The sequence below is a fragment of the Frigoribacterium sp. Leaf263 genome, from assembly GCF_001422285.1.
Taxonomy (GTDB): Bacteria; Actinomycetota; Actinomycetes; order Actinomycetales; family Microbacteriaceae; genus Frigoribacterium.
Genome location: NZ_LMMO01000003.1, coordinates 456,850 through 687,535 on the forward strand (window position 1 = coordinate 456,850; position 230,686 = coordinate 687,535).

General features: G+C 71.4%; 208 protein-coding genes, 4 tRNA genes and 1 other RNA gene (2 of these 213 running past the window's edge). 145 read left to right on the forward strand and 68 right to left on the reverse strand.

The window, feature by feature from the left end; translation table 11 throughout:
* The 5 genes in view from ASF17_RS06145 to ASF17_RS06165 are tightly spaced (at most 26 nt apart) and all read right to left on the reverse strand, a layout consistent with a single transcriptional unit that may run on beyond the window.
* Positions 1-539 carry the 5' portion of an ABC transporter ATP-binding protein gene (locus tag ASF17_RS06145; RefSeq protein ID WP_055796629.1) on the reverse strand. Its footprint begins 274 nt before the window's first position, so 539 of the gene's 813 nt are visible here — the first part of the coding sequence; its start codon is at positions 537-539; its stop codon lies off the left edge, out of view.
* Entirely contained in the window at positions 536-1,315 is a 780-nt protein-coding gene (locus ASF17_RS06150) for an ABC transporter ATP-binding protein (protein ID WP_055796632.1), read from the reverse strand. The genes ASF17_RS06145 and ASF17_RS06150 overlap by 4 nt, the downstream gene beginning before the upstream one ends.
* A complete protein-coding gene (locus ASF17_RS06155; RefSeq protein WP_442855736.1) occupies positions 1,312-2,169 on the reverse strand; it encodes an ABC transporter permease in 858 nt (285 codons plus the stop codon). The genes ASF17_RS06150 and ASF17_RS06155 overlap by 4 nt, the downstream gene beginning before the upstream one ends.
* Positions 2,170-2,195: 26 nt before the next feature.
* Complete coding sequence (locus ASF17_RS06160) at positions 2,196-3,149, reverse strand: ABC transporter permease (protein WP_055796636.1); 954 nt, start codon at positions 3,147-3,149, stop codon at positions 2,196-2,198.
* Positions 3,146-4,654: an ABC transporter substrate-binding protein gene (locus ASF17_RS06165; RefSeq protein ID WP_055796640.1), complete on the reverse strand. Its 1,509-nt coding sequence runs from the start codon at positions 4,652-4,654 to the stop codon at positions 3,146-3,148. The genes ASF17_RS06160 and ASF17_RS06165 overlap by 4 nt, the downstream gene beginning before the upstream one ends.
* 258 nt (positions 4,655-4,912) lie before the next feature.
* Between ASF17_RS06165 and ASF17_RS06170 the strand changes: the two genes are divergently transcribed.
* Positions 4,913-5,344, forward strand: coding sequence for an SIP domain-containing protein (locus ASF17_RS06170; protein ID WP_055796644.1), 432 nt, complete (start codon positions 4,913-4,915; stop codon positions 5,342-5,344).
* A 106-nt stretch (positions 5,345-5,450) separates the two neighbouring features.
* The gene (locus tag ASF17_RS06175; RefSeq protein ID WP_200913442.1) at positions 5,451-6,392 is read left to right on the forward strand and encodes a siderophore-interacting protein; all 942 of its coding nucleotides are present in this window, start codon (positions 5,451-5,453) and stop codon (positions 6,390-6,392) included.
* A 4-nt stretch (positions 6,393-6,396) separates the two neighbouring features.
* On the opposite strand, the gene ASF17_RS06180 is transcribed toward ASF17_RS06175, so the two are convergent.
* The 3 genes from ASF17_RS06180 to ASF17_RS06190 are packed head-to-tail and all read right to left on the reverse strand — an operon-like array spanning position 6,397 to position 8,968.
* Positions 6,397-7,218 (reverse strand): SDR family NAD(P)-dependent oxidoreductase, encoded by an 822-nt coding sequence (locus ASF17_RS06180; protein WP_055796650.1) that lies wholly within the window; start codon positions 7,216-7,218, stop codon positions 6,397-6,399.
* Positions 7,215-7,571, reverse strand: coding sequence for a Fe-S oxidoreductase (locus ASF17_RS06185; protein WP_235476409.1), 357 nt, complete (start codon positions 7,569-7,571; stop codon positions 7,215-7,217). The genes ASF17_RS06180 and ASF17_RS06185 overlap by 4 nt, the downstream gene beginning before the upstream one ends.
* Positions 7,568-8,968, reverse strand: coding sequence for a dihydrolipoyl dehydrogenase family protein (locus ASF17_RS06190; protein WP_055796653.1), 1,401 nt, complete (start codon positions 8,966-8,968; stop codon positions 7,568-7,570). The genes ASF17_RS06185 and ASF17_RS06190 overlap by 4 nt, the downstream gene beginning before the upstream one ends.
* Before the next feature lie 158 nt (positions 8,969-9,126).
* On the opposite strand from ASF17_RS06190, the gene ASF17_RS06195 reads away from it, so the two are divergent.
* Complete coding sequence (locus tag ASF17_RS06195) at positions 9,127-9,297, forward strand: CsbD family protein (RefSeq protein ID WP_055796655.1); 171 nt, start codon at positions 9,127-9,129, stop codon at positions 9,295-9,297.
* 144 nt (positions 9,298-9,441) lie between these two features.
* Here the strand turns inward: ASF17_RS06195 and ASF17_RS06200 are convergent, their stop codons facing one another.
* From ASF17_RS06200 to ASF17_RS06225, 6 genes are all read right to left on the reverse strand, one after another.
* Complete coding sequence (locus ASF17_RS06200; protein ID WP_055796658.1) at positions 9,442-10,245, reverse strand: crotonase/enoyl-CoA hydratase family protein; 804 nt, start codon at positions 10,243-10,245, stop codon at positions 9,442-9,444.
* A complete protein-coding gene (locus ASF17_RS06205) occupies positions 10,242-11,072 on the reverse strand; it encodes an arginase family protein (RefSeq protein ID WP_235476482.1) in 831 nt (276 codons plus the stop codon). Before ASF17_RS06205 ends, ASF17_RS06200 begins: the two co-directional genes overlap by 4 nt.
* Before the next feature lie 63 nt (positions 11,073-11,135).
* Complete coding sequence (locus ASF17_RS06210; protein ID WP_055796664.1) at positions 11,136-12,251, reverse strand: DUF418 domain-containing protein; 1,116 nt, start codon at positions 12,249-12,251, stop codon at positions 11,136-11,138.
* Positions 12,248-12,961 carry a PspA/IM30 family protein gene (locus ASF17_RS06215; RefSeq protein WP_055796667.1) on the reverse strand — a complete coding sequence of 238 codons (714 nt, stop codon included), beginning with the start codon at positions 12,959-12,961 and terminating at the stop codon, positions 12,248-12,250. Before ASF17_RS06215 ends, ASF17_RS06210 begins: the two co-directional genes overlap by 4 nt.
* Before the next feature lie 58 nt (positions 12,962-13,019).
* Positions 13,020-15,056 carry a TPM domain-containing protein gene (locus ASF17_RS06220; RefSeq protein WP_055796672.1) on the reverse strand — a complete coding sequence of 679 codons (2,037 nt, stop codon included), beginning with the start codon at positions 15,054-15,056 and terminating at the stop codon, positions 13,020-13,022.
* Positions 15,057-15,149: 93 nt separating this feature from the next.
* Positions 15,150-15,557 carry a hypothetical protein gene (locus ASF17_RS06225; RefSeq protein ID WP_156357322.1) on the reverse strand — a complete coding sequence of 136 codons (408 nt, stop codon included), beginning with the start codon at positions 15,555-15,557 and terminating at the stop codon, positions 15,150-15,152.
* A gap of 70 nt (positions 15,558-15,627) precedes the next feature.
* On the opposite strand from ASF17_RS06225, the gene ASF17_RS06230 reads away from it, so the two are divergent.
* The 3 genes from ASF17_RS06230 (at position 15,628) to ASF17_RS06240 (ending at position 17,478) form a co-directional block, all read left to right on the forward strand.
* Positions 15,628-16,512: an EamA family transporter gene (locus ASF17_RS06230; protein WP_055796678.1), complete on the forward strand. Its 885-nt coding sequence runs from the start codon at positions 15,628-15,630 to the stop codon at positions 16,510-16,512.
* 96 nt (positions 16,513-16,608) lie between these two features.
* Positions 16,609-16,824 (forward strand): hypothetical protein, encoded by a 216-nt coding sequence (locus tag ASF17_RS06235; protein WP_055796681.1) that lies wholly within the window; start codon positions 16,609-16,611, stop codon positions 16,822-16,824.
* 90 nt (positions 16,825-16,914) lie between these two features.
* Positions 16,915-17,478 (forward strand): recombinase family protein, encoded by a 564-nt coding sequence (locus ASF17_RS06240; RefSeq protein ID WP_055796686.1) that lies wholly within the window; start codon positions 16,915-16,917, stop codon positions 17,476-17,478.
* Positions 17,479-17,502: 24 nt separating this feature from the next.
* On the opposite strand, the gene ASF17_RS06245 is transcribed toward ASF17_RS06240, so the two are convergent.
* Positions 17,503-17,574, reverse strand: a tRNA-Arg gene (locus tag ASF17_RS06245).
* A gap of 103 nt (positions 17,575-17,677) precedes the next feature.
* Between ASF17_RS06245 and ASF17_RS06250 the strand changes: the two genes are divergently transcribed.
* Positions 17,678-18,346, forward strand: a complete 669-nt coding sequence (locus ASF17_RS06250; RefSeq protein ID WP_082475112.1) for a pyridoxine/pyridoxamine 5'-phosphate oxidase — start codon at positions 17,678-17,680, stop codon at positions 18,344-18,346.
* A gap of 74 nt (positions 18,347-18,420) precedes the next feature.
* Positions 18,421-19,179, forward strand: coding sequence for a gamma-glutamyl-gamma-aminobutyrate hydrolase family protein (locus ASF17_RS06255; RefSeq protein WP_055796689.1), 759 nt, complete (start codon positions 18,421-18,423; stop codon positions 19,177-19,179).
* Between the two features lie 25 nt (positions 19,180-19,204).
* Here the strand turns inward: ASF17_RS06255 and ASF17_RS06260 are convergent, their stop codons facing one another.
* Positions 19,205-19,846, reverse strand: coding sequence for a hypothetical protein (locus tag ASF17_RS06260; protein WP_156357323.1), 642 nt, complete (start codon positions 19,844-19,846; stop codon positions 19,205-19,207).
* Between the two features lie 103 nt (positions 19,847-19,949).
* On the opposite strand from ASF17_RS06260, the gene argS reads away from it, so the two are divergent.
* The 21 genes from argS (at position 19,950) to ASF17_RS06365 (ending at position 42,103) form a co-directional block, all read left to right on the forward strand.
* Positions 19,950-21,614, forward strand: a complete 1,665-nt coding sequence (gene argS / locus ASF17_RS06265) for an arginine--tRNA ligase (protein ID WP_055796696.1) — start codon at positions 19,950-19,952, stop codon at positions 21,612-21,614.
* The gene (locus tag ASF17_RS06270) at positions 21,611-22,378 is read left to right on the forward strand and encodes an LmeA family phospholipid-binding protein (RefSeq protein WP_055796699.1); all 768 of its coding nucleotides are present in this window, start codon (positions 21,611-21,613) and stop codon (positions 22,376-22,378) included. The genes argS and ASF17_RS06270 overlap by 4 nt, the downstream gene beginning before the upstream one ends.
* A gap of 85 nt (positions 22,379-22,463) precedes the next feature.
* A complete protein-coding gene (gene lysA, locus ASF17_RS06275; protein WP_055796702.1) occupies positions 22,464-23,864 on the forward strand; it encodes a diaminopimelate decarboxylase in 1,401 nt (466 codons plus the stop codon).
* Positions 23,865-23,943: 79 nt separating this feature from the next.
* A complete protein-coding gene (locus ASF17_RS06280; RefSeq protein WP_055796705.1) occupies positions 23,944-25,278 on the forward strand; it encodes a homoserine dehydrogenase in 1,335 nt (444 codons plus the stop codon).
* Positions 25,278-26,360 carry a threonine synthase gene (gene thrC, locus ASF17_RS06285; protein WP_055796708.1) on the forward strand — a complete coding sequence of 361 codons (1,083 nt, stop codon included), beginning with the start codon at positions 25,278-25,280 and terminating at the stop codon, positions 26,358-26,360. Before ASF17_RS06280 ends, thrC begins: the two co-directional genes overlap by 1 nt.
* Positions 26,357-27,310 carry a homoserine kinase gene (thrB, locus tag ASF17_RS06290; RefSeq protein ID WP_055796712.1) on the forward strand — a complete coding sequence of 318 codons (954 nt, stop codon included), beginning with the start codon at positions 26,357-26,359 and terminating at the stop codon, positions 27,308-27,310. Before thrC ends, thrB begins: the two co-directional genes overlap by 4 nt.
* Before the next feature lie 256 nt (positions 27,311-27,566).
* Positions 27,567-29,849: a transcription termination factor Rho gene (gene rho, locus ASF17_RS06295; RefSeq protein ID WP_055796716.1), complete on the forward strand. Its 2,283-nt coding sequence runs from the start codon at positions 27,567-27,569 to the stop codon at positions 29,847-29,849.
* A 2-nt stretch (positions 29,850-29,851) separates the two neighbouring features.
* Complete coding sequence (prfA, locus tag ASF17_RS06300) at positions 29,852-30,934, forward strand: peptide chain release factor 1 (RefSeq protein ID WP_055796719.1); 1,083 nt, start codon at positions 29,852-29,854, stop codon at positions 30,932-30,934.
* A complete protein-coding gene (prmC, locus tag ASF17_RS06305) occupies positions 30,931-31,818 on the forward strand; it encodes a peptide chain release factor N(5)-glutamine methyltransferase (RefSeq protein WP_055796721.1) in 888 nt (295 codons plus the stop codon). The genes prfA and prmC overlap by 4 nt, the downstream gene beginning before the upstream one ends.
* 38 nt (positions 31,819-31,856) lie before the next feature.
* Positions 31,857-32,534, forward strand: a complete 678-nt coding sequence (locus tag ASF17_RS06310; protein WP_055796725.1) for an L-threonylcarbamoyladenylate synthase — start codon at positions 31,857-31,859, stop codon at positions 32,532-32,534.
* Positions 32,531-33,811, forward strand: a complete 1,281-nt coding sequence (locus ASF17_RS06315) for an MraY family glycosyltransferase (RefSeq protein WP_235476411.1) — start codon at positions 32,531-32,533, stop codon at positions 33,809-33,811. Before ASF17_RS06310 ends, ASF17_RS06315 begins: the two co-directional genes overlap by 4 nt.
* Positions 33,808-34,236 carry a hypothetical protein gene (locus tag ASF17_RS06320; protein ID WP_055796728.1) on the forward strand — a complete coding sequence of 143 codons (429 nt, stop codon included), beginning with the start codon at positions 33,808-33,810 and terminating at the stop codon, positions 34,234-34,236. The genes ASF17_RS06315 and ASF17_RS06320 overlap by 4 nt, the downstream gene beginning before the upstream one ends.
* A 206-nt stretch (positions 34,237-34,442) precedes the next feature.
* A complete protein-coding gene (atpB, locus tag ASF17_RS06325) occupies positions 34,443-35,249 on the forward strand; it encodes a F0F1 ATP synthase subunit A (RefSeq protein ID WP_055796730.1) in 807 nt (268 codons plus the stop codon).
* 53 nt (positions 35,250-35,302) lie between these two features.
* Positions 35,303-35,536: an ATP synthase F0 subunit C gene (atpE, locus tag ASF17_RS06330; protein WP_043594505.1), complete on the forward strand. Its 234-nt coding sequence runs from the start codon at positions 35,303-35,305 to the stop codon at positions 35,534-35,536.
* A 20-nt stretch (positions 35,537-35,556) separates the two neighbouring features.
* Positions 35,557-36,117 carry a F0F1 ATP synthase subunit B gene (locus tag ASF17_RS06335; RefSeq protein ID WP_055796735.1) on the forward strand — a complete coding sequence of 187 codons (561 nt, stop codon included), beginning with the start codon at positions 35,557-35,559 and terminating at the stop codon, positions 36,115-36,117.
* Positions 36,118-36,119: 2 nt separating this feature from the next.
* Positions 36,120-36,914 (forward strand): F0F1 ATP synthase subunit delta, encoded by a 795-nt coding sequence (locus tag ASF17_RS06340; protein ID WP_055796738.1) that lies wholly within the window; start codon positions 36,120-36,122, stop codon positions 36,912-36,914.
* 61 nt (positions 36,915-36,975) lie between these two features.
* On the forward strand, positions 36,976-38,613 hold the full coding sequence (atpA, locus tag ASF17_RS06345; RefSeq protein WP_055796741.1) for a F0F1 ATP synthase subunit alpha: 1,638 nt from the start codon (positions 36,976-36,978) through the stop codon (positions 38,611-38,613).
* Between the two features lie 43 nt (positions 38,614-38,656).
* The gene (locus ASF17_RS06350; RefSeq protein WP_055796744.1) at positions 38,657-39,556 is read left to right on the forward strand and encodes a F0F1 ATP synthase subunit gamma; all 900 of its coding nucleotides are present in this window, start codon (positions 38,657-38,659) and stop codon (positions 39,554-39,556) included.
* A 39-nt stretch (positions 39,557-39,595) separates the two neighbouring features.
* Complete coding sequence (atpD, locus tag ASF17_RS06355) at positions 39,596-41,056, forward strand: F0F1 ATP synthase subunit beta (RefSeq protein WP_055796747.1); 1,461 nt, start codon at positions 39,596-39,598, stop codon at positions 41,054-41,056.
* 2 nt (positions 41,057-41,058) lie between these two features.
* A complete protein-coding gene (locus tag ASF17_RS06360; protein ID WP_055796750.1) occupies positions 41,059-41,319 on the forward strand; it encodes a F0F1 ATP synthase subunit epsilon in 261 nt (86 codons plus the stop codon).
* 22 nt (positions 41,320-41,341) lie between these two features.
* Entirely contained in the window at positions 41,342-42,103 is a 762-nt protein-coding gene (locus ASF17_RS06365) for a YaaA family protein (protein ID WP_055796753.1), read from the forward strand.
* Here ASF17_RS06365 and ASF17_RS06370 read toward each other — a convergent pair.
* Positions 42,096-42,656: a methylated-DNA--[protein]-cysteine S-methyltransferase gene (locus ASF17_RS06370; RefSeq protein ID WP_200913443.1), complete on the reverse strand. Its 561-nt coding sequence runs from the start codon at positions 42,654-42,656 to the stop codon at positions 42,096-42,098. The two genes, ASF17_RS06365 and ASF17_RS06370, sit on opposite strands and share 8 nt — an antisense overlap.
* 169 nt (positions 42,657-42,825) lie before the next feature.
* Between ASF17_RS06370 and ASF17_RS06375 the strand changes: the two genes are divergently transcribed.
* From ASF17_RS06375 to ASF17_RS06415, 9 genes are all read left to right on the forward strand, one after another.
* Positions 42,826-43,350 (forward strand): FHA domain-containing protein, encoded by a 525-nt coding sequence (locus ASF17_RS06375; protein ID WP_055796755.1) that lies wholly within the window; start codon positions 42,826-42,828, stop codon positions 43,348-43,350.
* On the forward strand, positions 43,347-44,147 hold the full coding sequence (locus ASF17_RS06380; protein WP_055796757.1) for a PP2C family protein-serine/threonine phosphatase: 801 nt from the start codon (positions 43,347-43,349) through the stop codon (positions 44,145-44,147). The genes ASF17_RS06375 and ASF17_RS06380 overlap by 4 nt, the downstream gene beginning before the upstream one ends.
* A gap of 166 nt (positions 44,148-44,313) precedes the next feature.
* Positions 44,314-45,759, forward strand: a complete 1,446-nt coding sequence (locus ASF17_RS06385; protein ID WP_082475114.1) for a serine/threonine-protein kinase — start codon at positions 44,314-44,316, stop codon at positions 45,757-45,759.
* Entirely contained in the window at positions 45,756-51,608 is a 5,853-nt protein-coding gene (locus tag ASF17_RS06390; protein WP_156357324.1) for an Ig-like domain-containing protein, read from the forward strand. Before ASF17_RS06385 ends, ASF17_RS06390 begins: the two co-directional genes overlap by 4 nt.
* Before the next feature lie 19 nt (positions 51,609-51,627).
* Positions 51,628-52,599: an AAA family ATPase gene (locus ASF17_RS06395; protein WP_055796765.1), complete on the forward strand. Its 972-nt coding sequence runs from the start codon at positions 51,628-51,630 to the stop codon at positions 52,597-52,599.
* Positions 52,596-53,990, forward strand: coding sequence for a DUF58 domain-containing protein (locus ASF17_RS06400; RefSeq protein ID WP_082475115.1), 1,395 nt, complete (start codon positions 52,596-52,598; stop codon positions 53,988-53,990). Before ASF17_RS06395 ends, ASF17_RS06400 begins: the two co-directional genes overlap by 4 nt.
* Before the next feature lie 77 nt (positions 53,991-54,067).
* On the forward strand, positions 54,068-56,341 hold the full coding sequence (locus tag ASF17_RS06405; protein WP_055796768.1) for a transglutaminase-like domain-containing protein: 2,274 nt from the start codon (positions 54,068-54,070) through the stop codon (positions 56,339-56,341).
* Positions 56,342-56,720: 379 nt separating this feature from the next.
* Positions 56,721-58,058 (forward strand): FHA domain-containing protein, encoded by a 1,338-nt coding sequence (locus tag ASF17_RS06410; protein ID WP_156357325.1) that lies wholly within the window; start codon positions 56,721-56,723, stop codon positions 58,056-58,058.
* Between the two features lie 141 nt (positions 58,059-58,199).
* Positions 58,200-59,072 (forward strand): hypothetical protein, encoded by an 873-nt coding sequence (locus ASF17_RS06415; protein WP_055796776.1) that lies wholly within the window; start codon positions 58,200-58,202, stop codon positions 59,070-59,072.
* A gap of 21 nt (positions 59,073-59,093) precedes the next feature.
* Here ASF17_RS06415 and ASF17_RS06420 read toward each other — a convergent pair whose 3' ends face one another.
* Positions 59,094-60,146, reverse strand: coding sequence for an asparaginase (locus tag ASF17_RS06420; protein WP_055796778.1), 1,053 nt, complete (start codon positions 60,144-60,146; stop codon positions 59,094-59,096).
* A gap of 45 nt (positions 60,147-60,191) precedes the next feature.
* Here ASF17_RS06420 and ASF17_RS06425 point away from each other — a divergent pair, with 45 nt between their 5' ends.
* From ASF17_RS06425 to rbfA, 20 genes are all read left to right on the forward strand, one after another.
* Positions 60,192-60,680 carry an OsmC family protein gene (locus tag ASF17_RS06425; protein WP_055798358.1) on the forward strand — a complete coding sequence of 163 codons (489 nt, stop codon included), beginning with the start codon at positions 60,192-60,194 and terminating at the stop codon, positions 60,678-60,680.
* Positions 60,681-60,778: 98 nt separating this feature from the next.
* Positions 60,779-61,345, forward strand: a complete 567-nt coding sequence (locus ASF17_RS06430) for an FKBP-type peptidyl-prolyl cis-trans isomerase (RefSeq protein WP_055796781.1) — start codon at positions 60,779-60,781, stop codon at positions 61,343-61,345.
* Between the two features lie 79 nt (positions 61,346-61,424).
* Positions 61,425-62,447, forward strand: a complete 1,023-nt coding sequence (locus tag ASF17_RS06435) for an FKBP-type peptidyl-prolyl cis-trans isomerase (RefSeq protein WP_055796784.1) — start codon at positions 61,425-61,427, stop codon at positions 62,445-62,447.
* A gap of 50 nt (positions 62,448-62,497) precedes the next feature.
* On the forward strand, positions 62,498-63,574 hold the full coding sequence (dxr, locus tag ASF17_RS06440; RefSeq protein ID WP_055796787.1) for a 1-deoxy-D-xylulose-5-phosphate reductoisomerase: 1,077 nt from the start codon (positions 62,498-62,500) through the stop codon (positions 63,572-63,574).
* Positions 63,575-63,675: 101 nt separating this feature from the next.
* Positions 63,676-65,010 carry a M50 family metallopeptidase gene (locus tag ASF17_RS06445; RefSeq protein ID WP_235476417.1) on the forward strand — a complete coding sequence of 445 codons (1,335 nt, stop codon included), beginning with the start codon at positions 63,676-63,678 and terminating at the stop codon, positions 65,008-65,010.
* A gap of 40 nt (positions 65,011-65,050) precedes the next feature.
* On the forward strand, positions 65,051-66,199 hold the full coding sequence (gene ispG, locus ASF17_RS06450; protein WP_200913444.1) for a flavodoxin-dependent (E)-4-hydroxy-3-methylbut-2-enyl-diphosphate synthase: 1,149 nt from the start codon (positions 65,051-65,053) through the stop codon (positions 66,197-66,199).
* A gap of 213 nt (positions 66,200-66,412) precedes the next feature.
* Complete coding sequence (locus ASF17_RS06455; RefSeq protein ID WP_055796794.1) at positions 66,413-67,336, forward strand: MetQ/NlpA family ABC transporter substrate-binding protein; 924 nt, start codon at positions 66,413-66,415, stop codon at positions 67,334-67,336.
* An 82-nt stretch (positions 67,337-67,418) separates the two neighbouring features.
* Positions 67,419-68,462, forward strand: coding sequence for a methionine ABC transporter ATP-binding protein (locus ASF17_RS06460; protein WP_055796796.1), 1,044 nt, complete (start codon positions 67,419-67,421; stop codon positions 68,460-68,462).
* 1 nt (position 68,463) lies between these two features.
* A complete protein-coding gene (locus ASF17_RS06465) occupies positions 68,464-69,123 on the forward strand; it encodes a methionine ABC transporter permease (protein WP_055796800.1) in 660 nt (219 codons plus the stop codon).
* Between the two features lie 68 nt (positions 69,124-69,191).
* Positions 69,192-70,223, forward strand: coding sequence for an AAA family ATPase (locus ASF17_RS06470; RefSeq protein ID WP_055796804.1), 1,032 nt, complete (start codon positions 69,192-69,194; stop codon positions 70,221-70,223).
* A 38-nt stretch (positions 70,224-70,261) separates the two neighbouring features.
* The gene (locus ASF17_RS06475) at positions 70,262-71,116 is read left to right on the forward strand and encodes a DUF58 domain-containing protein (protein WP_055796808.1); all 855 of its coding nucleotides are present in this window, start codon (positions 70,262-70,264) and stop codon (positions 71,114-71,116) included.
* The gene (locus tag ASF17_RS06480; protein ID WP_055796811.1) at positions 71,103-71,585 is read left to right on the forward strand and encodes a hypothetical protein; all 483 of its coding nucleotides are present in this window, start codon (positions 71,103-71,105) and stop codon (positions 71,583-71,585) included. The genes ASF17_RS06475 and ASF17_RS06480 overlap by 14 nt, the downstream gene beginning before the upstream one ends.
* Complete coding sequence (locus tag ASF17_RS06485) at positions 71,576-72,595, forward strand: vWA domain-containing protein (RefSeq protein WP_055796814.1); 1,020 nt, start codon at positions 71,576-71,578, stop codon at positions 72,593-72,595. Before ASF17_RS06480 ends, ASF17_RS06485 begins: the two co-directional genes overlap by 10 nt.
* The gene (locus tag ASF17_RS06490) at positions 72,592-73,656 is read left to right on the forward strand and encodes a vWA domain-containing protein (protein ID WP_055796817.1); all 1,065 of its coding nucleotides are present in this window, start codon (positions 72,592-72,594) and stop codon (positions 73,654-73,656) included. Before ASF17_RS06485 ends, ASF17_RS06490 begins: the two co-directional genes overlap by 4 nt.
* 5 nt (positions 73,657-73,661) lie before the next feature.
* A complete protein-coding gene (locus tag ASF17_RS06495) occupies positions 73,662-74,477 on the forward strand; it encodes a hypothetical protein (protein ID WP_156357327.1) in 816 nt (271 codons plus the stop codon).
* A gap of 65 nt (positions 74,478-74,542) precedes the next feature.
* The gene (locus ASF17_RS06500) at positions 74,543-76,306 is read left to right on the forward strand and encodes a proline--tRNA ligase (protein WP_200913445.1); all 1,764 of its coding nucleotides are present in this window, start codon (positions 74,543-74,545) and stop codon (positions 76,304-76,306) included.
* A gap of 155 nt (positions 76,307-76,461) precedes the next feature.
* Complete coding sequence (nusA, locus tag ASF17_RS06505; RefSeq protein WP_055796824.1) at positions 76,462-77,451, forward strand: transcription termination factor NusA; 990 nt, start codon at positions 76,462-76,464, stop codon at positions 77,449-77,451.
* Between the two features lie 93 nt (positions 77,452-77,544).
* Entirely contained in the window at positions 77,545-77,847 is a 303-nt protein-coding gene (locus ASF17_RS06510; RefSeq protein WP_082475116.1) for a YlxR family protein, read from the forward strand.
* A gap of 75 nt (positions 77,848-77,922) precedes the next feature.
* Entirely contained in the window at positions 77,923-80,706 is a 2,784-nt protein-coding gene (infB, locus tag ASF17_RS06515) for a translation initiation factor IF-2 (protein WP_055796828.1), read from the forward strand.
* Between the two features lie 99 nt (positions 80,707-80,805).
* A complete protein-coding gene (rbfA, locus tag ASF17_RS06520; protein ID WP_055796831.1) occupies positions 80,806-81,348 on the forward strand; it encodes a 30S ribosome-binding factor RbfA in 543 nt (180 codons plus the stop codon).
* On the opposite strand, the gene ASF17_RS06525 is transcribed toward rbfA, so the two are convergent.
* Complete coding sequence (locus ASF17_RS06525; protein WP_055796835.1) at positions 81,345-82,214, reverse strand: A/G-specific adenine glycosylase; 870 nt, start codon at positions 82,212-82,214, stop codon at positions 81,345-81,347. The genes rbfA and ASF17_RS06525 overlap by 4 nt on opposite strands.
* 85 nt (positions 82,215-82,299) lie before the next feature.
* On the opposite strand from ASF17_RS06525, the gene ASF17_RS06530 reads away from it, so the two are divergent.
* The 9 genes from ASF17_RS06530 (at position 82,300) to ASF17_RS06570 (ending at position 90,098) form a co-directional block, all read left to right on the forward strand.
* Complete coding sequence (locus ASF17_RS06530) at positions 82,300-82,860, forward strand: hypothetical protein (protein ID WP_055796838.1); 561 nt, start codon at positions 82,300-82,302, stop codon at positions 82,858-82,860.
* A gap of 43 nt (positions 82,861-82,903) precedes the next feature.
* Positions 82,904-83,806, forward strand: coding sequence for a tRNA pseudouridine(55) synthase TruB (gene truB, locus ASF17_RS06535; RefSeq protein ID WP_055796841.1), 903 nt, complete (start codon positions 82,904-82,906; stop codon positions 83,804-83,806).
* Positions 83,803-84,171 carry a hypothetical protein gene (locus ASF17_RS06540; protein WP_055796845.1) on the forward strand — a complete coding sequence of 123 codons (369 nt, stop codon included), beginning with the start codon at positions 83,803-83,805 and terminating at the stop codon, positions 84,169-84,171. The genes truB and ASF17_RS06540 overlap by 4 nt, the downstream gene beginning before the upstream one ends.
* Positions 84,172-84,229: 58 nt before the next feature.
* Entirely contained in the window at positions 84,230-84,649 is a 420-nt protein-coding gene (locus tag ASF17_RS06545; protein ID WP_055796848.1) for a hypothetical protein, read from the forward strand.
* On the forward strand, positions 84,649-85,593 hold the full coding sequence (locus ASF17_RS06550; protein ID WP_055796851.1) for a bifunctional riboflavin kinase/FAD synthetase: 945 nt from the start codon (positions 84,649-84,651) through the stop codon (positions 85,591-85,593). The genes ASF17_RS06545 and ASF17_RS06550 overlap by 1 nt, the downstream gene beginning before the upstream one ends.
* A 141-nt stretch (positions 85,594-85,734) precedes the next feature.
* Complete coding sequence (locus ASF17_RS06555; RefSeq protein WP_055798367.1) at positions 85,735-87,255, forward strand: SDR family oxidoreductase; 1,521 nt, start codon at positions 85,735-85,737, stop codon at positions 87,253-87,255.
* 78 nt (positions 87,256-87,333) lie between these two features.
* Positions 87,334-87,918 (forward strand): GDSL-type esterase/lipase family protein, encoded by a 585-nt coding sequence (locus tag ASF17_RS06560; protein ID WP_055796854.1) that lies wholly within the window; start codon positions 87,334-87,336, stop codon positions 87,916-87,918.
* A 69-nt stretch (positions 87,919-87,987) separates the two neighbouring features.
* A complete protein-coding gene (locus tag ASF17_RS06565; protein ID WP_055796856.1) occupies positions 87,988-88,353 on the forward strand; it encodes a DUF6804 family protein in 366 nt (121 codons plus the stop codon).
* 113 nt (positions 88,354-88,466) lie between these two features.
* A complete protein-coding gene (locus ASF17_RS06570) occupies positions 88,467-90,098 on the forward strand; it encodes a stealth conserved region 3 domain-containing protein (RefSeq protein ID WP_082475117.1) in 1,632 nt (543 codons plus the stop codon).
* A 44-nt stretch (positions 90,099-90,142) separates the two neighbouring features.
* On the opposite strand, the gene ASF17_RS06575 is transcribed toward ASF17_RS06570, so the two are convergent.
* The gene (locus ASF17_RS06575) at positions 90,143-90,619 is read right to left on the reverse strand and encodes an NUDIX hydrolase (protein ID WP_055796859.1); all 477 of its coding nucleotides are present in this window, start codon (positions 90,617-90,619) and stop codon (positions 90,143-90,145) included.
* A gap of 38 nt (positions 90,620-90,657) precedes the next feature.
* Between ASF17_RS06575 and ASF17_RS06580 the strand changes: the two genes are divergently transcribed.
* On the forward strand, positions 90,658-91,485 hold the full coding sequence (locus tag ASF17_RS06580; protein ID WP_055796862.1) for an oxygenase MpaB family protein: 828 nt from the start codon (positions 90,658-90,660) through the stop codon (positions 91,483-91,485).
* Positions 91,486-92,511: 1,026 nt separating this feature from the next.
* On the opposite strand, the gene ASF17_RS06585 is transcribed toward ASF17_RS06580, so the two are convergent.
* The 4 genes from ASF17_RS06585 to rplU form a co-directional block, all read right to left on the reverse strand.
* Positions 92,512-93,483 carry a phosphodiesterase gene (locus ASF17_RS06585; RefSeq protein ID WP_082475118.1) on the reverse strand — a complete coding sequence of 324 codons (972 nt, stop codon included), beginning with the start codon at positions 93,481-93,483 and terminating at the stop codon, positions 92,512-92,514.
* A gap of 219 nt (positions 93,484-93,702) precedes the next feature.
* The gene (locus ASF17_RS06590; protein ID WP_055796865.1) at positions 93,703-94,878 is read right to left on the reverse strand and encodes an alcohol dehydrogenase catalytic domain-containing protein; all 1,176 of its coding nucleotides are present in this window, start codon (positions 94,876-94,878) and stop codon (positions 93,703-93,705) included.
* A gap of 129 nt (positions 94,879-95,007) precedes the next feature.
* Entirely contained in the window at positions 95,008-95,367 is a 360-nt protein-coding gene (gene rpmA, locus ASF17_RS06595; RefSeq protein ID WP_082475119.1) for a 50S ribosomal protein L27, read from the reverse strand.
* A 28-nt stretch (positions 95,368-95,395) separates the two neighbouring features.
* Complete coding sequence (gene rplU, locus ASF17_RS06600) at positions 95,396-95,800, reverse strand: 50S ribosomal protein L21 (RefSeq protein WP_082475120.1); 405 nt, start codon at positions 95,798-95,800, stop codon at positions 95,396-95,398.
* 86 nt (positions 95,801-95,886) lie between these two features.
* On the opposite strand from rplU, the gene ASF17_RS06605 reads away from it, so the two are divergent.
* Positions 95,887-96,630: a hypothetical protein gene (locus ASF17_RS06605; RefSeq protein WP_055796871.1), complete on the forward strand. Its 744-nt coding sequence runs from the start codon at positions 95,887-95,889 to the stop codon at positions 96,628-96,630.
* A gap of 65 nt (positions 96,631-96,695) precedes the next feature.
* Positions 96,696-97,406: an SGNH/GDSL hydrolase family protein gene (locus ASF17_RS06610; RefSeq protein WP_055796874.1), complete on the forward strand. Its 711-nt coding sequence runs from the start codon at positions 96,696-96,698 to the stop codon at positions 97,404-97,406.
* On the opposite strand, the gene ASF17_RS06615 is transcribed toward ASF17_RS06610, so the two are convergent.
* From ASF17_RS06615 to ASF17_RS06645, 7 genes are all read right to left on the reverse strand, one after another.
* Positions 97,379-97,810, reverse strand: a complete 432-nt coding sequence (locus tag ASF17_RS06615; RefSeq protein WP_055796878.1) for a DUF779 domain-containing protein — start codon at positions 97,808-97,810, stop codon at positions 97,379-97,381. The two genes, ASF17_RS06610 and ASF17_RS06615, sit on opposite strands and share 28 nt — an antisense overlap.
* Positions 97,810-99,351 carry an acetaldehyde dehydrogenase ExaC gene (exaC, locus tag ASF17_RS06620; protein ID WP_055796881.1) on the reverse strand — a complete coding sequence of 514 codons (1,542 nt, stop codon included), beginning with the start codon at positions 99,349-99,351 and terminating at the stop codon, positions 97,810-97,812. Before exaC ends, ASF17_RS06615 begins: the two co-directional genes overlap by 1 nt.
* 101 nt (positions 99,352-99,452) lie before the next feature.
* Positions 99,453-100,736: a GAF domain-containing protein gene (locus tag ASF17_RS06625; RefSeq protein WP_055796884.1), complete on the reverse strand. Its 1,284-nt coding sequence runs from the start codon at positions 100,734-100,736 to the stop codon at positions 99,453-99,455.
* A gap of 147 nt (positions 100,737-100,883) precedes the next feature.
* A complete protein-coding gene (gene manD, locus ASF17_RS06630) occupies positions 100,884-102,122 on the reverse strand; it encodes a D-mannonate dehydratase ManD (protein WP_055796887.1) in 1,239 nt (412 codons plus the stop codon).
* A 185-nt stretch (positions 102,123-102,307) separates the two neighbouring features.
* Positions 102,308-102,643, reverse strand: a complete 336-nt coding sequence (locus tag ASF17_RS06635; protein WP_055796890.1) for a TraR/DksA family transcriptional regulator — start codon at positions 102,641-102,643, stop codon at positions 102,308-102,310.
* A complete protein-coding gene (locus ASF17_RS06640) occupies positions 102,640-103,662 on the reverse strand; it encodes a glutathione S-transferase family protein (RefSeq protein ID WP_055796893.1) in 1,023 nt (340 codons plus the stop codon). Before ASF17_RS06640 ends, ASF17_RS06635 begins: the two co-directional genes overlap by 4 nt.
* Before the next feature lie 124 nt (positions 103,663-103,786).
* The gene (locus ASF17_RS06645) at positions 103,787-107,236 is read right to left on the reverse strand and encodes a DNA polymerase III subunit alpha (protein ID WP_055796897.1); all 3,450 of its coding nucleotides are present in this window, start codon (positions 107,234-107,236) and stop codon (positions 103,787-103,789) included.
* A gap of 113 nt (positions 107,237-107,349) precedes the next feature.
* On the opposite strand from ASF17_RS06645, the gene ASF17_RS06650 reads away from it, so the two are divergent.
* A complete protein-coding gene (locus tag ASF17_RS06650; protein ID WP_055796901.1) occupies positions 107,350-108,720 on the forward strand; it encodes an FUSC family protein in 1,371 nt (456 codons plus the stop codon).
* A gap of 204 nt (positions 108,721-108,924) precedes the next feature.
* Positions 108,925-110,289 (forward strand): glucose-6-phosphate dehydrogenase, encoded by a 1,365-nt coding sequence (locus ASF17_RS06655; RefSeq protein WP_055796904.1) that lies wholly within the window; start codon positions 108,925-108,927, stop codon positions 110,287-110,289.
* 73 nt (positions 110,290-110,362) lie between these two features.
* Here ASF17_RS06655 and ASF17_RS06660 read toward each other — a convergent pair whose 3' ends face one another.
* The 7 genes from ASF17_RS06660 to ASF17_RS06690 all read right to left on the reverse strand — a co-directional run bounded on the left by ASF17_RS06660 (position 110,363) and on the right by ASF17_RS06690 (position 116,932).
* The gene (locus tag ASF17_RS06660; protein ID WP_055796907.1) at positions 110,363-112,150 is read right to left on the reverse strand and encodes a glycoside hydrolase family 15 protein; all 1,788 of its coding nucleotides are present in this window, start codon (positions 112,148-112,150) and stop codon (positions 110,363-110,365) included.
* Between the two features lie 21 nt (positions 112,151-112,171).
* On the reverse strand, positions 112,172-112,861 hold the full coding sequence (gene pnuC / locus ASF17_RS06665) for a nicotinamide riboside transporter PnuC (protein ID WP_055798370.1): 690 nt from the start codon (positions 112,859-112,861) through the stop codon (positions 112,172-112,174).
* Positions 112,862-112,982: 121 nt separating this feature from the next.
* The gene (locus tag ASF17_RS06670) at positions 112,983-113,309 is read right to left on the reverse strand and encodes a DUF6504 family protein (protein WP_055796910.1); all 327 of its coding nucleotides are present in this window, start codon (positions 113,307-113,309) and stop codon (positions 112,983-112,985) included.
* A gap of 69 nt (positions 113,310-113,378) precedes the next feature.
* Positions 113,379-114,662 (reverse strand): type II toxin-antitoxin system HipA family toxin, encoded by a 1,284-nt coding sequence (locus ASF17_RS06675; RefSeq protein WP_055796913.1) that lies wholly within the window; start codon positions 114,660-114,662, stop codon positions 113,379-113,381.
* The gene (locus ASF17_RS06680) at positions 114,659-115,027 is read right to left on the reverse strand and encodes a helix-turn-helix transcriptional regulator (protein ID WP_156357328.1); all 369 of its coding nucleotides are present in this window, start codon (positions 115,025-115,027) and stop codon (positions 114,659-114,661) included. Before ASF17_RS06680 ends, ASF17_RS06675 begins: the two co-directional genes overlap by 4 nt.
* 85 nt (positions 115,028-115,112) lie before the next feature.
* A complete protein-coding gene (locus ASF17_RS06685; protein WP_055796920.1) occupies positions 115,113-116,153 on the reverse strand; it encodes an App1 family protein in 1,041 nt (346 codons plus the stop codon).
* A gap of 17 nt (positions 116,154-116,170) precedes the next feature.
* The gene (locus tag ASF17_RS06690) at positions 116,171-116,932 is read right to left on the reverse strand and encodes an SOS response-associated peptidase (protein WP_326934173.1); all 762 of its coding nucleotides are present in this window, start codon (positions 116,930-116,932) and stop codon (positions 116,171-116,173) included.
* Between the two features lie 101 nt (positions 116,933-117,033).
* Between ASF17_RS06690 and ASF17_RS06695 the strand changes: the two genes are divergently transcribed.
* Entirely contained in the window at positions 117,034-117,681 is a 648-nt protein-coding gene (locus ASF17_RS06695; RefSeq protein ID WP_055796927.1) for a TetR/AcrR family transcriptional regulator, read from the forward strand.
* Positions 117,682-117,747: 66 nt separating this feature from the next.
* Here the strand turns inward: ASF17_RS06695 and ASF17_RS06700 are convergent, their stop codons facing one another.
* The gene (locus ASF17_RS06700) at positions 117,748-118,410 is read right to left on the reverse strand and encodes a DedA family protein (protein ID WP_055796930.1); all 663 of its coding nucleotides are present in this window, start codon (positions 118,408-118,410) and stop codon (positions 117,748-117,750) included.
* A gap of 87 nt (positions 118,411-118,497) precedes the next feature.
* Between ASF17_RS06700 and ASF17_RS06705 the strand changes: the two genes are divergently transcribed.
* The 4 genes from ASF17_RS06705 to cydC are packed head-to-tail and all read left to right on the forward strand — an operon-like array spanning position 118,498 to position 124,397.
* Positions 118,498-119,910 (forward strand): cytochrome ubiquinol oxidase subunit I, encoded by a 1,413-nt coding sequence (locus ASF17_RS06705; RefSeq protein ID WP_055796932.1) that lies wholly within the window; start codon positions 118,498-118,500, stop codon positions 119,908-119,910.
* Positions 119,910-120,911 (forward strand): cytochrome d ubiquinol oxidase subunit II, encoded by a 1,002-nt coding sequence (cydB, locus tag ASF17_RS06710; protein WP_055796934.1) that lies wholly within the window; start codon positions 119,910-119,912, stop codon positions 120,909-120,911. The genes ASF17_RS06705 and cydB overlap by 1 nt, the downstream gene beginning before the upstream one ends.
* Before the next feature lie 10 nt (positions 120,912-120,921).
* Positions 120,922-122,628, forward strand: a complete 1,707-nt coding sequence (cydD, locus tag ASF17_RS06715; protein WP_082475121.1) for a thiol reductant ABC exporter subunit CydD — start codon at positions 120,922-120,924, stop codon at positions 122,626-122,628.
* Positions 122,625-124,397, forward strand: coding sequence for a thiol reductant ABC exporter subunit CydC (gene cydC, locus ASF17_RS06720; RefSeq protein ID WP_055796936.1), 1,773 nt, complete (start codon positions 122,625-122,627; stop codon positions 124,395-124,397). Before cydD ends, cydC begins: the two co-directional genes overlap by 4 nt.
* Positions 124,398-124,481: 84 nt before the next feature.
* On the opposite strand, the gene ASF17_RS06725 is transcribed toward cydC, so the two are convergent.
* Complete coding sequence (locus tag ASF17_RS06725) at positions 124,482-125,333, reverse strand: aminotransferase class IV (protein ID WP_082475122.1); 852 nt, start codon at positions 125,331-125,333, stop codon at positions 124,482-124,484.
* A gap of 12 nt (positions 125,334-125,345) precedes the next feature.
* On the opposite strand from ASF17_RS06725, the gene ASF17_RS06730 reads away from it, so the two are divergent.
* From ASF17_RS06730 to holA, 5 genes are all read left to right on the forward strand, one after another.
* Entirely contained in the window at positions 125,346-126,752 is a 1,407-nt protein-coding gene (locus ASF17_RS06730) for an anthranilate synthase component I family protein (protein ID WP_055796940.1), read from the forward strand.
* A 136-nt stretch (positions 126,753-126,888) separates the two neighbouring features.
* Complete coding sequence (gene leuS, locus ASF17_RS06735) at positions 126,889-129,495, forward strand: leucine--tRNA ligase (RefSeq protein ID WP_055796943.1); 2,607 nt, start codon at positions 126,889-126,891, stop codon at positions 129,493-129,495.
* Positions 129,496-129,602: 107 nt separating this feature from the next.
* A complete protein-coding gene (locus ASF17_RS06740; protein WP_055796948.1) occupies positions 129,603-130,298 on the forward strand; it encodes a ComEA family DNA-binding protein in 696 nt (231 codons plus the stop codon).
* Between the two features lie 14 nt (positions 130,299-130,312).
* Positions 130,313-132,814: a ComEC/Rec2 family competence protein gene (locus ASF17_RS06745; RefSeq protein ID WP_156357329.1), complete on the forward strand. Its 2,502-nt coding sequence runs from the start codon at positions 130,313-130,315 to the stop codon at positions 132,812-132,814.
* Positions 132,724-133,758 carry a DNA polymerase III subunit delta gene (gene holA, locus ASF17_RS06750; RefSeq protein ID WP_055796954.1) on the forward strand — a complete coding sequence of 345 codons (1,035 nt, stop codon included), beginning with the start codon at positions 132,724-132,726 and terminating at the stop codon, positions 133,756-133,758. The genes ASF17_RS06745 and holA overlap by 91 nt, the downstream gene beginning before the upstream one ends.
* Before the next feature lie 138 nt (positions 133,759-133,896).
* On the opposite strand, the gene rpsT is transcribed toward holA, so the two are convergent.
* The gene (gene rpsT, locus ASF17_RS06755) at positions 133,897-134,157 is read right to left on the reverse strand and encodes a 30S ribosomal protein S20 (protein ID WP_055796955.1); all 261 of its coding nucleotides are present in this window, start codon (positions 134,155-134,157) and stop codon (positions 133,897-133,899) included.
* 244 nt (positions 134,158-134,401) lie between these two features.
* Between rpsT and ASF17_RS06760 the strand changes: the two genes are divergently transcribed.
* From ASF17_RS06760 to hemW, 4 genes are all read left to right on the forward strand, one after another.
* The gene (locus ASF17_RS06760; RefSeq protein ID WP_055796958.1) at positions 134,402-135,547 is read left to right on the forward strand and encodes a pyridoxal phosphate-dependent aminotransferase; all 1,146 of its coding nucleotides are present in this window, start codon (positions 134,402-134,404) and stop codon (positions 135,545-135,547) included.
* 66 nt (positions 135,548-135,613) lie between these two features.
* On the forward strand, positions 135,614-137,464 hold the full coding sequence (gene lepA / locus ASF17_RS06765; RefSeq protein ID WP_055796961.1) for a translation elongation factor 4: 1,851 nt from the start codon (positions 135,614-135,616) through the stop codon (positions 137,462-137,464).
* A gap of 4 nt (positions 137,465-137,468) precedes the next feature.
* On the forward strand, positions 137,469-138,224 hold the full coding sequence (locus ASF17_RS06770) for a DUF1990 family protein (protein WP_082475124.1): 756 nt from the start codon (positions 137,469-137,471) through the stop codon (positions 138,222-138,224).
* A gap of 2 nt (positions 138,225-138,226) precedes the next feature.
* Complete coding sequence (gene hemW / locus ASF17_RS06775; RefSeq protein WP_055796965.1) at positions 138,227-139,453, forward strand: radical SAM family heme chaperone HemW; 1,227 nt, start codon at positions 138,227-138,229, stop codon at positions 139,451-139,453.
* Between the two features lie 88 nt (positions 139,454-139,541).
* On the opposite strand, the gene ASF17_RS06780 is transcribed toward hemW, so the two are convergent.
* Complete coding sequence (locus ASF17_RS06780) at positions 139,542-140,018, reverse strand: DUF4870 domain-containing protein (protein ID WP_326934174.1); 477 nt, start codon at positions 140,016-140,018, stop codon at positions 139,542-139,544.
* A 145-nt stretch (positions 140,019-140,163) separates the two neighbouring features.
* On the opposite strand from ASF17_RS06780, the gene hrcA reads away from it, so the two are divergent.
* The 11 genes from hrcA (at position 140,164) to leuA (ending at position 151,368) form a co-directional block, all read left to right on the forward strand.
* Positions 140,164-141,186 carry a heat-inducible transcriptional repressor HrcA gene (gene hrcA / locus ASF17_RS06785; protein WP_055796972.1) on the forward strand — a complete coding sequence of 341 codons (1,023 nt, stop codon included), beginning with the start codon at positions 140,164-140,166 and terminating at the stop codon, positions 141,184-141,186.
* Positions 141,187-141,259: 73 nt separating this feature from the next.
* Entirely contained in the window at positions 141,260-142,366 is a 1,107-nt protein-coding gene (dnaJ, locus tag ASF17_RS06790) for a molecular chaperone DnaJ (RefSeq protein WP_055796975.1), read from the forward strand.
* A 2-nt stretch (positions 142,367-142,368) separates the two neighbouring features.
* Positions 142,369-143,100, forward strand: a complete 732-nt coding sequence (locus ASF17_RS06795) for a 16S rRNA (uracil(1498)-N(3))-methyltransferase (RefSeq protein WP_055796978.1) — start codon at positions 142,369-142,371, stop codon at positions 143,098-143,100.
* A 62-nt stretch (positions 143,101-143,162) separates the two neighbouring features.
* Positions 143,163-143,561, forward strand: coding sequence for a histidine triad nucleotide-binding protein (locus tag ASF17_RS06800; protein ID WP_055798374.1), 399 nt, complete (start codon positions 143,163-143,165; stop codon positions 143,559-143,561).
* Positions 143,551-144,627: a PhoH family protein gene (locus ASF17_RS06805; protein WP_055796981.1), complete on the forward strand. Its 1,077-nt coding sequence runs from the start codon at positions 143,551-143,553 to the stop codon at positions 144,625-144,627. Before ASF17_RS06800 ends, ASF17_RS06805 begins: the two co-directional genes overlap by 11 nt.
* Positions 144,624-145,085 (forward strand): rRNA maturation RNase YbeY, encoded by a 462-nt coding sequence (gene ybeY, locus ASF17_RS06810; RefSeq protein WP_055796984.1) that lies wholly within the window; start codon positions 144,624-144,626, stop codon positions 145,083-145,085. Before ASF17_RS06805 ends, ybeY begins: the two co-directional genes overlap by 4 nt.
* Before the next feature lie 7 nt (positions 145,086-145,092).
* On the forward strand, positions 145,093-146,436 hold the full coding sequence (locus ASF17_RS06815; protein WP_055796988.1) for a hemolysin family protein: 1,344 nt from the start codon (positions 145,093-145,095) through the stop codon (positions 146,434-146,436).
* Positions 146,433-147,374, forward strand: a complete 942-nt coding sequence (gene era / locus ASF17_RS06820) for a GTPase Era (protein ID WP_055796992.1) — start codon at positions 146,433-146,435, stop codon at positions 147,372-147,374. Before ASF17_RS06815 ends, era begins: the two co-directional genes overlap by 4 nt.
* Before the next feature lie 96 nt (positions 147,375-147,470).
* The gene (locus tag ASF17_RS06825) at positions 147,471-148,739 is read left to right on the forward strand and encodes a sensor histidine kinase (RefSeq protein ID WP_055796995.1); all 1,269 of its coding nucleotides are present in this window, start codon (positions 147,471-147,473) and stop codon (positions 148,737-148,739) included.
* Positions 148,736-149,404 carry a response regulator gene (locus tag ASF17_RS06830; RefSeq protein ID WP_055796998.1) on the forward strand — a complete coding sequence of 223 codons (669 nt, stop codon included), beginning with the start codon at positions 148,736-148,738 and terminating at the stop codon, positions 149,402-149,404. The genes ASF17_RS06825 and ASF17_RS06830 overlap by 4 nt, the downstream gene beginning before the upstream one ends.
* Before the next feature lie 206 nt (positions 149,405-149,610).
* Positions 149,611-151,368 (forward strand): 2-isopropylmalate synthase, encoded by a 1,758-nt coding sequence (gene leuA / locus ASF17_RS06835; RefSeq protein ID WP_055796999.1) that lies wholly within the window; start codon positions 149,611-149,613, stop codon positions 151,366-151,368.
* Between the two features lie 880 nt (positions 151,369-152,248).
* On the opposite strand, the gene ASF17_RS06840 is transcribed toward leuA, so the two are convergent.
* Positions 152,249-152,911, reverse strand: coding sequence for a trimeric intracellular cation channel family protein (locus ASF17_RS06840; RefSeq protein WP_055797002.1), 663 nt, complete (start codon positions 152,909-152,911; stop codon positions 152,249-152,251).
* Between the two features lie 34 nt (positions 152,912-152,945).
* On the opposite strand from ASF17_RS06840, the gene recO reads away from it, so the two are divergent.
* On the forward strand, positions 152,946-153,737 hold the full coding sequence (gene recO, locus ASF17_RS06845) for a DNA repair protein RecO (protein WP_055797004.1): 792 nt from the start codon (positions 152,946-152,948) through the stop codon (positions 153,735-153,737).
* Positions 153,734-154,528: an isoprenyl transferase gene (locus ASF17_RS06850; RefSeq protein WP_055797005.1), complete on the forward strand. Its 795-nt coding sequence runs from the start codon at positions 153,734-153,736 to the stop codon at positions 154,526-154,528. The genes recO and ASF17_RS06850 overlap by 4 nt, the downstream gene beginning before the upstream one ends.
* Before the next feature lies 1 nt (position 154,529).
* Here ASF17_RS06850 and ASF17_RS06855 read toward each other — a convergent pair whose 3' ends face one another.
* Both ASF17_RS06855 and ASF17_RS06860 read right to left on the reverse strand, forming a co-directional pair.
* The gene (locus tag ASF17_RS06855) at positions 154,530-155,180 is read right to left on the reverse strand and encodes a hypothetical protein (RefSeq protein ID WP_156357330.1); all 651 of its coding nucleotides are present in this window, start codon (positions 155,178-155,180) and stop codon (positions 154,530-154,532) included.
* Positions 155,181-155,214: 34 nt separating this feature from the next.
* Positions 155,215-156,165, reverse strand: a complete 951-nt coding sequence (locus ASF17_RS06860; RefSeq protein ID WP_082475126.1) for a LysR family transcriptional regulator — start codon at positions 156,163-156,165, stop codon at positions 155,215-155,217.
* A gap of 81 nt (positions 156,166-156,246) precedes the next feature.
* Between ASF17_RS06860 and ASF17_RS06865 the strand changes: the two genes are divergently transcribed.
* From ASF17_RS06865 to ASF17_RS16090, 5 genes are all read left to right on the forward strand, one after another.
* Entirely contained in the window at positions 156,247-157,317 is a 1,071-nt protein-coding gene (locus ASF17_RS06865) for an aminotransferase class V-fold PLP-dependent enzyme (protein WP_055797009.1), read from the forward strand.
* A gap of 79 nt (positions 157,318-157,396) precedes the next feature.
* Positions 157,397-158,782 (forward strand): glycine--tRNA ligase, encoded by a 1,386-nt coding sequence (locus tag ASF17_RS06870; protein WP_055797012.1) that lies wholly within the window; start codon positions 157,397-157,399, stop codon positions 158,780-158,782.
* Positions 158,783-159,718: 936 nt separating this feature from the next.
* On the forward strand, positions 159,719-160,609 hold the full coding sequence (locus ASF17_RS06875; RefSeq protein ID WP_156357331.1) for a hypothetical protein: 891 nt from the start codon (positions 159,719-159,721) through the stop codon (positions 160,607-160,609).
* Between the two features lie 67 nt (positions 160,610-160,676).
* The gene (locus ASF17_RS06880; RefSeq protein ID WP_200913446.1) at positions 160,677-161,336 is read left to right on the forward strand and encodes a DsbA family oxidoreductase; all 660 of its coding nucleotides are present in this window, start codon (positions 160,677-160,679) and stop codon (positions 161,334-161,336) included.
* Positions 161,333-161,458, forward strand: coding sequence for a hypothetical protein (locus ASF17_RS16090; protein WP_268761062.1), 126 nt, complete (start codon positions 161,333-161,335; stop codon positions 161,456-161,458). The genes ASF17_RS06880 and ASF17_RS16090 overlap by 4 nt, the downstream gene beginning before the upstream one ends.
* Before the next feature lie 29 nt (positions 161,459-161,487).
* Here the strand turns inward: ASF17_RS16090 and ASF17_RS06885 are convergent, their stop codons facing one another.
* Positions 161,488-161,964 carry an aminoacyl-tRNA deacylase gene (locus tag ASF17_RS06885; protein ID WP_055797021.1) on the reverse strand — a complete coding sequence of 159 codons (477 nt, stop codon included), beginning with the start codon at positions 161,962-161,964 and terminating at the stop codon, positions 161,488-161,490.
* Between the two features lie 15 nt (positions 161,965-161,979).
* Between ASF17_RS06885 and dusB the strand changes: the two genes are divergently transcribed.
* The 10 genes from dusB to ASF17_RS06935 all read left to right on the forward strand — a co-directional run bounded on the left by dusB (position 161,980) and on the right by ASF17_RS06935 (position 174,402).
* On the forward strand, positions 161,980-163,137 hold the full coding sequence (gene dusB, locus ASF17_RS06890; protein ID WP_055797027.1) for a tRNA dihydrouridine synthase DusB: 1,158 nt from the start codon (positions 161,980-161,982) through the stop codon (positions 163,135-163,137).
* Between the two features lie 62 nt (positions 163,138-163,199).
* The gene (locus ASF17_RS06895) at positions 163,200-164,486 is read left to right on the forward strand and encodes a deoxyguanosinetriphosphate triphosphohydrolase (RefSeq protein ID WP_055797030.1); all 1,287 of its coding nucleotides are present in this window, start codon (positions 163,200-163,202) and stop codon (positions 164,484-164,486) included.
* Between the two features lie 76 nt (positions 164,487-164,562).
* Positions 164,563-166,470 (forward strand): DNA primase, encoded by a 1,908-nt coding sequence (gene dnaG, locus ASF17_RS06900; RefSeq protein ID WP_055797033.1) that lies wholly within the window; start codon positions 164,563-164,565, stop codon positions 166,468-166,470.
* 264 nt (positions 166,471-166,734) lie between these two features.
* Positions 166,735-168,357, forward strand: coding sequence for an ABC transporter substrate-binding protein (locus ASF17_RS06905; protein ID WP_055797036.1), 1,623 nt, complete (start codon positions 166,735-166,737; stop codon positions 168,355-168,357).
* A gap of 129 nt (positions 168,358-168,486) precedes the next feature.
* On the forward strand, positions 168,487-169,584 hold the full coding sequence (locus ASF17_RS06910; RefSeq protein ID WP_055797041.1) for an ABC transporter permease: 1,098 nt from the start codon (positions 168,487-168,489) through the stop codon (positions 169,582-169,584).
* Between the two features lie 2 nt (positions 169,585-169,586).
* Positions 169,587-170,600, forward strand: coding sequence for an ABC transporter permease (locus ASF17_RS06915; protein WP_055797044.1), 1,014 nt, complete (start codon positions 169,587-169,589; stop codon positions 170,598-170,600).
* Positions 170,601-170,698: 98 nt separating this feature from the next.
* Positions 170,699-172,369, forward strand: a complete 1,671-nt coding sequence (locus ASF17_RS06920; protein WP_055798379.1) for a dipeptide ABC transporter ATP-binding protein — start codon at positions 170,699-170,701, stop codon at positions 172,367-172,369.
* 17 nt (positions 172,370-172,386) lie between these two features.
* Entirely contained in the window at positions 172,387-173,244 is an 858-nt protein-coding gene (locus tag ASF17_RS06925; RefSeq protein ID WP_055798382.1) for an ATP-binding cassette domain-containing protein, read from the forward strand.
* Positions 173,241-174,239, forward strand: coding sequence for an NAD(P)-dependent oxidoreductase (locus ASF17_RS06930; RefSeq protein ID WP_082475127.1), 999 nt, complete (start codon positions 173,241-173,243; stop codon positions 174,237-174,239). Before ASF17_RS06925 ends, ASF17_RS06930 begins: the two co-directional genes overlap by 4 nt.
* Before the next feature lie 90 nt (positions 174,240-174,329).
* A tRNA-Asn gene (locus ASF17_RS06935) sits at positions 174,330-174,402 on the forward strand.
* A 151-nt stretch (positions 174,403-174,553) separates the two neighbouring features.
* Here ASF17_RS06935 and def read toward each other — a convergent pair.
* Positions 174,554-175,120: a peptide deformylase gene (def, locus tag ASF17_RS06940; protein WP_055797047.1), complete on the reverse strand. Its 567-nt coding sequence runs from the start codon at positions 175,118-175,120 to the stop codon at positions 174,554-174,556.
* A 41-nt stretch (positions 175,121-175,161) separates the two neighbouring features.
* Here def and ASF17_RS06945 point away from each other — a divergent pair, with 41 nt between their 5' ends.
* From ASF17_RS06945 to ASF17_RS06985, 9 genes are all read left to right on the forward strand, one after another.
* Complete coding sequence (locus ASF17_RS06945) at positions 175,162-176,076, forward strand: DMT family transporter (protein ID WP_055798388.1); 915 nt, start codon at positions 175,162-175,164, stop codon at positions 176,074-176,076.
* A 74-nt stretch (positions 176,077-176,150) separates the two neighbouring features.
* On the forward strand, positions 176,151-177,413 hold the full coding sequence (locus ASF17_RS06950) for a glycosyltransferase (RefSeq protein WP_235476420.1): 1,263 nt from the start codon (positions 176,151-176,153) through the stop codon (positions 177,411-177,413).
* Positions 177,414-177,428: 15 nt separating this feature from the next.
* Positions 177,429-177,502, forward strand: a tRNA-Ile gene (locus ASF17_RS06955).
* 56 nt (positions 177,503-177,558) lie between these two features.
* The gene (locus ASF17_RS06960; RefSeq protein ID WP_055797051.1) at positions 177,559-177,900 is read left to right on the forward strand and encodes a hypothetical protein; all 342 of its coding nucleotides are present in this window, start codon (positions 177,559-177,561) and stop codon (positions 177,898-177,900) included.
* A gap of 907 nt (positions 177,901-178,807) precedes the next feature.
* On the forward strand, positions 178,808-179,920 hold the full coding sequence (locus ASF17_RS06965; RefSeq protein ID WP_055798393.1) for an LLM class flavin-dependent oxidoreductase: 1,113 nt from the start codon (positions 178,808-178,810) through the stop codon (positions 179,918-179,920).
* Positions 179,921-179,936: 16 nt separating this feature from the next.
* Positions 179,937-180,569, forward strand: coding sequence for an FMN reductase (locus tag ASF17_RS06970; protein ID WP_055797054.1), 633 nt, complete (start codon positions 179,937-179,939; stop codon positions 180,567-180,569).
* Positions 180,570-180,623: 54 nt separating this feature from the next.
* Complete coding sequence (locus ASF17_RS06975; RefSeq protein ID WP_055797057.1) at positions 180,624-181,475, forward strand: DUF1684 domain-containing protein; 852 nt, start codon at positions 180,624-180,626, stop codon at positions 181,473-181,475.
* A 64-nt stretch (positions 181,476-181,539) separates the two neighbouring features.
* A complete protein-coding gene (locus ASF17_RS06980; RefSeq protein WP_156357332.1) occupies positions 181,540-183,201 on the forward strand; it encodes a bifunctional 3'-5' exonuclease/DNA polymerase in 1,662 nt (553 codons plus the stop codon).
* Between the two features lie 184 nt (positions 183,202-183,385).
* Positions 183,386-183,877, forward strand: a complete 492-nt coding sequence (locus ASF17_RS06985) for a DUF3145 domain-containing protein (RefSeq protein WP_082475128.1) — start codon at positions 183,386-183,388, stop codon at positions 183,875-183,877.
* Between the two features lie 83 nt (positions 183,878-183,960).
* Here ASF17_RS06985 and ASF17_RS06990 read toward each other — a convergent pair whose 3' ends face one another.
* The 6 genes from ASF17_RS06990 to aceE form a co-directional block, all read right to left on the reverse strand.
* A complete protein-coding gene (locus ASF17_RS06990; protein WP_055797064.1) occupies positions 183,961-185,199 on the reverse strand; it encodes a beta-ketoacyl-[acyl-carrier-protein] synthase family protein in 1,239 nt (412 codons plus the stop codon).
* 112 nt (positions 185,200-185,311) lie between these two features.
* Positions 185,312-185,560, reverse strand: a complete 249-nt coding sequence (locus ASF17_RS06995; protein ID WP_055797067.1) for an acyl carrier protein — start codon at positions 185,558-185,560, stop codon at positions 185,312-185,314.
* Between the two features lie 78 nt (positions 185,561-185,638).
* Positions 185,639-186,649, reverse strand: a complete 1,011-nt coding sequence (locus ASF17_RS07000) for a beta-ketoacyl-ACP synthase III (protein ID WP_055797071.1) — start codon at positions 186,647-186,649, stop codon at positions 185,639-185,641.
* Positions 186,646-187,566, reverse strand: coding sequence for an ACP S-malonyltransferase (locus ASF17_RS07005; protein ID WP_055797074.1), 921 nt, complete (start codon positions 187,564-187,566; stop codon positions 186,646-186,648). Before ASF17_RS07005 ends, ASF17_RS07000 begins: the two co-directional genes overlap by 4 nt.
* A gap of 111 nt (positions 187,567-187,677) precedes the next feature.
* Positions 187,678-188,883 carry a PucR family transcriptional regulator gene (locus tag ASF17_RS07010; protein ID WP_055797077.1) on the reverse strand — a complete coding sequence of 402 codons (1,206 nt, stop codon included), beginning with the start codon at positions 188,881-188,883 and terminating at the stop codon, positions 187,678-187,680.
* A gap of 37 nt (positions 188,884-188,920) precedes the next feature.
* Complete coding sequence (aceE, locus tag ASF17_RS07015; protein ID WP_055797080.1) at positions 188,921-191,665, reverse strand: pyruvate dehydrogenase (acetyl-transferring), homodimeric type; 2,745 nt, start codon at positions 191,663-191,665, stop codon at positions 188,921-188,923.
* Between the two features lie 271 nt (positions 191,666-191,936).
* Here aceE and ASF17_RS07020 point away from each other — a divergent pair, with 271 nt between their 5' ends.
* A complete protein-coding gene (locus ASF17_RS07020) occupies positions 191,937-192,410 on the forward strand; it encodes a peroxiredoxin (protein ID WP_055797083.1) in 474 nt (157 codons plus the stop codon).
* Positions 192,411-192,489: 79 nt separating this feature from the next.
* Positions 192,490-192,565 (forward strand) — tRNA-Val (locus ASF17_RS07025).
* Between the two features lie 86 nt (positions 192,566-192,651).
* Here ASF17_RS07025 and chrA read toward each other — a convergent pair.
* Together chrA and ASF17_RS07035 are read right to left on the reverse strand one after the other, a co-directional pair.
* On the reverse strand, positions 192,652-193,875 hold the full coding sequence (gene chrA, locus ASF17_RS07030) for a chromate efflux transporter (protein WP_055797086.1): 1,224 nt from the start codon (positions 193,873-193,875) through the stop codon (positions 192,652-192,654).
* 139 nt (positions 193,876-194,014) lie between these two features.
* Complete coding sequence (locus tag ASF17_RS07035; protein ID WP_055797089.1) at positions 194,015-195,160, reverse strand: glycerol dehydrogenase; 1,146 nt, start codon at positions 195,158-195,160, stop codon at positions 194,015-194,017.
* Positions 195,161-195,254: 94 nt separating this feature from the next.
* On the opposite strand from ASF17_RS07035, the gene ASF17_RS07040 reads away from it, so the two are divergent.
* Positions 195,255-196,211: an alpha/beta hydrolase fold domain-containing protein gene (locus tag ASF17_RS07040; RefSeq protein WP_082475129.1), complete on the forward strand. Its 957-nt coding sequence runs from the start codon at positions 195,255-195,257 to the stop codon at positions 196,209-196,211.
* 8 nt (positions 196,212-196,219) lie between these two features.
* Here ASF17_RS07040 and cls read toward each other — a convergent pair whose 3' ends face one another.
* Positions 196,220-197,701: a cardiolipin synthase gene (gene cls, locus ASF17_RS07045; protein ID WP_055797092.1), complete on the reverse strand. Its 1,482-nt coding sequence runs from the start codon at positions 197,699-197,701 to the stop codon at positions 196,220-196,222.
* A gap of 104 nt (positions 197,702-197,805) precedes the next feature.
* On the opposite strand from cls, the gene ASF17_RS07050 reads away from it, so the two are divergent.
* Entirely contained in the window at positions 197,806-198,549 is a 744-nt protein-coding gene (locus ASF17_RS07050; protein WP_055797095.1) for a TetR/AcrR family transcriptional regulator, read from the forward strand.
* Between the two features lie 7 nt (positions 198,550-198,556).
* Entirely contained in the window at positions 198,557-200,305 is a 1,749-nt protein-coding gene (locus ASF17_RS07055) for an MDR family MFS transporter (protein WP_055797098.1), read from the forward strand.
* A gap of 19 nt (positions 200,306-200,324) precedes the next feature.
* Here ASF17_RS07055 and ASF17_RS07060 read toward each other — a convergent pair whose 3' ends face one another.
* The gene (locus ASF17_RS07060; RefSeq protein ID WP_055797101.1) at positions 200,325-201,233 is read right to left on the reverse strand and encodes a LysR family transcriptional regulator ArgP; all 909 of its coding nucleotides are present in this window, start codon (positions 201,231-201,233) and stop codon (positions 200,325-200,327) included.
* 69 nt (positions 201,234-201,302) lie between these two features.
* On the opposite strand from ASF17_RS07060, the gene ASF17_RS07065 reads away from it, so the two are divergent.
* Positions 201,303-201,956, forward strand: a complete 654-nt coding sequence (locus ASF17_RS07065) for a LysE/ArgO family amino acid transporter (protein WP_235476421.1) — start codon at positions 201,303-201,305, stop codon at positions 201,954-201,956.
* A 58-nt stretch (positions 201,957-202,014) separates the two neighbouring features.
* On the opposite strand, the gene ASF17_RS07070 is transcribed toward ASF17_RS07065, so the two are convergent.
* The 3 genes from ASF17_RS07070 to ASF17_RS07080 form a co-directional block, all read right to left on the reverse strand.
* Positions 202,015-202,647: a Pr6Pr family membrane protein gene (locus ASF17_RS07070; RefSeq protein ID WP_055797107.1), complete on the reverse strand. Its 633-nt coding sequence runs from the start codon at positions 202,645-202,647 to the stop codon at positions 202,015-202,017.
* A gap of 9 nt (positions 202,648-202,656) precedes the next feature.
* Positions 202,657-203,703, reverse strand: a complete 1,047-nt coding sequence (locus ASF17_RS07075) for a Gfo/Idh/MocA family protein (RefSeq protein ID WP_055797110.1) — start codon at positions 203,701-203,703, stop codon at positions 202,657-202,659.
* A gap of 65 nt (positions 203,704-203,768) precedes the next feature.
* Positions 203,769-204,608 carry a helix-turn-helix transcriptional regulator gene (locus tag ASF17_RS07080; protein ID WP_055797113.1) on the reverse strand — a complete coding sequence of 280 codons (840 nt, stop codon included), beginning with the start codon at positions 204,606-204,608 and terminating at the stop codon, positions 203,769-203,771.
* Between the two features lie 126 nt (positions 204,609-204,734).
* Here ASF17_RS07080 and ASF17_RS07085 point away from each other — a divergent pair, with 126 nt between their 5' ends.
* From ASF17_RS07085 to ASF17_RS07095, 3 genes are all read left to right on the forward strand, one after another.
* Entirely contained in the window at positions 204,735-205,481 is a 747-nt protein-coding gene (locus ASF17_RS07085) for an SDR family oxidoreductase (RefSeq protein WP_055797116.1), read from the forward strand.
* 112 nt (positions 205,482-205,593) lie between these two features.
* A complete protein-coding gene (locus tag ASF17_RS07090; RefSeq protein WP_055797119.1) occupies positions 205,594-205,827 on the forward strand; it encodes a PLDc N-terminal domain-containing protein in 234 nt (77 codons plus the stop codon).
* A 46-nt stretch (positions 205,828-205,873) separates the two neighbouring features.
* On the forward strand, positions 205,874-206,476 hold the full coding sequence (locus tag ASF17_RS07095; RefSeq protein WP_156357333.1) for a GIY-YIG nuclease family protein: 603 nt from the start codon (positions 205,874-205,876) through the stop codon (positions 206,474-206,476).
* 24 nt (positions 206,477-206,500) lie between these two features.
* Here the strand turns inward: ASF17_RS07095 and ASF17_RS07100 are convergent, their stop codons facing one another.
* On the reverse strand, positions 206,501-207,463 hold the full coding sequence (locus ASF17_RS07100) for a hypothetical protein (protein ID WP_055798405.1): 963 nt from the start codon (positions 207,461-207,463) through the stop codon (positions 206,501-206,503).
* A gap of 108 nt (positions 207,464-207,571) precedes the next feature.
* Here ASF17_RS07100 and ASF17_RS07105 point away from each other — a divergent pair, with 108 nt between their 5' ends.
* From ASF17_RS07105 to rnpB, 5 genes are all read left to right on the forward strand, one after another.
* Positions 207,572-210,013, forward strand: coding sequence for an excinuclease ABC subunit UvrA (locus tag ASF17_RS07105; protein ID WP_082475131.1), 2,442 nt, complete (start codon positions 207,572-207,574; stop codon positions 210,011-210,013).
* A gap of 121 nt (positions 210,014-210,134) precedes the next feature.
* Positions 210,135-211,622: a hypothetical protein gene (locus ASF17_RS07110; RefSeq protein WP_055797121.1), complete on the forward strand. Its 1,488-nt coding sequence runs from the start codon at positions 210,135-210,137 to the stop codon at positions 211,620-211,622.
* Positions 211,623-211,631: 9 nt separating this feature from the next.
* A complete protein-coding gene (locus ASF17_RS07115; RefSeq protein ID WP_055797126.1) occupies positions 211,632-212,447 on the forward strand; it encodes a Nif3-like dinuclear metal center hexameric protein in 816 nt (271 codons plus the stop codon).
* 79 nt (positions 212,448-212,526) lie between these two features.
* A complete protein-coding gene (locus ASF17_RS07120) occupies positions 212,527-213,267 on the forward strand; it encodes a zinc ribbon domain-containing protein (RefSeq protein WP_235476422.1) in 741 nt (246 codons plus the stop codon).
* Between the two features lie 58 nt (positions 213,268-213,325).
* An RNA gene (gene rnpB, locus ASF17_RS09180) (RNase P RNA component class A) lies at positions 213,326-213,707 on the forward strand.
* A gap of 81 nt (positions 213,708-213,788) precedes the next feature.
* Here the strand turns inward: rnpB and ppgK are convergent.
* Positions 213,789-214,550, reverse strand: coding sequence for a polyphosphate--glucose phosphotransferase (gene ppgK / locus ASF17_RS07125; RefSeq protein WP_055797129.1), 762 nt, complete (start codon positions 214,548-214,550; stop codon positions 213,789-213,791).
* Positions 214,551-214,584: 34 nt separating this feature from the next.
* Positions 214,585-215,448, reverse strand: coding sequence for a type I methionyl aminopeptidase (gene map, locus ASF17_RS07130; RefSeq protein ID WP_055797132.1), 864 nt, complete (start codon positions 215,446-215,448; stop codon positions 214,585-214,587).
* 79 nt (positions 215,449-215,527) lie between these two features.
* Here map and ASF17_RS15510 point away from each other — a divergent pair, with 79 nt between their 5' ends.
* The 4 genes from ASF17_RS15510 to ASF17_RS07140 all read left to right on the forward strand — a co-directional run bounded on the left by ASF17_RS15510 (position 215,528) and on the right by ASF17_RS07140 (position 220,266).
* On the forward strand, positions 215,528-215,680 hold the full coding sequence (locus ASF17_RS15510) for a hypothetical protein (protein WP_156357334.1): 153 nt from the start codon (positions 215,528-215,530) through the stop codon (positions 215,678-215,680).
* 45 nt (positions 215,681-215,725) lie between these two features.
* Positions 215,726-215,896: an SPOR domain-containing protein gene (locus tag ASF17_RS15515; protein WP_156357335.1), complete on the forward strand. Its 171-nt coding sequence runs from the start codon at positions 215,726-215,728 to the stop codon at positions 215,894-215,896.
* Positions 215,897-215,969: 73 nt separating this feature from the next.
* Positions 215,970-217,307 carry a glutamine synthetase family protein gene (locus ASF17_RS07135; protein WP_055797135.1) on the forward strand — a complete coding sequence of 446 codons (1,338 nt, stop codon included), beginning with the start codon at positions 215,970-215,972 and terminating at the stop codon, positions 217,305-217,307.
* Positions 217,308-217,317: 10 nt separating this feature from the next.
* On the forward strand, positions 217,318-220,266 hold the full coding sequence (locus ASF17_RS07140; RefSeq protein ID WP_055797138.1) for a bifunctional [glutamine synthetase] adenylyltransferase/[glutamine synthetase]-adenylyl-L-tyrosine phosphorylase: 2,949 nt from the start codon (positions 217,318-217,320) through the stop codon (positions 220,264-220,266).
* Between the two features lie 147 nt (positions 220,267-220,413).
* Here ASF17_RS07140 and glnA read toward each other — a convergent pair whose 3' ends face one another.
* Positions 220,414-221,838: a type I glutamate--ammonia ligase gene (glnA, locus tag ASF17_RS07145; protein ID WP_055797142.1), complete on the reverse strand. Its 1,425-nt coding sequence runs from the start codon at positions 221,836-221,838 to the stop codon at positions 220,414-220,416.
* Between the two features lie 142 nt (positions 221,839-221,980).
* Here glnA and ASF17_RS07150 point away from each other — a divergent pair, with 142 nt between their 5' ends.
* Complete coding sequence (locus ASF17_RS07150) at positions 221,981-222,427, forward strand: RDD family protein (protein ID WP_055797148.1); 447 nt, start codon at positions 221,981-221,983, stop codon at positions 222,425-222,427.
* Positions 222,428-222,493: 66 nt separating this feature from the next.
* Here ASF17_RS07150 and ASF17_RS07155 read toward each other — a convergent pair whose 3' ends face one another.
* A complete protein-coding gene (locus tag ASF17_RS07155; RefSeq protein WP_055798414.1) occupies positions 222,494-223,216 on the reverse strand; it encodes a DUF4191 domain-containing protein in 723 nt (240 codons plus the stop codon).
* A 122-nt stretch (positions 223,217-223,338) separates the two neighbouring features.
* Between ASF17_RS07155 and ASF17_RS07160 the strand changes: the two genes are divergently transcribed.
* Positions 223,339-224,643: a hypothetical protein gene (locus ASF17_RS07160; protein WP_055797151.1), complete on the forward strand. Its 1,305-nt coding sequence runs from the start codon at positions 223,339-223,341 to the stop codon at positions 224,641-224,643.
* Positions 224,644-224,653: 10 nt separating this feature from the next.
* On the opposite strand, the gene sucB is transcribed toward ASF17_RS07160, so the two are convergent.
* From sucB to ASF17_RS07175, 3 genes are all read right to left on the reverse strand, one after another.
* Complete coding sequence (gene sucB / locus ASF17_RS07165) at positions 224,654-226,147, reverse strand: 2-oxoglutarate dehydrogenase, E2 component, dihydrolipoamide succinyltransferase (RefSeq protein WP_055797154.1); 1,494 nt, start codon at positions 226,145-226,147, stop codon at positions 224,654-224,656.
* Positions 226,148-226,203: 56 nt separating this feature from the next.
* On the reverse strand, positions 226,204-227,577 hold the full coding sequence (gene lpdA / locus ASF17_RS07170; RefSeq protein ID WP_055797157.1) for a dihydrolipoyl dehydrogenase: 1,374 nt from the start codon (positions 227,575-227,577) through the stop codon (positions 226,204-226,206).
* A gap of 159 nt (positions 227,578-227,736) precedes the next feature.
* Complete coding sequence (locus tag ASF17_RS07175; protein ID WP_055797160.1) at positions 227,737-229,215, reverse strand: leucyl aminopeptidase; 1,479 nt, start codon at positions 229,213-229,215, stop codon at positions 227,737-227,739.
* 85 nt (positions 229,216-229,300) lie between these two features.
* On the opposite strand from ASF17_RS07175, the gene ASF17_RS07180 reads away from it, so the two are divergent.
* Together ASF17_RS07180 and ASF17_RS07185 are read left to right on the forward strand one after the other, a co-directional pair.
* Positions 229,301-230,218 (forward strand): proteasome assembly chaperone family protein, encoded by a 918-nt coding sequence (locus ASF17_RS07180; RefSeq protein WP_055797163.1) that lies wholly within the window; start codon positions 229,301-229,303, stop codon positions 230,216-230,218.
* A gap of 67 nt (positions 230,219-230,285) precedes the next feature.
* Positions 230,286-230,686, forward strand: partial view of an MFS transporter gene (locus ASF17_RS07185; protein ID WP_055797167.1) — the 5' end (the start) only. 940 nt of this gene lie beyond the right edge of the window; 401 of the gene's 1,341 nt are visible here — the first part of the coding sequence; the start codon lies at positions 230,286-230,288; its stop codon lies off the right edge, out of view.

Sequence of the window (230,686 nt, forward strand, 5' to 3'; positions counted from 1 at the left end):
CGGTGGACGATCGCGCGGGCGATGGCCACGCGCTGGCGCTGCCCGCCGCTGAGCTCGTGCGGGTAGCCGTCGGCGTGGTGCCGGGTCAGACCCACCCGGTCGAGCACCTCGTCGACCCGGGCCCGCCGGTCGCCCGCGATCGAGAGGGCCCGCAGCGGCTCGGCGACGGTGTCGCGCACGCGCATCCGCGGATCGAGCGAGCTGTAGGGGTCCTGCAGCACGACGCCGGTGTCGCGGCGGAACCAGCGCAGCGCCGACGCCCGGCCGGGTCGCACCGGGCGTCCGTCGAAGCGGACCGTGCCCTCCGTCGGCGTGTCGAGGGCGAGCAGGGTCTTGACCAGGGTGCTCTTCCCGCTGCCCGACTCGCCGATCAGGGCGACGCTCTCGCCGTGGCCGACGTCGAGGTCGGCGCCGACCAGCGCGTGCCTGACCGGGCCCGGCTGGAACGGCGACGACCGGGGCAGGCGATACGTCCGGCTGAGGCCGCGTCCGCTCAGCAGGGGGGCCGAGGAGGCGCGGGTCGGTTCGTCGTCGCTCATCGCGCCCTCCAGGTGGTCGCCCTCGTCGCCTCGACCAGCCCCCGGGTGACGGCGTGGCGCGGGCGGTGCACGAGGTCGTCGACGGACGCCTCCTCGACGACGCGGCCGTCGGCGAGCACCGCGGCCCGGTCGACGGCTCGACGCAGGACGGCGAGGTCGTGGGTGACGAACAGCAGCGACGCGCCGCGCTCGTCGACGAGACGGGCGAAGAGGTCGAGCACCTCGGCCTGGGTCGAGACGTCGAGGGCCGTGGTGGGCTCGTCGGCGAGCAGGAGGCGCGGGCGGGCGATGAGGGCCGTCGCGATGACCACGCGCTGACGTTGCCCCCCCGACAGCTGGTGCGGGTAGCGGTCGACGATGCGCTCGGGGTCGGGCAGACCGACCTCGGCGGCCGCGTCGACGGCACGGCGACGGGCCTCGCGACGTCCGACCCCCTCATGCAGTCGAAGGGGTTCGGCGATCTGACGGCCGATGGTGCGGACGGGGTCGAGCGACGTCGTCGGGTCCTGGAACACGACGCCGATCCCGGCTCCTCGGAGGGGGGCGTGGTCGCGGTCGGGCAGCCCGACGAGCTCGCGGCCGTCGAACGAGATGCCGCCTCGGACGACGGCGTCGTCGGGCAGCAGCCCCAGCACGGCGAGCAGCGTCAGCGACTTGCCCGATCCGGACTCCCCGATGAGCCCCACGCGCTCCTGCGGTCCCACCGAGAGGGAGACGCCGTCGACGACGGTCCGTCCGGCGAGCTCGATGCTGAGATCACTGATCTCGAGGCTCACGAGACCACCCCCGGCGCATCGGCGGGGTCCGGGGCGGCGGAGGGTGCGCGCCGGCGCAGGCGCGGGTCCCCGGCGTCGCGGACGGCGTCGCCGAGCAGGTTGAGCGCCAGCACGGTGAGCGTGATGGCGGCGCCGGGCCACACGATCGTCCCGGGGTGGACGCCGATGAACTTCTGCAGGTCGCTGAGCAGTCGGCCCCACGAGGCGGTCTCGGCGGACGCCCCGTACCCGAGGAACGACAGTCCGGCCTCGGCGAGGATCGACGTCGCCATCGCGAGCGAGACCTGGACGGCGAAGAGGGGCGCCACGTTCGGCAGCACGTGCCGCGCCACCACGCCGAGCGGCCCCACGCCGGCCGCGCGGGCGGCGAGCACGTAGTCCTCCCGGCCGACCCGGCGGATCTCGGCCCGGGACACCCGGGCGATGTTGACCCCGTAGCCGGTGCCGGCGGCGACGACGACCACGGCCAGCGACCCGCCGAAGGCGGCGGCCAGGGCCATGGCGATCAGGATCGTCGGGAACGCGACGAGGACGTCGATGAGCACCGACACGGAGTCCCGAACCCAACGCGCGGTCAGCGATCCGAGCGCTGCGAGGGCGACGCCGACCACGAGGGCGACGGCGCCCGAGGCGACCGCCACCACGGCGGTCGTGGTGGCCCCTCGGGCCACGTAGCTGAAGATGTCGCGACCCACGGAGTCGGTCCCGAGGAGGTGCATGGTCGACGGCGGAGCCCAGGCTCCGTAGGGGTCGGTGGCGAAGGGATCGAACGGCGTCCAGAACGGGGCGACGACGGCGGCCGCCGCGACGAGCACGAGCCACCCCGCGCCGAAGGCGCCGGCCGGCCCGGACACCAGGGCCCGGATCCACGACCCGCGCCTCATTCGCCCCGCTCCCGTGCTCTCGGGTCGACGGCGCGGTGCACGACGTCCACCACGAAGCCGACGGCGAGGACGATCGCGGTCAGGGTCATGAGCTCTCCCTGCACCTTCGTCAGGTCTCGGCGACCGACGTCGGCGACGAGCATGCGACCGACGCCGGGCAGGCTGAAGAGCTGCTCCACGAGCACCGCGCCGACGACGAGACCGGCGGCCTGGATTCCGAGCACGCTCACGACGCTCAGCATGACGTTCGGCAGGCCGTGGCGCACGAGGGCCCGGTCGCGCGTCATGCCCTTGGCGGCGGCGGCCCGGACGTAGTCCGCGTCGAGCGCTCCGAGCGCGGCGGATCGGGTGAAGCGGAGCAGCACGGCGCCCTCGACGAGACCGATGGTCACCGCGGGCAGGACGAGCGCCCTCAGGGCGGCCGCCGGATCGGACCACCCGTCGAGGGGGAAGCCCTGCGTCGGCAGCCAGTCCAGGGTGACGGCGAACAGGGCGATCAGCAGCATGCCCGCCCAGACGGCCGGCACGGCGGCGAGGATCTGACCGCCGATCGATGCCGCCGTGCCGAGCGGGCGCCGTCGGCGGAGCGCCGCGAGCACGCCGAGAGGGACGCCCACGACGAGGCCGACGGCGAGCGAGAGCCCGGCGAGCGGCAGCGTGACGGCCAGCTTGTCGGCGATCTCGTCCGCGACCGGGGTCCCGGTCACGAGCGACCGGCCGAGGTCGAGCCTCAGCAGCCCTCCCACCCAGTCGAGGTACTGCGCGAGGAACGGCCGGTCGAGTCCGAGCTCGGCCCGGAGTGCGGCGACCTGGGCGGGCGAGCCCGTCGTGCCGGCGATCACCTGGGCGACGTCGCCGGGCAGGAGGCGCAGCGTCGCGAAGATCAGAGCGCTGGCGACGAGCAGACCGACGGCGAAGAGGACCAGACGCCCGGCCGTGAACCTGATCACTCGGTGGCGGCCAGCGACGAGAGATCGAGCCGTGTCGTCGTCGACGAGGTCGGGAACCCGGTGATGCCGTCTCGGATGGCCGTGAGCGTCGTCGTGGTGTACAGCCACTCGGCCGGCGCGTCGTCGGCGACGATCGCCGCGGCCTCGGCGAGGGCCTCGTCGGCGTCGGCAGGGTCCGTGGCGGCGAGGGACTCGGCGTAGAGGCCCTGCACCGCGGGGGAGTCGTAGCCGAAGTAGTAGTCCGGATCGGCCCAGTTGCCGAAGTCGTGGGTCTCGGCGTGGTTGACCATGCTCAGCTGGAAGTCGCGCGGCGAGCCGTCGGACGGGGCGACGAAGACGTCGCTCAGCCAGGTCGAGAAGTCGACCTGCTCGACGGTGAGGGTGATGCCGACGGCCTTGAGCTGCGTCGTCAGCACATCGCCGATGGCGGCCGGGTAGACGTTCGCGTACTCGAGGGTGAGGTCGAGATCGCCCTGACCGGACTCCTCGAGGAGCGCGCGGGCGGCGTCGGGGTCGTACGCGTCGACGTCGGTCAGATCGCGGTAGCCCGGGTCGAGCTCGGGGATCGGCCCGCCCTGGTCGACCGCGGAGCCGCCGGTGGCGGCGATCAGCGCGTCGTTGTCGACGGCGAGGCGGATCGCCTTGCGCACGCGGGGATCGGTGAAGGGCTCGACCGCGTTGTTGAAGGCGAGGGTGTACTTGTCGGTGGTGCGGCCCTCGCTGACGGTCAGCCCGTCGACGCCGTCGAGCTGACTGCGGAGCGTCGCGTCGACCGCGGTCTGCACGTCGATGTCGCCCGACAGCGAGGCGTTGATGCGGGCGGACGGGTCGGGGATGTACCGGAAGACGACCCCGCCGACGGCCGCGGGCGTGCCCCAGTAGTCGTCGTTGCGGCTCAGCCGCAGGTTGTCGCCCTGGGTCCACCCCGCGAGGGTGAAGGGCCCTGTGCCGTTCGCCGTGGTCGAGAGGTCGTTGTCGGCCTGCTGCTCGAGCACGAGGCCGGCTCGCCCCGTCAGCGAGAACAGCAGCGCCGAGTCCGGTCGGGACAGCGTGATCACCACGGTCGACTCGTCGGGCGCGGTGACGGCGTCCACCGCCGCGAGATCGCCGTGGTTGGCCAGGCTCTCGTCGTCGGCGACCTGCTGCAGCGACCAGACGACGTCCTCCGCGGTCAGCGCGGCCCCGTCGTGGAAGGTCACGCCCTCGGCGAGGGTGAAGGTGTAGGTCAGGCCGTCGTCGCTGACCTCGTGGCTGGACGCCAGGACGTCGACGATCTCGTTGTCCTGGGTGCGCCCGACGAGGCCCTGGTAGACGTTGTCGATCAGCACCTGATCGAGCGCGATGCCGGCCGTCCGGCGGATGTCGAGGTCGGTGGGCTCGAGGACGAGGCCGACGGTGACGGTGGCGTCGTCGTCGGGGGCGCCCGTCGGGTCGGGCGACGACGTGCAGCCGGCCGTGACGAGGACGAGAGCGGTGACGGCGGCGAGGAGGGGCAGGGTGCGCACGCGGAGGGGCCTTCCGGGGTGGGCCGGGGCGTCGGCGCCTCGGCGAAGGATGCCGAGGTGGTCTCGGCTCTGCTGCGGGGGATCTCCGGTCGCTGTCGGTCCGGTCGTCACGATCCGCCACCGTGGTGCTGTCGGACACGGCGCGGCCCCTCGCCACGGGTCGCTGCCGGATCCGTGGACGGTCAGAACCTACCACCCGGCTGCGAATCGGGCGGACGTGTGTCGGGATAGGTGAGGCTTACCTATACTGACCAGGACATGTTCCTCGAATACCGCGACCCGCCCCTCCAGCACGACGCCACCCGCGTGCTGTTCGCCGGCGACGCCTCCTCCCTCGACCAGCTGCGCGGCATGCTGGCCGCCCTGCCCCTCTGCGCGCGCGGGCAGGTCTTCGTCGAGGTCGACGACAGCAGCCAGATCGTGCCTCTCGCCGCACCGGGCCGGGTGGCCGTCGCCTGGCTGGCGCGCGATCGCCGATCCGGTGCACCCGGGTCGGGGCGCTCCTGCGAGCCCGGCGACGCGCTCGAGCGGGCCGTCCGCGCGTGGCTCGCCGAGATGTACGTCGACACCGACTCGCTGGTCGCCGGCGAGCACGTCATCTGGATCGCCGGGCCGCCGTCGTTCGCCTACGACCTCCGGCACGATCTGCACCGCGTCTTCCAGACGGTCGACGGGGCCGCGGCGCTCTGATCCGCCGTCGGCCGGCGGGGACGCTGGTCTCCGACCGTCCGAGCAGCTGTCTCGACGTCCAGGCACCTCTTCTTGACCGTCAGGTTAGGACTGCCATACTTAGGGTGTGCTTACTTCCGTAGCCGAGGCCTCGCCCGGGTCCGTCGTGAAACCCGCCCACCGCCCGTACCGGGCCAGGGTCGAGAGGGTCCAGCGTCTCTCGCCGTCGTTCACCCGCGTGACGTTCGGCGGTCCCGAACTCGGCGACTTCGGGGCCGACGGGCTCGACCAGCGCATCAAGGTGGTCCTCCCGCTCGAGTCCACGGGCTTCGACACGTTCCCGTCCGGAGACTGGTGGGGCGAGTGGCGCGCCCTGCCCGACCACGCCCGCAACCCCTTCCGCACGTACACCGCACGAGCCGTCCGACCGGAGCTCCGCGAGGTCGACGTCGACTTCGTCGTGCACGCCGACGGCGGGCCCGCCGCCGCCTGGCTCGCGGCCGTCCGCGTCGGCGACGACGCCATGCTCGTGGGCCCCGACGCCACCAGCGGCGTGACCGGCAGCGGCGTCGAATGGAACCCGCGGGGCGCCTCCTCGGTGCTCATCGCCGGCGACGAGACCGCCGTGCCCGCCGTGTCCTCCATCGTCGAGAGCCTGCCCGCCGACGCCCGGGGCTGCGTGTTCCTCGAGGTGCCGACGTCGGCGGACGTGCTCGAGCTCACCGCGCCTCCCGGGGTCTCCGTCCACTGGCTCGCACGAGACGGGTCCGACGAAGGGCACGGCGCGCGACTCGTCGAGGCCGTCCGCGGCTGGACGGCCCGGTACGTCACCGCGTGGCACCGCGGCGTCGAGGTCTCCGAGGTGGACGTCGACCACGACATCCTCTGGGACGTCCCCCAAGGAGAGGCCCGCCACGGCGAGGCCCTCGACGGCGAGCTGTACGCGTGGCTCGCCGGCGAGGCCGCCGCCATCAAGACCCTGCGCCGGTTCCTCGTCGCCGAGGTCGGCGTCGACCGCCGCCACGTCGCCTTCATGGGCTACTGGCGGCTCGGCCGCGCCGAGATGTAGCGGCTCAGACCTCCGAGGGCAGCCCGACGAGCTCGGAGCTGCGCTCCCAGAGGGCGGCGGCCAGGGAGGCGTCCTTGGCCTGGGGCAGCACGAGGCCGTCCGGTTTCAGCTGGTCGAAGTAGGTGCCGCTCGGCACGCCGATCGTGCTCGGCCCCGCCAGCTGGATGAGCGGCAGCGCCCCGGCGGCGGCCGAGATGCCGTAGTGCCCGTTCGTCAGCACGTTGGCCATGCGCCACATGGACGAGTCGGCGCCGAAGTTCGTCTTGACGATCCCGGGGTGGAACGAGAAGGCCTCGAGCCCCGTGCGCTTCGCCAGCTCGCGGATGAACAGGATCGTCTCGATCTTGCTCGTGCCGTACTGGCGCCAGCCGCCGAGCCACGGCCGCTTCGCCCAGTCGAGGTCGTCGAGACGCACGCGGCCGAACAGGTTGGCGACGCTCGCGGTCGACACGACGCGCGCCTCGCTCTCGATCAGTCGCGGCAGCAGCAGTCGGGTCAGGAGGAACGGCGCGAGGTGGTTCGACTGGAGGATGCGCTCGTGGCCGTCGGCGGTGACGCCGCGCGGATTGACGAGCCCGCCGGCGTTGTTGGCGAGGACGTCGATCCGGGGATAGCGGTCGAGGAGGCGCTCCGCGAGTCCGCGGACGTCGTCCAGCCGGTCGAAGTCCGCGATGAAGGCGCTCCCGCCGACCTCGTCCGCGACGGCGCGGGTGCGCTCGGGGTTGCGACCGACGATCGCGAGCTCGGCGCCCCCCTTCGACAGCGCCTTCGCGGCCTCGCGGCCGATGCCGCTGCTCGCTCCGGTGATGATCACGGTGCGGGTCATCGGTAACCGCCTTCCTCGAGGCCGGCCTCGATCTCGAACCTGTTCGTCAGCGGGTCGCTGCCGGCCAGGAAGTACATCAGGGGCATCAGCATGCCGTATCGCCGCCACTGCGTGACGTGGACGGCCTCGTGTCGCAGCACCCGGGGGCCGTCGTTGTACCGGGTCAGGTAGACCCGGCCCACGCAGGTGCCGCCGCGGCGGAACGCCCACCGGGGGAGACCCCGGCAGACGATGAGGTCGCCGACCACCCGGATCCGCCCCGTGCTGAGCGGGACGCCGACGGCGAGGCCGACGAGGGTGGCGACGGCGCAGCCGAGGCGCGAGACGGGGGAGTCGAGCAGCAGGCCCGTCACGGGCGCCCGTAGCCGTCCAGCAGGCGCAGCCAGACCTCGCTGACCGTCGGGTACGACGGCACGGCGTGCCACAGCCGATCGATCGGGACCTCGCCGACGACGGCGATCGTGGCGGCGTGCAGGAGGTCGCTGACCTCCGGTCCGACGAAGGTGGCGCCGACGACGACCTTCCGACCCTCGTCGACGACGAGTCGCGCGTGGCCCTTGTACGAGTCAGAGTGCAGCGCGGAGCCGGCGACCGACGCGAGGTCGTAGTCGACGACGCGCACGTCGATGCCGCGCTGCGTGGCGGCCTCGGCCGTGAGACCCACGCTCGCCACCTCGGGGTCGGTGAAGGTGACCTGCGGCACGGCGGCGTCGTCCGCCGTGGCGACGTGGGTTCCCCAGGGGGCGGTCGAGAGCTCGGTCCCCTGGGCCCGCGCCGCGATGACCTCGCCGGCGGCTCGGGCCTGGTACTTGCCCTGATGGGTGAGCAGGGCCCGGTGGTTGACGTCGCCCACGCCGTACAGCCAGTCGGTGCCGTGCACGAGCAGGGTGTCGTCGACCTGCAGCCAGTCGCCGGGCTCGATGCCGATGCTCTCGAGTCCGAGGTCCGAGGTGCGGGGCACCCGGCCGGTGGCCACGAGCACCTCGTCGGCGATCACGGTGCTCCCGTCGTCGAGGGTCACCTCGACGGTGTCGTGCTCGGTGCGGAGGACGGAGACGGGGGAGACCCCCACGCGGACGTCCACACCGAGCTCGCGGAGTCCGTCCCCGACGAGCTCCCCGGCGAAGGGCTCCTGACCGCCGAGCAGACCGCTCCGCGCGACGAGCGTCACGACGGAGCCCAGACCCTGGTAGGCGGTCGCCATCTCGGTGGCGACGACGCCGCCGCCGATGACCACGAGGCTCTGCGGGACGCTCTGAGCGCTCGTCGCCTCCCGGCTCGTCCAGGGGCGAGCCTCGGCCAGACCCGGGATGTCGGGCAGCAGGGCCGACGATCCGGTCGCGGCGACCACGGCGTGGTTCGCGGTGTGCACGACGCCGTCGACGGTGACCTCCCGCACTCCCGTGATGGTGGCGTGTCCGCGGATGAGGTCGATGCCCGCGCCGGCGACCCAGTCGGCCTGGCCGGAGTCGTCCCATCCGCTCGTGAAGGAGTCCCGGCGGCGCAGCACGGCCGCGACGTCCACAGCGCCGGTGACCGCTTGGGCGGCCCCGTCGACCGCGCGCGCCGCCCGCACGACCGCGGTGGAGCGCAGCAGCGCCTTCGAGGGCATGCACGCCCAGTACGAGCATTCGCCGCCGACGAGCTCGGCCTCGACGAGGGCCACCGAGAGGCCCTTGCGCTTGGCGTAGTCGGCCACGTTCTCGCCGACCGCGCCGGCGCCGATCACGATCAGATCATAAGCAGTCATGCGACGACCGTAGTCCTCGCTCCCGGGCGTTCGTCCGGATGCTCGCTGGCCGTTCCGCGCACGCATCCTGGGCGCGGGATGTGCGTGCGGTCGGCACCGGGGTCGCCTCGATAGCGTTCGGGCATCATGCGCTGACGCGCCAAGCACAGGAGGTCTTCATGGGACTCGACGACAAGATCAAGAACGCCGCTCAGGACATCGCGGGCAAGGCCAAGGAGGCCATCGGCGACCGCAAGGGCGACGAGGACCTCAAGGCCGAAGGTCGCAAGGACCAGACCGCCGCGAGTGCCAAGAAGACCGGCGAAGACGTGAAAGACGTCTTCAAGTAAGACGCGTCATCACGCCCGGAGCCCGCTCCCCTTCGTGGGGGCGGGCTTCGTCGTGTCAGGGCCGGTCAGCCGGGTCGGACAGCGCTGCCGGTCGGTCGTGCCCGTCGGTGGTGCCGATCGGCGGTGCCGCTCGGGCCCGGACGATCACGACCCCGAGAATCGTGGGTCGCGCCGCTCCGTGAACGCCGCGACACCCTCTCGGGCGTCGTCCGTGCCGAGCAGGCGCACCAGCTCGGGCTGCAGCGAGGCCTCGGCCGCCGCGTCGCCCTCGCGCACGGCCAGACGCGCGTTGGCGAGGGTGGCCTGCACGGCGAGTGGGGCCTGGGCGGCGATCCGCTCGGCGAGTCGCAGAGCCCGATCGAAGGCGGCCCCTTCGGGGACGACCTCCTGCACGACCCCGATGCGCCGCGCCTCCTCGGCTCCGAAGAGGTCGCCGGTGAGCAGATAGCGCATCGCGTCGCCCCAGCCCGCGCGTCGGGGCAGCCTCGTCGTCGCGCCGCCGAACGGGAGGATCGCCCGGCTCACCTCGATCTGACCGAAACGGGCCGTCTCGTCGGCGATCACGATGTCGCTGGCGAGCGCGAGCTCGACCCCGAGCGTCAGGCACGTGCCCTGCACGGCGAGCACGACCGGCTTGGTCAGCGATCGTCCGTCGACCTGCCAGGGGTGCACGCCGCCCTCGGGGACGATGTCGAGACCGGTGTCGGTCACGGCCGGGAGGACGTCGGTCAGATCGAGCCCCGCCGTGAAGTGGTCGCCGTGCGCGAAGACGAGTCCGACGTGCAGTCCGGGGTCGTCGTCGAGTCGGCCGTAGGCGAGAGCGAGTTCGCGAAGCATGCGGAGGTCGGCGGCGTTCCGCTTCTCGGGACGGTCGAGTCCGATCAGGAGGACGCCCCCGCGGCGCTCGACCGTGACGCGGGGGCGGTCGCCGGCGTCGGGTCCGCTCATCGCGACAGGGCCCCGACGATGCGGAGGATGGTGCCCATGTCGTCCGAGGCGCTCGTCGCGTCGACGGGGGCGAACGAGCAGAGCCCGGCCCCCACCAGGGTGAAGCGGGTCTTGAGGGCGGTGATGGTCGCGATGAGCGTCGCGAGATCGACGCCGAACGGCTGGGGCGCCAGCAGACCGTCGATGATGCCGGGGTCGAGCACGTCGAGATCGACGTGCAGGTAGACCTCGGTCGCCCCCGTCGCGGCCACCGCGGCCACGACGTCGTCGGGCGTGAGATCGAGCGACGAGACCGTCGAGACGCGGCGACTGTCGACGTACCGGTCTTCGGCCTCGTCGAAGCTGCGCGCGCCGGCGAGCACGATGCGGCCCGGGTCGAGCGGCGTCTCGGCCGGATCGAGCGTCGGGAGGTCGTCGTCGACGTCGCCGACCAGAGCCCGGAGCACCATCCCGCTGAAGGCGCCGCTCTCGCTGCTGCGCGGCGCGTGCAGGTCGGGATGGGCGTCGAACCACACGACGGCCGTCGACGGGGTGAGCGCGTGGCGGACGGCGCCGAGCTCGACCCCGCAGTCGCCGCCCACGACGAGCGCGGGTCCGGTGCCGGTCGCGAGCTCCTGCTGCAGGGCGTCGGCGACGGTGAGCACGGACGACAGCCGGTGCACCCGGGTGCCCAGCGAGTCGCCGGCCCCGACGGGGACCTCGACGACGGTGGTCGCCGACGCGGGCAGATCGCCCAGTATCGCGTACGCGCCCTCGGCGAGCCGCATGGCCCTCGACGACGGAGAACCCTGCCACTGCGGAACCACGACGAACCTCACGCGCGTCAGTCTGGCACAGCGCGGGGCGGTCGTGGCAGGGACCCTCGACGGGCGATGACGAGGAGGCCCGGGTCAGCGGGAGACGGCGTCGTCGCGCCCGGCCCCGGGCCGGCTGGCGGCCGCCACCAGGCGCTCGAGCGGACCGCGCCCGACGAACCGTCGCCAGACGACGGCGTAGACGAGCGTGCCGACGACGGAGGCCACGAGCCAGCCGAGGGGGAGTCCGTACGAGCCGCCGGCGGACCGGTAGGCCGTGAAGAGGGGCGCCGTGAGCAGCAGATGCAGCGTGTAGACGGTCAGGGGCTGGGCGCCGACCGCCGCGAGCGGCGAGAGGACGGCCCGGACGACCCGGGTCACCCGGCCCGCGACACGACCGGTGCCGGTGGCGAGCAGCAGGAGGCCGATCACGGCCAGTGCGACGCCGCCCGAGCCGACGATCTCGGCGGGCATGCCCTCGTGGTCGGCGGGGTCCAGGGCGGCGACGTCGGAGGCGCCCGGCAGGAACCGCGCGCCGTAGCCGATCACCGCGGCGACGGTTCCGACGACCACCAGGAGGGCGGCCGTCGCCGGGCGGGCGAGATCGCTGCGGGCGGCTGCGAGGCCGGCCAGGAGGAAGGGCAGCCAGACGAGTGCCGGGTAGGCGCCCACGAGCAGGGCGTCGGCCGCGAGACCGGCGAGGCCCGGAGCCGCGGCGTCGCCGACCGCGTCGAGGGGCACGAGGGAGGCGGCGAATGGGGCCGCGAGGGTGACGACGACGGCCAGCGGAACGAGGAGGCGCCGAGGCAGCCAGAGGACGGCCAGCAGCAGCAGGAACATCACCCCGTAATACGGCAGGATCACCAGGACGTAGGGGTTCCAGGCCTGCAGCAGCAGCCCGAGCACGATCAGCAGCACCGCGCGGATCGCGATGGACAGAGCCCGGCGGCCTCGATCGTCCGGGCGCGTCGGATCGGCGCCGCCGGTCATGAGCCCGAGCGAGACGCCGGCGAGGGTGGCGAACAGGATGGCCGAGCGTCCGTCGAAGAGGCGCTCGTCGAGCAGATCGCGCGGCCAGAGGTGCGCCGCGAACATGCCGAGGACGGCGAGGCCGCGGGCCACGTCGACGCCGACGAGCCGTGACGCACCCGGGCGCGTGACCCGGACCCGACCGGTCGTCGGCGTCGACGGGCCCGCGGCGCCGACGGTCACGCTCCGAGCTTCAGCGCGGCCAGGCGCGCCTCGATCTCGGTCTGCTCGTCGAGGTCCTCGAGACCCTCGAACTGCGCGTCGAGGCTCGAGGCCGCGAGGTCCTGCTGCCCGAGCACCCTGGCCTCCTCGCGGCGGACCTTGTCCTCGAAGCGGCTGAGCTCGCTGGTGGGGTCCATCAGGTCGATGCTCTTCACCGCGTCGGCGACCCGCGACTGGGCCTCGGCCGACTTGGCCCGGGCGTTCAGCTCGTCGCGCTTGCTGCTCAACTGGTCGAGCTTCTCGCGCATCTGCGTCAGACCCGTCTTCAACCGGTCGACCACCTGGGTCTGCGCGGCGATGGTCGGCTCGGCGTCCTTGGCCTCCTTCTCAGCCGACAGCTGACGACCGAGGGCGACCTTGGCGAGCGCGTCGAACTTGTCCGCGTCGACCGTGTTGCCGGCGGCCCGCAGCTCGTCGGCCTTTCCGCTGGCGGCCCGGGCCTTGCGCTCCCAGTCGGCGGCCGCGGCGACGTCCTCGGCGTGGTCCTGCTCGATGAGGCGCAGGTTGCCGATCGTCTGAGCGACGGCGCTCTCGGCCTCGGCGATGCTGTTGGTGAAGTCGCGGACGAGCTGGTCGAGCATGAGGCTCGGGTCCTCGGCCTGATCGAGCAGGTTGTTAATGTTCGCCCTCGTCAGCTGGGCGATTCGTCCGAAGATGGACTGCTTCGACATGGTGGTCCTTTCGTCTGGTGGTCGTTGCCGTGGTCTGTGTCGGAAGGGCCGCTGCGGTTCAGAAGCGTCCGCCGCCGGATCGGCGTCCGCCGCCGCCGAAGCCGCCGCCGCCTCCGCCGAAGCCGCCGCTGCGGCCCCCGAAGCCGCCGCCTCCGCCGAAGCCGCCACCGCCCCCGCCGCCGTTCATGAGCCCGCCGATGATGAGGCCGGTGACGATGCCGCCGAGATCCGCGCCTCCTCGGCCGCCGCCGCCCGAGCCGCCGAACGGCGAGGCCTGCTGATACGTCGAGACGTCCGCGGCCGCTTCGCTCGACGCCGCCTGAGCGGCCAGGTTCGCCTGATGCGCTTCGCCGAGCGCGGCGTCGCGATCGACGGTGGCGAGCGAGACGGCCTCGGCCAGGTGCCGCTCGGCCTCCGAGAGACGAGTGCGGGCACCGGGCCCGACCGCGCCTCGCCGGGTCTCGATGAAGTCGCGTGCGGCGCTGATCCGGCTCCGAGCCGACAGGAGCGCCTGGTCCAGGGCCGCCTGGGCCTTCCGGCGCACGGTCTCGGCGTCGCGGACGGCGGCGAGGGCGGCGTCGACCCGGTCGTCGGCGTCATCCAGACGGGCGAGCACGGCGAGGGGGTCGGCGCGGTTCTCGTCGGCGAAGCGCAGCGCCTCGTCGACCGCCGCCACCGTCGCGGCGAGGTCGACGCCCCGGGGGGCAGCCGACGGCTCGAGTGATCGGGCCGCGTCGAGATCGGTGCGCAGCTCGATCGTCAGTTCGCGGATCCGGCTCTGCGCCGTGGCCAGCGACTCGCCCGAGCGCACGACCGAGTCGGCCAGCTGATCGACCTGGCCGAGGGCCTGGCGCGCGGAGCGGATGCGGGCGACCGCCTGACCGGTCTCGCCCGCGGCGAGATGCTCTCGGGCCGCTGTCGCGCTCTCGTCGACGAACTCGAGCAGCCGGTCCGCCTGGTCGACGTCGTCGACGATCGAGGCCACCGCCGGAGGGGAGTAGGTGCGGGACAGCGCCTCCAGGGTGCTCCGCGTCTCGGCGAGGCGGGCCCGACGGACTGCGACGTCGGCGGGCAGCGCCTCGGCATCGGCGGGGGCGGAGTCCTCGGCCCGCCGCATCTCGTCGAACGCGTCGGACTGGGCGTCGAGGGTCGTCCCCGCCGTCTCGCACAGCTCGATGATCCGTGTCGTCCACTCGCGTCGCTCCCCGGCGCCGTCGGGCACGTGATCGTCGAGTCTCTGACGCAGGGCGAAGGCCTCGCGCGCGCTCGACCGGGCGGACTCCAACGCCTCGACGAAGGGCCGGGCGACCTGCTCGCCGAACTGGGCCTCGGCGAAGCCGACCTCCTGCGAGCCGGCGGTGATCTCGTCGTCCAGGGCGACGAGCAGACCGGCGGCACGACGCTCCAGCTCATCCTGCTCGGCCCGAGCGGCGGCGAGGGCGCGGCCTCTCCGGCGGCGTCGGAGGACCGTGACGGCGACGACCGCGGCCAGCACCACGAGCGCGAGCACGCCGAGGGTCCAGAGCAGCCAGGTCCCGCCGGAGGACGATCCGTCGTCGTCAGCTCCGGCGGCCCCGGGCGCCAGGGCGTCGGCGAGCGAGGTCGCGGCGCCGGCCCAGTCGCCGTCGCGGAGCTCCGGCACGAGCACGTCCGTCTCGAGCGCCGACTGGTCGGCGGCCGCGATGGACGACGACTCGGCGACCGAGAGGTCGTACAGGCGATCGTCGACGGCGACCGACAGCAGCACGTCGTTGACGCCCAGCTGATTCCGCTCCGCCGTAGCGCGACCCCACTCGGTGCGGTCCGAGGGGGAGGTGAAGGAGTCGACGTAGACGACGAAGAGATTGGTGCCGTTCTCGGCGGCGAGGGTGTCGAGCGACTGCTCGACCCTCTGCTCGTCGGCGTCCGACAGCACGTCGGCCTGGTCGACGACGTAGGCGCCGGCCAGATCGACGGGCCCGGCCGCTGCGGCGCTCGTCACGCCGAGCAGCGAGCCGCCCACGATCGATGCCGCCAGCACCGTCCCGCCGAGCGCCAGAGCACCGATCATCTCGGCACCCGACGCGATCCGTCCCTCTCGTGCGACGACGCCCACGACTCTCCCCTCGACGATGGGGCCGAGTCTAGTGAGGGCCTCCGACGGTCCGCCCGAGCATCCGCCGTGAGCGGACCGGGCCGCGAGGCGGCGTCACCCGACGAACAGCAGGGCGATCGACGCCACCGCGCAGACCGCGCCCACGGCCACGAGCACGATGCCGACGAGACGCAGGGCCCGGCCGTCGTCGTGCGGGGTGTCGACGCGCACCGAGGAGGGGCGGCGAGGGTCGTAGTGGACCGTCAGCTCGGTCTCGACGGGCGTCTCGATCGCGTACTCAGCGAACTGGGTCTCGTGCAGGTCGCCCCACGAGTCCATCCACCGGGCCGTCGCAACCCGCGCGTACTCCGGTGCCGGGATGACCACGGCGACCGTCTCCTCGTACCGACGGGCCCGTCGCCCGACGGCGGCGGCGGCGATGAGGAAGGGGGTGCCGGCGATGAACCCGAGCCAGCCGAAGAGCTCGATCACCGGCGAGATGACGGAGAGAGCGTCGGACATGCCACGATCGTAGTGCCGCACCGCGGCGACGGCCGTCCCGGCCTCCGTCCGTCCGTGAGGAACCCCCGTCGTGAGCCGACCCCCGCTCGACGCCGTCCCGGCCCCCGTGCTCGCGGTCGCCGCGATCGTCTCCGTGCAGTTCGGCGCGGCCCTCGCCCGCACGCACTTCGACGCCGTCGGCCCCCTCGGCGCCGCGTCCCTCCGGCTCGCTCTCGGCGCCCTCATCCTGCTCGTCGTCTTCCGGCCGCGGGTCCGCGGCTGGGATGCTCGCACCTGGCTCGGGGTCGTCGTCCTCGGTCTCGCGCTGGCCGGGATGAACTCCCTCATCTACCTCGCCATCGACGTCGTCCCCCTCGGCGTCGCGGTCACCCTCGAGTTCCTCGGCCCGCTCGTCGTCGCGCTGGCCCAGACCCGCCGCTGGCTCGACGCCGGCTGGGCCGTGCTCGCGCTCGCCGGCGTCGTCGTGCTCGGCTCCGACTCGAGCGGGTCGATCCCGGTCGTCGGGGTCGTGCTCGCCCTCGGCGCCGGAGCCTTCTGGGCCTGCTACATCGTCGCCAACGCGAACCTCGGTCGACGTGCGGACTCCCTGTCGGGGCTCGCGGTCTCGATGCTCGTCGCCGCCGTCGTGGTCGTGCCGTTCGGCGCTGCCGACGCGAGCGCCGCCGTGGTCGCCGACCCGCGCCTCCTCGGCGTCTTCCTGATCGTCGCCGTCGCGACCTCGGCGGTCCCCTACGCGCTCGAGATGGTGGCCCTCCGCCGCCTGCCGACGCGGGTGTTCGGGGTCCTGTCGAGCCTCGGGCCGGCGCTGGCCGCGTTCGCCGGGCTCGTCGTGCTCGGACAGGCGCTCGGTGCCCGCGAGCTCGTCGCCCTCGCGCTCGTGACGGCCGCCAGCATCGGGGTGACCGTCACGGCGCGCCGGCGGGTGGCGACAGCGTCGGAGCCACCGCCCGCCTAGCCGATCCTGGACGATCTGTACCCCGATCGCGGGGTGGCGGGCGTAGTCTGCGGTCAGCGGGCCAGAGTCGGTCCGCCGCAAGCAAGGAGGAACACCATGGGAGCTGTTCTCGAGAAGACGTCCCGCGCCGAGGTCATCGACCTGGGCGACGGTTATCACCGCATCTCGACGCCGACGGCCGGCGTGATCGGATTCGTCCACGAGTCCGACGGCCGCTACGAGGTCCTCCGCGGGCGGGTCCGATCGGCCACGAGGGCCGAGGGCGTCTACCGCAGCCTCGACGTCGCGGTCATCGCCCTCACCTACTCCTGAGTCCCCGACCGGCGGAGTCACCCGACGTCCGACATCCTCGACGGCCCCGCTTCGGCGGGGCCTTTCGTCTCAGAGAGAGCAGGACCGGTCATGGCGGTGATCGGCTACGCCCGCATCTCGGACGACGACGCATCGCCCGACCGGCAGCAGTCCGTGCTCGAGGCCGCGGCCTGCGAGCGGATCTACATCGATCGGGCGACGGGTCGCCGCACCCGTCAGCCGTTCCTCGTGGACGCGCTCGCCTCGCTCCGCGAGGGGGACGTCTTCGTCGTGACGCGGCTCGATCGCCTGGGCGGGTCGGTGGCCTCCCTGCTGGACCTCGTGTCGGGTCTCGACGAGCGCGGCGTCGCCTTCCGATCGCTCGACGAGGGGATCGACGAGATCGGACCCTGGGGTCGCTACTTCTTCCGCACGGCCGCCGCGCTCGCCGGCCACGAGCGGACGGTCGACGCCGAGACCGGTCTCGCGGCCGCCCGTCGACGACGCGACGCCCGGTCGAGCAGACCGCAGGGTCTCGGGTCCCGCCGGCTGCGGATCGCGCGGGTGCTGCTCGCCGACGAGCTGCCGATGCGAGACGTCGCCCGGCATCTGGGAGTCTCGGAGCGCGTGCTGCGGCGTGAGCTCGAGAACGACGAGCCGGGCGGCGCACGGTAGGGCGACGATCCGGTCGGATGACGGTGCCCCCAGAAGGATTCGAACCTTCGCCCCTGCCTCCGGAGGGCAGTGCTCTATCCCCTGAGCTATGGGGGCCCAGGAACGTCGTCCAGGTTAGCAGCGATTCCGGCCGCCTCCCGACGCGGTCCGGCCCGGCCGCTCACGGTCGCCCTCCACCTGGGCGGAGCACTGTGGTGCGATGAGCACCGACGAGTCCGCCCCGACCCTCCGCGACCGCCTCCGCGAGGCGAAGGCGCCCCACCCCGACGTCCCCGCCCTCGACCCCGACGTCGCGCCCGCCGATCCGCGGGAGCTCGTGAGGGAGTGGCTGATCGAGGCCGTCGAGGCCGGCGTCCCGCAGCCCCAGGCGATGACCCTGGCGACCGTCGATGCGTCGGGTGCGCCCGCCTCGCGCGTCGTCCTGCTGAAGGACGTCGATGACGACTTCTGGTTCGCCTCGTCGTCGCTGAGCCCGAAGGGTCGGCAGATCGAGGTCGAGCCCCGCGTCGCCCTGTCGTTCTTCTGGTCCGAGCGCGGGCGGCAGATCCGCGTGACGGGCCGCGCGGTCCCCGGGTCGCGGGAGGCGAGCCGGGCGGACTTCACGTCGCGGCACCCGCAGTCGCGGGCCGTCGCCGTCGCCCTGCCGCAGAGCAGCGTGATCGCCGACCCCGAGGAGGCGCGGCGCGCCCTCGACGACGCCCGCTCGCGCATCGACGCCGACCAGGACTCCGCCCCCGACGACTGGACGGCGTACCGGGTCGAGCCCGCCTCGATCGAGTTCTGGCAGGCCACGAGCGGCCGCGATCAGGTGCGCCTGCGGTACGACCGCGAGGGCGATTCGTGGACCCGCGCCTCCCTGTGGCCCTGAGCATCACGTCGATCGCTCCGTAACGCGGAGACACGGAGCTGGCGTCGCCGCCCGGGCGTGACGACGATGGGGTCATGCCCTCCGAGACCCTCCACCTCGCCGTCGTCGAGGTGACCCGTCACCGCCCGCACGCCCCGCGCTACGACGCGTACGTGCAGACGATGGTGGCCCGGGTGCTCGGCGATGCGGCGCGGGGCGGGTGGACGACCGATCGCGTCGCGGCCGGCGAGCTGGGCGTCGACGCCCTGCTGGCCTCGACGGCGCGGGCCGACGCCGTGGTCGTCCTCGGCGGCGAGGACGTCTCGCCCCGCTTCTACGGCGCGTCGGGCGGCTACCCGTCGGAGGGTCCGCACCACGCCGTGGCCGACGAGGCGCAGATCGCTCTCGTGCGACGCTCCCTCGAGACCCGCACGCCCCTCCTCGGCGTCTGCCGGGGCCACCAGATCGTGTCGGTCGCCCTCGGGGGGACGCTCGAGCAGCATCTCGACGACGAGGCGGGTCTGCACCGCACCTCGGGCGTCCCGGCCGACCTGTCGATGGCCGACCACCTCGTCGCGATCGACCCCGCGAGTCGACTGGCCGGGGTGCTCGGCACCCGCGTCGTCGTCCGGAGCTCGCATCACCAGGCCATCGGACGTCCCGGTGCGGGGCTGAGGGTCGTCGCCCGGGCAGCCGACGGCGCCATCGAGGCCGTCGAGCACGTCGAGGCGCCCATCACGGGCGTGCAGTGGCACCCGGAGGATCCGGGCGCCGACCGCGCGCAGCTGCCGGCGCTTCTGGCGCGGCTGCGCCTCGAGGCCCTGTCCGCCGGTCGGGCGTCGCGCGCCGCCTGACTCCAGAGGTCGCCGGAGGCGCGGGTCAGCCGGTCGCGCCGCCCGCTTCGAGCGCCGCCACCACCTGCGACGCCACGGGCTCGGCCGATCCCGGCTCGACGAACGCGGTGGACTCGAGCACGACGTCGTAGGGGAGGGGGAGGAACTCCGCCCGGCCGACGCCCTGCGTCACGTCGAAGTAGCCCTCGACTCCGTACGTCGGCACCCAGTTGCTCGTCGCGACGAGCTCGTTCGCGAGGGTCGTCAGTCCGGCGTCGTCGTACTGCGCGACTCCGAGGGTGATGGTGTCCCCGGCCGTGTCGGTCCAGGCGCACAGGGTGCCGTCGGCCGCGGCGACCCGCTCGAGCGGCGTGGTCACCCCGTCGTCGTCGGCGCCCTCGGGCACGGGAGCGGGCGACAGGCCGGGGTGGGCCGCAGCGACCGTCGCCGGATCGACCAGGGCCGAGCAGTCGAGATCCACCGGCGTGCTGACCAGGGCCGGGGTCGTCGGGGTCGGGGTCGGCGTCGCGTCGCCGGGGGCGCCGGCGGTCGCGTCCTGTGACGCCGCGGCGCTCGACTCCGGTGCCGGCGCGTCGCCCGAGGTGCACGCGGCGAGCGGCAGAGCCGCGAGTCCGACGATCGCGGCCAGGGTGAGACCTCGCAGAGGAGGGCGGGTGATCGGCGTCATGCCGACCATCTTCACCGATGGCGCCCGGGGGTCGTCTCCGTCGGGGCTGCGCCGACCCGGTCGCCCGCTGATCCGCCGCCGTCAGACGGTAAGATGAACCCTCGTGACTCCCGCCGAACTCTCCTCCTCCCTCCTCGCCGTCGTCTCGGGCGTCCTCGAGCGCCGCGGCGTCGCCGGCGAGGTCTCGGTGACCCCCGCCGACGTCGTCCTCGAGCGTCCCCGCAACCTCGATCACGGCGACTGGACGACGAACGTGGCCATGAAGTTCGCCAAGCGGGTCGGGTCGAACCCCCGCGAGCTCGCGACCGAGATCGCCGGCGATCTCGCCGAGGTCGACGGGGTGGCCCTCGTCGACGTCGCCGGGCCGGGCTTCGTCAACATCCGCCTCGACGCCGCCGCCGCGGGCGTCCTCGCCAAGACGATCGTCGAGCAGGGCGAGGCCTTCGGGCGCGGCGACTACTACGAGGGCGTCACCATCGACCTCGAGTTCGTGTCGGCCAACCCGACCGGCCCGATCCACCTCGGCGGGGTGCGCTGGGCCGCGGTCGGCGACAGCCTGGCCCGCGTGTTCCAGGCGCAGGGCGCCCTCGTCACCCGCGAGTACTACTTCAACGACCACGGCGGCCAGATCGACCGCTTCGCCCGCAGCCTCCTCGCCAGCGCGCTCGGCGAGCCCACCCCCGACGACGGCTACGGCGGGTCGTACATCGGCGACATCGCCGAGCGCGTCATGGCGACCGTCGACGCCGACGTGCGCGACCTCCCGCGCGACGAGGCCCAGGAGCTCTTCCGCTCGGTGGGCGTCGACTTCATGTTCGGCGACATCAAGACGTCGCTCCACGACTTCGGCGTCGACTTCGACGTCTTCTTCCACGAGAACTCGCTGCACGAGTCGCGGGCCGTCGAACGCGCCGTGGCGCGCCTCCGCGAGCTCGGCCACGTCTACGAGGCCGACGGGGCCACCTGGCTCAAGACGAGCGACTTCGGCGACGACCGCGACCGGGTGGTCATCAAGACCGACGGCGAGGCCGCGTACATCGCCGGCGATCTCGCCTACTACCTCGACAAGCGCGAGCGCGGGTTCGAGCGCAACCTCATCATGCTCGGCGCCGACCACCACGGCTACGTCGGCCGCATGATGGCCATGTGCGCGGCCTTCGGCGACGAGCCGGGCGTCAACCTCGAGATCCTCATCGGTCAGATGGTCAACCTGCTGCGCGACGGCGAGCCGCTCCGCATGTCCAAGCGCAACGGCACCGTCGTGACGATGGAGGACCTCGTCGACGCGGTCGGGGTCGACGCCGGGCGCTACTCGCTCGTCCGCAGCCCGGTCAACAGCTCGATCGACATCGATCTCGACCTGCTGACCCGCCGCAGCAACGACAACCCGGTCTTCTACGTCCAGTACGCGCACGCCCGCACACGCGCCGTGGCCCGGAACGCGGAGGCCGCCGGCGTCACGCGAGACGCCTTCGACGCCTCGCTGCTCTCGCACCCGACCGAGGCGGCCCTGCTCGGCGCGCTCGCCGAGCTGCCTCGCGTCGTGCGTCAGGCGGCGGAGCTGCGCGAGCCCCACCGCGTGGCCCGGTACGTCGAAGAGCTGGCGGGCACCTACCACCGGTGGTACGACTCGTGTCGGGTCACCCCTCTCGGCGACGAGGCCATCACCGATCTGCACCGCACGCGGCTCTGGCTGAACGAGGCCGCGGGCCAGGTCATCCGCAACGGGCTCGGTCTGCTCGGCGTCTCGGCCCCGGACCGCATGTGAGCGCGCTCGACGAGACCTTCGCCGAGCAGCCGGTCCGACCGCGCAAGAGACGTCGTCGCGGCGTCGCGCTCGTCGCCGTGCTGGCTTTCGTGGTCATGCTGGTCATCATCGCGGTGGTGGCGGACGTCGTGACGCGGGCCGTCATCGAGGACCGCGCGTCGGTCCAGGTCGAAGAGACCTCGGGGGTCGACGACGTCGCGGTCGACATCCACGGCCTGTCGGTCCTGTGGCAGCTCTCCCGGGGGACCCTCGACTCGGTGACGCTTGCGTCCGGGTCGGCGAGCGACCCGGTGAGCTTCCGGGTCGACGTCGCCGATGTGCCGACCGACCTGGCGGGCCCGACGGGGGCCGTCGTGGGCACGGTCTCCGTCGACGCCGCCACGGTCAACCGCCTCGAGGGCATCGAGGACTCCGGAGGCACGGTGTCCTTCGACGACGGCCAGGTCACCTACCAGAAGACCTTCACGATCCCGATCGTCGGCGACGTGCCGGTCGACGTCTCCGCGTCGCCGACCGTGGCCGACGCCGGCCGGGCGATCTCCTTCTCTCCGACGGCGGCGTCGTTGCCCGACACGTCGATCCGGCTCGATCTGACGCGGTTCCTCGGCGACTTCGCCACCACCGTCTGCGTCGCCGAGTACCTGCCGGCCGACTCCGCCATCACCGGGGTCGACGTCACGACCGACCGCGCTTCGATCGACCTCTCGTCGCCCGGCCTCGACCTGTCGGAGCCGCTCCTCGACGACGAGGCCTCCTGCTCGTGACGGCGGAGGGCCCGGTGGCATGACGCCGGCGTCGCCGTCGCTAGGCTCAGAACAGTCCCCGTCGTCCCCCCGAACCGAGGTGCCCGTGTCGTCGAACCCCCTCGCCCCCGCCTGGCTGCGGGTGCCGGTCGAGCCGAACGCCCTCGACGCCTCGGTCTGGTCACGGACGGCGGGCCGAGACGACTCGGGGGAGATCGTCATCGGCGGCGTGTCCGCCCGCGATCTGGCATCCCGCCACGGCACTCCGCTCTACGTCGTCGACGAGGCCGACGCGCGGGGGCGGGCCGCCGAGGCCGTCGAGTCGTTCCGCCGCGAGTTCGGCCGCATCGGCACGACCGTGTCGGTCTACTACGCAGCCAAGGCGTTCCTCTCCGTCGAGGTGGCCCGATGGGTGTCCGCTGCCGGCATGCGCATCGACATCTGCACGGGCGGTGAGTTCGCGGTCGCCCGCGCGGCCGGCGTCGAGGCCGCCCGGATGGGCTTCCACGGCAACAACAAGTCGCTCGGCGAGATCGACCGGACCGTGGGCGAGGGCATCGGCGTCATCGTCCTCGACAACGCCGACGAGGTCGCCCGCGTCGCGGACGCCGCCGACCGGCACGGCGTGGTCCAGGCCGTCCGGCTGCGCGTCAACTCGGGCGTGCACGCGTCGACGCACGAGTACCTCGCCACGGCCCGCGAAGACCAGAAGTTCGGCGTGCCCCTCGCCGACGCCGCGGGGGTCGTCGCCGCCGTACGCGACCGCTCATCGCTCCGATTCCTCGGTCTCCACTCGCACATCGGCTCGCAGATCTTCGGCAGCGACGGCTTCGCCGAGGCGGCGTCGCGACTGCTGGCGGTGCACGCCGACCTCCTGCGCGACGGGGACGTGCCCGAGCTCAACCTCGGGGGCGGCTTCGGCATCGCGTACACGAGCGCCGACGACTCCCGGCCGATCGCCGAGCTCGCGGCCGCGCTGGCCGACATCGTCGACGAGGAGTGCCGTCGTCTCGGCATCCCCGTCCCCGTCATGGCCGTCGAACCGGGTCGCTCGATCATCGGGCCGTCGGGCACGACGCTCTACGAGGTCGGCACCATCAAAGACGTGCTCGTCACCTCCGACGACGGCGCGAGTCAGGCCGTCCGTCGCTACGTGAGCGTCGACGGCGGCATGAGCGACAACGCGCGCACGGCCCTCTACGGAGCCGACTACTCCGTCTCGATCGCGAACCGCGCCTCCTCGGCCGACCCGGTGCTCGTGCGCGTCGCGGGCAAGCACTGCGAGAGCGGCGACCTCGTCGTCCTGGCCGACTACCTGCCCGGCGACGTGGCCCCGGGCGACCTCGTCGGCGTCCCCGCCACGGGCGCCTACTGCTGGAGTCTCGCGAGCAACTACAACCACGTCGGACGACCGCCGGTGGTGGCCGTCGTCGACGGGCAGTCACGGGTCATCGTCCGGGGCGAGACCGAGGCCGACCTGCTCGCCCGTGACGCCGGTCTCTCCTGACCTCGTCGACCCCTCCGCCCCGCCCTTCCTCCCCGACCAGGGTCCGCCGACGCGGACCAGCCCATGAGAACGGAAAGCCATGATCGAATACCGCAACGTGAGGGTCGCTCTGCTGGGCGCCGGATCGGTGGGGTCCCAGGTGGCCCGGTTGCTCCTCGAGCAGGCCGACGACCTCGCGGGCCGTGCCGGCGCGGGACTCGAGCTCGTCGGCATCGGCGTCCGCGACGTCGACGCGCGTCGCGACGTCGACCTCCCGCGCGAGCTCCTGACCACCGACATCGAGTCGCTCATCCTCGGAGCCGACATCGTCGTCGAGCTCATGGGCGGCATCGAACCGGCGCGCAGCTACGTCCTGAAGGCCCTCGGGTCGGGGGCCGACGTCGTCACGGGCAACAAGGCGCTCCTCGCCAGTCACGGGCCCGAGCTCTTCGAGGCGGCCGAGCAGGTCGGGGCCCAGCTGTACTACGAGGCGGCGGTGGCCGGCGCGATCCCGATCATCCGCCCGCTGCGCGACAGCCTGGCCGGCGATCGGATCGTCCGCATCATGGGCATCGTCAACGGCACCACGAACTTCATCCTCGACCGCATGGACACCGACGGCGACACGCTCGAGGCGGCGCTGGCGACCGCGACCGAGCTGGGGTACGCCGAGGCGGACCCGACGGCCGACATCGAGGGGTACGACGCGGCCCAGAAGGCCGCCATCCTCGCGAGCCTCGCCTTCCACACCACGGTCCCGCTCTCGGCGGTCCATCGCGAGGGGATCACCCGCGTCACCCACGAGCAGGTCGTCGCCGCCCGCAAGGCCGGCTACGTCGTGAAGATCCTCGCCATCTGCGAGCGGCTCGTCGACTCCGAGGGCGTCGAGGGCGTCAGCGCGCGCGTCTACCCCGCGCTCGTGCCCCTCGGTCATCCGCTGGCCGCCGTGCACGGGGCCAAGAACGCCGTCTTCGTCGAGGCGGAGGCAGCGGGCGACCTGATGTTCTACGGCGCCGGCGCCGGCGGGATCGAGACGGCGTCCGCCGTGCTCGGCGACCTCGTCTCCGCGGCCAGGAGGCACGTCATCGGCGGCCCGGGCGTCGCGGAGTCCACGCACGCCAACCTCCCGGTGCTGCCCATCGGCCAGGTCACCACGCGTTACCAGATCACGCTCGACGTTGCCGACCAGCCCGGCGTGCTGGCCGAGGTCGCCGGCGTCCTCAGCCACCACGGAGTGAGCGTCCACAGCGTCGAGCAGACCGGGGGAGTCCGGCCGGACGCGGAGCGCGGCGACGACGCGACCCCGGCCACCGCTACTCTGATCATCGGCACGCACCGTGCGCTGGAGTCCTCACTCGCGGCGACGGTCGAGGCCTTGGAGGAATCACCGGTCGTGAACACCGTCACGAGCGTCCTGAGAGTCGAAGGAGCCTGATGGCCCACCAGTGGCAGGGTGTCCTGCGCGAATACGCCGACCGTCTCGACATCAGCGAGGCCACGCCGATCGTCACCCTCGGCGAGGGCGGAACGCCTCTCATCCCGGCACCGGCCCTCTCGAACCGGACGGGAGCGAAGGTCTTCGTCAAGTACGAGGGCATGAACCCGACGGGTTCGTTCAAGGACCGCGGCATGACGATGGCCATCTCGAAGGCCGTCGAGCACGGTGCGAAGGCCGTCATCTGCGCCTCGACGGGCAACACGTCCGCCTCGGCCGCCGCCTACGCGGCCCACGCCGGCATCACGGCCGCGGTGCTCGTGCCCGAGGGCAAGATCGCGATGGGCAAGCTGAGCCAGGCCGTCGCCCACGACGGTCAGCTGCTGCAGATCCAGGGCAACTTCGACGACTGCCTCGACATCGCTCGCGACCTCGCCGAGAACTACCCCGTCCACCTGGTCAACTCAGTGAACAACGACCGCATCGAGGGCCAGAAGACCGCGGCCTTCGAGGTCGTGGACGTCCTGGGCGACGCCCCGGACTTCCACTTCATCCCCGTCGGCAACGCCGGCAACTACACCGCCTACACGAGGGGCTACCGCGAGGACGTCGAGGCCGGTCGGTCGACGCGACTGCCGCGCATGTTCGGGTTCCAGGCCGCCGGGTCCGCCCCGATCGTCGCAGGCGAGGTCGTCAGGTCCCCCGAGACGATCGCCAGCGCCATCCGCATCGGCAACCCGGCGTCCTGGCAGCTCGCGCTCGAGGCCCGAGACCTGACGGACGGCTGGTTCGGCGCCATCACCGACGAGGCCATCCTCGCCGCTCAGAAGATCCTCAGCGCCGAGGTCGGCGTGTTCGTCGAGCCGGCGTCGGCGATCAGCGTGGCCGGTCTCCTCGAGCGCGCCGACGCCGGCGTCGTGCCCGCGGGATCGACCGTCGTGCTGACGGTCACCGGTCACGGCCTCAAGGACCCGCAGTGGGCCCTCCGCCGGGCGGACGGCTCGACGGTCGAGCCGACGGTCGTCGCGAGCGACACGGCTCGCGTGGCCGAGGTGCTCGGGCTCGTCCCGGCATCTGCATGACCTCCGCTCCGACCGAGAGGTCGGTTCTCGTCAGGGTCCCCGCGACATCGGCCAACCTCGGCCCGGGCTTCGACACGCTCGGTCTGGCACTGTCGCTCTACGACGAGCTGGTGGTGACGGCGACGTCCGGCAGCGGCGTCGAGGTGCACGTGTCCGGTGTCGGCGCCGGCGAGGTGCCGACGGACGAGTCGCACCTCGTGGTCCGTTCGATCGCGGCCGCGTACGCCTCGGTGGGTCGCGACCTGCCGGGGCTCCGGCTCTCCGCTCGGAACGTCATCCCCCACGGCCGCGGACTCGGCTCGTCCGCGGCGGCCATCGTGGCCGGTGTCATGGCCGCCAAGGGTCTGCTCGAGGGAGAGGTCGAGTTCTCGTCGTCCGACCTGCTCGCTCTCGCCGCCGAGCTCGAGGGGCATCCGGACAACGTCGCGCCCGCGCTCTTCGGCGGGCTCACGATCGCCTGGACGACGTCCACGGGTCCCGCCCATAAGCGGCTGCTGGTGCACCGGGGGGTCTCGCCCGTGGTGTTCGTCCCCGAGACGACCCTCTCGACCAAGCTCGCCCGGAGCCTCCAGCCCGCGTCGGTGCCGCATGAGGACGCGACGTTCAACGTGTCCCGCTCGGCCCTGCTCGTCGCGGCGCTCGTGCAGAGCCCCGAGCTGCTCCACGCCGCGACCGAGGATCGGCTCCACCAGAGCTATCGGGCGAGCGCGATGCCCGAGACCGACGCCCTCATCCGACTCCTCCGCGACGCGGGTCTGGCCGCCGTCGTCTCGGGGGCCGGGCCGTCGCTCCTGGTGCTCGGCAGCGACCCCGCGCAACGCCTGTTCGCCGCCGATCTGGTGGCCGAGCACGGCGTCTCGGAGTGGCGTGCGTTGATGCTGGCCGTCGATCTCAAAGGTGCTACAGTCGTAGCGCACCCGGTAGAAAACTCAGATTTCCTGGGCATCTAGCACCGCTCGACCAGCTCTCCGACGACCTCAGGTCGACGCAGTCCGACTCGGGCCCGCATGGGGTTCCACGTCGTCGAGTCCCCGGGTCGCAACCATCCCGTAGTGCACATCTAGCAGTGCCCGTCTGCCGATCCGGCAGCCGTGCACCGCACCTCCGAGATCCTCTCCTGCAGCACAGTCCTGCAGGCGAGAGGCAGCGGGGTGTGAGCAGCTCTGCCCCGCCGTTCCGTGCGGGGGAGCGAAAGGAACCCATCCAGTGACCGACGTCAGCAACTCCGCGTCCACCGACCGCACCACCGAGCTCGGCGCCATGCGCCTGCCCCAGCTGCAGGCCCTCGCCTCGTCGCTCGGCATCAGCGGTCTCTCCAAGCTCCGCAAGGGCGACCTCGTCGCCGCCATCGCCGCGACCGAGGCCGCCGCGATGACCGGCACCGTCGAGGCGCCAGCCGTCGTCGACGCGACTCCGGCCGAGACGGCGGAGTCGGTCGACGCCGCTCAGCCGACCCTCGACGTCGAGACGACCGACGCCGTGGCCGCCCAGGCGCCTGCAGTCGAGGCGCCCGCCGCCGAGGCCCCGGTCGTCGAGGCCCCTGTCTCCGAGGCTCCGGCCACCAAGCGCCGCGGCTCGCGTCGGGCGTCCTCCGCCGCGGGCGCTCCCGCCCAGCGGGGCGCGACCGACCACCTCAACGCCGGTCAGACCGGCACGGCTCCTCTCGTGGCCGAGGCCGCGCCCGAGGTCTCCGCCCCGGTCGAGTCGGCACCGGAGGTCGCGACGACGACCGTTCCGACCGGATCCGAGTCCTCGTCGTCCGTCGAGACCGAGGCGCCCGTCGCCGCCGAGACGCCGGCCGAGCGCCCGACGCGCAGTCGTCGCGGGTCTCGTCGAGCCACAGACGCCAGCGTCGCCGCGGCCCAGGCGCCCGCAGCGTCGACGGACGCCGCTCCGGCGCCGACGAGCGCCCCCGAGGCGGGCACCGACGCCCGTACCGAGGGCGAGGGCGGCGAGCAGAACGGCTCCGACGATCAGAACGATCAGAACGGTCAGCAGGGCGGCGGTCGTCGCAGCCGCAACCGCAACCGCGGCGACCGGAAGAACGGCCAGAACGCCCAGAACGCCCAGAACGGCCAGACCGCCCAGACCGACGGCGCCCGCTCCGACGAGCAGTCGAAGCAGCAGAGCACGGGCGACAGGAACGACGGCGCCCGGGGCGACCAGCAGCCCGCCGGCGCGCAGGGCTCCGGTCAGCAGAACGGTCAGCAGAACGGCCAGCAGAACGACGAGGGCGGCCGTCAGGGTCGCGGGCGTCAGCGTGATCGGAAGCGCGGTCGCGGCGCGACGCAGAACGACGAGTTCGAGCCGGAGATCACCGAGGACGACGTCCTCATCCCCGTCGCGGGCATCCTCGACGTCCTCGAGAACTACGCGTTCGTCCGCACCACCGGCTACCTGCCCGGAGCCAGCGACGTCTACGTGTCGCTCGGTCAGGTCAAGAAGTACTTCCTGCGCAAGGGCGACGCGGTCGTCGGCGCGATCCGTCAGCCGCGCGAGGGCGAGCAGGGCCAGGGGCGTCAGAAGTACAACGCCATCGTCCGCATCGACTCGATCAACGGCCAGCCGGTCGACGAGGCGGCCAAGCGCGTCGAGTTCAACAAGCTGACCCCGCTCTACCCGCAGGAGCGCCTGCGTCTCGAGACGGAGCCGCAGAAGCTGTCGACCCGCATCATCGACCTCGTGGCGCCGATCGGCAAGGGGCAGCGCGGGCTGATCGTCTCGCCGCCGAAGGCGGGCAAGACGCTCGTGCTGCAGGCCATCGCGAACTCGATCGCCAAGAACAACCCCGAGGTCCACCTCATGGTCGTCCTCGTCGACGAGCGACCCGAAGAGGTCACCGACATGCAGCGCACCGTCAAGGGCGAGGTCATCGCCTCGACCTTCGATCGTCCCGCCGAAGACCACACCACGGTCGCCGAGCTGGCCATCGAGCGCGCCAAGCGTCTCGTCGAGCTCGGTCACGACGTCGTCGTGCTCCTCGACTCGATCACGCGCCTCGGTCGCGCCTACAACCTCTCGGCTCCGGCCTCGGGCCGCGTGCTCTCGGGCGGCGTCGACTCGTCGGCGCTCTACCCGCCCAAGCGCTTCTTCGGCGCGGCGCGCAACATCGAGAACGGCGGCTCGCTGACGATCCTCGCCACGGCGCTCGTCGAGACGGGTTCGAAGATGGACGAGGTGATCTTCGAGGAGTTCAAGGGCACCGGCAACATGGAGCTGCGTCTGTCGCGTCACCTGGCCGACAAGCGCATCTTCCCGGCGGTCGACGTCAACGCGTCGGGCACCCGCCGCGAGGAGATGCTCCTCAGCCCCGACGAGGTCAAGATCACCTGGCGCCTGCGTCGGGCCCTCGCGGGTCTCGACCAGCAGAAGGCGCTCGAGATCGTCCTCGGCAACCTGCGCGAGACGCAGAGCAACGTCGAGTTCCTCGTCCAGGTGCAGAAGTCGGTGCCGGCGAACGGCCACGACAACGGCCACAAGGAGCACTAACAGTGTTCGAGTCGGTGGCGGTGCTGCTGGCCGAGCACGACGCTCTCCAGACCCAGCTCAGTGATCCCGCGGTGCACGCCGATGCGGCGCGCGCCAAGAGGATCAATCGGCGCTACGCCGAGCTCAGCCGGATCGTGGCGGCGCACTCGGCCTGGCAGCAGGCGGGCGACGACCTCGAGGCGGCCCGCGAGCTCGCCAAGGAGGACGAGGCGTTCGCCGACGAGGTGCCCGCTCTCGAGCAGGGTCTCGAGGAGTCCCAGGAGCGCCTCCGGCGACTGCTGATCCCTCGCGACCCCGACGACGGTCGCGACGTCATCATGGAGATCAAGGGAGGCGAAGGAGGCGCGGAGAGCGCCCTCTTCGCCGCCGACCTCCTGCGCATGTACCTCCACTTCGCCGAGTCGCGCGGCTGGAAGACCGAGATGATCCAGAGCGACGACTCCGATCTGGGCGGCTACAAGAACGTCCAGGTCGCGATCAAGTCGAATGCCAGCGACCCGTCGCAGGGCGTCTGGGCGCACCTCAAGTACGAGGGCGGCGTGCACCGCGTCCAGCGGGTGCCGGCCACCGAGTCGCAGGGGCGCATCCACACCTCGACGACGGGCGTCCTCGTCTTCCCCGAGGTCGACGCGCCCGAAGAGGTCGAGATCAACCAGAACGACCTCAAGATCGACGTCTACCGCTCGAGCGGCCCCGGGGGCCAGTCGGTCAACACGACCGACTCCGCCGTCCGCATCACGCACCTCCCCACCGGGATCGTCGTCGCGATGCAGAACGAGAAGAGCCAGCTGCAGAACCGCGAGGCCGGCATGCGGGTCCTGCGGGCCCGCATCCTGGCCCGTCAGCAGGAGGAGCAGGCGGCGATCGCCTCCGACGCCCGCAAGAGCCAGATCCGGGGGATGGACCGCTCCGAGCGGATCCGCACGTACAACTTCCCCGAGAACCGGATCGCCGACCACCGCACGGGCTACAAGGCCTACAACCTGGATGCCGTGATGGACGGCGCGCTCGGCGCGGTCATCGACTCGTGCATCCAGGCCGACGAGGAGGCTCGCCTGGCCGAGATCGGCGACACCGCGTCGTGACCGGCCCGGCCCTCGCGGCGTTCGCCTCGGTCAGCACCGTCGACTCCGCTCTTCAGGCGGCAGAGGCGGTGCTGGCCGGTGCGGGGGTGCCCAGCCCCCGGGTCGACGCCGAGCTCCTCGTCTCGCACGTCACGGGTCTCGGCCGCGGGGTGGTCCGGGCCAGGGCGGTCACCCGGGCACCGCTTCCGGACGACGCCGTCGCCGCGCTGTCCGAGGTCGTCTCGCGCCGCGCCTCCCGGGAGCCCTTGCAGCACATCACGGGGACGGCGGCCTTCCGGTCGCTCACGCTCCAGGTGGGCCCCGGGGTCTTCGTGCCCCGTCCCGAGACCGAGGGCGTGGCGCAGATCGCGATCGACGCACTGCGCGCCGTCGCGGCCGAGCACCCCCTTGCCGTCGATCTCGGCACCGGCAGCGGAGCCCTCGCGCTCGCCCTCGCGACCGAGGTCCCGCACGCCGTCGTGACCGCGGTCGAGCTGTCGCCCGAGGCGGCCGTCTGGACCCGGCGCAACATCGCCTCGGTCGGCGCCGAGGTCCGGCTCGTCGAGGGCGATCTCGCGGATGCTCTGCCCGAGCTCGACGGCACCGTCTCCGTCGTGGTGTCGAACCCGCCGTACGTGCCGCTCGGAATGGTGCCGCGCGACCCCGAGGTGCGTCTGCACGATCCGTCCCTCGCGCTCTACGGCGGTGAGGACGGCCTCGACGTCGTCCGCGCCCTCTCGCTCACGGCGAAGCGTCTCCTGCACACCGGGGGAGTGCTCGTCATCGAGCACGGCGAGCTCCAAGGAGGCGCGATCCGGGAGATCCTGCAGGCCGACGGCTGGCGACGGCCCGAGACCACGACCGACCTCACCGGGCGCGACCGGGCGACGACGGCGGTGCGCTGAGCGGGCGTTGCGGTCCGTCGCACTACTATCGACAGGTCATGGCCTCTCTCTACGACTGCTCCGTCGACTCCGAGCTGCTCGCCGGCATGCGTCTCGCGCGCACGGCCGTGGGCCGCGGTGAGCTCGTCGTCCTGCCCACCGACACCGTGTACGGGGTCGGCGCCGACGCGTTCGACGCGTCCGCCGTCCAGCGTCTTCTCGACGCCAAGGGGCGGGGGCGTCAGTCGCCGCCGCCCGTGCTCATCAAGGGTCTCGACACGCTCGCCGCACTCACGGCGTCGGTCCCCGACGTGGTCCGCCCCCTGCTCGACGAGTTCTGGCCGGGGCCGCTGACCGTCATCTTCCGCGCCCAGCCGTCGCTCACCTGGGATCTCGGCGAGACTCGCGGCACGGTCGCGTTGCGCATGCCGAGCCACCCGCTGGCCCTCGAGCTCCTCGAGGAGACGGGACCGCTCGCGGTCTCGAGCGCCAACCTCACCGGTCGTCCGGCGGCGACGACCGCCGACGAGGCCCGGGCCATGCTGGGCGACTCCGTCTCGGTGTACCTGGAGGCCGGCGTGGTCGGTTCCGACTACGAGCGTCGGCCGGGGGCCAACACCGGCTCGACCATCGTCGATGCGACCGCGGCCGACGACGGCGTCCTCCGCATCGTCCGGCACGGCGTGCTCGCCGACACCGAGATCACGCGCGTCGTCGGGGTCGACGCGATCGCGTGAGGTACTACCTGCTCGCGATGGCCATCGCGGCAGCGGTCAGCTTCGTCATGTCGGTCGCGGCGTGGCGGCTCGGACTCAAGTACAAGATCTACCCGACGATCCGCGAGCGGGACGTCCACAAGACCCCGACGCCGAGACTGGGCGGAGTCGCGATGTGGACGGGCGTCGTCGTGGCCCTGCTCTCCGCCTGGTTCCTGTTCCCGCTCATCTCCGACGTCGACTACTTCCGACTCGTCTTCGCCGACGCTGGGCCTCCGCTCGCGATCATCGCGGCCGCGACGATCATCGTGGTCATCGGCGTCGTCGACGATCTCTACGACCTCGACTGGATGACGAAGCTGGCCGGCCAGATCATCGCCGCCGGGGTGCTGGCCTGGCAGGGGGTCCAGCTGGTCTCCCTGCCGCTCGGCGGCAGTCTCGCCATCGGCTCGCCCTACATGTCGCTGATCCTGACCATCCTCGCGGTCGTGCTCGTCATGAACGCGGTCAACTTCATCGACGGTCTCGACGGCCTCGTCGCGGGCGTGGCGATCGTCGCGAACGGCGTGTTCTTCGTCTACAGCTTCGTCATCTCCATCACCATCGGCCAGACCGAGTACTTCAACCTCGCGGCTCTCATCTCCGCCGTGCTGATCGGAGCCTGCCTCGGATTCCTGCCCTTGAACTGGCATCCCGCGCGGCTGTTCATGGGCGACGCCGGGGCGCTGCTGACCGGTCTGCTCATGGCCACGAGCGCGATCTCCGTGACCGGCCAGATCGACCCGGCCCAGATCTCGCGGACGGCGCTGCTGCCGGCGTTCATCCCGATCCTCCTGCCCTTCGCCATCCTCATCGTGCCGTTGCTCGACTTCGGCCTCGCCGTGCTCCGCCGGGTGAGCGCCGGCAAGTCGCCGTTCACGGCCGATCGCAAGCACCTGCATCATCGACTCCTCGACATGGGCCACTCCCACTTCCAGGCCGTCCTGATCTTCTACGCCTGGACGGTCGTCGTCGCGGTGGGCTGCCTGATGTTCCTCTTCGTCAAGCCGACCTACTTCGTCGTGATCTTCCTGGGGGTCGGTCTCGTCTCCTGCACCGCCGTGACCCTGGCGCCGCTCAGCAGGCGCAAGCGCGTCGAGATGGCGGTGCAGGCCACGAGCAGCGACGAGCTCCAGGTGACGGAGTCCGACCGCTTCGACCCGCTCGACGAGGCCGCATCCGCCCTCGACCCCGCCGATACCGACACGGCCGCCCAGGCCGCGGTCCCCGAACTCTCACCACCGAAGGAACACCCATGAAAGACGCCCGATCGATCTTCGTCCAGGTGCTGCGCTACACGGCGATCCTGGCCCTCGTCATCGCCGTCGTCGGAGGAGGCGCGGGGTACCTCGCCGCCGGAGCCGACGGTCTCTGGAGCGCTCTCCTGGGGACGGGGCTCGCCGTGCTGTTCGCGGGCATCACGGCGGCGAGCATGCTCGTCGCTATCCGCTTCGAGCTCGCGGCGTTCTTCGGCATCGTCATGGGCGCCTGGCTGCTCAAGCTCGTGATCTTCATCGCGTTGCTCGTCCTGGTGCGCGATCAGCCCTTCGTCGACGACGTCGTCCTCTTCCTCTCGCTCGTGGTCTCGATCGTGGGCACGCTGGCGATCGACGCCCTGGTGGTCGTCAGGGGTCGCCTGTCGCACGTCAGCGACGCGACGCTGCCCCCCGCTCCGCGGGACTGACAGCCCACCCATCGGATGGTGCCAGCGAACACTGCAGCTGGTGAAATAAGCTCCGCCGATTCGTGTCCGTGAGCTTTCACTTGGTAGAGTATTGACCGTTCCCCGGCCGCGATTCTCTGCGGGTCATCGGATGACAACCCCACTCATCGTCGCGACACTTCAGGGTGCTCGCCCCGACACAGGAGATAGCGCTGATAGCGAACGCTGTGAACCTGCTCTCCGCCGCCGACGCCGGCCACGGAGACGGGGGATTCCACGCCCCGACTCTTGACGAGTTCTTCCCTCCCGCCATCTTCTTCGAAGGCACCCCCTTCGAGCTGAACCGCATCATGCTGGTCCGCCTCTTCGCGATCGCCATCATGCTGCTGCTGTTCTGGCTGGCTCTCCGCAAGGGTCGGCTGATCCCGACCCGTGGTCAGAGCATCGCAGAGCTGGGCCTCGACTTCGTCCGCGTCCAGATCGTCGAGGAGATCCTCGGCGAACGACTCGGCCGGAAATACCTCCCGATCCTCGCGGCCATGTTCTTCGGCATCTTCGCCATGAACATCACCGGGATCATCCCCGGCCTGAACATCGCCGGCACCTCGGTCGTGGCCATGCCCCTGCTGCTGGCCGTCGTCGCGTACGTCATGTTCATCTACGCGGGCATCCGCGAGGCCGGCACGGGCACGTTCTTCCGCAACGCGCTCTTCCCGCCCGGGGTCCCGTGGCCGATGTACATCCTGCTGACGCCGATCGAGTTCATCAACATCTTCATCGTGCGACCGATCTCGCTCGCCCTCCGACTCCTGCTGAACATGATGGTGGGGCACCTCCTGCTGGTGCTCTGCTTCGCGGCGACGCACTTCTTCTTCTTCAGCATGAGCGGCGGGTTCATGGCCTTCGGCGCCCTGACGCTCATCGGCGGATTCGTCATGACCATCGTCGAGATGGCCGTCGCGATCCTCCAGGCCTACGTCTTCACACTCCTCGCCTCGGTCTACATCCAACAGGCCGCGGCGAAAGAACACTAAGAACGACGGCGTCCGTCGACCGACGGACTCCGCCCAACCGGAAGGAAACACAAGTGGACACCACCACGATCCTCGCTGAGATCAACGGCAACATCGCGACCGTGGGCTACGGCCTCGCAGCGATCGGCCCCGGCATCGGTATCGGCATCGTCGCGGGCAAGACCGTCGAGGCCATGGCTCGCCAGCCCGAGCTCGCCGGTCGACTCCAGGTCACCATGTTCCTGGGTATCGCATTCACCGAGCTGCTGGGCTTCATCGGCCTCGCCGCCGGCTTCATCTTCTCCTGATTAGTTAGGACGACACACCGATGATCGAGAAGATCCTCGCGGCCGAAGGCGGTGCTCCCGAAGGGGCCGCCATCTTCTTCCCCGCTGACTACGACATCCTCTGGTCACTCGTCGTCTTCGTGGTCATCGCTGCGTTCTTCGGGATCTTCGCGATCCCGAGGTTCCGCAAGATCCTCGACGAGCGTGCCGAGAAGATCGAGGGCGGCATCAAGCACGCCGAGGCCGCTCAGGCCGAGGCCGCCGTGGCCCTCGACGAGTACAAGAAGCAGCTCGCCGACGCACGTGCCGAGGCGGCGCGCATCCGTGAGGCTGCGCGAGCCGAGGGCAACGAGATCCTCGCCGAGCTCAAGCAGCAGGCTCAGGCGGACGCCGACCGCATCACCGCATCGGCGCACGCTCAGATCGAGGCCGAGCGCCAGGCCGCCGTCGCGTCCCTCCGCGCCGAGGTCGGATCGCTCGCGATCGACCTCGCGTCGGGTGTCATCGGCGAGTCGTTGAACGACGACGCCAAGGCGTCGGCGGTCGTCGACCGTTTCCTGGCCGACCTCGAGGCCGACCAGAACGCTAAGGCGGGCAGCTGACGATGGGTTCCATGTCCCGAGAGGCCCTCGGGTCGGCGCGGTCCGTCCTCGCCGACCTGGGTGGCTCCGCCGACCTGACCACCGGCGAGCAGCTGCTCGACGCTGGTCGGGTCATCGGCGGCTCCGTCCAGCTGCAGGCGTACTTCTCCGACCCGTCGACCGACGTGGCCGTCAAGAAGCAGCTCGTCGACCGGCTCTTCGGGTCGTTCTCCGAGGCCGCACGGGCGCTGCTCGTCTCGGTCGTCGGCAGCCGCTGGTCGTCATCGCGCGACCTGCTCGCCGGCATCGAAGAGCTCGGGTTCCGGGTGATCGCCTTCAGTGCTCCGCAAGACAGCAGCATCGAGAACGAGCTCTTCGGCTTCGACGCCGTGGTCCGATCCGACGCCCGCCTCGAGCTGGCGATCGGGACGAAGCTGAGCGACGCATCGGCCAAGGCCGGTCTCGTCCAGCGTCTCCTCGGCGACAAGGCGAGCCCGCAGACGCTGGCCATCGTGTCGCACCTGGTGCGTCAGCCGCGTGGCCGACGGATCGGCGAACTGCTACGCACGGCCGCCGAGATCGTGGCGGACCAGTCCGACCAGCTCGTCGCCACCGTGACCAGCGCCACGCGACTGGACACCGCTCACCTCGGACGCCTCGAGGCGGGCCTGGCCCGTCAGTTCGGGCGTAACCTCCGCATCAACCAGGTCATCGACCCGACGATCATCGGCGGTCTGCGCGTGCAGATCGGTGACGAGGTCATCGACGGGACCGTCGCGACGAAGCTCAGTCTCCTGCGACTTCAGCTCGCCGGTTAGACGCGACCTCCCCCACACAGACTCGAGGCCCCCTGAAGCCTCGCTACGAATAGGAATCACAATGGCAGACATCAAGATCAGCCCCGATGAGATTCGCGATGCTCTCAAGGACTTCGTCTCGTCGTACGAGCCGTCGAAGGCCTCGACCACCGAGGTCGGTCACGTCACGGACGCCGCCGACGGCATCGCGCACGTCGAGGGTCTCCCGGGCGTCATGGCCAACGAGCTCATCCGCTTCGCCGACGGGACGCAGGGCCTCGCCCAGAACCTCGACGAGGACGAGATCGGCGCGATCGTGCTGGGTGAGTTCTCCGGCATCGAAGAGGGCATGGAGGTCACCCGCACGGGTGAGGTCCTGTCCGTCCCCGTCGGCGACGGCTACCTCGGTCGCGTCGTCGACCCGTTGGGCGCCCCCATCGACGGTCTCGGCGAGATCGCGACCGAGGGTCGTCGTGCCCTCGAGCTCCAGGCTCCGGGCGTCATGCAGCGCAAGTCGGTGCACGAGCCCATGCAGACCGGCATCAAGGCCATCGACGCCATGATCCCCGTCGGTCGTGGACAGCGTCAGCTGATCATCGGCGACCGCCAGACCGGTAAGACGGCCATCGCGATCGACACGATCATCAACCAGAAGGCCAACTGGGAGTCCGGCGACGAGAACAAGCAGGTCCGCTGCATCTACGTCGCGATCGGCCAGAAGGGCTCCACGATCGCCTCGGTCAAGGGCGCTCTCGAGGACGCCGGAGCCATGGAGTACACGACGATCGTCGCCGCTCCCGCCTCGGACCCCGCCGGCTTCAAGTACCTGGCCCCGTACACCGGTTCCGCCATCGGTCAGCACTGGATGTACAGCGGCAAGCACGTCCTCATCATCTTCGACGACCTGTCGAAGCAGGCCGAGGCCTACCGCGCCGTGTCGCTCCTCCTGCGTCGCCCGCCGGGCCGCGAGGCCTACCCCGGCGACGTGTTCTACCTGCACTCGCGTCTGCTCGAGCGTTGCGCGAAGCTGTCCGACGAGCTGGGCGCCGGTTCGATGACGGGTCTCCCGATCATCGAGACGAAGGCGAACGACGTCTCGGCGTACATCCCCACGAACGTCATCTCGATCACCGACGGCCAGATCTTCCTGCAGTCCGACCTGTTCAACGCGAACCAGCGTCCCGCGGTCGACGTCGGCATCTCGGTCTCGCGCGTCGGTGGCGACGCGCAGGTGAAGTCGATCAAGAAGGTGTCGGGAACCCTCAAGCTCGAGCTCGCTCAGTACCGTTCGCTCGAGGCCTTCGCGATGTTCGCATCCGACCTCGATGCGGCCAGCCGTCGTCAGCTCGCCCGTGGTGCCCGTCTGACCGAGCTGCTCAAGCAGCCTCAGTACTCGCCGTACCCCGTCGAAGAGCAGGTCGTCTCGATCTGGGCCGGAACGAACGGCAAGCTCGACGAGGTCCCCGTGCCCGACATCCTGCGCTTCGAGCGCGAGCTGCTCGACTACATGGGCCGCAACACCGAGGTCCTCACCAAGCTGCGTGAGACCAACGTGCTGAGCGACGACATCGTCTCCGCTCTCGACTCGGGCATCGACTCCTTTAAGCAGGAGTTCCAGACGGGCGAGGGCAAGCCCCTGGCGTCCGTCGGGCGCGAGGAGTTCACGGCGACCGACGCCGACGACGTCAACCAGGAGAAGATCGTCAAGACCAAGCGCTGACGCGCTGTCCGACGATCACGACTGACGAGACAACAGGAGAACAATGGGAGCCCAACTCAGGGTCTACCGACAGAGGATCCGCTCCGCGCAGACGACCAAGAAGGTCACCCGCGCGATGGAGCTCATCTCTGCCTCGCGCATCCAGAAGGCGCAGGCTCGGATGAAGTCCTCGGGTCCGTACTCGCGGGCCATCACCCGCGCGGTGTCGGCCGTGGCGACGTTCTCGGACGTCGATCACATCCTCACCACCGAGCCCGACACCATCGAGCGGGCCGCGATCGTGATCTTCACGTCCGATCGCGGCCTCAACGGCGCCTTCAGCTCGAATGCGCTGAAAGAGAGCGAGCAGCTCGCCGAGCTGCTCCGCAGCCAGGGCAAGGACGTCGTCTTCTACATCGTCGGCCGGAAGGCGCAGAACTACTTCGCCTTCCGCAAGCGCGACGCCGAGAAGATCTGGACGGGCAACACCGATCAGCCCGAGTTCGCCACGGCGAAGGAGATCGGCGACTCCGTCGTCGAGAAGTTCCTCACCGATGCGGCCGAGGGTGGCGTGGATGAGATCCACATCGTCTACAACCGCTTCGTCAACATGGTGAGTCAGGTTCCCGAGGTCGTCCGTCTCCTGCCGCTCGAGGTCGTCGAGGGCATCGAGGAGCCGGCCGACGACGAGGTCCTCCCGCTGTACGACTTCGAACCGGATCCGACCGAGGTGCTCGACGCACTCCTGCCGGTGTACATCGAGAGCCGCATCTTCAACGCCATGCTCCAGTCGGCGGCGTCGGAGCATGCAGCGCGTCAGAAGGCCATGAAGGCGGCCAGCGACAACGCCGACACCCTGATCCGCGACTTCACCCGTCTGGCGAACAACGCGCGTCAGGCCGAGATCACGCAGCAGATCTCCGAGATCGTGGGCGGCGCCGACGCCCTCAGCTCGTCCAAGTAGATCTGCACACCAGTTTCATCATCCGAAGAGAGAGAAGCCATGACTGACACCGCAACCGCGCCGGTCGCGACCGAGTCGGCTCCCGGCGTCGGGCGAATCGCCCGGGTCACGGGCCCCGTCGTCGACATCGAGTTCCCGCACGACGCCATCCCGGGCGTCTACAACGCGCTCAAGACCACCATCACGATCGGTGAGACGACCAGCGAGCTCACGCTCGAGGTCGCCCAGCACCTCGGCGACGACCTGGTCCGAGCGATCGCTCTGAAGCCCACCGATGGTCTCGTCCGTGGCCAGGAGGTCACCGACACGGGCGGCCCCATCTCCGTGCCCGTCGGCGACGTCACCAAGGGCAAGGTCTTCAGCGTCACGGGCGACATCCTGAACCTCGAGGGTGACGAGCAGATCGAGATCACGGAGCGCTGGCCCATCCACCGCAAGCCCCCGGCCTTCGACCAGCTCGAGTCGAAGACGCAGCTCTTCGAGACCGGCATCAAGTCGATCGACCTGCTCACGCCGTACGTGCAGGGCGGCAAGATCGGTCTGTTCGGTGGCGCCGGTGTCGGCAAGACCGTCCTCATCCAGGAGATGATCCAGCGCGTCGCGCAGGATCACGGTGGAGTCTCCGTGTTCGCCGGAGTCGGAGAGCGGACCCGCGAGGGCAACGACCTCATCGCCGAGATGGACGAGGCGGGTGTCTTCGACAAGACCGCCCTCGTCTTCGGCCAGATGGACGAGCCGCCGGGAACGCGCCTCCGCGTGGCCCTGTCGGCGCTGACGATGGCGGAGTACTTCCGCGACGTGCAGAAGCAGGACGTCCTGCTCTTCATCGACAACATCTTCCGCTTCACGCAGGCCGGTTCCGAGGTGTCGACCCTCCTCGGTCGCATGCCGTCCGCCGTGGGGTACCAGCCGAACCTGGCCGACGAGATGGGTATCCTCCAGGAGCGCATCACGTCGACCCGCGGTCACTCGATCACGTCCCTGCAGGCCATCTACGTGCCTGCCGACGACTACACCGACCCCGCGCCGGCCACGACGTTCGCGCACCTCGACGCCACGACCGAGCTGTCGCGTGAGATCGCGTCGCAGGGTCTGTACCCGGCCATCGACCCGCTGACCTCGACGAGCCGCATCCTCGACCCCCGCTACCTGGGCGACGCGCACTACAACACGGCCATCCGCGTCAAGGCGATCCTTCAGAAGAACAAGGAGCTCCAGGAGATCATCGCGATCCTCGGTGTCGACGAGCTCTCCGAAGAAGACAAGATCACCGTCTCGCGCGCTCGTCGCATCCAGCAGTTCCTCTCGCAGAACACGTACATGGCGAAGAAGTTCACCGGTGTCGAGGGCTCGACGGTCCCCTTGAAGGAGACCATCGAGTCGTTCACGGCCATCGCAGACGGCGAGTTCGACCACGTCGCGACGCAGGCCTTCTTCAACGTCGGATCCATCTCCGACGTCGAAGAGAAGTGGGCTCAGATCCAGAAGGAGAACGGCTGATCGTGGCTGCTCTCTCAGTGAGCGTCGTCTCGGCCGACCACGAGGTGTGGTCGGGCGAGGCGTCGTCGATCGTCGCTCGCACCGCCGAGGGTGAGATCGGGATCCTCCCGGGTCACGAGCCTCTCCTCGCGATCCTGGCCACCGGTCAGGTCCGGGTCAGGCTGTCGGACGGCACCACCGTCGAGGCGACCGCGGATGACGGCTTCCTGTCCGTCGAGAACGACACGGTCACCGTGGTGGCGCGCAACGCGCAGCTCGTCTGACCCGTCGTCCACCTGCTCCACCATGTTGTTCCTGCTGCCCCCGTCCGAGACCAAACTCGACGGGGGCAGCAGTGGTTCCCGGCTCGACTTCGCCGGGCTGGCGTTCCCCGGGCTCGAACCGATCCGTCGTGACGTCGTCGGGCGCCTCACGCGCCTTGCCGTCGACGAGTCCGCGGCCCTCGCGGCCTTGAAGCTCAGCCCGCGTCAGCACGACGAGGTCGTTCGCGATCGACGGCTGCTCGACTCGCCGACCATGCCGGCCTTGAGCCGTTACACGGGCGTTCTCTTCGATCCGATCGGCGCTGAGGGGCTCTCCGAGGCCTCGTGGGCCTGGGCCGAGCGGCACATCGTGATCCACTCGGCGTTGTTCGGTCCTGTGCGTGCACACGACCTCATCCCCGCCTATCGCCTCTCGCACGACTCGCGGCTGCCCGGGCCGTCCCTCAGAGCGACGTGGCGCGCCGCCGTGTCATCGGCGCTGGCGGAGACGGGTGAGTTCATCGTCGACCTCCGGTCGGAGGGCTACGTCGGCCTCGGACCCGCGAGGGAGCGGTCAACGTACGTCCGGGTGGTCGCCGATGTCGGCGGTCGGCGCAGGGCCCTGAACCACTTCAACAAGAAGTCCAAGGGACTGCTCGTGGCCGCACTCCTCGACGAGCGTCCCGTCCTCCACGACCGGGGCGACCTGTTCGCCTGGTGCGCCTCCCGAGGCATCGTGGTCGAGGGCGGTGCCGAGACCGTGCTGGTGTCCGACTCGCTTCTCGACGGGGCGCCCGTCACGTGACCGGCACCGGGCCCTCGCGATAGACGATGCCCTCGTGCCGGAGGAGCCACTGCTTCGTCTCCACGCCCCGACCGACGGTGTATCCCGTCACTCCACCTGTTCGTCCCAGGACGCGGTGACACGGCACGAGCAGGGGGAGCGGGTTCGCAGCGACGGCCCCGCCTACCGCACGACCGGCCTGGGGGCTGCCGATGGCCCCGCCGAGTCTGCCGTAGGTCGTCGTCTCGCCCCAGCCGACCTCGGACAGGGCCGACCAGACGGAGCGCTGGAAGATCGTTCCCGTCATGCGCAGGGGGAGGTCGAAGCGACGTCGGTGACCGCTGAAGTAGTCGGTGAGCTGCCGACGGGCGGCGTGCAGCAGAGGGTCCGGACGCTCGTCTTGGTCGTCGTGCGGCAGCAGGTCTCGCTCGGCGACGACGACGCGCTCGACGGCGAAGTGCCGGGTGATGATCTCGATCCGCCCGATGGGGCTGTCGAGTCGGACGAAGCCGAGGTCGTCGACGTCGGACTCGTCCTCCGGCGGGAGCGGAGGCACGAGGACGAGGTCAGGCATGGCGACACGGTACGAGGCGGATCCGGTGCGGGGGCGGGGGCCGTCGGGGGGTGTGGACGGTGCGGCGCAGGGGACATCGGTGGAGGAGACGACGCGAGGCGTGGACGACGCTAGCGTTGCGGACGGGGCGCCCCGCGCCTCCTCGGCCACTCGACGGAAGGATGGACGCGTGGGTCACGATGACGTGGGGGACGAGGACGACCGGCATCACGTCGATGACGTCGATGCGACCGTGGCCGGTCGACCGGAGGACACGGTGCTGCGCGCCGAGGCGGCGGCGACCGGACGGACGACGGCCGGTCGGCATCAGCAGGTGCCGCCACGCCGGTGGTCCCGGGTCCGGGTGGGGGCCGACGTGCATCGCCTCGACCGTCCGGTGGTCGTCGGGCGACGCCCCACGGCGCCGCGGGTCGTGCTCGGCGTGCCGCCGTCGCTCGTCGCCGTCCCGTCGCCGACCCAGGAGGTCTCGAGCAGCCACGTCGAGCTGCGGCAGGACGGCGACGTGGTCGTCGTCACCGACCTGCGCTCGACCAACGGGACGATCGTGAGGTCTCCGGGCCGCGTTCCCGTGAAACTGCGGCAAGGCGAGTCGACCGTGGCCCTCGCAGGCACGATAGTTGACCTAGGCGACGGCAACATGCTCGAGATCCTCGCCCCCACCCGTTCGACCGTTCAGGAAGAAAACCACACGTGACAGAGCTCGGCCGTTCGACGACCGCCCACACCGTGACCCTCGGCGACGACTCGATCGTCCTCGACTGGGCCGGTGTCACCGACGTGGGCCGCAGGCGCGCTCACAACGAGGACAGCTTCCTCGCCGAGTCCCCGTTCTTCGTCGTGGCCGACGGCATGGGCGGCCACAGCGCAGGCGACGTGGCCAGCGACGCCGTCGTCCGGCGGATGCGCGAGGGGGCGACGGAGACGACGGTGACGACCGAGGGCCTCGAGGAGGCACTCCGCCGCGCGACCGCCGACATCGCCGTCGCCGCCGAGGGGACCGAGTCGGGCGTCGGGACGACCGCAACGGGCGCCGTCCTGTCCCACGGGGACGAGGGCTTCGAGTTCACGGTCTTCAACGTGGGCGACTCCCGCGTGTACCTCGTGCACGAGGGCGTGCTGCACCAGGTCACCATCGACCACTCCGTCGTCCAGGAGATGGTGGACGCCGGTCTGCTCCGCGCGGAGGACGCCGAAGGGCACCCCGACAGCAACGTCATCACCCGCGCCGTCGGGTTCGACACCGAGCAGAGCCCCGACTACTGGCGGGTCCCCGCTCTGACGGGACTGCGCCTCCTGGCCTGCTCCGACGGTCTCACGAAGGAGCTCTCGACGGCTCGCATCGAGGAGATCCTCGCGCAGACGGACGTTTCGCTGCGAGCGGCCACCGCGCTCGTCGACGCCGCGGTGGAGGCCGGCGGCCGCGACAACGTCACGGCCGTCGTGGTCGACGTCCGATCCGCGACGGGCCCGCACGTCACCTCGGAGGACTGACAGCAGGACGGCGTCCTCCCTCCCCTTAAATGGGGGAGCCGGCTCTGTCCCCCGGACGCGTCGACCGGGGCACAACGCCCGACCGGTCCACTTACAATCGATCGCGCCGACATGACGTCGGACCGACCCGACGAGTGACATCCGGCTGACCTTCCAGGAGGGCGACGTGGCACGACGACTGCCGTCCCAGCCTCCTGTGCTGCCCGGTTTCAGCCCCGTCCGCGTGCTCGGGTCCGGCGGTTTCGCCGACGTGTTCCTCTACGAGCAGAACATGCCCCGGCGCCAGGTGGCGGTGAAGGTGATGCTGAGCGAGGTCGTCGACGATCAGGTCCGGCACATGTTCCAGGCCGAGGCGAATCTCATGGCCCAGTTGAGCTCGCATCCCTCCATCCTCACCGTCTACCAGGCGAGCGTCTCCGCCGACGGCAGACCGTATCTCGTCATGGAGCTCTGCTCGTCGTCGCTCAGCGAGCGGTACCGGCACGACCGCATCCCCGTCGCCGACGTCCTCCGCATCGGCGTCAAGATCGGCAGCGCCGTCGAGACGGCTCACCGTCAGGGTGTCCTGCATCGTGACATCAAGCCCTCGAACATCCTCATGACCGCCTACGGCCATCCCGTCCTGTCCGACTTCGGCATCGCCGCCTCGCTCGGCGAGAGCCAGCCGAACGACGTGGTGGGGATGTCGATCCCCTGGTCGGCGCCCGAGGTGCTCCTGGACGAGACGGGCGGCACGATCGAGTCCGAGGTCTGGTCCCTCGGCGCCACGGTCTACTCGCTTCTGGCCGGCCGCAGCCCCTTCGAGATCCTCGGCAGCGAGAAGAACACCGCGTCGGACCTCATCGGCCGCATCGACAAGGCCCGCCTGGCGCCCACGGGGCGGACGGACGTCCCCCCGAGCCTCGAACGCGTCCTCGCGAGGGCGATGTCACGGCGTGCCGAGCACCGTCCCTCGAGCGTCCTCGAGCTCATCCGCGAACTGCAGCAGGTCGAGAACGAGCTCGGCGTCTCGCCGACGCCGATCGAGGTCGCCGTGGACGACTGGGCGCTGGCGACGGTGGCCGATCTCGAGGACCGGACGCGCCTGCGGGGGGCTGCTCCCGCCGGTTCGGCGAGTCGACGTCGTCGTCGTCGTCGGGTGACCGCGGCTCAGGCCGAGGCCGTCCACGGGACGGGGACCATCGGCGGCCGAGCCCTGCCTCGCGGCACCGGCTCGTCCCGACGTCGACCGCTTCGCAGTGGCGCCGGCCTGGCCGCCGTGTGGCTGCTCGTGGCGGCGGCGGTGGTCGTCATCGGCCTCGGAGCAGCGGGGACCCTGGTGCTCGTCCGTTCCGATCCCGACGAGATCCCGCGGGTCACCGACGTCGTGGCGACACGTGACGACGGCTCCGTCCTCTTCGAATGGGACGACCCGGGCCTGCTGGCCGGTGACACCTACGTCATCGTCACCGACACGGCGGCGGGCGGCGACACGAGCCAGCAGACCGCGTCGCGCTTCGTCGTCGGCGACGCCGACGGCCGTGCTCAGGTCTGCGTCACGGTCAGCGTCAATCGGGACGGGCGGACGGGCCCGCCGAGCGCCGAGGCGTGCGCGTCCGGGGTCGGCGGATGAGCCGCATCGTCGACTGGGTCCGGGTCAACCGGTCGAAGACGGCGACGGCGTTGAGCAGCGTCCTCATCGTGGGTCTGGTCGCAGGGGTCTCCGTGGTCAGCGGGGGCTACGAGCAGCGGCGTGTCGATCTCGACGACGGCACCGTCTGGGTGGCCAACGGCTCGCGCTCCGCCATCGGTCGCGCCAATCCGGATGTCGGCGAGCTGAACACCGCGGTGCGGAGCCAGGGGTCCGACATCGCGGTCGAGCAGAACGGCGACGCCGTCGTGCTCGTCGATCGGACGACCGCGACGGTGGGTGTGGTCGACCCCGCCACCGCGACGGCCGACGTCAGCACGCCGCTGCCGCCTGAGCGGCCCGAGGTGCTCCTCGCCCCCGGCCGGGCCGTCGTCGTGTCGGGCGGCACGGGGGACCTGTGGTCGACGCCGTCATCCGAGCTCGCCTCGTTCTCCACGGACGCGCCGGCGGAGCTGAGCCTCGGCCGCGACGTCGTCGTCGACTCGACGCCGGCGGGAGTGGTCGTGGCGTTCTCGGCGGCGAACCGGACGCTGTCGACCATCGACGGCACCGGGGGCTTGGACGTCGTCTCGTCCGAGCCCGTGGCGACGACGGGGGAGGGGCCGTACCAGGTGGCGTCCGTCGGCCCCCATCGGGTCCTCCTCGACACGCTGACGGGCGAATTGTTCGTCGACGGTCGGGTCGTCGACCTGCCCACCACACCGGACGGCGGTCTCGCGCTGCAGCGGAGCAGCGCCGGCGGCGACTCGGTCATGGTGGGCACCTCCGCCGGTCTGCTCTCGGTGGCGTTCGCCGGAGGCCGGGTCTCCGAGCCCGTCGCTGACCGGTCCGGGGTGCCTGCGCGCCCGGTCGTCGTCGACGGCTGCGCCCGGGCGGCCTGGTCGGACGGGGGCGAGTGGAGCTCCTGCTCGTCGGCGCGAGGAGGTCTCAGCGAGCTCGAGGGCATGCCCCGCGATGCCGAGCCGACCTATCAGCTCAACGGTCGTCGGGCGGTGCTGAACGATCCGGTCAGCGGACGCAGCTGGGCCGTCCAGTCGGACGGCCGCCTCATCGACAACTGGGACGATCTGCTCGAGAAGGACGACCGGCCCCAGGACGATGAGGACGACGTCGGAGACGACACCCTCGAGCTCGACCCCGATCAGAAGGCCCCGGTCGCCGTCGACGACGCTCTGGGGGCACGCCCCGGCCGGGCGACGACCCTGGCCGTCCTCCTGAACGACTCCGACCCGAACGGGGATCCGTTGATCATCGACGAGGTCTCGGGCTTCGACCGGTCGATCGGTCGACTGGACGTCGTCGGCGATCGACAGCGGCTCCTCCTGACCCTGAGCCGCGAAGCGACCGGGCCGGTCACGTTCGACTACACGATCTCCGACGGCCGCGGCGGACAGGACACCGCGACCGTGACCATCGACGTGGCGACCGCCGACGACAACCGAGCGCCGGTGCAGGTCCGGCAGTCCACCGTCGAGGTGGCGTCCGCAGGGCGCGTCACGACGCCGGTCCTGGGCGACTGGGTGGATCCGGACGGCGACGCCTTCTACCTGACCTCCGCCTCGGCCGCCGACCGGGTGTCGTTCACCCCCGACGGCGACGTGGTCTATCAGGACGCCGGTGAGGGGCCGGCGACGATCGAGGTGGCACTGACGGTCTCCGACGGGCGCTCCGAGTCGAACGGCCTCCTGCGGATCACGGTCTCGCCCCCGGGCGACACTCCGTTGACGGCGGACTCGTTCGCCGTCCAGGCCTACGCGGGTCAGCAGACGACCGTGCGACCCCTGGTGTACGCGCACGGGGGCACGGGGCCGGTGACGCTCAACAGCGTGCCGCAGCAGGACGGCACCGACATCGCGGCGAGCTACGACGCGGGGACCTTCCTCTTCAGCAGCGACGAGGTCCGGACTCACAACCTGGAGTACACGGTCACCGACGGCGATCAGACGGCCACCGGCACGATCCGGGTCGAGGTGCAGACGCCGCCCGACGTGAACAGCCCCCCGGTGACGACTCCCAAGACGGTGTTCGTCGAGACCCTGAGCAGCCAGACCGTCGACATCGCGGCGACCGACCGCGACCCGGCCGGGAACGTCCTGCTGGTGACCGCCACCTCCGGCGTGCAGCCGTCGAGCGGACTGCGAGTCGAGACCCTCGACCAGCGGTTCGTCCGCGTGACCCTCACCGGCCCCCTCGACGACGGACCGGTCGATTTCTCCTACACGGTCACGAACGGCCTGGCGTCGGCCGTCGGGAGCGTCACGGTCGTGGAGATCCCGCGCCGCCAGCAGACGCAGCCGCCGGTCGCGACGGACGACCAGGCGACGGTGAGGGTCGGTGACGTCGTCGACATCGACGTCCTGGCCAACGACGAGCAGCCCGATGGCGACGACGTCTCGCTCGCGCACGACCTGCGGAGGGACGTCCCGGCAGGAGGGGGATTGCTCTTCGCCTCCGGAGATCGACTCCGGTACCTCGCCCCGACGACCCCCGGGATCGTGACGGCCGTCTACACCGCCGTCGGCGAGGACGGTCAGACCGCGGATGCCCAGATCACGATCACGGTGCGCGAGATCGACGCCGCGACGAACGCCTCCCCGGTTCCCGAGACGGTGACGGCGCGGGTGGTGACCGGCGAGACCGTCCGGCTCGCCGTCCCGCTCGACGGCATCGACCCGGACGGCGACAGCGTGCAGCTCGTCGGCGTGGGCAGCAACCCGGAGAAGGGAGCGGTCACGATGTCGGGCGCTGATCGCCTCGACTACGAGGCGGGGCCCTACTCGGCCGGAACGGACTCGTTCGAGTACTCCGTCGTCGACGCCCTCGGCGCGAGGGCCACCGGGACGGTGCGCATCGGCATCTCGGCTCCAGCCGAGGGATCGCGCTCTCCGGTGGCGATCGAGGACGACGTCAGCATGCGCCCCGGTGGATCGATCGCCGTGCGGGTGCTCGACAACGACTCGGATCCTGATGGGGGCGACCTGTCGGTGACGGGCGTGGAGACCGCAGGCGAGGAGGTGAGCGCCGAGATCGTCGACGGTGAGCTGGTGTCCGTCACGCCGCCGACGACACCGGGGCGCTACGGGGTGGTCTACACGGTCGAGAACGCCCGAGGCGGCACCAGCTCGAGCTTCGTGACCGTCACGGTCGATCCCGACGCCGCGCTGACGCCTCCGCTGGTGGACGACACGGTGCTCGATCTCCGTGACATCCGGGGGCGGTCGACGGTCGACGTCGACGTGCTGGCGAACGTCTTCTCCGCCGACGGTCCCGTGTCCCGTTCGGGACTCGGGCTCGAGCCCGGCTACGGCGACACGGCGACCGTGACCGACCAGCGGCGCATCCGGGTCACCGTGACCGACGCCGCTCAGATCATCCCGTTCTGGGTCGCCCATCCGGACGATCCCACGGTCAGGGCCCTCGCCTTCATCCGCGTGCCCGGCTTCGATGACGCGCTGCCGCAACTCGATCGATCCGCGCCCTCCATCACGGTCGTCAGCGAGACCCCCGTCGACATCGACCTCGACGACTACGTCATAGCCGCGGGCGACCGCGGTGTGCGCTTGACCGACTCCGGCTCCGTACGGGCCACCCACGCGAACGGCGACGACCTCGTGGTCGACGACACCACTCTGCGGTTCACCTCGGCGGATCTCTTCTTCGGAGTGGCCTCCCTCTCGTTCGAGGTCACGGACGGACGCTCCGCGGACGACCCGGACGGCCGGACCTCCACGCTCGTCCTGCCCATCACGGTGACGCCTCGCGAGAACCAGCCTCCCGTCTTCACCGGGACCTCTCTCGACCTCGAGCCCGGGCAGTCGCGCACCATCGACCTCGCGAGGCTCACCACCTACCCCTATCCCGACGACCTCGACGAACTCCGCTTCGCCCTGGGGCGGCCGTCGGGCCAGGGATTCTCCTTCGACCTCTCGGGTCGGGAGCTGACGGTGACGGCGGGCGCGTCGACGTCGAAGGGCACCACGCGCACGCTGCCCGTCACGGTGGCGGACGCGGCAGCGACGGGCCGAGGAGGCGCGGTGCGGCTGGCCGTCGTCGGTTCGACTCGACCCCTCGTGGCTCCGGCGCCGGACTCGGTCGTGGTCGCCAGGGGGCGGAGCGCCTCCCTCGACGTGCTGGCCAACGACCAGGCCCGGAACCCGTTCCCCGGCCAGAGGCTGCGGGTGTCGGGCATCCGCGGTCTGAGCGGCTCGGCCCTCCCGGCAGGCGTCTCGGTCACACCGAGCGCCGACGGCGGCACCCTGTCCGTGTCCGTGAGCGACTCGGCGGCGCCCGTCGACGCGAACGTCCAGTACCAGGTCGTGGATGCCACCGGCGATCCGTCGAGAGCCGTCTGGGGCAACGTGACGATCTCCGTCCAGGACGTCCCCGGCACTCCCGTCGCGCCGGTCCGCATCGGGGGCTTCACGGGAGGGCAGCTGACCCTCTCGTACGCCGCCCCCGTCGCGAACAACTCGCCGTTGCGCGGCTTCCGGATCGACGGCGTGGGCTCGGCCGGCACGACCTATTCACGGGATTGCGGCCTGTCGACGGTGTGCACGCTCACCGATCTCGATCCCGAGCAGACGTTCCGCTTCTCGGTCGTGGCCGCCAACGCCGTCGGAACGAGCGAGCCCAGCGCGGCGAGCGAGCCCTACCGTGCGGACTTCGTCCCGGCGGCGCCCGCGAACGTGCAGGTGCTCCCCTCCGCGACGACGCCGGGCGCTCTCGACGTCAGTTGGTCCGCCGTCCCGCGCCCCGCCGGGGGGACGGCCGTGACGGGGTACTCGGTGGAGATCGCCGGCAGCGGCGCGCCCGGCGTCCAGTCCACCCCCTCGACGTCGACGACCGTCGCCGGGCTCGTGCCCGGCGGTCGCTACGACGTCCGGGTCTTCGCCTCGAACCGTGCGCAGGTGACGAGCTCGACCGACTGGTCCCGCAGCAGCGCCGTGCGCGCCACGGCCGTCGGCGTCCCCGGTGCCTTCTCCGTCCGGGCGGGGGCGACGCGCAACCAGATCTCGATCTCGTGGACGGCACCGGCCACGGCCGGGGGATCGGCGCCCCGCTACGACGTCTACCGATCGCCGACGGGGTCGACCGTCACCGGCTGCGCGGCGACGGGCACCCGGGTGGCATCCGGACTCTCGTCGACGACGTACAGCGAGACGCCCGAGCGCGATGCCGGTTACACCTACACCGTGGTGGCGTCGAACGGCGTCTTCTGCTCGAGCGCAGGAGCCGCAGCCGAGTCCGTCACTCCTCCGGGTCGCGCCGGCGGCACCTGGGGCGTGGAGTACCGCGGCCCGGACGGGCAGTTCAAGGCCCGCGTCCAGGGGCTCGCCGCCACGGGTGCGGTCGACTTCTACCAGTACCGCGTGGGCGACGGGGCCTGGCGGACCGTGACGGAGGGTGGATTCGTCGACGACGACAACGGCTTCGGGGTCCCGATCACGCTCACGCTCCAGGCCTGTCGGGCGGGTCAGACGAGGAACGAGTGCGGTCCGGTCTCGAGCCCGGCGACCGTCGTCCCCGTCGACACGCGGGCGGTCGTCGCGTCGTGCACGGTCGGAGCCCGCCTCGGTGCGTCGGCTCCGCGCAACGCCGGTTCGCCCGTAACGTCCGTGGAGGTGACCTACTTCGGTCCGGCATCCGCCGACGGAGCAGCCGGGGCGCCCGTCGGCAGGTCGACGGAGCTGACGGGGATCGTCCCCGCCGGCGCCGCGTCGGTGTCGGTCAAGGCCACGGTCGCGGGGGTGCACACCGATCCCGGCGGCGCGACCGGGGTCTGCGACCCCGCACCCGACCCGGAACCGGACTCGACCGGCCCCACCCCCTGACCAGAGAGCGATCGATCGAATGAGCATGACCCCCGAGCAGGCCTCCTGGTTCTCCGATGTGTTCGGGCGCCTGGTCGCCGGTGTCGATCAGGTGCTGCTCGGGAAGTCCTTCGTGGTGCGGCTCTCGTTCACGGCGATGCTCAGCGAAGGCCATCTCCTCCTCGAGGACTTCCCCGGCACGGGCAAGACGTCCCTCGCCCGGGCCATCGCGCAGACCGTCCAGGGCACCAGCAGCCGGATCCAGTTCACCCCCGACCTGCTGCCCGGCGACATCACCGGCGTCAGCGTCTACGACCAGAGGCGAGGCGAGTTCGAGTTCCACCGCGGTCCGATCTTCGCCCATGTCGTGCTGGCCGACGAGATCAACCGAGCGAGCCCGAAGACGCAGTCGGCCCTCCTCGAGGTCATGGAGGAGGGGCGGGTCACCGTCGACGGCGTGAGTCACGACGTCGGTCGTCCCTTCATGGTCATCGCGACGCAGAACCCCGTCGAGCAGGCCGGCACCTACCGGCTCCCCGAGGCGCAGCTCGATCGCTTCATCATGAAGACCTCCATCGGCTACCCGGACCACGCCGCGATGGTGCGCATCCTCGCGGGTGCGGCGACCCGGGTGCACGACGGGACGATCCCCGCCGTCGTCCGAGCCGACGTCGTGACCGAGATGGCGGTCCTGGCGCGGACGGTGCACGTCGAACCGAGCATCAACGACTACGTGGCGCGACTGGTCGAGGCCACGCGCACGGCCGACGAGGTGCGCCTCGGCGTCAGCGTCCGGGGCGCCCTGGCCCTGGTCCGCTGCGCGAAGACCTACGCGGCCTCGCTGGGGCGGCACTACGTCGTCCCCGACGACGTCAAGGCGCTCGCCGGACCGGTCCTCGCGCACCGCATCGTGCTCGACCCCGAAGCCGAGTTCGACGGGGTGACCCCGGCGAGCGTCGTCGCGCAGCTCCTGCTCGAGACGCCGCCGCCGGCCGAACGGTCCGCCGTGTGAGCGCGCCCCTCTCAGCCGACGACCGTCACAGGCGTGCCGACACGAAGACCGACGCCCGGTTCCCGACCGGGACGGCGGGTCCGACCAATGTCCGCGCGCGCCTCGTCGGCGACCGCACCGGGCCGCTGGCCGATCTGCTCGTCGTCCTGGTGAAGACGCTGGCCGCCGTCCGTCGCGGACTCGCCACCGCACGCCGGTCCGCCTCGGCGATCGTGACCCCGCTCGGCTGGACGGTCCTGCTCGTCGTGCCCGTCGGCCTCGTCGGAGGGTACGTGCTCGGGTGGGTCGAGCTGCTCGCGATCGCCGTCGCGGCTCTCGCGATGATGCTGTTCGCCGCCGTCTTCCTGGTCGGCCGTTCCGCCGCCGAGATCACGGTCGACCTCCCGCACGACCGCGTGGCCGTGGGGCAGTCGGCGACGGGGGAGGTGCGGGTCGCGAATCCGACCCGGCGTCGCCTCCTCGGCGTGAGGGTCGAGCTCCCCGTCGCGGAGGGGCTCCTGGAGGTCCAGCTGCCGGGGATCCGGCCGGGTGACACCGTCACCGAGTCCTTTCCGGTCCCGACGGATCGGCGGGGCGTGATGCGGATCGGTCCGGCCCGGACGGTCAGGGGCGACGCCGTCGGGCTCGTCCGCCGAGTGGTCGAGTGGACGACGCCTCGCGAGGTCGTCGTGCATCCCGCGACGATCGGGATCCCGAGCACCAGCACGGGCTTCGTCCGCGATCTCGAGGGCAGCCCGACTCGGGACCTCGCCCCCGACGACCTCTCGTTCCATGCGATCCGCGACTACGTTCCCGGAGACGAGCGGCGCCACATCCACTGGCGGTCCACCGCCAAGACGGGCGCCTACATGGTCCGCCAGTTCGAGCAGAGCCGTCGGTCGCACCTGGTCGTCGCCTTGAGCCTGGCGCGGGCGGACTTCGCCGCCGACGACGAGTTCGAGCTCGCCGTGAGCGTGGTCGGCTCCCTCGGCGGGCGGGCGATCGGCGACGGCCGCGATCTCACGGTGGTGGTGGGCGAACGCACCCCCGACTTCGCGAGACGCAAGACGCTGGCCGTGCTGACGTTGGACACCGTGACCCGGACGCGCCTGCTCGACGGCCTCGCCGTGGTCGAGCGGGCCGACTCGGCGCTGACCATCGCCGACGTGGCACGGGTGACCGGCGGTCAGGTGACCGGCGTCTCCGTGGCGTTCCTCGTCGTGGGGTCGACCACGACCCTGTCGGCGCTGCGCTCCGCCGCCCTGCACCTGCCGCTCGGGGTCGAGGTCGTCGCGATCGTCTGCGACCCCGACGGCGCGCCCGGGGTCCGCCGACTCGCCGATCTGACGGTTCTGACCATCGGCTACCTCGACGATCTCCGCCAGTCCCTGGCGCGGGCGGCGGCGTCGTGAGTCAGGGCGAGAACCCCGTCCGGCAGGCCGGGCGACGGACGCCGGAGCGTCCGGGGACACGACCGCGCGCCTCCTTCGTGGCGTCCGTCACCTCGTCGTACGCCGTGATGACCCTGGTCGCCGCCTCCACGCTGTGGCCCGTCTATCGGAGCCGGGAGTTCGTCCTGCTCGTCGTCGTCACCGTGGCCGTCGGGACGGTGATCGCCATCGCCGGCGCCGTCCTCCGATCGTCGAGCTTCGCGGTCCTCGTCGCGACGATCGCCGTCTTCCTCCTGCTCGGCGTCCCGCTGGCGGTCCCGAGCGAGGCCGCTTCCGGGGTGCTCCCGACCGCGACGGGTCTGGCGGAGCTGGTGGCGGCGACCGCCCTCGGCTGGAAGCGCCTCGTCACGATCACGCTGCCCGTCGGCAGCTACGAGGCGCTGCTGGTCCCGGCGTTCGTCCTCCTCCTGCTCGCGACGGTCGTCGGTCTCAGCGTGGCACTCCGATCCCGTCGAGGGGAGGTCGCCGTCGTCGCCCCCGTCGTGGTCTTCCTGGCCGGCATCGTGCTCGGGCCCGAGGACGCCTGGGTGCCGACCCTCACGGGCGTCGCTCTCGTCGTCGCCGCCGTGGTCTGGTCCCTCGGGTGGCGTCTGCACCGCCGACGTCAGGCCGTCCTCTCTCTCGAAGGAGGCGCGCGATCCGTCCGGACGTCGGGTCACCGGGCCGTCGCCGTGCGCGCCGTCGCCGGCACGATCGTCACGCTCCTGGTCGCCGGCGCGGCGGCCGCCGCGGTCGTCGAGGCGGCTCCGCCGTCGTCGCCGCGGACGGTCGCCCGCTCGATCGTCGAGGCCCCCTTCGACCCGCGGCGTCTCGTCAGTCCGCTGACCCGACTCCGGGTCTACGAGCAGGAGCCCGCCGTGGACGAGACGCTCTTCTCCGTCAGCGGACTGGAGGAGGGTGCTCTCCTCCGCCTCGCGACCCTCGACACGTACGACGGCGTCGCGTACACCGTCGGGAGCGCCGAGGTCTCGAGCGAATCCGGCACCTTCGACCGCGTCCCCGCGAGTGTCGACCAGAGCGCGTCGCCGGGTACGGCGACCACCCTGTCGGTCGAGGTCGGATCGTACGAGGGAGTCTGGCTGCCGACCGTCGGCAGGCTCCGATCGATCGCCTTCGACGGGTCGGACGCCTCGACCCTCCGCTCCGGCTTCGTCTACAACGACGTCAGCGGCACCGCGGCGGTCGACGGGGGCCTCGATGCCGGCGACTCGTACCGCATCGACGCCGTGCTGGCGCCGCAGCCCACGGCCGAGGCCCTCGAGACGGTGACGCCCGGTGCTGCGACCGTCCCGGCGGCCCAGGCGGTGCCCACCGAGCTGATCGACTCGCTCGCAGGCGACGTCCGCGGAGTGGAGGGCCCGGGGGCTCGTCTCCAGGCGGCTCTCGGGGCGATCCGCGAAGACGGCTACATCAGTCACGGCGTCTCCTCCGACGAGCCGGCCAGCCGGTCGGGACACGGGGCCGACCGGCTGGCGGAGCTCTTCACGGATCCGGTGATGATCGGCGACGCGGAGCAGTACGCGGCCGCGGCCGCGTTGATGGCCGGCGAGCTCGGTTTCCCCGCGCGCGTGGTCATGGGCTTCGTCCCGGAGGCCGCCTCCGCGGGGACGGAGGCGGTCGCCGTCCGGGGCGGCGACGTCACGGCGTGGATCGAGGTGGACACGGCCGAGTACGGCTGGGTCGCGATCGATCCCGTCCCCGACGAGCGCCCCATCCCCGATGATCGACTCCTCGACCCGAACCGCCTCCAGAGGCCGGAGTCGGTCGTGCAGCCCCCGCCGGACGAACCCCAGCTGAGAGACGAGCAGACGCCTCCGCAGGCCGACCAGGAGTCCCCGGAGGCCCCCGCGGCGTGGCTGGCCGTGGCTCGGCTCGTGCTCCGCGCGGTCGGGGTCGGCGCCGTCGTGCTGGCCCTGGTGGCATCGCCGTTCCTGGCGATCGTCGCCGCGAAGGCCCGGCGTCGGCGGAGGAGGATGCGGCACCCCGATCCGACGTCCCGCATCGTCGGCGGCTGGCAGGAGTTCCGAGATGCCGCGGTGGATCACGGCGTCGAGACGCCCGCCGCCGCCACGCGCGGCGAGTTCGCGGCGATCGTCGGGGGCTCCCGGCCGGCCGTGCTCGCGCGGGTCGCCGATCGGGCGACCTTCGCCCCGGGCGGACCGGCGTCGGACGACGCCGATCGCGTCTGGAGCGCCGTCTCCGACATGCGGAGGGCGCTCGGGTCCGGGAAGACGAGATGGCAGCGTGCGAGGGCGGCGGTCTCGTTGCGTTCACTCCGCCGTTACCATGGCGGGACACGTCCCGAACGCTAGAGGTCCCTTCCGCATGCAGTGCCCCACCTGTGCCAGTCCGTTGCCCGTCGGTGCGATGATCTGCGGCGAGTGCGGTCGGACACTCTCCGGGGTCGACACCTCGGCACCCGAGGCCTCCCGCTCCGCGGAGCCGAGGGAACCCGCGGCGCCCGCCTGGCCTCCGCGTCGCGATGCGCGGTCCTCCTCGGAGCGGCCGTGGTGGGTCCGAGAGCCGTCCGCCGGGCCCTCGACGGACGACCCGGATCCGGTGCCGCGACTCGATGCGCCCCCGGCCTGGGCGGGGGACTCGCACGATGGCGCGTCGGAGGCATCACCCCCGAGTGCCGAGTCCGCGTCACGGCTCGGGCGCACGCCCGAGGCATCGGTCGGCGTCGGCGACGTGGAGCTCGCTCCCGTCGTCGAGTCGGCTCCGGCGGTGCCCGAGGTGCCGCGACCGTCTCCGGCGCCGCTCCGCGAACCGACCACGACGAGAGAGGACGGTCGGCGACCCTCCTCGGCTCCGCTCTGGACGGCCTCGCTGACGCCGATCACATCGGCCGGCCCGGTCGGGGGCGATTCCTCCTCGGGCGAACTGCCCGTCGTCGTTGAGCATCCTGGCGCCGAGCCCGAGCCCGAGCCCGAGCCCGAGCCCGAGCCCGAGCCCGTGGTCGAGCCGACCGGGCAGGGCACCGCGGGGATGCGACCCGACGACGACTCGGACGGAGCCGCCGACGGTCATCCCGCGACCGGCGGCAGTGCCGCCGACGACCGGGCGGACGGCGCGAGCCGTTCCGATGTCGGGGAGGAAGCCGGACCGGCTCGCGACCGGTCCCGTGCCGTCGTCCCCGCGCCGGGTCCCGGGGACACCGTCCGTGTCGAGCCGATCAGGGATTCGACCGAACCGCGAGACGACTCCGAGGACGCTCCCGTCCCGCTCGTCGAGCCCGGTACGGCCGGTCAGGCCGAGCGCTGCACCCAGTGCGGTGCCGAGGTCCACGAGGACGACATCTTCTGCGGTGTCTGCGGAGCGGTCGTCCAGTCCGTCGCCCTCTCGTTCACGGGGCCCATCGTCCCCTTCCTCCGGCAGCAGGCGGCGGAACACGGCGACCGGGCGGAGGGCGACGTCAGCGCGGCGGACGTCATGCCGAACGCCGACCACGGAGGCCCCCTGAGGCGCCACGAGTCGTCGCCGGGCGTCGTGTCGCCAGAGGACGCGCCCGACGACGTGCCTCCCGACGACGCGCCCGACGACGCGACGTCCTCCGAGCCTGCACCCCAGGTGGAGGCTCGGGAGCTGCCCGACCTGCCGCCTCTTCCCGAGCCGGCGTGGCCGTCCCGGGCGCAGACGGCGGCGGCGGCGACCGACGAGGACGACGTCGATGAGACGCGGATCGTGCGACGCGGCCCCGTCGGCGCTCCCTTCGTGCTCCAGTTCAGCACCGGTGAGAGCTTCACCGTCGACGGGACCGGGCTCGTCGGCCGGGCGCCGACCCCGCAGCCCGGTGAGCGCTTCGATCAGCTGATCCGCATCGTCGATCCGGGGCGCTCGGTCTCGAAGACCCATCTCGAGTTCGGTCAGGACGACGGGCACCTCTGGCTCAGCGATCGGTGGTCGGGAAACGGCACGATCGTGCGGCCCCGCGATCAGCGCGCACGGCGTCTCGAGCCCGGCACACGGGTGAGGGTCGCTCGGGGGAGTCGAGTGGACATCGGCGAGCAGTACTTCGTCGTGGGCTGAGGCCTCCGTCGCCGGCGGTCCGTCGTCGCGGACGGGTCGTCCGGCTCCCATCCCTCCTCCCCGATCGCGAGCGGCCGGGGATCATCCCCACGAAGCCGCCGACGACGTCCGCTCGACGACCGACCCTGATGTCCTGGGGTCATGTCGTCCGCCGAACCCCCGCCCCGTCTCACGATCCAGCTCCCGGTCGTCCCGCGTGCGCCGGCGACCCGGTCGCCCCCGGTGGCCAGCGCCGCTGCCGCCGCCCTCGCCTCGGTCGTGGGCACCGCGCTCTGGTCGGGCTCGGCCGCCCAGGCCATGACGGCGGCGCTCGGCGTCGTCTGCGCGATCCTCGCCCTCTGGGGCATCGACGGCCTGGTCGGCTCGCCGTCACGGGCCCGTCGTGAGCGGCGTCGGTTCGACGACGACATGCGGGCGACCGCGACGACTCTGCACGACCTCCACCGACGAGAACGGGCGGAGCTGCGCAGCCGGTTCCCCGGCAGCGCGGCGGTGGCCAGGGCCGCTCGGGCGCGTACCGACGCGACGTCCGGTGCGCTGACGACCCGCGCCTCCTCGGCCGGCCCCCAGCTCGTGCTCGGCCGGGGCGAGGTCGCGAGTGCGGTCGTGCCGCTGCCGATCCGGGCGCCCGAGGCGAGCGAGGGTCGTGACGGGCGAGGTGGCGTCGACGTCGAGGCCGAGGCGGCCCGCGCTCGACTCTCCGCCGCGGCGTCGGTCCTCGACGACGCGCCGCTCTGCGTCGAGGCGCGCGGTCTCGTCGGCGTCGTCGGGCCCGTCCCGCTCGCCCGTGCAGCCGCCTCGGGGTACCTGCTGCAGGCGCGGCGCTCGCGGGCCGACCGGCTGGAGGTGATGTACGCGGCGGACCTCGACGCCGTGAGCGGCGCCGACGTGATCATCGAGATCGCCCTCGACGCCTCGGCCGAGGTGACGCGACGAGCCGGGCGACCGTGTCGCGTGCCCGTCGACCTCGACTACGTGTCCGTGCTCGACGTCGTCGACCGACGACCCGCGTGATGCCCGGGCGCGGCCTGAGCGTCAGCCCCGCCGGCCCACCAGCTCGTCGGAGAGCCGGATGCGTCCCACGTCGCGTCCCGCACCCAGCACGCGCTCGCGGGTCGCCTCGACGACGGCCTCCGCCGCGTCCGCGTCGACCGCGCCCTGACCGACGAGGAGATGCAGCGCCACCATCGTCGCGGCCCGGAGGTTCCCGTCGAGCATCTTGACGGCCGTCCCGATGCCGTCCACCGTGCCCATGACAAGCACGCCCTCGGCACCGAGCTTGGCGAACACGCCCAGCTCGTCGATCGCGACCGTGTTCGCCCGCCCCGGGCCGTCGATGGCCCACGCGTCCGCCAGCACCGCCTCGACGAGGGCGCGAGCGTCCGGGTCCACGGCGGTCGGGGCGCCGGAAGTCGCTCCGAGCGCGCCGGCCGCACCCGCGACGGTCGCCACCGCTCGCGCGAGCCCGGTGATGGTCGTGTCGAACACCGGTGCGCCGCATCCGTCGACCCCCGCGTGATCGATCCGCTCGCCGGTGAACTCGGCGACGGTCTCGCGCGCCGCCCGCTGCAGCGGGTGGTCGAGATCGGTGTAGTTCGTCGGGTCCCAGCCGTTCTCGGCGCACGCGAGGAGGAACGCCGCGTGCTTCCCGGAGCAGTTCATGGCCATGCGCCGCGCTCCCTCGGCACGACGGGCGCTCGCGCGGTCGCCGGGCCAGTCGGGCGGGCAGAGCAGGTCCTCCTCGCCGCTGCCCGACCGCTCGAGCAGGGCCGAGACGACCTGCAGATGCTCGGCGGTGCCGGCGTGGCTCGCGGTGGCCAGAACGGCCTGCGGCCCGCTCAGGGCGACGCCCGAGCGCATGACCGTGAGGGCCTGCAGGGGCTTGAGGCACGACCGCGGGTAGATGGACGCGCCCACGTCGCCGACCTCGCGGAGGACCGAGCCGGCGGCGTCGACGACCACGCCGGCTCCGAGATGACGGCTCTCGTCGAGACCCGATCGCGTCAGCACGGCCAGCTCGACGCTCCCGTCGACCGTCAGCGGGCGGCGGGCGGCGGACGATGGCTCGAGGAGGCGCGGGTCGGTCATGATGGGGAGTGTACCGAGACCGTCGGCACCGACCGAGGAGGACCCATGCTCGACCACGACTACGCCGTCGACCTGCGCTGGACGGGCGCCCGCGACGTCGGCACCGTCTCGTACCGGTCGTACGGGCGGGACAACACGCTGAGCGCCGCCGACAAGCGGCACGACATCGAGGCATCCGCCGACCGCACCTTCCACGGCGATGCGGATCGCTGGAACCCCGAGGAGCTGCTCCTGGGGGCTCTGGCCCAGTGCCACCTCCTCAGCTACCTCCACGTCGCCGCGACCGCCGGGGTCGTCGTCGTCGCCTACGAGGACGCCGCCGTCGGACGCATGACGCAGACCGCCGACGGCGGCGGGCGGTTCACCTCCGTCACGTTGCGCCCCGTGGTCACCGTGGCCGCCGCCGAGATGGTCGACCGCGCGCTCGAGCTGCACGCCGAGGCGGCCCGGAAGTGCTTCATCGCCTCGTCGGTGGCGTTCCCCGTGGGGCACGAGCCCCGCATCGCGGTCGCCGACTCCGCGCAGACCGACTGAGCACTCAGCCGGCCGACCGATCGGTGCGGCAGACTGATCAGGCTCGCGGCGCGCCACCGGCCGCGGCAGTTTCCGCCCCCACCTACCGGAAGATCCCCATGCGCCGTCCCCTCGCCCTGCTCGCCGTCCCCGTCCTCGTCCTCGCGCTCGCCGCGTGCGGCGGCACCGACGCCGGTGAGGAGTCCACCGCCGGTGGAGCTCCCGCCCCGAGCGCCACCGCGACGTCCGAGGCGCCTCTGCGCGCCACCGGCGAGCCGCAGGACCCGACCCCCGGGTTCCCGACGGTCGAGCTCGCCGACGACGGAGCCCCCACGGTGACCGTGCCCGAGACCGACCCGCCGGCCGACCTGCAGGTCGAGGTCCTCAAGAAGGGCGACGGCGCCGTCGTCCAGGACGGCGACACCGTCACGGTGCAGTACGAGGGCGTCGTCTGGCAGACCGGCGAGACGTTCGACTCGAGCTGGCAGCGCGGCGAGCCCGCGACCTTCGGCACCGGCCAGGTCATCACGGGCTTCGCCGAGGGCATGGTCGGTCAGACCGTCGGCTCGCAGACCATCGTGTCGATCCCGCCGGCGGACGGCTACGGCGACAACGTGCCGCAGGGTGCGGCGTTCACGGCGACCGACACGCTCGTCTTCGTCATCGACATCCTCGCGGTCGGCTGACGGGACCGCGACGGGGCGGTGATGCGTCCCGTCGGCCCGTTCCGCCCGACCCGACCCGAACAGTGAGTCCGAGACCGACGTGACCGACACGACCGAGACGACCCGCGCCTCCTCGACCCGCGCCTCCCGGCTCCGACGGGGTCGTGTCCCGGCGCTCGTGTGCGTGCCCATCGCCGCGCTGCTGCTGGCGGGCTGCACGACCGACGCCGACCCGGCGCCGACCGATGCCCCCTCCGTCTCGGCGACTCCGACGACGTGTCTCGAACCGGGTGCCGAGTCCGACTCCGTCCGGGTCTCGGGCGGCTTCGGCGAGAAGCCCTCCATCGAGCTCGCCGCGCCGCTGGCCGCCGAGACGAGTCAGCAGACGGTGGTCGTCGCGGGAAAGGGCCCGTCGACCGAGGTCGGCGACGTCGTCCGCGTGGCGATCACCGTCTTCGACGCGGAGTCCGGTGCGGAGCTCAGCACCGCCGGGTACACGGGCGACTCGGGTGAGCAGCTGACCATCAGCGGGCAGTTCTACGTCCCGGGGATCGAAGGCGCGCTCTCGTGCGCCCGGGCCGGTTCGCGCACCGTGACGGTCGCGTCCGCCGCGGACATGCAGCCGGCCACCCCGGGGACGGCTGCGCCCAACCCGGCGGCCGTCATCGTCGTCGACACCTTCTCCCTCGTGCCGACGAGCGCCACGGGCGAGCCCCAGGCCGCCGTCGAGGGCTTCCCCGAGGTGACGCTCGCCGACGACGGCCGACCCACCGTGACCATCCCCGACGCCGACCCGCCGACCGACCTCCGGATCGAGGTGCTGAAGAAGGGCGACGGCGAGGTCGTGCCCGATCCGGCGAACGTCACCGTGCAGTACCAGGGGGTCACCTGGCGGACGGGCGAGGTCTTCGACGAGAGCTGGGGACGCGGCAGCGTCGCCTCGTTCTCGACCGACCAGGTCGTGTCGGGGTTCGCCGAGGCGATGATCGGGCAGACGGTCGGCTCGCAGGTCGTCGTGATCGTGCCCCCGGCCGACGGGTACGGCGACGCGGGGGAGCCGGGCGCCGAGATCGAGCCCACCGACACCCTGGTGTTCGTGATCGACATCCTCGCCGTCGCCTAGGCCGCCGAGACGGCTCCCGGCCCGTCGGCGGCGGGGCCTAGGGTGGCCTCATGCGACGCATCACCATCCTCGGGTCCACCGGTTCGATCGGCGTCCAGGCGCTCGACGTCATCCAGAGGAACCCGCACCTGTTCGATGTCGTCGGACTCTCGGCCGGCACCAATCGCGAGCTGGTCGGCGAGCAGGCGGCCCGCTTCGGGGTCGAGCACGTGGCGCTCGGCACCGACGAGTCGGTGGCGCTCGTCCGGGACGTCGAGGCCGACGTCGTCCTGAACGGCATCACCGGGTCCGTCGGGCTCGCCCCGACCCTGGCGGCGCTCGACTCGGGGGCGACGCTCGCGCTCGCCAACAAAGAGAGCCTCATCGTCGGGGGCGACCTCGTCCGCCAGCGGGCGCGGCCCGGCCAGATCGTGCCGGTCGACTCCGAGCACTCGGCCATCGCGCAGGCGCTCCGATCCGGCTCCGCGTCCGAGGTCCGGCGACTCGTGCTGACGGCCTCGGGCGGGCCGTTCCGAGGGCGCTCGCGGTCATCGCTCGAGAACGTGACGCCGGCCGAGGCGCTGGCGCACCCGACCTGGGACATGGGTCTCGTCGTGACGACCAACTCGTCGACGATGGTCAACAAGGGGCTCGAGGTCATCGAGGCGCACCTCCTGTTCGACGTGCCCTACGACGACATCGAGGTGACGGTCCACCCCCAGTCGATCGTCCATTCGATGGTCGAGTTCGTCGACGGCTCGACGATCGCGCAGGCCTCGCCGCCCGACATGCGCCTGCCGATCTCGCTCGGTCTCGCCTGGCCCGACCGCGTGGCAGGAGTCGGGCGTCCGCTCGACTGGACGACCGCCTCCTCCTGGACCTTCGAGCCCCTCGACGTCGAGGCGTTCCCCGCCGTCGATCTCGCGAAGCAGGTCGGGCGGGCGGGCGCGACGTTCCCGGCCGTGTTCAACGCCGCGAACGAGCAGGCCGTGCTCGCCTTCCACGCCGGCCGGGTGGGTTATCTGGGCATCCTCGACACGGTCCGCGAGGTCGTCGACCGGCACGAGGCCGGCCCGTCGAGCCTCGAGGGGGTCCTCGAGGCCGAGCGCTGGGCCCGGGCCGAGGCCGACGCCCTGCTCGCCCGCTGACGCGCCGACCATCCGTCGGCCGAGGAGGCGCGCTCGGGTTCACAGCGTCGCCTGGGTGATCCCGTGGCGGCTTCCCGGCGCGGCACGGCTACCCTTGCCCGGTGCTCACCGTTCTGCTCTTCATCGTCGGCGTCCTGATCATGGTCGTCGGCCTCGCCGTGTCGATCGCCCTGCACGAGGTGGGGCACCTCGTCCCGGCGAAGCGGTTCGGCGTCAAGGTCGGCCAGTACATGATCGGCTTCGGGCCGACGATCTTCTCGCGGATGCGGGGTGAGACGCAGTACGGCGTGAAGGCGCTGCCCCTCGGCGGCTACATCTCGATGTCGGGCATGTTCCCGCCGGCGAAGGACGGCGTCGCCGGACGCGCCTCGAGCACGGGGTTCTTCCAGACCCTCGTGCAGGACGCCCGGACGGCCAGCGCCGAGACGATCGACGAGGGCGCCGAGGAGCGCACGTTCTACCGTCTGCCCGTCTACAAGCGGATCGTCATCATGCTCGGCGGCCCGGTGATGAACCTGCTCATCGCCGTCGTCCTGTTCGCCGTCGTGCTCTGCGGCTTCGGCGTCGCGCGGGAGAGCACCACGGTCGGCCTGGTCAACGAGTGCGTGCTGCCCGCCGGGTCGACGGCGACGTCGTGCCCGACGGACGCGACCCCGGCCCCGGCCTTCGCCGCGGGACTGCGCAACGGCGACCGCATCGTGTCGATCGACGGCCGGGCGATGACCGACGGCGACCAGGTCGCGTCGGTCCTCCGGGCCTCCGCCGACACCACGCTCGACGTCGTCGTCGACCGCGACGGGTCGGAGCGGACGCTGCAGGTGACCCCCACGCTCTCCGAGCGCTACGTCGTCGACGAGAGCACCGGCCAGTACGAGGAGGAGGCGGACGGCACCCCGGTGACCCGAGAGGTCGGCTTCGTCGGCATCGGCTTCGCCACCGAGACGGCCCGTCAGCCCGTCACGGCCGTCCTGCCGGCCGTGTGGGACAACGTCACCCACGTCGTCGACCTGATCATCCACCTGCCCCAGCGTCTCGTGGGGGTCGCGGAGGCCGCCTTCGGCGGCGGGGAGCGCGACGCGAACGGCCCCGTCAGCGTCGTCGGGGTCGGACGCATGGCGGGCGAGATCGTGAGCCTCGACTCCGTCCCGATCGTCGACCGCGCCGCCTACGTCGTCAACCTCCTCGCGAGTCTCAACGTGGCGCTCTTCGTCTTCAACCTCATCCCGCTGATGCCGCTCGACGGCGGCCACATCGCCGGTGCGCTCGTCGAGGCCGTGCGTCGGGGCTTCGCGAAGCTCCTGCGTCGCCCCGACCCGGGGCCCGTCGACACCGCGAAGGTCATCCCGCTGACGTTCGCCGTCGTCATCCTGCTCGGCGGCATGAGCGTGCTGCTCGTGTACGCCGACATCGTGAACCCGATCTCGCTGTTCGGCTGACGGTCACTCGGCGCTCAGCGCCGAGGATTACGATGTGGACGTGCCAGCAGTCAATCTCGGAATGCCTAAGGTCCCCGAAGTCCTCGCCCCGCGCCGCAAGACGCGGCAGATCAAGGTCGGGAAGGTCCTCGTCGGCGGTGATGCACCCGTCAGCGTGCAGTCCATGACGACGACGCCGACCCCCAACATCAACGCGACCCTGCAGCAGATCGCCGAGCTCACGGCCAGCGGCTGCGACATCGTGCGCGTGGCCGTGCCCAGCCGCGACGACGCCGAGGCCCTTCCGATCATCGCGAAGAAGAGCCAGATCCCGGTCATCGCCGACATCCACTTCCAGCCCAACTACGTGTTCCAGGCGATCGACGCCGGCTGCGCCGCCGTCCGGGTCAACCCCGGCAACATCCGCAAGTTCGACGACCAGGTCGGCAAGATCGCGGCCGCGGCCAAGGCGGCGGGCGTCTCGATCCGCATCGGCGTCAACGCCGGATCCCTCGAGCCGAGCATCCTGCAGAAGTACGGCAAGGCGACGCCCGAGGCGCTCGTCGAGTCCGCCGTCTGGGAGGCCTCCCTCTTCGAGGAGCACGACTTCCACGACTTCAAGATCTCGGTGAAGCACAACGATCCGATCGTCATGGTCAAGGCGTACCGTCAGCTCGCCGAGCGGGGCGACTGGCCTCTGCACCTCGGCGTGACCGAGGCGGGTCCCGAGTTCCAGGGCACGATCAAGTCCGCCACCGCCTTCGGCATCCTGCTGGGCGAGGGCATCGGCGACACCATCCGCGTCAGCCTCAGCGCTCCGCCCGCGCAGGAGGTCAAGGTGGGTCTGCAGATCCTCCAGTCGCTGAACCTCCGTGAGCGCAAGCTCGAGATCGTCAGCTGCCCGAGCTGCGGGCGTGCCCAGGTCGACGTCTACAAGCTGGCCAACGACGTGACCGACGGCCTCGAGGGCATGACCGTGCCCCTCCGCGTCGCCGTCATGGGCTGCGTCGTCAACGGACCGGGCGAGGCGCGCGAGGCCGACCTCGGCGTCGCCTCGGGCAACGGCAAGGGCCAGATCTTCGTCAAGGGCGAGGTCATCAAGACGGTCCCCGAGTCCGAGATCGTCCAGACGCTGATCGACGAGGCCAACCGCCTCGCAGCCGAGATGCCCCCGGGCGAGACCGGTTCGCCTCAGGTCCTGACGGTCTGACGACACGGTTCCCCCGAGGAGGCGCGGCGCGGCGAGAGCCGCACCGCGCCTCCTCGTCGTGGTGCCCTCCCCGAGACGGACGAGGCGCACGTGTGTGTCGTCGTGTGACTCCCCGGTGAGCGCGGAGCGGCGGGGTGCGTCATCATGGAAGCGCCTCGATGGTCCGCACAGCAGCCGGCCTCGGGGCTTCCCTGTGCCATCGAGAGGACACCCATGACCGACGCCACCCCCCTGATCGACGCCCCGAAGAAGGGCCCCGGCCGACTGATCGCGATCATCGTCGTCGTCGTGCTCGTGCTGGCCGCCGTCGGGATCGGCTTCGCCGTGTCGCGCGGGGGCTCGTCCGACGAGACCGTCCGCATCGGCGTCGTCGGCAAGAGCGACCCCTACTGGGCGACGTTCGTCGACGCGGCCGCCGACGAGGGCATCGACGTCGAACTCGTCGACTTCGGCACCTACGAGCAGCCGAACCCGGCGCTCACGGAGGGCGAGGTCGACCTCAACCAGTTCCAGCACATCGTGTACCTCGCGCAGTACGACGTCGCCGCCGACGCCGACCTCGTGCCGATCGGCTCGACCGCCATCTACCCGCTGCCGCTGTACTCCGAGCGGTACACCGACGTGAGCGACTTCGAGAAGGGCGACACCATCGCCGTCCCGGACGACGCCAGCAACCTCGCTCGCTCGCTGCTCGTGCTGCAGTCCAACGGCCTCATCGAGCTGAAGGACGGCGGCAGCATCTTCTCGGGTGTGAACGACATCGACACGGACGCCTCGACGGTCGAGGTCACCCCGGTGGCCGCCGATCTCGCCGCGACGTCGCTGCCCGACTTCGACGGGTCGATCATCACGAACGACTACGCGACGAAGGCCGGCCTCTCGCCCGACGACATCATCGCGCAGGACGACCCCAACGACCCGAAGGCGCTGCCCTACGTGAACGTGTTCGCGGCGCGCGAGGCAGACAAGGACGACGAGACGTACGCGAAGCTCGTCGAGATCTACCAGGACACCCAGGCGGTCACCGACGGCGTCGTCGAGAACTCGGGCGGCACCGCGGTCACCGTCAAGGTCCCCGTCGCCGACCTCGAGTCGTCGCTCTCCGAGACCGAGGAGCTCGTCGAGCAGAACGGCTGACGCCGAGCACGACCCCACGACACGACCCGCGCGCCACGCCGGCGCGCGGGTCGTGTCCGCCCCGCCCCCGACGAGGAGAACCATGCCCGCGATCACCCTGACCGACGTCGTCAAGACGTACCCGCCTCGCGAGAAGGGCGCGGCGCCGCTGACGGCCGTCGACGGCGTCAGCCTCGAGATCGCGGACGGCGAGATCTTCGGCATCATCGGCTACTCCGGTGCGGGCAAGAGCACGCTCGTCAGGCTCATCAACGCCCTCGAGCCGACGACGAGCGGTCGGATCGAGATCGACGGGTCGCCGATCACCGGTCTGTCGGAGCGGCAGCTGCGCGTCAAGCGCGCCGGCATCGGCATGATCTTCCAGCAGTTCAACCTCTTCTCGTCCAAGACGGTCTGGGGCAACGTGGAGTTCCCGCTGAAGGCCGCCGGCGTCCCCAGATCGGAGCACCAGCGCCGCATCAGCGATCTGCTGCACTTCGTCGGGCTGGCGGACAAGGCGCACGCCCGCCCCGATCAGCTCTCGGGCGGACAGAAGCAGAGGGTCGGCATCGCTCGCGCCCTGGCGACCTCGCCGGGGATCCTGCTCGCCGACGAGGCGACCAGCGCGCTGGATCCCGAGACCACGCAGGAGGTCCTGGCCCTGCTTCGCCGGGTCAACGCCGAGCTCGGCATCACGATCGTCGTCATCACCCACGAGATGGACGTCATCAAGTCCATCGCCGACCGGGTGGCCGTCATGGACAAGGGGCGCGTCGTCGAGATCGGCGAGACCTTCGACGTCTTCTCCGCACCCCGCGAGACCTCGACCCGGCGGTTCGTGTCGACGGTCGTCGCGGGTTCACCCGACGGCGACGAGCTCACGGCGCTCCGAGGTCGGCACGCCGGCAGGCTCGTCACGGTCCGGGTCTCCGAGGGCGGCGTCGACCAGGGGCACGTCTTCGGTGCGCTCGCCCGTCATGCCGTGGGCTTCGAGATCGTGTACGGAGGCATCGACGAGATCGCGGGGCGGACGTTCGGCACCCTGACCCTCGCCCTGTCGGGGAGGCCCACCGACATCGACGCCGCCCTGGCGGACCTGGGCGCCGCCGCGACCGAGCTCCCCTCATCCGCTTCGGAAGGACGCTGACATGGACTCCCTCATCGAACTGCAGCCTCTGCTCTGGCAGGCCGCCTACGAGACCGTCTACATCGTCGCGCTGACCCTGTTCTTCGGCGGCATCGGCGGGCTGCTGATCGGTCTGGCCCTCTACCTCACCCGCGGGGGAGCGCTCTTCGCGAACCGCGCCGTCTTCAGCGTGCTCAACGTGGTCGTGAACGTGTTCCGTCCCATCCCGTTCATCATCTTCCTCGCCGCGGCTCAGCCGCTGGCCCGGGTCGCCGTGGGCAGCGGCGTCGGCAACTCGGCCATCATCTTCACCCTGTCGCTGGCGGCGTCGTTCGCCATCTCGCGGATCGTCGAGCAGAACCTCCTGACGGTGCAGCCGGGAGTCGTCGAGGCGGCCCGTGCGGCGGGAGCCGGTCCGTTCCGCATCATCCGGAGCATCATCCTGCCCGAGGCCCTCGGGCCGCTCATCCTCGGCTACACCTTCATCTTCGTCGCGCTGGTCGACATGTCGGCCGTCGCGGGGTACGTCGGCGGCGGCGGTCTCGGCGCCTTCGCCCTGCTGTACGGATACCGCCAGTTCGACCCGGTCGTCACGTGGGCCGCCGTCCTGCTCATCATCGTGCTGGTGCAGCTGGTCCAGTACGTCGGCAACACGCTGGCCCGCAAGGCGCTCCGGAGGTAGCTCCGCCGGCATCCGCGCTCGTCATCCCGCTCAGGGGCGATGGCGGCCGCCTGGTTTACAGTGGGCGCGTGACGGACACGACGACGCCCCCGCCTGCTGCTCCCGCCCGCGGCCCGATCACCCCGGGCGAGCTCGACCGGGCGCGCGAGGTCGTCATCGCCGTGTCGCAGGCGTTCTCGCGCAAGGTCGTCGGGCAGACCTCGCTCCGGGACACCCTGCTCATCGCTCTGGTCACCGGGGGCCACGTGCTGCTCGAGAGCGTCCCGGGTCTCGCCAAGACGACGGCCGCCCAGACCCTCGCCCAGTCCGTCGAGGCGTCGTTCACGCGCATCCAGTGCACCCCCGACCTGCTGCCGAGCGACATCACCGGCACGCAGATCTACGACGCCCGGCAGTCGACCTTCGTCACGCGTCTCGGGCCGGTCCACTCGAACTTCGTCCTGCTCGACGAGATCAACAGATCGAGCGCCAAGACCCAGAGCGCCATGCTGGAGGCGATGCAGGAACGTCAGACGAGCATCGGCGGCGTCGTGCACCGGTTGCCGCACCCGTTCCTGGTCCTCGCGACGCAGAACCCCATCGAGCAGGAGGGCACGTACCAGCTTCCCGAGGCGCAGCTCGACCGGTTCCTGCTGAAAGAGGTCCTCGACTACCCGTCACCCGCCGACGAGGCCGAGATCATCCGACGCATCGAGTCCGGCGTCTACGACGACGGGGCGCCGGAGCCCCGCACAGGGGTCTCGCTCGACGACGTCCTGTTCCTCCAGGGTCTCGCGAAGCGCGTCTACGTCGATCCGTCGATCGTCAACTACATCGTCCAGCTGGTCTACGTGACCCGCCACCCGCAGCAGTACCTGCCCGGTTCCCTGGCCGACTACGTCCGGTTCGGCGCCAGCCCGCGAGGCAGCATCGCCTTCACGCAGGCGGCCAGGGCGCTCGCTCTTCTGCACGGGCGCGACTACGTCATCCCGGAGGACGTCAAGCACCTGCGTCACGGCGTGCTCCGGCACCGCATCATCCTCGGCTACGAGGCCACGGCCGACGAGGTAGCCCCCGAGACCATCATCGACGCCGTCTTCGGCGCCGTGCAGACGCCCTGACCACCGTGCCCGGCCTGCTCCTCCGTGTTCGGACCACGATGTCGTTGCTCGCTCATCGGCGCACCCTCGATCTGCTCGAGGGCGGATACGCGTCGGTGCACCACGGTCGCAGCCACGACTTCGACGATCTGCGGGCGTACGTGGCGGGCGACGACGTCAAGGACATCGACTGGAAGGCGACGGCGCGGCACGGGGAGCCTCTGGTCAAGCGCTACATCGCGAGCCGGCGCCAGCATCTCGTCCTCGTCGTCGACACGGGTCGCAACATGGCGGCGACCGCGGCCGGGGGCGAGACGAAGAAGGACATCGCGGTGATGGCTGCCGGGGCGCTCGGATACATCGCGGCCACGCACGGCGACACGGTCTCGCTCGTCATGGGCGACGAATCCGGGGCCGTCGCACTCCCGTCCGGCGGCACGGAGGCGCATCTCGAGATGCTCCTGAGGCGGATCGACGCCCGGGTCTCGCTCGATTCGGCGCGCAGCGACCTCGTGGGCCTGCTCGACTGGGTCGCTCGCGGGGTGCGGCGTCGCTCCCTGCTGCTGGTCGTCACCGACGACGTCGCTCTCGACGACCGCCTCACCCGGCTGCTCCGTCGGCTGCGGGCCCAGCACGAGATCGTCTGGCTGACCGTCGGCGACGCGGATCTCATGACCCGCGGGAGCCGGGCGACCGACGTGTACGACGTCCATGAGATGGCGGGGCTGCCCGCGTATCTGCGCGAGAACCGCGAGCTCCGGCGCGAGTTCGATCGCGCGGACGAGTCGCTGCACGACCGGACGGTGCGCGGGTTGCGGTCGCTGGGCATCAGCAGCGAACGCGTGGGCAGTCGTGCCGCCGTCGTGCCGGCGCTGTTCGCCCTGATCGAGAAGCACCGCCGTGCTCGCCGATAACGGGTTCTTCGGCCCCTATCAGTACCCGGGCTGGGTGCTGTGGACGGCGCTCGGTCTCGTCCTCCTGCTCCTCGTGGCGGGCTGGTTCGTCTTCGTGGCGCGATTCACCGCGCGTCGGCTGCCTCCGGAGGCGCGGCTCGCCCTCCGTCGGGAGCCACCGGCCGATCTCGCCTCGCTCCGCAGCCGCTACCTCGCTCTCATCGACGAGATCGCGTCGGCGTCCGAGGAGGGGGTCCTCGACGACCGTGCGGTCCATTCACGGCTCAGTCTGCTGCTGCGGTTCTTCGTGCACGAGACCGACGGGGTCGACACGCACGTCATGACCCTCGCCGATCTCCGCGAGGCGGACCTGCCGCGACTCACGGGGGCGGTCGCGCAGTTCTACCCGCCGGCGTTCGAACGGCTGCGGCCGGGCGAGCCCGCGCAGGCTCTCGAGACCGCTCGGGAGGTCGTGCGCTCATGGGCCTGATCTTCTGGTGGATGCCGCTCCTGCTGGCGCTCGTCTGTCTCGGGGTGACCCTGTTCGAGGTCCGCCGTCGGCGCCGTGACCGCGATCGACGGCGGCGTCTCGGCACACCCGTGGCGCACGGTGAACGTCTCACGCGCCTCCCCGTCTACCGACGCCTGGTCTCCCGTTACCGTCTCGTGCTCGTCGCGGCCCTCGTCGGCCTGATCGGGCTCGGGGGAGTCGCGGGCCTGCTGGCCTCGCGGGTGTCGAGCGTCGATGTGGTCGAGCCGCCGTCGTTCAAGCGCGACATCATGCTCTGCCTCGACGTCTCGGGGTCGATGACCGAGGTCGACTCGCAGATCGTCGAGACGTTCGGTCGACTCGCGGAGGGTCTCGACGGAGAGCGGATCGGTCTGTCGCTCTTCGACAGCTCGACGGTGACGGCGTTCCCGCTGACCGACGACTACGACTTCGTCCGCACCCAGCTCGAGCTCTACCGGCAGTCGTTCGACAGCGCCGGCGACGAAGGCACGCGGTACTGGTCGGGAACCGACCTCGGCAGCGGGGCGAGCCTGATCGGCGACGGCCTCGCCTCCTGCCTGCTCGGCTTCGACGGCGACGGCGACGGCGACGGCGACGGCGAGAGCACGAGACCGCGCTCGATCGTGCTGGCCACCGACAACTACGTCAACGGCGAGGCGCTGGTCACGCTGCCCGAGGCCGGCGAGCTCGCGACCGAGCGCGGCGTCCGCGTCTACGCGGTCAACCCGGCCGACTACTCGACCGACGCCGTCGCCGACGAGGTCGCCGCGGAGCTCCGGACGACCGTCGAGTCGACGGGTGGGGCCTACTACGCGCTCGACGACGCGACGAGCGTGGCCGGGATCATCGAGCGGATCGACGCGAGAGAGGCGGGCCTGTTCACCGGGGCCCGCCGGCTCGTGGTGACCGATGACCCGAGGGGTCTCGCGATCGCCGGGCTGCTCGCCGCCGCCGCCGCGCTCGTGCTCCTCTGGCGGGTGCGACTGTGACCCCGGTCGTGTTCGATCCCGTGCTGCCCGTCGGCGTGCTGATCGTCGCCGCGGCCGTGCTCGGCGGTTTCGCGGTCTGGCGGCTCGTGGCCGAGCGCCGGAGTCCCCGCCTCAGGGCGGCGTGGGCGCGGCGGACGGCCGTGGTCGTGCTGCTGCTCGTCATCGCCGCACGCCCCGGGGTGCCCGGCGGCTCGTCGCCCGCGTCGGCGGCGGATCTCAACGTCTTCTTCGTCGTCGACACGACCTCGAGCATCGCGGCGGAGGACTGGGGGGACGGCGCCCCTCGTCTGGACGGCGTGCGTGCCGACGTGGCCTCCGTGACGGAGCAGCTGGCGGGCGCCCGCTTCTCGCTCATCTCCTTCGACAGCTCGGCCGTGCTGCGGACGCCGCTGACGGACGACGCGTCGGCGCTCCTCACCGCCGCCCGGGTGATGAACCGCGAGATCACCTACTACTCGTCGGGCAGCTCCATCAGCGAGGCGAACGACCTCCTCGCCGAGCGGTTGTCCGAAGCGCGCGAGACCGACCCCGGACGGGCGAACGTCGTCTACTACCTGGGCGACGGCGAGCAGACGGCCGACGAGGACCCCGGGTCCTTCGCCGCCGCGGCGGATGACGTCGACGGGGGAGCGGTGCTGGGCTACGGCACCGCCGAGGGCGGCCGCATGAAGGTCTTCGACGGCTACGGCGACGACTACTCGACCGACGAGTACATCGTCGACCGCACCCGGGCCGGTTCGCCCGAGGCGGTGTCCCGCATCGACGAGGAGGCGCTCCGGACGATCGCGGACCAGCTCGGCGTTCCCTACGTACACCGCGAGGCCGACACCCCGGTCGACGCCGCGGTGGCCGATGCTCGCGACGGCCGCGTGGTCTCGACCGACGCGCGCGCGGAGAGCGTCACCGAGCTCTACTGGCTCGCCGCGGTGCCCCTCGTCGTCCTGGTGCTCCTCGACGTCCTGCTCGTGCTGCGGGCGCTCGGGGAGATCCGGCCGGCCCGGGGCGACGGATCGTCCCGCGCCTCCTCGGCTCCGCGCTCGGCGGATCGGGCACGGTCGTGACGGCCGTGACCGGCCCCCCGCCCGTCGACCGGTGGGGCGGCACCTCGCCTGTGGACGAGACGGCGGTCGACGCGTACCGTCGTCGCCTCCGACGACGCCTCGTGCTGTGGTCGCTGCCGGTCGTCGTCGTGGCGCTGCTCGTGGCGGTCAAGCTGCTGAGCCTGCCCGTCCTGGCGGGTCTCACCCGATGGGCCTACGACGAGGGGGCCTACGAGCGGAGCACCTCGTTCAGTGAGCCGCTCGGGCTGGCCAACGTCGTCGAACCCTGGGTGCATCACTTCGATCGCGGGGCGGGCTACGCCCGGATCGGGGTCCTCGACGTGGCCCGGCAGGAGTTCGGCACGGCCCTGCGTCTGGCCCCCGACGACCCGACCATCTCGTGCGTCATCCGCACGAACCTCGTGCTGACGATCGAGGCGCAGGGTGACGCCGCCCTTCTCGAGCAGCGCTTCGACGACGCCGAGGAACTCTTCGGCGAGGGGCGGGAGGCCATCGCGGAGGCGCCCGAGGGATGCTTCCTGCCGCCGGAGGACGCGGCGGCGCCCGACACGTCCGAACCCCTCGAGGAGGCCGACGGTCGTCTCGGCGACAAGGAGGAGGAGGCGCAGCGCGAGCAGGAGGGCGGCGATCAGCAGCCCGGCGACGAGGGCGAGCCCGGCGCCGGTGGCGACGACCAGGGCGAGGGCGGCGGCGGGTCGGGCGACCCGCTCGACCGGCTGCGCGACCAGGGCGAGCAGAGCCGGCGCGAGCAGCAGCAGGACGCCGACCGCGAGCGCTACTACGACGAGAATCCGCAGGAGTACGACGGCCGTCCCTGGTGAGGTCGGGTGGCGCCCGGCTGCTCCGTGCCACGGGAGCGAACGGGCGTCGGCCCTAAGCTAGGGCCGTGTCCACACGTCTGTCCCAGCTCTTCGTCCGAACCCTCCGTGAAGATCCCTCCGATGCGGAGGTGACCAGCCATCGGCTCCTCGTCCGCGCGGGGTACATCCGTCGCCAGGCGCCGGGAGTATTCGCCTGGCTGCCTCTCGGCCTCCGGGTCAAGGCGAAGATCGAGGCCGTCATCCGCGACGAGATGCAGGCGGCGGGGGCCCAGGAGGTCCACTTCCCCGCTCTGCTGCCCCGGGAGCCCTACGAGGTCACGGGTCGCTGGGTCGAGTACGGCGACGCTCTCTTCCGTCTGAAGGACCGCAAGGGCGGCGACTACCTGCTCGCGCCCACCCACGAAGAGGCCTTCACGCTGCTCGTGAAGGACCTCTACTCGTCGTACAAGGACCTCCCCCTGACGCTCTTCCAGATCCAGGACAAATACCGCGACGAGGCGCGTCCGCGTGCCGGACTCCTGCGCGGCCGCGAGTTCACCATGAAGGACGCCTACTCGTTCGACGTGTCCGACGCCGGTCTCGACGCCAGCTATCAGGCGCAGCGCGACGCCTACGAGCGCATCTTCACGCGTCTCGGCCTCGAGTACGTGATCGTCAAGGCCGACGCCGGCGCGATGGGCGGCTCCCGCAGCGAGGAGTTCCTGCACCCGACGGCCGTCGGCGAGGACACCTTCGTCCGCTCCGCCGGCGGGTACGCCGCCAACGTCGAGGCGTTCACGACCGTCGTGCCGGGCGCCGTGCCCCTCGACGGTCTCCCGGAGGCGCTCGAGCTCGAGCCCGCCGACACCCCCACGATCGACACGCTGGTCGCGCAGCTCAACGCGCACAACGCACGCCCCGACGGCCGCGAGTGGACGGCGGCCGACACCCTGAAGAACGTCGTCGTCGCTCTCAGCCACCTCGACGGCTCTCGCGAGCTGGTCGTGGTCGGTCTGCCCGGCGACCGCGACGTCGACATGAAGCGCCTCGAGGTCGCCTTCGCCCCCGCCGAGGTCGAGGCGGCCGGCGAGGCCGACTTCGCCAAGCACCCCGTGCTCGTCAAGGGCTACCTCGGTCCGCAGGTCCTCGGGCTCGAGTCCGACTCCGGCATCCGCTACGTCGTCGACCCCCGTGTCGTCGACGGGTCGGCCTGGGTCACGGGCGCGAACCGACAAAGAGTGCACGTCGCGGGTCTCGTCGCCGGCCGCGACTTCGTCCCCGACGCCGTCATCGAGGCCGCTCAGGTCCGCGAGGGCGACCCCGCGCCCGACGGCTCGGGGCCGATCGAGACGGCCCGGGGCATGGAGATCGGCCACGTCTTCCAGCTCGGTCGGAAGTACGCCGAGGCGCTCGGCCTCAAGGTGCTCGACGAGAACGGCAAGCAGGCCACGGTCACCATGGGCTCGTACGGCATCGGCGTGACGCGCATCCTCGCGGTCATCGCCGAGTCGAACAACGACGAGAAGGGCCTCGTCTGGCCCGCGAACGTCGCCCCCTTCGACGTGCACGTCGTCGCCACCGGCAAGGACCCCGTCGTCTTCGAGGTCGCGGAGCGGCTGACCGCCGAGCTCGAGGCGAACCGTCTCGACGTCCTCTACGACGACCGGCCCAAGGTCTCGCCCGGGGTCAAGTTCGGTGACGCGGAGCTCCTCGGGGTGCCGCAGATCGTCGTCGTCGGCCGGTCGGCCGGCGAGGGCGTCGTCGAGCTCTGGGACCGCCGGACGGGCGAGCGGACCCCCGTGCCCGTGGCCGAGGCCGTGGCGACCCTCTCGGCTCCCCGCACCGTCTGATCGACCGACGACCCGCGCCTCCTCGGTCCCGGCCCAGGAGGCGCGGGTCGTCGGACGTCCCGGTGTCGCGGCGGTCCGCCACTCGGGTACCGTAGGGGGATGCTGTGCGCGCCACCGCGCGTGCAGCCTGCAGATCTGAATAGTGGAGGCCCTCAGTGGACATCGACCTGAGTGTGCTGCGCCTCATGGAGCGCGAGCGTGAAATTCCCTTCGACGAACTCGTCGGCATCATCGAGCAGGCCATCCTCACGGCTTACCTCAAGCACACGAACCAGCCGGAGAGCCGTGTGCCGGCCGCCCGCGTCGAGCTGGACCGCAAGACCGGTCACGTGTCGGTCTTCGCCATCGAGCGCGACGAGGAGGGCGAGGTCGTCGGCGAGTCCGTCGACAGCCCCAGCGACTTCGGTCGCATCGCCGCCTTCGCCGCGAAGCAGGTGATCAACCAGCGTCTGCGCGACATCGGCGACGACAAGGTCCTCGGGCAGTTCAAGGGGCGCGAGGGCGACATCGTCGCCGGCGTCATCCAGCAGGGTCCGAACCCCCGCATGGTCCATGTCGACCTCGGGACGGTCGAGGCGATCCTCCCCCCGGAGGAGCAGGTGCCCGGCGAGAAGTACGTGCACGGTTCGCGCATCCGCGTGTACGTGACCGGCGTCAGCAAGGGGACGAAGGGGCCGCAGATCACGGTCTCGCGCACGCACCCGTCGCTCGTCCGCAAGCTGTTCTCCCTCGAGGTGCCCGAGATCGCCAGCGGCGTCGTCGAGATCGTCTCCCTGGCCCGCGAGGCGGGGCACCGCACCAAGATCGCCGTCCGCGCCACCGAGGCCGGCGTCAACGCCAAGGGCGCCTGCATCGGCGAGATGGGCGCGAGGGTCCGCGCCGTGCAGACCGAGCTGAACGACGAGAAGATCGACATCGTCGACTACTCGAGCGATCTGCCCGTCTTCGTCGCGAGCGCGCTGTCGCCCGCCAAGGTGTCGTCCGCCTTCGTCATCGACAAGGCGACCAAGGCCGTCCGCGCCCTCGTGCCCGATTACCAGCTGTCGCTCGCCATCGGCAAGGAGGGCCAGAACGCCCGCCTCGCCGCCAAGCTGACGGGCGCGCGCATCGACATCCAGCCCGACTCGATCCTCGAGGACGACTGAGCCGGCCTCTCCGAACCCGAGTCGCCCGGGGTCGATCGGCGCACCACGCCGTTCGCCCCGAGCGTCTCCCGTCCGACGACCCGAGGGGGTAAGGTGGAACCCGTCAGAACGTGCATCGGTACTCGAGCGCGCGCTCCGCGATCCTCACTCGTGAGGGTCGTCGCCCGAAACGGACATCTCGTGGTCGACCAGACCGCGACGCTTCCCGGGCGGGGTGCGTGGTTGACGCCGTCGATCGACGCGTTCGAGTCGGCAGCGAAGCGCAGGGCCTTCCGCCGTGCGCTCCGCCTCGACTCAGAACCCGACGTCGACGAGCTCCGCGCCTATTTCATGCGGATCACCCCTGCACGACCAGTAGCCACGACAGAACAGGCTGAACGGCACATGGACAACTAATGAGCGGCTCGAAATGAGACCCGTCCAGAACTGAAGGCCCCTCCCGTCTCGGGAAGGGCCCGAGACAGGAGAACTGTGGCTAAACCACGCGTACACGAGATCGCCAGCGAGCTGGGGATCGACAGCAAGACCGCACTCGAGAAATTGAAGGAGATGGGCGAGTTCGTCAAGGGACCGTCCTCCAGCGTCGAGCCCCCTGTGGCTCGCAAGCTGCGCCAGGCCTTCGCCGGCGCCGCGAAGCCCGCGGCCGCTCCGGCCGCTCCGGCCGCCGCCCCCAAGACGCCGGCCTCATCGGCGCCCAAGCCCGGCGGACCCCGCCCGGCCGCGCCCAAGCCCCCCGTCGCCGAGCCGGAGTCCGCGCCCGTCGTGGCGAGCGAGCCCGACGCCGAGGCCGCTCCCGCCCCCGTGGCGCCCCTGACGGTCGCCGAGCGTCAGGCCCAGGCCGAGGCGCAGCGCGCCGCCGCCGCTGCGGCGAAGGACGACACCACTGCTCCGGCCGCCGACGCCGCCACCCCCGGTGCCGCGGGTCCGAAGCCCGGCGGCCCGCGCCCCGGTGCTCCCCGCCCCGGCAACAACCCCTTCGCCAGCAACCAGGGCATGGGGCGACCCAGTGCTCCGCGTCCCGGCGGATCCGGTGCGGCCAGCAGCATGCCGCGTCCCGGTGGAGCAGCGGGCCCCCGCCCCATGGCTCCCCGTCCCGGCGCACCCCGCCCCGGCGCCCCGCGCCCCGGTGTCGGCGCCAGCCCCCGTCCCAACGGCTTCGGCCAGCGTCCCGCCGGCGCGGGTGCCCGTCCCGGCGGCGCCGGCGGCGGGTTCCAGCGTCCCGGCGGCGGCGCCCCCGGTGCTGCCGGCGGATTCCGCCCCGGCTTCGGCCCGCCCCGTCCCGCCGGTGGCGGTGGCGGTCGCGGTCGTGGCCCCGGCGGCGGCACGGCCGGTGCCTTCGGTCGCGGTGGCGGCAAGAGCAAGGCCCGCAAGTCGAAGCGGACGAAGAGGGCCGAGTTCGAGATGCGGTCGGCTCCGTCGCTGGGTGGCGTCAGCGTCCCCCGCGGCGACGGCAGCACGATCGTCCGTCTCCGCCGCGGTGCCTCGATCAGCGACTTCGCCGACAAGATCGACGCCAGCCCCGGCAACCTGGTGACCGTCCTCTTCCACCTCGGTGAGATGGCGACGGCGACCGAGTCGCTCGACGAGGCGACCTTCCAGGTCCTCGGCGAGGAGCTGGGCTACAACATCCAGGTCGTCTCCCCGGAGGACGAAGACAAGGAGCTCCTCGAGGGCTTCGACATCGACCTCGAGCAGGAGCTCGAGGACGAGGACGAGTCCGTCCTGCAGATCCGTCCCCCGGTCGTCACGGTCATGGGACACGTCGATCACGGTAAGACGCGACTCCTCGACGCGATCCGCAACGCCAACGTCGTCGCCGGCGAGGCGGGCGGGATCACGCAGCACATCGGTGCGTACCAGGTATGGGCGCCGCACGAGGGCGTCGAGCGCGCCATCACCTTCATCGACACACCCGGTCACGAGGCGTTCACCGCCATGCGTGCCCGTGGTGCGCAGGTGACCGACATCGCGATCCTCGTCGTCGCGGCCGACGACGGCATCATGCCGCAGACGGTCGAGGCGCTGAACCACGCCCAGGCGGCCGGCGTGCCGATCGTGGTCGCGGTCAACAAGATCGACAAAGAGGGTGCGAACCCGGCGAAGGTGCGCCAGCAGCTCACCGAATACGGCCTCGTCGCCGAGGAGTACGGCGGAGACGTCATGTTCGTCGACGTGTCGGCGCGCGACAACAAGAACATCGACGCGCTGCTCGAGGCGGTCCTCCTCACGGCGGACGCCGGTCTCGACCTGCGGGCGAACCCCGACAAGGACGCCCGAGGCGTCGCGATCGAGGCTCGTCTCGACAAGGGACGCGGTGCCGTCGCGACGGTGCTCATCCAGTCGGGAACCCTCCGCGTCGGAGACGCCATCGTCGCCGGGACGGCCTACGGCCGCGTCCGAGCGATGATGGACGAGAACGGCGAGGCCGTGCTCGAGGCCTACCCCAGCCGCCCCGTGCTGGTCCAGGGTCTGTCGAGCGTCCCGCGAGCCGGCGACACCTTCCTCGTCACCGAGGAGGACCGCACGGCCCGCCAGATCGCCGAGAAGCGCGAGGCCGTCGAGCGCAATGCGTCGCTGGCCAAGGCCCGCAAGCGCATCTCGCTCGAGGACTTCACCCGTGCACTCGAAGAGGGCAAGGTCGAAGCGCTCAACATCATCATCAAGGGTGACGTGTCGGGTGCCGTCGAGGCGCTCGAGGAGTCGCTGCTGAAGATCGAGGTGGACGACAGCGTGCAGCTGCGCATCATCCACCGCGGTGTGGGTGCGGTGACCGAGAGCGACGTGAACCTGGCGACGGTGGACAACGCCGTCATCATCGGGTTCAACGTCCGTCCTGACACGAAGGCCCGTGAGCGCGCCGCTCGCGAAGGCGTCGACGTCCGCTTCTACTCGGTCATCTACGCGGCTCTCGAGGACATCGAGAACTCGCTGAAGGGCATGCTCAAGCCTGAGTTCGAAGAGAAGCAGTCCGGTGTCGCCGAGATCCGCGAGATCTTCCGCTCGTCGAAGGTCGGCAACATCGCCGGTGTCATCGTCCGCTCCGGAACGATCACGAGGAACGCCCGGGCCCGGGTCATCCGCGAGGGCGTCGTCGTCGGCGACAACCTGGCGATCGACTCGCTCCGCCGCTTCAAGGACGACGTCACCGAGGTGCGGACGGACTTCGAGGCCGGTATCGGTCTCGGAAAGTTCAACGACATCCAGATCGGCGACGAGATCGAGACCATCGAGATGGTCGAGAAGCCGCGGGTCTGATCCCGCGTCGTCGCAGTACACGAGGCCCCGCTCCGACTACGGTCGGGGCGGGGCCTCACCCCTCTCGCCACCCCGGCGAACAGCACGAAGGAGCGAACAATGGTTGACGCGCAACGCGCCCGCAAGATGGCGGACCGCATCCAGGAGATCGTCGCCCGGCGTCTCGAACGCGGCATCAGAGACCCCCGTCTCGGATTCGTCACGATCACCGACGTCAAGGTGACCGGTGACCTCCAGCACGCCTCGATCTTCTACACGGTCTACGGCACGGACGAGGAGCGCCGCGACACCGGCGCGGCCCTCAAGTCCGCGACCGGCATGCTCCGCAGCGAGGTCGGCAAGAACATCACCGCCCGGCTGACCCCGAGTCTCGAGTTCATCCTCGACGCCCTGCCCGAGAACGCCGCCTCGATCGACCGACTCCTGCAGGAGGCGCGACAGCGCGATCACGAGAGCCAGACGATGGCCTCGTCCGCCGAGTTCGCCGGCGAGGCGGACCCGTACGTCAAGCCCCGTGATCTCGACGCCGACGATCTGGACGATGACGATCTGGACGGGGACGACCCCCGCGACGAGCACCCTGCGGTCGACGCGGCGAGTTCGGGCGACGACCTCGCGGAGCCGGACGGCTCGACCCGCTAGTCGGGAAGGCGGTAGCCCTCGTCGGGCGAACCCGCGGCGAGACCGTCGCGGAGGAGCCCGGCGAGGGCTCTGTCGCGCTGGAGCGGCTCCGGCCAGACGGCGTCGATCTCCTTCTTCGTCACGGGTACGTCGCTCGCGCGCAGCTCGGCCATGATGAGCCCCCTGACCTGCCGATCGGATCCGGCGAAGCGCGCCTGACCAGGGAGGCGCGGGCCGACATGGGCCGGACGGCCCGCTGCCACCCAGGCGCACTGTGCGAGCAGAGGGCACGCGTCGCACGAGGGGGAGCGGGCGGTGCAGACGAGTGCCCCGAGCTCCATGACTCCTGCGCTGGCGACCCGCGCCTCCTCGGCGTCGTCGGGAAGCTGGCTCTCCATCAGCGGCAGGTCCCGGGAGGCCTTGGGCGCCCAGGGTTCGGCGAGTCCCTCGACCGCTCGGGCGAGGACTCGTCGGACGTTCGTATCGACGACGGGGTGCCGGTGGCCGTACGCGAACACGGCGACCGCCCGCGCCGTGTAGTCGCCGACGCCCGGCAGGGCGAGCAGCGACGGGACGTCCTCGGGGACGACGCCGCCGTGGCGCTCGGTGATCGCCACGGCCGCCGCGTGAAGCGCCAGCGCCCGACGGGGGTAGCCGAGGCGATCCCAGGCCCGCACCGCCTCCGACGCGGGGGAGGCCGCGAGGTCCGCCGGCCGGGGCCAGCGGTCGAGCCATCGTTCGAGACGCGGGACCACGCGCACCACGGGCGTCTGCTGCAGCATGACCTCGCTGACCAGCGTGCCCCAGGCCGGGAACCCCGGCCGGCGCCACGGCAGATCGCGCCTGTTGACGGTGAACCAGTCGCTGACGGCGGGGGAGATGCTCACCCGCCGAGCCTAGGGGCCTCGGGGCTGCCGCAGCCTGCGCGCCGCCGCCGGGAGCGCTGTCGGGGGTGCGGCGTAGCGTGGGGGCATGACGACGAGATGGGCTCCGGCCAAGAGGGACACGCTCCGCGAACTGGCGAACGAGATCGGGCACAACTACGGCCGCGGCCGCGTCATCATCGCGGTCGACGGTCCTCCCAGCGGCTCCGTGGTGACCGCCGGCCTGGCGGACGACCTGGCGGACGCCCTGCGCGAGTCCGGCCTGACCGCGTTCCGCGCGTCGGTGTCGGCGTTCTCCCGCCGCCCGGAGGGTGCGGGGCGCGACGCCGCGCCCGAGCTGGACGAGAGCGTGTTCCGCCGAGTCCTCATCGAGCCCTTCCGCCTCGGGGGCAGCACGGGATGGGTCGAGGCGGCCTACGACGCCGAGGCCGACCGCCCCGTCGAGTCGAGCTGGGTGACGGGTCCGGCCGACGCCGTCCTCCTCGTCGACGGGTCGGATCTGAGCCGTGACGGGCTCGCGGGCATCTGGCATTACCGCGTGTGGGTGTCGGCCGACGACGACCGCCCCGCCGCCCGGGCGACGGCGTCGGCCGTCATCGACGGCTCGGACCCCGAGCACCCGCGCCGGCGATTCGACGACGCGTGCTGAGGGCCGCGCGGCTCCCGGGCCCGCTCACCTGCGATAACGTCGTCTGGTGAACAGCGGCATCCTCCTCGTCGATAAGCCGCAGGGCATCACCAGCCACGATGCGGTCGCCCGGGTCCGCCGTGCGGCGGGGACGCGCAAGGTCGGCCACGCCGGCACCCTCGACCCCCTGGCCACCGGTCTCCTCGTGCTCGGTCTGAACTCGTCCACGCGCCTCCTGACCTTCCTCGTGGGGCTCGACAAGGGCTACGACGCGACGATCCGGCTCGGGGTCTCGACCACGTCCGACGACAGCGACGGCGACGTCATAGAGCGGGTGTCGGCGGCGGACGTCGACGACGCCGCAGTCGATGCGGGCGTCGCCGCGCTCACCGGTCCGATCAGCCAGGTGCCGACCACCGTCAGCGCCATCAAGGTGGGCGGACGACGGGCCTACGATCTCGCCCGTGAGGGCGTCGAGGTCGAACTGACGGCCCGCGACGTCACGATCACGGAGTTCGCCGTGCTCGACCGCCGCGAGAGCGTCGTCGACGGGCTCCTCGTCCGCGACCTCGACGTGCGCGTCTCGTGCACCTCGGGGACGTACGTCAGAGCCCTGGCTCGCGACCTCGGCGCGGCGTTGGGGGTCGGCGGGCACCTGACGGCCCTCCGGCGCACCCGGGTCGGGCCGTTCGACGTGAGGAGCGCCTCCGTCCTCGAGGGCATCGACGTCGCCCCGGCGCTCATCCCCCCGGCCGCCGTGGCCGAGACGCTGTTCCCGGTCTGGCGGATGACGGCGGGCGAGACCGTCGACCTCGGACACGGCAAGCGCGTCGCGGTGGAGCGCGCCGACACCGAGGGTCCCCTCGCGGCGCTCACTCCCGCCGGCGCTCTCGCCGGGCTGGTGTCGGTCCGCGGCGGTCGGGCCAAGCCCATCGTGAACTTCCCGACCGACGAGGTCGTCTCGTGATCGAGTGGTTCACCTGGCTGCAGGTCGTCGTCGCCTGCCTCGCCGGCATCGTGTGCCTCGTGGCGGGGCTGGCCGGCAGGCTGCCCAACGACGTCACCGTCGGGGCCGCCGCCGTCGTGCTGGTCCTGCTCCTCGTGCAGCTCGTCGTGGCGATCGTCGCGCCCTTCGCGGGCAACGATCCGACCGGCAACGTCGTCGAGTTCTACATCTACCTGATCTCCGCCATCCTGCTGCCGCCGCTCGCGGTCGTCTGGGCGCTGGTCGACAGGTCCCGCTGGAGCAACGTGGTGCTCTCGGCCGCGGTCTTCGCCGTCGCGGTCATGGTCTACCGGATGCTGCAGATCTGGACGGTGCAGACCGCATGACCCACCGCCTCCCCGCACGGTCGTCGACCGGCGCCCCCGCGTCATATCCTTGGTCGTGATGGACACTCAGAAGTCAACGCGTGCGGTCGGGGTCGGTCGCGTCCTCATCGCCGTCTACGCCGTGCTCGCTCTCGCCGCCACCGGTCGATCGGTCTTCCAGATCCTCGAGCAGTTCACCGAGGCTCCGCTGGCTTACACGCTGAGCGCCCTCGCGGCCGTGGTCTACATCGTCGCCACGGTCTCGCTCATCAAGCGGGGTCAGGCCTCGTACGCGGTCGCCTGGGCCACGATCTCGTTCGAGCTGGCCGGTGTGCTGATCGTCGGCCTGCTCACGACCCTCGACCCCCAGCTGTTCCCCGACGACACCGTGTGGTCGTTCTTCGGCCGGGGCTACGGCTTCATCCCGCTCATCCTGCCCGTGCTCGGGATGGTGTGGCTGGCACGGACGCGTCCGCGTTCCGACGACATCGCGCGCTGATGGAGTTCTACGAATCGGTGGCGGACGTCCCGGCCGGGTTCGGCCCCAGCGCGGTCACGATCGGCAAGTTCGACGGCGTCCACGTGGGCCATCGCGCCGTGATCGACCTGCTGGAGGAGGTCGCCGCCGCCGAGGGGCTGACGGCCACGGTCGTCACCTTCGACCGGCACCCCCTCGCCGTGCTGCGACCCGACCGGGTTCCGACGGCCCTGGTGAGCAACCGGCAGAAGCGCGAGCTGCTGGAGGCCGCGGGGGTCGCCGCGACGTTGATGCTGCCCTTCGACGAAGAACTGCGCGCGCTCACCCCCGAGCAGTTCGTCGACCGCATCCTGGCAGGCGCGTTGCATGCCCGGGTGGTCTTCGTCGGGGATGACTTCCGGTTCGGCGTCCGGGGGAGCGGGTCGGTGGCGACTCTCCGCGACCTGGGCGCCTCGCGCGGATTCCGAGTGGTGTCCATCGACGACGTCCGTCCCGCCGGCGGGCGCCGCGCCTCCTCGACCTGGATCCGCGAGCTGCTCGACTCGGGCCGCGTGGGCGAGGCCGCGGACCTCCTCGGGCGGGAACCCACGGTGAGGGGGATCGTGGTGAAGGGCGAGCAGCGCGGGCGCGAGCTGGGGTTCCCCACGGCGAATCTCGCGCCCTTCAGCGAGGGCTTCGTGCCCGCCGACGGCGTCTACGCCGCCCGTGTCCTCGTCGACGGCGTCAGCTACCCCGCAGCCGTGTCGGTCGGGAACAACCCGACGTTCGAGGGGGTCCCGGCGAAGCAGGTCGAGGCGCACCTGCTCGACGTGACCATGGACCTCTACGGCCGCGAGGTCACGGTGCAGTTCATCGACTGGGTTCGGGGCAACGTGCGCTTCGACGGGCTCGAGGCGCTCATCGAGCACATCGCGGCCGACGTCCGTCGGACGCGGCAGATCCTCGGCGTGCCCGCGCCCGCCTGACGTTCGGCCAGGCGCGGCCCGGGCGGGTCCCGACGAGACCGGCTGGGTGTCGGGGGTCCGGCGTACGGTGGGCGCGTGCCCCCCGAGAATTCGAACCCCCAGAATCCGCTCGACAGCGACGCGACCCCGATCGAGGGGGGCGTGTCCGGCAGGCGGGTGCTCGTGACGGGCGCAACCGGCTACATCGGGGGTCGTCTCGCCCCCCGACTGGTCGAGGCGGGGGCCGACGTCCGGGTCCTCGTGCGCTCGCCCGAGAAGCTGGTCGACGTCCCCTGGGCGCAGAACGTCGAGGTGCTCCCCGGCGATCTGACCGATCCCGAGACCGTCGGGCCCGCGATGGCGGGTGTCGACGTCGTCTACTACCTGGCGCACGCGATGGGCGGCAAGGGCGACTTCGGCGATGCCGAGGCCCGAGCGGCCCACACGGTCGCCGACGCGGCGTCGGCCGCCGGTGTCCGGCGCATCGTCTACCTGGGGGGTCTGCATCCGGACGGCGAGCTGTCGAAGCACCTGCAGTCCCGCAAGGACGTCGGTGACATCCTCCTCGCCAGCGGGGTCCCCACCGTGGCGCTGCAGGCCGGGGTGGTCATCGGCTCGGGGTCCGCGTCGTTCGAGATGATCCGTCACCTGACCGACGTCCTGCCCTACATGCCGGCCCCGAAGTGGGTGCGCAACCGGATCCAGCCGATCGCGGTGCGCGACGTGCTGCACTACCTGCTCGGGGCGGCGGACGTGCCCGCCGACGTCAATCGGACCTTCGACATCGGGGGACCGGATGTCCTGCGGTACGGGCAGATGATGAACGGCTACGCGCTCGAGGCGGGGCTGAAGCAGCGGCCGATCGCGTCGCTCCCCGTGTTCACGCCCTGGCTCGCCTCGCAGTGGGTCAATCTCGTGACGCCCGTGCCGCGGGCGCTCGCCGTGCCGATCATCGCGTCGCTGCAGTACGACTGCGTGGTGCACGAGCACGACATCGATCAGCACATCGCTCCACCGGCGAGCGGCCTGCTCCGCTACCGGACAGCCGTCCGGCTGGCCCTCCAGAAGGAGAAGGACGGCGACGTCGAGACGAGCTGGCAGGACAGCAGCGTCTCCGGTGCCCCGAGCGACCTGCTGCCGAGCGATCCCGACTGGTCGGGTCACACCGTCTACACCGACGATCGCGAGACCGAGACGAGCGCCCCGCCGGCGGAGCTCTGGCGTGTCGTCGAGAGCATCGGCGGCGAGAACGGCTGGTACTCGTTCCCTCTGGCCTGGGCGGCCCGGGGATGGATGGACCGCCTCGTCGGCGGGGTCGGTCTGCGTCGTGGGCGGCGCAGCCAGACGACGCTCCGCGTCGGCGACGCCCTCGACTGGTGGCGCGTCGAGAGGATCGAGCACGGCACCCTCCTGCGTCTCCGAGCGGAGATGAAGGTCCCGGGAGGCGCGTGGCTCGACATGACCGTCACACCCGTCGAGGGCGGCGGCTCGCATTATCGACAGCGCGCGGTGTTCTTCCCGCAGGGGCTCGGGGGCCGTCTCTACTGGTTCGCCATCCTCCCGTTCCACGGGGTGATCTTCTCCGGCATGCTCAAACGCATCACCGCGACGGCCGAGCGGGACGCGGCGCACCGGGTCGTCGCACCATCGGGAGCACCGGCCGACGCCACGGACGCGGCATGACCCTGACGCGCCTCCTTGTCGGTTCCCAGCGCGTGCTGACAGCATGGTGCGACAACGCTGTGAAGAAGGAGGTCGACCATGTCGAAGAATGAGACCGTGGTGTTCGTCGGCGACGACGTGACCCGTGCCGGGGACTGGGCCGCCTGGTTCCCCGAAGACGACGTCGTCAACCTGGGCGTCGACGGCGACACGACGGCCACGCTGGCCGAACGCGTGGACGCCGTGGTGGCGGCTCGTGCCGATTCGGTCGTGCTGCTCATCGGGACGAACGACTTCACGGGCCGTCGGTCGGTCGAGCAGGTCGTGCGCGGGGTCGAGAGCCTCCTCGTGACCATGCGCCGCGAGCTGCCGGGGACCCGTCTGCTGCTGCAGTCCATCCTGCCCCGGGGTGCGGAGCTCGCTCCGCGCATCCGCGATGCGAACCGCCACCTGCGCCAGTTCTCGTCGACCGTCCGCGCGCAGTACCTCGACCTCTGGCCGGCCCTGGCCGACGAGTCGGGCGATGCCATCCGACCCGAGTTCGTCGACGAGCAGGGTCGCCTCAGTGCCGAGGGATACGAGGCCTGGCTGACCGAACTGCGTCCGGGCCTCGAGCGCCTCCGGGACGAGCCGCCCATGAGCCGTCCCCTCAGCGTGCTCAACGTCCCCTACGACATCGACTGAGGCCGGCGCCGGCGGGCCGATAAACTCGGGCGGTACCGCCGTCGGCGGTCGATCGAGAGGTTCCCAGACGTGCCAACGCCCACCGCCCCCGCCTACACCCGTCCCGCTCTGGCCCCCGGTCTCCTCGGGGCCGTGGCTCTCATCGTCGGTGTCGTGCTCATCGACTCGGGGCTGTTCATCGGGTTCCGGTACGTCGTGTCGATCCTGGCGCTCATCATGCTCGTGTTCGCCGTCCGCGGCCGGGCATGGTGGGCGACCCCGCTGCTCGCCGCCGTCGCCGTCATCTGGAACCCCGTCGTGGTCATCCCCATCGAGGGGCAGCCCTGGGCGGCACTCCAGTTCGTGGCCGCTGCCGTCTTCATCGCCGTGGGGATCCTCGTCAAGGTGCCCACGGACGAGGCCTCCGTGCCGTCCTCGCGGGCCGGTCGACGCTGAGACCTCCCCGCTTCGGTGGCGGCGATCAGCGCAGAGACGCCACTACCGCTAAAATCAAATGTTCCCCAGTGTGAAGCGGCCTACCCGAGGCCCGCACGGAAGGTTGAGTCTGAATGGTCACCGAGATCACCGGTACGACGGAGAGCCCTCTGCTGACCCCTCGTACCCGATCCGGTGGTCTCGATCGCGATGACGTCGTGCTCCGCAAGGGGCAGTTCACCCTGCTGAACGGGCATCTGACGCCCCAGCAGTCCATGATCGAGGACCTGCTCTACCTGCGCCGCGTCCTCGACGAGTCGGACATCCCGTACCTCCTCGTCCGAGGGAACGACATCCGTCCGGTGATCGCCGTCGACATCGTCCACCGCGAGGCCTTCGTGGCCGCCATGGTCGCCGCCTCGGCGACGGAGCCGTTCTACGCGAAAGCAGGCAAAGGACGCGCGGTCCTCGTGGTCGAGGGCGGCCTGGATGCCGAGAACGAGCGCATCTTCAAGATCTACCGGCCCCGGGTCGAGCCCATCGGGCGACTCCGGTACGGCGCCGGCACGGCCGTGCAGGTCGAGTTCTGGATCGTCACGGACGACGAGATCCTGGCTCCGACCGAGAACGCGCTCATGCGCACGGCGCTGCCCCGGGTCGAGGCCGTCGAGGACACCGTCGAGCGCTTCGGTCTCGAGTGGCCCACCCTCGCGCACATGTTCGACGATCACGCGACCGACATCACGTTCGACATCGACCTCATCTTCTCGTGGGTCGACGGCAACTCGGTCGAGTACCAGCGTGCTCGGGCGGCACAGGCCAAGCGCCACGTCGTCGGCGAGGGCGACGACGCCGCCGCCAGGTTCCGTCAGATCGACGAGCTGAAGTACGCGCTCCGATCGGTCTACATGTTCGCGCCGTGGGTGCGGAACATCTACATCGCCACCGACTCGCCGGTGCCCGAGTGGCTCGGCGACCACCCCCGCGTCCGCGTGGTGCGCAGCGAGGAGTTCTTCTCCGACCTCTCGTACCTGCCGACCCACAACTCGCAGGCCGTCGAATCCCAGCTGCACCACATCGAGGGGCTGAGCGAGCACTTCCTGTACTCGAACGACGACATGTTCTTCGGCCGACCCGTCGCACCGTCGATGTTCTTCTCACCGGGTTCCGTCACGAAGTTCATCGAGGCGGACACCCGCATCGGTCTCGGTCTGAACAACCCGGAGCGCAGCGGCTTCGAGAACGCCGCCCGGGTCAACCGGCGCCTGCTCCAGCAGCGCTTCGGACGCGTGACGACGCGGCACCTCGAGCACACGGCGGCTCCGCTCCGGCGCAGCGTCATGTACGAGCTCGAGCACGAGTTCGCCGACGAGTTCTCGGCCACGGCCGCCAGCCCGTTCCGGGCGAAGGAGAACATCTCGGTCACGAACTCGCTGTACCACTACTACTCGCTCATGACCGGTCGTGCGATCGTGCAGGAGAACGCGCGGGTCAGCTACGTCGACACCACGATGGTGTCGGGGCTCGCCTCGCTCTCCGAGCTGTTGAAGAAGCGCTCCTACGACTTCTTCTGCCTCAACGACGGCAGCTTCCCCGAGGTCAGCGACGACGAGCGCACGGCCACGGTGACCGACTTCCTCGAGCGCTACTACCCGTTCCCGGCACCCTGGGAGCAGGCCGAGATGGACCGGGTCGCCCGCGAGAGCGCGGAGCAGGACCGCCGGGCGCTCCGGGCCGGCGGGCCCCAGGGCAGCATCGAGGGCTAGACGGCGGCGGGTCGGCGGACCCTCGCGCGCCTCCTCGGCTCCGGTCAGTCGGCGGCGGTCCCGAAGCGGGCGGCCGACTCGTCGGACAGAGCCGCGTCGATCCGCCGCCGCATCTCGTCGCCCAGCGGCGGCAGCGAGTCCTGGGCGAACCAGCGCGCCTCGGTGTTCTCGCCATCGGCCGGGTGCGGGTCGCCCGCGCGGTAGCTCATGACGAACGTGTGATCGATGTACTGGGCACGATCGCCGTTGCCGTACACGATCTCGTCGGTCACACCCACAGCGGCGAGTCGGGAGGCGACGGCGACGACCCCGGCCTCCTCGAGGGTCTCGCGGGCAGCGGCATCAGCGGGGTGCTCGCCGGGGTCGATGATGCCGGTGACCGGGGTCCAGGCGCCCGTGTCCGCTCGTCGCACCAGGAGGAGATCGTCGCCCCGCACGACGACGGCGGTGACGCCGCTCAACCAGAGGCGCTCGGTGCCGATCTTCTCGCGGAGGGACAGGACGAATTCGGGCGTCGACATGGAGGAACCCTACCGAGGCCGGGCCGTAGGCTGACCGGATGAGGCTTCCGTGGACACTGCGCGGTTCCGACGTGCGGGGCATCTCCGACATGGCGGGGGAGTCGGTGCTCCTCGCCGGAGGCGGCCGGGCGATCCTGCTGCAGCTGGCCCACCCCGCCGTGGGGCACGGCGTCGCGGACCACAGCGACTTCGCCGACCGACCGCTCTCGAGATTGCACGGCACGATGACGTATCTCTACGCGATCGTCTTCGGGACGCCCGCCGAGCGTGCGCACGTCCGGCGCGAGGTCGGGCGCGCGCATCGGCCGGTGCGATCCGGGCCCGACGCCGACATCGTCTACGACGCCTTCGACCCCGAGCTGCAGCTCTGGGTCGCAGCCACGTTGTACGACTCGGCGATGACCGTGTTCGAACGCGTCCACGGCCCGCTTCCCGGCCCCGTCGCCGACGCCCTCTATCAGGAGTACGCCGTGGTCGGAACGGCCCTGCAGATGCCCCGCGAGCTGTGGCCCGCCGACCGGGCGGCCTTCGGGCGCTACTGGGACCATTCGCTCGCCACCCTCGTCGTCGACGATGCGACGCGCTCGGTCGCGCAGCGGCTGCTGCACCCGGCAGCGGCACCGTGGTGGCTGCGCGCCGTCATGCCCGTCGCCCGCCTGGTCACCGCGGGGTCCCTCCCGCCGGAGGTGCGTCGGCAGTTCGAGTTGCCGTGGGACGCCCGGGCGGCCCGGCGCTACGACCTGGTCATGGCCATCGCTGCGGCCGTCGTGCCGCATCTGCCGGCTCGGCTGCGTCATGTGCTGCGCGACGGGTACCTGCGGCGGATGCGCGTCTCCATGGCCTCGGATCCGGCGCGCGCCGCCTGACCACCAGCCGGCCGTGCGCAAGAGGCCCATGGGCTCTCGCCGGCCGCCGCGGGCTGGCTGCCTCGCGCCGGCCGCTTCGGGCCGGCCGGCTCCAGCCCGACGGTCCTGAGCCGGCCCAGGGCCGGCCCGACCCGCGCCGCGCCGCGCCGGCAACCTCGTGCCGACCCGGAGAGGCAGCCGCCGACGCCTCAGGCTCGACTCGACCGCGGGTCCGCCCCGTCCCGCGGCGCGGTTTCGCCTCGTCTTCGAGTGTCGCTAACTCCTGCCGCCTGCGCTCGTGAGGCCGGAAAGGCGGACCGACGACTCCCGCGTCGTACCGGAATCAGGACTTGCCGACGCGATGGCCGAGGTTGCGTCGAGGCTGGTCGTCCCCTGACTCTGTGCCACGCCGTCGGCAACTCCGGCTCTGTGCGCGCGCGGGGCGACGGCAGCCGGTACGGCGGCGTCGGGGGTGCAGTGGGCAGGAGTTGCCGTCCGGGCGGGACGGCGGGCGCCCGGCTGGTTCGGGGTGCCGTCGCTGTCGGCAACTCCGGTGCTGTGCGTGCGAGGTGTGTCGGCAGCCGGTGCGGCGGCGTCGGGGGTGCAGTGGGCAGGAGTTGCCGTCAGGGCGGGACGGCGGGCGCCCGGCTGGTTCGGGGTGCCGTCGCCGTCGGCAACTCCGGCTCTGTGCGCGCGCGGGGCGTCAGCAGCCTTTACGGCGGAGTCGGGGTGCAGGGAGCAGGAGTTGCCCACCACCGGGCGGGACCGCGGGTGCCCGGCTGGTTCGGGAGTGCCGTCGCCGTCGCCGTCGGCAACTCCGGCTCTGTGCGCGCGCGGGGCGTCAGCAGCCGGTCCGGCGGCGCGGAGGACGCAGGGGGCAGGAGTTGCCGACGGGGATGGGTCGGGAGCGACGAGGACGGGTCGGGCACGCTGACGGGTGCGGCAAGACGTCCGGGGCGTCCGAGCCGCGCGGAGGCGAGCCCGTCCGAGCCGCGCGGAGGCGAGCCCGTCCGAGCCGCACGGAGGAGAGCCCCGCGCGGCGACGGCTCAGAGGGTGTCGATCGGCCCGGTCAGCGCGAAGTCCTGCTGCACGGGAAGGGGCACCGGAGCGGTGTCCGTCGCGCGGTGTCGCGGCGCAGCCGGGGCGATCCGCACGCCGGCCAGGGCGAGGCGTTCGGCGACCACGTCGGCCGGGACCCGCTCGCCCACCGTCTCGTAGGTGCCGATCGGCACGACCGAGTGCACGACCGCGCCGTCGTAGACGTGCACGAGGTTGAACGACTGCGCTCCGTCGCGCCCCCGGGTGCCTCCGCCTGCGGCGTTGAGGTCCTGCGTGTAGCAGGTGGCCGAGGCCACGGAGACGGGGATGCCGGCGAAGACGGTGTTCGTCGAGTAGTGGAGGTGCCCCGCGATGATCGAGCGCACGTCGCTGCCCTCGACGACCTCGGCCAAGGCGGCCTGGTCGCGCAGCTCGACGAGGGCGGTGAGGTCCTGCACGCTCGGAACAGGCGGGTGGTGCATGGCGATGATGGTGCCGTCGGGCGCATCGGTGCTGAGCTCCTCGGCCAGCCAGTCGAGCTGTTCGCCCGTGAGCTCGCCGTGGTGATGCCCGGGGACGGTCGTGTCGAGGGTGATGATCCGCAGACCGTTGACGTCGTAGACGAGGTCGACCGGCCGCTGCGACGGGAGCTGCCCGAAGAGCTGCTCCCGGAACGCACCGCGCTCGTCGTGGTTTCCCATGGCCCAGATCACCTGGGCTCCGAGTCGCTCGGCCATGGGCTCGACCAGGGCGCGGAGCTTGCGGTAGGCGTCCGGTTCGCCCTTGTCGGCGAGGTCGCCGGTGAAGACGATGGCCTCCGGGTGGTTCCCCGACGCCTCGATCTCGGTGACGATCTGCCGCAGTCGGGCTGCGCTGTCGACCGCTCCGTAGAGGGCGCCGTCACCTCCGACGAGGTGCGTGTCGCTGAGGTGCAGGATGAAGTGGTTCGGCCTGGGGTGTTCGGCCGTCCGGAGATCCATGGTTCTCTCTTCGATGTCGCCGACGCGGGACCGGGAGGAGACCCGCGTTGTTGATTCGATGCCTAGTCCATCATCGGATTGCTCCGGATGTCATGAACGACGGTACGCGTTTCGGTTAACGGTCTGCGAACTCGACGGATTCCCGGGCGTGCCGGACGTGGCCGCCCCCTCGACCCGAGGAGGCGCGGGTCGAGGGGGCGGCCGGAGGGCCGATCGGGATCAGGGCTTCAGGACGACCTTGATGCAGCCGTCGTCCTTGTTCTTGAAGACGTCGTACATGGCGGCGGCCTCGGAGAGCGGCACGGGGTGGGTCACGAGGTCCATGGTGCCGAGGGGGTCGGACGGGTCCTCGACGAGCGGCATCAGCGTGTCGATCCAGTGCTGGACGTTGCACTGGCCCATCTTGATGGTGATCTGCTTGTCGAAGAGCGTCAGGAACGGCGTCGGGTCGGCGGTCCCGCCGTAGACGCCGCTGAGCGAGACGGTGCCTCCTCGACGGACGATCTCGAACGCGAGGTGCATGGCGCCGAGGCTGTCGATGCCCGCCTTCTGCATGACGGCCTGTCCGATGGGGGAGGGCAGTGCGGCGGCGAACTTCTGGACGAGGCCGATGCCGGCGTGCTCGTGGGCCTCCATGCCCACGGCGTCCACGACGGAGTCGGGTCCGCGGTCGTCGGTCATGCCCTTGACGACGTCGGCGACGTCCTTCGTCAGGTCGAGGACCTCGACGCCGTGCCGGGCCGCCATGTCGCGACGCTCGGCGACGGGGTCGATCCCGATGACGCGGTATCCCTTGTGGACGCCGATGCGGGCCGCGAACTGCCCGACCGGACCGAGCCCCAGGACGACGAGCGTGCCGCCGTCGGGCACCTGCGCGTACTCGACGCCCTGCCAGGCCGTCGGCAGGATGTCGCTGAGGAAGAGATAGCGCTCGTCGGGGAGCTCGTCACCGACGCGGATGAGGTTCGCGTCGGCGCGGGCGATGCGCAGCTGCTCGGCCTGTCCGCCGGGGACCTGACCGTAGAGCTTGCTGAACCCGTAGAGGGTCGCGCCGGAGTCGAACTCGGTGACCTGGGTGGTCTCGCACTGGGAGAACAGACCGCGGTCGCACATGAAGCAGTGACCGCAGGCGATGACGAAGGGGACGACGACGCGGTCGCCGACCTTGATGCGGCTGACGTCGGAGCCGACGTGGGTGACGACGCCCATCGTCTCGTGGCCGAGCACGTCGCCCTTGTCGAGGAACGCGCCGAGTGCGTCGTACAGGTGGAGGTCGCTGCCGCAGATGGCGGCCGAGGTGACGCGGATGACGGCGTCGGTGGGTTCGATGATCGAGGGGTCGGGCACGTCTTCGACGGAGACGTTCGTGACGGACTGGAAAGTGAGTGCCTTCATCCGTCCCGTCTACGCGGTCCGGCACCGCGCCTCCTGAGCGAGGGGTACAGGCGGTCGGCTGCGGCACAGGAACGCCTCAGGGCGACCGGACCGTGGTCCGATCGCCCCGAGGCGCGTGCTGGTGCCGACCTACGCGGTGGCGCCGGCGACGATGTTGACGACCTTGCGGCCGCCCTTGGTGCCGAACTCGACCGAGCCGGGGGCGAGGGCGAACAGGGTGTCGTCGCCGCCGCGGCCGACGTTGGCGCCGGGGTGGAAGTGGGTGCCGCGCTGGCGGACGATGATCTCGCCGGCGAGGACGACCTGGCCGCCGAAGCGCTTCACGCCGAGGCGCTGGGCGTTGGAGTCGCGGCCGTTACGGGTGGACGATGCGCCCTTTATGATCTCGCCGGCGAGGACGACCTGGCCGCCGAAGCGCTTCACGCCGAGGCGCTGGGCGTTGGAGTCGCGGCCGTTACGGGTGGACGATGCGCCCTTTTTGTGTGCCATGTGTTCTCAGCTCCTGGTGGTCGCGGTGCTACTTGGTCGTGATTGAGGTGATCTTGACGCGGGTGAGGTCGGCACGGAAGCCCATGCGGCGCTTGTACCCGGTCTTGTTCTTGTAGTTCTGGATGACGATCTTCGGGCCGCGGATCTTGACGCGGGTGAGGTCGGCACGGAAGCCCATGCGGCGCTTGTACCCGGTCTTGTTCTTGTAGTTCTGGATGACGATCTTCGGGCCGCGGAGGTCGTTCAGGACCTCGCCCTCGACCGTGACCTTGGCCAGGTCGTCGCCGGAGAGGATCGTGTCGCCGTCGACGTGCAGGACGGGGACGAACGAGACGGTGTCGGCGGTCGCGGCCTTGAGGCGATCGACGGTCAGAATCGTTCCGACCTCGACCTTCTCCTGACGGCCACCGGCGCGCACGATTGCGAAAGCCATGGGAACTCCAAAGTGTGGGGGTGTGACGCCCGGACTGCCGGGCGACGTCGTGGTGCCGTGATGGCAACTTCGATAGTCTTTCACAAATGTCACGATCGATCAAACTTCGCCGGCCCCCGCAGTTCACCGCCGAGATCGTCGACGACGCCCGGGAGCGGCTCCTCGATCTGCTCGACGACCTCAAGCGGCTCACCTCGGAGCACGCCGACGACATCGAGGTCTGGGGATCGGCGGTGACGGCCGCCGGGTGGGAGATCGCGAGCCTCGGCCAGTGGCTGGGGCTCGAGGGCGAGGCGGTGCTGCTGCTGGGGGGCGCCTCCTACCCCGAGATCGCGGAGCACCAGGGAACGAGCGCGTCGGCCGTCTACGCACGGGTCGGTCGCTCGTTGACCCTCGCCCCGTACGCGCAGGCGTCGGGTGCCGACGGGGCGATCACCCGCGTCGCGGCCGAGGGCCTCGACCACGCGAGGGCGGAGTACCTGCAGGAGGCGCGAGTCGACGAGGAGGGCCCGTCGGGTGATGCAGGCGCTGACGTCGGCGACTCCCTCGCCGACCGGATCCCGGAGATCCTGCGGGGCGGCGAGCTGCGCACCGCGGCCATCGTCGAGGCGCTGCCGGACTACCGGCGCAGCAGCGTGCTGTCGACGCTGAGCGTCCTCGCCCGCCAGGGGCGGGTCGCTCGGGTGGGCCACGGCGTGTACGCCCTCCCGCAGCGCAGGGCAACGCCCGAGCACGAGCTCCAGTCCGAACCCGAACCCGAACCCGAACCCGCGCACGCGCACGCGCACGCGCCCGCACCCGAGCCCGACCGGGCGGGCCCGGTCGACTGAGGCGGCGTCCGGCCCGCACGTCGGGCGGGGCGATGCGCAGGTCGAAGATGACCTAGGCTCGACGAATGGCCTCAGGACACCGCCCGCGACCGAAGCGATCACGACGGGGCGGCCCGCTCCCGTACATCGGGCTCGCGGTCCTCGCCGTCGCGGCCGTGGCCTTGACCGGTCTCGCCCTCACCGCCACGCGTCCCTCCGACGCCGGCGGCTCTCCCTACGCCTCGGCGTCGTCGACGCCGCCGGCGGTCACCGTGTCGATCCTCGGCGACTCGCATGCGCTCGCCGCCGGCAGCTGGTGGCGTCAGACGGTCGAGGCCGGGGCTGTCGACGGCGCGAGTCAGGGCGCGTTCGAGGCGTACGAGGGGGCCACGGCCGCCGACCTCGTCGAGCACCTCGACGCGGCGACGGCCGACGGCGGCCTCGTCGTCGTGCAGGCCGGCACGTTCGATCTCGCGGCCGGGCGCACGGCCGGCGAGACGGCCACCGACGTCGCCGCCCTCTGGCAGGGCGTGCTCGATCGGGGCGCGACGCCGGTCGCCGCCCTGCTGCCGCCCTCGGGAGACCGGGGCACGGACACCGTCGACGTCAACACGCGGCTCAGCGAGGGGGCGGCGGACCGGGGGATCGACGTGCTCGACCTGACGACCCCGGTGGAGGGCGGCGAGGGCGACTGGAAGTCCGGGCTGACCGATGACGGCATCCTGGCGAACCCGACCGCCGCCGCCCGCATGGCGCAGGCGGCGGACGATCAGCTCAGCGCGCTCGTCGAGGGCTGACCTCGCTCCTCCGGTGCTCCGGCCAGGTCGAAGGCCGTCAGCTCGGCGTCGTCGAGCAGGCGCGACCTGATCAGGAAGCGCCGTCCGTCCGGGGACTCGATCGAGAAGCCGGCGCCGCGACCCGGCACCACGTCGATGGTCAGGTGCGTGTACTTCCAGTACTCGAACTGGCTGCGCGACATGTGCACCTCGATCGGATCGAGACCCGCGATGCGGAGATCGCCGAGGTGGACGTCGACGGTGCCGAGGCGGAAGAACCCGACGGGGTAGCACATCGGCGAGGAGCCGTCGCAGCACCCGCCCGACTGATGGAACATCAGCGGACCGTGCCGGGCCGTGAGATCCACCAGGAACGCGGCGGCCTCGGCGGTGACGTCGACCCGGGACGGGCTGGCGGTCGGCATCAGAAGAACCCCATCGGGCCGTCCGCGTAGCTGACCAGCAGGTTCTTCGTCTGCTGGTAGTGATCGAGCATCATCTTGTGGTTCTCGCGCCCGATGCCCGACTGCTTGTACCCGCCGAACGCCGCTCCGGCCGGGTACTGGTGGTACGTGTTCGACCACACGCGACCGGCCTGGATGTCGCGCCCGGCGCGGTAGAGCTGGGCGCCGTTGCGGCTCCACACCCCGGCACCGAGGCCGTAGAGGGTGTCGTTGGCGATCTTGATGGCGTCGTCGTAGTCGCTGAAGCTCGTCAGCGACAGGACGGGCCCGAAGATCTCCTCCTGGAAGATGCGCATCGAGTTGCGGCCCTCGAAGACGGTGGGGTTCACGTAGTAGCCGTCGGTGAGGTCGCCGCCCAGATCGGCCCGGTCTCCGCCGATGAGCAGCTTCGCGCCCTCCTGCCGGCCGATGTCCATGTAGCTGAGGATCTTCTCGAGCTGGTCGTTCGAGGCCTGGGCCCCGATCATCGTGTCGATCGACAGGGGGTTCCCCTGCTTCACCTTCCTGACCCGGTCGAGGCCGTCGGCCGTGAACTGGTCGTAGATCGACTTCTGCACCAGCGCCCGTGAGGGGCAGGTGCAGACCTCTCCCGAGTTCAGGTTGAAGAACGAGAAGCCCTCGAGGGCCTTGTCGTAGAAGTCGTCGCGTTCGTCGGCGACGTCCGCGAAGAAGACGTTCGGGCTCTTGCCGCCGAGCTCGAGGGTGACGGGGATGAGGTTCTCGCTCGCCATCTGCATGATGAGCCGCCCCGTCGTCGTCTCGCCGGTGAACGCGATCTTGCGGATGTTCGGGTGACTGGCCAGCGGGGCGCCGGCCTCGACGCCGAACCCGTTGACGATGTTGAGGACGCCCGCCGGGAGGAGGTCCTTGACGAGGTCCATGAACACGTGGATGGAGGCCGGGGTCTGCTCGGCGGGCTTCAGCACGACGCAGTTGCCGGCGGCGAGGGCGGGGGCCAGCTTCCACACCGCCATGAGCAGCGGGAAGTTCCAGGGGATGATCTGCCCGACCACGCCGAGCGGTTCGTGGAAGTGATACGCCACGGTGTCGCCGTCGATCTCGCCGGTCGAGCCCTCCTGGGCGCGGATGGCGCCCGCGAAGTAGCGGAAGTGGTCGATCGCGAGCGGGACGTCGGCGGCGAGGGACTCGCGGATGGGCTTGCCGTTGTCCCACGTCTCGGCGACGGCGAGCATCTCGAGGTTGGCCTCCATGACGTCGGCGATCCGGTTGAGGATGATCGACCGTTCGGCGATCGTGGTCCTCCGCCAGGTGTCGAAGGCCCGCCACGCGGCCTCGACGGCCTTGTCGATGTCGGCGGCGTCGCCCCGGGCGACCTCGGTGAAGACCTTGCCGTTCACCGGGCTCGGGTTCTCGAAGTACCGTCCGCTCGCCGGTGCGACGTACTCGCCGCCGATGAAGTGGTCGTAGCGCGCCCGGAACCGGACCTTCGCGTCGGGCGTGCCCGGCGCCGCGTAGGTGGTGGGAGGGGTGGTGACGGTCATGGCTGTCCCTTTCGACGTCGTCGTCGGACCGGTCGCGATGCGACCGGGGGCGGCGGGGTCCGCCCACCGCTCGGCGGCAGACTATGCGGGGCGGGGTTGCATCAGGTTGCGATCGCGTCGCGGCGGCCGGAGAGCGCCTCGAGGCGCGCGACGACCCCGGCGCGGCGGGGCGAGTGCGGGGCCAGCCGCCGCAGCAGCTCGAGCAGCACGGTCTCGTCGTCATGACCGGTGGGGGCCTCGGCGAAGGCGGTGAGCGCGTCGGTCGAGCCCGCCGCCAGCACGGCGTCGCGGAGCCCGGCCCGCGCCTCCGCCCGGAGCTCGACGACTCCCGGCGCGGTCGACGACGGCAGCACCGGTCCCCGGTCGGCCCGCACGGCCGCGCGATGCGAACCCCGGCCCAGGAGCGCGGCGAGGTCGTGGAGGTCGAGGGCCACGGGCCGGGGCAGCCGGTAGGGGCGCGACAGGGGGACGAGCGTCGGATCGACGGACTCGACGACATGCCGCAGCCGCACCATCTCGGGGCGCAGCGTCGTGACGGCGTCGACGTCGCCGTAGACGGCGTCCGCGAGGTCGGCGGCCCGGTACCCCTCGGGTCGGTGCGCCAGCAGCAGCAGGATCTCGGAGTGCCGGGCGCTCAGCACCGTGCGCCGTCCGCCGACGGAGAGCACGGCCTCGTCACGGCCGAGCGCGGCCAGGCGCGCCGGCGCGGGCGTGCTCTCGGGCGCGAGTGCGAGCTCGCGTGCGGTGCGACGGGGAGCCGAGGAGGCGCGGGTCGACCCGCCGGCGACCGCCGCCGCCCTCGAGAGCGCGAGGTGCGCCTCCATCGCCGCGACCGTCGCCCGGACCAGGGGCAGGGTCTGCGACCCCGCGGCCCGGGCGTCGCCCGTGATGTCGACGACCCCGAGGAGGCGCCCGTCGACGGGATCGTGGACGGGCACGGCCGTGCAGCACCAGGCCTGGACGCGATGATTCCAGTGCTCCTCGCCGCGGATCTGCACGCCTCGGTCGAGTTCGAGCGCCGTGCCGGGAGCGGACGTGCCGACCCGCGCCTCCGACCATCCGGCTCCGGCGACGAACAGCATGCTCTCGGCCTGCCGTCGCGCCGACGAGTCGCCCTCGACCCAGAGCAGTCGGCCGTGCTCGTCGCCGACCGCGACGAGCAGACCCGAGCCCTCGGCGTCGTCGACGAGCAGACGTCGGAGGACGGGGAGGACGAGGGCGAGCGGATGACCGCGCCGCCACGCCTCGAGGTCGTCCTCCGGAAGCTCGAGGCGGGGGAGCTCGTCGGGGTCGAGGCGGTGCCCGGCCGCCCGGCCCCACGACTCGCGGACGACCCGTCGCAGGGGCACGCCTCCTGCGGGGCCGGGGCTCGTCACGAGCGTCATCGAGCACCAATCGTCGTCGATCGGGCGGGTCGGCCGTGGTGCGGCGTCATCGCCGGGTGCTCACAGGGTACGTCGGAGCGGCCCGGGGCGGAAGGTCGTGTCCTGGGTGGACGACCGACGTGCCGGGCCCGGGCCGCCCGGCTCAGCTCACCAGTCGTGCACCGTGCCGTCGGCCAGCCGGTTGTAGGGCAGGTAGGCCTTCTCGTACGGGTACGCGGCCGCCGCCCGCTCGTTCAGCTCGACGCCGATGCCCGGCTGGTCGCCCGGGTGCAGCATCCCGTCCGTGAAGGTGAAGCTCTGCTCGAAGACCTCGTCCGTCCGGGCGCCGTGCTTCATGTACTCCTGGATGCCGAAGTTGTGGATCGCGAGGCCGAGGTGCATCGCGGCCGCCATCCCCACCGGGGAGATGTCGGTCGGACCGTGCATGCCCGACTTGATCTGGTACTGCGCCGCGTAGTCGAGCACCTTGCGGAGGTGGGTGACGCCCCCGGTGTGCGTGACCGCGCTGCGGACGTAGTCGACGAGCTGCTCGCGGATGATCTGCTGGTAGTCCCAGACCGTGTTGAAGATCTCGCCGATCGCCAGGGGAGTCGTCGTGTGCTGGCGGACGAGGCGCAGCGCCTCGGGGTTCTCGGCCGGGGTGACGTCCTCCAGCCAGAAGAGGTCGTAGGGCTCCAGGGACTTCCCGAGCGACGCCGCCTGGATGGGCGTCATGCGGTGGTGTCCGTCGTGCAGCAGCGGGATCTCGGGGCCGAACTCGTTCCGCACGGCCTCGAAGACCGTCGGCACGTGCCGCAGGTACGACCGGGTGTCCCAGTCCTCCTCGTTGGGCAGCGCCCCGCGCTGGGCGGGCTCGTGGTCGTAGCGGACACCGCTGTTGGCGTCGAAGGTCGCATTCGAGGCGATGCCGTAGATCGACTTCAGACCGGGCACCCCCGTCTGGATCCGGATCGCCCTGTAGCCCTGCTCCTGGTGGTCGCGGACGCTGTCGAACAGCTCCTCGAGGTCCTTGCCCGAGGCGTGACCGTAGGTCAGCAGGCCCGTCCTCGACGCCCCGCCGAGCAGCTGGTAGAGCGGCATCCCGGCGATCTTCGCCTTGATGTCCCAGAGGGCGACGTCGACGGCGGCGATGGCGGCCATGGTCACCGGCCCGCGACGCCAGTAGGCGCTGCGGTAGAGGAACTGCCAGGTGTCCTCGATTCGGGCGGGATCGCGTCCGATCAGCAGCGGCACGACGTGCTCGGTCAGATAGGCGACGACCGCGAGCTCGCGCCCGTTCAGCGTGGCGTCGCCGAGCCCCGTGACCCCCTCGTCGGTCGTCAGCTTCAGCGTGACGAAGTTGCGGTCGGGGCTGGTGACGATGACCTCGGCCTCATCGATCTTCATTCGGTCTCCTTCGACTGGATGGCTGCGCGGTGACGGAACCTCGCTTCTTCCAGCCTACGGAGGCGATGCGGCGTCGACTCGGCGAGGCACGGGCCTGCCGACCCGCGCCTCCTCGGCTCCCGGCTCCGCGCCTCCTCGGCTCGGGCCCCGTCTGCTGGCACTCGTCGCGGCGGGGGAGGGGCGGGTCACCGCGCGCAGTCGATGCAGAGCCTCGCGGTGGGCCGGGCCTCGAGCCGCGCCTCGCCGATGCGGGCGGAGCAGCGCTCGCACCGGCCGAAGGTGCCGGACTCGATTCGTTCGAGAGCGGCACGGGCGTCATCGGCCCGTTCCAGCGCCGAGAGCCGGATGGCGTCGAGCTGCGACCGTTCGTAGGCGATGGTCGACCCCTCGGGATCGTGCTCGTCGTCGACGTTGGCCGACTCGCGGGCCTCGGACACCGCCTCCATGTCGCGTCGCAGGCGGTCGGCCAGCGACAGGGCGTCGTCGCGGATCCGCTCGAGGCGGGCGACCGGCCCGATCACGGGGCGACGAGCGGGGGCACCTCTTCGCCGGCGCGGGGAGGAGCCGGGGGAGTGCCGTCGCCGAAGGGCCGTCCGCCGAGTCGCTCTCGGCCGTGCTCGGTCAGCCAGCCCGACGGGTCGGGTCCGGCGGGCACGATGCCGGTCGGATTGATGTCGCTGTGGACGACGTAGTAGTGCTTCTTGATCTGGTCGAAGTCGATCGTGTCGCCGAAGCCGGGGGTCTGGAAGAGGTCGCGGGCGTAGGCCCAGAGCACCGGCATCTCGGTGAGCTTGTTCCGGTTGCACTTGAAGTGGCCGTGGTAGACGGCGTCGAAGCGGGCCAGCGTGGTGAAGAGCCGGATGTCGGCCTCGGTGATCGTGTCGCCCACGAGGAACCGCTGATCGGTCAGTCGTCCGGACAGCCAGTCGAGGCGCTCGAAGAGGGTTCGGTAGGCCCGCTCGTAGCTCTTCTGCGAGCCGGCGAACCCCGCGCGGTAGACGCCGTTGTTGACGTCTCGGAAGACGACGGCGTCGACCTCGTCGATCTCGGCCCGGAGGTGCTCGGGGTAGAGGTCGGGCGCGCCGTCGCGATGGAACTCCGTCCACTCGGTGGCGAGGTCGAGGGTGATCTGCGGGAAGTCGTTCGTGACGACCTTGCCGCTCGGCACATCGACGATCGCGGGCACGGTGATCCCCCGCGGGTAGTCGGGCGTGCGCTTGAAGAACGCCTCCTGGAGCCGCTCGATGCCGAGCACGGGGTCACGGCCGTCGGGGTCGAGGTCGAAGGTCCAGCTGCGGGCGTCGTGCGTGGGGCCGGGCAGCCCGAGGGAGATCGCGTCCTCGAGACCGAGCAGGCGGCGCGAGATGACGCTGCGGTTCGCCCAGGGGCAGGCGCGGGCGGCGACGAGCCGGTACCGGCCGGATTCGACCGGCCAGCCGTCGCCGGCGTCGCGGGTGATCCGGTCTTCGATGTAGTTGGTGTCGCGGGTGTACTCCTGGCCGGGCTCGACGTAGGTGCCGTTCGCGTGCTGCTCGCTCATGCCGCCACCCTACGCACGCGCGGTCGGCAAGTCCTGTCCGGTGTCGCGGCGGGTGGCGACGCGCGGTCGTCGGGGGCGTGTGCGCGGCAGGGAGGAGGAGTTGCCGACGCGGGGTGGGTGCGGGTCAGGCTCCGGCGTCGTCCGAGCCGACGCCGACGCCGACCCCCGAGGAGGCGCGGGTGGCGCTCCACTCCCGCCACATCGTCTTGAGATCCCAGGCGTCGTCGGCCTCGAGCGAGATGCCGCGCTCGCCGGTGCGACGCGTGCGGCCCTTGATCACCATGAGCCGGGTGCCGAAGAGCAGCGACCCCGCACGCTGCTGGGCCTCGTCGAAGAACGTCGAGTCGGAGACGCCGCTGCCGTCGTCGAGGCTGATGAAGACGACGCGCCGACCGCTGCGCATCGGCGGGGTCTGGGTGGCGATGCGGATGCCCGCCACGAGCACCGTGGTGCCGTTCCAGTGGTCGCGCAGGTCGGCGGCCCGGACCACCCCGAGATCGTCGAGCATGGGCCGGTAGCTCTCGATGACGTGCTCGCTGACCTCCATCGAGAGGATGTCGAGCTCGGCGCTCACGCGGTCTCGGATGCCGACGTCGGGGGTGCCGGTGGGCACGGTGTCGGAGTCGTCGATGGCGAAGTCGAGCTGGTTCTCGACGTCCACCGCCCGTGGCCGCGTCGCCCGGCCGGTCAGCGCCCGCACCCGGGCCAGCACGTCGCCGCGGGTCCGGTCGGGTCCGGCGAGCGAGTCGAGGGCCCCGACCTGCGCGAGTCGCTCGAACAGGGATCTCGACGGCGTCGCCCGCTGCCAGAAGTCGGTGATGGACTCGTACGGGCGGCCGACGACGACCCGGGCGAGCTCGGCGTCGCTGATGCCGTGCACGTCGGCGAGCGACAGACGGATGCCCAGGTCGCCCGTGCGGGTCGGGGCGATCGGGGTGGCCGGAGGGCGCAGCCGCTCGACCTGGTAGACGTCGGTCGAGGCGTTGACGTCGAGCGGCAGCACCGGGATGCCCATCCGCCGCGCCTCGGTCAGCAGCAGCCTCTTCGGGTACATCCCCGGGTCGTGGGTGAGGACGCCGGCGAGGAACTCGGCCGGGTAGTGCGTCTTCAACCAGGCGCTCTGATAGGTGGGCAGAGCGAACGCCGCACCGTGCGCCTTGCAGAACCCGAACGAGCCGAACCCCTTCAGCACGGCCCAGACGCGGTCGATGTCGGCATCGGTGTATCGACGACGCCCGGTCTCGGGGTCGACGTTGGCCCGGGTGCGTGCCCTGAACGTCGACTCGAGGGCGTCGTCGTCGCCCTTGCCCATGTGCCGTCGGATCTCGTCGGCCTCGGCGAGGCTGACCTGCATCGTGGCCTCGAGGATCCGCAGGACGTGCTCGTGGTAGATCACGACGCCGTAGCTGTCGTCGAGGAACGACGCGAAGCTCGGGTGCACGTAGTCGGGGTGCTGGAACCCGTGCTTCGTGTCGAGGAACGGGGCGATCATGTTGCCCTTCATCGGGCCGGGGCGGAACAGCGAGATGTCGGCGATGAGATCGGAGTAGCGGTCGGGCTGCATCTTGCCGATCAGCTCGCGTTGCCCCGGGCTCTCGATCTGGAACATGCCGAGGGTGTGCGTGGTGCGGATGGAGGCGAACGTCGGCTCGTCGTCATGGGGGATCTCGTCGAGCTCGATGCGCCCCTGGCGGTCGACGTACCGGGCGTCGACGGGCAGCGCCCCCGCCACCGCGGCCCTCGAGCCGTTGACCCGCTCGATCTCGTCGAGGGCGTACGCCAGCGAGCTCTGCATGCGGACACCCAGCACGTCGAGCTTCAGCAGCCCGGCGTCGTTCATGTCGTGCTTGTCGAACTGGCTCATCGGCAGACCGATTCCGCTCGGCTGGACGGGGGTCATGCTGAGCAGGTCGGAGTCGCCGAGGATCACCCCGCACGGGTGCATCGAGATGTGCCGAGGCAGTCGGTCGAGCCGCTCGCTGAGATCGACGAGCAGGTCGATCTGCCGGTCGCTGCGCGCCAGCTCGGCGATCTCGCGCAGCTCGGGCTTCTCGGCCAGGGCCGTGCGCAGGTCTCGGGCGTTCGAGCGCCAGACGTTCTTGGCGACGAGATCGATCTGCTCGTCGTCGAGACCGAGGGCCAGACCGGCGTCGCGCACCGCGCCCCTGCCTCGGTAGGTCGACTGCATCGACATCAGCGTCACGCGGTTGCTGCCGTAGCGGTCGAAGATCGCCCGGTAGACCTCGTGCCTCCTCGCCGACTCCACGTCGATGTCGATGTCGGGCAGGGTCTCCCTCTTGTTGCCGAGGAACCTCTCGAACAGCAGGTCGTGCTCGATCGGATCGACGTTGGAGATCCGCAGCAGATAGGTGACGAGGCTGCCGGCCCCCGAGCCGCGAGCGGCGTTCCGGACCCTCATCTCGCGCATGAGCCTCGACACGTCGGCCACGGTCAGGAAGTACCCGGCGAACCCGAACCCGGTGATGATGCCGAGCTCGTAGCGCATGCGCTCCTCGACCTTCTCGCGCAGTTCGCGCCCCGCATCGCCGAACCGCTCGGTGACACCGGCCTCGGCCCGACGGAACAGCACCTGATCGGGGTCGCCGTCGACGCCCACGGCGCTCGGCTCGGGGACCTTCGGGCGACCCCAGCCGAGATCGGCGGCCGGATCGAGCCGGCACCGGTCGGCCAGCCTCTCGGTCGCCGACAGCATCTCGTCGGCGGCGCTGCGGGGCAGGGAGGAGGCGTCGGTCACCATCCGCGCGATGCCGCGCATCTCGCCGGCCCCCTTCAGGTGCGCCTGAGCGTTCGGCTGCGGACGGAAGCTGCCGAGAGCGGCGAGATGACCGGCCGAGTCGAGGACGTCGGCGGTGACCGCCTCGTCGGAGTCGAGATACCGCACGGCGTTGGTCAGCACGGCCGGCACCCCGACATGATCGGCCAGCTCGAGCATGCGGGCGGCGTGTCGGATGCTGCGGCTCTCGCCCGGCTCGGTCAGATGGCAGACGACCTCGACCACGACCCCTCCGGGCAGCATCGCCGCCCAGTCCGTCAACGCCGCCGCCGCCTCCGTGTGCCGACCCGCCTGCACCAGTCTGCCCACGTCGGAGTCGGGGCCGAGCAGCACCGTCGCCGCCGGCCCGGAGTCTCCTTGGACGAAAGCCCTGACCCTCGACCGGCCGATCGTCGCCACGCTGTTCGCGCTGCCGCTCGCCTTCTTCGTCGCCCGCCCGTGCGCGGCGCTGATCAGGCGGCAGAGGGCCGCCCACCCCGCCCCCGCCGGTCCGCCGTCGACCGCCCCGTGAGCGAGCACGACGATCCGCTCGACCGTCGAGCCCTCCGGGGCGGCGCCCGGCCGGTCGTCGCGGCACCCGAGCTCGACGCCGACGATGGGGTCGACGCCCGCCGCCCGGCACGCCCCGATGTGCCGGATCGCCCCGTAGAGGCCGTCTCGGTCGGTGATGGCGGCCGCGTCGGCCCCGCGTTCGGCGACGGCGTCGACGAGGGTCTTCGGATGGGCCGTGCCGTAGTGGGCGCTGAACGCCGACGCGACGCGCAGATGGGTGAAACGCATGACTCGTGCCTCGTGCTCAGACCCCCCGGCCGGGTCGGTTCGAACAGATGTTCGATCAGTGTACGTGCTGATGCGACCAGTCGGGGTCGCCGCCCGACTGACATCATCGGAGGATGACCGACCGCCCATCGACCCTCCGCCGGGACGCCCGCACCGTCGGGCACTGGACGCGCGTGCTGCTCGCCCAGCCGCGCCTCCTGCTCGCCGTGAAGACGGCGCTCGCCGCGGGCCTGGCCTACTGGATCGCCCCGCAGATCCCCGGGACGGCGGCCGACTACCCGTACTACGCGCCCCTCGGTGCGGTCATCGCCATGTACCCGACGCTGCGGGCCTCGCTGCGACAGGGCATCCAGGTGCTGCTGGGCGTCGTCGTCGGCATCGCCCTCGCCACGGCGGTCTTCGCCCTGCAGGAGGGGCCGCCCGGCGTCCTCGCCGTCGCCGCGCTGGTCGGCGTCGGCGTCGTGCTCGCCGGCATCCGCTGGCTCGGCGCCGGTCGCGACTGGGTGCTCACCGCCGGCCTGTTCGTGCTGCTGCTCGGAGGATCCGACACCGAGTCGTACGGCATCGGCTACATCGTCCAGCTCGGCGTCGGCGTCGTCGTGGGCGTCGTCGTCAACTTCGTGATCGTGCCGCCGCTGAACACCTCGCGTGCGGACACGCGGCTCCGTAGGGTCCGGCAGGCGCTCGCCGATCGAGCCGACGAGATCGCCGGGGTCTTCGAGACGCCCTGGCCCCTCGAGGACGATGACTGGGAGGACCGCGTCGGCGAGCTCCCCGCCACCCTCCACAGCGTCCGATCGTCGGTGCAGTACGCCGACGAGTCGCGGAGGATGAACCCCCGGTGGCTGCTGCGTCGACGCGATCTCGGCCGCGAGTACGCCGAACTGGCCGCGTTCGAGCGGGTCTCGTTCCATCTGCAGGACATCGCCGAGGTCTCGGGGGTCCTCGGCCGACGCATCGGCCGCCAGATCGGCATGCCCGACTCGCTCGCCCCGGCCGTGGCGCACACCCTCCACGGCGTCGCCGAGGTGATCAGGCGTCACGACTCCGACGCCGACGTGTTCGTCGAGGCCCGTCGTCGCATCGCCGACCTCTGGGAGGCGATCGACGCCCACCGCGACCGCCCCACCACCGACACCAGCGGCGGGGTCTCGATCGCCGTCTCGCTCGGCCGCATCGTCGCCGCCCTCGACCCCGACGACGGCACCGCCCCTCGGCCCGCCGAGCCGGACGTGAGCACGGCGGGTGGCGACACCGACGCCGAGGAGGCGCGCACGGGATCCGAGGACGCCGAGGAGGCGCGCACAGGATCCGAGGACGCCGACGGAGACGAGGCACCCGACGTGGACGACACCGCCGACGTCGACGACACCGCCGACGGCGACGCCGCCGACGTCGATGACACCGCCGACGGGGACGCCGCGGCCAGGGCGGCGGGCGACGACGACGCGCCCCGCGACACCGTCCGACGCGACGCCGACTGACGGGGTGCGACGCCCGTCGCCCAAGAGCAGTACGGTTGACCGGGCACCGACGCCGAGACGCGACCCGAGCCACGACCGGCCGGGGCGGTCGACGGGAATGCCCGTCCGCCCTGTGCGTTGACACCCGTGGCCCGAGCATCCCCACCCGCCGCCAGATCGACAAGCGACGACCCGTTCGCCGCCCTCATCCATGAAAGCCGCACAGTGACAGACACCACCACCCTCATCATCCTCGGAGCCAGCGGAGACCTCACCGAGCGTCTGCTGCTCCCCGGCCTCGCCAGCCTGCTGAAGAGCGACCGCGGAGTCGACGTGCAGCTGATCGGCACCGGCCGCAGCGAGCGGAGCCCCGAAGAATGGGACGACGTCGTCAAGACGGCGTTCAACGGCGACGCCGGCAGCGACCTCGCCAAGAAGACCCTCGCGTCGAGCCGCTACATCCAGGGCGACCCCACCACGGTCGAGCACCTGAAGGCCCTGTTCGATGCCAGCGAGGGCACCCCCGTGATGTACTTCGCCCTTCCGCCGGCGATCAGCACCCGCGTGATCCAGGCGCTCGCCGAGATCGACCTGCCCGACGGTCTCCGCCTCGCCCTCGAGAAGCCCTTCGGCTCCGACGAGGAGAGCGCCCGCGAGCTCAACGCCGAGCTGCTCAAGATCGTCCCGGAGGAGCGCATCCACCGCACCGATCACTTCCTCGGTCGGGCCACGGTGCTCAACATGATCGGCCTGCGGTTCGCGAACCGCCTCTTCGAGCCGGTCTGGAACAGCGAGAACATCGAGAAGGTCGAGATCTTCTACGACGAGGTCCTCGGTCTCGAGGGTCGCGCCCAGTACTACGACAAGGCCGGCGCCCTGATCGACATGATCCAGAGCCACCTGCTGCAGGTGCTCGCGGTCATCGCGATGGACGCCCCGTCGTCGATCGACTCGGTCGAGCTCCGCAGCGAGATCGCCCGCGTCCTCCGCGCCACCTGGGTCCGAGACGCGGACCCCGTCGCGTCGAGCCGTCGGGCGCAGTACACGGCCGGCACCATCGACGGCAAGGACGTCCCGTCGTACGCCGACGAGGACGGCGTCGACGTCGAGCGTCAGACCGAGACCCTCGCCGAGGTCGAGTTCGAGGTCAAGACGCGCCGCTGGGCCGGGGTCCCGTTCATCCTCCGCTCGGGCAAGGGCATGACCAAGATCCGCAAGGAGGTCCTCATCACGTTCAAGCCCGTCCCGGCGCTGCCCGAGGGCCTCAACGGTTCGTCGACGCCCGACACGCTGCGCATCGAGATCAGCCCCGAGACGATGGAGCTCGGCGTCACGACCAACGGCTCCGGCAACCCCTTCGACCTCGAGAAGTCGACCATGTCGGTCACGCTCGGCAAGCCCGAGCTCACGCCCTACGGCGAGGTCCTCAGCGGCATCTTCCACGACGACCCGACGCTGTCGATCCGCGGTGACGTCGCCGAGCGCTGCTGGGCCATCGTCGCTCCCGTGATCGACGCCTGGAAGGCCGGGCAGGTCCCGCTCGACACCTACGCGGCCGGCTCGACCGGTCCGTCGGACTGGCCCGCCTGATCCGTCCGCGTCGTCCTCCGTCGGCCGCCCCGCTCCCCGTGAGCAGGGCGGCCGTCGTCGTCGAGGGCGTCCCCTAGGAGGCGCGGGTCGACCGGGCGAGCGCGATCGCGTCCGCCGCCCGCACGAGCGCCAGGTGCGACAGCGCCTGAGGGGTGTTCCCGACGTGGCGGCCGGTCGCCACCTCGATCTCCTCCGAGAGCATGCCCACGTCGTTGCAGTAGCCGACCAGGCGGTCCATGAGGACGACCGCGTCGTCCAGGCGACCCGAGGCCGCGTACTGCTCGACGAGCCAGAACGAGCAGGTGAGGAACGGGTTCTCGGTGCCCTCCAGCCCGTCGACGCCGCTCTCCGTCCGGTAGCGCAGCAGCAGGCCGTCGTGCAGGAGGTCGCGCTCGATCGCGGCGACGGTGCCCAGCATGCGGGGGTCGTCGGCTTCGACGAAGCCCACCTGCGCGAGCTGCAGCAGCGACGCGTCGACCTCGGTGGTGTCGTAGTGCTGGGTGAACGTGCCGAGCTCGGCGTTCCAGCCGTGATCCTCGATGTCGGCCCTCACCTCGTCGCGGAGCGCTCGCCATCGGTCAACGGGGCCGTCCAGGCCGAACTGCTCGACGCCCTTGATGCCGCGGTCGAGGGCGGCCCAGATCATCACCCGCGAATGGGTGAAGTGCCGCACCTCGCCGCGGATCTCCCAGATGCCGCTGTCGGGTCGTGACCGGTTGTCGTCGACGTACTGCAGGAGGGCCCGCTGCAGAGGCCACGAGTACTCGTTCTCGTCGACCCCGAGGAGGCGCGCCTCGTGGAGTGCGATCATCACCTCTCCGAAGATGTCGCCCTGGTACTGCCGGTAGGCGCCGTTGCCCACCCGGACGGGGGAGGCGCCTCCGTAGCCGGGGAGGCCGTCGATCTCGCTCTCGTGGAGGTACCGCTCGCCCGCGAGGCCGTACATGATCTGGACGTCGGCGGGGTCTCCGGCAATCGCCCGCAGCAGCCAGCCACGCCATCGTTCCGCCTCCTCCGCGTAGCCGTGCAGGATGAGCGCCTGGAGGGTCATCGAGGCATCGCGGAGCCACACGTAGCGGTAGTCCCAGTTGCGCGACCCGCCGAACTGCTCGGGCAGACTCGTCGTGGCCGCGGCGACGATCCCGCCGGTGTCCTCGTTCGTCAGCGCGCGGAGGATGAGCAGCGATCGTCGCACCTCGCGCTCGTAGGCGGGAGGAGCGGTGCAGCGCGCGGCCCAGTCACGCCACCAGGCGGTGGTCTCGGCGATCCGGGCGTCCACGTCGATCGGCGTGGGCGGCGTGCGGTGCGAGGGGTACCACGTGAGGGTGAGATCGACGACGTCGCCGGCGGAGACGTCGAACCCGGCCTCGTGGGTGTGGTCGGTGGCGGTCAGCCGCGGACCGCGGACGACGACCGCGTCGGGCCCGGCCGTCGCGACCAGGGCGGTGCCGTCCGCCTCGACGACCTGTCTGACCCAGGGCATGGCGCTGCCGTACCCGAAGCGGATGGCGAGATCGACCCGCATGGGCACCGTCCCGGAGATGCCGGTGACCCGACGGACGACGTCGGCCCGTCGGTCGCCGAAGGGCATGAGGTCCGTCACCTCGACGACGCCGGTCGGCGTCCGCCAGCGGGTGACGAGCACGAAGGTGTCGTCGAGGTAGCTCCGGGTGGCGGTCGCCGCGGCGTCGGAGGGGGCGACCAGCCACCGGCCGGCGTCGTGGTCGCCGAGGAGCGCCCCGAACGTCGAGGCGGAGTCGAAGCGCGGCAGGCACAGCCAGTCGATGCTGCCGTCGGTGCCGACGAGGCATCCGGTGTGCAGATCACCGATCAGGGCGTAGTTCTCGATGGGCAGGGGCATGCGGCCATCCAAGCAGCCGGGTCAGTGACGGTGCTGCAGGGTGGGGTCGGGCCACCGGGTCTCGACGAGCGGCTTCCGTCGCCTGGTCCGCGCCCAGACCACGAAGCCCATGAGGGTGAACGCCCCGTAGAAGACGTACATGAACGCCGAGGCGTAGTAGCCGGCGCTGAAGAGCAGGGGAGTGCCCACGAGGTCCACGGCGACCCAGATGAGCCAGAACTCGACCCAGCCCTTCGCCATGCCGTACGTGGCCAGCAGCGACCCCATGAAGATCCAGGCGTCGGCCCACACCGGCTCGTACGAACCGAGTGCGCTGAAGATCGGGGTGAGGACGGCGGTGCCGCCGAGCAGGGCCACCACCAGCAGGACCCGGTTGCGTCGACCGGCCCACCGCGGCTCGACGGCCGCCCCGGCGCCGGTCGCGCTCCGTCGCCAGCGGTACCAGCCGTAGACGGACACGGCGATGAACATGACCTGACGCCCGGCCTGCCCGAGCAGATTGACTGGGTTCGGCGTGTCGAACACCGCGCCGAGGAACACGGTGAACAGCAGCGCGTTGCCGACGATGCCGACCGGCCACGCCCAGACCTTGCGGCGCATGCCGCCGAGGGCGCTGAGCAGACCGAAGACGTTGCCCACGACCTCACGCCAGAGGATGGTCTGATCACCCAGCACCAGCTGAGCGTCGAAGAGCCACCGGATCACCTGCACGTCGTCCTCCTGGTCGCGGCGACGACCGAGCCCGTGGTCCGCCACGGCGTTCGTCCCGCCGAGATCGGGAACGACCGCGGCCCGTGGTTCATTCCCTCGCCCTGTCGTGCGGTACCGGTGGTCAGGCGAACAGCTGCTGCTCGACCCGGTCGTCGAACACGCCCAGCAGCAGCCACGACCCCCTGGCCGGATCGAGTGCCAGATCGAATGTGCCGTCGATCCGATGGACGCCGTCGGTGAGCGGCAGGGCGTCGACCCGCCAGACCGGCAGCTCGAGCAGGTCGTCCGCGCCGCCGCGCGGTGCACGATCCGCCGACCGCCACCATTCGCGACGGGTGATCCACCGCTCCGGCGGACTGACGACGCCGTAGACGACGCCTCGCCACACGAACCGGAGCGGCGCCCCGTCGGCGGTCGTCTCGACCGGCACCTTCTCGTCGATCTTCATGTGATCCGCCTCGCTCGTCGTTCGAAAGTGTGTTCGAACGGAGTGTACGGTCGGCCGCCGACATCCGTCTCACCAGCGGGGCAGCGCATCCTCGATCCGACGGGCTGCGTCGTCGTCGAGCCCCGCCTCCTCGGCGAAGCCCCGCCACCCCGCGACCGCCTCGCTCACCTCGGCCACGATCTCCGACGCGCCGGGGACGAGGTACCGGTCGGCCAGTCGCATGACGTCGTCCCGCCCGACGTCGCGGAACACCCCGTCGACCCCCATCAGATGCTGATAGGTCCATCGTCCCGTCGGATTGTGCGCGAACGTGACGTCGTAGGCGGGCGCCAGAGTCCACGACGCCGTCGGCGACGCCAGCAGGAACGACGAGTTCTTCGTGTGATCGTCGTTGTTCGCCGCCAGGATGTTCAGCACCATCCGTCGGAGCACCTGCGCCCTCGCCTCCGCGCCCATCCCCAACGACTCCACCGTGTCGAAGAGCTGACCGTACTCATGGGTCTGCCTCTGACGGAAGTCGAGATGCGCCGTCCCGCACAGGGTCACGGAGTGGATCTTGCCCGCCGGCCCGCGGTCGAAGCGACGCGTCATGAAATGAGCGCGACCGTTCTCCTCGAGCAGCCGGCACTCGGCCATCTCGACCCCCGCCGCCCGCGCCATCAGCGAATAGGCGTACTCCACGCGCCCCGACGACCCGCCCGACCCGAGCTCCGCGTCCGCACCCAGGCCGTCCAGCTTGATCAGCCAGTGCTCGAACCCCTCAGGGGCCGGCAGCTGCCCCGAGCGGACCTCGCCCGACTCGCGGTCCCACGCGATGACCGCCTTCGCCCGAGCGCCTCCCGCCGAGGTGCCGACCTGGATCAGCGACTGGATCGCCGCCTCCGTCTCGCGGTCCGAGTCGAACTGCGCGTCGAGCACGCTCCGGGCCCCCTCCACGAGGGCGCTCAGCTCGACCGCGCTGCTCCGGCGGTGACGCGGCCCCCGCGACGGCCGGAACTCGAGAGCTCCCATGGCCCGGTCCGCCATGTAGGCCAGCCGGTCGAGCGGACTGACGTCCCCCCGCCGGACACCCTGCCTCGCCAGCCAGGCGTCGATCACCGCGTTGCCGAAGTCGTCGGGCATCGCATCGGCCAGCAGGGCCGGGAGCCGATGGAAGGTGGCCTCGGGCAGCTGCGGGAACACATGACGCCTCGTGCGCACCGGCATCGTCAGAGGAGCCAGCTCGATCCCCCTGGCCGCCCAGTCGGGGTAGTACTCGAAGACGTACGCCCCGAGCCCCTCGTCGAGGGCGACCGCGCCGACCCGCGACCCCCACGCCGAGACCTCCACCGCCTGCACCGCCGACCAGCTCATCGGGACGGGTCCTCCGTCGACGGCGCCCCGTCGTCGCGGACGGTCGTCCGCGGTCGGTACACCCGCCTCCTCGGCTCACGACCGGCGCTCCGCAGCACGTCGATCGGGCTCACCGCGCTCGCCGGGAGCAGCCCCTCGAGCGCGTCGGCGGCGTCGAGGGCCCGGAGGACGCGGACGAGGGTCTTCAGGGTGCTGCCCCGCCCGTTCTCCAGATTCTGCAGGGTGCTCGTCGAGACGCCGGCCTCGCGGGCGAGGTCGACCTGGTCGACGCCCTCGTCGAGTCGGCGGGCTCGCACGCGCTCGCCGATCAGGGTCTCCCACTCGTCGGTGGATCGTCGCCTGGCGGTGGATCCGTTCCCGTTCATCACCCCTCCGAAAACCGATTATCCGGTTATTGCAGCACGATCGGGCCTCAAAAGCGAGAAATCCGGTGATAAGAGAAGGCCCGCGTCACTCGACGATGCCCGCATCGGCGAGCTGATCCCACAGACCTGCGCCGTCGGGGGCCGAGACCCAGGTGACGTCACTGCCCTGCGCGTGCTCGGAGCGCGATCGGCCACCGGCGAGAACGGCCTCGCTCGGCGAGAGCTGCCGGATCGCCACGGCCGCGACGGAGTCGGGATGCTCGTGCAGGAAGCTCCCGTAGAGCTCCTCGTCGTGCTGCCCGTCGTCACCGACCAGCAGCCACCGCATGTGGGGGAACTCGGCGGCCAGGCGCTCGAGAGAGGCGCGCTTGTGCTCGCGGCCGCTCCGGAAGAACCGGTCGTGGGTCGGACCCCAGTCGGTCAGCAGCAGAGGGCCGCTCGGGTACAGGTTGCGCGAGAGGAAGCGCGACAGCGTCGGCGCCACGTTCCAGGCCCCCGTCGAGAGGTAGATCACGGGGCATCCGCCGGCGGAGCGCTGCAGGCGCTCGTACAGCACCGACATGCCGGGCACGGGGCGGCGCGCGTGCTCGTTGAGCACGAAGGTGTTCCAGGCAGCCAGGAAGGGGCGGGGCAGGGAGGTGACCATCACCGTGTCGTCGATGTCGGAGACGATGCCGAACCGCACGTCGGGGTCGATCACGTACACCGGCGCGTCGACGGGCAGCGAGCCCTCGCAGCTCACGGTGGCGATGTGCCAGCCGGGCTCGAGATCGACCTCGACCCGGACGTCGAGCACCCCGCCGCGGTCGGTCGTGAGGTGGTGGGTGCGCCCGCCCAGCACCACGTCGACGCGGGCCTTCTCGACCGGCACGCTGGTGAAGCTCCGCCAGCCGCGGACGTTGGCGCGGTCGATCCCCTCGAGGGTCCCGGCCGGGGTGAGCAGCACCCGGGACAGGACGCGAGCCCACCCGGGGGAGCCGTAGCCCGTGTAGGGCACGATCGTCGGGAGGAGACCCCGCCTGCGTGCGCGCTTCTCTCGGAACCGGTGGACCGAGTTCTCGATGCGGGCGGCGCGGTGCAGCAGCGGCTCGACTCCGGCCGGGGCCGGTCTACGGGTGTCGGGCATGCGCCCATCCTGTCACGTCAGAGGGGCTCGACGAGGGAGGGGGAGTCGGTGCCCACCGAGCCGACGGCGGGCGAGACCTCGTGGGACGTCGTGCGCCCGGCGATCTCGGGCGACAGCCCCGCGACGCCCTCGACGAGATCGGCGTCGCCCTCGGTCTCGGGGTCGAGCCAGTCGTCCATCACGTCGGCCCCGACGAAGACCGGCATGCGGTCGTGCAGCGAGGCGAGCGGACCCGAGGAGGCGCGGGTCAGGATCGTCGTCGACAGCAGCCACCGGGACGGCGCGTCGGGTGCCGCTCGAGGGTCCCGCCACCATTCGTAGAGCGCGGCGAAGAGCATCACCTCGTCGTCGGGGAGGTGGACGAGGTGGGGGTGCCTGACCCCGGCCGAGTCGGTCGTCCACTCGTAGTACCCCGTGGCGGGGACCAGCCCCCGACGGGCGGCGACGGCCTCGCGGAACATCGGCTTCGCGGCCGCCGTCTCGGACCGGGCGTTGATCACGGGCGCGCCCTCGGGTCCGGCCGAGCCGCCGGGCACGAGGCCCCAGCGGGCGGCCGCGAGACGACGGACGGGCGGGCCGCCGGCGTCGTCGCCCCGGGGCGCCGCATCGACCAGGAGGTGCACCGGGCGGGTCGGAGCGATATTCCAGGAAGGATCTGGGAGAGTGTCTCCTGATACATCAACGTCGAACAGGGCCACCAGGTCGCTCGAGGCGCGAGCCATCACGAATCGTCCGCACATGCGTCCATCATCCCGGCTCCCGCCGACATCGGGTGCCATCGGTCGGCGAGGCGGCGGATGCGCCCGCCGCGGCCCGGCACGATCCCCCGACGTCCAGCACCATGCCGCGACGACGTCGCGACTCGCCAGAAGGAGAACCGTTGCTCGTCACCGAGGTCAATGAAGCACTGCCCGGGGGATCGTCACTGCTCAGGAACGAGCCGGTCCAGGCCCGGAGCTCTGCGCGCCTCACGGGGCTGCTCGACGCCGCGGCGTCGATCATCGACGAGATCGGCTACGAGCGTCTGACGACGGCGATGGTCGCCGAGCGCGCCGGGGCGTCGATCGGCACCGTCTACCGGTACTTCCCCGACCGGATCGCCGTGGTCGACGCCCTCGCCCTCCGCTGCATCCAGCGGCTGACGTCGCGGGTGGCCGATCGAGTGGCCGACCCTGAGATCGTCGACTGGCGGCGTGCCATCGAGGCCCTGATCGACGCGAAGGCCGACATGTACCGCGAGGAGCCCGGGTTCCGGGCCATCCGCTTCGGCGACGCCCCCGACCTCGGAGCCCCGCACGAGGCGCCCTCCGGCAGTCCTCTGGCCGATCGCATCACGAGCCTGCTGGTCGACCGGTTCGGCGTCGTCCGCGACGTCGAGACCGAGCTGGCGGTCGAGGTCGTCGTCGAGATCGGCAACTCGCTGCTCGCTCGCGCCTTCGTGTCGGGCGGCGAGGGCGACAGCCGCTTCATCGACGAGTGCCGCCGCGTGGTCGTCGCCTATCTCGAGCCGGTGCTCGCCGTCCGCTGACCTCTCGGGCGCCCGCCGGGCCGAGGTCCGCCGGATCCGCGCCCGCCGGGCTCACGCCCACCGAGCTCACGCCTCGGCGTCGTCCTCCGGCGGAGGCGTCATGTGGCGCTCCTCCCGGGAGTGGACGATCCGCTTGATCACCACGACGGCCACCGCGAAGACGACGATCGCGGCGACGAACAGGTAGCCGGCGCCGTGCAGCCGGTCGGCGACCTCCCGGTAGCCGCCCGCCGCCCCGGCCCCGACGGACACGTACGCGGTCGACCACAGCAGGCACGCGGGGGCGGTCCAGGCCAGGAACGTGCGGTAGCGCATCGGGCTCATCCCGACGGTCAGCGGGATGAGCGAATGGAGCACCGGCAGGAAGCGCGAGACGAACACGGCGATGCCGCCGCGGCGTGCGAGGTAGGTCTCCGCCCGCACCCAGTTGCGTTCGCCCAGGTGTCGGCCGACGGCGCTGCGGCGGATCGCCGGTCCGAAGCGGCGACCCAGAGCGAAGCCCACGCTCTCGCCGACGAGCGCCCCGATCATCAGGGCGGCGATCAGGGCGACGAACTCGGACGGCGTCGCGACCGCGGTCGACGACACGATGGCGACGGTGTCGCCCGGGACGACCAGTCCGAGGAGCACGGACGTCTCGAGCACCATGGCCAGGCCCGCGAGCAGGGTCCGGAGCACGGGGTCGACCGACTGGACGAGGTCGAGGAGGCTGCCGAGGAGGTCGTTCACGCCCCCGATCCTATTCACAGGCATCCGGCAGCGACCGACCCCCCTAATCGACAGGTGTTGTTTTACTGCGGACGCATACTGAGTCCTGTGAACGACCTCCTCGACCCGCTCCTCCTCTCGCGGTGGCAGTTCGGTCTGACGACGATCTACCACTTCCTCTTCGTGCCCCTGACGATCGGCATGGCCTTCACGGTCGCGGTCTTCCAGACGGCATGGGTCCGGACCGGCAGGCTGCACTATCTGCAGCTCACCCGGTTCTTCGGCAAGATCTTCCTGATCAACTTCGCCATGGGCGTCGTGACCGGCATCGTGCAGGAGTTCCAGTTCGGCATGAACTGGTCCGACTACTCGCGCTTCGTCGGCGACGTGTTCGGCGCGCCGCTGGCGCTCGAGGGGCTGCTCGCGTTCTTCCTGGAGGCCACCTTCATCGGCATCTGGATCTTCGGCTGGGACAAGGTGCCCAAGGGCCTCCACCTGGCGAGCATCTGGGGCGCCACGCTCGGGAGCATCCTCTCCGCCTACTTCATCATCGCGGCGAACGCGTTCATGCAGAACCCGGTCGGCTACGCCATCAACGAGGAGAAGGGCCGCGCCGAGCTCACCAGCATCTGGGAGGTGCTGACCAACAAGGTCGCCCTCGCGGCCTTCCCGCACACGATCTTCGCCTGCTTCATGGTCTCGGCCGCGGTGATCGTCGCGGTGGCGGCGTGGCACCTGTCCCGCAATCAGAATCTCGAGACCATGCGACCCGCCCTCCGCTTCGGACTCTGGACGATGGTCGCGGCCGGTGCGCTCACCGTCCTGACCGGAGACCAGCTGGGACTCGCCATGGTCGAGACCCAGCCGATGAAGATGGCCGCGGCGGAGGCCCTCTACAAGACGTCGACGGGCGCCGACGCGTCGTTCTCGATCTTCACGCTGGGCACGCCCGACGGCGTGCACGAGCTCTTCAGCATCCGCGTCCCGTACCTGTTGAGCTTCCTGTCGACGCACACCTTCGACGGCACCGTCGAGGGCATCAACGACCTGCAGGCGCAGTACACGCAGCTCTACGGGCCCGGCGACTACACCCCGATCATCTGGGTGACGTACTGGTCGTTCCGCTGGATGATGGGCCTCGGCATGGTCGCCATCATGATGTCGCTCGTCGGCCTCTGGGTGACCCGCAAGGGGCGCCTGCCCGAGAACCGCTGGGTGTGGCGTGCGGCCGTCTGGTCGTACCCGCTGCCGCTGCTGGCGATGATCGTCGGCTGGGTCTTCACCGAGATGGGCCGCCAACCCTGGCTGGTCTTCGGGCTGCTGCAGACCTCCGACGGCGTCTCGCCCGGCGTGACCGGTCTGACGGTGCTCATCTCGCTGGTGGCGTTCACCGCGATCTACGGCAGCCTCGCGGTCGTCGAGTTCCGGCTCATCGTCAAGGCGGCCCAGAAGGGGCCGGGCGAGGCGCCCGTGCCCGACCCCGAGTCCGGCGAGATCCGACACGAAGCGACGGTGTACTGATGGACCTCGCCACCCTCTGGTTCCTCATCCTGGCGTTCTTCTTCGTCGGCTACTTCGTCCTCGACGGCTTCGACTTCGGCGTCGGCATGTCGCTGCCGTTCCTCGGCCGGGACGACACCGACCGACGTGTGCTGATCAACACGATCGGGCCGGTCTGGGATCTCAACGAGACCTGGGTCATCGTCGCCGGGGCGTTCATGTTCGCCGCGTTCCCCGAGTGGTACGCCACGCTGTTCAGCGGGTTCTACCTGCTGCTGCTGCTCATCCTGCTGGCGCTCATCGCCCGAGGGGTCTCGTTCGAGTACCGGCACCAGCGCCCCGAGGCCGCCTGGAAGCGCCGCTTCGACCTGATGATCACGGTCGGCTCGGCCGTACCCGCCTTCGTGTGGGGCGTCGTCTTCGCGAACGTCGTGCGCGGGGTGCCGCTCGACCCCGGCTTCAACTACACGGGCACCCTTCTCGACCTGCTGAACCCGTACGCGCTGCTAGGCGGTCTCACGACCCTGCTGCTCTTCTTCACCCACGGCGTCGTGTTCGTCTCGCTGAAGACCGAGGGCGACATGCGCGATCGCGCCCGGCGACTCGCCGTCCGCGCCGGTGCCGTCACGATCGTCGTCGCGGCGTCGTTCCTGGCCATCACCACGCTCATGCACGGGACGCCCGCGTCGGCAGTGCTCTCGGCGGGCGCGGCCGTCGCGCTCATCGGGTCCTTCGTCTCGAACCTGCGGGGTCGCGAGGGGCGCGCGTTCGCCCTCATGGCCGTGACGATCGCACTCGCGGTGGCGAGCCTGTTCGCGGCCCTGTTCCCCGGCGTCATGCCGGCGAGCAACGACCCGGCGAACAGCCTGACGATCGCGAACGCCTCCAGCTCGGAGTACACCCTGACGATCATGAGCTGGGTCGCGCTCGTCTTCGTCCCGCTCATCCTCGGCTATCAGGGGTTCACGTACTGGATCTTCCGCAAGCGGATCAGCCGGGCATCGATCCCGGCCCACTCGTGAGGCGACGACCGTGAGACCGCTCGACCCGCGCCTCCTGCGCTACGCGGCGGCGGCCCGGTCGTTCCTCGCGATCGGGGCGCTGCTCGGCGTCGTCCAGACCCTCTGCGTCGTGGCCGTCGCCTGGTACGCGTCGCGGGCGGTCGTCGCCGTCGTCGACGGGCGCGGCGTCCCGGCCCTCGCGGAGGCGCTGGTCGGCCTGGCGATCGCGGTCGTGGTCCGTTCGCTCGTCTCGTGGTCGCTCGAAGCCGTCGCGGCGCGGACCGCCGCCGTCGTCAAGAGCCAGCTGCGCCGCCGGGTCGTTCGCGCCGTCGTCGACCGCGGACACGAGTGGCTGGCCCGGCGGAACTCCGCCCGGCTGGCGACGCTCGTGGGGCCGGGGCTCGACGCGCTCGACGACTACTTCGCCAAGTACCTGCCCCAGCTGATCCTCACTGCCCTCAGCACGCCGATCATCGTCGGGGTCATGGCGGCGAGCGACTGGCTCTCCGCCGTGATCGTCGTGGCGACCCTGCCGCTCATCCCCGTCTTCATGGTGCTGATCGGCTGGACGACCCGGACGGCGCAGGCCCGCCAGTGGGATCGTCTGGCCGGTCTCGCCTCGGCGTTCCTCGACGCGGTGAACGGGCTCTCGACCCTCAAGGTGTTCGGGCGCGAGCGTCGTCAGGTCGCTCGCATCGGCCGTCTGACCGACGAGTACCGCACGCAGACCATGTCGGTGCTGCGGGTGTCGTTCCTCAGCGGCTTCGCCCTCGAACTCGCCGCGTCGCTGTCGGTGGCCCTCGTGGCCGTGTCGATCGGGATCCGTCTCGTCGACGGTTCTCTCGCTCTGCCCGTCGCCCTGTTCGTGCTGCTCCTCGCGCCCGAGGCCTATCTGCCGCTCCGTCAGGTGGGCGCCAACTACCATGCGGCGTCCGACGGCGTCGCCGCGTCCGCCGACGTGATCGAGCTGCTCGACGAGGTCGAGGCGGTGGGCCCGTCGCCCGTCGTCCCGACGCCCGCATCGGAGGTCGGGGTCGTCGCGGAATCCGACGCGCTCGTCGTCTCCGGGCTGGAGGTGCACCGAGGAGGCGCGCTCGCCCTGGCAGCGACGTCGTTCGTCGCCCCCGTGGGGCGCCTCGTCGCCGTCGTCGGCCCGAGCGGTGCCGGCAAGTCGTCGCTTCTCGCCGCGCTCCGCGGAGCAGTGCCGGCGGAGGGCGCCGTGGTCTGGCGGGACGCCGGGCGGGCGCCCATGCCGGCCGAGATCGCCTGGTCGGGTCAGACCGCCGGTCTCCTCTCGGGGACGATCGCCGAGAACGTCGCCCTCGGCGAACCGCTCGACCCCGCCGACGTCCGGCGCGCCCTCGACGACGTCGGCGGGTCGGACCTCGATCCCGCGGCCGTCCTGGGCGCCGGCGGCCGGGGTCTGTCGGGCGGCCAGGCTCAGCGGGTCGCCCTGGCCCGGGCGATTCACCGTCTGCGTCGCCGCTCGGGGCGTCTGCTGCTCGTCGACGAGCCGTCATCCGCTCTCGATCCCGTCACCGAAGCGCGCCTGGTGGCCGGCCTCGTCGCCGTGGCGCGATCCGGCGTGGCGGTGGTCGTCGTGACGCACCGCACCGCGATCCGCGACGCGGCCGACGCCGTCGTCCGCATCCCGGCCGCTGCTTCCGTCGAGCCCGTGCCCGTCGAGCCGGTGCCCGTCGAGCCGGTGCCCGTCGAGTCCGGGGGCGATCGCCGATGACGCGCTCCCTGCTGCGTGCGGCCCAGCCGTCGCTCCGTCGTTCGCTGCCCGGGGTCCTCCTCGGTGCGGTCAGCGCCGTGAGCGCCATCGCCCTGCTGGCGGCGTCGGCTCACCTCATCACCCATGCGGCCGAGCAGCCGCCGATCCTCTTCCTCACCCTGTCGATGGTGGGGGTCAGGGCGTTCGCCCTCGCCCGGGCGTTCTTCCGGTACCTCGAGCGCCTCGCCAGCCACGACGCGGCGTTCCGACAGCTGGCGGTCGTGCGGACCGAGCTCTACCGGCGACTCGTGCGGATCGCTCCCGCCGGTCTCGGCAGGGTCGACCGCGGCGACCTGCTCTCGCGGATGGTCAGCGACGTCGACGCGCTGCAGGACCTCCCGCTGCGCGTGGTGCAGCCCCTCGTCGTGTCGGGAGCCGCGTCGGTCGCGTCGGTCGTCGGAGTCGCCTTCTTCTCACCTCGGGCCGCGCTCGTGCTCGCCGTCGGCCTCGTGGTGGCCTTCGTCGTCGGGTGCCTCAGCGCCGACGTCCTCGCCCGCCGCAGCGAGCAGGCCCTGGCCGACCGCCGGGGGGCTCTCGGAGGCGCGGTCCTCGACACCCTGCAGAACCTCGACGTGCTGGTCGCCTTCGACGCCGTCGACGGGCAGCTCGACCGGGTCGCCCGCCTCGACGACGACCTCCGTGCCGCCGCCCGTCGACGGGCGACGTCGACCGGAGTCGTGGCGGCGCTCGTCTCGCTCCTGTCGGGGGCGACCGTCTGGGCGACCGTGCTCGCAGCGGCCCCGTCGGTCGCTACGGGCGATCTCCCGGGTCCGGCCTTCGCGCTCGTCGCCCTGGTGCCCCTGGCGGTGTTCGAGGTCGTCGGCTCCGTCCCGACGGCCGTGCTCGCCTGGCGGCGGGTCCGGGCGAGCGCCGACCGCCTCGAGTCGGTCGTCCCGGCCGTCGCACCGCCCGAGGTCGTCGTCGACGCCGACACCGACGCGGATGCCGACGCGGATGCCGACGCGGACGCCGATGCCGACGCCGACGCGGGCCCAGGAGCCGGCGCCGACGTGGTCGACGTCGCCTCGGCCCGCCTCCCGCTGCCGCCGCCGGGCGGCTCGGCCGTGCGCCTCCGGGGGCTCTCGGCCTCCTGGCCCGGGTCGGCTCGCACGGCCCTCCGGTCCGTCGACCTCGACGTGCGGGTGGGGGAGCGCATCGTGATCGAGGGACCGAGCGGTGCGGGCAAGAGCACCCTGGCCGCCGTCCTGGCGAGGTTCCTCGCGTACGAGGGGCGGTACGAGGTGGGCGGTCGTGAGGCGTCCGATGTGCCTGCCGCGCGCGTGAGGGCCACGGTGGGCCTGCTCGAGCAGGAGCCGTACCTCTTCGACGAGTCCGTCCGTCAGAACCTCCTCTTCGCCCGCGACACGGCGTCGGACGACGACCTCTGGAGCGTCCTCGAGAGGGTCGATCTCGCCGGGTGGGTGCGCACCCGCGGGGGCCTCGATGCCCGTCTCGGCGAGCGCGGCGCCCTCGTCTCGGGCGGTCAGGCGCAGCGGATCTCGGTGGCGCGAGCGCTGCTGCACGGGTTCCCGGTGCTCGTCCTCGACGAGCCGACGGCCGGACTCGACGCGGATCTCGCCGAGCGTCTGATCGCCGACGTGCTCACGACGGCTCGCCAGGACGGGACGACCGTGCTGCTCGTCTCGCACGTGCCCGTCGACGAGCGGCTGGTGACCCGACGCGTGCGGATCGAGGACGGTCGCGTGATCGACCCGACCCGCGCCTCCTAGGCCCGGCCCGTCGGATCGGCGCGTCGGCCCACCGGATCGGCGCGTCGACGTGCACCGGCGCGAGACCGGGACGCGGGGTCGCGCCTAGCCGGGCGGGAGCGGCCGGCGGAGCGCCTCGAGCCGGCTCCGCCAGAGGGCGAGCCGGCCGGGCTCTTCGGCGGGCGAGGGGCCGTCGACCCAGTCGGTGGCGATGCGCAGCCCGTGCAGGGCGCTCGTCGTCCAGATCTCGAAGCCGTCGAGCTCGTCGGGTCGGGCGTGCTCGTGCAGCACGTCGATCCCCATCACGGCCGCCAGCGTGGCCAGCGTGCGGACGGTCACCCCGGGCAGTCGCGGCAGGTCGTCGGCGGGCAGGCAGAGCGCGTCGCCGCGCCACCACACGATCGAGCTCCAGGCGCCGTCGATCACGTGGCCGTCGTCCGAGAGCACGACCGCCTCGTCGGCGCCGCGGAGTCGCGCCTCGTCGCGCACGCGTCCGAGGGCGTCGAGGTCGGGCCCCTTGACGAGAGGCAGCGTCCGCGGGTCGTGCGACGCGGTGGCGAGCACCACCGACGAGGAGGCCGGCGGCGCGGGCCGCAGCCGCAGCCGGAGCTCCGTCGAGGAGGCGCGGGTCGCGTCGGTCGCGGAGGCGGAGACGAGCTCGACCCGGGGGAACCAGCGGCCCGTCCACGGCAGCCGGGCGACCGCTGCAGCCCAGAACGCGTCGACGTCGGGGGAGTCGGCGGGGCCGGTGCCGCGCGCGGCCAGCTCGGCGGCCGCCGAGGCGGTGAAGCGGGCGCGGTGGACGTCGAGCGCCCGCACCCGGCCGTCGTCGACGAGCCACGAGTCGGCGACGGCGAGCTCGATGCGACGGGGTGCGGTGCCGTCGGGGCCGAGGTCGTCGTCGGCGGCGGTCTCGAGGCGTCCGTCGTGCCACCGGAGGATCGTCGCCGTGCTCATAAACTCAAGGCTATGCGCCCTCCGGTGGTCCGTGCGCCGCTCGTGTGGCGCGACCCAGAACTCGTCGTCTCGTGCCTGGCCGCCGACGGCGACGTCGTCTGGATCGACGCCGGGGTCGGCGCCACGACCGGCCGGTCCGTCGTCGCGTGGGGCACGGCGGTCACCGCCCGGGCCTCCGACGGCGGTCTCGACGCGGCCTGGGACGCCCTCCGCGCCTCCTCGGCCGACCGGCGCGACGACGCGGATCCGCTGGGGTGGGCCGGCTGGCTCGGCTACGGCCTGGGTCTGCGCCTCCTCGAGCGCGACGGCGGACTGCACGGGGCGTCCCCCCGGCACGACGACGGCGGCCCGCCCGATCTCGCGCTCCTGCGCACCGACCGCGCGCTCGTCTTCGATCACGCCCGGCGGACCGTCGAGGCCGTCAGCACGGCCGATCGCGCGTGGCTCGACGACGTCCGGGCGAGGTGGGACGATCTCGCGGCCGAGGAGGCGCGGCGCGCGATCGTCCCGCACCGCGCCTCCTCGGCTCCTCCGCGCTGGGACCACGATGCGGCGGCCTACCTCGCCCTGGTGGCCCGCTGCCAGGCTGCGATCGCCGACGGCGAGGCGTACGTGCTCTGCCCGACGACCCGGGTGACCGTGGAGGGGGTCGACGACGACCTGGCCCTGTACCGGAGGCTGCGGCGCGCCTCCGCGGCCCCGCAGGCGTCGTTCGTGCGGATCGGCGGCACGAGCGTGCTCGGCGCCTCGCCCGAGGCGTTCGTCGAGGTGACCCCCGGGGGCCGGGTCTCGTCGTCGCCGATCAAGGGCACCCGCCCCCGCAGCACCGACGCCGCCGTCGACGCGGAGCTGGCGCACGACCTCGCCACGAGCGAGAAGGAGCGCGCCGAGAACCTCATGATCGTCGACCTCGTGCGCAACGACCTGACGCGGGTCTGCTCCGTCGGCAGCGTCGAGGTCGTCGAGCTCTTCGCCGTCCGCTCGTACCCGGCCGTCCACCAGCTCGTCAGCACGGTGCGCGGGCGGCTGCGAGCCGGTGCCACCGGTCTCGACGCGGTCGCCTCGCTGTTCCCGGCGGGGTCGATGACCGGTGCGCCGAAGCGCCGAGCCGTCGAGCTGCTGTCCGCCTGGGAGGCGCGCCCCCGCGGGATCTACTCGGGCGCCGTCGGCCTCATCGGCCTCGACGGAGCCGTCTCGCTCGCGATGGTGATCCGCTCCATCGTCGTCGAGACGGGCGGCGCCGACGGCGGGGCCCGTCACGAGGGCCCGGGGTGCGCGGGCTCGGTCCGCGTCGCCACCATCGGGGTCGGCGGCGGGGTCACCGAGTCGTCGGTCCCGCGCGACGAGTGGGACGAGGTCGGGGTGAAGGCGGCCGCCCTGCTGGCGGTGCTGGCGGACGACGCGACCCGCGCCTCCTGAGTCCGGCGCCGCCCCCGGAGTCCGGTTCGGCGGACGACGGGCCCGTCATCTACGCTAGATCGTCGGGTCGCCGTGCCCGCACTCCGACGTGCCCCGCAGCCGGTTGCGTCCCTCCCCAGGAATGAATGAGAGTCCCGTGGCACACGAGCACGACAACACAGCCTCCGCCGACGAGTCCCCGCGCCCGCCCCGTCACGACGAGGAGCGCGAGTACGACGTCGCGCGGCTGCAGCGCAAGTGGCAGGCCGTGTGGGAGGAGGCGAAGCCGTTCGCCGTCGACCCCGACGACAAGCGCCCGCGCAAGTACATCCTCGACATGTTCCCGTACCCCTCGGGCGACCTGCACATGGGTCATGCCGAGGGCTACGCGCTCGGCGACGTCATCGCGCGCTACTGGCGTCAGCAGGGCTTCAACGTGCTGCACCCGATCGGGTGGGACAGCTTCGGGCTCCCGGCCGAGAACGCGGCCATCAAGCGCGGCGTCGACCCCCGCGAATGGACCTACGCGAACATCGAGCAGCAGAAGCAGAGCATGAAGCTCTACGCGCCGTCGTTCGACTGGGATCGCGTGCTGCACACGAGCGACCCCGAGTACTACAAGTGGAACCAGTGGCTGTTCCTCAAGATGTACGAGAAGGGCCTGGCGTATCGGAAGGACAGCTGGGTCAACTGGGATCCGGTCGATCAGACCGTGCTGGCCAACGAGCAGGTGCTGGCCGACGGCACGAGCGAGCGCTCGGGCGCCGTCGTCGTCAAGAAGAAGCTGACGCAGTGGTACTTCAAGATCACCGACTACGCCGACCGCCTGCTCGACGACCTCAACCAGCTCGAGGGCCGCTGGCCGTCGAAGGTGCTCAACATGCAGCGCAACTGGATCGGTCGCTCGGTCGGAGCCGACGTGCACTTCGAGATCGAGGGGCGTGACGAGCGGGTCACGGTCTTCACCACGCGACCCGACACCCTGTACGGCGCGACGTTCATGGTCGTCGCCCCCGATTCCGACCTCGCGGCCGAGCTCGTGGCCGACGCGACGGACGACGTGCGCGAGCGCTTCGCCGAGTACCTGACGGCGGTGCAGAAGTCGACCGAGATCGAGCGCCAGTCGACCGACCGGCCGAAGACGGGCGTGCCCCTCGGGCGCGTCGCCGTCAATCCGCTGACCGGCGACCCGATGCCGGTCTGGGCCGCCGACTACGTCCTCGCCGACTACGGTCACGGCGCCGTCATGGCCGTGCCCGCGCACGACCAGCGCGACCTCGACTTCGCCATCGAGTACGACCTGCCCGTGCGGGTCGTCGTCGACACCAACGCGGCCGTGACGGGCGTCATCCCGAAGCTCGAGCTCGACGCGGATGGTCAGGCGATCCTGCCCGACGACCTGCCCGAGCTGAACCCGCGCGAGACGGGCGTCGCCCTCACCGGCGACGGCCGCCTGATGAACTCGGGTCAGCTCACCGGTCTCAGCAAGTCGAACGCGATCAAGCGCGTCATCGAGCTGCTCGAGGCCTCGGGCTCGGGCAAGGGCGCCAAGACGTACCGCCTGCGCGACTGGCTCATCTCCCGTCAGCGCTTCTGGGGCACCCCCATCCCGATCGTGCACGGCGCCGACGGGACGGAGATCCCGGTGCCCGAAGACCAGCTGCCCGTGCTGCTGCCGCCCACCGAGGGCCTCGACCTCAAACCCAAGGGCAGCTCGCCGCTCGGCGCGGCCGTCGACTGGGTGAACGTGCCGAACCCGATCGACGGCACCCCGGCGAAGCGCGACGCCGACACGATGGACACCTTCGTCGACAGCTCGTGGTACTTCCTGCGGTTCCTCAGCCCGAACGACGCCGAGCGCGCGTTCGACCCGTCCGTCGTGAACCGGTGGGCCCCGGTCGATCAGTACGTCGGCGGCGTCGAGCACGCGATCCTGCACCTGCTGTACGCGCGCTTCATCACGAAGGTGCTGTTCGACCTCGGTCACCTCGACTTCACCGAGCCCTTCAGCGCGCTGCTCAACCAGGGCATGGTCCTCCAGGACGGCGCGAAGATGAGCAAGAGCAAGGGCAACCTCGTCACGCTCTCCGAAGAGATCGAGAAGCACGGCGTCGACGCGATCCGCCTGACGATGGCCTTCGCCGGTCCTCCGGAGGACGACATCGACTGGGCCGACGTGTCGCCCGCCGGGTCCGCGAAGTTCCTCGCCCGGGCGTTCCGCCTGGCCGGCGAGGTCTCGAGCGCACCCGACGTCGTGTGGGCCGACGGCGACCAGGCCCTCCGCCGGGTCACCCACCGGTTCCTGGCCGAGGCCCCCGGCCTCACCGAGGCGTTCAAGTTCAACGTCGTCGTCGCCCGTCTGATGGAGCTCGTCAACGCGATCCGCAAGGTCGTCGACTCGGGTGCGGGCGCGGGCGACCCCGCCGTCCGCGAGGCCGTCGAGACGGTCACGCTGGGCCTGTCGCTCTTCGCGCCCTACACGGCGTCCGAGATGTGGGAGAAGCTCGGCTACGAGGGCGTCGCCGTCGCCACGCACGGCTGGCGGAAGGCCGACCCGACGCTGCTCGTCGAGACGAGCGTCACCGCCGTCGTGCAGGTCAACGGCAAGGTGCGCGACCGCCTCGAGGTCTCGCCCAAGATCGGCTCGGACGAGCTCGAGGCGCTGGCCCGCGCCTCCGTCGCCGTTCAGCGCTCGATCGGCGACAAGGAGATCGTGAACGTCATCGTGCGCGCGCCGCGTCTGGTGAACATCGCGGTGAAGTGATCCTCCGGGGGCGGATGCGTCCTCACCGTCCGCGACGGCCGCTCTGGTTTCCCCAGGGCGGCCGTCGTCGTCCGCGGGGGTCGTCGGGCGACTCGTAGCGTGCCGCCATGACCGTCTCGTTCAGCAGCGCCCCCGACCCGTCGCGGGGTCCGCGCTGGCGCGTGGGGGTCGGCGCGGCCGTGGTGCTCGTGCTCGCGGCGCTCGTCGTCACCGTCGTCGTCTCCGCGCTCTCCACGGCAGGAGGCGCGGGGACGATCGCGGTCACGTCGCCTCCGTCGTCGGGCGCGTCCGACGCCGTGGCGGGCGGACCGGACGGCGCGCCGTCCGGCGGGGTGGAGGCCGCGGGCGGCGTCCTCTTCGTCCATGTGCACGGCGCGGTGGTCTCGCCGGGGCTCTACGAGCTGCCGGCCGGTTCGCGGGTGGTCGACGTCGTGGCCGCCGCGGGCGGCTTCGGCGACGGCGCCGATCAGGCCGGGGTGAACCTCGCCCGACCGGTCGTCGACGGCGAGCAGCTGCGGGTGCCCGCCGTGGGCGAGCCCGCCGCCGAGGCGGCCGAGGGGGGAGGGGCGGGCGGTGCCGCTGAACCGGCGTCCGGGGGTGCCGCCACCGGGGGTGCCGTCGATCTGAATCTCGCCGACGACGCCGCGCTGCAGAGCCTTCCGGGTGTCGGCCCGGCGACCGCCGGCGCGATCCTCGACTGGCGCGAGGAGAACGGCGTGTTCCGCTCGGTCGACGATCTGCTCGGCGTGCCCGGCATCGGCGAGAAGACCCTCGAGAGGCTCCGCCCGCTGGTGACGGTGTGAACGACGCGCGGCCGATGCTCGACATCCGGTGGGCCGTGCCCACGGGGGTCGCCTGGGCGGCGCTCGTCGCGCTGCTGCCGTTCCCCGCACGGCTCGGACCGGCGGCGGTCGCCCTCGGCGTCGTGACGCTCGTCTCCCTGGCCGCCGCGGTCGTCGTCGCCCGCCGCCGCGAAGCATCCCGGGAGGCGCGGGGCGCCACAGCGGCACCCGGCCGCCTCCTGGCGACGCTCGTGCTCGTCGCACTCGGCGCCGGTCTCGCCGCCCTGCTCATCGCCGGCGCCGCCGTCCGCCACGACACCCGGTACCCGCCCGATCTCGTGGCCCTCGTGGGCCACACCGTCGAACTCGAGGGCACGGCGTCGGAACGCGTGACGGCGGCGTCTCGTGTCGCGGCGCTCGACGCCCGCTCCGTCACCAGCGGCGACCGGGCGTGGCACGGACGCGTGTCGGTCCTGGTGCTCGGCCCGCGGACGACCGACCCCGTCGAGGCGGGTCAGCGGGTCGGCCTGCGCGCGACGGTGCTGCCCGTCGAGCCGGGCGGGGACACCCCGTTCGTGGTCGCGGCCCGCGGCGCCCTGCGACCCGGCGAGCCCGCGTCGGGACTCGCCGGGCGGGCCGAGGCGATGCGCGCCTCCTTCCGGGACGTCACCGCGGGACTCTCCGGCGACGGGGCCGCCCTCCTGCCCGGACTCGCGATCGGCGACACCTCGGCCGTGCCCGACGACCTGACCGAGGCGATGCGGACGTCGTCCCTGTCGCATCTCACGGCCGTGTCGGGCTCGAACTGCGCGGTGCTCGTCGCGCTCACCATGCTGGTCGGGGGAGCGCTCGGCGTGCCGCGGGTCGTCCGCGTGGCGGCGGCGGCGGCGGTGCTCCTGGCGTTCCTCGTGCTCGTGACCCCCGACGCGAGCATCGTCCGGGCGACCATCATGGCCCTCGTCGTGCTCGGCCATCTGGCCGGCTCGAGACCGGTCTCCGGGCTTCCCGTGGTCGCGGTCGCCGTGACGGGCATGCTCCTGGCCGACCCGTGGATCTCGCGGAGCCTCGGCTTCGCGCTCTCGGTGCTCGCGACGGCGGGCCTCGTGGTCCTCGCCGCGCCGCTGGCACGTCTCCTCTCCCGCATCATGCCCGAGCCCCTCGCGCTCGTCCTGGCCGTGCCGATCGCGGCCCAGCTCGCCTGCGGCCCGGTGCTGCTCCTCCTCGACCCCGGGCTGCCGCTCCACGGCGTCGCCGCGAACGTGCTCGCCGAGCCCGCCGCGCCGGTGGCCACCGTGCTCGGACTGATCGTGTGCGTGCTCGCAGGGTGGGCGCCGGGGCCGGCGGCGCTGGTGGCCCAGGTCGCGTGGGCGCCGGCCTCTTGGGTCGCCGCGGTGGCGCGCTCCGTGGCGACCTGGCCGGCGGCACGCATCGACTGGGGGCAGGGGGTCGTGGCGGTGGGGCTCCTGTCGGTGCTGACCGCCCTGATCGTCGTGATCGTCCTGGCCCGTCGCTCCGGCCCCCTCCGACGGGCGGCCGCGACGGCTCTCGTGGCCGTCGTCGTCATCGCCGGAGGCGCGGTGGCGGGACGGGTCGTCGGCGCGCGCAGCAGCGTCCCGGGCGACTGGGCGGTCGCCCAGTGCGATGTCGGGCAGGGCGACGCCGTCCTCGTCCGCAGCGCGGGTCGGGTGGCCCTGATCGACGCGGGCGACGACGAGGAGGCCCTGACCCGCTGCCTCGGCCTCTTCGGCGTGGATCGGCTCGATCTGCTCGTCCTCACCCACTTCGACTCCGACCACATCGGGGCCGTGGCCGTCGTGGCCGAGCGCGCCGACGTCGCCCTCGTCGGCCCGGTGGGGCGGAGGGCCGACGAGCAGGTCGTCGAGAGCCTGCGGGCCGCCGGGGTGCGCGTCGTCGACGCCCGGGCCGGCACGCACGGCGAGCTGGGGGGCCTCCGCTGGGAGGTCCTCTGGCCGTCCGCGACCGGCTCGTCGCCGGCGCCGGGCAACGGGGCCAGCCTCGTGACGCGCTTCCGGCCGTCGGACGGGTGCCGGGCGGGATGCCCGGACCTCGTCGGTCTCGGCGATCTCGGCGAGGTCGAGCAGCGTCGCCTGCGGGCGACCGGCACCCTCGCGGGCCCGATCGACGTCGTCAAGGTCGCGCACCACGGCTCGGCGGATCAGGACGCCGCGCTGTACGACGCGCTGGGCGCGCCGGTCGCGCTCATCGGGGTGGGGGCCGACAACACCTACGGGCACCCGACGGCCCCGCTGCTCGAGGTCCTCGCGGAGACGTCCGCCGCCGTCGCCCGCTCCGACCTCGACGGATCCGCGGCCGTGATGGTCGACGACGGCGGGCTCCGTCTGTGGCGGGAGCGCGCCTCCTCGTCGGAGGCCTCGTCTACGCTGGTCGCGGCGTCCGTTCCGCATCCGGTCGCCGGAGGAGGACCGTGGCCGCGCGAGCGAGTGCCAAGCCGGCGAAGAAGACCGGTGTCGCCATCGACCAGGTCGGGTGGGACCGCATCCGGCCCGCCGCCGTGATCCTCGTCAGCGGCCCCGAGCAGTTCCTCGCCGATCGTGCCGTCCGGCAGCTGCGCGACCAGCTCACCGCCGAGGACCCGAGTCTCGAGGTCCATGATCTCGAGGCCGACCACTACCAGCCCGGCGAGCTGATCACCCTGGCCAGCCCGTCGCTGTTCGCCGAGCCGCGTCTCATCCGCGTGGCCACCATCGAGAAGTGCACCGACGCGTTCCTCACCGAGACGCTGCGGTACCTCGAGTCGCCCGCCGACGACACCTATCTCGTGCTGCGCCACGGCGGGGGAGTCCGGGGCAAGAAGCTGCTCGACACGATCCGCTCGGGCACGGGTCAGGGCATCGAGGTCGTCTGCGCCGAGCTGAAGAAGGACACCGAGAAGCTCGACTTCGCCGCCGCCGAATTCGCGGCCGAGCGCCGGCGGGCGACCTCGGGCGCGTTGCGCGCCCTCGTCACCGCGTTCTCCGACGACCTCGCCGAACTCGCCAGCGCGTGCCAGCAGCTCATCTCGGACGCCGCCGAGGAGATCACCGAGGCGACGGTCGAGAAGTACTACGAGGGGCGCGTCGAGACGAACGCGTTCAAGGTCGCCGACGCGGCCGTCGCGGGGCGACAGGGCGAGGCCCTCGTGCTGCTGCGTCATGCGCTCGCGTCCGGCGCCGACCCCGTGCCGGTCGTCGCGGCGTTCGCCATGAAGATCCGGGGCATGGCCAAGGTGCACGGCGCGTACGGGCCGTCTGGCCAGCTGGCCTCGCAGCTCGGCATGGCGCCCTGGCAGGTCGACCGTGCGCAGCGGGAGGTCCGAGGCTGGAGTGAAGCCGGCCTCGGGCGATGCATCGAGGTCGTGGCCGAGACCGATGCGGCCGTCAAGGGCGCCGAGCGCGACGCGATCTACGCGCTCGAGCGCATGGTGACGACCATCTCCATGCGGGGCGACCGGCCCCGCTGAGCGACCCGTCGGCCGCCCGCCCTGAGCGATCCGTTCGGCGGCTGCGCCGAGATCGGCTCGCCGGCTGCGCTGGCCCGCCCGTCAGACGACGAAGGCCCCGTCTCGATCGAGACGGGGCCTTCGGACGGGTTCGGCGACTCAGAGAGCGCTGACCTGCTTCGCGATCGACGACTTGCGGTTCGCGGCCTGGTTCTGGTGGATGACGCCCTTGCTGGCGGCCTTGTCGAGCTTCTTCGAGGCGAGGAGGAGAGCCGAGGTGGCCTTGTCCTTGTCGCCGGCGGTGATCGCCTCGCGCGTGGCGCGGACGGCCGTCTTGAGCTCGCTCTTGACGGCGCGGTTGCGGTCCTGGGCCTTCTTGTTGGTGCCGATGCGCTTGATCTGCGACTTGATGTTTGCCACGTGAACTACTTTCTGGATTCTGTGTCTCGGACGATGTGCGCCAGCCGAGCGTCCGACCGACTCTCGTCGATCGACCCGGTGCTGCCGCCGGTGATGGCCACCGGAGCGGCTCTCGGCTGCGATCGCGTTCCGCCCGTGTCAGACGTAACGCGCAAGCCAACAGGCAACGTTACCAGCAGGCGGCCCGAGTCTCAACGAACGGACGTCGTGCGGCGCGCCGTGTCGTGCGTAGTACCGTGCCATCATGCCCCAGCTCGCCCCGCACATGACGACCGTGCCCGCCTCGGGGATCCGCCGGATCTTCGAGATCGCCGCCCAGCTCGACGACGTCGACATGCTCGTCATCGGCGAACCGGACGTCCCGGTCGCCCGCCACATCGGCGACGCGGCTCGTCGGGCGTGGTCCGACGACCGCACGAACTACACGGCGAACGGCGGCATCGCACCGCTCCGCGAGGCCCTCGTCGCCAAGCTCGCCCGCGAGAACGACCTGCACGTCGACGTCGAGCAGGTCTGGGTCACGATCGGCGGGACGCAGGCGCTGCACCAGACCATGGGGCTGTTGCTCGCGGCGGGCGACGAGGTGCTCGTGCCCGATCCCGGGTACACGACCTTCACGATGAACGCGCGCATGCTCGACGCGGTGCCGGTGCCGTACGTGCTCACGCCGGCCAACGGGTTCGAGCCCGACGTCGACGAGCTGGACCGCCTGGTCGGCGACCGGACGCGCGCGATCGTGGTCAACTCCCCGTCCAATCCGCTCGGCGTCGTGTACTCCGAGCAGACCCTCGCGCGCCTCCTCGACTTCGCCCGCCGTCACGACCTCTGGGTGATCAGCGACGAGGTCTACGAGTACTTCACCTACGGGTCGAAGCACGTCAGCATCGCGTCGCTCGATCACGACGACAGGGTCTTCAGCGTCTTCTCCCTGAGCAAGACGTACGCGATGACCGGAGTCCGCGTGGGCTACCTCGTGACGCCGAAGGGCCTCGCCGAGACGATGCGGACCGTCCAGGAGGCGCAGATCAGCTGCGTCGCCGAACCCGACCAGCACGCCGCCCTCGCCGCCGTCGTGGGCGACCATCAGCCGGTCGCGGACGCGCGCGAGCACTACCGGCGGAACCTCGACCTCGCCACGGCCCTGCTCGACGAGCGCGGAATCCACTACCTCGAGCCGACGGGAGCCTTCTACCTCTGGATCGACGTGTCGCACGCGTCGGGGGGCGACGTCGCGTCATGGGCCGAGCGGCTGCTGCTCGCCGAGCGCGTGGCCGTCGCGCCCGGCAGCGCCTTCGGTCGCAGCGGCGAGGGGTGGATCCGCGTCTGCCTGGCCACCGAGCCCGAGGTCCTCACCCGGGGCCTGTCGAAGCTGCCGGCGCCGACGGCCTGAACCCGGATCCCCGGCTCGCCGTGGGAGAATCGACGGAACCCCCGCCCAACACCCCCTGAGGATCGTGTGAGCCCCCTAGCATCCCGTGCACTGCAGCCGGCGTCGACGCCGCCCGAGTCGCTCCGCAACTTCTGCATCATCGCCCACATCGACCACGGCAAGTCGACCCTCGCCGACCGCATGCTGGGCATCACCGGCGTCGTGGAGGACCGGGCGATGCGCGCCCAGTACCTCGACCGCATGGACATCGAGCGCGAGCGCGGCATCACGATCAAGAGCCAGGCCGTGCGCATGCCGTGGGAGCGCGACGGGAAGACCTTCGCGCTCAACATGATCGACACCCCCGGTCACGTCGACTTCAGCTACGAGGTCAGCCGCTCGCTGGCGGCCTGCGAGGGCGCGATCCTCCTCGTCGACGCCGCGCAGGGCATCGAGGCCCAGACCCTGGCGAACCTCTACCTGGCGCTCGAGAACGACCTCGAGATCATCCCCGTGCTCAACAAGATCGACCTGCCGGCCGCCGACCCCGAGAAGTACGCGGCCGAGCTGGCCGGTCTGATCGGCGGCGACCCCGACGACGTGCTCCGCGTGAGCGGCAAGACGGGCATGGGCGTCGAAGAGCTGCTCGACCGGGTCGTCGACCGCATCCCGTCGCCGAAGGGCGACTTCGACGCCTCGCCGCGCGCCATGATCTTCGACTCCGTGTACGACAGCTACCGCGGCGTCGTCACCTACATCCGGATGATCGACGGCACCCTGAACCCTCGCGAGAAGGTCCAGATGATGTCGACGAAGTCGACGCACGAGATCCTCGAGATCGGCGTCTCCTCGCCCGAGCCGACCCCCAGCCAGGGCCTCTCGGTCGGCGAGGTCGGGTACCTCATCACCGGCGTCAAAGACGTGCGGCTGTCGAAGGTGGGCGACACGGTCACGACGGCGGCGAAGCCCGCGACGGAGGCGCTGGCCGGCTACGTCGAGCCCCTCCCGATGGTCTACTCGGGTCTCTACCCGATCGACGGCAGCGACTACCCGGATCTCCGCGAGGCGCTCGACAAGCTGAAGCTGTCCGACGCCGCCCTGGTCTACGAGCCCGAGACGTCGGTCGCCCTCGGGTTCGGCTTCCGCTGCGGGTTCCTCGGGCTGCTGCACCTCGAGATCATCACCGAGCGTCTCGAGCGCGAGTTCGGTCTCGACCTGATCACGACGGCGCCCAGCGTCGTCTACGAGGTCACGACCGACGACAGGAAGACCGTGACGGTGACGAACCCGAGCGAGTTCCCGGGCGGCAAGATCGCCAGCGTCAGCGAGCCCATGGTCAAGGCCGCGATCCTGGCGCCGAAGGACTACGTCGGCGTCATCATGGAGCTCTGCCAGCAGCGGCGGGGCAACCTCCTCGGCATGGAGTACCTCGGCGAGGACCGCGTCGAGATCCGCTACTCCATCCCGCTCGGCGAGATCGTCTTCGACTTCTTCGACAGCCTGAAGTCGAAGACCGCCGGGTACGCGAGCCTCGACTACGAGCCGATCGGCGATCAGGAGGCCGACCTCGTCAAGGTCGACATCCTGCTGCAGGGCGAGACCGTCGACGCGTTCAGCGCGATCGTGCACCGCGACAAGGCCTACGCCTACGGCGTCCTGATGACGGGGCGCCTCCGCGAGCTGATCCCGCGTCAGCAGTTCGAGGTGCCCATCCAGGCCGCCATCGGCGCGCGCATCATCGCCCGCGAGAGCATCCGGGCCATGCGGAAGGACGTCCTGGCGAAGTGCTACGGCGGCGACATCTCGAGGAAGCGCAAGCTGCTCGAGAAGCAGAAGGAGGGCAAGAAGCGCATGAAGACCATCGGACGTGTCGAGGTGCCTCAGGAGGCCTTCATCGCCGCCCTGTCGGGCGACACGGAGAAGAAGGACAAGAAGTAGTCGCATGAGACGCGCGACGTACACAGAGACCCGCACGACGTACGGCGAGGTCGGAGCCACGCAGGCGCCCGACCTCATGCAGTACCCGCCGAGCGGATTCACCCCCGCCGAGTACCGCACGCGCGTCGGACACGGCGACGCCCGGTTCGAGGCGGCGTGGATCGCGACCATGACCTGGCAGATCCAGCGTCGCAGCGGCATCGAGGTGCGGGTCGACGACGTGCCGCCCCTCGAGGAGGGCCAGTACTCGCCGGTCACCTTCGACGAGAACGGCGCCCCGGTCGACGCCGCCCACTGGACCCGCTCCGCCGACGAGGCGCGCTTCGCACCCGACGGCACCCCGCTGCTGACGGCGGGCACCACCGCGACCCTCACCATCGAGGCCTACGGTCGCAAGGTCGAGGCTCCCGTGCGCGTCGTCTACGTGATCGACGAGCCCAAGCGCAAGGGCTTCGCCTACGGCACGCTCGACGGTCACCCCGAGAGCGGCGAGGAGTCCTGGATCGTCGACCAGACCGACGACGGCTCGGTCTGGCTGTCGATCCGGTCGTTCTCCCGCCCCTCGTCGCTCCGCTGGAAGCTCGTCGAGCCGTTCATGAAGCGCACGCAGGCCCTCTACACGCGACGCTATCTGCGCTCCCTGTCGATCGCCGAGCCCGGGCCCGAGCCCGAGACGGACCTCGACGCGGCGGCGATCACGGCGGCCGAGGCCCCGGAGACCGCTCCCGAAGACCCGACCCTGCGTCGGCTGGACGACTGAGGGTGCCGAGCACCCTCCCGCTCGGCGACCCGGCGCCCGTCGACGGCGCGCTCCCGTCGTCCGTGGTCGCCGGGGCCGATCGGCGCGACTTCGGCGTCTACCTGCACGTCCCCTTCTGCCGCGTCCGCTGCGGGTACTGCGACTTCAACACGTACACGGGCGATGAGCTGCGCGGTGCCAAGCGAGACGACTACGCCGCGCAGGCCGTGGCCGAGGTGGCCCTCGCCGGTCGCGTCCTGGCCGAGGCCGGTCTGCCGGCGAGGCCCGCGTCGACCGTCTTCTTCGGCGGCGGCACGCCCACGATGCTGCCGCAGACCGACCTGGCCGAGATGCTGCACGCCGTCGTCGGCACCTGGGGCCTCGTCGACGGCGCCGAGGTGACGACCGAGGCGAACCCCGACAGTGTCGACGCCGAGTACCTGCACGCCCTCAAGGCCTCCGGGTTCACCCGGGTCAGCTTCGGCATGCAGTCCGCGGTGCCGAGCGTGCTGGCGACCCTCGAGCGCACCCATGACCCCGAGCGCATCCCGCTCGTCGTCGAGTGGGCCCGTGAGGCGGGGCTCGACGTCAGCCTCGACCTGATCTACGGCACCCCCGGCGAGACCCTGGCCGACTGGGAGCGCTCGCTCGACGTCGCTCTCGCGCAACAGCCCGACCACCTGTCGGCCTACGCCCTCATCGTCGAGGACGGCACGAAGCTCGCTCGGCAGATCCGGCGGGGCGAGGTGGCGACGCCCGACGACGATCTCGCCGCCGACATGTACGAGCTCGCCGACGACCGCCTCGCCGCCGCCGGGTACGACTGGTACGAGGTGAGCAACTGGTCTCGGGGCGCCGAGCACCGCTCGCGTCACAACCTCGCCTACTGGCAGGGGCACGACTGGTGGGGCGTCGGACCGGGGGCGCACAGCCACGTCGGGGGAGTCCGCTGGTGGAACGTCAAGCACCCGGCGGCCTACCAGCAGCGCATGACGGCCGAGCAGTCGCCCGGCGCCGGCCGCGAGACCCTCGACGACGAGACCCGCCGCGTCGAGCGCGTGCTGCTCGGGGTGCGCATCCGCGAGGGGCTCGCCGTGGCCGAACTCGACGACGAGGGACGTCAGGCCGTCGCCGGTCTCATCGCCGACGGCTGGGTCGAGGGTCGCCCCGCCCTCCAGGGGCGTGTCGTGCTGACCCGCGAGGGCCGGCTCATGGCCGACGCGGTCGTCCGCCGCCTCCTGCCCTCGTAGCACCGGCCCCGGCGCTCCCGCGAGCCGGACGGACGACGAAGGGCGCGCCTCCTTCTCGGGAGGCGCGCCCTCGATCCGTCGCCGGGCCTCAGCTCTTGATGAACTCGAAGGTCAGCGGGTACTTGTAGTACTGGCCGCGGTTGGCGGCGACGGCGGCGATGATCGAGAAGATCACGATGACGACGCCGGCGGCGAAGCCGGTGATGGCCCCGATGATGATGACGCTGAGCAGGCCCGAGGCGACGAGCACGATGGCCATGGTGATCTGGAAGTTCAGGGCGACACGGGTGTGCTCGCGGATGAACGGGCCGCGGTCCTTCAGGACGAGGTAGCCCACCAGCGCGGGGACGATCCAGAACAGGATGCCGCCGAGGTGGATCAGCGTCGCCCAGAGCTTCTCGTCCTCCGGGCGCATCGGAGGGACCGAGGGCTGGCCCTGTTGACCGTAGGGCGGCTGTCCGTACTGCGGCTGGCCGGAGGGCTGCTGTCCGTGGTGAGGCTGCTGGCCGTACGGCTGCTGGCCCGCGCCGGGGTCGTTCGGTTGCGAAGGAGGCATGTCGGTCATGGCCATCACCCTAGGGCAGCGCGGTGTCCGGGAGTAGGACCGCGGGCGGAGGTGACGTAGGATTGGCAGTCTGGTACGGCGAGTGCCAGGCAGGCCGGGGGCCCGACCGGATCGGTCACGGCCCGAGCGGAGAGAGAGGTGCGGCGTGGTCTCGGAGCGCGGACTCGAAGTCCTCCGTGTCATCGTGCACGACTACGTCGCGTCGAGGGAACCCGTCGGCTCGAAGTCGATCGTCGAGCGCCACCAGTTCGGCGTCTCGGCCGCCACGATCCGCAACGACATGGCCCTCCTCGAAGAGGAGGAGCTGATCACGGCTCCGCACACCTCGTCGGGTCGCGTGCCCACCGACAAGGGGTACCGCCTCTTCGTCAACGAGCTGGCCGACCTCCGACCGCTCACGGCCGCGCAGCGGCAGGCCATCGAGACCTTCCTCGGCGACTCGACCGATCTCGACGAGGTCCTCGGGCGCACGGTCAGACTGCTCTCGCAGCTGACGAATCAGGTCGCCCTCGTCCAGTACCCGTCGTTCTCCCGCGCCCGGGTCCGCCACATCGAGCTGGTCAGCCTCGGCGAGTCGAAGGTCATGACCGTCCTCATCACCGACAGCGGCCAGGTCGAGCAGCGGATCATCGATCTCCCGACGCCGGTCGACGAGGCCTTCCTGTCCGAGCTGCGCGCCTCGGTCAACGCCGCGGTCGGCGGTGCCGCGCTCAGCGACGCCGCGCGATCGCTCAGCGACCTGCCCGAGCGGTTCCGCCCCGATCTGGCCGCGATGGTCCGACGCGTCGTCGCGAGTCTCGTCGAGCAGCTGGCCGCCGGCCGTCAGGACCGGCTCGTCATGGCCGGCGCGGCGAACCTCGTCCGCACCGAGGACGATTTCAGCGGCAGCCTCTATCCTGTGCTCGAGGCCATCGAAGAGCAGGTCGCGCTGTTGCGGCTCTTCGGCGAGATGCAGCTCGACGCGGTCGACGTGGTGGCGAGCATCGGCCGCGAGAACGCGTCCTTCGGACTCGCGCAGACGTCCGTGCTCGCCAGCGGCTACACGTCCTCGGGCAGCGAGATCGCCCGGATCGGCGTGCTCGGGCCGCTGCGCATGGACTACTCGTCGAACATGGCGGCGGTCCGCGCGGTGGCGCGTTACCTCTCGTCGACGCTCGACGAGCGCTGACACGATCCGCGCCTCCTCGGCTCCCCTTCCCCCTCCCATCTTCAGCACCGACATCAAGAGGTAGACCAAACAAGTGGCAGATCATTACGACGTGCTCGGAGTCGACCGGACGGCGTCGCCGGACGAGATCAAGAAGGCCTACCGCCGACTCGCCCGCGAGCTCCACCCCGATGTGAACCCCAGCGCCGACGCCTCCGAGCGCTTCAAGGACGTCACGCACGCGTACGACGTCCTCAGCGACCCGCAGCAGCGCGAGCGCTACGACCTCGGACCGCAGGCCGGCTTCGGCGGCGGCGGGGGAGCCGGCTTCGGCGACATCTTCGACGCGTTCTTCGGCGGCGGGGGAGGCGGGCAGCGTCAGGGGCCCCGGTCGCGACGCGAGCGCGGGCAGGACGCCCTCCTGCGCCTCGAGGTCGAGCTCGACGACATCGTCTTCGGCACGAAGCGCGACATCGAGGTCGACACGGCCGTCCTCTGCGAGACCTGCAACGGATCCTGCTGCGCTCCCGGCACCTCGCCGCAGACCTGCGACATCTGCAACGGCTCGGGCCAGATCCAGCGGACGGTCCGCTCGCTGCTCGGCAACGTCATGACCTCGAGCCCGTGCGGCACCTGCCGCGGCTACGGCACCGTCATCCCGAACCCGTGCCCCACCTGCCAGGGTCAGGGTCGCGTGCGCGCTCGTCGCACGATCCCCATCGACATCCCCGCCGGCGTCGACACCGGTCTCCGCCTGCAGCTGCCCGGTCAGGGCGAGGTCGGTCAGGCCGGCGGCCCCAACGGCGACCTGTACCTCGAGGTCAAGGTCAAGCACCACGACACCTACAGCCGCGACGGCGACGACCTGCTCGCGACCCTCGAGGTGCAGATGGCCGATGCGATCCTCGGCACCGCGACGACGCTGCCCGGCATCGACGGCGACGTCGAGCTCGAGATCAAGCCGGGCACGCAGAGCGCGGACATCATCACCATCCGCGACCGCGGCGTCACGAAGCTCCGCGGAACGGGGCGCGGTGACCTCAAGATCGGGATCCAGGTCGTCACCCCCACGAAGCTCAGCCACAAAGAGCGCGAGCTCATCGAGAAGTTCGCATCGGGACGTCGCCACCAGGGGCCCGAGCTGTCGCAGTTCCAGCAGGGTCTGTTCGGCAAGCTGCGCGACCGCTTCCTGAACTTCTGATCGTGGCGCACTCCTACCTCGTCGAGGCGCTCGACGACGCGACCGTCGGCGGCGAGGTCGTCCTGGCGGGAGCCGAGGCGCGTCACGCCGTGACCGTCAGCCGGGTCCGCGTCGCCGATCCGCTCCGGGTCGGCAACGGCCGGGGTCTCGTCGTGGAGGGGACCGTGCAGGAGGCGCGGGCCGACCGGGTGGTCATGATCGCGGAGTCCGTCGTCCACCACGTCCGGCCCGAGGTGACGATCGGCCTGGTGCAGGCCCTCGCCAAGGGCGACCGCGACGAGCTCGCCGTGCAGGCGGCGACCGAGCTGGGGGTCGACGAGGTCGTGCCGTGGTCGGCGTCGCGGAGCGTGTCCCGCTGGGAGGGCCCGAAGATCGAGAAGGGGCTGGCGCGGTGGGGCGCCATCACCCGGGAGGCCACCAAGCAGGCCGTGCGGCCCTGGGGCCCTGAGGTGACCGGCCTGGCGACGACGAAGGCGATCGCGGCCCGGGCCGGGGCCGAGCGGGTGCTCGTCCTCGAGCCGACCGCCGAGGTGGCGCTGTCCGCGGTCGACCTGACCGGCGCCTCCTCGGTGCTCGTCGTCGTCGGGCCCGAGGGCGGGGTCTCTCCCGCCGAGCTCGAGACGCTCACGGCGGGAGGCGCGACGCCCGTGCGGCTCGGCGACTCCGTGCTGCGGACCTCGACGGCCGGACCGGCGGCCATCGCCGTGCTCAGCGTGCGGCTCGGGCGCTGGTGACCGGTCCGACGACGATCGTCGAGACCGGCGGGATGTCGGCGGCCGCCGGTACCATGGACGCCATGTCAGATCAGCAGGACTCCGCAGCGGAGCCGAGCGTCTTCAGCCTCATCGTCGAGCGTCGCATCCCGGCCGACATCGTGTTCGAGAACGACCGCCTCATCGCCTTCCGCGACATCGAGCCGAAGGCGCCCGTGCACCTGCTCGTCGTCCCCAAGACCCCGTATCGCGACGTCGCCGAGCTCGCGGCGGGCGACCCGGGTCTGCTCGCCGAGCTCGTGTCCACCGCCTCGGCGCTGGCCGCCGATCCGGCCGTGTTCCGCGACGCCGAGGGCCGCGAGCACTCCTCCGGGTCGTTCCGCCTGATCTTCAACACCGGTGAATCGGCCGGCCAGACCGTGTTCCACGTCCACGCCCACGTCCTGGGCGGCCCCCTCCAGGAAGGCACCCTTGCCCACTAGCGACACGCACCCGTCCGAGTCCCGCAGCGACGGCGCCGCCGCCGACGTCGTCCGAGTCGACATTCAGGTCGACGGGGTGGCGATGGTCCAGCTGCTCGGCCCGCAGGATCGCCTCCTCAAAGCCGTCGAGAAGCAGTACCCCGACGTCCGGGTGCTCGTGCGCGGCAACGAGGTCGTGCTCGAGGGGCCGTCCGACGCGGTCCGTCGTGCGCGCGGTCTCGTGGACGAGCTCGTCTCCCTCGTGCGTGGCGGGCACGACCTGGCGCCGGCAGAGGTCGAGACGTCCGCCCGCGTCCTCGACGGCGGTCAGAGCACGCCGTCCGCCATGTTCGGCGACCCCATCGTGTCCGGTCGCGGCAAGGCGATCCGCGCCAAGACCCCCGGTCAGCGCGAGTACGTCGACGCGATCGACGAGCACACGATCACCTTCGGCATCGGCCCCGCCGGCACCGGCAAGACCTACCTCGCCATGGCGAAGGCGGTCCAGGCGCTCCAGCGGCGCGAGGTCCAGCGGATCATCCTGACGAGGCCGGCCGTAGAGGCGGGCGAGCGACTGGGCTTCCTGCCCGGCACGTTGACCGACAAGATCGACCCCTACCTCCGGCCCCTCTACGACGCCCTGAACGAGATGATGGACCCGGAGATCGTGCCCAAGCTCCTCGCGGCGGGCACCGTCGAGGTGGCGCCGTTGGCCTACATGCGAGGGCGCACCCTCAACGACGCCTTCGTGGTGCTCGACGAGGCGCAGAACACCACCCCCGAGCAGATGAAGATGTTCCTCACGAGACTCGGGTTCGGCTCGAAGATGGTGGTCACGGGCGACGTGACGCAGATCGACCTGCCGACGGGGGCGAGCGGCCTGCAGCTGGTCACCCGCGTCCTCGGCGACATCGACGACATCCACTTCTCCCGTCTCACCAGCGACGACGTCGTCCGGCACACGCTCGTCGGCCGGATCGTCGACGCGTACACGACCTTCGACGCCGAGCGTCAGGCCCAGCAGCACGCCCGCTCGGAGGCCTCGGACGCCGCCCGCGCCGACCAGTCACCGAGAGGAACCCGATGAGCATCGAGGTCAACAACGAGTCGGGCGTCGACGTCGACGAGGCGGCGATCCAGCGTCTCGCGACCTTCGCGCTCGACCAGATGCACGTGCATCCCGAGGCCGAGCTCGCGATCGTGTTCGTCGACGAGACCGCGATGGAGCAGCTGCACGTCCAGTGGATGGACGAACCGGGGCCGACCGACGTCCTGAGCTTCCCCATGGACGAGCTGCGTCCCGGCACCGAAGAGGACCCGACGCCCGCCGGTCTGCTGGGCGACATCGTCGTCTGCCCCCAGGTGGCCACCGCTCAGGCGGCCACGGCCGGCCACAGCCCCCTCGACGAGATGTACCTCCTCACCTGCCACGGGATCCTCCACCTCCTCGGCTTCGATCACGCCGAACCCGACGATGAGCGCGAGATGTTCGGTCTGCAGCGCGAGATCCTCGCCGCCTTCGCCGGCGCCGACGAGCGACCGTGACGCCGTGATGGTCACCGTGTTCGTCATCGTGGCCGTCGTCCTGGTGGTGGTCGGCGGACTCCTCGCCGCCATCGACTCCGCCCTCGGCGTCCTCAGCCGGGCCGACCTGATCGACGAGGCGGAGCAGGCGCCCCGCAGCCGCAAGGCGCTGCTGGCGCTGTCCGTCGACGCGGGCGCCCACGTCAACGCCATCAACTTCGTGCGCGTGGTCGCCGAGACGTCCGCCGCCGTCCTCGTGTCGCTCGCCTTCGCGTTCAGCGTCGAGCGGTGGTGGGTGGCCCTGCTGCTCTCGGCGCTCATCATGACCGTCGTGTCCTTCGTCCTCGTGGGGTCGAGTCCGCGCAGCGTCGGCAGGGCCCACGCTCGCGGGCTCGTCGTCGCCACGGCGGGGTTCGTGCGCTTGGTGCGTCTCGTCCTCGGACCGGTGGCGGATGCCCTCGTGGCCGTCGGGAACCGGGTCACTCCCGGGCGCCCGGCCAGCGCCTCCTTCTCGTCCGAGGAGCAGCTGCTCAGCATGGTCGACGAGGCCACCGAGCTCGACGTGCTCGAAGAGGACGACCGCGAGCTCATCCACTCGATCTTCGAGTTCAGCGACACGGTGGTGCGCGAGGTCATGGTCCCGCGGACCGACATGGTGACGATCGAGGCCACCGCCACCGTGGGGTCGGCGATGAGCCTGTTCCTCGGTCGCGGCGTCTCCCGCGTCCCCGTCGTGGGGCGCGACAACGACGACGTCGTGGGCATCGTCTATCTGCGCGACCTGGCGCGCCGACTGCACGAGCACGTGGGGCACGACGACGCGCCGGTGAGCACCCTGGCGCGCCCCGCCGCGTTCGTGCCCGAGTCGAAGAAGGCCGACGAAACCCTCCGTCAGATGCAGCTCGACAAGAACCACCTCGCGATGGTCGTCGACGAATACGGCGGCATCGCCGGTCTCGTCACCCTCGAAGACCTCATCGAAGAGCTGGTCGGCGACATCAGCGACGAGTACGACCGTGAGGTGGCGCCCCATCGCGAGGTGTCCGAGGGCGTGTTCCGCGTGAGCGCGCGCATGCCCGTCGACGAGCTCGGCGACCTCTTCGGGCTCGAACTCGACGACGACGACGTCGACTCCGTCGGCGGGCTCCTGACCAAGGCCCTCGGGCGCCTGCCCGAGAAGGGCTCCGTCGTCACGGTGTCGGGGCTGACGCTCACCGCGGACCGCACCGAGGGTCGTCGACACGACCTCCAGACCGTCCTGGTCGAGCGCAGCGCCGTGCTCGAGACCGCGGGCGGCTCCGCCACCGACGACCCCGACCTCGACGGCGCCGCCGTCCTCAGCTCGAACCGATCCGCGAAGGACACCGCATGACCCACGACGAACCGACACACGCCGCCGATCCGACGGCCCCCTCGCGAGGTTCGACCTACCGCGCGGGGTTCGCGTCGTTCGTGGGTCGACCCAACGTGGGCAAGTCCACCCTCACGAACGCCCTGGTGGGGCAGAAGGTCGCCATCACGTCGTCCAAGCCCCAGACCACGCGGCGGGCCATCCGCGGGATCGTGCACCACGCCGACGGTCAGCTCGTCCTGGTCGACACGCCCGGAATGCACCGGCCCCGCACCCTGCTCGGCGAGCGTCTCAACGACGTCGTGCAGACGACCCTCGGCGATGTCGACGTCATCGGCTTCTGCGTCCCCGCCGACGAGAAGATCGGCCCCGGCGACAAGTACATCAACGAGCAGCTCGACGCGTTCCCGCGCGCCAGGAAGGTCGCGATCGTCACGAAGGTCGACGCGACCTCCCGCCCGGCGGTGGCCGAGCAGCTGCTCGCGGTGAGTCGTCTCCGCGAATGGGACGCGATCATCCCCCTGTCCGCCGTGACGGACGTCCAGCTCGACGTGCTGGCGACCGAGCTCATCAAGCTCATGCCCCTCTCGCAGCCGCTCTATCCGGCGGACGCCGTCACCGAGGAGGTGCTGGAGGATCGTGTCGCCGAGTACGTCCGCGAAGCCGCCCTCGAGGGCGTTCAGGACGAGCTCCCGCACTCGCTGGCGGTCACCATCGACGACATGGTCGAGCGCGACGACAAGGACCTCCTCGAGATCTACGCCAATCTCTTCGTCGAACGCGACAGCCAGAAGGCCATCGTCATCGGCAAGGGCGGGCAGCGGCTGCGGGAGGTCGGCGAGCGGGCGCGTGCCCAGATCGAGCCCCTGGTCGGCAAGCAGGTGTTCCTGTCCATCCGCGTCAAGGTGGCGAAGGACTGGCAGCGGGATCCCAAGCTGCTCGGGCGCCTCGGCTTCTGATCCGAGGTCCCTCCACAGGATGACCCGCCTCCGTCGCCCGTCGCGAGGTCCGGGCGCTCGCTCGTGAAGCGTCCCGGCGGGCCGTACGGTAGTCCCGTGCTCTTCCGTCGCCTCGCCCCCTATCAGCTGGTGGTGGACGCCGCGTCGGGGGTCCTGCTCTTCGGCGCGGCGCTGCTCATCTCCAACGACTCCTTCACCGGCGTCGTGGCCCTCGGGCTGGCCGTGGCTCTCGCCGTGCGCCGGTTGTCGCCGAGTCTGGCTCTGTCGATCGCCTGGGTGGTCGCCATCGGCGAGATGCTCGCGCGGACGACGCCCGATGTCAGCAACATCGCCATCTGCGTGATCCTCTACACGGTCGCCGCGTACGGCACCGACCGGCTCAAGTGGCTCGGTCTGGTGTCGCTCGTGGTGGGTGCCGCCGTCGGCACGTTCTACCTGACCTTCGTGCAGACGACGATCTTCGGCGTCTCCTACGACGTGAGCGGCATCACGGACGTCGTCCGCATCATGCTGCAGGTGGGCATCACGTTCCTCGGGCTGCTCGCGCTGCTGGGGCTGCCCTGGGCCGGTGGTCTGCTGGCCCGCTCGCGCTCCGCCGAGCGCACGAGCCGCGAGGCCCGCCTGGTCGCCGAGCGCGAGACCATCCGCGCCGAGGGGGATGCCGCTCGGGCCGAGCGCGAGGCCGCCCGAGCCGAGCGGGACATCGCCGTCGAGCAGGAGCGCAACCGGATCGCTCGTGACATGCACGACGTCGTGGCGCACTCCCTCGCGGTCGTCATCGCCCAGGCGGACGGGGCCCGGTACGCCGCCAAGGTCGACCCCACGAGCGTCGACGACGCTCTGACGACCATCGCCTCGACCGCGCGGGAGGCGCTCGGCGACGTGCGCGTCCTGCTCGGACAGCTCCGCCACAGCCAGGGGGAGGCGCCGCAGCCCGCGCTCGGCGATCTCGACAAGCTGCTCGAGCAGATGCGCGCCTCGGGCCTGCGCATCGATCACCGGGTCGTCGGCGAGCCGCAGCAGCTCGGGACCAACCGGCAGCTGGCCGTCTTCCGCATCGTGCAGGAGTCCCTGACGAACGTGCTGCGCCACGGGGCGGTCGACGAGGTCGTCGAGCTGGTCTTCGACTGGCGGTACGAGTCCCTCCATCTGCTCATCGGCAACGTCGTGCGGCCGCTGACCCGTCCGGTGCCCACGACGACACCCGGCGAAGAGCGCCGTGGCGGCCACGGACTCGACGGCATGCGCGAGCGCGCGACGCTCGCCGGCGGCTCGCTGACCACCCAGAACGCCGACGGGCGCTTCGTCGTCCATGCCATCGTGCCGACCTCGGCACTCACACAAGAAGTAGGTCTCGCCCGATGACTCCCTCGTCGATCCGCGTCGCACTCGTCGACGATCAGGCGCTCTTCCGCGCCGGCATCAAGATGCTCGTCGGCTCGCAGCCCGATCTGCTCTTCGTCGGCGAGGCCAGCAACGGCGAGGAGGCCGTGGCCATGGTGGCCGAGGCCCTGCCCGACGTGGTCCTCATGGACATCCGCATGCCCGTCATGGACGGCATCGCCGCGACCTCCGCGGTGCTCGCAGCGGCCGAGCGGGCGATGCGCAAGCCCCCGCGCATCATCGTCCTGACCACCTTCGATCTCGACGAGGCGGCCACCCGGGCCATCCGAGGAGGCGCGAGCGGCTTCGTCCTGAAAGACGCGGATCCCGAGTTCCTCCTCGCCGCCATCAGAACCGTGCACTCCGGCAACGCGGTGATCGCCGCCTCCGCGACGAGAGAGCTGTTCGAGCACTTCGACGGACGCGGCTCCCGAGCCGTCCCCGAGGCGTTCCGCACCCTCACCACCCGAGAGCGCGACATCTTCGATCTGGCCTCGCGGGGGCTCAGCAACTCCGAGATCGCGGGTCGGGAGTTCCTCAGCGAGGCGACGGTCAAGACGCACATCAGCCGCGTGCTGTCGAAGCTGTCGCTCCGCGACCGCGTGCAGCTCGTCGTCTACGCGTACGAGCACGGCCTGACCGGATGATCGCGGGGGTGCGTCGTCTCGACAGCCGCGCGCGCCTCCTCGGTCCGTCCCCCTGCCGGGCGGTGCTAGCCTCGACTCGTGCTGTTCGGTCTGCTCCTCCTTAGCTGCCGCGACGAGTCCTAGCCCAGGCCTCCCTCGTCGCGGAGTTCGTCGTCGGCTGACCAACGAAGCGCTGACACTGTCGGCAAGCCCAGGAGCTCGAGACCATGAAGAACACCCAGACCGCGTCGGCCATGCCGATCCACAAGTACCGTCCCTTCCACGAGCAGTTCGCCGTCGACCTGCCGGACCGTACGTGGCCGTCGGCCCGCATCACCGAGGCGCCCCGCTGGTGCGCGGTCGACCTGCGAGACGGCAACCAGGCGCTCATCGACCCCATGAGCCCCGAGCGCAAGCGCATCATGTTCGACCTGCTCGTCGGCATGGGCTACAAGGAGATCGAGGTCGGGTTCCCCAGCGCCTCGCAGACGGACTTCGACTTCGTGCGCAGCCTGATCGACGAGGGCGCGATCCCCGACGACGTCACGATCCAGGTGCTGACCCAGGCCCGAGAGCACCTCATCGCGCGGACCTACGAGTCCATCGCCGGGGCGAAGCAGGCGATCGTCCATCTCTACAACTCCACGAGCGCGCTGCAGCGCGAGGTCGTGTTCCGCACCGACCGTCAGGGTGTCATCGACATCGCGCTCGAGGGTGTGCGGATGTGCCGCGAGGCGGAGAGGACCATCCCTCAGACGGCCGTCTTCTACGAGTACTCGCCCGAGAGCTACACCGGCACCGAGCTCGACTTCGCCCTCGACATCTGCAACCAGGTCATCGAGGCGTTCGACGCGACGCCCGAGCGCCCGGTCATCATCAACCTGCCGGCGACCGTCGAGATGGCGACGCCGAACGTCTACGCCGACTCGATCGAGTGGATGCACCGCCGGTTGGCGCGTCGGGAGAGCGTCATCCTGTCGCTGCACCCGCACAACGACCGCGGCACGGGCATCGCCGCCGCCGAGCTCGGATACATGGCCGGCGCCGACCGCATCGAAGGGTGCCTCTTCGGCAACGGGGAGCGCACGGGCAACGTCGACCTGGTCGCCCTCGGCATCAATCTCTTCACCCAGGGGATCGACCCGCAGATCGACTTCAGCGACCTCGACATGGTGAAGCGGACCGCCGAGCACTGCAATCAGCTGCCGGTGCACGAGCGCAGTCCGTGGGCGGGCGACCTGGTCTACACGGCGTTCTCTGGCTCGCACCAGGACGCCATCAAGAAGGGCTTCGAGGCGATGTCGGCCGAGGCAGCCGACAAGGGCGTCTCCGTCGACGAGCTGCCCTGGGCGGTTCCCTACCTGCCCGTCGACCCCAAGGACCTGGGGCGGAGCTACGAAGCGGTCATCCGCGTCAACTCGCAGTCGGGCAAGGGCGGCGTCGCCTACCTGCTGAAGGCCGACCACGCCATCGACCTGCCACGCAAGCTGCAGATCGAGTTCAGCGGCGTGGTGCAGGCCCGGACCGACGAGGAGGGCGGCGAGATGACGAGCGCGAACATCTGGTCGATCTTCCGCGACGAGTACCTGCCGGCCGACGAGGCCGACGAGAAGTGGGGCCGCTTCGAGCTGACCGGCACGCGGACCTCGAGCGATCTGAGCGGTGAGACCGCCCTCGACGTCGACCTCCGCATCGGCGACGACGTCGAGGCCACCACGGGTCGGGGCACGGGCCCCATCGCCGCGTTCATCTCGATCCTCGACGCGCACGGCGTCGGTGTGAAGCTCTACGACTACGTCGAGCACACCCTCAGCGCGAGCGGCGACGCTCAGGCCGCCGCGTACGTCGAGCTCGATGTCGAGGGCACGCGCCTCTGGGGCGTCGGCATCGACGCGGACATCTCCACCGCTTCGCTCAAGGCGATCGTCTCCGCCGTGAACCGCGCACTGCGGGGCGTCGCCGCCCGCGAGCTCGCCCCCGCCTGAACCCCCCGGGCCGTGTGTCCGAGCCCCCCGGGTCCCGTACGGGCCCGGGGGCCCTGGGCTCGGCACGAGACCCTGGCTGAGCCTCCCGCCCGCGCCCGGCTCGGAGCCGGGTCGGCCTGAGCCGCCCCGTCACCGCAGCGGGAGCCGACTCTCCCCGGTGTCGACAGCACGCGCGGTGCCCGAGGCCATCGCGTCGGCAACTCCTGCCTCCCGCCGCCCCGCCCTCCCCTCGCGCGCGCCCGTGCCTCGTGCGCAGCGGGGAGGAGGAGTTGCCGACGGGCGACGGGCGATCGCGTCCCTCCAGCCTGTCGGCGGGCCTGCTGCTCCCGAGGGCGGCCCACCGGCCGACGTGCCGTCGCCAACTCCTGCCGCACGCTGCCGACTCGGTCAGCGAGCCCGGGTCGGCGGCGGCTCCTATCCCGTTCGCGGCAGCGGGGAGGAGTTGCCGACGGGAGGGCTGCCGGGAGGGGGCGTCGGCAGCATGGGTCGCGCACGCCGCATCGTCCACCGCGAGCGGGGTCCGCCGTCGGCAATTCCGGAGGCGTGCTCCGGCGTTCTCGCCATGACCCGCGCGGCGACGGATGACGAGCAGCTGACAGGAGTTGCCGACTGCGAGGGACCTCCGGGGCGGGCGGACGGGACGCGGGTCGCGCGCATCAGATGCCCGAATCCGCCATCCGGACCAGCGCCTCGCCGCGCTGACGGCGGCGAGACCGCACGCCTCGGGCAGCAGCCAGCACGCCTCGGGCAGCAGCCAGCACGCCTCGGGCAGCAGCCCGCACGCCTCGGGCCGCAAACGGCACGCCGCAGGCCCCAACCCGCAGCCCGCACGCCGCAGCCGCACACCCGCACGCACCCCGGCGCAGCCGACGCCAGGCGGTCAGCGCGGACGACGCCAGCGCGGCAGCCTGCTGAGGGCGCGCTGCTCCGGCAGCGTCCATCCGAACCGGACGGCGAGCATGCGGATGGCGAAAGTGACGGACGTCCCCACCACGGCGCCGACCGCAACGGGGGCGCCGAGCGAGACGGCGACGACCAGCACGGTCGTGCCGGCTGCCGCGGCGACCGCGTAGAGCGACCCGACGTGCATCATCGCGATCGTGAGGTTCATCAGGAGGTCGCGCAGAACCGAGCCGCCCACGGCGGCGATCACCCCCACGAAGACCGCGGGGATCTCGGGCAGCCCCATCGACAGGGCCTTCGTCGAGCCGATGGCGCCCAGCAGGCCGATGGTGAGGGCGTCGAGCACGGTGATGACGCCGGCGAGCCGGTCGAACACCCGCTGCAGCGCCATGCCGAGGATCGCCGAGAGCACGGCGACGGTCAGGTACCAGTTGCTCGACATGGCGCGAGGCACCTCGCCGAGCAGCACGTCGCGGAGGATGCCGCCTCCGAGCCCCGTGGCGGTGCCGATGATGGCGACGCCGAGCAGGTCGAGCCGACGGTCCTTGAACTCGGAGGCGAACATGGCCCCCTGCAGGCTTCCGATGCCCACGGCGAGAAGATCCACCCACAGAGGTACGGCGAAGGCTGTGGCGTGCATCCGACGTTTGTACCACGCGGGGGATACTGGAGCAGTGCCCGTCTATCGCGATGAATGCGTCATCCTGCGCACCCACAAGCTGGGCGAGGCGGATCGCATCCTCACGATGCTCAGTCGCAACCACGGCAAGATCCGCGCCGTGGCGAAGGGCGTCCGCCGCACGGCCTCGAAGTTCGGCGCCCGTCTCGAGCCGATGATGGTCGCCGACCTCCAGCTCTACGAGGGACGTTCGCTCGACATCGTGCAGCAGGCCGAGTCGCTGGCGTCGTACGGGGCCGTGATCGCGGGCGACTACGCCAGCTACACGGCGGGGAGCGTGATGGTCGAGACCGCCGACAAGCTGACGGAGGCCGAGGCGGGTCTGCAGCAGTACCTCCTGCTCGTCGGGGCCCTCCGCTCGTTGTCCCGCGCCGAGCACGCGCCGCAGCTGACCCTCGACTCGTATCTCCTCCGGGCGCTGAGCGTCGCGGGGTGGTCGCCGAGCTTCGGGGACTGCGCGGTCAGCGGCGCGCCCGGCCCGCACTCGGCGTTCGTCGTGCAGCTCGGCGGGGTGGTGGCGGACGATCACGCGCCTCCTGGTTCGCCCCGGTTGACCGAGGAGGCGCTGGCCCTGTTGTCGGCGCTGCTCACGGGGGACTGGGCGGTCGCGGATGCGGCGCCCGAGGGCACGCGGAACCAGGCCAGCGGCGTGGTGGCGGCGTACACGCAGTGGCATCTCGAGCGGGGACTCCGTTCGCTCCAGCACGTCGATCGTGAGCCGCCGAGGGCGGCTCTCACCGCACCGGCCCCGTCGGGCCGCACCCCGCTCCCAGGAGGGCACCCGTGAAGAAGACCCATCGCGACGCGGCCGACTTCCGGCCCCTCGACTGGACGGGCGTGTATCCGCCCGAGCTGCCGAAGGGCGCCGTGCCCGGTCATGTGGCCATCGTCATGGACGGCAACGGCCGGTGGGCGAACGGCAAGGGCCTCACCCGGGTGGAGGGGCACAAGGCGGGCGAGATGTCGTTGCTCGACGTCGTCGCCGGGGCGATCCAGCTCGGGGTGAAGCATCTCAGCGTCTACGCGTTCTCGACCGAGAACTGGAAGCGGTCTCCTGACGAGGTGCGGTTCCTGATGGGCTTCAACCGCGACGTGCTGCATCGGAGGCGCGACCAGCTGAACGCGTGGGGGGTCCGTGTCCGCTGGGCGGGTCGCAAGCCCAGGCTCTGGGGCTCGGTCATCCGCGAGCTGCAGTTCGCCGAGGAGCTCACGCGCGGCAACGACGTCCTGACCCTCACGATGTGCGTCAACTACGGCGGTCGAACCGAGATCGCGGACGCCGTCCGGGCCATCGCGGACGACGTCGCGGCCGGCCGCATCAAGCCGTCGGGTGTCAGCGAGAAGCTCATCCAGAAGCACCTCTACACGGCGGATCTCCCCGACGTCGACCTCTTCGTCCGCAGCTCGGGCGAGCAGCGGACGAGCAACTTCCTGCTGTGGCAGTCGGCGTACGCCGAGATGGTGTTCCTCGACCGGCTCTGGCCCGACTTCACCCGCACCGACCTGTGGGAGGCCGTCGGGGCCTACGCAGCGCGATCCCGGCGCTTCGGCGGAGCGATCGACGCGCCGACGGCCTGACTCAGAACTGGATGTTCGCGCCCAGGAAGATCCGTTCCGCGGGCCAGAGGAACTGCAGCGTCAACGGCCCGTCCGTATCGCGGTGGAACCACGCGTTCGCGAACACGACCGACTCGCCCGGCAGCAGGTACCAGGTCGCCGCATCCGCGGGGAACTGCGCGTCGAGCTCGGTCTCGTAGCCGAGACCGGCGAGCAGGTCGCGGCCGGCGAAGACGTCCTGGGTGGCGAGATCGTTGCCGTACGACGAGTAGTCCGCGCTGAGATCGGTGAGGTCGAGGCGGCGCTGCGAGTTGTTCGTCAGGACGTAGGCGGTCGCGACCACCTCGGTGCCCGCCGGGTACGGGTCCGTGCCGTCGGGGCGGGCGTAGATCGACGGTGCGGTCGTGGTCAGTCGCCCGACGTCGTAGACGTAGATCGTCAGGTCGCTGTAGTTGACCTGGTTGAGCAGGGTCCCGCCGGGTGCGAGGTCGTCGGGCGCCGGACCGCCCCCGGTGCCGGGCGCGCCGGTCACCTGCGGCTGCGGGGGAGCCGTCGCCGCGCCTCCCGAGGGTCCGTCGCCGACCCGTTCGAGCGAGTCGAGATCCGCGAAGCAGCCCGTCAGGCCCACGAGCAGGGCCACGCCGGCCGCCGAGGCGAGCACTGTTCTGCGCACGGGTGGAGCACCTTCCGAGAGTGGTCCGGTCAGCCTAGCCCGCGTCCGGTCGCCGTCCGCTCAGGGCGGTGAGGCCGTGGAGGCGCGGGTCGAGCGACCCGATCGCCCCCGTCAGCGCGTGGACGCTGGGGACCCGCCGAGCACCCGGCCGGTGCACGACGGCGATGCGCCGACCGGTCGCCGGGGGCAGCACGACGACCCGGACTCCGGCGGGCAGAGCGGCCGCCTGCAGAGAGAGGCGCGGGAGCAGGGCGACGCCCATGCCCGCCGCGACGAGACCGAGGACGGCCAGGGCGTTGTCCGTCTCCAGCACGATCTCGGGGGAGAACCCCTCGGCGGCGCAGGTCGCGAGCAGGTGCCCGCGGCACCGGGGGCAGCCGCCGATCCATCGTTCGCGGGCGAGCTCGACGAACGGCGACCCGTCGACGAACGGATGACCGGCGGGCAGCACGAGCACCGTGCGGTCGAGGAACACCGCTCGCTCGGTCAGTCCGTCGAGGTCGCGGTCGGGTCCGCGCGACCCCGGGTGGCTGAAGACCAGGGCGACGTCGGCCGTCCCGTCGCGCAGCGACGCGAGCGCCTCGGGCGGCTCCGCCTCGACGTACGTGACCTGGAGGCCGGGGTTGTCGCGACGGAGGCGGGCCAGGACGTCGGGGACGATCGTCGAGGAGGCGCTGGGGAACCCGGTCAGCCGCACCCGCCCCGAGGCGGCCCCGCCGAGCCGGTCGAGCTCCTGGCGGGCCGCGTCGAGGGCGGCCTGCACGTGCACGGCGTGCTCGGCGAGACGGGCGCCCGCCTCGGTGAGCGTGACGCCGCGACCCGTCCGGAGCACGAGAGGGTGCCCGACGCGGGCCTCGGCCCGCCGCAGATGCTGACTCACCGCGGGCTGGCTGTAACCCAGACGGGCGGCGGCCGCGGTGATGGTGCCGGTGTCGGCCAGAGCCCGCACCACGCGCAGGGTCTGCAGGTCGAGGTCGTCGGTCATGGCAGAACCATAACCGCCGGTTATGAGATCCGCACGATGTCGGTGGTTGTCGTGAGGGTGGGGCGGATCCAGTCTGGAGGCATGACCGACTCGACCCGCTCCTCCTGGTCGCCGGCCCTCGTCGAGGCGTCGCGCTCGTTCGCGCCGCGCACGGGCTACCTCGCGGCCTGCACGATGGGGCTGCCGATGACGGCGACCCTGGAGGCGCAGCGCCTCGATCTCGACACGTGGCGGACGGGCGGCACCTCGCCGATCGAGTACGGGGCCGTGGTCGAGGAGGCGCGGGTCGCCTACGCCGCCCTCGTCGCCGTGCCGGTCGAGCGCGTCGCGATCGGCTCCCAGACGTCGTCGATGGTCGCCGTCGTCGCGGCGGCCGTCCCCGACGGAACCGAGGTGATCTGCGTCGACGGCGACTTCAGCTCGATGGTGTTCCCCTTCCTGCAGCAGCGCCACCGGGGGGTGCGCGTCCGGAGCGTCCCGCTGGCCGAACTCGCGGACGCCGTCTCGGACGACACATGGCTCGTCGCCTGGTCGGCGATCCAGTCGGCCACCGGTGCCGTGGCCGACGACGCCGCGATCGTCGCCGCCGCTCGACGCCATCACGTGCTCACGCTCTGCGACACGACGCAGGCCGCCGGCGTGCTGCCCGTCGACGCGAGCCGCTACGGCGTGACCGTGTGCCACGCCTACAAGTGGCTCTGCAGTCCCCGCGGCGCGGCGTTCCTGACGGTGTCCGTCGAGGCCGCGGCGCGCCTCCGTCCCGTCCAGGCGGGGTGGTACGCGGGGGAGTCGGTCTGGGGCTCCTGCTACGGCCCGATCATGGAGCTGGCCCCCGACGCGCGCGCGTTCGACGTCTCGCCGGCGTGGCCGGTCTGGGTCGGCGCCCTGCCTGCCCTGCGCGCCTTCGCGGGTCTCGACATGACCGAGGTGTGGACCCGCGCCTCCGGCCTCGGCGACCTGCTCTGCGACCGTCTCGACATCGCCCGACAGGGGCAGGCCATCGTGACCTGGGTCGATCCCGGCGGAGACCTCGAGGCGCTCACCGCGGCCGGTCTGACCGCTTCGGGGCGCGCCGGCCGGGTGCGGATCGCCTTCCACCTCTGGAACGACGAGGACGACGTCGAGGCCGTCGCGGGCGCCCTGCGCGGCTAGGAGGCGGCGGCTAGAGTTGCCGGGTACCTCGGCCGACCGGGCACCCAGCTCGGGCCTCAACTCAATCGGAGCATCACACGTGGCAGCACCCAACCGTCTCGATTCCGTCATCGCCCTGGCCAAACGCCGCGGGTTCGTCTTCCAGTCGGGAGAGATCTACGGCGGGTCCCGATCGGCGTGGGACTACGGGCCCCTGGGCGTCGCGCTGAAAGAGAACATCAAGCGCCAGTGGTGGCAGACGATGGTGCAGGGGCGCGACGACGTCGTCGGACTCGACTCGGCCGTCATCCTCCCGCGACAGGTGTGGGAGGCCTCCGGGCACGTCGAGGTCTTCAGCGACCCCCTGGTCGAGTCGCTGCACACCCACAAGCGGTATCGCGCCGACCACCTGCTCGAGGCGTACGAGGCCAAGCACGGCCACCCGCCCGAGAACGGCCTCGCGGACGTGCGCGACCCCGAGACCGGTCAGCCCGGCTCGTGGACCGAACCGCAGAACTTCTCCGGCCTGCTGAAGACGTTCCTCGGCCCGGTCGACAACGAGCAGGGCATGGCGTACCTGCGGCCCGAGACCGCCCAGGGCATCTTCACGAACTTCGACAACATCCTGCAGTCGTCGCGCATCAAGCCTCCGTTCGGCATCGGCCAGATCGGCAAGAGCTTCCGCAACGAGATCACGCCCGGCAACTTCATCTTCCGCACCCGCGAGTTCGAGCAGATGGAGATGGAGTTCTTCGTCGAGCCGGGAACCGACGAGGAATGGCACCAGTACTGGATCGACCAGCGCTTCCAGTGGTACGTGGACCTCGGCATCGACCCCGAGAACCTCCGCCTCTACGAGCACGCCGCCGAGAAGCTGTCGCACTACTCCAAGCGCACCGTCGACATCGAGTACCGCTTCCGCTTCGCCGGCGGCGAGTTCGGCGAGCTCGAGGGCGTCGCGAACCGCACCGACTACGACCTCAAGACGCACGCCGCGGCCTCGGGCAAGGACCTCTCGTACTTCGACCAGGCCAAGAACGAGCGCTGGACCCCGTTCGTCATCGAGCCGGCGGCCGGGCTCACCCGATCGCTCATGGCGTTCCTCGTCGACGCGTACACCGAAGACGAGGCCCCCAACGCCAAGGGCGGCGTCGACAAGCGCACGGTGCTGAAGCTCGACCGCCGGCTGGCGCCGATCAAGGTCGCCGTGCTGCCGCTCAGCCGCAACGAACGGCTCTCGCCCCTCGCCCGCGAGCTCGCAGCCGATCTCCGCAAGTACTGGAACATCGACTTCGACGACGCCGGCGCCATCGGCCGCCGCTACCGGCGTCAGGACGAGATCGGCACGCCGTTCTGCGTCACCGTCGACTTCGACTCGCTCGACGACGACGCCGTCACGGTGCGCGAGCGCGACAGCATGGAGCAGCAGCGCATGCCGTTGGCCCAGCTGCGCGGCTACCTCGCGGAGCAGCTGCTCGGCGCCTGACCCGCTTCCGCGTCCCTCCGGCGCCCGCCCCGCCCCGTGCGGGGCGGGCGCCGCCTGCGTCCGCCCCGCCCGAACCCGCTCCGCTCGCGCCCGCCCCGCTGGCGCCCGCCCCCCGCGCCCTCCCGCCCGTGCCCGCCCTTCGGCGTCCGCCCGCGTCCGCCCCACTCGCGTCCGCTCGTCTGCGTCCGCCGTCCGCGTCCGCTCCGCCTCCGTCCGTCTGGTCGGCGTCCCTTCCCTCGCCTTCGCTCCCTTCTTCCTCCGGCGGCTCGTCCTCCCCCTCCCCCTCCTCCTCCGCTCCACCAGCCCTCCGGGTCGGCAACTCCTCCTCCCTGCTCGGCGGAAGTCCGATCTCGCCCCGCGCCCGGGTCGATCGACGCGAGCGTCCGGAGTTTCCGACGTCCGGGCAGTCGGCCGTGCGCCTTCTCCGACCGGGCGCCGTCGCCACCCGCGCCTCCCTCCGCAGATCGCCGTCTCGTCGGCAACTCCTCCGCGTTGCGTCGATTCGTCGTCGTCGACGCGGGCACCGGCGATCGAGGGGCGCGACGCAGGAGTTGTCGACGGAGAGAGACGCGGCGAGGTCCATCCCTACCCATCAAGCGTTCGGGCGGATCCATCCACGAGGGGAGCCGGGCTCGGAGCGTCAGGGGGTCGGTCGACGACAGCATCGGAGCCATGACCACGATCGCCGAGCTCGTCGCCTCCGAGGGAGGCCTGCTCCACAAGCACGATCTCGTCGCCGCTGGTGCGACGGACCGGCATCTGACAGCCGCTGTCCGCTTCGGCGGGGTCCGCCGGGCACGACGCGGCTGGTACAGCACGTGGTCGCCGACCGACCCCCGATTCGTCGCTGTCGCCATCGGCGGTCGGCTGACGGGCGCCGCTGCCCTGCACGAGCTGGGGGCGTGGTCCTGGACACCGCCGCAGATCGTGGTCTCGGTGCCCGAGACGGCGTCGCGGTTGCGTCGTCGTCGGGGGGTGAGGGTCGTCTGGGATCCGCTCGAGCTCTCAAATCGTGGGACGACGTGGGCTGTCGACCCGAGGGACGCCCTCGCCAGGGCCGTGGTCGAGGCGGAGTCTCTCGAGGACGCCGTCATGCTCGTCGACTGGGCGCGCCTTCAGGGCATCGTGCACGGCGACGACGACGCCCGGATGGTGCTCTCGCGGATGCGCGCGGACGCCGCCGGTCTGGCCGCATGGAGTGACGGCGGTGCGGAGAGCATCCTCGAGAGCGCCGCCGGGACTCGCCTGCGGCTGGAAGGCAGACGCGTCGCGCGACAGGTCTCCGTCGGCTCCCGGGGCGAGAGGATCGACATGCTCGTCGACGGAGCCGTCGGGCTCGAGACCGACGGCCGGGAGCATCATGCCCACCGCTTCGAGAAGGATCGCGTCAAGGACGCGACGATGGTCCTGGCGGGAATTCTTCCGTTCAGGGCGAGCACGTCGATGGTGCGACGCGACTGGAAGACCGTCTCAGCCGTCGTCGAGGCACTGGTGGCTCGTTCGGTGGCGCAGGGCGTCGTCCCGCGTGTCGGCAACTCCTCTCTGCCGCGGCTCCTCCCGGGGCGGGGACGCAGGAAGTGGCGGCTGGGAGTGCCGGGACGTCGCAAGGGCCAGGAGTTGCCGACGAGAGCAGGTGCCTGGTCGCAGGCGGCTGGTCCGAGGGCGGGGGTCAGCGAGGGAGGCGCACCGCCGGCGGGGAGGGAGGCGCCCGGCAGGGAGGCGACGCCCGACAGGGGAGGAGCGCTCCCGGTGGGGAGGGGGACGCCCGGTGGGGAGGAGCGGGCCCGGCGGGGAGGACGGCGACGAGCGAGAGAGGGTGAGCGGTGAGCGGTGAGCGGGAGGCGCAGAGGGCGAGCACCGGGAATGCTGCCGGTGCTCCGATGGTTCGCCCGGTGTGACTGATACGCAGAACCGGGCCGTGAAGGTCGACATCTGGTCCGACATCGCCTGCCCCTGGTGCTTCATCGGCAAGCGCAAGTTCGAGGACGCCGTGGCCCGCTACGGTCAGCCCGTCGAGATCGAGTACCACTCGTTCGAGTTGTCTCCGGACACCCCGGTCGACTTCGAGGGTGACGAGATCCAGTTCCTCGCCGATCACAAGGGCATGCCCGTCGACCAGGTGCAAGGCATGCTCGACAACGTCGCGGGCATCGCCTCCGAGGTCGGTCTCGCGTACGACTTCGCAGCTCTCCGCCACACCAACACCGTCAAGGCGCACGAGCTCCTCCACCTGGCGAAGGCGAACGGACTCCAGCTCGAGATGAAGGAGCGCCTCCTCGCGGCCTACTTCGAGCAGGGCCGTCACCTCGGTCGCATCGATGAGCTCGTCGAGCTCGCGACCGAGGTCGGGCTCGATCCGGTCGTCACGCGTGACGCCCTGGAGGACGGCCGCTACGAGCCCGATGTCCGCGCCGACCAGGCGCAGGCGCAGGCGTTCGGCATCAACGGCGTGCCCTTCTTCGTTCTCGAGGGCAAGTACGGCATCTCGGGAGCACAGGCACCCGAGATGTTCCTGCAGGCGCTCGAGCAGGTCGGTGCCGAGGTCCGCTCGTGAGCGATCGCACCGCCGACGGCTCTGCGGCGACCGCCGGCTCGCCCTTCACCATGCTCGGGTCCCCGGACGCGGTGGCGTGCGAAGGCGACGCCTGCCTGGTCGAAGGGCCCGCGCCCGTCTGACCCGTCGAAGGAGCGAGGGAGGCGCGGTGTCAGTCGCTGATGTCGGCGACCGTGGCCGCGTACGCGGTGATCAGAGCATCGGCGTCGACGAAGGCGCTGTAACCGTGTTCACCGGCGCCGAGGGCGACGCGTCGGCCGGTGATGCGTTCGTCGGCGAAGACGGGCCATGCCGTCGTGCTGCCGAGCGGGGTGATCGTGCCTCGTTCGTACCCGGTGGCGTCGAGGGCGATCTCGGGCCGGGGGAGTGAGAGCTTGTTGACCCCGACGACCGATCGGAGCTTCGCCCACGAGATCTGTCGGTCGCCCGGTACCAGGGCGAAGAGGAACGAGCCGTCGTGGCGTCTGACCACCAGGCTCTTGACGACGTCGGAGGAACCGACGCCCAGCAGGGAGGCCGCGTCCTCCAACGTGTCGGCCGCAGGGCGCGACACGATCTCCACAGCCAGGCCGTGGGCCTCGGCGTCCACACGAACCCGCTGCCGTCCTGTCGGTCCACCGTCGCTCATGGGAGAATCGTACCGATGACCATTTCCACTCTTCCCTCGCGCGGCCTCTCGATCGGCCCGATCGAGGTCGCATCCCCGGTCGTGCTGGCACCCATGGCCGGCATCACGAACACGGCCTACCGGCGCCTCTGTCGCGAGTACGGCGCCGGTCTCTACGTGAGCGAGATGATCACGAGCCGCGCACTCGTAGAGCGGACGCCCGAGTCGATGCGCCTGATCCAGCATCACGAGTCCGAGACGCCCCGGAGCATCCAGCTGTACGGCGTCGAGCCGAATACGGTCGCCGAGGCCGTGACGATGCTCGTCGCCGAAGACCGCGCCGATCACATCGATCTCAACTTCGGCTGCCCCGTCCCGAAGGTCACGCGGAAGGGCGGCGGATCCGCTCTCCCCTGGAAGATCGGGCTGTTCCGCGAGATCGTCGAGCGGGCCGTGTCGGCGGCGGGCGACATCCCGCTGACCATCAAGATGCGGAAGGGCATCGACTCCGATCACCTCACGTACCTGGAGGCCGCCAAGGCCGCTCAGGGGGCCGGCGTGGCGAGCATCGCCCTGCACGCCAGGACGGCGGCGGACTTCTACTCGGGCACGGCCGACTGGTCGGCGATCGCCACGTTGAAGGAGACCGTCGGCGACGTCCCGATCCTCGGCAACGGCGACATCTGGTCGGCGGCGGACGCCCTCCGCATGGTCGACGAGACCGGTTGCGACGGTGTCGTCGTCGGCCGCGGCTGCCTCGGTCGCCCCTGGCTGTTCGGGGATCTCGCGGCCGCCTTCCGCGGTGAGGACCTGAAGGCCGAGCCCACGCTCGGCGAGGTGGGGCGCGCGTTCCGACGGCACGCCGAGCTCATGGTCGAGTTCTGGTCGGGTGACGAGGGGCGCGCCTGCCGCGACATGCGCAAGCACGTCGCCTGGTACTTCAAGGGCTACCCCGTCGGCGGCGAGACGCGGTCGGCTCTCGCCCTCGCCGATTCACTCTCCGAGATCGACGACCTCCTCGCGACCCTCGATCCCGACGAGCTGTACCCGGGTGCGGCGGCCGAGGGCCCTCGGGGTCGCGCGGGCAGCCCCAAGAGACCCGCGCTGCCCGACCGCTGGCTCGAGAGCCGCGACCTCGACGAGGCGTTCAAGGTCGAGCTGGCCGCGGCGGAGCTGCACCACAGCGGCGGGTGACCGCTCGCGGGTCGCGACCCGCGCCTCCTGCTCGTTCCGCTCCTCCTGATCGAAAGGCCCCGGTGTCCGTCGAGTCCACGCCCCTCGAGTCCGCCCTCAGCACGTCCGCCGGGTACGAGTCCGCCGACTCCGACCGCTGGCTCCCCGAGCAGCACTCGAACCGGCGCAGCGATTTCGCGCGCGACCGAGCGCGGCTGCTCCACTCGAGCGCACTCCGTCGCCTGGCCGCGAAGACGCAGGTGCTGAGCCCGACCGCCGGTCTCGACTTCGCACGCAACCGCCTGACCCACTCCCTCGAGGTCGCGCAGGTCGGCCGCGAGCTGGCGACGAGTCTCGGTCTCGACCCCGACGTGGTCGACACGGCCTGCCTCGCGCACGACCTGGGGCACCCGCCATTCGGTCACAACGGCGAGAAGGCGCTCAACGACTGGTCGGTCGGCATCGGCGGCTTCGAGGGCAACGCGCAGACCCTGCGGCTCCTCACCCGGATCGAGCCCAAGGTCATCGACGATGCGGGTCGCAGCTACGGGTTGAACCTGACCCGGGCGAGTCTCGATGCGAGCTGCAAGTACCCGTGGCCGGCGGCGCAGGGCGTCCCCGACCCGTCGGGGAGGATGAAGTTCGGCTTCTACGACGACGACACCGAGGCGTTCGAGTGGCTGAGGGCCGGTGCGCCGCGTCGCCGTCGCTGCATCGAGGCTCAGGTGATGGATCTCAGCGACGACATCGCGTACTCCGTGCACGATCTGGAGGACGCGGTCGTCAACGGCTACGTCGACGTGGCGACCCTCGGCTCGGGCGACGGGCACGACGAGCTCGTGACGGCGATGCACGAGTGGGTCGGTCGGGAGCTCAGCCGCGACGAGCTCGTCGAGGCGTTCGACCGGCTCCGCTCGCAGCCCTTCTGGGTCGACTCGTACGACGGAGGGCGGCTCGACCAGGCGCGTCTGAAGAACCTCACGAGCCAGCTCATCGGCCGCTTCGCCGGTGCGGCGACGCACGCGACCCGCGAGTCGTACTCGCAGTCGAGCCTGACCCGGTTCAGCGCGAGCATGGTCGTGCCGCCCGAGGTGATCGGCGAGATCGCCGTGCTCAAGGGCATCGTGGCGGCGTTCGTCATGACCCACGGCACGAGGCAGCCCATCTACCAGCACCAGCGCGAGCTGCTGACGGGGCTGGCCGACGCGCTCTGGGCCGCCGGCCCGTCCGAGCTCGACCCGGGTTTCGCGGCCGACTGGGCCGCCGCCGCCGACGACACGGCGAGGCGGCGCGTCGTCGTCGACCAGGTGGCGTCGCTCACCGATCAGAGCGCGACGGCCTGGCACGCGCGCCTCGTCCTCCGCAGTTGACGAGCCGAGCCGAGGAGGCACGGGTCCCGCCCCGTCCGCGCCCTCCGGTGTCGGCCGCGAGATCTAGGATCGTCACGTGGCAGGCCTGATCAAACGGAACGACATCGACGAGGTCCGCTCGCGGACGAGCATCGTCGACGTCGTCTCCGACCACGTCACCCTGAAGGGTGCGGGGGTCGGCTCGATGAAGGGCCTGTGCCCGTTCCACGACGAGCGGAGCCCGAGCTTCCATGTCCGTCCGCAGGTCGGTCGCTATCACTGCTTCGGGTGCGGCGAAGACGGCGACGTCTTCAGCTTCGTCCAGAAGATGGACCACACGACCTTCCAGGAGGCGGTCGAGCGACTGGCGTCGCGTATCGGCTTCGAGCTGCACTACGAGGACGGGGGACAGGCGACCGACCACGGGAACCGGGCTCGCCTGATCGCCGCGAACGAGGGGGCGCGCGAGTTCTTCGTCGAGCATCTGACCGCGTCCGACGCCGATCCGGCCCGCCGGTTCCTCGGCGAGCGGGGTTTCGACCCGGCGGCGGCCGAGCGGTTCGGCGTCGGTTTCGCACCGAAGTCGTTCGACGCGCTGCGCAGTCACCTGAAGGGCCGCGGCTTCAGCGACGACGAGCTCGTTGCGGCCGGTCTGCTCAGCAGCGGCGACCGCAGCCCGTACGACCGGTTCCGGGGGCGCCTGCTCTGGCCGATCCGCGACGTGACGGGTTCGACCATCGGCTTCGGGGCACGCCGCCTGCTCGACGACGACAAGGGGCCGAAGTACCTGAACACCCCCGAGACGCCGATCTATCACAAGTCGCAGGTGCTCTACGGTCTCGACCTGGCCCGACGCGACATCTCGAAGGGCAAGCAGGTCGTCATCGTCGAGGGTTACACCGACGTGATGGCCTGCCATCTGGCGGGTGTGACGACGGCCGTCGCCACGTGCGGCACCTCCTTCGGCGTGGACCACATCAAGCTGCTGCGACCTATGCTCGGCGATGTCAGCGGGGCGCACACGTCGGCGAGCGGTGAGGTGATCTTCACGTTCGACCCCGACGAAGCCGGACAGCGCGCCGCGTCGCGGGCCTACGCCGAAGAGCAGCGCTTCTCGGCGCAGACGTTCGTGGCGGTGGCCCCCGACGGGCTCGACCCCTGCGATCTGCGCCTGAACCGGGGCGACGACGCCGTCCGGCGACTGGTCGAGACGAAGCGTCCGCTGTTCGAGTTCATGATCCGCCGTGTGATCGACGAGTTCGACCTCGAGACCGTCGAGGGTCGCGCCGGGGCCGTCAGGGCCGGTGCTCCCGTCCTGGCGACCATGCGCGAGCAGTCGCTCCAGCGCGGGTACGCCCGGATGCTCGCCAAGTGGGTCGGCGTCGACACCGACGAGGTCGTGGCCGCCTACCAGGAGGTCGCGCGGACGACCGCGAGCCAGACCTCGATCGAGCGGGCGAAGCCGCAGAACGCCGGAGACGGTCCGCAGTCGATCACGAGTCTGCCGCCGCTGCCCGACGAACCGGCGGGCCCGACCCTGATGACCCTCCCGTCCGACCTGACGACGCGCACCGAGCGCGATGCGCTCATGGCCATGCTGCAGCAGCCGGCCGCGGTCGGCCCTCTCCTCATGCAGCGCGCCTCCCAGGCCCGGCTCGAGACCAGCGCTCTCGCCGTCGTCCGCGACGCCATCGGCGTGAGCCTCGATCGGCTCGAGGCGAGCGACTGGCTCGACGTCGTCCTCGATCACACGCCGGCGCCGTACGACGTGCTGGCTCGTGAGCTGGCCGTGGCGCCGATCCCCGAGCGCGAGAACCGGGAGATCACGACGTACTGCCGGGGCATCGTCTCGTCTCTCGTCGAGCGGGACATCCTCCGCGAGCAGGCCGAGGCCATGGGGCGGCTCCGCCGGACCGACGCCAAACAGGATCCCGAGGGCCTGCGTGAGATCCAGCTGCGCATAGTCGCCCTCGAACAGGAGCGTCGCGCCATCCGGCAGGAATGACCGGGCCCAGGGCGCGGCGCCCCGCGGCACCGCGCACGCCCGGCGGCACCGCGCCCCTTCTGACGAGCGCTCGCGCTCGAGCAGCCCGGCCGCGTCTCGAAGAACAGACCACGCGGCAAGGGTTCATTGCGAGCCTGTAAACACTTCTCCGTGGAGTAGGGCCGCGAGTCCGGTGTGTGTTACCAATGGATCCACCCCGAATCGGGCGCGAACACAGCCGCGCCCGGGGGGTCTCCTTGCACACAGAGAAAGAGGTAACCGGATATGACATCCGACTCCAAGCTCGGACGACGCGCTCTCGCCGTCGTCGGTGGCGCCGCTGCCACCACCCTCATCCTCGCCGGCTGCGCCTCGGGCGGTGACGCCGACACCGCTCTCGACGGCATCAGCGTCGGCACGACCGACGTGATCACGTCGCTCGACCCGGCCGGCTCGTACGACAACGGCTCGTTCGCCGTGCAGAACCAGGTGTTCGGGTTCCTGATGAACTCGCCCTACGGCAGCCCCGACGTCGAACCGGACCTCGCCGAGTCGGCCGAGTTCACCGACCCGGTCACCTACACGGTCACGCTGAAGCCCGATCTGACCTTCGCGAACGGCAACGAGCTCACCTCGAGCGACGTCAAGTTCACGTTCGACCGCCAGCTGGCGATCGCGGACCCGAACGGTCCGTCGTCGCTGCTCGGCAACCTCGCGGGCGTCGAGGCCCCCGACGACACCACCGTGGTCTTCACGCTGAACGGCGCCGACCAGACCTGGCCGCAGATCCTCTCGAGCCCCGCCGCGCCCATCGTCGACGAGGACGTCTTCTCGGCCACCGAGCTGACCTCCGCCGACGACATCGTCTCCGGCGACGCGTTCTCGGGTCAGTACTCGATCACCGACTACGCCGAGAACGAGACGATCGCCTACGAGGCCAACGACGCCTACGACGGCGTGCTCGGCGCGGCGAAGACCGACTCGGTCACGGCGACGTACTACACGGAGGAGACCGACCTCAAGCTGGCCGTCCAGCAGGGCGACGTCGACGTGGCCAACCGCAGCCTCAGCCCGACCGACCTCGCCGACCTGGCTAAGGACGACGCGCTGACGGTGCACAACGGCCCCGGCGGCGAGATCCGCTACCTGGTCTTCAACCTCAACACGATGCCCTTCGGCTCGACGCAGGACGACGCCGACGCCGACAAGGCGCTGGCGGTCCGTCAGGCCATCGCCGACACGGTCGACCGCGACGCCCTCGCCAGCGAGGTCTACAACGACACGTACACGCCCCTGTACTCGGTCGTGCCCGACGGTCTGACCGGTGCGACGAAGCCCCTCGAGTCGCTCTACGGCGACGGCGAGGGCGGCCCCGACGTCGACGCGGCGACCGAGCGTCTGTCGGCGGCCGGCGTCGAGACCCCGGTGTCGATCGACCTGCAGTACAGCCCCGACCACTACGGCGCCTCGAGCGATGAGGAGTACGCGTTGATCCAGACGCAGCTCCAGGCGAGCGGCCTGTTCGAGGTCAACCTGCAGTCGACCCTGTGGGACACCTACTCGACCGAGCGCCGTGAAGACGCGTACCCCGTGTACCAGCTCGGCTGGTTCCCGGACTTCTCGGACGCCGACAACTACCTGTCGCCGTTCTTCGTGAAGGACAACTTCGTCGGCAACCACTACGACTCGGCTCAGGTGCAGGGTCTGCTGGCATCGGAGATCGCCGAGTCCGACGAGGCCGCCCGCACCGAGATCATCGGTCAGATCCAGGACGTCGTCGCGAACGACCTGCCCACGCTGCCGCTGCTGCAGGGCACGCAGGTCGTCGTCTCGCAGAGCGACGTGCAGGGCGTCGACGACACGCTCGACCCGTCGTTCAAGTTCCGCTACGCAGCGCTGAGCCGCTGATCGGCTGACCGGCCGATCGCGCGAGCGAACATGTTCCACGACGCATGACGCGCGAGGGGCGTCCCGCCATGGTGCGGGACGCCCTTTCGTGCGTCGTGCGTCGCCCCCACCCCCCGAAAGGCACCTGACGTGACGTCGCTCATCGAGGCTCCCCTCGCGAGCGAGCCGCCCACCCCCGACCCCACCGTGCGACGACGTCGTCCCGGCGGAGGATTCGGTCGCTACCTCGTGGTCCGCGCGCTCCTCATCATCCCCACCGTCTTCATCCTGGTCACCCTGGTCTTCTTCCTGATGCGCGTGGTCGGCAACCCGATCACCGCCTCCGTCGGAGGCCGTCTGACCGAGGCGCAGCTGCAGGAGCGGCTCGCCGCCGCCGGCTACGACCGTCCGATCATCGTGCAGTACCTCGAGTACCTGGGTCAGATCGTCCGGCTCGACTTCGGCACGACCGCGACCGACAACCGCCAGATCAGCGAGGTCATCGTGACCTACGGCTCGGCCACGGTCGAGCTCGTCTTCTACGCCCTGATCATCGCCCTCGTCATCGGCATCCCCCTCGGGATGCTGGCCGCGTACGTGCGCGACCGGTGGCCCGACGCGGTGCTCCGGATCCTCGCGATCCTCGCGTACGCCACGCCGGTGTTCTTCGCGGGCCTCCTGCTCAAGCTGACCTTCTCCGTCTGGCTCGGCTGGTTCCCCCTCGGCGGCCGCGCCTCGACGCGGATCGGCATCGCGCTCGGGCGCATCGAGAACCCGACCGGGATCTACCTCATCGACGCCCTGAGGACGGGCAACAGCACGATCATCGTCGACGTCCTGTCGCACGCCGTCCTGCCCGCGCTGACGCTGGGCCTGCTGACGGCGGGCATCTTCCTCCGACTCGTCCGCACCAACGTCATCGGCACCCTCGGCTCCGACTACATCGACGCGGCGCGGTCGCGGGGCGTCGGCGAGCTGCGGCTCGTGCGCAAGCACGCGCTCAAGCCCGCGCTCATCCCGATCATCACGGTGATGGGTCTGCAGATCGCGATGCTGCTCGGCGGATCGGTGCTCACCGAGACGACGTTCGGCTGGCGCGGTCTCGGCTTCCAGCTGCAGCAGTACCTCTCGGCCCGCGACTTCATCGCGGTGCAGGGCATCGTCGCCGTCCTGGCGGTGATCGTCGCCGTCACGAACTTCCTGGTCGACGTCGTCGCGGCCCTGATCGACCCCCGTGTGAGGTACTGACCATGACCGACACCACCAGCACCGGCGTCCTCGCCGACCGTCGCGCGCCGCTCTGGAAGCGCCTCCCGATCGTCGCGCAGCTGCGCCGCTCCGTCGGCCTCCAGCGCGGCATGCTCGTCGCCGGCGTCGTCATCTGCGCCGTCTTCCTCCTCGCCGCCGTCTTCGCACCGCTGATCGCGCCGTACGGCTTCGGTCAGCTCGGAGACGACGGGGGCACGTTCCCGCGGCAGGCGCCTCCCTCGGCCGTCCACCTCTGGGGCACGACCGTCGGAGGCTACGACGTCTTCAGCCGCGTCGTCTGGGGCACCCGGACGGCCATCGCGGTCGTCGTCGTCGCGGTCGTCCTCTCGATCACGATCGGCGTGGCGCTGGGGCTCGTGTCGGGCTACCTGGGCGGGTGGCTCGACCGGGTCCTCGTCGTCATCGCCGACGCCGTCTACGCGTTCCCGTCGCTGCTGCTCGCCATCGTCGTCTCGATCGTCATCAGCGGCGGTCAGTCGAGTCTCTGGGGCGGCATCATCTCGGCGGGCATCTCGATCACGGTCGTCTACGTGCCGCAGTACTTCCGGGTGGTCCGCGCCGAGGCCGTCCGGCTGAAGAGCGAGGCGTTCGTCGAGTCCGCGAAGGTCGTCGGCAGCAGCACGCCCCGCATCATGTTCAAGCACGTGCTCCGCAACGCCACGCGCAGCCTGCCGCTGATCCTCACGCTGAACGCGTCCGAGGCGATCCTCACCCTCGCCGCGCTGGGGTTCCTCGGCTTCGGCATCGGCCCGACCTCGGCCGCGGAATGGGGCTACGACCTCAACCGCGCCCTCAGCGACACCGCGAGCGGCATCTGGTGGACGGGCGTGTTCCCGGGTGCCGCGATCGTGCTCATGGTGCTCGGCATCACCCTCGTGGGCGAGAGCCTGAACGACCTGGCCGACCCGCGCCTCCGGACCCGCCGTCGGGCCCGCCGCAAGACGAAGAACGACACGACGGCCACCTCGGCCGTCACCGAGGAGGTCCCCGCGTGAGCGACACGACTGACACGACGGGGCGTTCGGAGTCCCGCCGAGGAGGCGCGGCTCCGGTCCGCCACGCCGCTCACGATCTTCCCCGCGAGGCTCGCGACATCGCGGTCGGCATCACGGGGCTCGAGGTCACCTTCGCGACCGACGGCGGCGACGTCGCGGCCGTGCAGGGGGTCACCCTCGACGTCCGCGCCGGCGAGGTGCTGGCGATCGTCGGCGAATCGGGCAGCGGCAAGACCGTCACCGCGAAGACGATCCTCGGGCTGCTGCCCGAGACGGCCGTGGCGACCGGCGCGGTGCTGCTCTCGGGCCGGAACGTGCTCGAGGTCTCGCCGTCCACGATGCGGGCGATGCGCGGCCGCGACGTCGCCATGGTCTTCCAGGAGCCCTCGACCGCTCTGAACCCCGTCTACACGGTGGGGTGGCAGATCATCGAGGGGCTGCGAGCCCACGGATCCATCAAGAAGAAGGAGGCGCGGCGCCGGGCGATCGACATCCTCCGACGGGTCGGCATCCCCGAGCCCGAGAAGCGGGTCGACTACTACCCGCACCAGTTCTCGGGCGGGCAGAAGCAGCGGGTGGTCATCGCCATGGCGCTCGTGCTGAACCCGTCGGTCATCGTGGCCGACGAGCCGACGACGGCCCTCGACGTGACCGTGCAGGCCGAGATCCTCGATCTGCTGCGCGATCTCCGGGACGAGTTCGGCACGGCGATCGTGCTGATCACCCACAACATGGGCGTGGTCGCCGATCTGGCCGACCGGGTCGCGGTCATGTACCTCGGCGAGGTCGTCGAGCAGGCGTCGTCGGCCGAGCTGTTCGCGGCCCCGAAGGACGACTACACGCGGCGGCTGCTCGGGTCCGTGCCGAGACTCGAGTCGAGGGGCGCGCAGGTCCAGGCCGCCGAGGCGGACCGCGACGTCGTCGTCCGCGCGACGGGACTCGAGATCGAGTACCCGGGCCGGCTCGGTCGCTCCGGGTTCCGGGCGGTCAAGGGCGTCGACTTCTCGATCGCCCGCGGCGAGGTGCTCGGTCTCGTCGGCGAGAGCGGGTCGGGCAAGACGACGATCGGACGCGCCATCGCGGGGCTCACCCCCGTGACCGGCGGTTCTCTCGACGTGCTCGGCATCGAGATGAACGGCGTGCACGAGCGCGACTTCAAGCCCAAGCGCGCCGAGATCGGGTTCGTCTTCCAGGACCCGGCGTCGAGCTTCAACCCGCTGCTGACCATCGCCGAATGCGTGGCCGAGCCGCTCATCGTCCACGGGCGGGCCGGCGACGCCCGCGCGGCCCGGAGACGGGTCGACGAGCTGCTCGAGGCGGTGCAGCTGCCGAACGCGTTCGGCGACCGCTACCCGCACGAGCTGAGCGGCGGTCAGCGTCAGCGCGCGAGCCTCGCCCGGTCGCTCGCGCTCGAGCCGGCCCTGCTGATCGCCGACGAGCCGACGAGCGCGCTCGACGTCTCGGTGCAGGCGAGGGTGCTCGAGCTCTTCCGCGAGCTGCAGACCGATCTCGGCTTCGCGGCGTTGTTCATCAGCCACGACCTCGCGGTGGTGAACATGCTCGCCGACCGGATCGGCGTGCTGTACCACGGCGACCTCATCGAGAGCGGACCGAACGACCAGGTGCTCGGCGCCCCCGAGCACCCGTACACGCAGCGGCTGCTCGCGTCGCTGCCGGTGCCCGACCCGGTGGAGCAGGCCGCCCGGCGGGAGCGCCTCGCCGCACTCGACCGCGCCGCGCGTGACCGCGCGGGCGGCGGGGCCGTCTGATGGCGGTGGAGCTCGACATGTCCGTGCCGGTGGTCACGGACGACCTCTCGCTCGAGTACCCGGCCAGGAGCGGTCATCCCGCGCTGCGAGCCGTCGACGGCGTCACGCTGTCGATCGCCCCGGGGGAGATCCTCGCCGTGCTCGGCGAGAGCGGTTCGGGCAAGTCGACGCTCGCCCTCGCGGTGGCCGGTCTCGTCGGTTCCGAGCGCCCCGCCGAGGGTCGTCCGCGGATCGTCGGGGGAGCGGCGAGGGTCTTCGGGCTCGATCTGCTGCGGTCGTCGCCCCGTCGCCGGGAGCGTCTCTCCGGCGCCGTCGGCTACCTCGCGCAGGACGACGGCGAGCGGCTGAGCCCCGATCTCACCGTCGGCGAGACCATCGCGCAGCCGATCTATCAGCGCGACAGGCGCTTCGACCGGACCGAGGCGGGCCGACTCGTCGCCGACCTCATCGACGCCGTCCATCTGCCGCTCGGCACCATGCTGAAGCAGACGTGGGAGCTCAGCGCCGGGCAGCGGCAGCGGGTGGCGCTGGCGCGGTCCCTGGTGCTCGAGCCGCGCCTCCTCGTGGCCGACGAGCCGGCCCGCGGCGTCGACGTCCTCGTGCGCCAGGCCGTGCTGGACGTGATCAGGAACCTGCACCGCGACCGGCAGTTCTCGGCGCTGGTCGTGACGTCGTCGGTCTCGGAGGCCCGTGCCATCACCGACCGCGTGGCCGTCATGCGCGGTGGCCGGCTGGTCGGCCTGGGGTGGATCGACGAGGTGCTCCGCGACGGGGTCGACCCGTACGTCAAGGTGCTGTCGACGACCACGCCGATCGACATCATCCGGCCCGACGAGCGGCGCGACGACGTGCGCGACGGAGGGCGCGAGTCGTGAGCGATCCGACCCGGGGGCACCGGGCGACGACCACGACCGTCCGGCTGAGCCCCGAGCGCCGGCCGTCGCCCGGCCCGGTGAGCCTGGCGCCCCGGGAGAACCCCCGGTTCGCCGAGGCCGTCCATGCCGGGGGAGGCTCGATCGTGCCGCTCGGCGACGAGACGCGCGGGCTCATCTGGCTCTCGTACGCCGATCCGGAGGGCCTGTGGCGCGCCCTCGACCGCCACCCCGGCATCGAGTGGGTCCAGCTGCCGTACGCGGGCGTCGACGCCTTCTCCGAACTGCTCGCGAGTCGGGCCGGCACCGCCCTGCCGTTGTTCACGAGCGCGAAGGGCGCGTTCTCGGAACCGGTGGCGGAGCACGCGCTGATGCTCGTGCTGTCGCTGCTGCGGGTCGTGCCGTCGAGGGTCCGTGCGACCGGCTGGCAGACCGAGCAGCGCGGCCTCTCGCTCTACGGGAAGAATGTCGTCATCGTGGGCGCCGGGGGCATCGCCCTCGAGCTGGTGCGTCTGCTGGCGCCCTTCGAGACGCGGGTCACGATCGTCCGCCGGGGCGGCGAGCCCGTCGACGGCGTCGACCGCACCGTGACCGTCGACCGGCTCGACGAGGTCCTGCCCGAGGCCGACGTGGTGGTCCTCGCGGCCGCCGCGACGAGCGGCACGTCGAGGCTGCTCGACGGGCGCCGCCTGGCGATGCTGCGGCCGACCGCGGTCGTCGTGAACATCGCGCGGGGCGACCTGGTCGACACCGACGCTCTGGTCGAGGCCGTGCGGTCCGAGCGGATCTGGGGTGCGGGGGTCGACGTGACTTCGCCAGAGCCCCTCCCCGACGGGCACCCGCTCTGGGACGACCCCCGGGTCATCGTGACGCCGCACCAGGCGGACACGCCCGAGATGACCGCGCCGCTCCTCGCGGAGCGCATCACGCACAACGTCAGGGCGCTGCACGGACACGGCGATTTCGCCGGGGTCGTGGACGCCGCGGCCGGGTACTGAGATCCGGGAGCGCGTCGTGTTCGATGCGCCCCCGAATCTTTGCTACAGTTGTGTCCGCTGTCGAAGGGTTCTCTCCGAGGCAGTCGCCATTCCTCGATAGCTCAATTGGCAGAGCAGCCGGCTGTTAACCGGCAGGTTCTTGGTTCGAGTCCAAGTCGGGGAGCGAAGGCCCAGAGGCTCCACCCTCTGGGCCTTTTTCTTTGCGCTGATCCAGGCGCGCGGGCACGACGACACGGTGCGTCGCCCGCAAGGTCGGTGGACTCAGGAGGCGCGCGACGGGATCGACCGTCGCGCGCCTCCTCGGGCACTCGCCCTCAGTCCTCGGGGTGATCGACCCCGGGGAGCCAGGTGCGGCCCGGGGAGCCCCACCCCGCCTTCTTGACGGCCTTCGTCGCCGCCTTGTGGAACGGGTGCTCGAGACGATCGGTGTACAGCACGCCGTCCAGGTGGTCGAACTCGTGCTGGAAGATGCGAGCGAGCCAGCCGTGGGCCTCGATCTCGAACTCGTCGCCGTCGAGGTCGGTCGCGCGGAGGATCACGCTCTCGGCACGACGGAGGGGGAACCTCTCGCCCGGGACCGAGAGGCAGCCCTCGGACTCGTCGTCGTCGTCGAGCGGGTCGATCGACAGCGGGCTCTGCCAGAGCGTCGGATTGATGGCGACGCCGCGCCAGTCGTCGCCGTCGTCGTCCGTCCACGAGAAGACGAACAGTCGGAGACCGACGCCGACCTGCGGGCCGGCGAGCCCGACGCCGGGCGCGGCGTCCATGGTCTCGAACATGTCGGCGACGAGGGTGCGGATCGTGTCGTCGACCTCGGTGACGTCGGAGGCGGGTGAGTGCAGCACGGGGTCACCCGTGATGGTGATGGGGCGAACGGCCATTCGTCCAGACTACTGAGCGGCAGGCCGCTAGCGTGGTCGCCGTGAGCCCGAACCTCAGCGACCTGACCGAGCAGGTCTCGTTGACCCCGTTCCAGGCCCTGGGCATCCCCATCGCGCTCATCGGGGCGGTCTTCCTCTCGATCGGCGCGCAGCTGCAGCACCGCGGCGTGGCCAAGGTCGAGACCCGCCTCGGCGCCTCCCGGGGAGGCATGAGCGTCCGCCAGGTGCTGGCGCTGGTCGGCCGCCCGTCGTGGGTCATGGGGACCCTGATGCTCGGGCTGGCCGTCGTCTTCCAGCTCACGAGCCTGCGGGTGGCGCCCCTCCTCGTCGTGCAGCCGCTCGGGGCCGTGGCGCTGGTGATCACGGCGGTCCTGAACGCCCGCTCGACCGGGCGTCGCCTGACCGGGCGGATCAAGCGCTCGATCGCCATCTGCGTCGGCGGCATCGGCCTCTTCGCCACCGTCGCCGCATTCACCGCGATCGAGACCGAGATCACGACCGATCAGCTCGTCACGGTGCTCGTCATCCTGCTCGTGGTGGGCGCGGTGCTCGCGGCGGCCTTCGTCGCCCTCCGGCACCGGCGCAGCGCGCTGTTCTACATCATCGGCGCCGGCGTCCTCTACGGCTTCGTCGCGACCCTGGCCAAGGTCGTCCTCAACAGGGTCTTCGCCGGCAACTTCGACGGGCTCAGCATCGTCTGCATCGTCATGCTGATCGCGGCGGCGGCACTGGGCGGCTACTTCGTGCAGAACGCCTACTCGTCGGGATCGCCCGACCTCGTGATCGCCGGGCTGACCGTCGTCGACCCCATCGTGGCCGTCACGATCGGCATCGTCGTGCTCGGTGAGGCCGCGAACGCCCCCGGCATCGCCGTCGTGCTCTTCCTCGTGGCGGGGGCGATCGCGGTGTACGGCGTGTTCCAACTCGCCAAATACCAGCCCGCCAAGCGAAGCTGAGCTACCGTGGTCCCGCGTCGCGGTCATCGTCGGCGGCGCACCAGCGAACGACGAGCACAAGGACGCCACGACACGTGACACCCGCCCCAGACCACGGCCTCGAACCCCGCGACGAGAACCCGATCGGAGACGGCGACGTCTCGAGCCGCCTCACCGTGCTGATCGCGGCGGACACGTTCCCGCCCGACGTGAACGGTGCCGCCAACTTCGCCGAGCGGCTCGCCGTCGGGCTCGCCGGTCGCGGGCATGACGTGCACGTCATCTGCCCGGCGGCGAACCGCCGCCATGGCACGTTCCTCGAGCAGCACGACGGCGCGACGCTGACCGTGCACCGGCTGTACTCGACGCGGTGGCCGCTCCACGACTGGCTCCGATTCGCGACCCCGTGGCGGGCCGAGGGGAACGCCGAGCGGATCATCGAGCAGATCCGGCCCGACGTCGTGCACATCCAGTCGCACATCGTGATCGGGCGCGCCGTGGTGCGGGTGGCCAACCGGCGAGGCATCCGGGTCATCGCGACGAACCACTTCATGCCCGAGAACCTCCTGGAGCACACCGGGCTGCCGCACTTCCTCCGGGCCACCGCCGTCAAGCTCGCCTGGCGCGACGCCGCCCGGACCTACACGCACGTCGCCGCCATCACGACGCCGACCAAGCGCGCGGCGGTGTTCCTCGAGCGCTCCGTCGACGTGACCGGCGTGCTCGCCGTCTCGTGCGGCATCGAGGCGGCCGACTACACGGCGCGCGACGACCGCCCCACGGCGAACCGGGTCGTGTTCGTCGGCCGGGTGACGGCCGAGAAGCAGATCGACGTGCTGCTGCGCGCCATGACGCTGCTCGATCCCTCGCTCGACGCCCGACTGACCATCGTCGGCGGCGGCGACCTCCTCAAGCAGCTGCAGCTGATGACCGTCGAGCTCGGCCTCGCCGAGCGCGTCACCTTCGCCGGCTACCTCTCCGACGCCGAGCTCCGACGCACCCTGACCGACGCCACCGTCTTCGCCATGCCGTCGGTGGCCGAGCTGCAGAGCATCGCCAGCCTCGAGGCCATGGCGTCCGGGCTCCCCATCGTCGTGGCCGACGCGATGGCCCTGCCGCACCTCGTCGACGAAGGGGTCAACGGCTACCTCTTCCGCCCCGGAGACAGCCGCGACCTCGCCGACAAGCTGACGCGCGTGCTCACGGCCCCCGACGACGAGTACCTCGCCATGCGACGCGCGAGCCTCCAGGTCATCGAGGGACACGACATCCAGCGGACGGTGAGCGTCTTCGAGTCGCTGTATCGTGGGGAGCCGGTGGCCGAGGCCACCGAGGTCGGACCGGGCCGCGCCTCCTAGGCTCCCGGTCGACACGGGGCGGTAGCTCAGCCGGTTAGAGCAGTCGACTCATAATCGATCGGTCACGGGTTCAAGTCCCGTCCGCCCTACGACACGACGCAGACGCCGTCGGCGCCCGTCGAGGTGCCCGTGCGACGATGTGTGCATGTTCACCCGACGGACACCCGACGCATCTCCCGACGACGGATTCGACGAGTCCGACCGATCGCGGCCCGGCTCGGCCTCGGGGCCGCGCTTCGGCGTCGGCGCGCAGGTCTACGTTCTGGACTCCGACGAGGATCCGACCACGCCGTTCCCGTACGGTCCGACGGGCATCATCGTCCGCGCGGGCGGGTCGGCGTGGCAGGGCGTCTCGGCGATCGGCGGCTCCGCCCGGACCTGGTCGGTCGAGTTCGCCTCGCCGCAGCTCGACCGCGACGGCGAGGGCCCCGTCACGTCCGCGTCGGTCGCCGAGCGGTTCCTCCGCCTCGCCCCGCCGCTCGGCTGAGCCCCGCCCCTCCTGCTCCCGCCGTCGGCAACTCCTCCTCGGTGCCCGCCGTCGGCCCGTTGCGGCTCCGCAGCGTGCCGTGTGTGCAGGGAGGAGGAGTTGCCGACGTGCCGGAGGTCGGCGCTGGGCTGGGTGACCTCGGGTNCGCCGTCGGCCCGTTGCGGCTCCGCAGCGTGCCGTGTGTGCAGGGAGGAGGAGTTGCCGACGTGCCGGAGGTCGGCGCTGGGCTGGGTGACCTCGGGTGGTCGAGGTCGCCTCGCCTTGTCGGCAACTCCTCTTCGGTGCTCGCCGTCGGCCCGTTGCGGCTCCGCAGCGTGCCGTGTGTGCAGGGAGGAGGAGTTGCCGACGTGCCGGAGGTCGGCGCTGGGCTGGGTGACCTCGGGTNCCATCCGGATCCTCGAGGCGCTGGACGACGTGGCGCTCGAGTCGAGCAACCCCTGGGTTGCGGCTCCGCAGCGTGCCGTGTGTGCAGGGAGGAGGAGTTGCCGACGTGCCGGAGGTCGGCGCTGGGCTGGGTGACCTCGGGTGGTCGAGGTCGCCTCGCCCTGTCGGCAACTCCTCTTCGGTGCTCGCCGTCGGCCCGTTGCGGCCTCCGCAGCGTGCCGTGTGTGCAGGGAGGAGGAGTTGCCGACGCTGAAGCGGTCGGCGAGGACCGGCGGGGCGGCGGCGGCGACGCAGCGGTGGCCGGCGGGGCGCCGGCGGCGGCGACCGTCGGCGGCATGCCGGCGGAGAGGCGAGCGGCGCAGCGGCGGCCGGCAGGCGCGGCGGGACGGCGGGCCGCGCAGCGGCGGCGGCGGCGGGCCGCGCAGCGGCGGCGGCGGGCCGCGCACCGGCGGGAATGACCGACGCCCGCCGGCGGTTCCCTCAGGTGCATACAAACGCATAGACAATGACTAAGGTGGACGGCATGCAGTTCGGAATCTTCTCCGTCGGAGACATCACCCCCGACCCCACGACCGGGCGAGCGCCCACAGAGCACGAGCGCCTGCTCGCCATGGTCGCCATCGCCAAGAAGGCCGAGGAGGTCGGCCTCGACGTGTACGCGGCGGGCGAGCACCACAACCCTCCCTTCGTCAACTCGAGCCCGACGACCCTGCTGGCCTACATCGCGGCCCAGACCGAGCGGATCATCCTCAGCACCGCGACGACGCTCATCACGACGAACGACCCGGTCAAGATCGCCGAGGACTTCGCCCTCCTCCAGCACCTCGTCGGCGGGCGTGTCGATCTGACGCTCGGCCGCGGCAACACCGGCCCGGTCTACCCCTGGTTCGGCAAGGACATCCGCCAGGGCATCAACCTCGCCATCGAGAACTACGCTCTGCTGCATCGCCTCTGGCGCGAGGACGTCGTCGACTGGAAGGGCCGTTTCCGCACGCCGCTGCAGGGCTTCACGTCGACGCCGCGGCCCCTCGACGATGTGCCGCCGTTCGTCTGGCACGGTTCGATCCGCAGCCCCGAGATCGCCGAGCAGGCGGCCTACTACGGTGACGGCTTCTTCGCCAACCACATCTTCTGGCCGGCGTCGCACACGAAGCAGATGGTCGAGCTGTACCGCTCGCGCTACGAGCACCACGGTCACGGCCGTGCCGATCAGGCGATCGTGGGTCTCGGCGGTCAGGTGTTCCTCGCGAAGAACTCGCAGGACGCCGTCCGCGCCTTCCGCCCCTACTTCGACTCCGCGCCGGTCTACGGTCACGGCCCGAGCCTCGAGGACTTCACGTCGCAGACGCCGCTGACGGTCGGCAGCCCGCAGGAGGTCATCGACAAGACCCTGGGCTTCCGCGACTACGTGGGCGACTACCAGCGTCAGCTGTTCCTCATCGATCACGCCGGTCTGCCGCTGCAGACGGTGCTCGACCAGCTCGAGATCCTGGGCGAGGAGGTCGTCCCCGTGCTGCGGCGCGAGTTCGCCGTGAACCGCCCCGAGCACGTCCCCGACGCGCCGACGCACGCGGCCCGGGTCGCCGACGGCCTGACGAGCGCGGACGCGTCGGCTCCGGCCGTCGCGGCGCACTGAGCCGAGGAGGCGCGCCATGGCTTCCAAGCATGTCGTCGTCGTCTCGGCGGGGCTGGGTCAGCCCTCCTCCACCCGTCTCCTGGCGGACCGTCTCGCCGAGGCGACCGCCCGGTCGATGCTCGCGGCGGGCGTCCCCGCCGAGTTCGAGGTGGTCGAGCTGCGGGACCTCGCGCACGAGATCACCGACGCGATGCTGACGGGGTTCGCCCCGGAGGCGCTGGCCGGCGTGATCGACCGGGTCACCCGGGCGGACGGCCTCATCGCGGTGACCCCGGTGTTCACCGCGTCGTACAGCGGACTCTTCAAGTCGTTCTTCGACGTGATCGACAAGGATGCGCTGGCCGGCACGCCGGTCCTCGTCGGGGCGACCGCGGGCACGGCACGGCACTCGCTCGTGCTGGATCATGCGCTCCGGCCGCTCTTCTCGTATCTGAGGTCCGTGGTCGTTCCGACGTCGGTGTTCGCGGCGTCCGAGGACTGGGGCGCCGGCGACGAGACGATCACGGGGCTGCCCGAGCGGGTGAGCCGCGCGGCCGGCGAGTTCGCCGACCTCGTCGCGACCCGTTCGACCGAGCGCGGCGACCCGTTCGCCGACGTCGTGCCCTTCGCGGAGCAGCTCAGACGACTCGCCGGCGACGATCCGCTCTGAGCGGGCATGCTCGCACGGTGCGCCGTGTTGGACCCGCAGACGAGAGGAACGATCATGAGCAGCACGTCACCAGGAGACGAGACGGGCGCGTCGCCGTCGGTCGAGTTGACGAGGTTCCACGCCCTGCGCCGCACCCGGGTGACGTCGCCCACCGGTCCGCTCGCGCTGGTGAACACGCAGTGGGTCGACGGTGAGCAGCCGATCTGGGGAGTCGCCGGGATCTGGGCTCCCACGCCTGCGGGCGTCTCGGGCCTGATGGTCACGGCCGGTGCCGACGACGGGGTGAGCGTCGACGACGTGCTCGTCGACGGGACGGCCCTGGTGGCGGGGGACGACGCCGGGACGCCGGGCCGGGTGTCGTTCGCCGGCGGTGCGACGGGGACGGTGATCGCGAACGACGACGGGTCGTCGTACGCCCTCCGGGTGTGGGACTCCCGCTCCGACGCGGCGACCGCGTTCGGGTCGATCGACGCCTACCCCTACGACGCGTCGTGGGTGGTGACGGCGGAGTTCGTCCCGACCGAGCCCGGCACCGAGATCGACATCCGCCACCAGAAGGACCTCGACCTCAGCAGGCCGAAGCCGCTCCCGGGACTCATCCGGTTCCGCCGGGACGGTGTCGACTACGAGCTCGCGGCGTTCCCCAGCGGCCAGGGTGACCGCCTGCAGCTCGTCTTCGCCGACGGGACCACGGGCGACACGACCTACTCGGTCGGACGCTTCCTCTTCCCGACCCCGGAGTCCGACGGCACGATCGTCCTCGACTTCAACCGCGCCGTCCTGCCGCCCTGCGCCTTCTCGTACAACTTCAACTGCCCCATCCCGCCCGCGCAGAACCGTCTGCTCGTCCGGGTCGAAGCGGGGGAGAAGAACGTGCTCGACCGGTCGGGCGCCCTCCTGCACTGACTCCCGCGGGGGACGACGCACGCAGACGACCGGGCCGCCCTCTCCGACGTCGGTGGCCGGTGGCATGATCGAGAGCGTGTTCATCGTCCTTCGCCGTCTGCCCGACGGCCGAGTCGAGTTCACGCCCGTCGACCGTGACGCCTCCGACGGTGCCCCGGTGGCCGCAGCGCCGATCGTGGTCTCCGAGGCCGAGCTGGCGATGGCCGTCGCCACGCGCGAGGTGGAGGAGTCCCCGCGCTGGGTCTGGGACGACACCCGCAGCTGGTACCCGCGCCTCCTCGGCCTGGGCGTCCGCGTCGCTCGCTGCATCGACCTGCGGCTGTGCCACGCGATCCTGCGGCGGTCCGCCGCGACGAGCGGGAGCGAGCTGCACGGGACGCCGCCCGGACCGTACGACGGCCCGCAGGCGGAGCTGGCGCAGGGGGACGGCCTGTTCGACGTCGTCCCCGAGTCGCTGCCCGACCCGCTGGCCGAGTTCCTGCGCCAGCGTCGCGCCGTCCAGTCGAGCGCGCACCGCGAGGGGCTGGAGCTGCTCACGACGGCCGAGTCCGCCGGGGCGCTGGTCGCCTGCGAGATGCAGCACCGCGGCATCCCGTGGTCGGCACGGGTGCACGACCGTCTGCTGACCGAGGCGCTGGGCCCCCGCCCGGTCCGCGCCGGCGACCGACCGGCCGCGATGTCCGCCGACGTCGTCGAGATCCGCGCGGCCCTCGCCGCCCCGGACCTCAACCCCGACTCGCCCGCCGAGCTGCTCAAGGCGCTCAACCGGGCCGGCCTGCCCGTCACGTCCACGAGCAAGTGGGAGATCCAGCGGCACGAGCACCCGGTGGTCGAGCCGCTGCTGCGCTACAAGCGCCGGCAGCGCCTCCTCGTCGCGAACGGCTGGGCCTGGGTCGACGCCTGGGTCCGGCAGGGCCGGTTCCGGCCCGACTACGTGCCCGGCGGGGTCGTGACGGGCCGGTGGGCCACGAGCGGGGGAGGTGCGCTGCAGCTGCCGAAGGCCGTCCGCGCGGCCGTCGTGGCCGACCCGGGCTGGAAGCTGATCGTGGCCGACGCCGCGCAGCTGGAGCCGCGCATCCTCACCGGGCTCTCGCGGGATGCGGCGATGGCGGCGGCGGGTGAGGGCGACCTGTACGAAGGGATCGTGTCGAGCGGGGCGGTGGCGTCGCGCGCCGAAGCCAAGGTGGCGATGCTCGGAGCGATGTACGGCGCGACGCAGGGCGAGAGCGGACGACTCGTGCCCCGGCTCGCCCGACGGTTCCCCCGCGCCATGGAGTACGTCGAGTCCGCCGCCCGGACGGGCGAGGCGGGCGGTGTCGTCAGCACCCTGCTCGGGCGCAGCTCGCCGCGGCCCGGCGAGGCCGTCGCCGCCGATCTGCCGCCCGAGATGGACCGGGGGCCCATCGGCCGCGACGCCCGGGCCTGGGGGCGCTTCACGCGCAACTTCGTCGTGCAGGGCACCGCCGCCGAATGGGCGCTGTGCTGGATGGGCGCGACCAGGGCCGGCCTGCACGCGCGCTTCGCCGGGCTCGGCGAGGGGGCGCCGCACCTCGTGTTCTTCCTGCACGACGAGATCGTCGTCCACGCCCCGGCGGATGTCGCCGACGAGGTGGTCGGGGTCGTCGAGACCAGCGCTGCGGCGGCCGGGCGTCTCCTCTTCGGCGACGCCCCGGTGCGATTCCCCGTGACCGTCGCCGTCGTGGACGACTACTCGCAGGCGAAGTGATCCTGCCCGCTCGCCCATTGGCAGGAGTTACACAGTTGTGATCCGAGGTCCCGGTCTGCGATGATTCAGCCAGCGGACCAGTCCGTTCACAATCTCATACAGCACGAGAAGCCACCGTTTCACTCGTTCACCAGGTCGATGGGGAAGTCGCACCTAACCGGATGGAGGAATCGTGGCTGCTGCAATGGCTCGGGGAGTGCTCTATGTGCACTCGTCCCCTCGTGCACTGTGCCCACATGTCGAGTGGGCTGTCGGTCGTGCCCTGGGGCACGCCGTCAACTTCGCCTGGGTCGACCAGCCGATCCTCGGCGGCTCCCAGCGGACGGAGTTCTCCTGGCAGGGCGACGAGGGCGCGGGCGCCCGCATCGCGTCGGCTCTCCGCGGTTGGGAGCACCTCCGCTACGAGGTGACCGAGGACCCCGATGCGCAGCACGACGGCGGGCGGTGGATGCACACGCCGGACCTCGGCATCTTCTTCGCGCAGACGGACACGGCCGGCAACACGGTCGTCCCGGAGGACCGCGTCCGCTACGCCATGGAGGTCGCGGGCTCCAACGCGCTCGAGCTGCACCGCGAGCTGCGTCTCGCCCTCGGACAGGCCTGGGACGACGAGCTCGAGCCGTTCCGCTACAGCGGCGAGGGCAACCCCGTGGTCTGGCTGCACAAGGTCGGCTGATCGCCGGCGCCGCTGCGCGAGACGCCGCGACGGACGAAGGAGGCGCGGGTCGTGTTCACACGACCCGCGCCTCCTTCTGCGGCTCAGACCGACCGGAAGCCGATGACGGCGTTGTGCCCGCCGAAGCCGAACGAGTTGCTGAGGGCGACGATCTCGCCGTCGGGCAGGGCCCGGGGCTCGCCGACGACGACGTCCATGTCGATCTCGTCGTCCATCTGCGTGACGTTGATCGTCGGGGGAGCGACGCGCTCGTGCAGCGCCTTGACGGTGAAGAGCGCCTCGATGCCGCCGGCTCCGCCGAGGAGGTGCCCGGTCGCCGCCTTGGTCGCCGAGACGATCAGCCGGGGCGTGTGCTCTCCGAAGACCCGCTTGATGGCGTGGTACTCGGCGATGTCGCCGACCGGCGTGCTGGTCGCGTGGGCGTTGACGTGCACGACCTGCTCGCGCTCGATGCCGGCGTTCTCGAGGGTGGCGATGACCGCGCGGGCGGCGCCGTTGCCCTCGGGGTCGGGGGCGGTGATGTGGTACGAGTCGCTCGTGACCGCACCGCCGATGAGCTCGGCGTAGATGCGGGCGCCGCGGGCGAGCGCGTGCTCCTCGGTCTCGAGGACGAGAGCGGCGCCTCCTTCGGCGAGGACGAAGCCGTCGCGGGTCACGTCGTAGGGACGTGAGGCCGTCGCGGGGTCGTCGTTGCGCTTCGAGAGCGCCTGCATGGCGGCGAACGACGCCAGGGGCATGGGGTGGATCGCGGCCTCGGAGCCGCCGGCGATCGCGATGTCGGCGAGCCCGGACTGGAGGTGGTCGTACGCCATGGCGATCGACTCGGTGCTCGAGGCGCACGCGGACACGACGGTGCGGGCACCGGCGCGGGCGCCGAGCGTCATCGAGATGGCGGCCGCGGGGCCGTTCGGCATGAGCATGGGGACGGTCATGGGGAGGACCCGTCGCGGGCCCTTCTCGCGGAGGGTGTCCCAGCCGTCGAGGAGGGTCCAGACGCCGCCGATGCCGGTGGCCCAGTCGACGATGAACCGCTCGGGGACGACCTCGGGCGAGCCGGCGTCGGCCCAGGCCTCGCGGGCGGCGGTGAGGGCGAACTGGCTGGAGGGGTCGAGGCGCTTGGTCTCGCGGCGGTCGAGCACGTCGGCGGACGGCACGCGGGCCTGCCCGGCGAAGGTGACGGGCAGCTCGTACTTGGCGACCCACTCCTGCTCGAGGGTCGTGATGCCCGACTGGCCCGCCAGCAGGTTCTGCCAGCTCTCGACGGCGGTCCCGCCGAGGGGGGTGGTGGCACCGAGGCCGGTGACGACGATCTTCTTGGTCATGACGATTCTCCTGGAGGGACGGCCCGGGACGGGCGTGCGGCCTGTCGGACGGGCGGCTCCGACGACGGGACGCCCGGTCGTCCCCTCGCGGGGACGACCGGGCAGCTGACGTCTAGTCCTGTGCCTTGGTGATGAAGGTGACGGCGTCGCCGACGGTCTTGAGGTTCTTGACCTCTTCGTCGGGGATCTTGACGTCGAACTTCTCTTCGGCGTTGACGACGATGGTCATCATCGAGATCGAGTCGATGTCGAGGTCGTCGGTGAACGACTTGCCCATCTCGACCGTGTCGGTCGCGATGCCGGTCTCGTCGTTGATCAGCTCGGCCAGGCCGGCGAGGACTTCTTCGGTGGACAGTGCCATGGTGTTGTTCTCCTTGAGGGGTGTCGGTTGACCGGGGGAAAGCCTATAAGGCGGGGAGCTCGTTGGAGGGGCGGCGCGCTACGGGAGCACGACGACCTGCGCGCCGAAGACGAGGCCGGCGCCGAAGCCGATCTGCAGGGCGAGACCGCCGCTCAGCTCGGGGTGCTCGTCCAGGAGGCGGTGGGTGGCGAGGGGGATGCTGGCCGCCGAGGTGTTGCCCATCGTCGCGATGTCGCGGCCGATGACGACCGACTCGGGCAGGCCGAGCTGCTTCGCGAACTCGTCGATGATGCGCATGTTGGCCTGGTGGGGGACGAACGCGGCGAGCTGGTCGGCCGTGACGCCGGCGCGCTCGAGGGCGAGGCGGGCGACCTTGACCATCTCCCAGACGGCCCAGCGGAAGACCGTCTGGCCTTCCTGGCGGAGGGTCGGCCAGGCGATCTCGCCCGCCCCCTCGCGGTACTCGAGCATGGTGTTCGTCATGCCGATGGCGTCCCACTTCGAGCCGTCGGAGCCCCAGACCGTCGGGCCGATCCCGGCCGACTCGGCCGGTCCGACGATCGCGGCGCCGGCGCCGTCGGCGAGCAGGAACGAGATCGTGCGGTCGGTGGGGTCGATGACGTCGCTGAGCTTCTCGGCGCCGACCACGAGGACGTACTCGGCGAGGCCGGACTTGACGAACGAGTCGGCTTGCGCGATGCCGTAGGTGAACCCGGCGCAGGCGGCCGAGATGTCGTAGGCGGCGGCGGGGTTGGCGCCCACCCGCTCGGCGAGGAGCGAGGCCACCGACGGGGTGGCGACGCCCGCCCCGATGGTCGAGACGAGGACGGCGCCGATCTGGTCCGGGCGGATGCCCGACTTCTCGATGGCCTCCTTCGACGCGGCCTCGGCGAGGTCGACGACCTTGACGTCCTTGCCGGCGCGACGGCGGGTGACCACGCCGGTCCGCTGCTGGATCCACTCGTCCGACGAGTTGATCGGCTCGACGATGTCGGCGTTCGGCACGACGTTCTCGCCGCGTGCGGCGCCGAGCGCGTAGATGCGCGTGAACTGCGCACCGGTGGTCTGGTTCAACTGCGGGGTGGTCATGCTGCTCCCTCGATGAGGTCGACGGCGGCCGTGAGGTCGTCGGGTGTCGTGATCGCGACGGAGGGGACGCCCCGCAGCGCGCGTTTGGCGAGGCCGGTGAGGGCCCCGGCCGGAGCCAGCTCGATCAGCCCGGTGACGCCCGCGGCCGCGAACGACTCCATGGTGGCGTCCCAGCGGACGGGCGACGAGACCTGACCGACGAGGAGGTCGACGAATCGGGCGCCCTCGGTGACGACGCCGCCGTCGCTGTTGGTCCACAGGGTGAGGGTGGGGTCGGTCGCGGCCACGCCGGATGCCGCGTCGCGAAGACGTTCGACGGCCGGCTGCATGTAGCGCGTGTGGAACGCTCCGGCCACCTGGAGGGGGATCACCCGAGCCTTCGCGGGCGGCTGCTCGGCGAGGGCCGCGAGGGCCGACAGCTCGCCGGCGACGACGATCTGCCCGCCGCCGTTGTAGTTGGCCGGCTCCAGTCCGAGCTCGTCGAGACGGGCCAGCAGCTCGGCCTGGTCGCCGCCGAGCACGGCGCTCATGCCCGTCTCGACCCGACCGGCGGCGTCGGACATGGCGCGGCCCCGCTCGGCGACGAGCGAGACGGCGTCGGTGTCGCTGAGCACCCCGGAGACCGCGGCCGCCGTGAACTCTCCGACGGAGTGCCCGGCGACCCCGGCGATGCGCGAACGGTCCACGCGGGAGAAGAGGGCGTGCGCCGTCATGATGCCGGCCGCGACGATCAGGGGCTGGGCGACCGCCGTGTCCCGGATGGTCTCGGCGTCGGACGTGGTGCCGTGGGCGACGAGGTCGACGTCGGCCGCCTGTGACAGTTCGCCGAGCAGCGACGCCAGCTGCGGGTCGGCGAGCCACGGTTCGAGGAATCCGGGTTTCTGGGAGCCCTGGCCGGGCGCAACGACAACGATCACTGATCCATCATGCCGCCCCGAGTGGCACCGCCGGTGTAGCAACTCGACCAAAGATCCGCGACCGCCTTGTGGGTTCTCACCATCGGGCAGCCGAGGAGGCGCGGGTCGGCCTCAGCGACGGCGCCCCGCCTGCCCGTCGTGGTCGGCGATCGACCCGAGGATGAGCGCCGACTGGAGGATGAGCGCTTCGCGCGCGCCGGTGGCGTCCCAGCCGATCACGTCGCTGACCCGCTTGAGCCGGTATCGCACGGTGTTGGGGTGCACGAAGAGCTCACGGGCGGTGGCCTCGAGGGACCTCCCGTTGTCGAGGTAGCACCACAGGGTCGCGAGCAGCTCGGTCGAGTGCAGCTTGAGCGGCTTGTACACGCGGTTGACGAGCGTCGAGCGTGCGACCGGATCACCGGCGAGAGCGCGTTCGGGCAGGAGGTCGTCGGCCAGCGCCGGGCGCGGTGCGTTGCGCCAGGCACGCGCCACCGAGAAGCCGGCCAGCGCGGTCTTGGCGCTCTTGGACGCGTCGACGAGGCTCGGGACCTCGTGTCCGAGCACGAGGTGCCCGTCACCGAAGCCGGGTTCGAGCGCCTTGGCGATGTCGGTGAACGAGGGGCGGTTGGCGCCGGACGGTGTGCCGTGTTCGTCGACGGCCTCCTCGGCTCGTCCGATGACGAGGACGAGGCGGCGCCCCTGCACGCCGATCAGCACGTCGGCGGCCAGGTGACGGGCCGTCCGACGCAGCATGTCGACGTCGAGCATCCGCGGGGTCGTGCCCACCAGCACCGAGACCTCGCCGTGCCCGTGCCATCCGAGCGCGGCGATGCGGCTGGGGAGCTCGTCGTCGTACTCGCCGCTGAGGATGGAGTCCACGACGAGGGCCTCGAGGCGGGCGTCCCAGAGGCCCCGTGCCTCGGCTGCCCGGGCGTAGACGTCGGCTGAGGCGAACGCGATCTCACGCGAGTAGAGCAGGATCGCCTCTCGCAGCGAGTCGTCACCGTCTTTGACTCGCTCTTCGACGACCTCGACGGTGACCCGGATCAGCTGGAGCGTCTGCTGGAGACTGATCGATCGGAGCAGCTCGCGGGGAGCGGCGCCGAAGACGTCGGCCGCGATCCAGGGTGTGGACCGCGGGTCGTCGAACCAGCTGATGAACGACGTGATGCCGGCCTGGGCGACGAGCCCCACGGCCGATCGTCGCCCGGGCGGCATGTCGCCGTACCAGGGGAGTGTCTCTTCGAGCCGCTTGATGGTCGCGGTGGAGAGTTCCCCCGAGACCGTCCGCAGCCACGCGAGCGTGCGCTCTTTCGTGGCTGCGGACGGCTCCATCGGCGAGGTCGGAACCCGCTCTGCGCTCACTGGCCGGTCAGCTCTCCCCGCCGGCGTTGCCGCTGGTGCCGGCGGTCACGTCGTTCAGCCGGTACTTGTCGATGGCCTGCTGCACGACGTGGGGCTCGACCTCTCCGCGGCGGGCGAGGGCCTGCAGCGTGCGGACGACGACCGAGGGTCCGTCGATCGTGAAGAATCGACGGGCCGCCGCGCGGGTGTCCGAGAAGCCGAAGCCGTCGGCGCCGAGCGTCAGGTAATCGCCGGGCACGTACTCGCGGATCTGGTCGGGGACGGCGGCCATGAAGTCGCTGGTCGCGATGAACGGACCCTCGGCTCCCTGGAGCTTCTCGGTGACGTACGCGATGCGCTGCTCGCCCTCGGGGTTGAGGAAGTTGTGCTGGTCGGCGGCGAGCCCGTCGCGTCGCAGCTCGTTCCAGGAGGTGACGCTCCACACGTCCGCGGCCACGTTCCAGTCGTCGGCGAGGAGGCGCTGGGCCTCGAGCACCCACGGCACACCCACGCCCGACGCGAGGAGCTGGGCGCGCGGGCCCAGGTTCTCGGCGCTCTTGAGCTTGTAGATGCCCCGGACGATGCCGTCCACGTCGACGTCGTCGGGCTCGACGGGCTGCTGCATCGGCTCGTTGTAGACCGTGATGTAGTACATGACGTTCGGATCGGCGTGCGTCGGGGTGCCGTTCTCGTCGGTGCCGTACATGCGGTCCATGCCCGACTTGACGATGTGGCCGAGCTCGTAGCCGAATGCGGGGTCGTACGACACGACCGCCGGGTTCGTCGACGCGAGCAGCGGCGAGTGTCCGTCGGCGTGCTGCAGACCTTCGCCGGTCAGGGTGGTGCGACCGGCCGTGGCGCCGATGATGAATCCCCGGGCCATCTGGTCGCCGGCGGCCCACATGGCGTCGCCCGTGCGCTGGAACCCGAACATCGAGTAGAAGACGTAGACGGGGATGAGGGGCTCGCCCTGGGTCGAGTAGGAGGTGCCGACGGCGGTGAAGGCCGCGAACGCCCCGGCCTCGTTGATGCCGACGTGCAGGAGCTGGCCCTGGGGGCTCTCCTTGTAGGCCAGCAGCAGCTCCCGGTCGACCGACGTGTAGTGCTGACCGTTCGGGTTGTAGATCTTCGACGTCGGGAAGTAGGCGTCCATGCCGAACGTGCGTGCCTCGTCGGGGATGATCGGCACGATCCGGTGGCCGAAGTCCTTCGTGCGGAGCAGGTCCTTGAGCAGACGCGCGAAGGCCATCGTCGTGGCGACCTCCTGCTTGCCCGAGCCCTTCTTGACCACGTCGTACGACGTCGACTCGGGGACGGCGAGCTGCGTGTACTTCGAGCGGCGCTCGGGGACGTACCCGCCGAGAGCGCGCCGGCGCTCGTGCAGGTACTGGATCGCCTCGTCGCCGTCGCCCGGGTGGTAGTACGGCGGCAGGTACGGGTTCTCGTCGAGCTGCGAGTCGGAGATCGGGATGCGCATCTCGTCGCGGAACTGCTTGAGGTTGTCGAGCGTGAGCTTCTTCATCTGGTGCGTGGCGTTGCGACCCTCGAAGGACGGGCCGAGGCCATAGCCCTTGACCGTCTTCGCGAGGATCACGGTCGGCTGGCCCTTGTGCTCGGCCGCCGCCTTGAACGCGGCGTAGACCTTGCGGTAGTCGTGGCCGCCGCGCTTGAGGTTCCAGACCTGGTCGTCGGTGAAGTCCTTGATGAGCTCGAGGGCGCGCGGGTCGCGGCCGAAGAAGTTCTCTCGGACGTACGCACCGCTCTCGGCCTTGTAGGTCTGGAAGTCGCCGTCGGGCGTGGTGTTCATGAGGTTGAGCAGCGCGCCCTCGGTGTCACGGGCGAGCAGGTCGTCCCATTCGCGACCCCAGACCACCTTGATGACGTTCCAGCCGGCGCCCCGGAAGAAGCTCTCGAGCTCCTGGATGATCTTGCCGTTGCCGCGGACCGGCCCGTCGAGGCGCTGCAGGTTGCAGTTGATGACGAAGTTCAGGTTGTCGAGGCCCTCGTTCGCCGCGACCTGCAGCTGACCGCGGCTCTCGACCTCGTCCATCTCGCCGTCGCCGAGGAACGCCCAGACCTGCTGGTCGGAGGCGTCCTTGATGCCGCGGTTGGTGAGGTACTTGGCGACCTGCGCCTGGTAGATCGCGTTGATGGGGCCGAGACCCATCGACACGGTCGGGAACTGCCAGAACGAGGGCATGAGGCGCGGGTGCGGGTACGAGCTGAGTCCGCCCGAGGCGTGGGACTTCTCTTGACGGAACCCGTCGAGCTGATCGGTGCCGAGTCGGCCCTCGAGGTACGCGCGGGCGTACATGCCGGGGGAGGCGTGGCCCTGGAAGAAGATCTGGTCGCCGCCGCCGGAGTGATCCTGGCCTCGGAAGAAGTGGTTGTAGCCGACCTCGTAGAGGGCGGCCGACGAGGCGTAGGTCGAGATGTGGCCGCCGACCGAGACGCCGGGGCGCTGAGCGCGGTGCACGGTGATCGCCGCGTTCCAGCGGATCCAGCGGCGGTAGCGGCGCTCGAGCTCTTCGTCGCCCGGGAAGGCGGGCTCGTCTTCGGGAGCGATGGTGTTGACGTAGTCCGTCTTCGGGACCATCGGCACACCGAGGTGCAGTTCGCTCGACCGAGTCAGCAGGCTCTTCATGATCTCGCGAGCCCGCTCGTGCCCCTGGGCCGCCACGAGGGAGTCGAGCGACTCCCGCCATTCGGCGGTCTCTTCGGGATCGCGATCGGTCGTGTCGACCGTGTACGGGTCCTGGTCGTTTACCGTCACCCTTGACCTCAATCAATATCGTGGTGTTGATAGCACCGTGTGTGGGTCGCACCGTGTGTGGTGGACAGACAGATGCCAGGTCTCTCGCGCCCGGGTTCCGGACACGCACCCACCTGACTCGCCCGAGTCTAGTGACCCCGACTGACAGTGACCCTGCCCCAGTCAGCCTCCGCACGCGCTGGGAGCGGCCCTTGCGCTCGCCCGCGTGCGGCGTAGGATCACTCATCGTGTTTGTCGCCGGCCGCCCGGGCCGACGCGGAAGGATCGCACCATGGCACTGGAGAACGACATCCAGGCTCCCGACTTCGATTTGCCGAACCAGTTCGGCGAGCACGTCCGACTCTCGGACTTCCGCGGCGTCAGGCCCGTGGTGCTCGTGTTCTTCCCGCTGGCGTTCTCGAGCACCTGCACCAAAGAGCTCTGCACGCTCCGCGACAACCTGTCGATGTTCCAGGACCACCGCGTCGAGCTGCTCGTGGTCTCCGTCGACTCCAAGGCCACCCTGCGGGCGTTCGCCGACGAGAAGGGCTACGAGTTCACGCTCCTCGCCGACTTCTGGCCCCACGGCGAGGTGTCGAAGGAGTACGGAGTGTTCCTCGAGCACAAGGGCTTCGCCACCCGCGCCACGTTCCTGATCGACGTCGACGGCGTCATCCGCGAGCATTTCGTGACCGAGCCCGGCCAGGAGCGCTCGCTCGACGACTACCGGGCCTCGCTCGACGCCCTGGTGCCCGCCACCGTCTGACGCGACACCCACCAGGGGGCGCGACCCGCGCCTCCTCGACGGCTATCCTTCTCACACCCGCCCGGTCCGACCGGCGCAGGGGCCTTTAGCTCAGTTGGTAGAGCGCCACGTTTACACCGTGGATGTCATCGGTTCGAGCCCGGTAGGGCCCACCACGAGGGGGCGCGCGCCCGACACGCTGCGGCGGCCGCCCGGGGCGACGGCTCAGTCGGCGGAGACGGGCGGGGCCGTCGACCACCGGTCAGGCGACGCCGCCCGCCGACAGAACGAGACCGCCGACCGCCCCCACGGCTACGACCGCCCACGCCGGCACCCGCCAGACGATCAGCAGCACGAAGCACACGAGCGCGAGGCAGAACGACCCGACGCCGGTGATCGCCGCGGTGGACACGGGGTCGTAGAGCGCGGCGACCAGCACCCCGACCACGGCCGCGTTCGCCCCGCGGACGGCCGCTCCGACGAGGCGGCGACCACGAAGGGCGTCCCAGAACGGCAGGACCCCGACGAGCAGCAGGAACCCGGGCGCGAAGATCGCGAGGGTGGCCAGCACGGCCCCGAGGGCCCCGCCCGGTCCGAGGTCGGCGACCGCCCCCAGATACGTCGCGAACGTGAACAGCGGCCCGGGCACCGCCTGCGCGAGGCCGTAGCCGGTCAGGAAGACGTCGTCATCGACGAATCCGGGCTCGACGAGGCCCGCCTGGAGCAGCGGCAGCACCACGTGACCACCGCCGAAGACGAGCGCGCCGGCCCGGTAGAAGACGTCGATCAGGGCGACCGTCTCGGACCGGGTCGCGGCGGCCAGCACGGGCAGCCCCGCCAGGAGCATCGCGAAGACGGTCAGGCAGACCGCACCCACCCGTCGACCGACGGGCGACCGGACCGTCTCGACCCGCTCCTCCTCGTCTCCTCGGCAGAGGACCATCCCGGCGAGCAGGCCGACGGCGAGTGCCCCGACCTGGCCGGTCGAGCCGGGCAGCACGAGGGCCGCGATGGCCGCGGCGACGGCGAGGGAGGCGCGGGTCGGGTCGGGCGCGAGCGTCCGCGCCATCCCCGTCACGGCCTGGGCGACGACCGCCACGGCCGCGATCGTGAGACCGGTCACGACGGCCGTGCCGACCGGCCCGTCGAGCGCTCCGACGCCGAGGGCGGCGGCGAACAGGATCAGAGCCGACGGGAGGGTGAAGGAGACGAACGCGGCCACCGCCCCGAGCGGCCCGGCTCGCAGCAGACCGAGCCCGAACCCGACCTGACTCGATGCCGGGCCGGGCAGGAACTGTCCGAGGGCGACGAGCTCGGCGTAGCGGGCGTCCGGGAGCCATCGTCGCCGCTCGACCAGCTCGGACCGGAAGTACCCCAGGTGCGCCACCGGGCCGCCGAACGACGTCAGCCCCAGCAGGGAGAAGACCCGGGCGACCTCGAAGGGGGTGCCTCGGGTGGCCGGTTCGGTCGTCGCGTCGTGCGTCATCGGGACAGGATGCCCGGTCGAGGTGTCCCGCAGGTGACGGACGCCGCGACGCCGTCGCTCGACACCCCGGGGAGCCGCTCAGGCCCCGGCTCGCGCCCTGGGGTCTCGGCGGCTTCCCGGGGTCTGACGCGCCGCCTCGTCAGTGGGCGGCGACGTACAGCTCGGGCTCGGGCAGACCCCGCTCGGCGCGGATCGAGCGCGACAGCCGCTCGATCGAGACGAGGGCGGCGACCACGTCGGCGGCCGTCACCGGGAACGGCATGTTGTGGATGGTCTCGGTCTCGACGGTGGCGGCCTCGGCGACGGCCGTCAGCTCGTCCAGGTCGTCGACGGTGAGGCCGATCTCGGTGAGGGTGTTCGGCAGCCCGACCCGCGTCGTGAACTCGACGAAGTCCTCGATCTCGGCGCGAGGAGCACCCTCGAGCACGAGCTGCGTCATCGAGCCGATGTTCACCTTCTGCCCGTGGGTGAGCCCGTGCGTCTGCGGTGCGGCGGTCAGCCCGTTGTGGATGGCGTGCGCGGCGGCGAGCCCGCCCGACTCGAAGCCGAGCCCCGAGAGCAGCGTGTTGGCCTCGACGAGGGCCTCGAGGGCCGGGGTCACGACGCCGTCCTCCGCGGCCGCGAGCGCCGAGAAGGCGTTCTCGTGGATGATGCGCCACGACAGCTCGGCGAGGGCCGTGCCGGCCTGCGTGGGGAGGCCGCCGGCCATGGTGGTGGCGTGCGAGCGGGCGGAGGCGCGCGCCTCGAGCCAGGTCGCGAGGGCGTCGCCGATCCCCGCGACGAGGAACTTCGCGGGGGCGTTCGCGACGAGCTGCGTGTCGATCAGCACCAGGTCGGGGTTCCGGGGGAAGAACCGGTACTCGATGAACTCGCCCTCGTCGGTGTAGACCACGGCGAGCGCCGACGTCGGAGCGTCGGTCGAGGCGACGGTCGGGACGCTGACCCAGCGGATGCCGGCGAGGTGACCCGCCGCCTTCGCGGCATCGATCGCGCTGCCGCCGCCGATGGCGACGACGACGTCGGCCGAGGCGCCCTGGATGGTCTCGACGAGCTCGTCGATCGCCGCGGGGGTCGCGAACCGGCCGAATCCCACGCGCTCGACGCCGAGCCCGGCGGTCTCGAAGCCGGCGGTGACGGCGTCCTCGACGAGACCCCAGACGATGTCGTCCGACACGATCAGCGGACGCCGGCCGATGGGCGCGACGAACTCGCCGAGGCGGGTGATCGCGTCCTTGCCCTGGACGTAGCGGGCGGGGCTCATGACGGTGCGGATGGGGGTGGTCATAGGGCGTTCCTTTCGTCGGTGCGTGTCCGCTGGACGGTACGCGCGCCTCCTCGGTGGCCCCTCCGTGCCGGGTGACGCGGGGTACCGTCGGTGCATGAGCACGCGCGGCGCCGGCCCCCTCCGTTCCTCCGACCAGGGCGTGAGCGTGCCCCTGGGGGCGCGGCTCGTCGTGCCGCAGTCGGTGGTGACGACGTTCCTGCGGCTGACGGGGGCGAATCGGACCTTCGTCAGCGCGGCGGGCGCCCGTCGACGGATCCGCGCCCGCTCGCTGCGCCCCGCGCCGTTCGGTCCGCCGAGCACCCTGCGTTCCGACGTCCGCGTCGACGTCGAGCTGCGGGGCGCGTGGCCGGTGTACCGCGTGACGCGCCGCGACGGGGTCTCGAGCGGCTCGGTGGTCTACGCGCACGGCGGCGGCTGGGTCGGCGAGATCGTGTCGCAGCACTGGCATCTGATCGCGCAGATCGCGGCGGAGTCGGCTACCACGGTCGTCGTGCCGATCTACGGTCTCGTCCCGTTCGGCACGGCCGAGGAGGCGCGGCGCGGCGTCGTCGACCTCGTCGCGTCGTCGACGGGACCGGTCGCACTCGCGGGCGACTCGGCGGGCGGCCAGATCGCGCTCTCGGCCGCCCTGTCGCTGCGCGACGCCGGAGTCGTCGTGCCGAGGACGGTGCTGATCGCCCCCGCGCTCGACCTCGGCTGGAGCAACCCGCGGATCCCGGAGGTCCAGCCGAGTGACCCGTGGCTCGGCACACCAGGGGGCCGGGTGCTGTCCGAGCACTGGCGCGGGGCCCTCGACCTCCGCGACCCCACGGTCAGCCCGCTGTTCGGCGATCTGTCGGGGCTCGGCGCTCTCACCGTGTTCTCGGGGACGCGGGACGTCCTGAATCCGGACGCGCACCTCCTGAGATCCCGCGCGGCCGCCGCGGGCGTCTCGCTCGACTGGCACGAGGGGCCCGGTCTGATCCACGCGTTCCCGCTGCTGCCGACGCGAAGCGGGCGCGCGGCCCGGCGGGTGATCGTGGCGACGCTGCGCGAGGCCGTCGCCGGCTGACAGCGCGGCTACTGCACGGCGGCGGTCAGCCGGGCGACGTTGTCGAGCACCTGCAGCCCGGCGGGTCGCGACAACCACGCGGCGAGGGTGACCTCGTGCGACCGAGAGCGGTAGTCGTCCTCGATGCGGCGGACCTCCTCGACGAAGCCGGCGCCGCGCACCATCAGCGACACCTCGAAGTTCAGGCTGAACGAGCGCATGTCCATGTTGCTCGAGCCGATCACGGCCACGTCGTCGTCGACGGTGAAGTGCTTCGAGTGCAGCACGGTCGGCTTCTCGTACAGGAAGATGCGCACTCCCGAGCGCAGCAGCGTCTCGTAGTACGAGCGCTGCGCGTGATAGACCATGAACTGGTCGGCGACCTCGCAGGCGAAGAGCTGGACGTCGACGCCTCGTTCGGCGGCGGTCGTGATGGCGTAGAGCATGGAGTCGTCGGGGACGAAGTACGGGCTCGCGATGATGAGGCGCTCCTGGGCGCCGTAGACGAGGGCGTTGAACAGGCGCAGGTTGTTCTCGCCGTCGAAGCCCGGCCCGCTCGGGACCACCTGGCACTCGAGGGTGTCGGAGTCGGCCGGGCGGTCGACCGGCGACTCGGCGTCCGCGTCGGCGTCGGTGTCGGTCGGCAGCTCGTCCGTCTCGCTGTACCAGTCGGTGATGAAGAGGGCGTTGAGGCCGATGGCGGCGGGGCCGTCGAGCCTCACCATGAGGTCCTTCCACTGCAGACCGCGCCGCATGTTGCCGCGCTTGTTGTAGCTCGGGTCGATCATGTTCTGCGAACCGGTGAAGGCGACGTTCCCGTCGACCACGACGATCTTGCGGTGGTTCCGCAGATCGGGCCGGCGCCACATGCCCTTGGTGGGGTGGAACGGGAGCATCTCCTCGAACCGGATGCCCGAGTCGCGCAGCCACCGGCGGGTGACGCGACCCTGCGGGTTGCGGATCGTCGCCCAGTGGTCGTACAGCACGCGCACCCGGACGCCTCGGTCGTGCGCCCGCTTCAGGGCGTCGAAGAAGAGGTAGGTGCTCTCGTCGCGGGTGAAGATGTAGAACTCGACGTGGACGTAGCGCTCGGCGGCGTCGACGGCGGCGGTCATGGCGGCGATGGACTCGGCGTACTCCGGCAGCAGCCGGGCGGTGTTCCCCGGGATGAGGGGCATGGAGCCGAGCGTGCGGTTCAGCCGCACGACGGTGCCGAACCACGGCGGCTGCGTGACCGTGTCGGCGCGGTTGTCGAGCCCCTTCGTGTTCTCGAGGATGAGGTCGTTGATCTCGCGCTGCCGGTCGCGGCGATCCTGCGGCAGCCTCGTCGACCCGATCAGGCCGAAGAGGATGCTGCCGGGGATGGGGGCGACGAAGATCGCCATCAGCCACGCCATGGCCGAGCTCGGGCGGCGGTTGCGGGGGACCACCACGACGGCGGCGATCCGGATGAGGATGTCGAGGACGAGCACGACGGTCGGGAACGCCTTGAGGATCCTGCGCCAGTTCATGCGTCGATCCTCGCAGCATCACGGCGCACCCGCCCGGATGGTGCGGCACACGGCCAGTGCGGTGCGAGTCCTATTGCACTCTGATCCGAGGAGTGCAATAGTGCATGTCGGGCATCCAGCCTCCGGCGACGTCGCCGACCACATCCGACGACGATCGAGCAGGAGGCGCGATGACCGGCCCCGCGGCGACCACGGCTCCCGAGGCGCTCGGCAGGGCTGGCCTCCGACGCGTCCGGCTCCGAGCGGACCTCATCGCCGAGGCGCGACGGCTGACCGCGGCCCGCGGTTCGGCCGGCTTCACGATCGACGAGCTCTGCGTCACCGTCGGAGTGTCGAGGCGCACGTTCTTCAACCACTTCGCCTCGAAGGACGATGCCGTGGTCGGGACGGCCATCGACGATGACGACCACGCGCTCGACGCGTACGCGGCGTCGTCTCGCGATCCGCGCCTCCTGCCGTTGTCGAGCGTGTTCGACGACCTGTCGCGACTCGTCGTCGCCCGCGTCGAGCAGATCGGGCTGACGCGCGACCGCGCCGCCGAGTTCCGCGCCGCGCTCGAGCGCGAGCCGCGGCTGTTCGCCGCGATCATGCGCCAGGGCGGCGAGCAGAAGCGGCGCGTGATCACGGCGATCGCGCGCCACGAGGGTCTGCCCGCCGACGACCGGCGCATCGAGGCCGCCTTCCTCCTCGCCACGTCGCTGACCCAGCGGGCCGTCGAGGAGTTCTTCTTCGAGACCGACGACCCCACGAGGCGCTTCGACGACGTCCTCGCCGAGTGGTTCGGTCTCGCCCGGCAGCTGTTCACGCCCCCCACCGTCCCCGTCACAACCGAGCGAGAGGCCCGCTGAGCCCGTCATGACCACGTCCACCACACCCACCACGAAGGGCGACGCGCCGTTCCTCCTCACCAAGAGGCGGATCTGGATCATCTTCGGCGCCCTCATCTCGGGCATGCTGCTCTCGAGCCTCGATCAGACCATCGTCTCGACGGCCATGCCGACCATCGTCGGCGAGCTCGGCGGCGTCGAGCACCAGGCCTGGATCACCACCGCCTACCTGCTGGCCACCACCATCGTCATGCCCATCTACGGCAAGTTCGGCGACGTGCTCGGTCGGCGCAATCTCTTCCTCGCGGCGATCGCGATCTTCACGCTCGCGAGCATCGGCTGCGCCTTCGCCGACGACTTCTGGATGTTCGTCGTGTTCCGGGCGATCCAGGGTCTCGGCGGCGGCGGGCTCATGATCCTGTCGCAGGCCATCATCGCCGACATCGTGCCCGCGTCCGAGCGCGGCAAGTACCTGGGCCCGCTCGGCGCGGTGTTCGGCCTCTCCGCGATCGGCGGCCCCCTCCTCGGCGGGTTCTTCGTCGACCACCTGACGTGGCAGTGGGCCTTCTACATCAACATCCCGGTCGGCGTCGCCGCGTTCGTGATCGCCTGGATGGCCCTCACCCTCCCGAGCAAGAAGGCCTCGAAGCGGATCGACGTCCTGGGGGTCGTCCTGCTCTCGGCCGCGACGACCTGCCTCATCTTCTTCACCGAGTTCGGCGGACAGGCGGACCACGGCTGGGGCGCCGGCGAGACCTGGACGTGGGGTGCCGGCTTCCTGGTGGCCGTCGGCCTGTTCGTGTTCGTCGAATCGCGCGCCGACGACCCGATCATCCCGCTGTCGTTCTTCCGCAACAAGGTGTTCGTGCTCGCGACGGGGATCGGCTTCGTGCTCGGCATCGGCATGTTCTCGGCCATCGCGTTCGTCCCGACGTTCCTGCAGATGTCGTCGGGCGCCTCCGCGGCGGTGTCGGGTCTGCTCCTGCTCCCGATGATGGCGGGCCTCATCGGCACGTCGATCCTCTCGGGGAACCTCATCACGAAGACGGGCCGGTACCGCATCTACCCGATCGTCGGCACCATCCTCACGGGCATCGCCATGCTGCTGTTCACGACGCTGACGGCGGACACGCCCCTGGCGATGATCTGCGTGTTCCTGTTCGTCTTCGGCGCCGGGCTCGGCCTCATCATGCAGGTCGTCGTGCTGGTCGTGCAGAACTCGGTCGATGCGGCGAACGTCGGCACCGCGACGAGCACGAACAACTACTTCCGCGAGGTCGGAGCGGCCCTCGGCGTCGCGGTCTTCGGCGCCATGTTCACGAGCCGCCTGACGTCGAACCTGACGACGGTGTTCACCGACGCCGGCGCCTCGCCGAGCGACGCCTCGTCGGCGACCGCCACGCTCGATCCTGCGGCGTTGAACGAACTCCCCGACGCGATCCGCCGGCTGGTCGTCGAGGCGTACGCGGACTCGCTCGCACCGGTGTTCGCCTACCTGGTCCCGTTCATCGCCGTGGCTCTCGTGCTGGCCCTGTTCCTGCCGCAGATCGCGCTCAGCGACGTCGCCGGCATGGTGGCCAGGGGAGAGGCGCTCTCGGGTGCCGAGGCGGAGGAGCTGGAGGCTGCCGGCCGCGGGCGGGCGACGTCGACGGCCGGCGAGGCGGCCACGGCCGCTGCGGTCGCCTCCGGAGCGACCGCGGTGCCGCCGACCGGTGCCGCGCCGGACGGCGACGCCGCGCCGGACGCGGAGTCCCCGCGGCGGCCGGACGCCGGCTAGGGCCCGCGGCCCGGCGCGCTCACTCGGGCCGAGCCCGGTGGAGACTGCGCCGGGCCGTCTTCAGGACCGCCCGGGTGAGGGCGTCGAGCAGGGGGGAGTCGAGGGTCCACCGCTGCCAGAAGAGGGCCACGTCGACGGGGGAGTCGGGCGCGAGCTCGACCAGTCGCCCCGCCGCGATGTCGTCGACGGCCTGCGCCTCGGGCAGCATGCCCCAGCCGAGCCCGAGCACGGCGGCCCGCGCGAAGTCGGCGGACGCCGGCACGTGGTGCCGGGGAGCGCGCGGGTCGCGCCCGGACACGCGGCGGACGAAGTCGTGCTGCAGGGTGTCCGTCCGGTCGAAGACGACCATGGGGGCCCGGTCGAGCAGGTCGACGCCGGCTGTGCCGCCCAGCCGTCGCTCCACGAACGACGGGCTGGCCACGGCCCGGTAGCGCATGACTCCGAGGGGCTCCGCCGTGCATCCCTGCACGGGTGCCCGTGTCGCGGTGACCGCGGCGAGCACGTCGCCCGAGCGCAGCAGCGCCGAGGTGCGATCCTGGTCCGCTCGTCGGAGGTCGAAGACCACGGGATGCGCATCCGCGACCTCGGCGAGCGCGTCGAGGAACCAGGTCGCGGACGAGTCGGCGTTGACCGCGATCGGCAGCGTCGTCGGCGCATCCCCCGCCTCGGTCGTGCCCAGCTCGGACACGAGGTCGGCGGTGAGGAGGTCGATCTGACGGGCATGGCGGAGCACGACGTCGCCCGCCGCGGTGGGCGTCACCGGGGTCGTGCGCTGCAGCAGGATCGCGCCCGCGATGCGCTCGAGCTGCTTGATGCGCTGCGACACGGCCGACTGCGTCATGTGGAGGCGCTGCGCGGCCGCCTCGAACGTGCCCTCGTCGACGATCGTGCGGAGCGTGTCGAGCTGATCGATGGTGAAGCGCTGCATCAGAGCAGCTTATGCGGCATCAGGAACATGAGCTGGATGGATGAGAGCCGGGGTCGTAGCGTCGACGGCGTGCTCCTCACCAGCCTCCTGCCGACCGCCCTCCTCGGCTTCGGCACCAGCCTCGCCCTCATCGTCGCCATCGGGGCGCAGAACGCCTTCGTTCTGCGCGTCGGACTGACGGGGACCGCCCGCGTGGTCCTCCCCGTCGTGATCGTCTGCGCGGTCAGCGACGCCGTCCTGATCAGCGCCGGGGTCGCCGGCATCGGCGCGCTCATCACGGCGCACCCCGGGGTCGTCGTCGTGGTGCGGTTCGTCGGCGCGGCGTTCCTGCTTGTCTATGCGGTGCTGGCGGCCGTCCGGGCGGTGCGTCCCGTCGGTGCGCTCGTGGTCGCCGACGGCGACGCCGCGGCCGCCACGACGACGGCTCCGGTGCGGGTGACGACCACCGTCCTGGCGGCCCTCGCCTTCACCTGGCTGAACCCGCACACCTACCTCGACACGATCGTGTTCCTGGGTTCCGTGGCGAACCAGCAGCCCGGGGAGCTGCGCTGGTGGTTCGCCGTCGGCGCGGTGCTGGGCAGTCTCGTCTGGTTCACGGCCCTCGGATTCGGCTCGCGCCTCCTGCGTCCGGTCTTCGCCCGGCCCGGTGCCTGGCGGGTGCTCGACGCGATCATCGCCGTCGTGATGACCGTCCTCGGCCTGCGCCTGCTCCTCGTCCCCTGACCGCCGTCGCCGACGGTCGGCCTCGAGAGGCGGGTCCGGCGAGGAGGCGCGGGTCGGCTCAGGAGCCCCGGCGCGCCCTCCAGAAGCGTCCGGAGAGGCGTCCGAGTCCGACGAGAGCGAACGAGAGCACCGTGAGGGCCACCAGCAGCACGCCGACGTAGACCGCCACGCCGCCGCCGCCGCCCTGCGCCGCGGGGTCGTAGAACGGGTAAGGGTAGAAGCCGATGACCGCGCCGCGGATGATCGTGTAGACGCTGTAGACCACGGGGGTCACGAGGCCGACCAGCGCAGCGGACCAGGGGAGGCGCCGACCGGCCGGCAGGACGAGCCAGTCGATCAGGGCGGCCACGGGCACGAGCATGTGCACGACCACGTTCACCCAGGGGATGACGCCGCCACCGACCCCGGCGAGCAGCAGGTTGAAGACGAGCCCGACGAAGACCATGTTGACGACGTTCACGAGACGCACGACGTCCCACCCGCGGCTGCCCGGTCGGCGGCGCAGGGTGCGCACGGCCCCGACCGAGAAGACCACCACGGCGAACAGGTTGCTGAGGTTGGTGTAGTACGAGAAGAAGTTGACGACGCTGTAGTCCTCGACCAGCGTCACCCCGAACTGGGTCCCCACGGCGACGAGGCCGATCAGGGCGATGACGAGCCGGAACGGGATCATCACTCGGGCTCGCGTCATGGCGTCAGCTTAGCGAGCGGCGGACGGGCGCCCGTCGACGACGGTCAGGGAGGCGCGGGCCGCCTCGATCGTCGCCAGGATCGATCTCGAGTCGGCCATCCCGTGGAGGGGCGAGTCGCGGAGCCCCCGGTCGACGAACGATGCGAGCGCAGCCGCCTGGTACGCCAGTCCCTCGCGACCGGTCGGGACGGCCGGGTCGCTCCAGACGGCGGTGCCGCGACCCGTCGTGAGCTCGAAGGACGCCGGGAACACGAGGTGGTCGAGGGTGCGGAGCGAGCCGTCCGAGCCGGCCACCGTGCCGATGCCGGGCGAGGTGGCGAGGAGACTCGTCACGGCCGTGGCGAGCACGCCCTCCGCGGTCCGCGTCACGACGGCCGCGTCGAGATCGACGCCGTCGGCTCGGGTCGAGCCGGTGGCGGAGCGCTCGACGGGATGACCCGTGACGAACTGGGTGAACCAGAACGCGTACACGCCGATGTCGAGCAGGGCCCCGCCGCCGAGGGCCGGATCGCTCATCCGCCCCGGAGCGCTCAGGTCGTTGGCCCAGGCGACGTCCGCCGTCGCGAGGCGCACGTCGCCGATCGCCCCGTCGGCCAGGAGCCGGGCGATGACCGTCGAGTGCGGCAGATAGCGCGTCCAGAGCGCCTCCATCGCGAGCACGCCGGCCGCCGCCGCGGCCTCCGCGATGCGATCGGCGTCGGCGACCGTCGTGGCCAGGGGCTTCTCCACGAGCACGTGCTTGCCGGCCGCGATCGCGGTCAGGGCGTCGGGCAGGTGCCGCGTATGCGGTGTGGCCACGTACACGACGTCGACGTCGGGGGAGGCGGCCATCGCCTCGGCGTCGTCGAAGGCACGGTCGACCCCGTGGTCTCGGGCGAAGGCCTCGGCGCGCTCCCGGCGACGCGACGCGACGGCCACGACGCGCTGGTCCGTGTGCCGGTGGAGGGCGTCGGTGAAGTCGCCGGCGATCTCGCCCGGTCCGATGACTCCCCAGCGCAGCGTCGGACCTCCCCGCAGAGGGGCGTTGTCGGCGGAGGGGAAGGCGGGGGCGGGCATGGGGTCTCCTCGGGTCACGTCGTCGTCCGCTCATCATGCCGTGCCGGGCCGACGAGCGACCCCGGTCAGTCGGCGAAGCGCTGCGTGCCGACGACGCCGAGTAGGCGGAGGCTCTCCGCGTCCGGCGATCCCGGCGTCGGTGTCAGCACCAGGAGCGTCTGCGACTGGTCCTCGGTGAAGAGCGCCTGGCAGTCCACCTGGATGGGGCCCAGCTCGGGGTGGACGAGGGTCTTGCGGTCGTCGAAGCGCTGGTGGACCGCGTGTCGGCTCCAGACGGCGTCGAACTCCTCGCCCGTCGCGAGCAGCGCCTCCACGATCTCCCGCGGGCGCCCGCCGCCTCCCGCCATGCTCAGCGCCGCTCGGAGACCCGAGGCCTGCAGCTCGAGCTGATGACCGTGATCCTCGGTCGGATAGAGCTCCCGCTCGGCGGGGTCGGTGAACCAGCGGTAGTAGGCGCTGCGGGCGAGACCCCGGTGGCGACGCTGATCGCCGAGCAGGGCGACGGCGAGACGGTTCTGCGCCAGCGTCTCGGCCAGATCGCTCAACACGAGGGCCGGCGTGTCGTCGAGCCGATCCAGCACCCGCAGCAGCGCCGGGCTCACGTGCTCGCTCCCGCGGGCGCGTCGGGGCGGGTGGTGACCCGTCAGACGGTAGAGGTGATCCCGCTCGTCGAGGCTGAGACGGAGCCCGCGGGTCAGGGCGACCACCATCTGCTCGGAGGGTTGCGGGCCGCGCTGCTGCTCGAGCCGCGCGTAGTAGTCGGTGGACATCCCGACGAGCCCGGCGACCTCCTCTCGTCGGAGTCCGGGGGTCCGGCGCCGCACGCCCTCGGGGAGACCGACGTCCGACGGCCGCAGCGACTCCCGGCGGTGGCGGAGGAAGTCGGCGAGCTCGGCGCGGTCCATCCGCCCATGCTGCCAGGAGCCCCCGCGCTCGACCAGGGACCGCCGATCCCTGGACGAGCGGACTCTGCCGACCCGTGCCTCCTCGGCCCAGGCTGGTCGCGACACCCACATCACGAGGAGCATCGCATGAAGATCAGCGGCAACACCGTTTTCATCCCCGGCGGCACGTCCGGCATCGGCCTCGGTCTCGCCCGGCGGCTCCGCGACGCCGGCAACACGGTCGTCGTGGCCGGGCGCCGGGTCGACCTGCTCGCCGAGATCGCCCGGGACGAGCCCGGCATCGAGTCGATCCTGCTCGACACGACCGACCCCGCCGCCGTCGTCTCCGTCTCGCGCGAGGTGCAGCACCGGTGGCCCGAGACGAACGTCGTCATCGCGATGGCCGGCGTCATGCGCTTCGAGGACGTCCGGACGCCGGGCTTCCTCGAGACGGCCGAGACGACGGTCACGACCAACCTGCTCGGACCGATCCGTCTGCTCGCCGCCTGGACCGGGTTCCTGCAGTCGCGACCGGGGGCGGCGTTCGTCACGGTGTCGTCCGGTCTCGCGAGCGTCCCCCTGCCCGCCACGCCGACGTACAACGCGACCAAGGCGGCCATCCACTCGATCAGCGAGAGCGTGCGGGTGCAGCTCGCCCCGACCGGGGTCCAGGTGATCGAGCTCGTGCCCCCGGCGGTGCGGACGACCCTGCTGGGTCAGCAGGACGACCCGTCGGCGATGCCGCTCGACGAGTACCTCGACGAGACGATGGCCCTGCTGGAGGCGCAGCCGGACGCCCACGAGATCCTGGTCGAGCGGGTGCGGTTCCTCCGCGACGCCGAGGCGGAGGGGCGCTACGACGACGTGCTCGCGATGCTGAGCGGGCGGCACTGAGCAGGCGGCACGGAGCGAGGGGCCTCGAGCGGGCGGCGCCGGGCGGGTGGCTCCGCGCGGGCGGTTCAAGCGGGCGGGTGGCTCCGCGCGGGCGGCACCGTAGGCTGGGGGGATGAGCGGATGGGGCGAGTGGGGCACGGTCGTGCTCGCGGTCGGCGCGTTCGCCGTGTACGTGGCGATCGTGGCGAGCATCGTCCGCGCCGTGCGCCGGAGGGCCGACACGACCCCGATCGAGCGGACCGTCTGGACCGTCGCGGTGGTGCTGTTCCCCATCGGCGCCGGCGCCGTCTGGCTGCTGCTCGGGCCGCACCCCCTGGGGCTCCGGATCGATCACGAGCCCGACTGACCCCCGGTCGTCGCCGTCTGTCGGTGGTCGGGCCTACCGTGCCGGCATGGACACGCGCTCGCCCCGACCCGCCGACGCCTGCCGAGGAGGCGCGGTCCACGACGACCCCGTCGCCTGCGACGGCAGGGCGCTGCCCGGTTCGCCCGTGGCGCTCTGCGAACAGCACCTGGCCCTCGCCGCCGACTGGGCCGCGGCGCGCTCCGAGACGGTCGACGGGACCACCGACCTGCTGCCCGCCCCCTGCGCGGCCTGCGGCTCGAGACTCGGGGTCCACTGGCCTGCCGGCTGGCTGTGCGCCGTCTGCGAGTGGCGACAGGGCGACTCGCCCGACGGCGACCTCGCGCCGCCGCGCGTCGATGTCGTCTACTACATCCGCTTCGACGACCGCATCAAGATCGGCACGACGGCGAATCCGCGGCAGCGGCTCGGGCGTCTCTGGCATCACGAGGTGCTGGCGTTCGAACGGGGCGACCGGGCGGTCGAGCGTCGTCGTCATGATCAGTTCGCCGCGTGGCGGTTCGCCCGGACGGAGTGGTTCGCCGTCAACGAGCCGCTCGCCGCGCACATCGCCACGCTCGCGGCGGGCGTCGACGACCCCTGGGGGCGCCATGCGCGCTGGCGGAGCGAGGCGACGGCCCTCCGAGGGTAGACGCCCGCAGCCGATGCGACCCGGCTACGGGCGCAGATAGGCGTCGACGAACAGCGGCCCCCGGATGGCGCGCAGTTCGTCCAGCAGCCGCGGGACGGTCTGACGCGTCAGCCCCGAGAGCGACAGGTCGTGGGGACCGAGCATCGGCAGCCGTCCCGTCCGCAGGCGGATGACCTCCCACCCCGCCGACCGCAGGGCGGCGTCCTTGCGTCGGTCGGCCACCTCGCGCCTGCCGACGTGCTCGAGTCCGTGGCGTCCCGTCGAGTCGTACTCGATTGCCACCCGCAGGTCGGAGAGCACGATGTCGGGCCAGACCTCGAGGTGATCGAAGAACGGTCGGGCCACCCGCACGGCGTTGAGACCGGCCGCGAACTCGAGTCGCGACGTCAGCCCGGCTCGCAGCTCGGCCTCGACCGCCGACGCGGGCGGCGGCGCGCACGAGCTCGTGAAGGCGGTGCCGGTCGGCAGCGTCGGCGTCTTGGCGCACACCGGCCTCGTGGCCCGTGTCGGCTTCGACCCTCGCGGTCGCAGGTTCGCCGCACGTTCGGGAGACCGCGGCGTCGAGGGGAGCGGGGGAGCGGACGGCGCCTGGGGGGTCATCCGACCCGGATCGACGGCGGGGACGGCGGGAGTCGCCGCGACCCGGCGCGCGACCGCCTCGGTGCGCATCGGCAGGGGCCGCGGTCGGGCGAGGTCGCTGCAGTCGGGGCACCACGACGACCGGCGCCGTTCGCGGCCGGGTCGGTGGCGCTGCTCGTCGGGGGTGGCGACGAAGAGGTGCCCGGCGTCGCACAGCCAGCAGAGGTAGACGTCGGCGGCGGGCGGGATCTGACTGAGCACGATGCCGCCGTTGTGCTCGGGGCGGTACTGCCGGACGAGCACCGGGAACGACGCCCATGCCTCACGGTAGGAACCCACGGGGTAGGGCACGGCGAGACCGCGCGACGTCTGCCGTCGCGCCCACCAGCTGTCGATCGGCTCGGGCACGGCATCAGGCTACGAGCGACCACCGACAACGCCGTCGGGCGACCGCCCCGCCGTCCGGGCCCCGACCGCTCCGGCCCCGTGTCGCCGCACTCCTCTACCATCGACCGGATGCCCGACACCGCCCCTCCCGACCTCCCCCGCCGAGCCGCCGACGTCCACGACCGGGGTTTCGTGCGGGTGCGGGGAGCCCGCGAGAACAACCTGCGCTCGGTCGACGTCGACGTGCCGCGCGACAGCATCGTCGCCTTCACCGGCGTGTCCGGTTCGGGCAAGTCCTCGTTGGCCTTCGGGACCATCTACGCGGAGGCTCAGCGTCGCTTCCTCGAGTCCGTCGCCCCCTACGCGCGCCGGTTGATCGCCCAGGGCGGCACCCCGCACGTCGATGGGATATCGGGTCTGCCGCCGGCGGTCGCCCTGCAGCAGCGACGGGGCGCCCCGAGCTCGCGGTCGACCGTCGGCACGGTGACGACCCTCTCCAACTCGATGCGGATGCTGTTCTCCCGTGCCGGCACCTACCCCGAGGGCGCCTCCCGCCTCGAGTCCGACTCGTTCTCGCCGAACACGGCGGCGGGCGCGTGCCCGAGATGCCACGGCCTCGGCGTGGCTCACGAGGTCACCGAGGCGTCGGCCGTGCACGACCCCACGTCGTCGATCCGCGAGGGGGCCATCACGGCCTGGCCGGGCGCCTGGCAGGGCAAGAACCTCCGTGACGTCACCGCGGTGCTCGGCTACGACATCGACCGGCCCTGGCGGGAGCTGCCGCAGGCCGACCGCGACTGGCTCCTTTTCACCGACGAGCAGCCCGTGGTCGAGGTGGTCCCGCAGCGGGACCGCGTCGCCAAGCCCTACAAGGGCCGCTTCTGGAGCGCGCGGGCGTTCGTGCTCCACACCCTGGCCGATTCGCAGAGCGAGACCCAGCGGGCGAAGGTCCTGCGCTTCGTCGAGAGCGGTCCGTGCGCGCTCTGCGGCGGCAGCGGTCTCACCCGGGCCGCCCTCGCCGTCACGTTCGCGGGTCGGACGATCGCCGAGCTGAACTCCCTTCCCCTGGCGGAGCTCGGAGACGTGCTCCGTCCGACCGCCTCGCTCACCTCGGCCTCCGCCGCGGTCTCGAACGCCTCGTCGGGCGAGGTGACCGAGGTCGCCGTCACGCTCGCCTCCGACCTCCTCGCGCGGACGACCGTCCTCGACGACCTCGGGCTCGGCTATCTGAGTCTCGGCCGCGCCACGCCGTCGCTGTCCCCGGGCGAGATGCAGCGTCTGCGCATCGCGACGCAGCTGCGCTCGGGGCTCTTCGGCGTGGTCTACGTGCTGGACGAGCCGAGCGCCGGGCTCCACCCGGCCGACGCCGAGCCCCTCGTCGCCGTGCTCGAGGAGCTCCGGGCGAGCGGCAACTCGGTCTTCGTGGTCGAGCACGACATGAGCATCGTCCGGCGAGCCGACTGGGTCGTCGACGTCGGACCGGGGGCGGGGAGCGAAGGAGGCGCGGTGCTCTACAGCGGACCGGTCGCGGGTCTCGCCGAGGTCGAGCGCTCGGTCACGAGGCGGTTCCTCGTCCCCTGGTCGGATGCCCCGGTCCGGACCTCCGAGCGGCGTCGACCCGACGGCGTGCTCGCGCTCCGATCGGTCTCGCGGCACAACCTGCACGACGTCGACGTCGAGGTGCCGCGCGGGGTCCTCACCGCCGTGACGGGCGTCTCGGGGTCGGGTAAGTCCACCCTCGTCGGAGGCGTCCTGGCCGACACCGCGACGGACTTCGACGGGATCGATCGCGTGGTCGAGGTCGACCAGCGCCCGATCGGGCGCACGCCGCGATCGAACCTCGCCACCTACACGGGGCTGTTCGACGCGGTCCGGTCGGTCTTCGCCTCGACCGACGAGGCGGTCGTCCGCGGCTACACCGCCGGGCGGTTCTCGTTCAACGTGGTCGGGGGCCGGTGCGACGTCTGTCAGGGCGAGGGCTCGGTGTCGGTCGAGCTGCTGTTCCTGCCGGGCAGCTACGCCCCCTGCCCGGAGTGCCACGGGGCCCGCTATAACGCCGAGACGCTCGAGGTGCGGTGGAACGACCGCAGCATCGCGGATGTGCTCGCGATGACGGTGGCCGAGGCCGCCGGGTTCCTGCGAGGGGTGCCCGCCGCCTCCCGGGCTCTCGAGACCCTCCGCGAGGTCGGTCTCGGGTACCTGCGGCTGGGTCAGCCGGCCACGGAGCTGTCCGGCGGCGAGGCTCAGCGCATCAAGCTGGCCACCGAGCTCCAGCGTGTGCGCACGGGGCGGACCCTCTACCTGCTCGACGAGCCGACCACGGGTCTGCATCCCGCCGACGTCGAGCTGCTCGTCGCGCAGCTGCAGGGACTCGTCGACGGGGGCGACACCGTCGTGGTGGTCGAGCACCACATGGGCGTCGTGGCGGCGGCGGATCACGTCATCGACATGGGCCCGGCCGGCGGTGACGGAGGCGGGCGGGTCGTCGCGTCCGGCACGCCGGAGCTCGTCGCGGCCTCCCCGCACAGCCGCACGGCCCCCTACCTCGCCGCCGCGCTGGCCGACCGCTGATCCGCGCGGACGGCCCCGTCTCGGCCGAGGGCATGCCGTGCACCCGCGCTCACCGGGATTAGTCCCGGTCGGCACGGCGAGCCGCGCCGATCCGGAGCCCCCGCGGACGTACCATCCACGCATGACCGAGAACGCGGACCTGCTGAGGACGGACGCCGTCGCGCCTCCCGAGGTCGACGCCCACCGGTTCCGCTCGACGTTCGTCGAGCCCACCCCGACCCCCGCGCCGTCCACGACGCCGCCCCCGCAGGAGCTCCACCCCGTGTCTCAGACCCTCGCCCCGGAGGCGCGCGACAGCATCGCCTCCCGCCCCGCCTCCGTCCCCAGTCACCGCGCCGACGCCCCCGAGCCGATCATGGTCCCGACAGCGTCCGATCCCGGCTCCGGGGCCGACCGCGAGGCGATGCCGGACCCCCGGCCGGTCAGCGCGCCGCGCCACTCGGTCGACACGTCCGCCATCACCCTGCCGGTCTTCGCCGTCCCCGTCGGCCCCGATCTGCCGCAGCCGCCGGAGCGCGTGACCCTCGACGACGACGTCCTCGCCCGGCTCGTGACCCGGCGCTTCGAGGACACCGCGACGGTCGACCTCATGGCCGTGGTGCAGGCGCAGCTGCTCGCCCGCCGCGCCGAGGCGGCCCGCTTCGCCCGGTGGGAGAGCGAGATCAGCCGCGTCGGGACGGACGAGGCGGCGCTCGTCCTCGAACGCACCCGCCTGCGGTTCACGGGCGTGATCGATATCATCGGAGCAGGCGCTCCTGCTCCGGCGGGAGGCGACGTCGACGACAGCGACACGAACCTCATCCCCATCGTCACCCCCGAGGAGGCCGAGGCCGACCTCGCCGCGCGTCGCGAGGCGGCCCGACTGGCCGAGGCCGAGGCCGACGTCGTTGCCGAGCCGGACGTCGTGGCCGAGCCGGACGTCGTGGCCGAGCCGGACGTCGTGGCCGAGCCGGACGCCGTGGCCGAGCCGGACGCCGTGGCCGAGCCGGAGGCCGAGGTCGGAGCCGCCGCCGAGGCCCCCGCCGCAGCGCCCCGCGAGACGTCGACCGCCCCGGTCGCCGACGTCACCGGTCCGGCGAAGGAGACCCCCGTGGTCTCCGGATCCGAGGCCGAGGCTGAGGCCCCGACCCGTCCCGCCGTCTCCGAGGGCCCCGGTCTCCGCGATCTCGTCGCCGGTACGGGCCGAGCGCTCCGCATCGCCGTCGTCGGCGCAGGCGTCCTCGTGCTCCTCGCCCTGATCCTGGCCGTGGCGGCGGGGGAGTCCCTCGGCACCGCCGTCGTGGCGACGCTGGCCGTCCCGGTGATCGGCGCCCTCTCCGCGGTCGTCGCGACGATGGCGGTGTCGGCGCGCGCCGAGGACGCGTCCGTCGTCGAGCGTCGGCGTCCGATCGCGGTGGTGGCCGCCGTCGTGGTGGCCGCCGTCCTCGGATTCGGCGTGCTGTCGCCCGTCGTGGCAGCACTCGCCTGGCAGGGCTATCTCGTCTCCGGCATCGGCGGCTCCGGCCCCGCGGCCGGCGCGGCGGTGGCCCTCGCCCTCCTCGTCGCGGCCGTCTCCGCACTGGTCGTCGCGGTCCTGCTCACCGGGGTCCGTCGCCCGTCTCGCGACTAGGCTGACGGGGTGTCCACCCTCGCCTCCGTCTCCGCCGTCGTCGAACGCCTCTGGCCGCTGAGCGGCGCCGAGTCCTGGGACTCCCCGGGGCTCGCCGTCGGCGATCCCGAGCGGCCCGTGACCCACATCCACCTCGCCGTCGACGCCGTCCTCGACACGGTCGACGAGGCGCTCGGACTGGATGCCGACCTCCTCCTCGTGCATCACCCGCTCCTGTTCCGCGGCGCCCGCACGGTGTCCGAGGACACCACCAAGGGGGCCGTCATCGCCCGTCTCGTGAGGGGCGGCTGCGCGCTCGTCGCGGCTCACACCAACGCGGACGTCGTCGAGACCGGCACCTCCCGGGTGCTCGCGCACCAGCTCGGCCTCCTCGACCAGCGACCGATCACCGCGGGGAGCACCCCGACGACCGGCCTCGGGATCGTCGGGCGAATCGCCGAGCCGGTCCCGCTCGTCGCCTTGGCGACCATGCTCCGCGACGTGCTCCCGCCGACCGCCTCCGGCATCCGGGTCGCCGGGTCCGCTGAACGCCTCGTCGAGACGGTGGCGCTCTGCGCCGGAGCCGGAGACTCCCTCCTCGACGATCCGGCCGTCCGGTCCGCCGACGTCTTCATCACGAGCGACCTCCGCCATCACCCCGCCTCCGACGCCCGCGAGCTCATGCTCCTCGGTCGCGGGCCCGCGCTGATCGACGTGTCCCACTGGGCCGCCGAGTGGCTCTGGCTCGACACCGCCGCGGCCCAGCTGCGCGAGGCCCTCGACGACGTCGAGGTGACGCTCAGCGACCTGCGCACCGACCCCTGGGACTTCACCGTCGTGCAGTGACGCCCGACCGCCCGCCCACGCCGCGCCTCCTCGGCACCCCGTCCTCCGACCATCCGCACCGACACGAAGAAGGCCACGCATGCCGCTGACCGCCAGCCCCGCCGATCAGGCCCTGCTGCTCGATCTCCAGAAGCTCGACACGACCCTGCAGCAGCTCGCCCACAAGGCCCGCAACCTCCCCGAGATCGCCGTCCTCGCGACCATCGACGGCGACGCAGCCCGCCTCCGCAGCCGTCTCGCCTCCGAGCAGGGCGCGTTCGAAGACGCCGAGGTCGAGCTGAAGCGCATCGAGTCCGACGTGTCCGTCGTCGAGGCGCGGGTCGCGCGTGACACGCAGCGTCTCGCCTCCACGTCGTCCGTTAAAGACGTGCAGGCGCTCGAGGGCGAGCTGGCCGCCCTCGCCCGGCGCACCTCCGACCTCGAGGACCTCCAGATGGACGTGATGGAGCGCGTCGAGAGCCTCGGCGCCGTCGCCCGTCTCACCCAGAGCGAGCTCGACCAGATCGACGGTCGTCGCGCCGACGCGACCACGTCGCGCGACGAGTCGCTGGCCGGGCTCGAGCGTGAGCGCGCTCAGGTGGCCGCCGACCGGCAGACCCTCGCGGCGCGGGTCCCCGGCGATCTGCTGGCCCTCTACGAACGTCAGCGCGAGCGCTACGGCGTCGGCGCGTCCCTCCTGCGCGGAGGCGTGTCGAGCGCCAGCGGCGTGACCCTCACCGGCAGCGATCTCGCCGCCGTGCGATCGGCCTCCGCCTACGACGTCCTGCTCTGCCCCGACAGCAACGCGGTGCTCGTCCGCACGCAGGAGTCCGGCATCTGACCCTCCTCCGCGGCCGCTCGCGTCGCCCGGCCCGAGGCCGGTAGGCTGTAGGGGCGAACGGGTCGGCAAGACGGTCGCGTCGGCACGGGTCCGCCCGTGCCGCCGAGGAACGTCCGGGCTCCACAGAGCAGGGCGGTGGGTAACACCCACCCGGGGCAACCCGCGAGACAGTGCAACAGAGAGCAGACCGCCACGGTCGTCACCGCGAGGTGCGACCGGGGTAAGGGTGAAACGGTGGTGTAAGAGACCACCAGCGGTTCGGGTGACCGACCGGCTAGGTAAACCTCGCCCGGAGCAAGGTCAGACAGAGGGCGTCGAGGTTGCTCGCCGAGTCCTCGGGTAGACCGCTGGAGAGCTGCGGCGACGCAGTTCCGAGAGAGATGGCCGTCCACGGTGCGTGAGCATCGAGACAGAACCCGGCGTATCAGCCGGCCCGTTCGCCTCACGCGAGAACACCCTGCTGCAGGAGGCGCGCCTCCTGCAGCAGGGTGTTCTCGCGTCGTGGGCGGTGCGCCCGATCGTCAGCCGACCGGGTTCGACGAGGCGGCCAGAGCCGCGGCTCCCATGATGCCGGCGTTGTTGCGCAGCGTCGCCGGGACGATCTCGGCCCGGAGGTCGAGAAGCGGCAGGAACTCCTCGTGGTGCTTCGAGACGCCGCCGCCGACGATGATCAGTCGGGGGTAGAGCAGGGCCTCGAGGTGCGAGTAGTACTTCTGGAGGCGCTTGGCCCAGTGCTTCCAGGTGAGCTCGTCGCGCTCCTTGGCGGCGAACGAGGCCTTCGTCTCGTAGTCCTTGCCGCCGATCTCGAGGTGTCCGAGCTCGGCGTTGACGATCAGCACGCCGTCGTTGATCAGCGCCGTCCCGATGCCGGTCCCGAGGGTCGTCATGATGACGAGGCCCTTGACTCCGCGGGCGGCGCCGAAACGGGTCTCGGCGTAACCGGCGGCGTCGGCGTCGTTGACGAAGTGGATGTCCCGGCCGAGGGTGGTCTCGAAGAGCTTCTCGGCCTCGAAGCCGATCCACTTCTTCGACACGTTGGCCGCCGACAGGGTGGTGCCGTCCATGATCGCCGCGGGGAAGCACACGCCCACCGGCATGGCGTCGTCGTCGACCCCGAGCTCGTCGACGATCTGCTTGACCACGGCGACGATGTCGTCGGGCTCACCGCCGGCGGGGGTGGGCTTCTTGATGCGGTCGGTGAGGAGCTCGCCGGACTCGAGGTCGACGATGGCCCCCTTGATGCCGGTGCCGCCGATGTCGATGCCCACTGCCTTCTGTGACACGGGTGGTTCCTTTCCGGGGGTGGAGGGGTGAGCGTCAGCTCAGGGTGAGGATGTCGGCACCGCGTTCGGTGACGACGAGCGTGTGCTCGAACTGCGCGGTGAGGCTCTTGTCGCGGGTCGTGACCGTCCAGTCGTCGGACCAGATGTCGGCGTCGATGCCCCCGAGGGTCAGCATGGGCTCGATCGTGAAGACCATCCCGACCTCCATGACGTCGTCGTACCGGGGCGCGTCGTAGTGGGGGATGATCAGGCCCGAGTGGAAGGCCCGACCGACGCCGTGGCCGGTGTAGTCGCGGACGACGCCGTAGCCGAAGCGCTTCGCGTACGACTCGATGGCCCGACCGATCACGTTGACCTCGCGGCCCGGCGCGACCGCCTTGATGCCGCGGCGGAGGGCCTCGCGAGTGCGATCCACGAGATCGACGGTCGCCGGCGCGCCCTCGCCGACGACGAAGGTGCGGTTCAGGTCGCCGTGCACGCCGTGGGCGAAGGCGGTGATGTCGATGTTGATCAGATCGCCGTCGACCAGCTCGGTGTCGTCGGGGATGCCGTGGCAGATCACCTCGTTCACCGAGGTGCAGATCGACTTCGGGAACCCCCGGTAGCCGAGGGTCGACGGGTAGGCGTCGTGCGAGACGACGAACTCGTGGGCCACGCGATCGAGCTCGTCGGTCGTGACGCCGGGGCGGATCGCCGCCTCGACCGCGTCGATGGCCTGCGAGGCGATGCGCCCGCTCGCCCTGATCAGCTCGACGGTCTCGGCGTCGTACACGTCGCCGCCCGTGTAGGGGCTCGGTGCCTTCCGGCCGACGTACTCGGGTCGGGGGATGGACGCGGGGACCGGACGCTGCGCTGAGATCCGGCCCGGAGTCAGTGTTCCGTCGAGGTCCCGAGGCATGTCGACCAGCTTAGGGGGCGCGTCGTCGGGCGGGCGCGTCCGCTTGCCGTGGTCCCGTCGACAGGCGAGAATCGACGACATGGTCGCCATCGTCATCGCCCTCATGGTCGTGGGCTCGCTCGTCATCATCGCCGGGATCCTCGTGATGCTGCTCTCGCCGCTCGTCTCGTCGCTGCTCGCCCGTCGAGCACCGGGCCGTCGGCCCGCGCCCGTGGCGCCTCCGCGCCGCTGACGGCGTCTCCGGGCGGCTCCGGCCGGCGGGCGGTAGCCTTCCCGCATGGCTGAGTTCTGGTTCAACACGAAGACGCACGAGGTCGAAGAGGGCAAGGTGTCGCCCGCTGTCGACCGTGCCGGCCCGTACGCCACGCGCGACGAGGCGGCGAAGGCCATCGAGACCATCAAGGCCCGCAACGCGCGTCTCGATGCCGAGGACGCCGCCGACGACTGATCCCCGCCGGAGCGGCGACCCTCGCGACACCCGGTGCGTCCACTAGCCTGGACGGCGAGCAGAAAGGCCGTGAATGGACAAGCAGAGAGACTTCGTTCTTCGAACGATCGAAGAGCGCGGCATCAAGTTCATCCGCCTCTGGTTCACCGACGTGATCGGCACCCTCAAGTCGGTGGCCATCGCGCCCGCCGAGGTCGAGGGGGCCTTCGCCGAGGGCATCGGCTTCGACGGATCCGCCATCGAGGGCCTCACCCGCTCGTACGAGGCCGACGTGCTGGCGCAGCCCGACCCCACCACGTTCCAGATCCTGCCGTGGCGTGGTGAGATCGACCCCACCGCCCGGATGTTCTGCGACATCACGACACCCGACGGTCAGCCCGCCGTGGCGGACCCGCGCAACGTCCTCAAGCGCACCCTGGCCCGGGCCGGCGATCGGGGCTTCACGTTCTACACGCATCCCGAGGTCGAGTTCTACCTCCTGAAGAGCGCGCAGGTCGGCGATGACGGTCCTCAGCCGGTGGACTCCGCCGGGTACTTCGACAACGTCCCCGGAGGCACGGCGCACGACTTCCGTCGCCGCTCGGTCCGCATGCTGGAAGACCTCGGCATCTCGGTGGAGTTCAGCCACCACGAGGCCGGCCCCGGACAGAACGAGATCGATCTGCGCTACGCGGACGCGCTGACGACCGCCGACAACATCATGACCTTCCGGACGGTCATCAAAGAGGTCGCCATCGAGCAGGGCGTCTACGCCACGTTCATGCCCAAACCGTTCAGTCAGCACCCCGGTTCGGGCATGCACACCCACATGTCGCTCTTCGAGGGCGACTCGAACGCGTTCTACGAGGCCGGCGCCGAGTACCAGCTCTCGACCATCGGGCGCCAGTTCATCGCCGGTCTGTTGAAGCACGCTCCCGAGATCACGGCCGTCACCAACCAGTTCGTCAACAGCTACAAGCGCCTCTGGGGCGGCGACGAGGCCCCGAGCTTCGTCACCTGGGGCCACAACAACCGGTCGGCTCTCGTCCGGGTCCCTCTCTACAAGCCGAACAAGGGCAACTCGAGCCGGGTCGAGTACCGCGCCATCGACTCGGCGGCGAACCCCTACCTCGCCTTCTCGCTCATGCTGGCCGCCGGCCTCAAGGGCATCGAGGAGGGCTACGAGCTGCCCGCCGAGGCGGAGGACAACGTCTGGGGCATGAGCGACGCCGAGCGTCGCGCCCTCGGGTACAGGCAGCTGCCGGCGAGTCTCGACCACGCGCTGTCCATCATGGAGGACAGCGAGCTCGTCGCCGAGACGCTGGGGGAGCAGGTCTTCAACTACGTCCTGCTCAACAAGCGTCAGGAGTGGAAGGCCTACCGGGCTCAGGTGACTCCGTTCGAGCTGCGCTCGAACCTCGAGATGCTCTGAGCACCGACCCATGCCCCGTCCCGCCGCGGCTCTGTCCGAGCTGGCTCGACTCGGGTTCTCCCGGCTCGGCGAGGCGCGCGACCGCCTCGCCGAGCTCGCCGTGTCGACACCGGCCGTCGAGGCGCTCCTGCCCTCGTTCGCGGCATGCCCGGATCCCGACGCGGCACTGCTCCACCTCGATCGTCTGATCGACCGCGATCGGCCGACGGTCGAGTCCCTGCTGGCGGACGGCTTCGGTCCCCGCCTCGTCGTGGTGCTGGGCGCCTCCTCGGGGCTCGCCGACTTCCTCGTCCGACGACCGGCCGAGTCGGAGGCGCTCCGCACCTCCCTGACGCAGCCGCCGTCCGAAGCGGAGTACGTCGCCGACCTGCAGGAGGCCGTCGGCGACCGGGTGGGTGACGAGGCGCGGGTCGCCCTGCGGGTGCGATACCGGCGGAACCTGCTCCAGCTCGCGTCGTACGACCTGGACGCACCCGACCCTCTCGCCGTGATGCCCCTCGTGGCCACGGCGCTGGCCGACCTCGCGGGCGCTGCCCTCGAGGCGGCGCTCGGCATCGCCCGTCGGGAGGTCGCCTTCCCCGCCGAGGACGTCGAACGGACGCGATTGGCGATCATCGGGATGGGCAAGGCCGGTGCGAGAGAGCTGAACTACCTCAGCGACGTCGACGTCGTCTACGTCGCGCAGGGGGCGGACGGGCTCGAGAACGGCCGCGCCGTCGAGATCGCCACCCGCCTCGCCGTCCACACCGTGCGAGCGGTCTCCGAGCTCTCCCTCGAGACCGAGCTGTGGGAGGTCGATGCGAACCTCCGCCCCGAGGGGCAGGCCGGCGCCCTCGTCCGGACCCTCGAATCGCACATCGCCTACTACGAGCGGTGGGCCAAGGGCTGGGAGTTCCAGGCCCTGCTCAAGGCCCGTCCTCTCGCCGGCGACCGCGAGCTCGGCGACCGCTACGTCGAGCGGATCGCCCCGTTCGTCTGGGCGGCGGCCTCGCGCGAGAACTTCGTCGAGTCCGTGCAGCGCATGCGCGAACGGGTGACCGATCTCATCCCGGCCGACGAGGTCGACCGCCAGCTGAAGCTCGGTCCGGGCGGACTGCGCGACATCGAGTTCACGATCCAGCTCCTGCAGCTCGTGCACGGTCAGGCCGACGAGAACGTCCGCCAGAGGGCCACCCTCGACGCCCTGGGCGCGCTCGCCCGGCGCGGGTACGTCGGTCGTGCCGAGGCGGCCGAGTTCGATCGCGACTACCGCCTCCTCCGTCTCCTCGAGCACCGCATCCAGCTCTCGAAGCTGCGACGGACCCATCTCATGCCCGTCGACGAGGGCGAGCTGCGCGTGCTGGCGAGATCGACCCGCCTCGGCGCCACGGCCGGCGACCTCGTGAGCACGTGGCACGACGTCCGGCGGCGGGTCAGGACCCTCCACGAGCGACTCTTCTACCGGCCCCTCCTGTCGGCCGTCGCCGCGAGACCGGAGGAGGAGCTCGGGCTCAGCAGCGACCAGGCCGCGGCGCGCCTCGCCGTCATCGGCTTCGTCGACCCGCGCGGGGCCCTCGGGCACATCGCCGCCCTGACCGCGGGGGTCTCCCGGCGCGCGAGCATCCAGCGTCACCTGCTGCCGGCCATGCTGCAGTGGTTCGCCGACGGCACCGACCCCGACCTGGGGCTGCTCGCGTTCCGACGCCTGAGCGACGGACTCGGCGAGTCGTACTGGTTCCTGCGCATGCTGCGGGACTCCTCCGGGGCTGCTCATCGGCTGACCACCGTCCTGTCGAACTCGCGGTTCGTGGCCGATCTCCTCGACCGCATCCCCGAGGCCGCGGCCTGGTTCGAGAACGACCACGAGCTGCGACCTCGAGCGCTCGGCACGCTCCTCGCCGAGGCCGAGGCCACCGTCGCGCGCCACTCGGGCGTCGACGCCGCCGCGGCCGTCCTCCGCCAGTCGCGTCGACGGGAGATCCTCCGTCTGGCGATGGGCGGCATCCTCGGCCTGCTCAGCATCGACGAGCTCGCCCGCGGGCTGTCGGCGGTGACGACCGCCGCGATCTCCGGCGCGCTGGCCCTCGCTCGGCGCGACGCCGGCGATCTCGAGTTCGCCGTCATCGCGATGGGGCGCTACGGCGGCGAGGAGCTCGGGTTCGGGTCCGATGCCGATGTGCTCTTCGTCTACCGTGCCGCCGACGACCACGACGGCTCGGCGCACCGCCGGGCCCTGGCCGTGGTGAGCGAGATGAACCGGCTGACCTCCGATGCCCTCGTGCCCCTCGACCTCGACACGGGTCTGCGACCGGAGGGCAAGAACGGCACCGTCGCCCGATCGCTGTCCTCCTACCGCGCCTACTACGCCCGCTGGTCGCTGACCTGGGAGGCCCAGTCGCTTCTCCGCGCCCGCGCGGTCGCCGGCGACGACGAGCTGGCGTCCGACTTCATGGCGTTGGCCGACGACGTCCGGTACCCCACCGCGATCTCCGAGCAGGAGGTGCGCGAGGTCAAGCGCATCAAGGCCCGGGTCGAAGCGGAACGACTTCCGAAAGGCGCCGAGCCGTCTCGTCATCTCAAGCTCGGGCGCGGTTCGCTCAGCGACGTCGAATGGTACGTCCAGCTCCTCCAGCTCCAGCACGCCCACGAGGTGCCGGGGCTGCGGACGCCGTCGACCCTCGACGCCCTCGCCGCGGCAGCGGAGGCCGGTCTCCTGACGGACGACGATGCGCAGAAGCTCCATGACGCCTGGACGATCGCGTCACGCGCTCGGTCGGCCGTCGTGCTGTGGACATCCCGGACGTCCGACGTCCTGCCGACGGACCGGCGCCTCCTCGAGGGCGTGGCTCGACTGATGGAGTACCCGCCGGGGTCGGCGACGCGCCTCGAAGAGGACTACCTGGCCGCCACGAGGCGCTCCCGTGCGGTCTTCGAGCGCGGTTTCTACGGACTCGACGAGACCCCCGAGCCCACCGGCTGAATCGGGTCCGCTCGTGCACGGCGGGTTCGGTCGCGCACGGCGCCCGGCGCGCACCTCGCGACCGTGGGGGCCCGGTGGGAACGTGTGCGGGGAACGCCACGAGGCCCGCACCCCTGGGGGGCACGGGCCTCGTGAGACCTGTCCGGGTCAGACGCCGAAGTACAGCTCGAACTCGAACGGGTGGGGGCGCTGGGCCATCGGGAGGATCTCCTTCTCGCGCTTGTACGCGATCCAGGTCTCGATGAGGTCCTCGGTGAAGACGTTGCCCTTGGTGAGGAACTCGTGGTCGGCCTCGAGTGCGTCGAGCGCACCGTCGAGCGACGCGGGGACCTGGGGGATGTTCTTGGCTTCCTCCGGGGGGAGTTCGTAGAGGTCCTTGTCGACCGGCTCGTGCGGCTCGATGCGGTTCTGGATCCCGTCGAGACCGGCCATCAGCTGCGCGGCGAACGCCAGGTACGGGTTCGAGGCGGCGTCCGGTACGCGGAACTCGATGCGCTTGGCCTTCGGGTTCGTGCCCGTGATCGGGATCCGGATCGCAGCCGAGCGGTTGCCGGCCGAGTAGACGAGGTTGACGGGAGCCTCGAAGCCCGGGATCAGACGGTGGTACGAGTTGATCGACGGGTTCGTGAAGGCCAGGACGGCGGGAGCGTGCTTCAGCAGACCGCCGATGTACCAGCGGGCGAGATCCGAGAGACCGCCGTAGCCGTTCTCGTCGTAGAAGAGGGGCTTGCCCTCGCTCCACAGCGACTGGTGCGTGTGCATGCCCGAGCCGTTGTCGCCGAACAGCGGCTTCGGCATGAAGGTCGCGACCTTGCCCCAGAGCTCGGCGGTGTTCTTGACGATGTACTTGAACTTCAGGATGTCGTCCGCCGCGTGGACCATCGTGTCGAACTTGTAGTTGATCTCCTGCTGACCGCCGGTGCCCACCTCGTGGTGCGCGCGCTCGAGCTCGAGGCCCGCGTCGATCAGCTTGAGGCTGATGTCGTCGCGGAGGTCCGCAGTCTTGTCGACCGGGCTGACGGGGAAGTAGCCGCCCTTGTACGCGGTCTTGTTGGCGAGGTTGCCGCCCTCTTCGACGCGGCCGGTGTTCCAGGCGCCCTCTTCGCTGTCGACGCTGTAGAAGCTGGCGTTCTGCTTCACCTCGTAGCGGACGTCGTCGAAGATGTAGAACTCGGCTTCGGGGGCGAAGAACGCGGTGTCGGCGATGCCGGTCGACGCGAGGTACTTCTCGGCCTTCTTGGCGACCTGTCGGGGGTCGCGGCTGTAGAGCTCGCCGTTGCGCGGGTTGAAGATGTCGAACACGAGGATGAGCGTGCGCTCGGCACGGAACGGGTCGACGTAGCCGGTGGTGACGTCCGGGATGAGCTGCATGTCCGACTCGTGGATCGAGGCGAAGCCACGGATGGACGATCCATCGAAGAGCTGTCCGACGGAGAAGAACTCCTCGTCGACCGTGGAGGCGGGGATGTTGAAGTGCTGCTGGACACCGGGAAGATCGGTGAAGCGGATATCAAGGAACTTGACGTCGGTGTCCTTGATGAACTTCAGCACCTCGGAAGAATCAGTGAACATACGAGATGTCTCTCCAATGGGCTTGGCTGGAACGGACAGGCCACGGCTGCAGCCTCAGACGAGGCTATTGAGGGGCCGTTTCGACGTAGTGTCCTCAATGTTTCCGGCATGTTACGGCTGCGCCGATCGGTAGGCTCGGGGCATGCCCCAGACGCCCCGCACCCCGTCGAACGGTCACGACCCGGCCGGAGGCGCGGGGCAGGGCCCGCAGGCCTGGCCCGGTCGTCGACTCGGCCTCCCCGAGCACGGACCCCGGTCCGTGGCGCGACTCGGCCGTCGCGTCGCCGCCATCGCCATCGACTGGGCCCTGGCCTACGTCGTCGCCTTCGCGTTCTTCGGCGGCGAGGGGATCGCCATCACGCTGGTCTTCGTCGTCGTGCAGATCGTGTTCCTGGTGACTCTCGGAGGCACCATCGGACATCTGATTCTGCGGATGCGCGTCGTCCGGATGGCCGGGGGCTACCTCGGGGTCTGGCGTCCGATCGTCCGCACCGCTCTCGTGGCGCTCGTCATCCCCGCGGTCGTCTTCGATCTGGATCAGCGAGGCCTGCACGATCGGATCGCGGGCACGATCCTCGTGCGGGTCTGACCGGGGGAGAGACGACACCGCCGCCTCCGGGGAGAGCGGCGGTGCGACCCGAATGGGATGCGCAGGTCAGCGGGGTCGACCGGCGCGCACCTTGAACGGGTCCACGCCCTTGGGGATCGGGAGACCGTTCTGACCCAGTGACTGGAGGCGGTTGCCGACGGCGAGCACCTCGTTGCGGTTGATGGCCTTCTTGAGCTTGTTCATGCGACCGGCGAGCTTGTGCAGCGGGATCGCATCGCTGTCCGGGCCGACGTGCAGGACCGTGATCGGCACGTTCGGGAGGACCCTCGCCACCTTGCGACGCTCCTCGTCGACGAGGCGCTTCGTCTGACCGGCGGCACCCTCGGCGATCAGGACGACACCCGGCTTGCCGACGGCACGGTAGACGGCGGCCTGGCTGCGACCCTGCACGGCGACGGGCATCTCGTTGGCACGCCATGCTCGGCGGAGGCCGCTCTTCATGACCGCGCCGACGGCGCCCGGCTGGCCTTCGATCTGCGAGTAGGCGGCGCGCTCGGCACGACGGCCGAGCACGATCAGCAGCAGGAGGATGCCGAGCATGACGCCCACGACGATGTAGAGGACGAGCGCCAGGATGCTGCCCTCGGACAGGAAGAGGCCCGCGACCACGCCCAGGAGGATGGGGAGGATCAGCACCGCCAGCATCACGGGCAGAGCCGTCTTGTCGATCCGGCGGGTCATCTGGAAGACCTGCCACATCTGCTTGAAACGGCCCGGTTCCTTGGGCGGTTTCGGGGTCGTGTTCTCCGAAGACTTACGTCGTGCCATGAACACAGGATACGGGGTCGTCCGCCGTCATGAGTCCTCCCCGGTCACGTCGCAGGCTCGAGGATCCCCAGATGCCTTGCCAGAGAGCGCGGCTCGTCATCGCGGAAGCCCAGGATCGAGCCATGTCGACGACCACCGTGGGGCCCTACGAGGCTCGAGAGGTCGACGGACCGGCCCCGTCCGAGTGGTGGACGTCGGTCACCGGCTCCGGTGAGGCGGTCCTGCTCCGCGCCTCCCCGGCGTCCGCCCGAGAGGCGCTCGTCGAGGCCGCGGTGCTCGGGTCGGCCGAGCATCCGCACGTCGCCGAGATCCTGGACGTGTTCCACGACGAGGGGAGGGTCGTGGTGGTCACGCGGGGCGCGCCCCCGGTCCGGCTCGACGCCTGGCTAACCGGGCGCGGGGTCGTCGAACGCGGCGAGGCCGTGACGCTCGTGGTGCCGTTGGCCTCGGCGCTCGCTCACCTGGCGTCCCGCGGCATCGTGCCCGCGGGCCTGTCGGCGAGCGATGTCGCCATCGATGATCGCGGGGCGCCCGTGCTCCTCGGGCTGAGTCGGGGCATCGTCGTGCGGTCGCCCGATCGCGAGCATCCCGCGGTGAGCGACCTGTGGGCTCTCGTCGCCGAGCAGCTCGATGGGCGCCCCGGGGGCGGCACGCCACCGAGCACCCCCGAGGAGCTCTTCGAGTGGGCCCATGATCTCGGGGCTCCGCAGCCCCTCCCGACCGTCTTCGGCGAGATCGACCGGCGGCCGGCGACGGGGAGTCCAGCGGAGCCCGAGGGCGCCCTGCCGGCCTGGGCGTCCGTGCTTCCCGAGAGCGCGTTGGTGGAGCGAGCCGCCGCCTGGTGGGTCTCTCGCAGCTCGACGACCCTCCGTGAGCGGCTGCGAGGCATCCGGCCCCGGTTCCGGGTGGTGGCGGCGACCCTGGTCGTCTCGGTCGGTGCGGTGGCGGCTCTGAACCTCGCGGAAGGACCCGCCGGCGGTGAGCCGGCGGCATCCTCCTCGTCGACGGCTCCGTCGCCGACGACGCCGGGCGCCGAGGAGCCGCCGGAGACCGAGGCGACCTCCGTGCCCGACGAGTCGCCGCGAGACCCGACGGGCGTCGATCAGGTCATCCGCGGTGACGACGCCGCCGCGGCAGCGGGCCTCCTGCTGGAGGCGCGGGCCCGGTGCCTGAGAGACGTCACGCCCTCCTGTCTCGCGGCCGTGGACCACGCGGGCTCACCCCTCGAGGATCGGGACGCCGTGCTGCTCCGGGACCCGGGCGCCACGGAGGGCGTCATCGTGCCGATCCGGCTGGGCGCCGAGACGCAGCGACTGGGGGAGAGCGTGCTCTTCACGGCGACCACCGGAGACGACGAACCGGCCTCGGTCCTCGTGGTGAGGACCGAGGCCGGTTGGCGGCTCCGCGAGATCACAGCCCGTCGGTGACGGGCCGGACTCAGATGCCTAGCTTCGCCGTGAAGTCGCCCGCCTCGAGGCGGTCCTTGACCGCTACGAGGAACCTCGCGGCGTCCGCGCCGTCCACGATGCGGTGGTCGTACGACAGGGCCAGGTAGACCATCGAGCGGATGGCGATGGCCTCACCGCCGTCGGCCTTGATGACCACGGGGCGCTTGACCACGATCCCGGTGCCGAGGATCGCCACCTGGGGCAGGAACACGACGGGAGTGTCGAAGAGCGCTCCGCGCGACCCGGTGTTGGTGACGGTGAAGGTGCCGCCCGCGAGCTCGTCGGGCTTCAGCTTGTTGTCGCGCGTCCGCTGAGCGAGATCGGCGATCTGACCGGCGATGCCGGCCAGGTCGAGGTCTGCGGCGTTCTTGATGACCGGCGTGAGCAGACCGCGCTCGGTGTCGACGGCCATGCTGATGTTCTCGTGATCCGGGTAGACGATGGAGTCGCCGTCGACGGTCGCGTTGAGCTTCGGGTGGGCCTGGAGGGCCTCCGCCGCAGCGAGGGTGAAGAACGGCAGGAACGAGAGCTTGTTGCCCGTCTTCTCGAGGAACGCCGCCTTGTTGGCGTCACGGAACGAGGCCACCTTGGTGACGTCGACCTCGACGACGCTCGTCAGCTGCGCCATGGCCTGCATGGACTGGACGGCCCGTTCGGCGACGACCTTGCGGAGGCGCGTCATCGGGACGGTCGTGCCGCGCAGGGGCGAGATCTCGAGGGGGGCCGGAGCAGCGGCTGCGGATGGCGCCTCCGTCGTCTTCGCGGCGGCCTCCGCGGCGGAGAGGACGTCCTCCTTGCGGATGCGTCCACCGACGCCGCTGCCCGAGATGCTCGACAGATCGACGCCCTTCTCGTTGGCGAGCTTGCGGACGAGCGGCGTCACGTAGCCGGCCGTCGCGTTGGAGTCGGCGGCCGGAGCCGGAGCAGCCGGTGCCGCTGCGGCGGCCGGAGCAGCGGCGGCGGGAGTCGCGGCCGGCGCGGGAGCGGCGGCCGCCGGAGCGACCGGGGCCGAAGGAGCGGCGGCGGGGACGGCCGGCGCGGCCTGCGGAGGCGCGGCCTGGCTGGCGGCAGGCGCGGGGTCGGCGGCGGGTGCCGGCTCGGGGGCCGAGGCCTCGGAGTCCTCGCCGGGAGCGGGGGCAGCCGACGAGGGGAGCTCTGCCTCCTCCGCGTCGTCGCCGGTCTCCGCGGACGACTCCGGTGCTTCGGCCTGATCCTCGGCGGCCGGCTCGGCGGGAGCGTCGGAGCCGCCGTCGCCGATGCGCACCAGGGCGGTTCCGACCTCGACGGTCTCGTCCTCGGGGACGAGGATCTCTTCGATGACTCCGGCGACGGGCGAGGGGATCTCGGTGTCGACCTTGTCCGTCGAGACCTCGAGCAGCGGCTCGTCGACCTCGACGCGGTCACCGACGTTCTTCAGCCAGCGGGTGACCGTACCCTCGGTGACGCTCTCACCGAGTGCCGGGAGGTTGACGGATTCGCTCATTCGTGGAACTCCTTTGACGACATTGTGTGTCTTTGTGTGTGTAAGTGCGGGTGGGGCTACATCGCGTGAAGCGGTTTGCCGGCTAGAGCCAGCATCGCCTCACCGAGAGCCTCGTTCTGAGTGGGGTGCGCATGGACCAGGGGAGCGATGTCCTCCGGGTAGGCCTCCCAGTTGACGGCGAGCTGCGCCTCTCCGATGAGCTCGCCGACGCGCGCGCCGATCATGTGGACCCCGACGACGGGACCGTCGACGACGCGGACGACCTTGACGGATCCGGCCGTGCCGATGATGTGGCTCTTGCCGTTGCCCGCCAGGTTGTAGTCGTAGCTCGTGATCTTGTCGCCGCCGTACTTCTCCGAGGCCTTCGCCTCGGTGAGGCCGACGGAGGCCACCTCGGGGTCGGAGTACGTCACCTTGGGGATGTTGACGTCTTCGATGACGACGGGCTTGAGCCCGGCGATCTCCTCGGCGACGAAGATGCCCTGCTGGAAGCTGCGATGGGCGAGCTGCAGACCGGGCACGATGTCGCCGACGGCGTAGACGCCGGGGACGGAGGTCGCGAGACGCTCGTTCGTGATGACGAAGCCGCGGTCGACGGTCACCCCGGCCTCCTCGAAGCCGAGACCGGCCGTCGACGGCCCCCGACCCACGGCCACCAGGAGGAGGTCGGCATCGAAGGTCTTGCCGTCTTCGAGCGTGACGACCACGCCGTCGTCGTTCTGGGTCACGCTCTGGAACCGGACACCCAGCGAGAACTCGATGCCGCGCTTGCGGAACGCGCGTTCGAACTGCTTGCTGATCGACTCCTCCTCGTTGGGGACGAGGTGGGGGAGGGCCTCGATGATGGTGACCTCGGCGCCGAAGGACTTCCAGACGCTGGCGAACTCGACGCCGATCACGCCGCCACCCAGGATGGCCACCTTGTTCGGGACGTGGTCGAGGGCGAGGGCCTGCTCGCTGGTGATGACCTTCCCGCCGATCTCGAGACCGGGCAGGCTCCGGGAGTACGAGCCCGTGGCCAGGACGATGTTCTTCGCCTTGAGGGTCGTCTCGCCGACCTGGACGGTCGAGGGGGACGTCAGTCGACCTTCCCCTTCGATCGTCGTGATCTTGCGGGCCTTCAGGAGCCCCTGGAGGCCCTTGTACTTGCTGGCCACCACGCCCTCGCGGTAGCTCGTCACCGCCGGGATGTCGATGCCGTGGAAGTCCGTGTGGACGCCGTACTTCGCCGACTCGCGTGACACGTCGGCGACCTCTGCCGAGTGCAGCAGCGCCTTCGTCGGGATGCAGCCGCGGTGGAGGCATGTGCCGCCGACCTTGTCCTTCTCGACGAGCGCGACGTTCAGCCCCAGCTCGGTCGCCCGGAGCGCCGCAGCGTATCCACCGCTGCCGCCGCCGAGCACGACCAGGTCAAAATTCTGTTCCGACACCCAGCAACTCCCTCGTGCGTTCGGAGGTGCCCCGCGCCGGGCGGGTGCGCGTCGTCATGGTCTTGACGACGCACCACCCGACGGCCTCCATCGTGTCGTGGAGTCCGGCCGGCGTTCAGGGACCGTGTTCTGCGGGATTCTCCCGCCTCCACGACCCTACTACGAGGCCGAAAACTCGGAGGCCAGCTCTAGCAGGGTTCTCACGGAAACACCGGTCGAACCCTTGCCCGTGTAGCCGTAGCCGCCGCCCTTGTTGTTGGACGGGCCCGCGATGTCGAGGTGGACCCAGGGGAGCGCCGTCTCGGTGCCCTCCTTGACGCCCACGAACTCGTTCAGGAACACGCCGGCGAGGAGCATCCCCGCCGCGGTGTTGCCGGGGGTCGCGTTCACGAGGTCGGCGACGTCCGACGCGAGGCGGGCCTTCAGCTCGCCCGGCAGGGGCATGCGCCAGAACGTCTCGCCGACGGAGTCGGCGATCCCCACGACGCGCGATGCGAGCTCGTCGTTGCCCATGACGCCCACGGTCCGCATCCCCAGGGCCACCACCTGCGCCCCCGTGAGGGTGGCCACGTCGATGATCGCATCGGGCTGCTCCTCGCTGGCGGCGACGAGCCCGTCGGCCATGACTAGCCGGCCCTCGGCGTCGGTGTTCGTGACCTCGACGGTCGTGCCGCCTCGGATGGTGAGGACGTCGTCGGGCCGGATGGCCGTGCCGCTCGGCATGTTCTCCGCGATGCACAGCCACGCCGTCAGGCGGACGGCCAGCTCGAGCTCGGCGGCGGCTGCGATCACGGCGAGGACGGTGGCCGCGCCGGTCATGTCGTCCTTCATGCCGAGCATGGAGCCGGCCGGCTTCAGAGAGAGACCGCCGGTGTCGTAGGTGATGCCCTTGCCCACGAGGGCCAGGTGCTTGGCGGCTCCGGCGGGCTTGTACTCGACCTTCACCAGACGCGGTCCACGGCTCGATCCCTGTCCGACGCCGAGGATGCCTCCGAAGCCCCCGGCGAGGAGCTCCTCCTCGGCGAGCACGGTCACCTCGAGCGCGGTCCCCTCGGCGAGTGAGAGCGCCTTGTCCGCGAGGGCCTGGGGGAACATCTGCTGGGGCGGCGTGTTCGAGAGGTCGCGGACCGTGTGCACCGCGGTCGCGATCGCCGTGGCGCGCTTCACGATCGACGCGTCGACCGGCTCGGACGTGGCGAGCACGATGTCCCGCGCGTGGCGTCGCGACTCGGAGGCGGACGTCGAGCGGAACGCGTCGAACTCGTAGGAGGCGATGGCCGCGCCCTCGAGTGCGGCCAGCGCCTCGTGCGCTCCGGCGACGGGCAGACCGAGCACGACACGGTCGACGCCCGTGAGCTGCCTGACGGCCGAGCCGGCCGCGTATCGGACGGCCTCGGCGTCGACGGCGTCCCCCATCCCGATGAGGGCGATCGAGGAGGCGCGCACGGCCGATCCGGGCAGGCGCACCAGTTCATCGCGAGCGCCCGTGACGCCCAGCGAGGACAGGACGTCCGACAGGCCGTCGACGTCGAGCACGAGCTCGGGTCCTGTGGTGGTCTTGCGGACGCCGACGACGAGGACGTCGCCCTCGATGTCCGTGGCTGCGGTCGTGCTGGTGGTCAGGATCGAAACGGTCATGCCCCGATGGTATCCACGGCTCTGTTCGCTCAGGGCACGTGGCGACGGGCCGTGGTTCGGGTCGCCGGTACCTAGGCTGGACGTCATGCACGACCCTGCCGGACTCTACGACCTCTCCGCCGACGCCCCGAACGTCCCCGACGGGCTGCCGCTCGTCGCGGCCCTGACGGGCTTCGCCGACGCCGGCTCCGCCGTGAGCCAGCTGGCCGAGTACATGCTGGACTCCCTCGACAACACCCTGCTCGCGAGCTTCGACGCCGACGAGCTGCTCGACTACCGCGCCCGCCGCCCCGTCTTCACCTTCGATCAGGATCACATCAGCGAGGTGTCCGTCGCTCGGCTGTCGCTGCACCTGATGAGCGACGACATCGGTCAGCCCTTCCTCCTGCTGTCGGGCTTCGAGCCCGACTTCCAGTGGAACCGCTTCACCGCCGCGGTCGTGCAGCTGGTCGAGCGGTACCGGGTGGCGACCACCACCTGGGTGCACGCCATCCCGATGCCCGTTCCGCACACCCGGCCGATCGGGGTCACCGTCAGCGGAAACCGCGTCGACCTCATCGAGACGCTCTCCGTCTGGAAACCCGTCACGCAGGCCCCCGCCAACGCTCTGCACCTCATCGAGCACCGGCTCGGTAGAGACGGCCACCCGACGACGGGCTTCGTCCTGCTCGTGCCCCACTACCTCGCCGACACGGAGTTCCCGGACGCCGCGGTGGCGGCGCTCTCGAGCATCAGCGCCGCGACCGGGCTCATCTTCCCGACCGACCGCCTGCGCGAGGAGGGGCGGGAGTTCCTCGCCAAGGTCGAGGAGCAGGTGCACGGCAACACGGAGCTCTCGAGACTCGTCTCCACCCTCGAGGAGCGACACGACACGTACATGGAGGGGAACCCCCTCCCGTCGCCGCTGACCGATCAGGACGGCCGTGTGCCGAGCGCCGACGCTCTCGCGGCGGAGCTCGAGAAGTTCCTCGCCCGACGCAGCGACGGAGACTCGACGGACTGAGCCGCACCTCCTCGATCCGTGCCGGGGTGGGCTGACCGTCGTCCGTCCGCCACGGTAGATTCGTCGGGTGAACTCGTCCCGCGCCTGGCTCGTCTGGGGCGCCGCCGTCTTCGCCTACATCGTCGCCGTGCTGCAGCGGTCGTCGCTCGGAGTCGCCGGCGTCGAGGCGCGGGGGCTCTTCGACGTGTCCGCGTCGACGCTCTCGACCCTCGCCGTCGTCCAGCTGATCGTGTACGCCGGGCTCCAGATCCCGGTCGGCGTGATGCTCGACAAGGTCGGGCCGAAGGCCCTCATCGTCACCGGCGGAGTGCTGCTCGCAGCCGGCCAGCTCGTGGTCGCCTTCGCCCCGCCGGCGATCGGCATGGCCATCGTGGGCCGCATGCTGGTCGGTGCCGGCGACGCGATGACGTTCATCTCGGTCATCCGTCTCCTGCCGTCCTGGTTCCGCGGGCCGATCCTGCCCCAGGT

Bases quoted from the DNA above. Each gene is read 5' to 3' on its own strand.
- ASF17_RS06260 (WP_156357323.1), bottom strand. From the start codon at position 19,846: ATGACGCCGATCACCCGCCCTCCTCTGCGAGGTCTCACCCTGGCCGCG.
- ASF17_RS06530 (WP_055796838.1), top strand. From the start codon at position 82,300: ATGACGACGAGATGGGCTCCGGCCAAGAGGGACACGCTCCGCGAACTG.
- def (WP_055797047.1), bottom strand. From the start codon at position 175,120: ATGGCCGTTCGCCCCATCACCATCACGGGTGACCCCGTGCTGCACTCA.
- ASF17_RS06240 (WP_055796686.1), top strand. From the start codon at position 16,915: ATGGCGGTGATCGGCTACGCCCGCATCTCGGACGACGACGCATCGCCC.
- ASF17_RS06255 (WP_055796689.1), top strand. From the start codon at position 18,421: ATGCCCTCCGAGACCCTCCACCTCGCCGTCGTCGAGGTGACCCGTCAC.
- ASF17_RS06465 (WP_055796800.1), top strand. From the start codon at position 68,464: ATGGACTCCCTCATCGAACTGCAGCCTCTGCTCTGGCAGGCCGCCTAC.
- ASF17_RS06625 (WP_055796884.1), bottom strand. From the start codon at position 100,736: ATGACGCTCGTGACGAGCCCCGGCCCCGCAGGAGGCGTGCCCCTGCGA.
- ASF17_RS06915 (WP_055797044.1), top strand. From the start codon at position 169,587: ATGACCGACACCACCAGCACCGGCGTCCTCGCCGACCGTCGCGCGCCG.
- ASF17_RS06200 (WP_055796658.1), bottom strand. From the start codon at position 10,245: ATGAGCGGACCCGACGCCGGCGACCGCCCCCGCGTCACGGTCGAGCGC.
- ASF17_RS07050 (WP_055797095.1), top strand. From the start codon at position 197,806: ATGTCGGGCATCCAGCCTCCGGCGACGTCGCCGACCACATCCGACGAC.
- ASF17_RS06800 (WP_055798374.1), top strand. From the start codon at position 143,163: ATGTCAGATCAGCAGGACTCCGCAGCGGAGCCGAGCGTCTTCAGCCTC.
- ASF17_RS06995 (WP_055797067.1), bottom strand. From the start codon at position 185,560: ATGGCACTGTCCACCGAAGAAGTCCTCGCCGGCCTGGCCGAGCTGATC.
- ASF17_RS06475 (WP_055796808.1), top strand. From the start codon at position 70,262: ATGTCGTTGCTCGCTCATCGGCGCACCCTCGATCTGCTCGAGGGCGGA.
- ASF17_RS06580 (WP_055796862.1), top strand. From the start codon at position 90,658: ATGAGGCTTCCGTGGACACTGCGCGGTTCCGACGTGCGGGGCATCTCC.
- ASF17_RS06225 (WP_156357322.1), bottom strand. From the start codon at position 15,557: ATGTCCGACGCTCTCTCCGTCATCTCGCCGGTGATCGAGCTCTTCGGC.
- ASF17_RS06960 (WP_055797051.1), top strand. From the start codon at position 177,559: ATGTTCACCCGACGGACACCCGACGCATCTCCCGACGACGGATTCGAC.
- exaC (WP_055796881.1), bottom strand. From the start codon at position 99,351: ATGACCGTCACCACCCCTCCCACCACCTACGCGGCGCCGGGCACGCCC.
- ASF17_RS06905 (WP_055797036.1), top strand. From the start codon at position 166,735: ATGACATCCGACTCCAAGCTCGGACGACGCGCTCTCGCCGTCGTCGGT.
- ASF17_RS06685 (WP_055796920.1), bottom strand. From the start codon at position 116,153: ATGCCCGACACCCGTAGACCGGCCCCGGCCGGAGTCGAGCCGCTGCTG.
- glnA (WP_055797142.1), bottom strand. From the start codon at position 221,838: ATGTTCACTGATTCTTCCGAGGTGCTGAAGTTCATCAAGGACACCGAC.
- rpmA (WP_082475119.1), bottom strand. From the start codon at position 95,367: ATGGCACACAAAAAGGGCGCATCGTCCACCCGTAACGGCCGCGACTCC.
- ASF17_RS06370 (WP_200913443.1), bottom strand. From the start codon at position 42,656: ATGCCTGACCTCGTCCTCGTGCCTCCGCTCCCGCCGGAGGACGAGTCC.
- leuA (WP_055796999.1), top strand. From the start codon at position 149,611: ATGAAGAACACCCAGACCGCGTCGGCCATGCCGATCCACAAGTACCGT.
- ASF17_RS07060 (WP_055797101.1), bottom strand. From the start codon at position 201,233: ATGCAGCGCTTCACCATCGATCAGCTCGACACGCTCCGCACGATCGTC.
- ASF17_RS07000 (WP_055797071.1), bottom strand. From the start codon at position 186,649: ATGACCACCCCGCAGTTGAACCAGACCACCGGTGCGCAGTTCACGCGC.
- ASF17_RS06420 (WP_055796778.1), bottom strand. From the start codon at position 60,146: ATGACCGACCCGCGCCTCCTCGAGCCATCGTCCGCCGCCCGCCGCCCG.
- ASF17_RS07085 (WP_055797116.1), top strand. From the start codon at position 204,735: ATGAAGATCAGCGGCAACACCGTTTTCATCCCCGGCGGCACGTCCGGC.
- ASF17_RS06605 (WP_055796871.1), top strand. From the start codon at position 95,887: ATGTCACGATCGATCAAACTTCGCCGGCCCCCGCAGTTCACCGCCGAG.
- ASF17_RS06780 (WP_326934174.1), bottom strand. From the start codon at position 140,018: ATGACCGACATGCCTCCTTCGCAACCGAACGACCCCGGCGCGGGCCAG.
- ASF17_RS06545 (WP_055796848.1), top strand. From the start codon at position 84,230: ATGGACACTCAGAAGTCAACGCGTGCGGTCGGGGTCGGTCGCGTCCTC.
- ASF17_RS06980 (WP_156357332.1), top strand. From the start codon at position 181,540: ATGATCGAGAGCGTGTTCATCGTCCTTCGCCGTCTGCCCGACGGCCGA.
- ASF17_RS06725 (WP_082475122.1), bottom strand. From the start codon at position 125,333: ATGAGCACGGCGACGATCCTCCGGTGGCACGACGGACGCCTCGAGACC.
- ASF17_RS06650 (WP_055796901.1), top strand. From the start codon at position 107,350: ATGACCGACCGCCCATCGACCCTCCGCCGGGACGCCCGCACCGTCGGG.
- ASF17_RS06860 (WP_082475126.1), bottom strand. From the start codon at position 156,165: ATGACCGACGACCTCGACCTGCAGACCCTGCGCGTGGTGCGGGCTCTG.
- ASF17_RS06760 (WP_055796958.1), top strand. From the start codon at position 134,402: ATGCCCCAGCTCGCCCCGCACATGACGACCGTGCCCGCCTCGGGGATC.
- ASF17_RS06310 (WP_055796725.1), top strand. From the start codon at position 31,857: ATGGCCTCTCTCTACGACTGCTCCGTCGACTCCGAGCTGCTCGCCGGC.
- atpA (WP_055796741.1), top strand. From the start codon at position 36,976: ATGGCAGACATCAAGATCAGCCCCGATGAGATTCGCGATGCTCTCAAG.
- ASF17_RS06235 (WP_055796681.1), top strand. From the start codon at position 16,609: ATGGGAGCTGTTCTCGAGAAGACGTCCCGCGCCGAGGTCATCGACCTG.
- ASF17_RS06965 (WP_055798393.1), top strand. From the start codon at position 178,808: ATGCAGTTCGGAATCTTCTCCGTCGGAGACATCACCCCCGACCCCACG.
- ASF17_RS06180 (WP_055796650.1), bottom strand. From the start codon at position 7,218: ATGACCCGCACCGTGATCATCACCGGAGCGAGCAGCGGCATCGGCCGC.
- era (WP_055796992.1), top strand. From the start codon at position 146,433: ATGACCCACGACGAACCGACACACGCCGCCGATCCGACGGCCCCCTCG.
- ASF17_RS06395 (WP_055796765.1), top strand. From the start codon at position 51,628: ATGAGCATGACCCCCGAGCAGGCCTCCTGGTTCTCCGATGTGTTCGGG.
- ASF17_RS07180 (WP_055797163.1), top strand. From the start codon at position 229,301: ATGCACGACCCTGCCGGACTCTACGACCTCTCCGCCGACGCCCCGAAC.
- ASF17_RS06455 (WP_055796794.1), top strand. From the start codon at position 66,413: ATGACCGACGCCACCCCCCTGATCGACGCCCCGAAGAAGGGCCCCGGC.
- ASF17_RS06660 (WP_055796907.1), bottom strand. From the start codon at position 112,150: ATGCCCCTGCCCATCGAGAACTACGCCCTGATCGGTGATCTGCACACC.
- ASF17_RS06365 (WP_055796753.1), top strand. From the start codon at position 41,342: ATGTTGTTCCTGCTGCCCCCGTCCGAGACCAAACTCGACGGGGGCAGC.
- ASF17_RS06815 (WP_055796988.1), top strand. From the start codon at position 145,093: ATGGTCACCGTGTTCGTCATCGTGGCCGTCGTCCTGGTGGTGGTCGGC.
- ASF17_RS06770 (WP_082475124.1), top strand. From the start codon at position 137,469: ATGAGACGCGCGACGTACACAGAGACCCGCACGACGTACGGCGAGGTC.
- ASF17_RS06335 (WP_055796735.1), top strand. From the start codon at position 35,557: ATGATCGAGAAGATCCTCGCGGCCGAAGGCGGTGCTCCCGAAGGGGCC.
- ASF17_RS07020 (WP_055797083.1), top strand. From the start codon at position 191,937: ATGGCACTGGAGAACGACATCCAGGCTCCCGACTTCGATTTGCCGAAC.
- ASF17_RS06675 (WP_055796913.1), bottom strand. From the start codon at position 114,662: ATGAGCTGGTCGGCGGTGCAGGCGGTGGAGGTCTCGGCGTGGGGGTCG.
- ASF17_RS06745 (WP_156357329.1), top strand. From the start codon at position 130,313: ATGCTCGACATCCGGTGGGCCGTGCCCACGGGGGTCGCCTGGGCGGCG.
- ASF17_RS07135 (WP_055797135.1), top strand. From the start codon at position 215,970: ATGGACAAGCAGAGAGACTTCGTTCTTCGAACGATCGAAGAGCGCGGC.
- rplU (WP_082475120.1), bottom strand. From the start codon at position 95,800: ATGGCTTTCGCAATCGTGCGCGCCGGTGGCCGTCAGGAGAAGGTCGAG.
- ASF17_RS06690 (WP_326934173.1), bottom strand. From the start codon at position 116,932: ATGGCACCCGATGTCGGCGGGAGCCGGGATGATGGACGCATGTGCGGA.
- ASF17_RS06485 (WP_055796814.1), top strand. From the start codon at position 71,576: ATGGGCCTGATCTTCTGGTGGATGCCGCTCCTGCTGGCGCTCGTCTGT.
- ASF17_RS07120 (WP_235476422.1), top strand. From the start codon at position 212,527: ATGCCGCTGACCGCCAGCCCCGCCGATCAGGCCCTGCTGCTCGATCTC.
- ASF17_RS06425 (WP_055798358.1), top strand. From the start codon at position 60,192: ATGCTCGACCACGACTACGCCGTCGACCTGCGCTGGACGGGCGCCCGC.
- ASF17_RS06585 (WP_082475118.1), bottom strand. From the start codon at position 93,483: ATGGATCTCCGGACGGCCGAACACCCCAGGCCGAACCACTTCATCCTG.
- ASF17_RS06280 (WP_055796705.1), top strand. From the start codon at position 23,944: ATGATCGAATACCGCAACGTGAGGGTCGCTCTGCTGGGCGCCGGATCG.
- ASF17_RS06645 (WP_055796897.1), bottom strand. From the start codon at position 107,236: ATGCGTTTCACCCATCTGCGCGTCGCGTCGGCGTTCAGCGCCCACTAC.
- dusB (WP_055797027.1), top strand. From the start codon at position 161,980: ATGACCATTTCCACTCTTCCCTCGCGCGGCCTCTCGATCGGCCCGATC.
- ASF17_RS07080 (WP_055797113.1), bottom strand. From the start codon at position 204,608: ATGGACCGCGCCGAGCTCGCCGACTTCCTCCGCCACCGCCGGGAGTCG.
- ASF17_RS15510 (WP_156357334.1), top strand. From the start codon at position 215,528: ATGGTCGCCATCGTCATCGCCCTCATGGTCGTGGGCTCGCTCGTCATC.
- ASF17_RS06985 (WP_082475128.1), top strand. From the start codon at position 183,386: ATGGCTCGGGGAGTGCTCTATGTGCACTCGTCCCCTCGTGCACTGTGC.
- ASF17_RS06640 (WP_055796893.1), bottom strand. From the start codon at position 103,662: ATGAGCGAGCAGCACGCGAACGGCACCTACGTCGAGCCCGGCCAGGAG.
- ASF17_RS07010 (WP_055797077.1), bottom strand. From the start codon at position 188,883: ATGGAGCCGTCCGCAGCCACGAAAGAGCGCACGCTCGCGTGGCTGCGG.
- ASF17_RS06320 (WP_055796728.1), top strand. From the start codon at position 33,808: ATGAAAGACGCCCGATCGATCTTCGTCCAGGTGCTGCGCTACACGGCG.
- ASF17_RS07140 (WP_055797138.1), top strand. From the start codon at position 217,318: ATGCCCCGTCCCGCCGCGGCTCTGTCCGAGCTGGCTCGACTCGGGTTC.
- cls (WP_055797092.1), bottom strand. From the start codon at position 197,701: ATGAACTGGCGCAGGATCCTCAAGGCGTTCCCGACCGTCGTGCTCGTC.
- ASF17_RS06990 (WP_055797064.1), bottom strand. From the start codon at position 185,199: ATGACCAAGAAGATCGTCGTCACCGGCCTCGGTGCCACCACCCCCCTC.
- ASF17_RS07095 (WP_156357333.1), top strand. From the start codon at position 205,874: ATGGACACGCGCTCGCCCCGACCCGCCGACGCCTGCCGAGGAGGCGCG.
- ybeY (WP_055796984.1), top strand. From the start codon at position 144,624: ATGAGCATCGAGGTCAACAACGAGTCGGGCGTCGACGTCGACGAGGCG.
- ASF17_RS06415 (WP_055796776.1), top strand. From the start codon at position 58,200: ATGTCGTCCGCCGAACCCCCGCCCCGTCTCACGATCCAGCTCCCGGTC.
- ASF17_RS06170 (WP_055796644.1), top strand. From the start codon at position 4,913: ATGTTCCTCGAATACCGCGACCCGCCCCTCCAGCACGACGCCACCCGC.
- ASF17_RS06975 (WP_055797057.1), top strand. From the start codon at position 180,624: ATGAGCAGCACGTCACCAGGAGACGAGACGGGCGCGTCGCCGTCGGTC.
- ASF17_RS06340 (WP_055796738.1), top strand. From the start codon at position 36,120: ATGGGTTCCATGTCCCGAGAGGCCCTCGGGTCGGCGCGGTCCGTCCTC.
- ASF17_RS06350 (WP_055796744.1), top strand. From the start codon at position 38,657: ATGGGAGCCCAACTCAGGGTCTACCGACAGAGGATCCGCTCCGCGCAG.
- rbfA (WP_055796831.1), top strand. From the start codon at position 80,806: ATGGTTGACGCGCAACGCGCCCGCAAGATGGCGGACCGCATCCAGGAG.
- thrC (WP_055796708.1), top strand. From the start codon at position 25,278: ATGGCCCACCAGTGGCAGGGTGTCCTGCGCGAATACGCCGACCGTCTC.
- ASF17_RS07075 (WP_055797110.1), bottom strand. From the start codon at position 203,703: ATGCCCGCCCCCGCCTTCCCCTCCGCCGACAACGCCCCTCTGCGGGGA.
- ASF17_RS06610 (WP_055796874.1), top strand. From the start codon at position 96,696: ATGGCCTCAGGACACCGCCCGCGACCGAAGCGATCACGACGGGGCGGC.
- ASF17_RS06250 (WP_082475112.1), top strand. From the start codon at position 17,678: ATGAGCACCGACGAGTCCGCCCCGACCCTCCGCGACCGCCTCCGCGAG.
- ASF17_RS06590 (WP_055796865.1), bottom strand. From the start codon at position 94,878: ATGAAGGCACTCACTTTCCAGTCCGTCACGAACGTCTCCGTCGAAGAC.
- dxr (WP_055796787.1), top strand. From the start codon at position 62,498: ATGCGACGCATCACCATCCTCGGGTCCACCGGTTCGATCGGCGTCCAG.
- ASF17_RS07105 (WP_082475131.1), top strand. From the start codon at position 207,572: ATGCCCGACACCGCCCCTCCCGACCTCCCCCGCCGAGCCGCCGACGTC.
- cydC (WP_055796936.1), top strand. From the start codon at position 122,625: ATGACGCGCTCCCTGCTGCGTGCGGCCCAGCCGTCGCTCCGTCGTTCG.
- ASF17_RS06550 (WP_055796851.1), top strand. From the start codon at position 84,649: ATGGAGTTCTACGAATCGGTGGCGGACGTCCCGGCCGGGTTCGGCCCC.
- ASF17_RS06390 (WP_156357324.1), top strand. From the start codon at position 45,756: ATGAGCCGCATCGTCGACTGGGTCCGGGTCAACCGGTCGAAGACGGCG.
- ASF17_RS06215 (WP_055796667.1), bottom strand. From the start codon at position 12,961: ATGTCGAAGCAGTCCATCTTCGGACGAATCGCCCAGCTGACGAGGGCG.
- ASF17_RS07090 (WP_055797119.1), top strand. From the start codon at position 205,594: ATGAGCGGATGGGGCGAGTGGGGCACGGTCGTGCTCGCGGTCGGCGCG.
- ASF17_RS06195 (WP_055796655.1), top strand. From the start codon at position 9,127: ATGGGACTCGACGACAAGATCAAGAACGCCGCTCAGGACATCGCGGGC.
- thrB (WP_055796712.1), top strand. From the start codon at position 26,357: ATGACCTCCGCTCCGACCGAGAGGTCGGTTCTCGTCAGGGTCCCCGCG.
- ASF17_RS06570 (WP_082475117.1), top strand. From the start codon at position 88,467: ATGGTCACCGAGATCACCGGTACGACGGAGAGCCCTCTGCTGACCCCT.
- ASF17_RS15515 (WP_156357335.1), top strand. From the start codon at position 215,726: ATGGCTGAGTTCTGGTTCAACACGAAGACGCACGAGGTCGAAGAGGGC.
- ASF17_RS07150 (WP_055797148.1), top strand. From the start codon at position 221,981: ATGCCCCAGACGCCCCGCACCCCGTCGAACGGTCACGACCCGGCCGGA.
- ASF17_RS07070 (WP_055797107.1), bottom strand. From the start codon at position 202,647: ATGACGCGAGCCCGAGTGATGATCCCGTTCCGGCTCGTCATCGCCCTG.
- map (WP_055797132.1), bottom strand. From the start codon at position 215,448: ATGCCTCGGGACCTCGACGGAACACTGACTCCGGGCCGGATCTCAGCG.
- cydB (WP_055796934.1), top strand. From the start codon at position 119,910: ATGGACCTCGCCACCCTCTGGTTCCTCATCCTGGCGTTCTTCTTCGTC.
- ASF17_RS06615 (WP_055796878.1), bottom strand. From the start codon at position 97,810: ATGCCGACCGCCAGCCCGTCCCGGGTCGACGTCACCGCCGAGGCCGCC.
- sucB (WP_055797154.1), bottom strand. From the start codon at position 226,147: ATGAGCGAATCCGTCAACCTCCCGGCACTCGGTGAGAGCGTCACCGAG.
- ASF17_RS06970 (WP_055797054.1), top strand. From the start codon at position 179,937: ATGGCTTCCAAGCATGTCGTCGTCGTCTCGGCGGGGCTGGGTCAGCCC.
- ASF17_RS06560 (WP_055796854.1), top strand. From the start codon at position 87,334: ATGTCGAAGAATGAGACCGTGGTGTTCGTCGGCGACGACGTGACCCGT.
- ASF17_RS07040 (WP_082475129.1), top strand. From the start codon at position 195,255: ATGAGCACGCGCGGCGCCGGCCCCCTCCGTTCCTCCGACCAGGGCGTG.
- ASF17_RS06840 (WP_055797002.1), bottom strand. From the start codon at position 152,911: ATGCACGCCACAGCCTTCGCCGTACCTCTGTGGGTGGATCTTCTCGCC.
- ASF17_RS06190 (WP_055796653.1), bottom strand. From the start codon at position 8,968: ATGACTGCTTATGATCTGATCGTGATCGGCGCCGGCGCGGTCGGCGAG.
- atpD (WP_055796747.1), top strand. From the start codon at position 39,596: ATGACTGACACCGCAACCGCGCCGGTCGCGACCGAGTCGGCTCCCGGC.
- ASF17_RS06885 (WP_055797021.1), bottom strand. From the start codon at position 161,964: ATGAGCGACGGTGGACCGACAGGACGGCAGCGGGTTCGTGTGGACGCC.
- chrA (WP_055797086.1), bottom strand. From the start codon at position 193,875: ATGACGCACGACGCGACGACCGAACCGGCCACCCGAGGCACCCCCTTC.
- ASF17_RS07055 (WP_055797098.1), top strand. From the start codon at position 198,557: ATGACCACGTCCACCACACCCACCACGAAGGGCGACGCGCCGTTCCTC.
- ASF17_RS07110 (WP_055797121.1), top strand. From the start codon at position 210,135: ATGACCGAGAACGCGGACCTGCTGAGGACGGACGCCGTCGCGCCTCCC.
- ASF17_RS06430 (WP_055796781.1), top strand. From the start codon at position 60,779: ATGCGCCGTCCCCTCGCCCTGCTCGCCGTCCCCGTCCTCGTCCTCGCG.
- ASF17_RS06740 (WP_055796948.1), top strand. From the start codon at position 129,603: ATGACCGTCTCGTTCAGCAGCGCCCCCGACCCGTCGCGGGGTCCGCGC.
- ASF17_RS06460 (WP_055796796.1), top strand. From the start codon at position 67,419: ATGCCCGCGATCACCCTGACCGACGTCGTCAAGACGTACCCGCCTCGC.
- ASF17_RS06730 (WP_055796940.1), top strand. From the start codon at position 125,346: ATGCGCCCTCCGGTGGTCCGTGCGCCGCTCGTGTGGCGCGACCCAGAA.
- ASF17_RS06865 (WP_055797009.1), top strand. From the start codon at position 156,247: ATGACCGACTCGACCCGCTCCTCCTGGTCGCCGGCCCTCGTCGAGGCG.
- ASF17_RS07175 (WP_055797160.1), bottom strand. From the start codon at position 229,215: ATGACCGTTTCGATCCTGACCACCAGCACGACCGCAGCCACGGACATC.
- ASF17_RS07155 (WP_055798414.1), bottom strand. From the start codon at position 223,216: ATGGCACGACGTAAGTCTTCGGAGAACACGACCCCGAAACCGCCCAAG.
- ASF17_RS07160 (WP_055797151.1), top strand. From the start codon at position 223,339: ATGTCGACGACCACCGTGGGGCCCTACGAGGCTCGAGAGGTCGACGGA.
- ASF17_RS06925 (WP_055798382.1), top strand. From the start codon at position 172,387: ATGTCCGTGCCGGTGGTCACGGACGACCTCTCGCTCGAGTACCCGGCC.
- ASF17_RS07035 (WP_055797089.1), bottom strand. From the start codon at position 195,160: ATGACCACCCCCATCCGCACCGTCATGAGCCCCGCCCGCTACGTCCAG.
- ASF17_RS06680 (WP_156357328.1), bottom strand. From the start codon at position 115,027: ATGAACGGGAACGGATCCACCGCCAGGCGACGATCCACCGACGAGTGG.
- manD (WP_055796887.1), bottom strand. From the start codon at position 102,122: ATGAAGATCGATGAGGCCGAGGTCATCGTCACCAGCCCCGACCGCAAC.
- ASF17_RS06670 (WP_055796910.1), bottom strand. From the start codon at position 113,309: ATGAAGATCGACGAGAAGGTGCCGGTCGAGACGACCGCCGACGGGGCG.
- ASF17_RS06575 (WP_055796859.1), bottom strand. From the start codon at position 90,619: ATGTCGACGCCCGAATTCGTCCTGTCCCTCCGCGAGAAGATCGGCACC.
- ASF17_RS06830 (WP_055796998.1), top strand. From the start codon at position 148,736: ATGACTCCCTCGTCGATCCGCGTCGCACTCGTCGACGATCAGGCGCTC.